This window comes from Spirosoma litoris (genome assembly GCF_054776755.1).
Map to the genome: position 1 here is coordinate 1 of NZ_BAAHBI010000070.1, position 212,348 is coordinate 212,348.

The window sequence follows — 212,348 nt, forward strand, 5'->3', positions numbered from 1 at the left end:
TATCATAACTTTACACGGTTAGTGTCAAGCTATTTCAGGGCGATACATTCTGTTGTATAAGTGCAATTATGTTAGCCTGAGTGATAGTTACTCATGTATACTTTACTCTCTGACCATAATCTGAACTAGCTTCGAGTTGTCTAGCTTCTGGGTCTGTCCTTGTTTGGTTTGTAGCTCTACATCATCAAACTGAACCAAGAACCGATCCCCCACTTTAGCCTCTTTAAATAAGGTAGCGATGCCTCCATCGCTTGGCCAAGTAATAAAGCCTACTCGTCTTATGTCCCGGACTAAGTTCAGGGTAGCCTTATGAATTAACACCTCGTGTTTTAGTTGAGGGTATTCTTGCTGGCTTTTTGGAGTAAGCTGGCCGATTAAGTGGATTGCTTTAGTACCCACGGGAATGCCTTGAGTAAGTTCTAGCGGTTTGCCATCGGCCAGTATTGTCACATCATAATTGGGATTTTGAGCTAGACAAGAACCGGAAACGGTTAAAGTGGCCAGTGTTATCAGCAGAAAAAGGATGAATAAAGGGCGCATGAGATAGGATGTTTAAGTGGAACCTATCTACGAAACGAAGCTAATTAATAATTCTTTTACTCCAGCTCAGCTTTTGAACTACGAATTTAGTTGTCGGTTTAAATGTCGTCAGTCAAGTTTGATTTTTGTTATATAATCAAACGTTATTCTTTTTAAACACAAAAAAGCCCGACCATCACTAGCCGGGCTTTCTTTGCTATTCTATTTTTATCCGTTAACGTTATCTGAGCTGATTTTCGCGCCCAGATATTCACGGTTCATGCGGGCAATGTGATCGAGTGAAATCGATTTTGGACACTCAACCGAGCAAGCGCCGGTGAATGAACAAGCACCGAAACCTTCGGCATCCATTTGCGCCACCATGCGTTCAGCCCGCTCTTTGTGCTCCGACTGACCTTGTGGCAGAATGGCCAATTGGGATACTTTCGCCGATACGAACAGCATAGCCGATGCATTTTTACAAGCCGCTACGCAGGCACCGCAACCAATACAGGCCGCAGCGTCCATTGCTTCATCGGCAATGGTACGAGGAATCAGGATTTCGTTGGCATCACGGGCCGAACCGGTATTCACCGACACGTAACCACCCGACTGGATAATCCGGTCGAAAGCGGACCGGTCAACCATCAGGTCTTTAATAACCGGGAACGAGCGGGCCCGCCAGGGTTCTACCACAATGGTATCGCCATCGTTAAACGAACGCATGTGCAACTGACAGGTAGTAGCCCCTGTTTGCGGGCCGTGCGGACGTCCATTAATGTACATCGAACACGTACCGCAGATACCCTCCCGGCAATCGTGGTCGAACGTAACAGGATCTTCGCCTTTCCGGGTCAGCGAGTCATTCAGTACGTCGAACATCTCCAGAAACGACATATCTTCCGATACGTTATCCAGTTGATATTCGACCAGTTTTCCGGCGGTATTGCTATTTTTCTGTCTCCAGACTTTTAGGTTAATTTTCATCTTTGACGGGTTTACGGTTTACGGTATTTAGTTTACGGTGGGCTGACGCAAAAAGTTGCTTTCGCATTATTTCGCCGTAAACCAAATACCATAAACCCATCACTTATTTATAACTCCGCTGTGTCAGTTTTACATTTTCAAACTCAAGTACTTCTTTGTTGAGTACTTCAGGTTTACCTTCACCCTGATACTCCCAGGCAGCTACGTAGGCGTAATGTTCATCGTCACGCAAAGCCTCGCCGTCGGGCGTCTGGTATTCCTCACGAAAGTGACCACCACACGATTCGTTCCGGTTCAGCGCATCATCGACCATCAGTTCACCCAACTCCATGAAGTCGGCCACGCGAGCAGCTTGTTCAAGCGCCTGGTTCATTTCGTCGGCATCGCCCAGCACTTTCACATTGCTCCAGAACTCTTTTTTCAGCGCCTGAATCTTCTGCTTTGCAATGGCCAACCCTTCGGCTGTGCGCGACATACCGCAGTACTCCCACATGATGTGGCCCAGTTCTTTATGCAGATCATCGACAGGACGGTCGCCTTTAATAGATAACAGACGGGTAATCTGGTCCTGAACTTTCTTCTCCGCTTCTTTGAAAGCGGGCGAATCGACAGGGATTTTATCCGCAGGGCCGATAGTGGCCAGATAATCACCGATGGTGTATGGAATTACAAAATAACCGTCGGCCAGACCTTGCATCAGTGCCGATGCACCGAGTCGGTTAGCACCGTGATCTGAGAAGTTCGCTTCGCCAAGGGCATACAAACCAGGGATCGTGGTCATCAGGTTGTAGTCAACCCACAAACCGCCCATCGTGTAGTGAACCGCCGGATAAATCATCATTGGCGTTTCGTACGGGTTTTCGCCAGTGATTTTTTCGTACATCTCGAACAGGTTACCATATTTGGCTTCAATGGTTTTTTGACCGTCGCGTTTGATCGCATCGGCGAAGTCGAGATAAACAGCCAGACCGGTTTTCGCTACGCCACGGCCTTCGTCGCAAACGTATTTAGCGTTCCGCGAAGCCACATCGCGAGGAACCAGGTTACCGAACGATGGATACCGGCGTTCGAGGAAGTAGTCACGCGCTTCGTCGGGCAGATCGGTTGGTTTCAACTGACCTTTCCGAATTTTTTCAGCGTCTTCTTTGGTTTTCGGCGCCCAAACCCGGCCATCGTTCCGCAACGATTCCGACATCAGCGTCAGTTTCGATTGATAGTGGCCCGATACCGGAATACAGGTTGGGTGGATCTGGGTGAAGCAAGGGTTTCCAAAAAACGCACCTTTTTTGTGGGCTTTCCAGGCAGCGGTTACGTTACAACCCATCGCATTCGTCGAGAGGTAAAACACGTTACCATAACCACCTGTGCAAAGCAACACTGCGTGCCCTGAATGCGATTCGATCTTACCCGTGATCAGGTTCCGAACCACAATACCCCGTGCTTTGCCCCCCTCAACAACCAGGTCGAGCATTTCGGTACGTGGGTATAGTTTTACTTTTCCGGTCGATACCTGGCGGCTCAACGCCGAGTAAGCGCCTAACAGTAGCTGCTGCCCCGTTTGACCACGCGCATAAAACGTACGCGACACCTGCGAACCGCCGAACGACCGGTTGGCCAGTGTACCACCGTATTCACGAGCAAACGGAACACCCTGCGCTACGCATTGGTCAATGATATTTACACTGACTTCGGCCAGCCGATGTACGTTGCCCTCACGAGCGCGGTAGTCACCGCCTTTGATGGTGTCATAGAACAAACGGAACACGCTGTCGCCGTCGTTCTGGTAATTTTTAGCCGCGTTGATACCACCTTGAGCCGCAATCGAGTGCGCCCGACGTGGACTATCCTGAAAACAGAACGCCTTTACGTTATAGCCCAACTCTGCCAGCGACGCAGCCGCCGAAGCACCAGCCAGACCCGTACCTACTACAATAATATCGTATTTACGTTTGTTGGCCGGGTTGACCAGTTTCAACGCAAATTTATGCCGTGCCCATTTTTCGGCTAAAGGACCTGCGGGGATTTTAGATTCCAGTGTCATGCTTTAAAGAGCGAAAGACTGAAAGAGCGAAAGAGCGAAGATTAAGTCGCCATTGAATGAAAAGGTGAATTACCTACAGTGGTCAATTCGCAATTCACTCTTTCGCTCTTTCACTCTTTAAATAATATGGTGAACCTGTAAATACACGTAAATCGGCATGGCCGCAAAGGCTGCCGGAATGATGATAGCGAAGAAAAATTTACCCAGGAACTCGATAGCTGGGGTATATTTCTTGTGCCGGATACCCAATGTCTGAAAGCCGCTTTGAAAACCATGCGCCAGGTGATAACCCAAGGCTACCATACAGATAACATACAGGGCTACATACCACAGTTCGCCAAAGGCAGCCTGCACAACTGTGTACAGGTCTTTGTACTCTTTCCCATCATATTCGGCTACAGGAACTGCCCCGAAGTGCATTTCGAACCAGAATGTACGCATGTGTACGACGATGAAAAACAGCAGGATAGACCCCAGGATACCCATGTTACGAGACGACCAATCGCTGTTTGCTTCTGGCTTGCTATACGCATACTTGATAGGGCGTGATGCCTGATTATGGCGCGTCAGAATAAACGCCATCAGAGCATGTACCAGAATAGAGGTATAAAGCAGGTAAGAAACGGTCTTGATCAGCGGATTGTGCGTCATGAAGTACGTATACTCATTGAAGGCCCGTCCGCCATCACCCTTAAACAGCTGGAGGTTACCAGCCATATGTACAATTAAAAAAGAACATAAAAACAGTCCCGTCAGCGACATAATGACCTTGCGGCCGAGGGAGCTGGACAGAGTTTGTGTTACCCAAGCCATACGGTGAACGACACGAAAATTTAGTGTAAACGATTGAAGAAAAGCCGCTTTAAACGGCGCATCAAAGCTAAAGCACAAACGCCACGGAAACAAGGTTAAGCGGTATTATCCGCCTTTTTATAACTTAATTTACAGCCGGTATAAATTAGTTGATTACAATAGGTTGTCGTTTTTTGTAATCAGTATAATTTTTCCAGAAAATCTTTGTCCTGATCGTATTTATAGCGTTCAATCCAAGACTGTCAGCCAGCCTGCAAAAACTATAACCAATCTGATAACCCCTAAAAATCAGCGGTCTATTTCGGCCAGATTAGTTTGACAACGGGCTGTGGTAGTCCATTGTTTATCCATAGTACGCACTAACGACAGCTCATCCCCAAATTGACATAAATTCCTCGTAGTCAAAAACTTAAACAGTAGCGTACGATTTCCCGTTTGAAGAACGACAATTATCCCGCTATTTTCGCACCCTTTGACCATTTCACCAGTCAACAGAATTTCATTATGAATGCATACGTATTTCCAGGCCAGGGTTCGCAGTTTCGCGGTATGGGCCAGGACCTCTACCAGAACTCCGACGCTGCCCGCCAATTGTTCGATCAGGCAAATCAGGTGCTGGGCTACGACCTGACCAAAATCATGTTTGAAGGTTCCGACGAAGACCTGAAACAAACCATTTATACGCAACCTGCCGTTTTTCTGCATGGTGTTGTCATGGCCCTCACCACCGATTCATTTGTCCCAGAAATGGTGGCGGGTCACTCGCTTGGTGAATTGTCGGCGCTTACAGCAGCGGGTGTATTGTCATTCGAAGATGGTCTTCGGTTGGCGTCAATTCGGGCAACGGCCATGCAACGTGCCTGCGAGTTAGCCCCATCGACTATGGCTGCCGTACTGGGCTTGGCCGACGCGGCTATTGAAGAAGTATGTGCGGGCATCACCGAAGAGATTGTGGTTCCTGCCAACTACAATTGTCCTGGTCAGGTAGTCATTTCGGGAAGCGTAGCTGGCATCCAACTAGCCGAAGAGCGCCTGAAGGCTGCCGGAGCCAAGCGGGTTGTGCCGCTGGCAGTAAGTGGCGCTTTCCACTCCCCGTTTATGGAGCCCGCCCGAAACGAATTTGCTGAAGCCGTGAAAACAATGACCTTCAACGCACCGCGCTGCCCCGTTTATCAGAACGTCAATGCGGAAGCCGTAACGGACCCTCAGCAAATTAAAGAAAACCTGATTGCTCAACTTACATCACCCGTTCGATGGACCCAATCCGTTGAACGTATGGTGGCTGATGGTGCGACCAGCTTTTTTGAGTGCGGACCTGGCAAAGTTCTTCAGGGATTAATCAAAAAGATTAGCCCTGCTACGCCTGTAGCCAGTATTTAACAAACAAATAGGTTTCTGTAAATCAGGAAGTAATCTATTTTGTTGAGCAAAAAACTTATTTTTTTTGAGCTAGTATTTGTTTTTAAACCCATTCATCGGTTATCTTTGCACTCGCAATTGCAAAAGCAGCCCGATAGTATAAGGGTAGTACAACAGATTTTGGTTCTGTTTGTCTAGGTTCGAATCCTGGTCGGGCTACTACAAAAACGCTTAATTGACTATTCATCAGTCGGTTAAGCGTTTTTTGTTTTTAGCTTAAAACACACCTTTCATGTGGTTGTAGCGGTTCATTTTTCGCTAACAAATTACCCGTCATTCCTCCTTTCTTCACCCAAAGCCTTTCAGCGATCACTGGCAAAAGTCCCTTTTTTTTCGTATAATGCGGTTTGTCACCTCCCACTCATCGTCATTATATGGAATTATACTATTCATTTTCAGTCCTCATTGTTCTAACCGCTATATTCTCTTACGTCAACGAACGCTTCTTAAAATTGCCGCCTACTATCGGTATTATGCTGATGGCTATGGTGGTTTCGGTAGCCCTGGTTATTACGGGGAATATCTTCCCAAACCTGTTCGATAGTTTCTCGCGTTTTATAGCCAATCTGGATTTTACCGAAATCCTGATGGGCGCCATGCTCAACTTTCTGCTTTTTGCAGGCGCTATTCATGTACGACTCAAAGACCTTCAGGAGCAGCGTGCACCCATTATTGTTTTCTCGACAATCAGTGTGATTATATCGACGTTACTGGTGGGCGTTTTAACGTATTTCCTATTACCATTTTTCCGGCTGAATGTTCCTTTAATTCAATGCCTGGTTTTTGGTGCCTTAATCTCGCCAACCGATCCGATTGCCGTATTGGGCATTCTGAAAAAAGCGGGTGTGCGCAAATCGCTGGAAACAAAGGTCGCGGGCGAATCCCTGTTTAATGATGGCGTGGCCGTTGTGGTATTTGTCGTTTTATTGCAGCTGGCCCAGGGGTCGGATGTCGATCTATCGTTTGGTAACATCTCCTGGCTGCTCATTAAGGAAGCGCTCGGCGGTTTCGGTATGGGGCTGCTGATTGGGTATGTTGGCTCTAAGGCTATGCAGAAAATCGACAGTGCCAATGTATCGGCGTTAATTACGCTGGCCGTGGTTATGGGCGGGTATTTAGTGGCCCGTGCTATGCATATCTCGGGGCCATTAACGATGGTTGCGGCCGGATTAGTGGTTGGTAACTTCGGGAAAGCCACCCGTATTTCCGTGAATACCCGCGATTATCTGGATAAGTTTTGGGAGTTAATCGATGAGATCATGAACGCTATTCTTTTCCTGATTATTGGGTTTGAATTGCTCTTGATCCCGCACATTATGAATTACTGGCTGGTAGGAATTATCAGCATCGCCGTGGTGCTATTCGCCCGATTCATTTCGATATGGGTTCCAACCTTACTTATTCCCTTCGATACAAAATTTGATCGACGAACGATTACTATTCTGGTATGGGGTGGTTTACGTGGTGGCGTTTCTGTGGCACTGGCATTATCTATCGACGAAGACCTAAATAAGAACCTGTTTTTGTCAATCACTTATTTCATTGTTGTTTTCTCCGTTATGGTGCAAGGGTTGACAGTGAGCAAGCTTACAAGTCCGAAGAAATCTCTTGAAATTTCGGAAGCGCAGTAACAGAATTTTTGAGTCCCGCCTATTTATAGACCACTGAGTACTCTTGGGAAAGGGAATTGGGCAGCCGATTTTGGCCGAACCACAACTTGAATTCGGGATTAGACATAGCCCGAATTGATTTTAACGTATAAAGCGAGCAAAATCCTGTAGGGATAAAACAGCGCAGTGTCTGTAGAAATATCTCCATGTGTAGAGAACGCGTGCCGTCAGGTACACAATAGTTATGTACCTGACGGCAAATTTTGCCCTAAAAACCAAATTCTTCTTTCTACCAACGCTTCGCTGTGAAGGCCCTACGGGCCATAATTCACATTAAAAGCTTTATCGACTTGGCTTTGAGATTCCTCCTATCGTTGGAATAGCAGAAATCAGTTTTTAATACCTGTTACAATACGCTAATTCTTGAACAATACGTAAAAGTAAATTTCGGTTCGACGTTCAAATCCCATAGCTTCGTAGACACCAATAGCCCGCGTATTATCGGATCGGACATGCAGGTAAGGCGTGCCCGCATTGGCCTGAATTCGATATATTTGATTGAGAATAAGTTGTCGGGCATATCCTTTACCCAGATAATCGGGATGCGTACAGACCGCGCTAATTTCGGCAAAGTCAAACGCGTGTAACCGCTGGCCAGTCATCGCCACCAGCGCATCGCCGTCAAAAATTCCTTCGTAATGGCCAAACTCAATTGTTCTCCGCGAAAAAGGCCCCGGATTCGTCAATTTAGTTAAGGCCAACATCTGAGGCACGTGCTGCTCGGTTAAGGACACAATTGGTGCCGTTGGCGGAACAGGGTCAACATGTTTCGTATAAACCATCTGAAAACCATCTATCCGGTTCAGTATTTTCCAGCTTTCGGGAATTGCTAGCGGCTCGTCGGCAATTAAAATAATCGCGCTATCAGACGGGGCAATTTGGTGCAAGTGGTCAAAGTTTTCCGGGGTATTTTCCCGAATACCCACAAAGGGCGACACTTCTGCGACAAAATACTTGGCGGTTTCAGTTCCTACAGACAATTGACGATTGCCGGAACACAGTGCATTCCAGGCTGGATTATCCAGAATATGTTTCATTAGGTAATTAATAATGGGCACGCTCAATCCCTATACGATGAACTCTACCTTATGGAAGGCTAAACGCACGCTTAGGAAATAGGGTTCTATACGGCCCAAAACTGCGTTTTTACCTAACAGGCCCAAAATACAGGAATGATTTGTGATCCTGGAACGGCAAATCTCATCAGTAAACAGGTCGGACATTCCTCTTTTCAGGCAATACAACGGGAAACACAGTATCATGAAAAATCTGGTTCTGCTCTTAATGCTGGTTGGTTTGACCAGCTCGATCGAACACAAAGAACTTACTTGGGTAGCCATCGGCGATTCGATTACCTACCTGAATGAGCATAAAGATGAAACCGGAAATCGAATTACGAAAGGGTATATGACCCGAGTAACGGAGGAATTGCCTTACATAAAGTACATCAATCAGGGCCACAATGGCTGGACTTCGGGCGGCATTGCAAAGGCTGTCGAAACATTAGGCCTGACTAAAGCAGATGTTTATTCGATCTTTTTGGGCACAAATGACTGGTGGTCGGGTCGGCCTTTAGGTCGCCTGGACGATTATCAACGCAATACGGGTAATAACACCGTCTATGGCTCATTCCGCATCATTGTCGATAAACTCCGAAGTTTAAATCCGAAGGCACCAATTATTCTGATCACGCCCATGCAGCGAGTCGATTTCGTTTATCTGGCGAATTTCAAAAATAACGCCTATGGATCGTACAAAGCTAAAAATGGCCAATACCTCGAAGCTTTCGCCAACGCAATCGATTCAATTGGTCGCTTTGACCATTTCCCTGTGGTTGATCTCTATCACCTAAAAGGCTTAGAGGCCCAAAAGCTGGTTAAGTATAAACGACTGAAAGATCCCAAAAGCGGGATTTACACCAACTATCCATATCCGAAATTCATTGATATTCCCTTTAATCCCGAAACGGATGAGTACCCCTATCCAGTTGAATCAATTGATAAAACCTACGATGGGTTGCATCCTTCCGATAAAGGCTATGAACTCATTAGCCGACAGCTGGTTAAGATCATGAAACGGTATTAACCGGAACCGACAGGTCATCATCCTGAAACATGTTCCGATCAAGCTTGCTAAACAAAGACGTAACCATGAATCGATTTACGCTCATTATCACACTGCTGGTCTGTAGCATTTCGGCAACCTTTGCCCAGCAGCCTACATCAACAACGGCACCAGCAGCTCCACCTATGCGATTAACCAGTTCGGCTTTTCCAGATGGTGGAGTTATCCCGATCAAGTTTACTCAGGCGGCTCCCGGTGCAGCTCCAGGCGGAGGGACGTCACCGGAGTTAAGCTGGACCAACGTTCCGGCAGGTACGCAGAGTTTTATCCTTCATATGCACGATGTGGATGTAAGCCGCAACAAAAGCATTGATGACAATCTTCACTGGCTGGTCTGGAATATTCCGGCCAACCTCACAGGGCTGCCCGAAGGGATTCCTGGCGGGGCACAATTACCGGATGGCAGCTATCAGATGAATGTATTCACGCCGTCCTATCGTGGGCCAGGCGCGGCTGCTTCGGGGCCTTTGCATCATTACATATTTGAACTCTACGCGTTGGATACGAAACTCGATGTGAAGCCTAGTGCCGAAGGGTCCGAAACCCGTCAGAATGTTATGAAAGCAATTCAGAATCACGTACTTGGCAAGGCAGCTTACGTAGGATTATTTAAGCGGCCTCAGTAACTAATCATTGAGTCGAACTAATTAATTTCTTTTTATTCTCACCGGGTTAAAACCCGGCGCAGTTCATTTTTCTGTGTTTTTGCGCCGGGTTTTAACCCGGTGAGAATAAAAAAGCTACTTAAACGCGACATTAAAGCTGCCTTCAGTCAACGTACTTTTGATTGTACCGGATGCATCATAGGTCGTAAAGCTAAATGTGCCGATCACATTGGTAGCCGTCTTCTTCGTAATCGTGACGGTTCCTGTGCCACCATTTCGGGTCGAGAAGTCATATTGATTAACGGTCATAATACCAAGATTGACCGTGTTAATCGGGAAGGTGCCTTCGCCAACGGTTTTAGGTAACAAAAGGGCAACCAGATTTCCGGTTTTACTGTCGAGGCCATAAATCCCGTAGTAAGTATCATCAGCTGGCGAGCTGGCCAGCGCATAGTTTAAGTCAGGTGTATACACATATCCATCTACCTTAACCTGAAAACCCGCTGCGACCTGAGTGGTCGACTGTGTAGGGGTAGTTGGGGTTGTGGGAGTAGTCGGGGTCGTGGTGGTCTGCGTTTGAGCAGGCATTACGTCATCTGGTTTTTTGCTGCACGCGCTAAGTGTAGAAATGATGGCAAACAGGGCAATTACATACGTAGTTTTCATGACTGAATAATTGGTTGTTTTGTGAGTGATTTTTAGGAAAAGCCGATGGTTTAGGCGGCCTTGTTTTCCGTTGATGAATCAAACCTACAACAACCCGAAGGCCCTCATTAAGGCAACTATACAGGAAGCGGCTTTGGCTTTAAGAGCGGTGGGCACCAGTACACAAGTGGCGAAGAATAGACATAGGCTCTACTTTTATTATCTGATACTCAACACCCTAATGACTTACGCCTGTTCGAGGAAGTGTTATGTCGCTGTTTTCAGGCATGGCTACCGGCTGAATGAACGGGTGTTTTATTTCCGGGAAAGCGTTTTGAATTGACGCATGGATGCGCACAATGGCCTGATTGATGGCGTCGGTTGTTAATTCAGCGTGGAAATTTACGCTCTGCACTAAGGTGATTTCTTCTGGGCCGAGATAGATTGTCGCAATTTGAACCGTCTTTAGAACCGCCGGATCGGCCTCAGTCAAGGCCACTAACTGGGCTGACAGTTGCGGAGAAACCCCTTCACCCAAAAGTAAACTTTTGCTTTCACGCGCCAGAACAACGGCTACGCTGACCAGCAACAAGCCAATGAGAATCGACGCCAGCCCATCCAGATAGGGGTTGTTAAAGGTATGCCCTAAAAACACGCCTAGAAAGGCAATGATTAGCCCTAAGACATCCGACGCATCTTCAAACAGAATCGTGAACGTAGCCGAGTCTTTACTATCTTTTATAGCCGCCCAGAGCGATTGATCACCACGGGTGGCATTGAAAGCCCGCCAGGCCGTAATCAGGGAATAACCATCTAACGTAAAGGCAACCCCCAATACAATATAGTTCCAGAACGGGTCTTTGATCAATTCTGGGTGTTGCATATGGGTTACACCTTCATAAAAGGAAACGCCCCCACCTACGGCAAAAATGAGGAGTGCCACTACATAAGCCCAGAAATATTGCTCCCGTCCATACCCAAATGGACGCTTTTGATCGGGTGGACGTTGACTTCGGCTAAGCCCCAACAGCAGCAACAACTCATTCAGCGTATCGACCAACGAATGAATCCCTTCCGAAATCATCGCCGAACTTCCTGTAATACTGGCAGCAATAAACTTAGTGGTGGCAATACCTAAATTAGCGGCTAACGCCGTGTAGATTGGTGTTTTAGAAGAGGCCATAGTGTTGAAACTGAACCCGGTTTCAGATGTTCAAACCTCAAACTACTTCTTTTTGGTGGATAATGGCACGTATGGTACGGACTCGCGTTCGCGTGGTGTCAGGCTGAAGAACCTGACACCACGCGAATCACGAGACGAAAGCCACGGGAAAGCAATTACGCTACAAGCCTGAACTTGTGAAATTATACACACCTGATCCAATTTTCAGCACTACATAACCAGGTTCGGTACCGGATGCTGTTAACCCTGCGGCTGATATCGATTTACCATTCTCCAGAACAGATTCCGCATTTTTGGCCGGGACATAAACGGTGGCTATCGTATTGGCTGGAATTTCAACGGTGAGCGACAAATTATCTGCTTCCTTTTTCCAGCTCGACCGAACCGTGCCGTAATACGTTTGCAAACTGGCACTCGCCGATGTTAAGCCTCCACCCGGTTGTGGCTTAATGATCGTGTGTTTATAACCGGGTCCGGTTTCGTCGGTATCAATGCCGGTAATGGTTCGATACATCCAGTCGCCAACGGCTCCGTATGCATAGTGGTTGAACGATGTCATAGATGGGCTCTGGAAAGTGCTGTCGGGTTTCATTGAATCCCAGCGCTCCCAGATCGTCGTGGCTCCCATTTTCACCGGATATAACCACGATGGGTACGTTTCCTGCAACAGCAACTTGTAAGCCACATCGGTCCGGCCAAAACGAGTTAATACATGGCATAGGAAAGGCGTACCCAGAAAGCCAGTGGTTAAGTGGTTGTTATATTTTTTGACATTGCCAACCAATCGATCCACTGCTTGCGGGCGTAAGTTTTCTGGAATCATGTCGAATTGTAAGGCCAGTACATAAGCGGTTTGGGTATCCGAAATCAGACGCCCACTTGGGGTCATATAAGCATTCTGGAAGGCTTTCTTAATCCGTTCCAGAAGGGCCGTATAATGGGCGGCATCCTCGGTTTTACCTACTAACGTAGCCGCTTTTCGCATCAGATCGGTGCTGTAGGCGTAAAAACATTGCGCTACTAAATGATTGTCGGTGAAGGCCGATTTAGCCTCAAAAGCCGGACTACCTTCCGTTGTCACGTAAGAAAGCCAGTCGCCAAACTGGAAGCCTTCACTCCAGAGGTCGTTCTTCGCTACATGTTCCATATAACCTTCGTATGCTTTCATGGTGGGATACTGCTGCTCCACTATACGCCGATCACCGTAAGCCAGGTACATATTCCAGGGAATGATGATGCTCGCATCCGACCAGCCTGCTGCACCTGCTGGTTCATCTTTAACCGGACGTTTATTCAGCACATCTGGAATGATAAACGGAACCGCCCCGTTCGGAAACTGATCGGCGGTAACGTCTTTGAGCCACTTGGCGAAGAAATTATTGACGCCAAAGTTGAAAGCCGCCGTTCGGGAAAACACCTCCGCATCGCCGGTCCAGCCCAGACGTTCGTCCCGCTGCGGACAGTCGGTGGGTACGTCCAGAAAGTTACCCCGTTGGCCCCATTGAATATTGCTTTGTAGCTGATTGACCAGCGCATTTGAGGTAGTGAACTCGCCCGTTTTCGGAATGTCGGAATACAGCGTTATCGCGGTAAAATCAGCGGGATTAATTGGCCCGGTCAACCCATTGATCTGTACGTAGCGAAAGCCGAAAAAGGTAAAATGAGGTTCGAGCGTTTCGGTTCCTCCTTTGAGCAGATAGGTTGCCAGTGCTTTTGCTGTGCGCAGGTTTTCGAAATAGGGATTACCGAATTTATCGAGCATTTCCACATGCGAAAGCACGACTTTATCCCCAGCCTTTCCAGTTACCTTGAATTTTACCCAACCCACCATATTCTGCCCGAAATCCAGCACGGTCTCGCCTTTGGGCGTCTTGATCACGTTTACGGGTTTTCGGGTTTCGTGCTGCTCAACCAGTTCGTTATAATTGGCTACCAGATTCGTGTACCCAAACGGTTTCATTGTTACACCCGACCAATCGGAATCGGAGTATTCTGCGGTTGTCCAGCCTGTTTTTTCAAGTCGGGAATCATAGATTTCACCGTCATAGATTTCGGCAAAACGAACGGGGCCTGTCGATGATTTCCAGCTCTCATCGGTAATAACTGTCTCTGTACTTCCGTCGGTATACGTAATAGCCAGTTGCCCCAATAACGCCAGATTTTTGCCGTACATATTCCGTTGGTTCTCCCAAACCAATCGGCCCCGATACCAGCCGCTGGCCAACGAAACACCAATCGCATTCTTGCCTTGATTCAGCAGATTCGTAATATCGTAAGTCTGATACTGAAGGTGGTTGTTATAGCTTGTCCAGCCGGGTGTCAGATAGGCATCACCAACGCGTTTTCCGTTTATCTGGGCTTCGTAGAGGCCATGCGCCGTGATGGATAAAGTAGCCGAACGCACTTTCTTCGATGCCGAAAATACTTTCCGCATCAGTGGGCTAGGCCGATTAAGAGTGTCTTCCACATAGCCCGGCTCGATCCATTTGGCTTTCCAATTTTCGGCAGACAACATACCCGTTTGCCAAAACGCTACCGGGCTCCAGGTCGATGGCTTGGTCGACGTGTTGTCCCAAATACGGACCTGCCAGAAATACCGCTGACCCGGCTTTAGGGCAGCCCCCGCATAAGGCACATGCACCGATTGATCGGAGGCCACTCGTCCTGACTGCCAGACTGACCCTTTAGCTACCGAAGCAGCGTCGGTACTGATCCGTATTTCGTAAGCGACTTGTTGAACATTCTGTTTCGTAGCAATCAGCTGCCAACTAAACCGAGGGGTGGCCACATCTAAGCCAATGGGGTTGACTCGATTTTCAGTTAGCAGTTGTTGAACGCTCGATTGGGCAAAAACCCAGCTACTAAGCAATTGGAGTACGACAAAAAAGGAAAGGAAAGGTTTCATGCAGACGATAAAGGGGACAAACTATATAATTTTTCAAATGTAAAACGTGTCGATACAGAGACTTCCCTATACCTTCCTACTTTTAGCCAGCGTCTTAGTATTAAATAAGTGCAACTAAGTTTATACCTAGTTAGTAAAGGATTGCGTATAGTTTACGTTATTTTAGACGGCCTGTTCACAAACTATTTTTTATTTTCCAAGTATATATCCTAGAAATCCTGTGCCGAATCTAGCTAAACGAATGAGGTTAAAGATTTTATGAGCACCCTGCTAAAAAATTGACAAGTTGTAAGAATTGGGTGCTCGCAGTACGTAAATGACTTTACCACCATCAGACAAACACAATATGCCATTAAGCCCTCTGCCTAAATCACCAACCGGGATTAATGGCCTGGATGAAATAACAAATGGAGGACTACCAGCCGGACGCCCAACCCTTATTTGTGGTGGTGCTGGTAGTGGCAAAACCTTGTTCTCAATGGAATTTATTGTTCGGGGAGCAATGGATTATAATGAGCCGGGTGTCTTTATGGCCTTTGAGGAGAAAACCGAAGAACTGACCCAAAACGTGGCATCATTGGGTTTTGACCTCGCTCAGCTTCAAAAAGACAAACTCATCAAGCTCGACCACGTTCACATTGAACGAAGCGAAATAGAAGAAACTGGCGAGTATGATCTGGATGGTTTATTTATTCGCTTAGGTTATGCCATTGATAGCATAGGTGCCAAACGGGTTGTGTTGGATACAATCGAAAATCTGTTTGCGGGCCTGTCTAATCAGGGAATTTTGCGAGCAGAATTGCGACGATTGTTCGAGTGGTTGAAAGAAAAGAAAGTAACCACTATCATTACGGGGGAAAAAGGCGAAGGTATGTTAACTCGCCACGGTCTCGAAGAGTATGTCTCCGACTGTGTCATTTTGCTCGATCACCGGATCAATAATCAAATCTCGACCCGCCTTCTTCGTATTGTCAAATATCGGGGCTCCGTACATGGCACCAATGAATATCCATTTTTAATTAACGAGAAGGGTATTTCGGTACTGCCCGTTACGTCCCTGACACTGAATCACCCCGTCTCTTCCGAACGTGTCTCATCTGGCATACCTACGCTGGATAAAATGCTGGATAGCCAGGGCTTTTTCCGGGGCAGCAGTATTCTGGTTTCGGGCACTGCTGGTACCGGTAAAACCAGTATCGCAGCCTCGTTTGCCGATGCATCCTGCCAGCGGAACGAGCGCTGTATTTATTTTGCTTTTGAAGAGTCTTCTCAGCAGATCATCCGAAACATGCGATCTATTGGGCTTGATCTTCAAAAACATATCGACAATGGCTTATTGAAATTCCAGTCATCCAGACCGACGTTGAATGGTCTGGAAATGCACCTGGTAAGCATTCATAACCAAATTAAAGAATTCAAGCCAGCAGCCATTATCTTGGACCCAATTACCAATCTGATCACAGTTGGTTCTGTCAGCGATGTCAAGTCGATGCTGATGCGGTTGATCGATTTTTTACAGGCCGAACAAATAACTGTTCTGTTTACAGCGCTTGCCTTGACTAATGTGCTCAATGATCAGACCGACGAAAGTGTTTCATCACTGGTTGACGCCTGGCTCCTCGTTCGGGATATCGAAGCAAACGGCGAACGGAATCGGGGTATGTATGTTATGAAATCCCGAGGTATGAAGCATTCCAATCAGGTGCGGGAATTTGTGATTACCGACAAAGGATTAACGATGATTGATGTTTATTTAGGCCCCGAAGGTGTACTGACTGGATCTGCTCGGGAAACTCAGCAATTACAGGAAGAGACGGGTATAGTTCTACGCGAACATGCGCTCAATCGAAAAGATCGGGAAATTGAACGCAAACGATTGGTACTCGAATCAAAAATAGCCAGCCTGAAAGAAGAGTTCGAATCGATGCAGGATGAGTTAAATAAGACGTATGTTGAGGACGAATTACGCAAAGAGGTGATGGATAAAAATCGCGAACAAATGACTCGTAACCGACATAATGAGTAATTCATTAAGTGTCTCAACTAACTATAGATGAAAACAAAAGAGGAAACCTGGGAGTTGCGACTCTATATTGCCGGAAATACGCCTAAATCGCAAACCGCTCTGAGCAACCTGAAAAAGTATTGCGAAGAGTATTTGAAAGATAAATACATTATTGAGGTAATCGACTTGTTGGTAAAGCCACAGCTCGCCGAAGGAGACCAGATTTTTGCAGTGCCCACCTTAGTAAAAAAAGTGCCTGAACCTATTCGAAAAATCATTGGCGATCTGTCGAATGAAGAGAAAGTTCTGGTAGGCTTAAACATTCGTCCGGCAAGTAAGTAGATGATTGAACCATCACAACCAGAGGATACTAATCCAGATGCCGAAGCCGGTTTCTACGTATTGCATTTATTTGTAACAGGAGCCTCTTTGCATTCGACACGGGCGATTGTACATCTTAAACACATTTGCGAATCGTATATACCAGGAAACTATTCACTGGAAATAATTGATGTGTATCAGCAAAAAGAACTAGCCGAACAGGAGCAACTTATTGCGTTGCCTTTATTGATTAAACGACGGCCCCTACCCGAACGAAGATTGGTCGGTGATCTATCAGACACCGAAAAAGTACTCACCGGATTAGGAATTTCCAGGCAATGAGCATGAATGGGGTGAAAACATACGAGCAACTGCTAGCTGAAAATGAAAGCCTGCGCTGGCAACTCTACGAAGCAACCGAAACCATACAGGCCATTCGTACCGGTCAGATCGATGCCTTAGTTGTGGAGGGCGAAAGTGGGCATGAACTGTACACACTGACAACTGCCGATCATACCTACCGAATCTTTATCGAGACCATGAATGAGGGGGCCGTTACGCTGAATAAAGACGGCCTTATTTTATATAGCAATTCAACGTTTGCCACAATGGTTGATTTGCCCCTATCAAAAGTAATTGGTTTGTCCTTTCATCAATTTGCAGCCCCCGAGCATCAAGCAGCCTTTGATGAATTATTCAAAGGGGCGTGGACGGGTAATCACAAGCTTGAATTGACCCTTGTTGGTAACAACCAAAAATTGGTTCCCTGTCAGCTTTCAGCAACAGACCTTGAACTGGATGGAGGAGTTTGTCTGAGTATAATCCTGACCGATCTGACCGCTCAGAAACACAGCCAGCAACTACTAAGAATTAACAATGAAAAGCTGGCGAAAGCCAATGTCGCGCTGGAAGTTAGTAATCAGGCCCTGAATCGATCCAACAATAATCTTCAGCAGTTTGCCTATATTGCCAGCCATGATTTACAGGAGCCTTTACGAAAGATCCAATCGTTCGGCGATCTTCTGAAAAGCCAGTATAAAGATCAACTAGGCGATGGAATCAGTCATTTGGAGCGAATGCAGATAGCGGCTAGCCGAATGTCGACACTGATCAAAGATTTACTGAGCTTTTCCCGAATCTCGACTCAACAAAACACAACGACCCCCGTTTCGCTGAACGATGTAATCAGCATTGTTCTTAGTGATCTGGAGCTATTAATTCAGGAAACAAGTGCCGTTGTTTCCGTTGACCTGTTGCCCACAATCCAGGGTGACCGATCGCAACTAGAGCAATTGTTCCAAAATCTATTGAGTAATGCCCTCAAGTTTCGCCGTACTGGCGTTACGCCCCAAATTCGAGTCAGCTCTCAAACGGTAGACTCGGCAAAGTTGCCAGCGTCTATAAAACCAATTCTTCAGGCTGATACCTATTACCAGATAAGTGTGTCGGACAATGGTATTGGTTTTGATCAGAAGTATGTCGATCGAATTTTTCAGGTTTTTCAGCGCTTGCATGGCAGGACGGAATTTCCGGGTACAGGTATTGGTCTGGCCATTTGTGAAAAAGTAACCGCTAATCATGGCGGAGCCATTACGGCTATTAGTGAACCTGGCGAAGGCGCTACATTTGAGATCTATTTTCCCATACAGAGTAACATAACATAACCCTAACGATACGAATCAGCACGTTCTCTCAACCCGTTTTACATTCGAAATAAGGTATTCAAAATTAGGCTAAATTCTAGTTTGGGCGTATAAACTATGCCTTCTTGATTCTCAAATGTGTTCTCAGATTGGTTTTTAAAGGCTTTACCTAACTTCTGACAACTTGTTTATATTTATGTATATACACCGTTAAATAAATTCATAGTCCATCTGTTAACTAAAATCAAATATCAATGTCTATCAGTCATATATATATATTTATTTTGTAAACTTAAGCTAACCCATAATTAACGATTTATCATGCAGGTCTCTTTAACCGACGAAGAGATGATTCGGCAGTATTTACCTACTCAGCCCGATCATTGCTTCGAAGCTCTCTATAACCGGTATGTCAAGAAAGTATACCGCCGGTGCCTGTCAATGACTAACGACTCAGTCCAGGCGGAAGATTTCACCCACGATATTTTCTTAAAGGTATTTAATAAACTGGATGCCTTTCAACAACGATCCAGCTTTTCGACCTGGCTTTATTCCATCGCTTACAATTACTGCGCCGACCAGATCAAACTAGCCAAACGATTACCAACCACCACGCTGGAAGGAAGTCAGGATTGGTACAAAACAGAACCGTTGGAGGCCCAGTTACACGAAGAAACACTCCAGGTTGTCAGGCAGGCCATGGATACCCTGTCGATTGAAGAGCGTAAGTTATTGCGTTTAAAATATGAAGACAACATGAGTATTGAAGAAATTGCTCAGTTGTATGGACTCAAGCTCAGTGCGGTTAAAATGAGACTGAAACGAAGCCGGGAAAAAGTGCACCGGTTATGTGCACAACAGTATCACGGATAGGCCACTATTTTTTTATCTATTTTTATAGTCAAACTTGTCCAATTTAGATTCTAGAGATTCTTTTGGTTCTAATTGATAGTTTATACGTTGATTATCAATAGAACATAGTCAATAGAATCTGACAGAATCAACAGGGATCTAATTTGGTAAAGCACTAGTGACCACTTGATACCGCTACCGCCTAAAGGAATATTAGTAATTAACACAACTAACAAGGCCAGACATATCGCATATGTCTGGCCTTGTTAGTTGGGGCTTATACAGTAATCAGGGCATTCTTACCAGAAAACCCCGCTATGTAATTGATAACGGCTCTAAAAATCAAAAGCCGCTTCCGTAAAAGCGGCTTAGAACTCATCTATAGGCAACAGGACTCGCAAGCCCCGGAAGAAATTCAGAAGGGTACGCTTAGAACAAGTTTTTAATATCGATTCGACGGTGCAAATGCTCTTCATCTTTAAAGGGCAACATCACCATAACCCGGCCTTGTTCATGAACAGCTTCGATATGATCGGCGTCGATGAACGACGGAATATCCAGAACCCGTAGGAACATAGGTACAGCCAATCGTTGACTGGTGCCTCCTTCCTGACGTTCAGACGTACTCACTAGTAACGTATAGAGAACGAGTTTGCTACCCTCGACCAACACATTAAATGAATTAGCCTTTACACCTGGAGCCGATAAGGTAATGATTAAGCGTTCATCTTCTCGCTCAACATTCATGGTGGTCTGACTCGCCCCACCATATAGGGTATTCAGCAAGTCGATCTGACCACCGGTTCCCTTAAACACGTTTTCTATCGTTTTCATAGTGGATGTTGTTTTACTGCTTAATTCAATTCATTTATTTCTTAGACAAACGTCGTGCCCAATGGATTAATCCTATTTTATAAGTCAGGATGTCAGTTAAAAAAGCCTTATTTTCGACAGTATATGCCGTTTTGACACAAGAGAAGGGCATTCTGACAGTTTTGCGAGTTTATGTACGTACTGAGAATAGTGTTGCGATTTATGGTCTCTGTGGGGTTCTCTTTCTACACTTTGCCACAGTCGATTTGGTACTAAAAACCTGACGTTCCTGCCGTATCTTTGCTAGATCATGCATATCAAAGTTGGAACTCGAAGCAGCCGACTAGCCATCTGGCAGGCCGCTTACATACAAACGTTACTTCACCAAGCGGGCTTGACCTCTGAGTTGGTGCTTATTGAAACCAAAGGTGATCTGGTCCTCGACCGCTCACTCGCGAAGATTGGCAGCAAAGGTGTATTTACGCAGGAGTTGGAAGACCAGCTACGCGACGGTACGATCGATATTGCGGTTCACAGTGCAAAAGATCTTCCCTCAAACCTACCGAACGATCTGGCTATTATTGCTTTTACCGAACGCGAACTGGCCAACGATGTGCTCGTTAGCCGGAATAAAGACATATCTCTTACAAGTGGACAGCCTTTCCGAATTGGCACCTCATCGACACGCCGAGTGGCTATGCTGAAGCATTATTGCCCCCATTTGACAACCGTCGATATGCGTGGCAATTTGCAAACCCGGATTCGTAAACTCGACGAAGGCCAATGCGACGCTCTGTTGCTCGCTTATGCCGGTATTCACCGAATGGAATACGACGATCTGATTGTTGAACATTTACCCATTACCGAATTTACGCCCGCTGTTGGTCAGGGAAGCGTCGCAATTGAAGTGGCTACTTCTTTAGATAGCGAAGTAGCAGAAACCCTCACCCGAATCATTAATCACGAGCCAACTGCCGCCTGCTTACGGGCCGAACGGGCCTTTCTGGCCAGACTCGAAGGAGGATGCAGCATTCCATCGTTCGCACTGGCTCAATGGACCAACGAACAGACCATTAGCCTAACGGGTGGTCTAGTTAGTCTGGATGGCAGCCAGCTACTTCGCGAAACCTTTACAGGCACATCTCCAGAAGCATCACAGCTTGGTCATTCGCTGGCCGAGAGCATTCTGGAACGTGGGGGCGACGAATTATTACAGCAAATCCGCCAACAACTATGACGATAAAAATTGCCCAATCCGACGCTGATATTCGGCGCTGCATTCCCGCCATGCTGGCTTTACGGTCGCACCTGACACCCGAAGAGGCTTTTGAGCGAATCCGTTCGCAACAGGCGACCGATGGCTTTGTGCTTGCATTTGTGGAGCCTGAGAATCCAGACGATACGGTGCCTGCCGTAACGGGCTATCGGTACCTGAATTTTCTGTACAGCGGCAAGACGCTTTACATCGACGATCTGTCGACGTTACCCGAAGCACGTGGCAAAGGATATGCGGGCGCTTTAGTCGATTTTGTGATTGATCAGGCGAAACAGTCGGGTTGCCAATGTGTGTCGCTCGATTCTGGACAGAACCCAGCGCGTTACGATGCCCACCGATTATATCTGAACAAACGATTCAATATTGCCAGCCACCATTTCAAGCTGGATTTATAATGATTTTTTAAACACAAAGAACGCGGAGAGAAGCGCAAAGGACGCAGAGAAATCCTTTCTTTGTAGATCGTAATTCGTCCCTCGTAAATCGTAATTCGTTTAGTATGAATCTTTTCCGAATTAGTTGGAGTAATCTAAAAGATAAGCCCCTTAGCAGTTTTCTGAGTGGGCTACTGATGACGTTTGGCATCACGATTATTTCGCTGCTGCTATTGCTGAATAAGCAACTAGACGATCAGTTTCGGAAAAATATCAAAGGCATCGATATGGTGCTGGGTGCCAAAGGAAGCCCACTCCAACTGATTCTATCGAGCATCTATCAGATCGATTCGCCAGTGGGCAATATTCCACTCGACGAGGCCGAACGACTGACGCGCAACCCGATGATCAAAACGGCGATTCCCCTCTCAATGGGCGACAATTACCGCTCGTTTCGGATTGTGGGAACGAACAAAAAATACCTCGATCACTTCGAGGCTACCGTGGCGCAGGGCAAAATGTTCCAGCAGAATCTGGAAGTCGTCATCGGGCCTCGGGTAGCCGCTGTTACAGGGTTAAAAATTGGAGACACGTTCTCGGGATCACACGGTCTAGATCAGGATGGCGAAGTACACGCCGACACCAAGTACAAGGTTGTTGGTATTCTGAACGCAACCAATACCGTTACCGATCAGCTCATCCTGACGCCCCTTTCGAGTATATGGGCCATCCACGATCATGGTCATGAAGAGGGCGGAGAACATCATGAGGAAGGCGAAACGCACGAAGATCATGAGGAAGAAGGCCATGAAGAGGCCCCGCGTGAGATCACGAGTATGCTCATTAAGTTCCGGAATCCGATGGGTATGATGCTGGCGCGTGGCATCAACACCAACTCGAAACTTCAGGCAGCCTTGCCGAATATTGAAATCAACCGATTGTTTTCATTGCTGGGTGTAGGTGTCGAAACCTTGCGGGGATTGGCTATCGTGATTATGCTTATTTCAGGCATCAGCGTATTTGTGTCGCTGTACAATTCGCTGAAAGAACGACGCTATGAAATGGCACTGATGCTATCGATGGGTGCCACACGTGCACAACTATTTGGTATGCTCCTGCTCGAAGGACTAGTACTTGCCCTGATTGGTTTTGGATTGGGAATCCTGGTCAGCCGAGTTGGCTTGTGGCTATTTTCAAACAGTGTTTCCGAAGACTATCATTACAACTTAGCCTCGTTTGGTATTCTGCCCGAAGAATGGATTTTGTTAGGTGTCGCCATTCTAATCGGCTTAGTGGCCGCTGCCCTGCCCGCTATAGGCGTCTACCGCATGAACATCTCCCGAACGCTGGCAGAAGAATAAGGAGATGTATGATGTAGGGTGTAGGGTGTATGATATATGATGTAGCTAACGCGAAAGCAATACATTATATATCATACACCCTACATCTTCCCCTATCCTATTACATTATAAATAACAACCGGTTCGGCTTTGTTTTTCAGCTTCACTTCGCCGATACGTTCGCAGGTGAACGATTCGGCAATTTCCTGCTGAGCGGTTTCTGTAATCACAATTTGACCAGGTTGCGCTGCCGATTGCAACCGCTGAGCCGTGTTAACAGCATCGCCGATTACGGTATAATCCAATCGACGGAGGGTTGTGGAGCCAATATTTCCCGACACCATCTCGCCCGTATTGATCCCGATCGATACTTGTGGATGATAATCGGGATTACTTGCCAGACTATCTTTGAGTGTAGCAATTTGTGTTCGCACGGCCAAAGCGGCTTCGACGGCCCGGTCGAAGTGGTATTCGCCCCGGAAAACAGCCATGACGGCATCGCCCATAAACTTATCGACGTAGCCCCCCTGCCCGATAATTTCCTTAACCATCACATCGAAGTAGCGATTGACTAACCGAACAACCGTATCGGGAGATTCACGCTCTGAAATCGCCGTAAATCCACAGATGTCAATAAACAGGACGGTAGCGACGACGGTTTCGCTGGCCGACAGAGACGTTTCAAATTCGGGCTTGTTCATAAACGTCAGCACCGATTCATCGACATACATCCGAAGAATGTTGTTCTCTTTGATCGCCTGCAACGTTTGACGGAGTTGCTTAATATACTCCATCGTTTTTTCCATGGTCAGTTCCAGATCTTCGAAATTGACCGGTTTGGTCACGAAATCAAAGGCACCCCGGTTCATAGCTGTGCGGATATTATCCATGTCGCCATAAGCCGACACGATTACCGCTTTAAGCATTGGGTTATTTTCCTGCAACTTAATCAACAGCGTCAGGCCATCCATGCCCGGCATGTTGATGTCCGTCAGCACCATATCTGTATCAGGCTGATCTGCGAGCATTTCCAGCGCTTCGACGCCATCATGGGCAAAAATGAATTCGTATTTCTTTTCTCGAATCTGTCTTCGAAACTTTTGCTTAATCAGCAATTCAAGGTCCGTTTCGTCATCAACCACCAATATCTTGGCATTCATGCTAAATCGTTCAGTTTTTGTTTGAGAACCGTAAAGTCGAGTGGTTTTGTCAGAAAATCGTTGGCTCCCAATTTCACGGCCTGCTCCTGCGACTCAGGGTCGCCATAAGCTGTAATCATCATAACAACGGGTGGCGGAGGAGTCTTAAAATCCTCCCGGATGTGGCGTAATAACTCAAAGCCACTCATACCCGGCATGTTGATATCGGATAGAATCAATATCACTTCCGATGAATGACTAGCCAGGTAGGTAAGAGCCTCTTCGCCAGAATTAGCGAAGTCTAACTTCAATTCTGAATTTCGAATTTCGCGACGAAACCGCTGGAGAAACAAATCTTTTACGTCTAGTTCATCGTCGACCACTAAAACTTTCATCATAACACGGGAAGGGTATAAATCAAAGATAGAAATTTTGCCTCAGGCATCAACCTATCCAGCACATTAGGGCTAGCACAACAACAAATTTAACACGGTCTTGCGGTCAAAAGGCACGCTTTTTCGAGATACCGACTTTCTGGACTGACTTCGGGCGGTATGTTCTAGAAAATGTTGTACTAGATTTGTAAACTTACTGCCAAACAACCGCTACTCATGTCTCCATTATCGCAAGAGACCCGCATTAACCCACAAGGTAGTAAGCTCTCGGCTACGCCAGAATCGGAACTTCCGCCCTTCAATAAACAAAAAAAAGACAAGGAGAAGAAAGCGAGCAAAGGTGTAGAAACCTTATTTCGCACTACCATGTCGAACCATATGAAGCTTAGCGAGATGGCCGACCGAAAAGCGAACCTGATGATTTCGATCAACGCCATCCTCATTTCCATCACCATTTCTACTTACGCCCGAAAATTCGACGCACCCGCCAATCTCCTTATCCCGAGCTTACTGTTGCTGGCAGTTTGTCTGGTTACAATTATTGTTTCGCTGCTGGCGACGAACCCCACCATTTCGCTAATAAAGAAACGAGGAAATGTGGAGGACGACCGCCCAATTGATCTCCTGTTTTTTGGTTACTACTCCCAGCTTTCCGGCAGCGAGTATCGCCAGAAACTGCGTACACTACTCGGTAACGACGATGACCTCTACAACAGTCTGATTGACAACATATATGCCCAGGGTCAGGTGTTGTCCCGAAAATACCGATTGCTCAAATTTGCCTACCAGTTTTTCATGATTGGCTTCTCGATTGTCGTCATCTCGGCTGTCGTCGCCTTGATCACTACTTATTATAACTAACCCCTCGGGAACTCTTAACCGCAATACCCAACTTGGCATTCTGCCTAAATGTAGTCTGGGCTAGCATTGGCTTATTAATCAGCGCATAGAAATCATCGAGGTACTTGAGCGTCCGCTTTACGTATCCCTTATCCAGGCGACTATCGTTCTGATACAAGGCATACATTTGCGGTTTTACCTGGTTGAACTTGTCAAAGACCTTCTGAAAAACGTCCATCGAATAAACCGGCCCTCGGTAGACGCGTTCCCTCACCGAAATAATATCAAGCTGCTCGGAAGGCTTGGCATAGGATGTCTCCACAATTCCGGCGTGGTCAAAGTCATAAGGCACGGGTAACGAGCTGGATATACCATTCGCAAACAGCCGGATGTTGTGTAAATAAGGCACCGACCAGTCGGTGTTGCCAATCATATATTCAAACACCGCCACCGTAGCCATACTGAGCGTATCGGCATAACCCATATTTGTTTGCTTCAGCGTATTGGCTGTAACCCCGTTTCGCTTAGCCAGATCGCCCTCATCTTCGAGAAGACAGCCCCAACGGGTTTCGGGAGAACGTTTACCCAACGAATCGACATACGTAACCCGAACCAGTTGGGTACGAAAGCTTAAATCAGTCAGTAAATTATAAAGCTTATAAACCAGATGCTCCCGCACTATCCATTCGTCAAGCTGGCAATGCGTAACCAGTTTCAGCTTATTCTGATTCGCGAACAGCGTATTTTTTACCTTCTTCTTCGGAAAGTTTACCAGCAAAGGTGGGAAGGAACAATTCACCTTACTACGCCGGAAATTACCCCGTACTTTCAGGGTAAGCGGAATACTATCCGTTTTACTACCGTCCTTATAACTTAAAACAGCAGGATGAGCATCTGTCTTTTCACCTCTATCCTTCATCAGCGCGCGCAGATTGGCCGTTAAGATGAATTCCAAGCCATCCTCACGATCAAATAGGAGCGTCGACTTTTCGGAGTTGACAGCCCCCGCCTTCGACTTTAATGAGGCTTTTATGCTATCCTGAGCAGTAGCAACAACACTAGTTGCTAAGAAGGTCGCCAATACGAGCAGGCCAAAAAGACAGTGTTGTTTCATGTTTTTTTATGCAATAGAACGACGATTTTTAAGATTACTATAACAATTCAGGATGATTGGTAAAATAGATGTTCTTAGTAGCGATTAAGCTGATGAATAAAGTATAAGAAGAAGTTATTTTATAAACCCCTACCCTTCCAGATCGCCCATTTACAAATCGAGTTGATCATAAAATCAGCGGTATTTTGCTAGCGCATCCTCTGTCTGTGTCTTCACAGACAGAGGATGCAGGATAAAATGGGCCGTATTTTGTGTGACCCCATCGGGGTCGCACCGGGCAGCGAATACTTTAATCTAATCCTGCTTGACTGCTTTCCAGAAAGCGAGAATCACGAAAATACCTCCAATAAAAACCATCAGGCTTGCTTATTTAACAGCAGCAGGTGGAGTTAGATACTTCGCCAGAAATCGGTAAATCTCCTCGCGTGACTCACGGGCCAGCTTGGTATCCAGCCGATTAAAGCTATGTCCGCCGGGTGCATCCTGATAAATCTTATACTCGAACTTTTTCTCGTGCGCTTTTAAGGCATTAATCAACGATTCCACTTCCAGCACATTTACATCTTCGTCGTTCGTATTGGTATGAATCAACAAGGGCGTTTTTAGCTTCTGAGCATTCCAGACCGGAGATCGGCGACGGTATTCAGCGACATTATCCGATGGGTCTTTCCCAATATGCGTAGCTGCCGAAAATATGGTGCGGTAACTAGCTGGCTTATAACCTAATCGGGCAATAATGTCGGAGACGGGAACACCCGCATAAGCCACTTTGTAATCTTCGGGATGGTCGAAAATATTCATCAATGAAATCATACCACCGTGACTCCAGCCGATGATGCCTACACGGTCGGCGTCAACTTGCGGCATGTTTTCAACAGCCCAGCGTTTTCCGGCTAATACGTCATCGTTTTCATAATCACCGTAGTCGATTTGGTTGTAGAACGTTCCGCCATAACCAACGCTACCCCGGTATTCAGGGGCCAGAATCATGTATCCCTGATCGATTAATTCACGAACCACATGTGCGTACAGCGTACTAAAATCGCCGTGAATACCATCGTGTACAAAGATGAGAAGCGGCAATTTTTTAGCCGATGCAAACTTCCGGGAAACAAACGTATACGCTGGAATTACGACCGGATTGTTAGCGCCTTGCCCTGTCGGATTTTTAATTACATGGGGTGGCTTGCTGGCATACCGAACCTTATCGATAATGGCCACATCGCCCAATTTCTGATACCATAATAAATCATCGACGCTTTTGGCTAAACTCTGATCGGCAAAGCGTTGATTTTCTTCTAACTGCCGAACGCGTTCGCTTACATCCGTTTGGGCTGGTGGGGTTGCTTGAGAAGGGGGAGCTTGTCCAAAACTAGTGAGCTGAATGAGGAAGGTAAATAATGCAACGAGATACAGGTTGTACATAAGTTAGTTGATTAAGTTATTGGCAAAATACTATTGTTTCTGCCTAAGCTCCATCATCTAATCTGTATCTTAAGCAGGAAGGGAAATTACGAATTTTGTGCCTTCTCCCGCCTTACTTTCAACGGTTAATGTGCCGTTATGTCCTTTAGTTACAATATCATACGCCAATGACAACCCTAAGCCGGTACCCTCGCCGGTGGGTTTGGTTGTAAAAAAGGGCTGGAATATTTTTTGCAGCACCGATTCTGGAATACCCGTCCCGTTGTCGCTCACGGTAATCACGGCCTGATTACCCATTTTTTTTGTCGAAACCAGTACGGTAGGTTGATAGGGCTCGGGGCGAGACGAGGCATGACCTGTCTCTACGATCTGGCGTTGGTTTACGGCATAGAACGCATTGGTGAACAGGTTCAAAAATACACGCCCGATGTCCTGAGAAATAACGTTAACCTCACCTAATGACGTGTCAAAATCCGTCTTCAACGTGGCATTGAATGTTTTGTCTTTGGCTCGCAAGCCGTGATAAGCTAATCGCAGGTATTCGTCAGCCAACGCGTTTATATTGGTTGGCTCTTTATGCCCCGTGCTTTTGCGGGAATGTTCCAGCATTCCTTTTACAATAGCCGATGCACGATTACCGTGTTGACTGATTTTGTGAAGATTGTTTGTCAAATCGGTTAACAGCTCATCTTCTAGTTCTTCGTCCCGGTCAGGCCCTTTCTTTCGCTCTTCCCTTACTTCCTGAACCAGTTCTACAGATACTTCCGAAAAGTTATTAACGAAATTGAGTGGATTCTGAATTTCGTGGGCAATCCCGGCAGTAAGCTCCCCTAACGAAGCCATCTTTTCGCTTTGAATCAGTTGATTCTGTGTCGATTTCAATTCGGCCAGTGCCTGGTTTGTCTGGTCTCGCTGGGCCTGAATTTCGGCTTTTTGCTGTTGTAAAATAGAATTCGCTTTCTGCTTCTGGCGATTATTACGATACATCAGAAAAAGCACCCCCAATACTAAGCCTATGCCAATAAGTGCTCCGAACAGCAATTGCCGTTGCCGTTGTGCCATGGCCATTTGCAACGCTTTGTCTTTTTTCAACAGAGCAATTTGCGTTTGCTTTTCGGCCAGGCCGTAGTTGTATTGAAGGAGTGCCAGTTGCTGCTGCGTATTTCTTCCAGACAGCGTATCAACATAAGCAATGTATTTTTGCTGAGCAGCGTACGCTTCGGCATACTTATGTTGGGCAGCATACACTTCCGCCAGGATCTCATTGGCATCTCGGGATGATTCCCTATTTCCAATTTGCCGACTTAATTGCCAGCTGCGAAGACCATACTCCAGCGCCTTATCAGGTTGATTTTTTTTAAGGTAGCCCCGAGCCAATACGGTCTGAGTCCAGACAACCACTTCCGTTTCCGGTATTTTTGTTAATACGGTCAACGCGCGATGGGCTGTACGAAGTGCCTCATCGTAGTTTCCCTGCGCTACATAAGCGGCTGCCAGATTGCTTTCAGCCTGAGCCGCCAAACGAGGCCTATTCAATGCCTGCGCCAATCGGATTGCCTTATCATAATAACGCTCGGCCCGGTCAAAATCTCCCTGAAGCCGATAGAGTTCCCCGAAGCCATTCAACGATCGGCAAATTCCTTCCTGGTCATTTGCCCGTTCGAACAGTTGAATAGCCGACGACAAAACCGTTAACCCTTGCTGATAGTCGGCCAAAGTAATATATAACGTAGCCAGACGGGCTGTCGTGGTGGAGAGCACCTTCAGGTTACCGGATTTTTCGGCAAGTCGCTGAGCCTGTAAGTCGTGCGTGAGCGCCAATACATAATCGCCCCGTTGCGTATAAAACCAACCGATCTGGCTCAGTACACGCGCCAGGCCGATCCGGTCGTTCAGGCGTTTAAACAACGACAACGCTTCGTTTAAATACGGAAGCGTTTTATGGAAATCTCGATACGTATCATGTCCAATCCCTAGCTCATAGAGCGACATAGCTTCGCCCCACTGATACTGGAGTTTTCTGGATAAAGTCAGTGCTTCCTGCGCCAGCGCAACGGTCTGTTTGGGATCATCACTCCGAACTAAATAGGCCAACTCATTCAGCCGATTCACCCGAACGGTATCTGCCTGGAGATGCTGGGCGAGTTGCGTTTGCAATGCCGTCCGCAATGAGTCCTGCGCCTGTAGACTCGTTACGCTCAGCCAGACTAACAGACTAACTAACAGTGGGCGAATTGGCATAAGCGTTCGTGTCAACCCGATTATCAGGCTGGCAATGTTATGGTAAATGTTGTTCCTTCTCCTTCCTTACTCGCTACCTCCAACGTTCCACTATGCCCTTTGGTTACAATATCATAGGCTAATGACAGTCCTAAACCAGTGCCCTCACCCGTCGGTTTAGTCGTAAAAAAGGGCTGGAAAATCTTTTGTTGCACCGCTTCTGGAATACCCGTCCCATTATCACTAACCGTAACGACGGCTTCTTCGTTGGCACAACGGGTACTGATCGTTACTGTGGGTTGATAACCAGCGTCCTCCCCTTTCTTCTGACGCTGCTGCACGGCATAAAAGGCATTGGTAAACAGGTTCAGTAACACCCGGCCAATGTCCTGAGGAATCATGCTGATTTCGCCCAGCGAGGTATCGAATTCCGTCTTCAATGTGGCATTGAACGTCTTGTCTTTGGCCCGCAAACCGTGGTAAGCCAATCGCAGATATTCATCGGCCAGCGCATTCAAATCGGTTGGTTCACGCTGACCCGTGCTGGCTCGGGAATGCTGGAGCATGCCTTTAACGATAGACGAAGCTCGCCCACCATGATGACTAATTTTCTGAAGATTCTGTTTGAGGTCCGTCAGTAGTTCTGCTTCCAGTTCGTGGTCACGATCCGATTTGGCTTGCTCTTCGGTCAATTCATCAATAAGCTCAATACTGACCTCCGAGAAGTTATTAACGAAATTGAGTGGATTCTGGATTTCGTGAGCAATTCCGGCGGTGAGTTCTCCTAGCGACGCCATTTTCTCGCTCTGAATCAGTTGGTTCTGCGTCGCTTTTAATTCGGTAACCGTTTGCTCCAGTTCTTCTTTCTGCCGGGTAATTTCGGCCGTTCGTTCGGCAACCAGGTATTCCAGCTCGTTCTTCTTTGCCTCGATAATTCGCCGTTTCTCAAGCTCCTTTTCATGCTCCAACTGCGCTTTGGCTAACGACTTTTTCTGGTTGTTGGCAATAACTACAAACGTAATAAACCAGATGATGGCGAAGGTAGAGGTCGCATCGACATAGTCGTCGTTGGCTTTATAGAATTTAGGCGCTAAATGCTCTAGTAAATCCTTAAAAATGAGGACGAAGGCATAGGGGCCAATCGCCAATAGCAGCGTTCGGGCAGGGCGGAATTCATAAAGTTGGGCGATGGTATAGACGATCGAAAAAATAATGATCAGCTCGTACCAGATTAGCCAGGGATCTGGAAATATCTCGCCGAGCGCCATCAGAATGAGCCCCGTATACCAGGTCTGCTTTAGGTATCTATCCCAGTCGGGAAGCCGTTTTTCCGTCTCCAGAAACCGCCGGAGATAGCGAATTACGGTAGCAGCCAGACCAATCGCTATAAATGATTCCCCATCATGCCAATTCATACCTGCTCTTTGTTAGTATTGACCGATTGACGAGCAATGAGTTCGTTCTGCCGACGAATGCGCCCCGATAAACTTCTGACAATACTCCGTAATACTTCGCCCCGCTCTTCCATCAGGTCGAAGAAATCGTCCTGATCGATCCGCAGTAGCCGAATATCCGTAACGGCTTCGGCGGTAGCGGATCGGGATTCGGTGTCCAGCAAAGCCAGTTCACCAAAGAAATCTCCTCGTCCAAAGCGAGCTAACTCCGTTTCGCCATCCAGAATCACCACTTCGCCCGAGTAAATTACATACATACCAGAGCCCAGGTCGCCTTTATGAAAAATGGTTTCGCCTGCCGGATGCTGCTCTTCTTTCATAATCGGTGTTATGCTGGCCAGCACATTTTCGGGCGTTTGCGAAAATAGGCTGGTTTGCGCTAATAGCAGTACACGGTCGTAGGCGGCAATCTGGTCGGTCGAATGGGTTGAATGGCTCATAAGTAAAGGAGATAAGGCGGAGAAACGAGAGGCTAGCGCTTGATAAGCTACCGACGCTTCGTTGGTAGGCATACTTCGCAAGACAACACTCACTGTCCAGGACGAAAATAGTTGCTCGCCCATGCGCAGGATAAACGTCCGAATCGATTCAGACTCATGAAACGCCCCTAGTTCAACATCAAGAATACGAACCTTTTCGGACCGGGGCAAATCGTCGACCAGCACTTGCAGAGTTTGGTAGGTGGCTCTTGGAATCAGATTGTCGAGCATTTCGAGCGCATTGGCCCGACGCTCACGAGCAGGATGGCTAATTCCCATACGCGCTCCGGCAATCGTATCGGAATCATAGAGTTGCGTCAGAATATCAAACAATCGCTGAAGCACGACCGATAATTCATAATCAAGCGTTTCGGTCAAATCAGCATCCGTCAAACTCCCGTGCAGCAGTCGCTGGGCCAGCAAAACCTCCTCATGCATCAACGCGCGGAATATGGCATCATCGTCGGGCTCGTTCGGGAAACGCCGTAAGGCTCGCAGCGCTACGCCACGAACCTGCAAATCAGGCTCCTGCGCTAACTCATTCAGAAGATGGCGGCTTTCGGGCGAATAAATAGCCCCACAAATGGCCGCTATCCGCTCCAGCACCAACTGATCTTTTGTGGCCTGCCGAACCCGGCGCAAGGCAGGAATTAGTTCAGGGCCACGCGCTTTCAAGGCCTGAACAACAGCCCGGCCAATGGTTTCATGCGTTAAATTATCCAGCAAGTATTGAGTAAGCTCCTTATTCGACAGATGGCCAGCCGCCGAGATGGCTGCTTTTTTCACATCGGGTGTTGAACTGGTTAGTCGTTCACGAACAATCGGAGCAAAATCATTCAAACGTAAAGCGGCAATTAGGTTCAGCGCCAGTTGTTGATGAGCAGGATCTTTATCAGTAGCCAATTGCCGTAAGCTGGCCTGAGCTGGCGAATCATGTGGATTTAGCTCCAAAACACCTTTAATTGCACCCAGCCGAATATTCAGATCTGTATGATTGATAAGCGGAGCCAGCTCCGAGGGTTCCACGTTTATGCGACGTCCTAACAGGTACGACGCCTGTTGCCGCAAAGCTGGCTCAGAATCGGCCAGTGCAATATGCGTTAACTGCCGAATCGGCGCTGGTTGATTCGAATGGGCTATGGTGGCTAATGTTCGTCGGCGCACATTAGCATCTATGTGCGTCAGTAACGCCGGAATCCGCTGACTCAGTTCGCTGGGTTTATGGGCATCGAGCCAGCCAATGGCCACTAGCACGTCTTCTGGCTTCGGGCTCTGCAATTGCTGAATCAGGCTTGCCTGAGCCACGGTAGGCATAGCCAATTGATCGCTCTCCAGAAACCGACGCCCAATGGCATCATTCAGTTCAAGTAAGTACCGTTTATAGGTATGCTGCAACAGCCAGATAGCCCCGGCCAGCAAGGCAAGCCAAACCAGCGCCCCACCCGATTCGAGCGTGGTGTGAAAAACAAAAATCAGAAAGCCCGCTACTCCTAATCCGACTGGCTCATATAAACCTTTGGCCAGCGTATGGCCTTTCAGCCGTTGTGGCGGCAATAGAGGCTGGAACAAGACAAGGAATACAGGATCGAACAAGGCCCGACGGGCCACCTCAAAAACTAAATAAAGACCACAGAAATAAACGAGCAATACGGTCTCGCTCGTGGCGGTATAGTGCATCACAATCAGACCAGCCAGGCCAATCAAAGCGACCCAGGGTAGAACCAGCAAGGAGCGTTGCACACCAAATTTATCGAGTACCTGCCTCGACAGAAGCAGTTTGACCAACATGGCTACGCCATACGTCAGGGCTAATACATAGCTCACATACCGAATGACATCCGTTTGGTCATGAAATCGGTGCTTTACGTTGATGAAGAAATTGTATTCAATTTCAGTGGCCACGGCGGCTAGTACAGCCAGGCTCAAACACATGTAGAAAATAAGCTCGCTGCCCCCAAATCGCTTCCCAATCAATCGGGAGGGCTCACGACCAACGGCACGATCGGAACGGTGCGGAGCATGTACATCGTGCGATTGGATCGTTAGATGAACAATATAAAGTGCTGCCAGAAACGCTCCAAAGGCCACGATCAGAAGTCGCAGTACATCGGCATGAGCATGCACCAGAGCCGCCAGAATAGCCCCAAGCGCTTTGGCGGGCATATCGCCCGAACTGATTACGCCAAACAAGCGCTTACTCTGCCGCGTATCGAATACAACCGCCGAGACACCCCAGAATTCAAGATTTGTTAATAAATAAATGATTCGGTAGCCCGTCATAATGGCCACGGCAGCGACCACCGAATGCCCCACAATCACTAATATTCCGACCACCACTGTCATGACCACAGCGGCCAGCAGCACCCGCACCGCCAGACTTCGCAAAGCCAGATGATGCTCGTAATACGCATATATTCTGCCTACGCCAATCATACCCAAAGCAGCAACCACATAGGCCACAGGCAGACTCGTTTCGGGGTGATTTTCAAGCAAAATGGCATTGGAGGCTACATAAATCAGAATAGTACCAATGCCTAACAGGAAATTATGAATAAAAAACAACCTCACTGTTCGACCTTCTTCCGGTCGAATCCCCAGGGCGCGCTGCCATCGGTGAGTTGATGAAGTAGTAGGTTGGTAGGTAACGTCGGGACCAACGGTCATAAGCAGATTTCGGACACGATTTATCGTCAAATATACACAGCCATCGATCAGAAGACGACTCCACACGAGCTAATATGACTTTTGGTTTAACCGAAAAGTGCTTTAAAATCCCTTATTGTGTGTCTTCTATTGAATCTATCTGGCTAGCTAAAATGAGATGACTTTTCCTAATCATACCTTACGCTACTGGATTGATTGTTGCTGGCACATAACGACCAATACTTTGTTTTGAAAAATCTATTTTTGGTAATAAAATTAAAATTTTAGTTGTTGTATACCTAAAGGAGCGATTATCAGCCATCAGTAGGATAAAAACAATAAGTTTTGGGCAAACTCTGAAACTGAATACGCTACCTTTGCAAGTCAAAAACAACGACGAGTCACCCGTCATGGATCAGTACTCATATATAGCCAATTCCGATGCGGCTTACGTAGATCAACTCTACCAGGCTTATAAGCAGGACCAGCAATCTGTTGATGAAAGCTGGCAGCAATTTTTTAAAGGATTTGAATTTTCTCTGACCTACGGAGAAGGTTCAAATGGAAAACCAGCCGGTGCAGCTCCAAATGGAGTTTCAGCAAACGGCAATGGACACGCTACGGCTACTAAACCAGTAGATGCCACTCACGCCGAAAAAGAAGTTTCGGTTGCCAGTTTAATTAAGGCATACCGGTCGCGAGGCCACTTACTGGCGAAAACCAACCCACTTAAAGCGCGTAAAGATCGGCAACCTCGTATCGATCTGCCGGATTATGCACTAACCGACGCCGATTTAGATACCGTATTTGACTCAGGTAAGCTGCTCGGCATTGGGCCAGCAACACTGCGCGTCATTATGGAATCGCTGCGCAAGATTTACGCGGGCGAGATTGGGTTCGAGTACATGTACATCCGCGAGCTGGATGTTAAAAACTGGCTGCGAAATAAAATTGAGAAAGAAGCGCTCGTTTTTGAGCCTTCGCTCGACGAGAAAAAACGCATTCTCGAAAAGCTCAATGAAGCCACCGTTTTCGAAAACTTCCTGGCCACAAAATACCTGGGTCAGAAACGGTTTTCGCTCGAAGGGGGCGAAGTAACGATCCCAGCGCTCGACGCAATCATTAGCCTATCTGCCGATATGGGCGTTGAGGAAGTAATGATCGGGATGGCACACCGGGGCCGCCTGAACGTACTGGCCAATATTCTGGGCAAATCGTACGAATCGATCTTCGACGGTTTTGAAGGAAACGTACCTGAAGAAGTTCATGGTGATGGCGACGTTAAATATCACCTGGGTTATTCGAGCCTGACCGAAACCAAATCGGGTAAGCAGATTAGTGTAAAGCTGGCTCCGAACCCATCGCACCTGGAAGCGGTGAACCCCGTTGTTGAGGGATTCGTACGGGCGCAAGCCGATGAAGAATATAAGGGCGACTTCACGAAAATAATGCCGATCCTGATTCATGGCGATGCCGCCGTGGCTGGTCAGGGTATTGTTTACGAAGTAACGCAGATGGCCAAACTGGCAGGTTACCAAACCGGCGGAACGGTCCATTTCGTGATTAACAACCAGATTGGTTTCACCACCGATTTCGAAGATGCTCGCTCGTCGATCTATTGTTCGGATATTGCCAAGATCGTTGATGCGCCTGTTTTCCACGTGAATGGCGACGACCCAGAAGCCGTTATTTTCTGCGCCAAACTGGCCGTTGAATTCCGGGAGAAATTCAAACGGGATGTATTTATCGATATGGTTTGCTACCGACGCTACGGACACAACGAGTCCGACGAGCCGAAGTTCACGCAGCCAACGATGTACAACATCATCGACAAACACCAGAACCCACGCGAAATCTACAAAGACCTGCTCATCAAGCGGGGCGATGTGGATGCCGAACTGGCCCAACGCATGGATACGGAGTTCAAAAAGCAATTGCAGGATCGGCTGGATCGCGTGAAGCAAAAAGCCGAGATTCCCTACAAACAACTTCGTCTGGACCGCGACTGGGCTTCGCTTCGTTTCAGTGAACCCGCTGATTTCGAAAAATCGCCCGAAACCGGTGTTCCTGCCGAAACGTTAGAAACGATCGGACAAGCACTAGTTAAGCTTCCAGAAGGGTTTAAACCCCTGAAGCAGATTGACAAGCTGCTGAAAGATCGGCAGACGATGTTGACGGATACCAAAATGGTTAACTGGGGCACGGCTGAGTTGCTGGCTTACGGTTCTATTTTGCTCGAAGGAAATCCCGTTCGGTTGAGTGGTCAGGACGTACAACGCGGTACGTTCTCACACCGTCATGCGGTATTGCACGACTCTGAAACAAACGAAACTTATTCATCGCTCGACTTTATTAAAGAAGGACAGCCGAAGTTTCAGGCCTACAACTCGCTCTTATCAGAGTATGGCGTATTAGGCTTTGAGTACGGTTATGCGATGGCAACACCGAATGCGCTGGTTATCTGGGAAGCTCAGTTTGGGGATTTCTCAAACGGCGCCCAATTGATTATCGACCAGTTCATTGCCGCTGCGGAATCGAAATGGGGGATTCAGAATGGCGTTGTCATGCTGTTGCCGCATGGCTATGAAGGACAAGGCCCTGAACACTCAAATGCTCGCCCTGAGCGGTATTTGCAGCTCTACGCGGAATACAATATGACCGTAGCCAACGTCACGACACCTGCCAACTTATTCCACATCATGCGTCGGCAACTGGCCTGGCCGTTCCGAAAACCGCTGGCCATCATGTCGCCTAAGTCGTTGTTGCGCCATCCGAAATGTGTGTCTCCGCTCGAAGATCTGACGAAAGGTTCTTTCCAGGAAATAATCGACGACAGCTATGCACAAGCGAAGAAAGTAAAACGTGTGCTGCTTTGCACGGGTAAAATCTATTATGACCTACTCGAAAAACAGCAAACCGATCAGCGCGACGATGTAGCCATTGTTCGGTTGGAGCAGTTAGCTCCACTGTCGAAGACACAATTAGAGGCTGTACTGGAAAAATACAAAAAAGCAGAACGATTCTGGGTACAGGAAGAACCCGAAAACATGGGTTACTGGACTTATCTGCTGCGTGTAGGCTTGAATCTGCCAATTATTTCGCGTAAAGCAGCGGCTTCACCCGCTACTGGTTATCCAAAAATCCATACTCAGGAACAAGCCGATATTGTTCGGAGAGCGTTTGAATAAAAATCAGTCGATAGTTGTTCATCAATAGTCATTAGTATTTTTGCTGCTCACTATTGCCTGACGACTATCGACTAACTACTAACTTATATGGCCGTTGACATGAAAATCCCTCCTGTGGGGGAATCCATTACCGAAGTAACCGTTGGCACCTGGTACAAAAAAGAAGGTGATCAGGTAAAAATGGACGATGTTCTTTGTGGACTCGACTCCGACAAGGCTACGTTTGAATTAACGGCCGAAGCAGATGGTATTCTGCATATTCTGGCTCAGGAGGGAGATGTCCTTCCGATTGGTGCCAGCATTTGTACAATTGATAATGGCGATGGCGCAGCAGTTCCGGCACCAACGGCCGAACCAGCCAAAGCCGAAGCTCCTAAACCTACAGAACAAGCAGCTCCGGCACCAGCTGCCGAGCCTGCGGCAGCGCCGGTTAGTAGCGCTTCGAATGTTATTGAAATGAAAGTTCCGGCTGTCGGTGAGTCGGTTACGGAAGTTACGATTGCTTCGTGGAGCAAAAAAGATGGTGATCAAGTCGCGCTTGACGAAGTGTTGTGCGAACTTGAATCCGATAAAGCCACGTTTGAACTCCCTGCCGAAGCTGCCGGAACGCTCCGGATTATGGCCCAGGCGGGTGAAACACTTCCAATTGGTGCATTAATTGCCAAAATCGAAGTAGGTGCGGGCGCTTCAACCCCAGCCGCTACACCAACTCCAGCAGTCAGCACACCTGTTGCTGAAACGCCTTCATCTAACGGCCAGAACGGCTATGCCGCTCATTACCCATCGCCAGCCGCGGCTAAAATTCTGGACGAAAAAGGGGTTAGTACCCAGCAAGTTCAGGGTAGTGGTGTTGGTGGTCGTATTACCAAGGAAGATGCCCTGAAAGCGTCGCCAGCCCCAGCACAGCCTGCCGCTCCTGCTGCCCAGCCAACAGCACCAAAACCTGTTACGCCAACTCCGGCACCTGCGCCAGCTCCTGTTGCAGCGGGTGGCCGCAATCAGCGTCGCGAGAAAATGACTTCGCTCCGTCGGACCATTGCCCGTCGGTTAGTAGCGGTTAAGAACGAAACGGCCATGCTGACTACCTTCAACGAGGTAGACATGAAGGCTGTAATGGACTTGCGGAATAAGTACAAAGACAAATTCAAGGAGAAAAACGGCGTCGGTCTCGGCTTCATGTCGTTCTTCACGAAAGCCGTTTGCGTAGCGCTGAAAGATTTCCCAGCGGTAAACGCTCAGATCGACGGCGATCAGATGGTGTTCAACGATTTCTGCGATATTTCAATCGCTGTTTCGACGGATCGGGGCTTAGTTGTTCCTGTCATTCGGAATGCTGAGCAGTTAAGTTTTGCCGGTATTGAAAAAGAAATCGTTCGTCTGGCTGGTCTGGCGCGTGATAACAAACTGACCATCGATCAGATGACCGGTGGTACGTTCACGATTACCAACGGTGGTACGTTCGGTTCGATGCTGTCAACGCCAATTATCAACGCTCCTCAGTCGGCGATTTTAGGTATGCACAACATCGTTGAGCGTCCTGTCGTCGTGAATGGCGAGATTGTAATCCGGCCAATCATGTATCTGGCCCTGTCGTACGATCACCGCATCATCGACGGTAAAGAGTCGGTTAGCTTCCTGGTTCGCGTGAAGCAAATTCTGGAAGATCCATCCCGTTTGCTGTTTGACATGTAATATTGGCTAAGTATAAAAAAGAAGTGGTGTCAAGTTTTCGAACCTGACACCACTTCTTTTTTATACTTAGCTATTCTTCCTCAACATAATCCAGGTCTTTCTTAAACGTCTCATCCAGAAACGTAAGGGCGATCAATGCAACAGCCAGCGTTAGAATACCTACCGTTAGCGCGCTATAAATTGTTCCCAGCGAGGGCTTTAAGAGTGTAAAGAGTGCACTTAGGGGAATGGTGGCTCCTCGAACAAAGTTAGGTATGGTCGTTGCTACAGTAGCCCGGAGATTGGTCCCAAACAGCTCTGCCGCAATTGTCACGAACAGTGTCCAGTAACCATTCGCGAAGCCAAGACAAACACAGACGACATAAAAGAGTGTTATATCTTTTATCGGAGCCAGTAAGTAGACAAGCATAAACACGAGCGAGACGAGCATAAATAGCCGAATAACGCGCTTCCGGCTTTGCATCGATTGGCTCAGTAACCCGCTTACAATATCTCCTAACACCTGTCCCGAAAACGTCAGCATAACCGCTTTTCCAGCGATGACCGGCGCACTCAGGCCAAGTGCCTTTCCAAACTCGGGAGAGAATGTGATCAGAATACCCACGACAAACCAGATCGGTAAGCCTACCAGAATACACTGAAGGTATTTGGCTAATCGCTGTTTGTCGGATACAAGCATGAGTATACTTCCTCGTGGCAAGACCCGTTGTTTGGCTTTTGCGAACATACCGGACTCCAGTACATTGAATCGCAGGACCAGGAGCAGCAGGCCCAAACCTCCACCAATAAAATAAGAGATTCGCCAATCGAACAGATCAGCGACAAAGTAAGCCAGAATCGCGCCTAATACGCCCATCGTAGCCACAAGTGTGGTACCATAGCCACGAATCTGCTTTGGCAAAATCTCTGTGACTAAAGTAATACCAGCCCCTAGCTCGCCCGCCAAGCCAACGCCAGCAATGAACCGCAACAGCGCGTATTGATCCAATGAGGTCACAAAACCATTGGCAATATTGGCCAGCGAATACAAGAGAATAGATCCAAAGAGTACCGAAAGTCGTCCTCGTTTATCGCCCAGAATACCCCAGAAAATACCACCAACGAGCATCCCGGCCATCTGGATATTGAGCAAATAAAGTCCTTCGCTGAGTAGCCGATCTCCGTCAAAATTCAGCGCTTTTAAACTCGGAACCCGAACAACGCTAAATAAAAACAGGTCGTACATATCCACCAGGTAGCCAAGGGCAGCTACCAGTACGGGCAATTGCATCAGTTGACTGATAACCGAACGGTCCGCTGCCGTTGATTCAGGCGTCATTAAGGGCTTCATCGATTAGGAATAAGGGAGAATCGTAGACAACTTTTCTGTCATCCCTCCTGATGTCGGGATGACAGAAAAAGAGCGAAATGGCAATAAACTAATTGCTTACACCTTTTCTGGTACGATAAATGGAGCGCGGTATTTGCGGGTAAGCATCTGATTGGCTTCTTTATCGCCCACAAAAACTTCGTGTTTAGGATCGAAGTGGAGCGTACGACCTAATCGGTAAGAAATATTGCCAAGGTGAGCGATTCCTGAAGCTAAGTGAGCTGTCTCGACAGGGCCATTCTGCTTCGATTTATCCCGAGAACGTACGGCTTCAATAAAGTTGGCGTAGTGGTCGCCCCCTTCTTTACGGGCTGGACCGGGCGCACGCTCTTTGCCCAAGAAGGTTTTATAGTCGTTATAACCATTGATGACCATGTAGCCTTTATCGCCATAGAAGATATTGCCAATCTCAATGCCGTCTTCTTTATTGGTCATCCAGGGGCGAACCTCAAACTGAATTACCTTGCCTAGCGATGGGTACTTGTAAACGGACGTAAGGGTTTCTGGTGTTTCCTTGCAGTCTTTCCAGAGAAACTTCCCACCCGACGAGGTAATTTCTTCGGGTAGCCCTACATTCAGCCCCCACATGCAAAGATCGGTTTCGTGGATACCCTGGTTCCCAATGTCACCGTTGCCGTAATCCCAAAACCAGTGCCAGTTGTAGTGCACATAGTTTTTGCTGAATTCTTTCTCCTGCGCTGGGCCTTGCCACATGTTCCAGTTTAGTTCAGCCGGAACGGGCGAATTGCCTTTGTTACCAATATCGGGGCGCCATTTAAACACCAGTCCACGTGCCATATAGACGTTTCCAATCAGGCCGTCGCGGAGGTGTTTGATGGCTTCCTGAATGGCCACCGAACTCCGAAGCTGCACCCCGTGCTGAACAATCCGATTGTAGCGATGTGCCGCTTCGACAAGCTTACGGCCTTCATAAATGTTGTGCGCACCGGGTTTTTCTACATAAACGTCCTTTCCTGCCTGACATGCCCAGATAGCCGCCAGTGCATGCCAGTGGTTCGGTGTCGCAATGCTTACGGCGTCAATGTTTTTATCATCATAAACCTTCCGGAGGTCGTCCACCATCTGGACTTTCCGGTTGTATGTCTTCTCAAATTCAGCCGCCTGTTCCCGCAATACATTACTATCGACATCACAAAGCGTAACCACTTCCACATCTTTCTGTTTCGACAGTCCTTCAATGTGATTCTGACCACGTCCGTTAATACCGATAACGGCCATCCGAATACGGTCGTTGGCCCCGAATGCATGTGCCGGGATATAAGTAGGCAGGCCAATCGCGGCCAGCGAACTAACAGCGCCTGCCTTGAGGACGTAGCGCCGGGAAACTGGTTTGGAGTCCATGAATATGAATTGGTTTAGGAGTTTTTTCGACAGGATTAACAGGATTTTCAGGATTTATTTTGATAATGTTTCATTCAATAAATCCTGAAAATCCTGTCAGAAAATTTTACATTAGGTAAAACTATAGACTGATTATCAAAACCTTACAAACGAGGTATCGTCATACCCCCATCGACCATAATGACCTGACCTGTTGAATACGGAAACCTACCCTGAGCAAGAGCCGCTACAGCCAAACCAACATCGTGGGGTTGGCCCCAGCGTTTCTGAACACATAGACCGTCTTCAATCAACTTATCATATTTCGACGTTACCCCTGCTGTCATATCACTTTTTATAACACCCGGCCGAACTTCATAAACTGGAATATTGAATTCGCCCAGTCGAGCAGCAAATAGTTGGGTTGCCATACTGAGACCTGCTTTCGCTACACAATACTCTCCTCGATTAACGGATGCCACCGTGGCCGAAACCGACGAAACGTTGATGATACAGCCCCAGAAATCTGATTGTTCAGCCTTCTGTTTAATTATCCAGTTGGCCGCAGCCTGCGTCAGAAAGTAAGCCCCTTGCAGATTCGTTGACAGTACGTGGTGAAAACTTTCTTCAGTTGCTTCCAGAATATCCCGACGCTCTTTTGGCGCTACACCCGCATTATTAACTAATACGTGCAAGCGGCCAAAATGGGCCTCTATCTTCTGTAACATTTCTGAGCGATCCTCTTTTGAGGCAATATCGCCCTGGCAGTAAATCACATCGCTCCCGCGTTGCCTTAATGCGTTGACAACATCTTTAACGGCCTCTTCCGGTCGAACGCCGTTGATTGCCATATCGAATCCCGCATCGGCCAGTTGTTCAGCAATGCCGTATCCAATACCCCGGCTCCCCCCTGTAATTAGTGCGACTCGCTTCATTTTCGTGGTGTCGGGTTCTTAAACCCGACACTTTGCTATTTTATAAACGTGTCGGGTTTCAGAACCGCAACGGCGGACCGTCCGACACCACAAGAAATACGCGTTATAGACTTTCTTTTATTGCTTTAAGCTGTTCGGCTTCGGGTCTCTTTTTGTAGAGCGTATCCAGTGGATAACAACCTGAAATCAGGCCATTGCGTGGCGCTGTCGTACAATCTGAAAACGTGCGACAGATTAAGTTTCGGACGAGCGAATGCCCCGCAATCATATCGGCGGGCATGGTTGGATAGGATAGTACCATCCGGCCAAAACCAATACTATCGGCCATACCGGCTCGCAAGACAGCCTGTGCTACGTTGGGCAACCATTCCTGCAAATACGAGTAGCCGGACCCAATAATCACTAATCCGGGGAAAGCCTGTTTTAGCTCGTTCGTTACGTCTATTTGTCGTTTTACACCCAACAATGGATCTTCGGGTGGTAGGTAGCCGTCAGATGGCGGGAACAAAGCGGGGCGCATCAGGTGTGGATTATAATAGGGACTTCCGCCCGTAATGCAAACGATCTGGATACCAAGTGATTCGGCCAGTGCCAGAAATGCTTTTGTTTCGGTTAAGTCAACGCCTAGTCCGTTCGCTTTTCCACCAAAAGCAAACGGATATTGCTCTGCCGATTCAGGAATGCCCGGACCACTGGCGCTTTTCTTGAACGGAAGCATATCGAACGCACTCAAACGAATGCCAATTTCCAGCCCCGGTGCGGCCCGGCGAATGCCAGCCACGATGTTCCGCAAATAGCGTGTCCGGTTCTCAAACGAACCACCATAACGTCCTTCCCGATTTACTGCGCTCAGAAATTCGTGGCCCAGATAACCATGACAATGTTTTACATCGACGAAGTCAAAACCTGCTTTTTGCGCCAAAACAGCAGCTTCGATATACTGTTCGATGATCTGATCGATATCCTCATCCGTAAGTGTAGGATAATCAGCCGACATTCCGAATTTACTGTTCAGAAACGGGTGGCTGTACAATATTTTCGGCTCAAAGGCCTTGTGACTCTTGGGTTTACAAAAGCGCCCTGAATGCGTTAGTTGAAGACCAATCAACAGGTCGTCGGTTTTACCAAATGCCTCCGCATGTTCTTTCAGAATCAATTCCCGCAGTTCAACAAAATCAGAAAACGTTTCGTCGTTCAGTACCAATTGGTTCGGGTTGGCCTTTCCAGAGTGGCACACGGCTACAGCCTCACAACCGAACAATAATTTGGCCCCACTGATGGCAAATTTCCGCCATCGATTCCGGGTAAAATCCGTTGGGCGTCCATCGGTCGTACCATCCCAGCCTTCCATCGGCAAAATGCAAAGGCTATTGCCAATCGTTTTGCCGGATTTGAGTTGAATAGTCTGATTGAACGGACTTTCTGCAGGAGGCAGTAACGTGTCGTCAAACGGCAAGGCGATATCGTTCTTTTCCAGATAGTTCCGCAAGTCGGTCGCTGTTTTCAACTGCGCCATCCGCGGGAATTGGGGTTTATATTTCTCGCTCATCAGGACAAACAGTTAAAGAACGTGTAATAAGGCTCGTTACGGATAATCCGTTGCAGGTATAGTGCTACCTCACGAACGTGGTAATCGCCCCACATGCTCGACTCACCATTGGCAATTTTACTTCCCGCTGGCACATAATCCCAACCATTAGGCTGGTGGTAAATCGAATGTAAAATCAGTCCCTGATGGTCTGGATTAGTGCTCAAATAAGGCTCATCCAATAGGGTATTGAGCACCGTTAAACCGGCTTGATGGTATCGTTGCCCAGCTTCGGCATTGCCTTTATCCGTCAGATATTTCCCCAAACGCAACAATCCTTGCGCCCCAATAGCCGCGGCAGAACTATCGACAGGTTCGAAATCATTGTAAGGATCGGCCGGGCGGTTGAGGTAATCGCCCAAGCGGTGAAGATTTGGTGCTCCCGTATCCCAATACGGAATACCATCGGTAGGCGTGTGGTCGATGTAAAAATCGCAGGTGGCGGTGGCGGCTTTGAGCATATAAGCCTCAATAAATTCACGACCTCCGAACGGTTCTAATTCGGCATTGTCGCGAGTAGCGAGCCATTCCAGTTCTTCGGCAAATCCACACATAGCCCAAGCCAGACCGCGCGTCCAGGTTGTGAATCCCGAGTAGCCCTGCTGTGAATTGGGACAACGGAAATTGCCGTCTTTCACGTTAAAAACGCTTTCGTGCGCAGTTCGTCCCCAGAGATCGTACGAATCCCGGCCTTCGCCATAAAACACCGAATAATCGGCAGTGGCTTTCATATGCTGTAAAGCTCGTTCCAGCAAATTGATTTTTGCATCGCCTTCCCCTTGGAATACATGGCCTAACGCATGACTCAAGACCAAGGCACGGCACGAGCGAATGGTATCGACAAATAATGAATGTGGGCCATTAAATGAGCTAATGAAGCCGCCGTTTTTTACAGTTGTCCAGCGACTGGCCTGCACCGCACCGGAGATTTTGAGAGCTAGTTCGTAGAAATTGGCCTCCCATTCGTTAGTCGGGATTCGGCCCTCCCGCATTAATCGAAGGAGATTTCCGTAGGTGCTGACATTATTAAACCCATGATCATGAACGCCAATGTGGCTAATGTGCGGGGCCATCACGGTCAGCGTTTTCTGACGGCCTATTTCCAAAAAGTTGGCGTCATTCGTTGCGTCGAACTGGAGAATGGCAGAGCCGAACTGAAATCCCTGTGTCCACTCTGTCCAGCCGCGTGTAGAATATTTCCCCGCAACGGTAAACACAGGCGAGCCTTTTGTTACGTCGTATTCTTTTTCAATCAGGTTAATTTTCTGGCCGGATAGGTTCCAGAATCGGTCAAGTTTCGCCGAGAGATCGGCAGGCTTTAACGAATTGTCAATCTGCATGCTAGGTAAGGGTCGGCGAGTTTATCGCTTACTTTTCCTAAAGAAGAAAGGGGGTAATTGACTACTGTAGGCTGGACGGCCACGGCCGGGTGATAACACAATTATATCACCCAGATGTGGCCTTCCAGCCTAATAGAAAACTATTACGATACAGCAAATCCCGTATGTTTACGTACGTATTCTGGATGAAATCCTAATACAATATCTTCTTTAGGAACACCTGCCTTAACAAACGCTTCGGCAATGGGCCAGTCTGTATTGTCTTCCTGAACCCATATTTTCCCGTTAATTATATCAACATGAAGAACAGGCTGCAAAATCCGTCTGTCGCCTTCCCAGCCAATACTGACCAATAAATATCGATCGCGTTCCGTATCGAATACTACTTCGTCTCTAACGGCCTGATTTGACGAGAAGCCAGCATATTGTTCAAGTTCATTCCGAACAAGTTGACGATATTGATTCAGGGTATCCATTGTTCAATAACCTCTAGGCTCAAAAATCGATGCTCTTAGCTTTCGATTTTTCCCCTTTACATTTTTTAGCGTAGTATCAGTTCATAAGAAGTAGTCCCCAAATTGATAACTCAAATTAGTTATCAATTTGGGGACCGTATAGCATTTAGTTAATTTGCAACGCTGATCAACTGTTAGCAGCAGCCGATCAGCCCGTTGTCGTGCGCGGAGCGTCACGGATTTTTTACACTCAAAACATGTGTAACCATGCAGAGAGCAAAAAAGAGCAGACTAGTACAACAGATACTAAACTGCCTTAAGAAGTATCAGCCATTAATCCAGACGGTTCTTGGACTGATACGAACCGGCTTTTCGATGTTGATGTCCTACCATCGACACCTCTAAGCTAGTTTTTTTAGACGCTCCATCCCTAAAGGGTGGGGCGTTTTTTTGTGTCACTAATGACACAAAGTTACCACACGTATTACTATTACCAAACCTTTGGTAATATATTTTCAACAAACGTTTGCTTTTTCCGAAAAGCCTTTTTCGCTTATTGTTGTATACGTCATTTCTCTTTATAGCCTTATAAACTGTGAGCTGTTCTTAGTTTTCATTTTCTCAATAAAAATTACCCTTTAATCAAACTCACTCCGCCCATTTCAGGTGGTTGCGGGATGCCCATCAATTGGAGAATCGTTGGAGCGATGTCAGCCAGTTTACCATCGTTGAGTTCTGGATGGTAGTCTTTATCGACCAGAATACAAGGCACCAGGTTTGTCGTGTGAGCTGTGTTGGGCGTGCCGTCATCATTGGTCATGTATTCAGCGTTACCGTGATCGGCAATGATAATGGTTGCGTAACCATGTTCCAACGCGGTTTCGGTAACGGCCTGAGCGCAGGCATCGGCGGTTTCAGCAGCTTTCACTACCGCTTCGAATACACCTGTATGGCCGACCATGTCGGTGTTAGCGAAGTTAAGGCAAATGAAATCGGCTTCTTCCTTTTCTAATTCTGGAATAATCGCATCCCGAATATCGTAGGCCGACATTTCAGGAATCTGATCGTAGGTCTTCACAGGTATCGTGATCTCGACACCCCGGTCGTCACGAATCACCATTTCTTTCGGCGATGGGCAAAGCAGCCGTTTTTCACCAGCGAACGGCTCCTCACGACCGCCCGAGAAGAAGAACGTTACGTGCGGATATTTCTCTGTTTCGGCAATCCGAATCTGTTTCCGACCAGCGCCAGCAATAACCTCACCTAGTGTATTTTGCAGGTTATCTTTCTCAAAAATGACTTTCACCCCAACGAATTCATCGTCGTATTTGGTCATTGTGATGTAATCCAGATTGAGTTTTTTCATACCCTGCTCTGGAAAATCCTTCTGCGTTAACGCCTGCGTGATTTCACGCCCTCGGTCGGTGCGGAAGTTGAAGCAAAGCACCACATCGCCATCTTCAATAACGGCGACTAGCGAGCCATCAGCATTCGCTACGATAATTGGCTTAATGAACTCATCTGTTACGCCAGCATCGTACGATTCCTGCAAGGTTTTTGTCACATCGGCAGCGGCCACTTTTGTGCCTTCACCATGTACCATCGCATCGTACGCGACTTTAACGCGCTCCCAACGATTGTCGCGGTCCATGGCGTAATACCGTCCAATAACGCTCGCAATTTGGCCCGTCGTAGCCGCCATGTGCGCTTGTAAGTCCGTCAGGTAGCCAACGCCCCCTTTAGGATCCGTATCGCGGCCATCGGTGAACGCATGAACAAACACATCGGTCAGACCATGCGCTTGTGCGATAGACAACAAGCCTTTTACGTGGTCGATGTGCGCATGAACACCTCCATCGGAAACAAGGCCGATGAAGTGAACTTTCTTCCCGTTGGTTTTGGCATAATTCAGCGCGTCAACCAGAATAGGTTCGTTATCAAGTGTATGCTCTTCAACAGCTTTATTCACTTTTACCAGATCCTGATACACAACACGACCCGCGCCCAGGTTCATGTGACCAACTTCGGAGTTTCCCATTTGGCCGGCTGGCAACCCAACCGCTAATCCAGAAGCCTCCAATTTACTGTTTGGATATTTAGGATACAGCGAATTCATGAACGGTGTATGCGCTGATTCAATAGCTGACACTTCAGGCTTGAGTGGAATACCCCAGCCGTCGAGGATGATGAGAATAACTTTTTTGTTCATGTCTTAAAGAATGAAAGAGTGAAAGAATGAAAGAGCGAAAGATTGAAAACCATCTGGCAAATTCACTCTTTCGCTCTTTCATTCTTTCACTCATTAAGATTATGCTGTTGAACTAAGTACGTTAATAGCTGCCTACAGCAGCGAAGGGCAATTTGGTAAACTTCTTCAAACACTTCAGGGCCTTCGTAGTAGGGATCGGGCACGTTGGGCTGATCGCTGACATCTGGATCAAATTCCCGAAGCAAAAATATATTGTCGTTGGTATATAGGCCTGTGCTACGATAGTTCAACTTTTCGATGGCTTCAAGGTTGTTTTCGTCCATGGCCACGAAGTAGTTAAACTGGGCAAGATCATCGCCCGTAAGTCGTCGGGCACGATGCGTTAGCGAAAGCCCATGTTCGAGCGCATTCTCGCGAGTGCGTCTGTCAGGAAGTTGGCCGATGTGAAAAGAAGCCGTTCCAGCCGAATCGGCCTGAATTTGCTTATCAAGGCCAGTTTCAGCCACTAATTGCCTAAATACACCCTCCGCCACCGGCGACCGGCAGATATTGCCATAACAAACGAAGAGGACGTTTAGCATGGGGCAAGGAGCAGGGAGCGCGGAGCAAAGAGAGTTGTGGGTTGTCTACCCAGCTCTCTGCCCCGAGCACCGTGCTATTTTTCTAGTGGTTCATTGTGCTCGTCGACGATAACGAATACATCTTCACCTGGTTTTTTCATCCAATATTTTTCGCGGGCAAATTTCTCGCGTAGTCGATCATTACCCAGCACTTCCCGTTGTTCAGTCTTTACGGTTTTGATCCGTTCTCGATAATACTGGGCCTCTCCGTCTAACTCATGCAACGTCCACCAATTCCTGATTTGGGTTGGCAAATCATTCGCATCAAAAAACGTCATCCATAGCAAAAGTCCTAAGCCGGAAGCGACATAGAAACTGCCAAGTTTGCGGAGGATTTTCTGGAGCATGGGAAAAAGCGCGGGGCTCGGGGCAAGGAGCGGGGATTGTTAATCACTCTGCTCCTTGCCCCGCGCTCCCTGCTAGAATTTAAGTCCTGGGAAATACGCGGTTTCGCCTAGTTCTTCTTCGATACGAAGCAGTTGGTTGTATTTCGCCATCCGGTCAGAACGAGAAGCCGAACCCGTTTTGATCTGGCCCGTGTTCAACGCTACTGCCAAGTCAGCGATGGTTGCATCTTCGGTTTCGCCTGAACGGTGCGACATGATGTTTTTGTACGAACTGCGTTTTGCCAGGTTCACCGTATCGATGGTTTCGGTCAACGAACCGATCTGGTTTACTTTCACCAGAATTGCGTTGGCAATCCCTTTATCGATACCTTCCTGCAGACGGGTTACGTTCGTTACGAACAGATCGTCGCCCACCAATTGGGTTTTGTTATCTTTCAACAGATCAGTTTGCGCTTTCCAGCCCGCCCAATCGTCTTCGGCCATACCATCTTCGATCGACAGAATTGGGTATTTGTTTACCCAATCTTTCCAGAAACCAGCCATTTCCGACGACGTCAGTTTATCGCCAGTCGACTTTTTGAAGTGGTACATTCCCGTTTCAGCATCGTAGAACTCCGAAGAAGCGGCATCCATAGCTACCCAAACATCTTCGCCTGGGCGGTAGCCTGCTTTCTCGATAGCCTGCAGAATGGTTTGGATCGCTTCATCGTTCGATTTGATGTTTGGAGCAAACCCACCTTCATCACCTACGTTGGTAGCAAGACCCATTTTTTTCAATACACCTTTCAGCGTATGGAAAATTTCGGTACCCATCCGTAGCGCTTCCGAGAACGTCGGTGCATTGGCGGGCATAACCATAAATTCCTGGAAATCGATGGAGTTATCAGCGTGTGAACCACCGTTCAGGATGTTCATCATCGGAACAGGCAGGGTATTGGCATTAACGCCACCGATGTAGCGATAAAGTGGCAAACCTGCTTCCTGAGCAGCTGCTTTCGAAGCTGCCAGCGAAACGCCCAAAATAGCATTAGCTCCCAAACGACCTTTGTTGGATGTACCGTCCAGCTCAAGCATAATTTTATCGATCATGCTTTGCTCAAACACCGAAATACCAACCAGCTCTGGGAAAATCAGTTCGTTAACGTTAGAAACGGCTTTCAGAACGCCTTTACCTACGTAAACCTTTTTGTCATCGTCGCGAAGCTCAACCGCTTCGTGGGTGCCTGTCGATGCGCCCGATGGCACAGCAGCACGGCCCAGAAAACCGTTTTCGGTACGGACGTCCACTTCGACGGTCGGATTACCGCGTGAATCCAGAATCTGTCGGGCATGAATGCTTTGAATGGTACTCATTGCAGAGAAATAAGAAGGAGTTAATAACGAACTTGTCTATCGGTCTGGCTCACTCGTTTATTGGGATTTGACACCCAAGCCTTTAGGCCGATTAGCTTATCAGGCGCAAAGTAACGAAATACAGGGCAAAACTTCAGAACAGGAATGCGTTTGCTGTGTTACTTAATGAATAATTCATGGTCTTTACAGGCCAGAACAGAAGTTATCAGAAATTTTTGTCTATTTGTGTGCTTGTAAAGCGCAACTAAATCAACCATACCTATGCGAGGGCTTTTGTATTTTCTATTGTTCTTATTAGTTGTTTTTGGTGTACTCTACGCACTGACGGGCTGGAGCTATAGCGATGGCGAGCGTGCTGGAACTGTGTCTAAATTCAGCCGGCGGGGGTTTGTCTTCAAAACGTACGAAGGCGTTCTGAACGTCGGTGGCTTTTCGGGCGAAACGGGTTCGCTTACTCCGCAATATTTCGACTTTTCGGTGAAAGATGAAGCGGTTGCCAAGCAGATTACAGATGCCGTAAAATCGGGCCAGCGAGTGACGCTTCACTATGAAGAAAAGATTCTGAAATTCCCCTGGAATGGCGAAACAAAATACTACATAACTCAGGTAGAAGTAGTTGGACCAGCGGCCCGTCCGTATGGCGATGGCTCGGCTTATCCGGGCTATCAACCACAACCTGCTCAACCTCAGGCACAGCAGCCAAATCCGGCTCAACAGCCCGCTAAAGCCGACTCAACGCTGTAGGTTAGAGCATCCTCCAAAATCTCGTCAATTATCCTGATAATAAGGCAATTGGCGAGATTTTTTGATTTGAAAAATCCTGGCTAAATCCACAGATAAAAAGCTTCAACTATTTTCAAAAATCGTTTGGCGATTCGGCGATTTTTGGGTAATTTTATCTGTTTAAACAACCATCCTAACATGGCGAAATCAGATACGGCGCAAGCCACAGCATCTGCTAATGACAGTAAATTAAAAGCTCTTCAAACAACGATCGAGAAACTTGACAAAGCGTTTGGCAAAGGCACAGTAATGCGCCTGAGCGAAACGAAAGTTGTTGATGTTCCGGTTATTTCAACTGGCTCGCTGGGGTTAGATTTAGCCCTCGGTATTGGCGGTATGCCACGTGGCCGTGTCGTTGAAATCTACGGACCTGAATCGTCAGGTAAAACCACACTAACGATGCACTGCATCGCCGAAGCACAGAAAGCGGGTGGTCTGGCAGCCTTCATCGACGCCGAACACGCTTTCGACCGTGTTTATGCGGAGAAACTGGGTATCGATACGAAAAACCTTCTTATCTCGCAGCCAGATAACGGCGAACAAGCGCTTGAAATCGCTGAACACCTGATCAGTTCAGGCGCTATCGACATCTGCGTAATTGACTCCGTTGCTGCGCTTGTACCAAAAGCTGAGATCGAAGGCGAAATGGGCGAAAGCAAAATGGGTTTACAGGCTCGTCTGATGTCGCAAGCCCTGCGGAAACTGACCGGTACGATCAACAAAACAGGTTGCTGCTGTATTTTCATCAACCAGTTGCGTGAAAAAATCGGTGTGATGTTCGGTAACCCCGAAACAACTACGGGTGGTAACGCGCTGAAATTCTACGCATCGGTTCGTCTTGACATTCGCCGTATTGGTCAGATTAAAGAAGGTGCCGATAACATTGTGGGTAACCGCACGAAAGTGAAAGTCGTTAAGAACAAACTGGCAGCTCCTTTTAAAGTCGTTGAGTTTGATATTATGTACGGTCAGGGTATTTCGAAAGTTGGTGAAGTACTTGATCTGGCTGTCGAAATGGAGATCGTTAAGAAATCAGGCTCCTGGTTCTCGTATGGCACCAGCCGGTTGGCACAAGGTCGCGATGCGGTGAAAGAACTCCTGCTCGACAATCCAGAACTGATGGGTGAAATTGAAGGTAAAATCCGAGCTAAAATCGCAGAAGACGACGAAGCTTTGGTTGATCCTGTTTTAGCCGGTACGGATGATGACGACGAAGGTGAGCTTGATGATTAACTCATCCACAAATACTACGGAAAGGGCGGGACTAAACTCCTGCCCTTTTTTAGTTTATGGAGCTATTTAAGCTCTTCTTTTATAGCAAGAAGCTTCGAATGCTTTTTATCATTCCAACGCCAGGAGGAATGACAAAAACCAAGGCTAAGTTTAAACAGCTTTTATAACTTATACGTCCCGTCGGTCTGTTTCAATTTGGTCAGGAACTTTCCGTTCTTAATTTGCAACAATGCAGGTATAGCAGCGCTTTTGGCTTCATCGGGGATCATTCTAACGCTAAATGTGCCTCGAATCTCGCCTGATAAAGTGTCGAAAGATTGAATACTTAACTGCGTTTCAGCATTGATGACAGGTTTATAGGTGCCCCAAAGTAGTTTATCACTTTTTGCCGTGAACGTACTACCGATGGTGTCGGTACCGCAATAAAGCGATTGGTAATCTACTTTAAACTTTGTCAGAGAGCATACGCGTTTCGGAATGTTAAATAACGTCAGTGTTGTCAGAAGATCGCCCTCATCATCAAACTCGGTAATCGTCACATCGAATGCATGCTGGCGACAGGGTATTCGGGAGGATGCTGCAATACGTGGATTCTGCAAAGCCACGCCCTGTCGGGTTCCCGTAACCTGCCCCCAATAATTAAGTGAATAAACGCCTGGAATCGAACCAGGGCTTACAGCAGGTGATCCGCAACTCAACAACGCCAGTAGAATTACAATAAGAAGTAGGTTTGTATTTCGCATGTGTTATTGATTGTCAGCGCCTTTTGGCGTGCTTGTGACGGCTGAACACAATTAACGTCACTCGATAGGAGAATTTGCTTCCCTCAGTAAAGCAGCCTACGCTTTTTATGCTAAAACGGCAGCTATTGAAGTAGCTGCCGTTCAGTCAGAATCTATAAATTAACTTACCAGCTATAGAATGCCGGGTAATTAGCGTTTGTCAATCGGAACGAATTCGCGTAGTGTTTCGCCCGTATAAATTTGACGTGGACGACCAATTGGCTCTTTCGTTTCACGCATTTCTTTCCACTGTGCAATCCAGCCAGGCAAACGGCCAATAGCGAACATCACCGTAAACATGTTGGTTGGGATACCCAATGCGCGATAGATAATACCCGAATAGAAATCGACGTTCGGATACAGTTTGCGCGATACGAAATAATCGTCGTGCAAAGCAGCTTCTTCTAAGCCTTTGGCAATCTCCAGCACGGGATCATTAACCCCTAGTTTGCTCAGCACGTCATCAGCAGCCTTTTTGATAATTCTGGCACGAGGATCGAAGTTTTTATAAACACGGTGACCGAAACCGAATAAACGGAAGCCCGTTGTTTTCGCATTTTTAGCCATGTCCACGTATTTAGACACATCACCACCATCGGCTTTAATATCTTCAAGCATTTCAATTACTTCCTGGTTCGCTCCGCCGTGCAGAGGTCCCCACAAAGCACTGATACCTGCCGAAATAGACGAATAGATATTCGCCTGCGATGAGCCCACAAGCCGAACCGTTGAGGTTGAGCAGTTTTGTTCGTGATCGGCATGAAGGATGAGCAGAACGTTCAGCGCTTCAGCAACAACGGGATCAACTTTGTAATCTTCGACCGGCAGCGAGAACATCATGTTCAGGAAGTTCGGGATGTAGTCGAGGGTATTTTTGGGGTAGTTGATCGGGTGGCCCAGCGCACGCTTGTACGACCAGGTAGCAATTGTTGGTAGCTTAGCCAGCAAACGAATGATATGCTGATCTGTTTTATCTTCTTTAGCGCCCTCTTCATCAGGATAGAAGGCACTCATGGCGCTCACTAAAGACGACAAAACACCCATTGGGTGTGCATTAACCGGAAAACCGTCGAAGATTTTCCGCATATCTTCTTTTACTAACGTATGACGACGAATTGCTGTCTCAAACGTTGAAAACTGCTCCTGAGTTGGCAATTCACCATAGATAAGCAGATAGGCTACTTCAAGGAAAGAGGCTTTTGCGGCCAGATCTTCAATAGAGTAACCCCTATATTGTAGAATACCCTGTTCACCATCAAGAAATGTAATGGCACTTTTTGTAGCACCGGTATTTTTATAACCCCGGTCTAACGTAACGTAGCCGGTCTGATCACGAAGATTCGAAATGTCGAAAGCTTTTTCGTGTTCTGTTCCCTCCAATGTTGGGAATGAATAGGACTTGCCATCGACAGTTAATTCAGCGTTGTTTGCCATACAATAACAGGGTAGAGTTAACAGAGGTAATAATTTGCGGGTTAGTGCATATCAGGATGAATAGGTACGAAACAAGCCTTTATGCTGATCCGAAACGCCGAAGCGGGACTGTCCGGGCGAAATTAGCCCAAAAATCTAAACGACAGATGAAATTGTTGTAAAAAAGCCGTATTACGTTTGTATTAAGCTGTAAACGAAAGTTATAGGATACATTTTTCATGTTACCGTTTGTAAAAAATACCCCCTTTTAAAACGGTTCGCACTCGTTGCAGATCAGTAATGGTTTTGCTTGGGTCGCCTTCCACAGCCACCAGATCGGCCAGCAAACCCGGACGAATGCGGCCACGATCAGCCAGATGAAATACCTCGGCATTTATAGATGTAGCCGACCGAAGCACATCGATAGGTTTCATACCATACTCAACCATCATGACTAGCTCGCGGGCATTATCGCCGTGGCTAAATACGCCCACATCGCCCCCGGCACAAACCGTTACACCAGCGTCTAATGCCTGTTTAAACGTTACGCGTTTTTGTTTAATTCGTTCCGGCTCGGGGTCCTGCCCTTTTTTCCAACCGCGATACTGACTAGTAGCATCACCAGCCGCCAGGGTTGGACAAAGCGCCGTACCATGCTGCTTCATCAACGCAAAAATTTCAGGCGTTCCCGCATCGCCATGTTCTATCGTTTCGCAGCCGCCCAGAATTGCCCGACGCATACCCTCAGCAGTGCCCGCATGAGCTACCACGGCCCGACCGCTACTTTTAGCCACTTCAACAATGAGCTTGATTTCTTCGACAGTATAAGTAGGACGGGCTTCGGCCATTAATCCCCAACGATAATCGGCGTAGATTTTTATAGCATCGGCTCCTTTGCCAATCTGCCGTCGAACCGCCTGGATCAGCGCGTCGTGACCATCGGCCTCTTCTGCTCCCTGCGGCACATCAATATCTGGGCTAAACCCTTTAGGGCCATAACTACCAGTAGCAATAAGCGCTCGGGTTACAACAATCATGCGAGGCCCCGGAATAATGCCCTTATTGATGGCCTGTTTTAAACCTACATCATCGTAATCCGCCCCTTCGGTACCTAAATCGCGTACGGTTGTAAAACCTGCCAGCAATGTTTTCTGGGCGTGAACCGTAGCCCGCGCGACCCGTAATGACCGGGCTTCTTTCAGAACCTGATCGTCCCAGGTTGTTTCGTTATACGGATGCAGCAACAGATGAGAGTGTCCTTCAATCAAGCCAGGTGTTAGCGTCGTCCCTTTCAGATCAACAACTTCAGCGCCCGTTGTCGATACTGAAGAGGCAGGGCCAGCCGCTTCAATTTTATCATCTTTTACCCGCACAACCCAGCCTTCGTGCATGGTTTCGCCATCGAAGACGCGGTCGGGGCGGAGGAGGTATGTCGATTGCGCAAAAAGTGATACTGGGAGGCAGATTAAGAAGAGGTATAGTTTGCTCATGAGGAAGTGAGTGAGTAATCTCAAAAATAAGCAAAAAAGAGCCAATTGAGGCTCTTTCCGTGGTGTCAGATGCTTACATCTGACACCACGGCGATATCAGCTACGCTTGTTCGAAATCACATCCCAGATGCCTTTACCAAATACTAGCACGACTAACCCCGGCAGTAAAATAGCGCCTGCCCGGAAACCAGCACCCGTAAGCTTATAGATACCCGTGTTGTATTGAGAAAAACTCTGGAATAGATAGTAAACAGATGCTGCCAGTAACGCAAGAGTAATACCTATCGCTAAAGGCTGACTTAGTCGGCCAACGAGCCAGGTTATTACGGAAGCCACAACGACCACGAGCGCAACCGTTCCGAGCGCTTTTGGGAAGGTTTCAATAGCCGAGTATTCGAAAAAGAACACCCCAGCCTGGCCAATCAGGTTGGGGTGTGCCAAAAGCCAGCCGTCCAGAACGACTAACACAAGAAGCAAAACGTAAAAGAATGGGTTACGCATAAAGCTGTTTTCGCAGGTTTTTTTAAGACCAACGAAGATAAAACCTCTTTATGTTTTTTGCCCTTCTAACTCCATCTTTAAAAATTTGCCCGTATAACTTCCTTTTACTTCCGCTACCTTTTCGGGCGGTCCTTCGGCAATAATGTTACCGCCTTTGTTACCACCTTCTGGGCCGAGGTCAATGAGATGATCAGAAACTTTGATAACGTCCAGGTTATGTTCAATAATCAGGACTGTATTCCCTTTATCGGCGAGTTTGTTTAGTACGGCAAGCAGATGAGCGATGTCCTGAAAATGCAAGCCAGTTGTGGGCTCATCGAGAATATAAAGCGTTTTGCCTGTATCTTTTTTAGACAACTCTTCGGCAAGTTTTACTCGTTGCGCTTCACCACCCGACAGCGTCGTGGCGTGTTGACCGAGCGTAATATAGCCCAGACCAACATCGTTCAGGGTAGTAACTTTCCGCAGAATTTTAGGCTGACTGGCAAAGAAGTCCAGACCTTGCTCAACGGTCATGTCGAGTACATCGGCAATAGATTTACCCTTGAAACGCACCTCCAATGTCTCGCGATTAAAGCGTTTGCCTTTGCAGGTTTCGCACATGATATGTACATCGGGCAGGAACTCCATTTCAATCTTCTTCATACCCGCCCCTTCGCAATCTTCGCAACGTCCACCCTTTACGTTGAACGAGAAACGACCGGGTTTATATCCTCGGATTTTCGCTTCGGGTAGTTCGGCAAACAGCGTCCGAATTTCGGAGAACATGCCCGTGTAGGTAGCCGGGTTCGAGCGTGGAGTCCGGCCAATTGGAGACTGATCGACCTCAATCACTTTGTCCAAATACTCTAGCCCTTCTACCGTTTTGAACGGTAGCGGCTCCCGCTTCGATTTATAAAAATGGCGATTCAGTACCGGAAACAACGTTTCATGAATCAGCGATGATTTTCCGCTTCCCGATACGCCCGTAATCGTCACCATCCGGCCGAGCGGCAGTTTCAGCGTTACGTTTTTCAGGTTATGGCCCGTCGCGTTCTTAATAATCAGGAATTTACCATTTCCTTTCCGGCGTTCGGTGGGTACTTCAATGGCTCGTCGACCGCTCAGGTAATCAGCAGTGGTGCTTGTACCTGCTGCTCCGGCATATTGATTTTTCAGAAATTCTTCAGGCGTTCCCTGGTTCACAACTTGGCCGCCATGCCGACCGGCGCCTGGGCCAATGTCAAGGATAAAGTCCGATTCGAGCATCATGTCTTTATCGTGCTCAACAACCAGAACCGTATTGCCTAAATCGCGTAGATTCTTCAGGGAATCAATCAGTTTCACGTTATCGCGCTGATGCAGACCGATACTTGGCTCGTCCATGATGTAGAGTACACCCACTAACTGCGTTCCGATTTGGGTAGCCAGTCGAATACGCTGGGCTTCGCCACCCGACAAGGTTCGTAACGAGCGGTCAAGCGTCAGGTAATCGAGGCCGATATCAAGCAGGAAGCCAATACGCTTGCGGATTTCCTTTAGAATCTCCTTGGCAATGACATTCTGCCGATCTGTCAGACGACCTTCCAACCCTGTAAACCAGTCCGTTAACTCGGAGATGTCCATCCGGGCCAGTTCAGAAATGTTTTTCTGGTCGATCTTAAAATACAGCGATTCTTTTTTCAGTCGGGCGCCCTCGCACTCAGGGCAGGATTTGATGACCATGAAATCCTTGAGCCACTCCTGAATTTTATCGGTACTATTCTCCTGTTGCCGTTTCAGGAAGTTGACAATTCCTTCGAACTTAAAACTGTAGTAATCTTCGCCAACAAACTTCTTCGAAGGAACGGTTGCTTCTTCTTCCGTACCATACATTAATGCATGGAGAAGATCTTCGGGAAACTTGACAACGGGCGTGGTAAGGTTCAGCTTATACTTTTTCAGAATTGCTTCGATCTCCTTGAAAATCCACAATTCACGATACTCGCCTAAAGGTGCAATAGCTCCTCGACTAATACTCAGCGACTTATCAGGAATAATAGACTCTTCGGTAATTTCCTCTACCACACCTAACCCATTACAAACCGGGCAGGCCCCGTAAGGTGAGTTGAAGGAGAAGGAGTTCGGTGATGGTTCATCGTAGCTAATACCCGACTCAGGGTCCATCAGGTTTTGCGAGAAATAGACCAACTGCCCCGATCCGTCCAGCATTTGCATGGCCCCTTTCCCCTGCTTCAACGCTGTTTGCACGGATTGACTTAAGCGATACCGATCCTCTGCTTTCGGTACAAGTCGATCAATAACGATCTCGATGTCGTGGATTTTATACCGATCCAGCTGCATCTTCGGCGCAATGTCCTGCACAACACCATCCACCCGGACTTTTGTATAGCCCGTTTTGGCGATCTGTACGAACAATTCGCGATAATGCCCCTTACGGCCTTTGATAATTGGCGATAACAGCGTCAATTTCTGACCAGCATACTGCTCCAGAATAGTATCAATGATCTGGTCCTGCGACTGGCGCTCCATCTTCCGACCTGTGAGGTACGAGAAGGCTTCACCCGCACGAGCGTAGAGCAAGCGTAGAAAATCGTAAATTTCGGTAGTTGTCCCAACCGTTGAGCGTGGGTTTTTGGAGGTCGTCTTCTGCTCAATGGAAATCACTGGGCTCAAGCCGTTGATTTTATCGACATCGGGCCGTTCCATATCGCCAATGAACGAGCGAGCGTAGGCCGAAAAACTCTCCATATAGCGTCGCTGTCCTTCTGCATAAATTGTATCGAAGGCCAGCGATGATTTCCCGCTTCCACTGATACCGGTTACGACCACCAGTTTGTTACGCGGGATTGTAACGTCAATATTTTTAAGGTTATGTTCGCGGGCACCGAGGACCTCAATTTGGTCGTATCCCGTCAGGTCAATATCAGTCAATTGCGGCTTTTCTTCTGTCGTCACGTTGGATTGGCTTATTCTAAAGAACAACGTAAAACAGGTGGGGGTAGTTCTATGTAGAGACGCAATCCTTTGCGTCTACTATGCGTCAGCAACAATCTAATTCGCGACCTTAGTCACTCTCCCTAAACATAGTTCTGCCATGACCAATTGTACACATATACGTCTTATGGGTTGACATTATTGATTACTGACAATTGCTGACGCATAGGAGACGCGAAGGGTCGCGTCTCTACGATATAAAAACCCAAGGAGTTTGGGGTATCCTTTGGGGTTATTAAAAGCAGATCCACTAATTCTCCCCAAAAAAGCACCTCTACGCCATATTAATACACTATTCCAAGAACTTGATCATTCGTCAACGGTATAACCTACTGGCTGCCTTGCTCTTATAAAAATTTACTATTTGTCTAATGCCATGTATCCGGCTTTGTCACCTTGCACAAGCGGGCAGAATCCTTAATTTTGTTAATCTGAATTCAACACATAAGTAGCCACTCAGCCCAATCGCCCGACTGGGCTTTTATGCATAGCCTGCACATCTGATATATGGTACAGAATGATGTTATTGAACCGATCTTAGAAGAAGACAAAGGCCGCTTTGTCCTGTTCCCGATCAAGCACTGGGACATTTGGGAATACTACAAAACCCACGAAGCGTCGTTCTGGACTGCCGAAGAGATTGATCTCGGGCAGGACATGAAGGACTGGAATAATCTTAGTGATGGCGAACGGCACTTTATCTCGCACGTGCTGGCGTTTTTTGCCGCATCGGATGGGATTGTCAATGAGAACCTGGCCGTCAATTTCCTGTCGGAGGTACAATATGCCGAAGCCAAGTGCTTCTATGGTTTTCAGGTGATGATGGAGAACATCCACTCCGAAACCTACTCGTTGCTCATTGATACCTACATTAAAGATCCAGTTGAAAAGGATCGGTTATTAAACGCTATCGACACCATTCCCTGTGTGCAGAAAAAAGCGGAATGGGCATTGCGCTGGATCGATAATGGCTCATTTGCCGAACGGCTGATTGCCTTTGCCGTTGTTGAGGGTATTTTCTTCTCGGGCTCGTTCTGCTCGATTTACTGGCTTAAAAAGCGGGGTATGATGCCTGGACTGACTTTCTCGAACGAGCTGATCTCGCGCGATGAAGGCCTCCACCGTGATTTTGCCTGTATGCTGTACACAGATCACATTGTCAATAAATTACCGGAATCGGACATCTACGACATCGTCCGCAATGCGGTTGAAATTGAGCAGGAGTTTGTGGCCGATGCATTGCCCGTATCGCTTATTGGCATGAACGCCGAGCTTATGAAGCAATACATTGCCTTTGTGGCCGATCACCTGCTGGTAACGCTTGGCTTACGGAAAATCTATAACGTAGCAAACCCCTTCGACTTCATGGACATGATTTCGTTACAGGGTAAAACCAACTTCTTCGAGAAACGCGTAGGCGAATATCAACGTGGCGAGGTGATGGCTAAGTTTAAATCCGCCAAGGCAGCCGCTTCGCAACCACAGGATGCAGAAAATCCAACACCAATTGTGGTAAACGAAGAACCCAAAGGCATTACGTTCGATGCCGATTTCTAATAAGCGACAAGCTTACCCTGTTAACAGCCGTACGGCTGTTGGGCTGGATTAAAATTATCTTAATAATCAAGTAAAAGTGGTACGTTTACTCGAAAAGTCCCGGTTTGGAATCGGGACTTTTCTATTTTTAGGCGTTATCACTCTTATTAATCCTACTACTTACTACTTCCCAAATGAATCGATTAGACGTTATACAGGCCCTGATGCGGCAGAAAGGTCTGAAAAATTACCTCGAAATTGGCGTCGAAAACGGCCATATTTTCTTTCGCATCAAGAGTTCGTTTAAGGTCGCCGTTGATCCGAAATTCATTTTCGACGCGAGCCGTCGATTTGGCAAGGCTATTTTGAATCCTTATAACCTGAACAATCAATATTTTGAGAAGACGAGCGACGATTTTTTTGCGCAGGATGCCAAGCAGGTCTTCGCAGGCAAAAAGCTACAATTGGCTTTGGTAGATGGCATGCATGAGTATCACTTTGCTCTCCGCGATGTCGAAAACACGCTCAACTATATGGCCGATAACGGGGTGATTATTATGCATGATTGCAACCCACAAACAGCAGGTGCAGCAGGCCGTTTTGAGAACTGGGAGGTGGGCGAGTGGAACGGGGATGTCTGGAAAACCATTATTCACCTTCGCAGCCAACGCCCTGACCTAACTGTATTCGTACTGGATTGCGATCAAGGCTTAGGCATTGTTACCCGGAAAAAACCTGAATCAACTCTGGATTATACACCAGCTCAAATTGACGCGCTGACTTACGACGATTTAGTAAAGGAGCGGCAAAAGCTGTTAAACCTAAAACCTGCTGACTATTTCTATGAATACTTTAGCTTGCAGAAATAAGGGAGCTTGAATAAAATCTAAATTATCTTCTGTCATTTCGACCGTAGGGAGAAATCTCAACTCACCCATAGATTAAACTCGAGATTTCTCCCTACGGTCGAAATGACAGAAAATGTAAACAGCTTTATTATAACCCATTCATTTTAATTGACGTTGGCTTTATAAATCGCAAATCGTTTGTCAAAATAGGTGAGTTTATAATAAGGTAAGCTAGGTTTCCCTGGTTCTGGATAAAAATATTCGGGTCTGAATTGATAATCCATTAAAATAAAATCGGCCTTATGCTGATGAGCCCATTCAGCCATTTGGGCAGAAGGATCATTTGTTGTTGTGGAATTGTGCACATAATTCTCACTACTCAACAAATGGCTATAACGACCATATTCGTTAAAGAAGAATGTTAAGGGCACCAGGCCGCTTCTTTTCGAAGGAAGGTAAGGTCTTAATTTTTCATAAGCGACAGGCAAATATTCCTGGCTAAAATTCTTATAAATGATTTCTATTATTCCGTACAAGCCAATAATAAAATAGATAGCTAAAACGAATTGAAATCCTACATCTTTAAAGCTGTTACTTTTATACAATTCATAAATCAACACAAACATATAGGGCATAAAAATAGGCATGTAGGTACCAGCACCATCTTTAGTGATAAGCCAGAATGCTATAAGTACAGCCAGAGTATACGTTTTGACTAGTTTCGGTAGGGCCTTAATAAATTTTCGCTGTTTTATAAGAATATAGACGAAAACGATAGTTAAAGCAGCCTGCTCTGGCGATTCAAAAAACATTTCTGGGCATGTCAGCATAACGAGCAGTTTAGATTTCCATCCAAAAGCATCTCGCGTGGCGGCATCGTTACTAAATTGATAATACCATCGCGAAAGTCCGTCGGTAGCCAGAAAAACATCTAGAAAATAAAGCAACCCAGTAGCCCCTCCTGCTATAGCAAATAGCAATGCCTGTTTATAATAGCGTTGATAAAGGAGTACAAAAAAGCCCGCTACAAGAAAAATAACGCCGTTCAGGTGGCAAAGCATAGCCATACCGGCCAAAATAGCAGCAGCAATAATTTTTATATTACTTTCCTTCGCCTGCTGAATACATAAAAATGAGCCAAATCCGAGAGCCGAAACCAGGAGTTCAGGCCGGTTTTCAAAACTCATTTTTACCAATAGGCCATTTGAAAAAACTAAGACTAAACTAAAAATAAGATACCACGAATTGAGTCTATGCTCTTTTTGATAAATATAAAAGCATAATTCACCAATAAGAACACCGAAAGGAATTAGACCGACAAACTGAACAACGGGAAGATGATAGCCAAATAGCTCGAATAGAAACGCACCAAAAGCTAAGAATAGTTTATGGCTGGCGAATAGCTGTTTTTCCCATCCGAGTATTCCGCTGAAAAATTCGGATCGAATAATTCCGTCTTTCTGAAGCCAATAGGATTGTTCGGCAAACCAGGCATCATCGCCCGTAGGATTTCGATAAAAATATGTAAGGCCTGTTAAAACAATAAGAACAACCAAAAATATACTAAGTACACGCTGAGAAATTATCATTGACAATTTTTATTAAATATATTTTGTGGATAGAATTTTACTATAGAAGCTGTTTAAACTTTCTTATTTGAATCATTTGTTGTCATTCCGACGTCAGGAGGAATCTCATCTTTCGCATTAGTCAAGCTTGAGATTCCTCCTGACGTCAGAATGACAACAAATGATTCAAATAAGAAAGTTTAAACAGCTTCAAAATCAATCTCCTATTAGTCCGATAAATCGACTTATCCAATGAAGAACACTTTGTCATTTAACGAACTTTAATAAGACCCCATTTCGGACCTGATGGTTTGTTTATAACGCAAACTTTCGCGCATCGGGCTACCCCGTCCAATAAACCAGGCCAATCGACCATATATCGGATCTTGCCGAAACTTGCGGCCATTTTTAATAAAATAATATGCTCGAAACAAAGCCCGAGCTGGCCAGGAATGATATTTTCGGAAATAATGAAAGAGCGAAATGTAGTACTCCTTATCAACGTCATAGTTATGAGACGTACTCTGCCCCGTAAAGTGAACATATTCTGCCTGAGGTACCAAATAGGCATTGAAGCCCGCTATAAGCAGTCGCTTGGCTATATCTTCTTCTTCAACATACAGAAAGTGGGCCACATCGAAGCCGCCAATTTTATTAAATGCCGATGCTCGTAAAAACAAGGTGCTCCCCATTACGAACGGCACTTGGATCGGTTCGGTATATACCTTTTTGGTGGGTGGGTAAATTTCTGGATGTAGCATTCGAACAAAGCCGTGACCCAGAATTTTGCTACCTAGCGTGGGCAAATAGCCGAAGGTTATCTGCCGTACACCTTCACCATTAAACATCTGTGCTCCGCACAAACCAGCGTCGGATGTAGCCTCCATAAACGCAGCTAGCTGGCTGCATACGTCGGTGCGCAGTATACAATCATTATTCAGAAAATAATAATAGTCGGCCTGAGGATCAGCGAACTGCACCCCGAGCATATTTCCGCCTGAAAAGCCGAGGTTAATTCGACTACGAATGAGCTGCACTCTGGGTTGGTCTGTAATTGACTTTAAGACTTCGTAATCCGCGTTTTTTGAATTATTATCAACAATAATTATTTCATAGTCAACCTCTTTTGTCTTTTCAACAATCGAATGAACGCAGTCGAACGTAAACTGGTGAGAATTATAGTTGATTAAAATAATGGAAACTTTTCTCGGATTCATAGTAACAAAGAACCGGGAATTGTCTGGCGAAAGCAATAGGAACGCTAATCTAATCCTCGTTCAAAACACTAAAGATCAACTCCGATTCGTAGCCTTTGCTTAAGGCATAACGCACAAGCTTCTGCTTTATAGCCAATGGATTGTCGTCACGAATACTCTGCCGTTTTTTATCTAATAATTCCTTGAGCGTATGCTGATAATCATCAGCGGCAATCTCTTTCATGGCCTGATCGAGATTATAGCCCGAAATACCCCGCTGCTGCAAATGCAGTTTGATCTTACGCTTGCCCCAGCCTTTTACCCGAAATTTCCCTCCGGCAAACGATTTGGCAAATCGTTCTTCATTCAGGTAGTTCTGTTGAATTAATTCAGCGATCACTTCTTCGGCATCATCGCCAACAAGGCCCCACTCTTTCAGTCGCTCACGAACTTCCTGTTGCGTACGCTCCTGATAGGCACAAAACATGGCTGCCTTACGAAGCGCATCTTTTAGTAAATCTGTCATACAATAAGAACATTTTTTTGTCCGTTATACGTCATAATCGAACACTGGTTTTTATGATAAACTATGATTTTCATTTATTAATAGAGATAGATTTATATCAATCTGCAAATCATAGTTTATCATAACACCGATGTGGTTCTATATCTGTTATTTATCGCTTTTTTGGTTGATGTTGCATCAGCTTGTTTATTAACGCTTCAACGTCCGAAACGGGCATTTTTTCTACCAAATACTGATGCCCCTTGCCCGCATCGTCCCAGCCATTTGATCCATCAGTATTTAGCGACAGTCGCCCGGATTTCACGGTGTAATAGGGCTCATACCCTTTAACGCCCACCAGAACTGCTGTTTGATCCCAACTCATCCGGCCATTTGCATCTTCTTTTGATTTAGGCAGGCTAATTGTAAAAACATCTTTTACAGGACTATGCTGAATCGCTTTATTCTTTGTTAGTGGCAAACCTGAGTGGATTTTTTGCCCAATTTCGAATCCACTCATCAGAACAGGCGTTGGCCAGCGGGTAAAGAATGTTTTCGACGCTGGCGTATCTTTGAATACATTAAACTCCCGCCCTGTCGGGAATTTGCCAGCCATACTGACCACCTGTTTTATTTTCTGGACAGCCAACTCCCGCCCTGTCAATTTAGAATATTGATCTGGTTTGGAATCAAGCAGGTTGGCCAGGTTTGTCAGAAAACCAACCGTAATAACCGTTACACTATGGTCAGGCTGTTTAGCCAGAATCTGTCGATAAAGAGCAACGGCATCTGGCACCTCGTTATTCGACTTGATACTGTGCGGATAGCGAGCCACAATTGTATCGGACCAGTGCTGCATGTCTTTATCGCTCACCGCTTCGCCTTTAGGTACGCCAATTGGTATGCCTGGGCGATTAAAATAGGTATTTAACACACTCAGCACCTGCGTTACTTTCGGATAGTTGGTACTGGCAATAGTGGCCAGGATTTTAGCCTGTCCTTCATCGGCAAAGGCATGCAGCAACGTAATAGCACCAACATCGTCGTAATCGGGGCCCATATCCGTATCAAAAATAACGGGTACTGCGGCCGTTTTTTTGGCCGATTGTCCGGCAGCCGAACCGATTGTCAGCGCCAGTAACACACTAATTGAAAATAAGGTAATTCGGATCATAGGAATAAACGAGATTTACAGGACGATACGAATTACGAATTGTTTTTGGTAAGAATCGTCATTCGGTTCGCGTAAATCTTGAAAACATGATTTCTCTTCGAAAACTCACAATATCACCCGATACCCAATTACAGAATCTGGGTTGGGACTGGATGCTTGGTCAGGATACGCTACCTTATCTGGCAAATGAAGTCGTAGTGGTGCAAGCTGAAGAAGCTGATGCTTATTACGAAGCAGCCAATGAGCTGTTTGAGATGTTTGTAGCGGCAGGGCAGCATATTATTGACGAAAATCGCTTTGCCGAAGTGGGTATCCCGGCTAATCTGGTAGAACTTATAAAACTATCATGGGATGATGATCGCCATATTCATCTCTATGGCCGCTTTGATCTGGCCGGCGGTATCGATGGACGACCCATCAAACTCATCGAATTTAATGCCGACACAGCTACTTGTTTGCCCGAAACGGCCGTTGTTCAGTACGCCCACCTAAAAGCAAATGGACTTGATGATAGCCAGCAATTCAATGCCGTGTTTGAAACGCTAACGGGTCAATTTGAAGAACTGCTGGCTGTAAACCCTGACCTACAACCCACATTACTTCTGTCGGCCATGCGCGATTTCCCGGAAGACGATACGAATGTGGCCTTATTGGGCGAAGCCGCTCGCGAAGCTGGCTTTGATCTTGAATTTGACTTTGTCGATAACGTTGAATTTTCGGCGGAGGAAGGTATTTTCTGGCAAAATCCTAAAAATGGGCAATTTGAAAAGCTAGATTTCTGGTTCAAACTGGTGCCCTGGGAATCCATTGCCGAAGATGAGCCTGAATTGGTTAACCTATTGACTGAAATTGTCCGAAAACGTTTGGCCGTCGTCTTAAATCCAGCCTACACACTACTCTTCCAATCGAAATACATTCTAAAAATCCTCTGGGAGCTTTATCCAAATCATCCATTACTTCTGGAAACCGACATGAAGCCACTTGTGGGAAAATCGTGTGTAGAAAAAGTTTTGTTTGGTCGGGAAGGTGCCAACGTTCGCATTATCGATGCGGATGGAAGCGAGCGTTTGGCTGCCGATGGAGATTACGGAGATTACCCAAAAATATACCAGCAATACGTCGAATTCCCGCAAGATTCTGAAGGGTATACCTACCAGGCGGGGGTTTTCTATGCTGGCGAAGCCTGTGGCTTAGGCTTCCGGCGTGGTGGCCTAATTTTAGATAACAAAGCAGGATTTGTAGGGCATGTAATTAACTAAATATGAGCAATCTAATTCGCTTAAGTTTCTAATATTATCAGGCAGTAAATCTAATTATATCATTTTATCGTTATTACTGTTGTAGATGACCAATTCATGGGATTTTCATTGTTAACTGCTTTGGCATGAATAATGTATTCTTATACCTCCAGGCTTTGGTCTATATCGTTGCAGGAATAAATCATTTTATTAGTCCAAAAACTTACCTGGCCATTATGCCGCCTTATATTCCAGCGCATAATTTGATGGTTATGCTAAGTGGTGTGGCGGAGGTGTTATTAGGGATTGGCTTACTATTCCCCGCAACGCGCTCGTTATCAGCCTGGGGGATTATGGTATTATTGGTGGCCATATTTCCGGCCAATCTATACATGGCGACCTCAGATCGCTTCCTTGATTTTCCAGCCTGGTTACGATGGGGCAGGTTGCCTTTGCAGGGAGTATTGTTATGGTGGGCTTACAAATACACCTAAATCATGGCAGTTGTTAAACACTATCCGCATTGAGAACACAGTTGCAACAATATACCTAACTACAACAACTTGATCATCTTTACATATCCAAAACCTGTATGTACCATATATATCATATTCAGTATATCAATTTATCATTATAAAATAATTTGTTGTTTCGCTAAAAAAAAAACACTTTTCTAACACTGATCCATTTTTGCATTTTTCCTATAAAATTTTCTTATTAGCAAACATGAGCACTCGTGCCCAAAATCGTGAAAGATGCATGAAATCGGCATTAGTCAACAAAAAAGATCACTTTAGTGATAAATAAATTTCAATTATCGCAGTACGTGCAAAAACCCAATTATTTAACTAATTATATTTTTCAGTAAGCCCATAAACGTTATTACCTACCGACCATTATTAATTGACTGACAGATAATAGTTTACTAAAGTGACTTTCATTATCGATTTTAGTCAAAGGGGGTGACATATATGTGAATTATAATGAATGCTGTTATTATGGAGAAAGATGAAAAGATAAGACGGAACCGCTCGAAAACCACTCAACGCATTGTTGAAGCGCTCGAAGATGTAATAGCAGAGCGTGGTTTAGAAGGTGTGGGTGTAAACCGGGTAGCCGAAAAAGCGAATGTAAGTAAAGTCCTGATTTATAGATACTTCGGCGGAATGGAAGGTCTTCTTGAGTATTATGTAAAAATGGGGAAATTATTTCCAGTTTTTACTCCTGCTGTATTAGACCAAATCCGCCCATTGCATGAATCTGACGTAGCTCGTATTTGGTATCGTCAAGTCATTCAAACCTACCGTTATTTCCGTACGTTTAAGGCAGCCCGTGAGGTTCTGAAGGCTAGCGTTATTGAAAATGATTCAATTGCCGAAACAACAGCTCGGGCACAAGACGAAGAAATGACACGGCTCGTAAGCCAGCTATCGTTCGTAAAAGGTGCCGATACGCAGGCAATTTCGGCAGTTGTACTTGGTGCAATGACTTATTTGACAATTATGGCCCAAAACGACCGCACAATGATCAGTATTGATCTACGAAGCGAAGAAGGCTGGGAGCGGATTGAAAATGCGGTTAAAGCCATTTATATCGCCTTAAATAAAATGGCAATTGGTTCAAAAGATGTTGAATTGGAACTCCAGTCAGCTCATTTGCCGCTTGCTCAATGGTAAGTTAGACTGCGTAGTTTGCAGTAGCCAGGACGTAAAAGCTCTTAGCTACTGCAAACTAGTTTTTAGTTCATCTGAATGGTCTTCAACTCTGGACCAACTCCTTCAGTTTTAAGTACCTTCCACTCGTAAGAGGACCTTCTCGCAGCTATCTTCTAACGACCGTGCCGATGCGGTCGTCCTACGCGAAAAGGCCGTCCACGCCCTCGGGCAATACCTCCTAATAAGCCCCCAGAGTCGGTTCGCAAGAGGCCAAACCGAAGGTAAATCCCATAGAATGTTTTAGAATTATCGGTTGTTTCACCACTGAAATCGTAATAACCCGTTGTGAGGCCAATACCCAGGCGAGGGGCCACCTGCGCAATGATGCTATACGTCAATTCAAGCATCAAGCTTCCTTCTTTATCGAAAACACGGCCTGCTCCTATGGTCATCTCGTTCGCAAAAATTCCATAGTTCGCAACGTCCATCGTAACCCTACCTTCCAGGAAAAGTGACGTATCCGGTCGAAGGGAATTTCGGCCGAAGGCAACACCCAAATCGATTACATTAAACGACTTTCCAATTTCGATGCTTTGCGCAATGCGGTCCTTTGGGCTCCCAGCACCCGTATAGATTGAAAAAGGAGTTGCGCGAACATAAATTGGGGCCGCCTTAAAGTTGAAGATTGAGCGGGTTGAATCTTCTGTTGAGCGGGTCATTTTATAATACTGCTGGTTATACAGCGCTCTTTTAGACGTGTCGGGTTTCGCAGTTTGGCCCCAAACTGTTGAGCCAGGAAGCCAACTAAGTAATAGCAATATAGTTAGTCTCATAAACTAAAAGTTAAGCGCGTTAACTTAGCGTTAGTTACATAAAAAATAAACCGCCCTTAGTGAACGGTTTATTTTAAGATCATTTTAATCAAGACTTAGCGACTGGCTACAGCGCCTTTCCTGGCGTGGATTTTCTCTACCACCCATTTGCCAACTTTTTCACCTTCTAGTTGGCCATTAACTAAAGCAGATCGATAGTGAATACCACCGTACATACGGCTGATCGAGGCTTCATCGGCAGCAGCCCGGAACGATTTGAACGACCGCACACCGTGCCCGTATTTAAACTCTGTAGAATCGGTAAATGCGACGTTATCGCCCATCAAGTCAGTTAGCACCGTAGCTGCTGCCGTCGAGATCACGCTGTGCCCGCTTGGGTATTCCGGAAACGGAGGTGTCTGTAGAAATGGCGTCCACTTGGGGTCAATGAATTTGTTGATAACGGTTTCCGGGCGTATCGTTTTGGTCCGATATTTTTCGTCCCAGCAGGAAATAAATCCATCACTCAACGCAAATGACGTAAGCGCATAGGCTTCCACGGTTTGCATCATGTTTAGCTTTTTCTGCCGAGCCACCGTTTGAGCAATAGCCAGCCAGTGACCACCTGGCGTCATTTTTTTACTGGCAAACATGACGTGCCCTGCTACGTTCATCACAAACGCATTATCGTCCCAGAAATAGGCAATATCCTGTTGCTGTTTATCCAGTTTTTTTCCCGTCTGATAAACCTCATCCAGTTCTTTCTCATAAGGACTTCCCTTAGCCAGACTATACGGAAGCGGGCGAGGAGGCATGAACTGATTACAGGTATCCATTGCCCAGCAGCGTAGCTTATTCCACTGAGGTTCAGCAGCATCCATATAAGCCGGGGGGGTTGGCACCCAGGTCCCCTCCTCGTTTGTAACAGTATGCTTGAATCCTCGCGTCTGCTTATAATTGTCCTTGGCCGCGTAGTCCAGAACGTGTTTAGCAATGGCCTCTCCATAAGCCATTGATCGTTCAAAAATATCATCAGGAACACCGTCTTTTTTATACTGCTCATAGAGCGGCTTTTCGAATTCGTCGTAGAAATTGACCGAGAAGGTCAGGGCACGAGCAACGGTTAAAAAGGCGCGCACACTAGCTAGCGGAAAGCAATAGTCTTTCCCTGCTTCGGGCTGTGGACCAGTCTGGAAGCGCTTCAATTTACCGCCCAGCGATTCGTATTGCTTATCGAAGGGTACAAGGGCCTCGTAACCCGCCAGGTTCGCGTAGGAGTAAATCCGGCTGGCAACGGGTGGCGAAAAAATGTCGTGAACAACAACTTCAGTAAGTTTATTAAGAGCTGAGTTATAATACTCAACATTAGCGGCTTTAGCATTGTACTCGGCAGGGGAAACAGGCTTACGACAACTGGAAACCCCAATCAGCAAAAGCCCTAGCATATAGCTAAAACGTAACAAAGATCTCATGGCTAAATAACAAGTTATATGAACAAAGCCGAGCAAGGCTATGGATTTACGACAAAATTAGTAGAAAATTTAGGGTGAAACTAAGCTCGGTTCTGTTGGTTATTTCAAAAGCAATGGTTTAAATAGTTGTAAACCTGCATTATTTCGAGCCACGATAATTAATTGTCCCTGCGGTGTTCGGACTGGGCGAATATCGCGAATCTCGCCATTCAGCAAAAATCCGGCATCAATGGGCGACAAAGCCGTGAACGTTCCTTTGCCGTTATTCTGCAATACTAATCCATAACTGGCATCGTAGCGTCCCTGATAGGTACTTACTCCGTAGAAATTACCACCACCCAGCACATCAAGGTCGCCATCATGGTCGAAGTCTATTGCCTCAAGAGCGAATAGCTTCGATACCTGAGCCATCATTGGTAACTCGTGCACGACGAATTTTGGACCTCCGTCATGGCCGCTTTGATTCTCCAGATAAACCGACGCAAACTGGTTGACGGTAAATTCGTCAGCGCCTTTCAGTTCATCGTCTTTTAAGACTTCGTTGAGTGGTTTCCCCGCAAATGACACATAATCGGTAAAGCGCTTGTTGATGATGCTTGGCATTTGTTTACCCAGCTCATCTTTAAAGCCTAACGGGTACCATTCATCCCCACGATTGTAAGCAATGATCTGCTCGGAACTCTGGTTATTATCAACATCTTTTACCCACATTCGTAATTGCGAGTCGGGCGTTTTACGGAACTTGGTGTTCGTTCCTAGATTACCCGCAACTAAGTCAATATCACCATCCTTGTCGAAATCAGCTGCAATAATGCGTTGGTAAAAGCCATTTAATGGTGTTTTATCGGTTAAGATCGATTTACTTTCGGTAAACTTCCCTCCGTCATTCGTGAAAATTTTAACGGGCATCCAGTCTCCAGCCAGAATTAAATCGAGGTCTTTGTCGCCATCATAATCAGCCCAAACCGCGTCGGTAATCATACCAGCTTTTCGGAGTCCTTCGGCTAGTTTATCCGTCTGATCGGCGAAATGCCCTTTGCCGTCATTGACCAACAGGTATGAGTTCGGTGATTTCCCGTAGCCAAACCCAACAACCCGGCCTCCTACAAACAAATCGAGATCGCCATCTTTATCAATATCCTGAGGGCGCACACAGCTCTTGTTGTCGTACATGGGCGGTAACGCATTGACCGAGCGACTGAAATTCCCACGCCCATCGTTAAGGTACAGACGGTCGAACTGCTCCGGCATTTTGTCGTAGAATTCATTACCACCCGACACGACGTATAGGTCGAGGTCTTTATCGCCATCGGCATCGAAGAAAGCAGCATCGACATCCTCGTAGGTTGAATCTCTGGCGAAATCTGGCTGCATAGCTGGCTTGAATTTTCCATCAGCCTGTTGCAGCAATAAACTTCCCGCTTTCCACTTAGCACCTCCGGCATATATATCGTCCAGCCCATCGCCATTCACATCGCCTAAGGCCAAATGCGGCCCTTCTGTCGATACCTGAAACGGCATTAACGGCTCACGGACGTAATCGTAATATTCTTTATTCTCTTTATGCTTGTATGGAATTGAATCGGCAGTGGTAACATCGACAAAGAGCGGATGAATAGCAGGGGTCGCGTACCGATAATTCGTGCCGTCGAGTTGGGCGTCCGTTTGTTTTAAGGTGAGCGTCTGATTGGTTTTCACCTTTGTGCGAATCTCCATTCGCTGATTTGGCCAGATTACAATCAATGAATCAATTACGTCTCGCTTCCCCAGACCAAACAGCAATTCTGGTGCTACAGACGACTCGAAACCACGAGTTGGCATCAATTGCTGTACTTGCAAACTATCTCCGTGCAACGAACCGCCATATTTAGCAATTACCTTCGCACCCACTCCAAACGTATTCGGAGCATCCCCTTTCAGTTTAACCGTCAGATGCGTGTTGTCAGGAAAAATTGTGGTTGCCTCATTGCGATAAAGGCCCGCCGGATCGTCGATGTTGTTCGTAATTAAATCCAGATCGCCATCATTGTCCAGATCGGCATACGCTGCCCCATTTGAAAAATTAGGCACCGAGAATCCCCAGGCAGACGATTTATCCTCGAAGCGGAGCGATGGAGTACCCCGATAAATATAATTATGAGACTTGCCTTCCGGCATCAACTTAATAGCCCGTTCATCGAGCGATTTCGACGTTTCCATCGCATACCGAAGGGAGTCATCGGCAGCAAATTTCACATAGTCGAGGTTGTTAGGGCGATGGACAATGCCATTGGAAATAAACAGGTCTTTTATGCCGTCATTATCATAATCGGCCAACAAAGGCGACCAGCTCCAGTCTGTTGCTGCCACGCCTGCCATAGCCCCAACCTCCATAAACTTCTTCCCTGACAGGTTTAGCTGAAGGCAGTTTCGGCTATACTGGTTCATGTAGCCATAGGCCAGTTTGTAGATATAGATGTCCAACGGATCTTCGCCCAGCGATGACTTTTCGACGGTTTCATCTTCGGGATACATATCCAGCGTAACCACGTCGGCAAAGCCATCGTTATTGACATCAGCCACATCGTTACCCATTGAAAAACGGCTGGTATGCTGGAATGCTTTTTTTACACTTTCCGTAAAACCACCTTTCTGGTTATTGATGTAGTAGTAATCATCTTCGTGAAAATCATTTGATATGTATAGATCCTCCCAACCATCGTTGTTCAGATCGGCCACCGATATACCCAGCCCATACCCCATTGCAGCGCCGAAAATGCCCGCCTGTTCGCTAACATTTATAAAGCGTTTAGAACCAGAGACTGGTGACTTGCTCCCTGCCGCCTGCTCCACGCTCATATTTTTAAACAGGTAATCGCCCGACTCATTATGACGAAGATTACGCGCCGTTACCCGATCGTAACTACGTGACGTATGAACAGCATGATTGAGCAGGTAGCAGTCTAAATCGCCGTCATGGTCGTAATCGAAAAAGGCCGCCTGTGTTGAGAAACCCGTAAAATCCAGCCCATAATCGGCGGCTTTTTCGGTAAAGGTCCCATCGCCGTTGTTGATGTATAGCTCATTGGCTCCCTCCAGCCCCCGGAAATTGCCTACAGCACAAACGTAAATATCCAGAAAGCCGTCGCCATTGACATCGGCCATCGTAGAGCCTGTTTGCCAATCCGAAAAACCGGCAACCCCTGCTTTCTCGGTAATATCTTCGAACTTAAAGTTGCCTTTATTGAGATAGAGTTTGTTCTTCCCCTGATTCGATACAAAGTATAAATCTGTCAGACCATCGTTGTTGATATCACCCGCCGATACACCACCCCCATTATAAAAATAGAGGTAGTCGAGGATATTCAATTTTTCGCTTGGTACAAGATGATTAACAAACCCAACACCCGTTTGAGTAGAGTCGAGTGCCTGAAAGAGCTGTTTTTCTGACTTGAATGGGTTACAACCTGCCAGCGCTAACAAGCCAGCCGTTAGGAATAAAGCAATACGTTTCATATAAAAGGAGTGGGGAGCGGGGAGCGAGGAGTGAGAGTACTTCGCCAGTCATTCTCACTCCTCGCTCCCCGCTTCTATTACTTAATTAAAAAAACCTGCGTGCGGTCGTTATTTTTTGCCAGAACAAGTTGACCTTGCTTAAGCCGTGCCATACGACGAACCTGACCGCGCACAAAGAAGCCAGAGGCTGCCGGATTGATCGACTCGTACGCCATACGGCCGTCAGCGGCTTTGCCCCGGTTTCGTAATACGACCCCATAATTACCATCGTAACGGCCAACTTCAGGAAGTACATCGAGGAAATTCCCCGCCAAAACGAGGTCGGTACGACCGTCGTGATCGTAATCGGTGAAGACAACACTACAAATGGGCGATAATTGGGCATCGGTTGGTAAGGGTTGAAACGTTAAATCGCCTTTACCCGAATTCAGTAGAATAGCCGTTTCACCTATAAACGATTGCTTAACGACAGCCTGTTTCAGTTGATCTTCATCCAGAATTTCATTAATCTTCTTACCCGCGTAATCGCCAAACTTTATAAATTTTTTCTTGATTGTAGGCATTTCCTTCTGCAAATCGCTTTTCAGTACCATTGGGTACAGTTCGCCGGTTTCATCGGCACAATTTATAATCTGCTCCAGCGTACCGTTATGATCAAAATCACCCACATAAATTTCAGCCGGAACGGTTTGGGTAGCCCGAATGCGGGAATTGAGCCCTAAATTACCCACTACCAAATCCAAGTCGCCATCACCATCGGCATCGCCTGCGGTTACACAATTCCACCAGCCATTCGTTTTCAACGGTTTACCTTCGGTATCCTTTATCGATAACTCTGGATTCTGAGTTAGTTTACCCCGCTTGTTTTCGAATACCCGGATCGGCTCCCAATCGCCAACGACAATCAATTCGGGATACTTATCGCCGTTCAAATCGGCCCATGTTGCTCCGGTAACCATACCTAGCTGATCAATATCAGCCAGGAAGCGTTTGGTGTAATTTTTGAAATTTCCGGTGCCATCATTCGTAAGCAGATAGCTCGCTGGATTATATCCATATTGACTTGGAATTAGACGAGAACCAATAAACAGGTCAATATCACCGTCCTGATCAAAATCTGCGGCTGCCACGCATGAGCCACTCGCCTTCAGGTTAGGCAATCCTGTTTCAGAGCGACTAAATCCGCCCTTCCCGTCATTTAGGTAAAGCTGATCCAATAGTTCCTCTGAGTCAGCGCTAAACTCATTACTACCTGATACGACGTATAAATCCAGATCATTATCGCCATCGGCATCGAAGAAAACGGCGTCGACAGCTTCTGAAATGGTATCCTGTTTCATGCTAACAGGCGTTTTATCGACAAAACGCCCAGCGGGTTGCTGTAGAAATAAATGTCCCGACTGCCCACTAGCACCGCCAAGAAACACATCGTCCAGCCCATCGCCATTTACGTCGCCAGTAGCCAAGGCAGGTCCCTGAGTAGAGAGTTGCTGTTTTAACAAAGCATCTCGATTATAATCGACAAAGGGGCTTTCTTTATGCAAATAGCTCAACCCCGAAGCGGCTGTATTGTCCTGAAAATAGGACCGTGCAAGGGTTATAGAAGGCTTCCATAGTTGATTCGCATCTGCCCAACGGAGCGTCAATAGCTGATTAGCTTTAGGCTGGCGTAAGGTTTGCTTTTTATCGTCCGGCCAAATGACTATTAACGAATCAATCTGAGGTTTGTCGCCCAGGCCAAAAACTAGATTTAGGTCGACCGACGATTCAAAACCCCGGTTTGGCATCTGTTGCAGCAATTGCATCCGACCAGGCTGATAAACGAATACTTTGGTGCCAATGGCGTTTCGGTTCAGGCCGCTTCCTTCCAGTTTTATTTTCAAATAATTTGCCTTGCGCTCTTCGCTCGATTTATTCTGGTAGATCGAAACGGGAGAATTTACATTGTTGACAACCAAGTCTAAATCACCATCATTGTCTAAATCACCATAGGCGGCACCATTAGAAAAATCAGGTTCCGAAAGACCCCAATCAACCGCTTTGTTGGTAAAATGGAGGTTTCCATCATTATGAAAGGCATAATTGGGAATAGCCTCGGAAGGGGTTTTATCCAAAAACTCTTTAAAATTAAACGCTCTCTGGCGGGCCATCTGAGCCATATTCTCGCGATCGGCCAGGAAGTTTACGAAGTCTTGATCGGTTACGTCTTTGGCAATTCCATTGGCCACAAAAATGTCTTTCTGCCCATCATTATCCATATCAAAAATCAGCGCCCCCCAGCTCCAGTCTGTCGCCTGAACCCCCGAGAAGCGGGCAATGTCGCTAAAGGTTGGCAAGCCATTATTACCCGGCTGATTTCCCTGATTCAGGTGCAACATATTTTGCATGTACTGATAGTGGAAATCACGCCCAACCTTAATTTGCTCCAGATCGTGCCCTTCGTAACTGGAATTACGTTTTAAACGCCGGTCATTGCCGGGCAACATATCCGTTATGAAAATATCGAGTTTGCCATCATTATTAACATCAGCCACATCGGCTCCCATAGACGACAGACTGGTATGCGGCATCGACTCTTTTATCGACTCCCGAAACGTTCCATCGTGGTTATTGATGTAGAGGTAATCCCGTTCATAAAAGTCATTGGAGATATAAATGTCGGGCCAGTTATCTTCATTCACATCACCGATGGTTATACCAAGGCCAAAGCCAATCACGCTACCATAAATCCCGGCTTTTTCGCTGACATCGGTAAAATGCTTACCCTTCTCCTGATCGTTCCGGAAGAATTTATGGCCGCCTAACGAATCACGCTGCGCCCGTAAGTTTGCATAGACCAACTTACCAACAGGCATAAAGCTATTGTTCAGCAGGTACATATCCAGATCGCCGTCCCGGTCATAATCAAAAAAAGCTGCGTGTGTGGAGTAACCCCGATCAGCTAAACCATATTCGGCTGCGCTCTCCGTAAATGTCGGAACCCCATTGGCATCATTCCCATTGTTGATAAAGAGCTCATTAGCGCGATCATCACCCTCGCGATTGCCCGCATTACACACGTAAAGATCAAGTCGCCCATCACCATTTACATCGGCAAACGTAGCGCCTGTACTCCACGCTCGTTTTCCACCTACACCCGCTTTGGCCGAAATATCATCGAATTGTATGCCGCTTTGCCCAGGAGCAGTTCGGTTCAGATAGAGTTTATTCTCGCCCATATTGGCGATCAGAAATACATCGGCCAGGCCGTCATTATTTACATCGCCGATGGCTACGCCACCGCCGTTATAAAAATTCCGGTAATTGAAGATGTTGAAATCCTTATCGTCGGTAACAGTGTTGGTAAAATTGACGTGTGTCTCGTCGGACGACAATTTCTGAAACAGTGGATCGGATGGCGTCTGTTGCTTTGACTGGCAGCCTATAAACAGGCCAATTGCCAGAACGATTAAAAGGATACGCATTGGTACAAGCACATGAAAAACAAATCGTATTGGTAAACAGTAGTGAAGGAAGTATGTAGGACGATTTTCGTTTTTAAGGGACTGCAAATGTAACGAATTATGAAGGTTGATTAGGTATATTCGACCAATTAATTGGCTTTTAATCAGTCACTAAAACAAAAAGAGCAAGCCCAGATGAGCCTGCTCTTTTTGCCTTCTGAAAGGAAGATTAATAACCTGGATTTTGCTTCAGGTTTGGATTCAACGCCAGCTGATCTCTTGGAATTGGGTACAATGTCCAGTGGCTATCTGCATCTTTAGGCTTAAAGCGTTTAGCATCGCCAAAGGTTCCGAAACGGATTTGGTCCTGACGGCGGTGATATTCCCAAGCCATTTCACGACCACGTTCCGCTAACATGTCGCTCAGTGTTAATGTAGTGAAGTCTGGCATACCAGCACGCTTACGAATCAGGTTTACATCCGTTAGAGCGGTTGCCGTATTACCTAAACGTAAGTTAGCTTCGGCACGCATCAGGTAAACGTCAGCTAAACGATACACGACGAAGTCGTTATCCTGGCTAGTAAACGAGTTGTTCGTCTGAATCTGATATTTTACACTACGAGCACCGGCTACACGACCAGGAGCACCGGCAGCTAAAACGAGCGATGGAATCTCTGGGGTGAAAGCCAGCGGGATGGCATCATCCATCAGTGGTGTACCATCAGCTTTGTACTGCTGTCCAACCAGCCACATTTTTTTCCGAACGTCCTTGTCATCGAACGAGTTGTAGAACTCCGTTACGGCCGCGAAACCGTTCCAGGGGGCTGTACCCAGGTTATAGGTCAGCTGGTTCAGGTAGTGCAAGTTCTGCATTTGTACCTGGAAGCCTTGCCGTTTCGACTTATCAAATGGAGTCGCCAGGATAATCTCTGCCGAATTCTGGTTCTGTGTTACGAAGTTGCTGAAGAAATCACCAACAATCTGGAATTTACCAGAGCTGATAATATTATTACAACGCGTAATGGCATCCGCCCAACGAGGAGTACCTGTATACACCTGTGCATTCAGATACATTTTTGCCAGAATCATATCAGCTACATACTTGTTCATACGACCGTAGTATGCACCCCCTACTGTACTGCTTAAGTTCGGATAAGCCGCCAATAGTTCTTTTTCTACGAAAGCAAACATATCAGCACGGGTACTCTGTTTAGGCGTACCTGCCGAAACCTGATCAGCAATGATTGCATTGCCGAATAGATCCATTGCTTCGTAGTGGAAGAACGCCCGCAATGTTTTTAACTCTGCAATGACGCCAGCATCCTTAATTGTACCAAGCTGTTGGTTAATAGAGGTGATGTTGTTATAACACCAGTTCCAGGGACCATTGAATTGGTTGTTGTCCGTAACAGGGTCCCAGGTGTGTGTGTATAAACGCACCCAGTTATCACCATCTTTCCAGTCACCGCCACGGGTTGGAACAATCTGTTCATCCGTAGTCGTATTCAGGTTGGTGAGGTTACCGTAGTAATCGCCCAGTCCATTGTATAATGGGCCGATCAAAGCCGCCTGTTGGGCAGCCGTCGTACCGAATGTACCGCTGGTTGGGATAACGTCGTAAGTCGTCTCGTCAAGATTCGTACAAGACTGACCTGCCAGCATAAGTGCCGAGCATCCCAGAAGCACTTTTATGGTTATTCGTTGCATATAAGTTTTTGATAGGTAATTAATTACACCATTAAAGCCTAGGCCCTATACTAACGGTGTGTTCATTAAAGCAGTTTTCACAAACCGAATTATTTTTTGGATTTAATCCGGTTTGCGAGCTGTAATTAAGGCTAGAACGTCAAGTTCACACCCAACTGGAACGTACGTGTTTTAGGATAAACGCCATAGGCATCTAAGCCAACGTTGTTTGGAGCCTGTGTAGTGCTACTTGGCAAATCACCTTTTACCTGTAACTCAGGGTCAATGCCTTTGTATTTGGTGATAATGAACAGGTTGTTACCACCTAAGTAAATACGAGCATTGGTGATGTATTTGCTAGCTGGCAGTGGCACGTTATACCCAATTTGCCAGTTGTCGAAGCGAACAAATGAACCACTTTCAAGCCAGTTTGTCGATAATACGTTGATACCATAACCCTTCGGCATCGTCGTTACGTCTTTCAACATGTTCGTCTCCAGAATCGACCCTGGAATCATCAGGTTCGACCGCAGGTTGTTCAGGATTGTGTTACCAAACGTACCACGCAGCTGGAAATACAAATCAAATCCTTTGTAGCGGAATGTGTTGATAAACGACGCATTCAGGAATGGCTGTGGGTTGCCTTGTTTCAGGGGTGAGCCAGCAGCTACAGCTACAGCAGCATCTGCTTTAGAAACGTCCGTTACAGGGGTATCGCCCGAACCTGCTTTTAACAGAACCTGACCAGTCGAGTTGTAACCAACAAAAGTTGGAACGTTGTTAAACTCGCCCAGAGGCTGTCCTGGTGTCAGGTACGAAGCATATACATCCGACAAACCACGACCACCAAATGGGTTGAAACGAACCAGACCATTGCTGAACTGATCATTCGAGAGCGAAACAATCGTGTTTTTGTTATACGCTGCAACAGCCCGAGCATTCCAGGAGAAAGCACCTTTCTGAATAACATCGCCACCAAACGAGAATTCAACACCAGAGTTACGCATCGAACCTACGTTTGCCAGAATAACAGGGGTAAAGTAAGTCACCCCATCAGCTGGTACAGAATATGGATACAACATATCCTTCGTCAGCTTATTGTAATATTCCAGCGTACCGCTGAATCGACCGCCGATCAGTTGGAAGTCCAAACCAACGTTTGTTGTTGTCAACACTTCCCATTTCAGGTTTGGGTTAGCATTTTGCGTAATACCATAACCTGGCAGGAAGTCGCCTAATGAACCATCATAGTACGTTCCTTTCTGACCGTACAATTGGATGGAGTTGTACGGAGCAATACCTTCTGAGTTACCGGTTTGTCCGTAACCAGCGCGTAGTTTCAGGAAGTTAAGCGTATTGCTCTTTGGGAAGAATTTCTCGTTGGTAATTGTCCAGCCCGCACCAACCGATGGGAACATACCCCATTTGTTGTTCGCACCGAATTTAGAGCTACCATCCCGACGAAGGGTTGCCGTAACGTTGTACCGATCATTCAGGTTTAACGTTGCCCGGCCAAAGAACGAAATCAGTTTCGACTGGTTCCGGTTAGAGACAGCATAGTTGTTAGCTGGGTTTACTAACGTTCCCGAACCTAAACCTAAGTTATCGTACGTAACATTGCTGGTAACGAAACCTGAGTTAGCGGCAGTAAAGCCATCGTTATCAAACTGTTGGAACGAATAACCACCCAGTACATTAAAGTTGCTATTTTGTGCACCAAATCCTTTTGTGTAGCTAAGCGTCGTTTCTAACAGCTTCGTATTGCTTTCTGTATAGCTACGGCCTGCGCGTCCATTGTTAGCAGAATACGCCTTAACATTTGGATCTGTAGAGAACGCTGCAATTGTGTTATCGCGCTGCAATTGTCCGCTTACGCCAGCAATCAGACCATCCAGAATTTCGTAGCGCAACGAAACACCACCCTGTAAATAACGCTGTACAGCATTGTTGGTAGAAGTTTCCAACATGGCAACAGGGTTGAATAAATCAAAGCTACCGCCTACTTCAGCATAGCTACCATTAGCATTGCGCACAGGCAATGTTGGGATCATGGTTAATGCCCGGTTAAGGATACCATTTGAGCCACCCGAGCCACTAATGTTGGGCGCGCCGTTCGCGCCGTTATCCGGGAAATCTTTATTCGTTTCCGAGTAAGACAGGTTATACTGGATATTCAGGCGGTTGTCGAAGGCTTTTTGGTCGAGGTTGATCCGACCCGTAACCCGGTCAAAACCAGTCCGTTTAACAATACCCTGGTTCTTAATGTAGTTTAACGAACCCCGATAGCTAAACGTTGGCGAACCACCAGCAATAGCCAGATCATGGTTGTTCGTCACAGCCGTCCGAGTGATTTGCTTAATCCAGTCGGTATTATTGTTACCGGTAGGGAAACGCTGTGCATCCAATAAGGCAGAATCGCCTTTAAACGACCTTACTGCAGCACGATAGCCGTCAGCATCCAGCATATTTAGGCGGTTCGATATAACTGATATACCGATATAGTTATTAAAGGTAACCGTTGTTTTGCCCGACTTACCACGCTTGGTGGTTACCAGAATAACGCCGTTAGCAGCACGCGAACCATAAATGGCAGCAGCTGATGCATCTTTCAATACGTCCATCGACTCGATATCCTGTGGAGAGATTGTGCTGATAGGAACACCGATCATACCATCTACCACATAAAGAGGATCGCTACCACCAGCCAGCGACGTGTAACCACGCAGGCGAACCGTTGGTGCCTGGTTTGGGTCACCCGAAGGTGCTGTGATTACCAGACCAGCCACTTTACCCTGGATAGCCTGCAATGGGTTAGGGTTAACCCCGGCGTTGAAATCTTTAGCGGTTACCTGTACAACCGAACCCGTTAAGTCTTTGCGTTTAGCTGTACCATAACCAACTACAACGACTTCTTCCAACGCTTTTGTATCGTCGGCCAGTTTAACATCGACTACCGAGCGGTTTCCTACAGCTACTTCCTGCGAAGTATAGCCGATAAAACTTAATACAAGCGTTGCATTGTCGGGCACGTTGGCCAGCGAATACTTACCTTCAGCATCAGTGTTCGTACCACGTTGGGTACCTTTAATTTGCACACTTACGCCAGGCAGCGATGCGCCTGCTGGGTCAGTTACGGTACCTGTTACAGTACGGCCCTGTGCCCAGGCCACTGAATTGCCCACTAGCAGTATCATTGCCATTATAGTCATCAAGCTTAACGCTGCCTTCTGACTAAATGACTTAGGTTGGGAAAACCCAACCTGACCTACGTAGCCACCGAAGCGGTTCATTTTGTAGGATTTGTCCATCATAGGTTTACAGTAAAAATTGGAGATAGGTGATTTGCTGGTTTACGGTTAACTACTCTATTATATCCTTCACAACAGGCATGTATCTACATGCAAAAAAAGTACATACATATTGTCATAATTGTAGAAACTTGGCAGGAATTTATAGAACCTAACCCTGAACCAGTTGGCGAATTACAGAATGTTGGGCATAAAATACAAATACTGGGAGGTTAAAATTTAGTAAATTACCATCAAAATTGTATCATAATATTTGTTAAATAAGCCAAATTGAATTGAATTATTTCTACAATTATAATTTTTCAATGATTTAATTTATCTAATTATCAATCACTTAAGATTAAAATGAAGAGTTTATATTTATAAATTTTCCAATAAAATATCGTCATTATTTTTTATCGACTCAGCAAAAAAAATCTGCTATTTACATTTAATTTTGCCTAAGTTTTTTTCGGCTGTGATAAATAATCAGCCGCTATGTCTCTATGAGTGCGGAATCCCTCAAAAACTTAGCTAGCCAACTTACGGGCGATCTCTTCGATGATTTTACGCAACGGACCCTATACGCAACAGATGCATCTGCGTATCGGGAAATGCCCACGGCTGTTGCTGTTCCTAAAACGATTGATGATCTTAAGGTTCTAATCGCCTACGCGAATCAGTATAAAACACCATTGATTCCCCGTACCGCCGGAACATCGCTGGCTGGCCAGGTCGTTGGCAGCGGGATCGTGGTTGATGTATCGAAGCACTTTACCAAAATTCTGGAAATCAACCCCGAGGAGCGCTGGGTGCGTGTGCAGCCCGGTGTTATCCGCGATGAGTTGAATCAGTTTCTAAAGCCTTACGGGTTGTATTTTGGGCCAGAAACGTCGACGGCTAACCGGGCTATGATTGGTGGCATGGTGGGAAATAACTCCTGCGGTTCTAATTCCGTGGTTTATCGATCTACCCGCGAACATACGTTGTCGGTTAAGGCATTATTGGCCGATGGCTCTGAGGCCGAGTTTGGCCCTACCACTACCTGGGAGTTAACGAAGCAGATAAGTGAGGCTAGTCGCCAAAATGACCGAACGCGGCCCGGGTCTGCAACACGGATGAGTAAGATTCTGCTCAAGACAAACTCTATTTTATCTGACCCTGTCAATCAGGAAGAAATTCGACGAAATTTTCCTAAGAAAACCATCGAGCGTCGGAATACAGGTTATGCGTTGGACACGCTGCTCGACATGGAACCCTTTACAAGCGGAGGTGAGCCATTCAATATGGCTAAATTCATTGCTGGTTCAGAAGGTACCCTCTGTTTCCTGACTGAAATTAAACTGAATGTAGTTCCTCTTCCCCCCAAAGAAGGCGGCCTGGTATGTGTACATTGTCATTCCATTGATGAGGCCCTTCGAGCGACTCTACTAGCCTTAAAATACAAGCCTTACGCAGTTGAGTTAATCGACGATATTATTCTGGAACGGGCTGATACAAATCCTGAACAGCGTCAAAACAGTTTTTTCGTTCAGAAAACCCCAACGAATCATTTCCCTATTATTCTGGTTGTTGACCTCTCCCGCGATACGCGAGCTGAGATTGAAAAACTGGCAGCCGAAATGGAAGCCGATATGCGAGCGGCAGGGATGGGCTATCATTTTCCACTTCTGTTTGGGGAGGATACCAAGAAAATCTGGAATCTCCGCAAAGCAGGTTTAGGCCTCTTAGGGAACCTTCCGGGCGACGCGAAAGCCGTTGCGGTTATCGAAGATACAACTGTCGACGTTGCCGATCTGCCCGACTATATTCGCGACTTCAACGAGATTCTAGCCAAGCATAATATGCACGCCGTGCACTATGCCCATGCAGGATCAGGTGAGATCCACTTAAGACCTATTATCAATCTTAAGACTGCTGAAGGCCATCAGCAATACCGGATGATTGCCGAAGAAATTGCCACACTAGTCAAAAAATACGATGGTTCGCTCTCGGGCGAACACGGTGATGGACGATTGCGGGGCGAATTTATTCCGCAAATGGTAGGCGCTCATAACTATGAGTTAATGCGTCAGATTAAGCATACCTGGGACCCCGATGGTATTTTTAATCCCGGCAAAATTGTTGAAACGCCCCCGATGGACACTTTCCTTCGGTACGAAGCGGGCCAGCAAACGCCTGACTTTCAAACCTATTTTCGGTATAAAGATCAAAATGTGCTTCAACATGCTGAGCAGTGTAATGGCTCGGGCGATTGTCGGAAAACCCAGGCTTCTGGCGGAACCATGTGTCCAAGTTACATGGCAACCCGAAACGAGAAGGATACAACGCGGGCCAGAGCGAACATTCTACGCGAGATGTTAACGCACTCACCCAAAGAAAATCGATTTGATCATCAGGAAATTAAAGAAGTTTATGATCTCTGCCTGTCGTGCAAGGGTTGTAAAAATGAATGCCCTTCTAACGTAGATGTAGCTAAGCTAAAAGCAGAGTTTCTACAGCACTATTACGATACTAACGGTGTACCTATACGTTCTCGTTTAATTGCCAATTTTGCTCGACTTTCAAGTTTGGCATCGGTTGTTCCCTGGGCCTGGAATGGCATTTTAGGTACTCCCTCCCTCCGACGAATTGCGAACAAAGTCGTTGGTTTTCACCCAGATCGGACTATGCCCTTGATGAGCAGTACAACCTTGAAACGTTGGGTGAATAGTCGGAGGCAGGGAGCGAGGGACAAAGCGCCGGAAGCCAAACGGCTTTATCTCTTTTGCGATGAATTTACAAATTATAACGACGTTGAGGTTGGTCAAAAAGCGGTTCAATTATTTGAGCGCTTAGGTTATGAAGTGGTTATTCCAGAACACGGCGAAAGCGGTCGGGCAGCGCTTTCGAAAGGCATGCTAAAGTATGCTAAAACGCTGGCCGAGAAGAATATCCATTCACTGAAAGATGTTGTAACGACAGAAACACCTTTAGTCGGATTAGAGCCGTCTGCGATTCTAACGTTCCGGGACGAGTATCCTGATCTGGTCGATGAATCGCTTATACCAGCCGCCAAACATCTGGCCGAAAATACGATGACCTTTGAAGAGTTTATAGCCCGTGAATTAGAGGCTGGCCGGATTCGGGCTGATCAGTTTACCGACGAAAAACGGCTGATTAAACTACATGGTCATTGCCAGCAGAAAGCGGTATCATCTTTAGTTCCGGGGAAGAAAGCCCTGTCTCTACCCAAAAATTATACGGTACAGCTCATTCCATCGGGCTGCTGCGGTATGGCGGGTTCGTTCGGTTATGAGGCTGAGCATTATGAAGTGTCGATGAAGGTAGGCGAATTAGTGCTGTTCCCCACCGTTCGTCAGGCTGCCGATGATGTGATTATAGCTGCGCCGGGCACTTCCTGCCGCCATCAGATTAAAGACGGCACGAGTCGTAAAGCCAAGCATCCGGCCGAGATTTTACTGGAAGCGCTTAAGTAGTTCCGTTGATTGGTCCTTAGTCTGTTTTAGCTTTTCGTTGACCCTAGTTTTGTCATTCTGACGAAGGAAGAATCTTAACGCTTTTTTACTTTCAAGTAAGGATAGGTTGAGATTCTTCCTTCGTCAGAATGACAAAAGCACTTGCTTGGGCAACTATTTCCAAAAGTTTAAACAGTTCCTTCTATAAAAACACCATTACTTACTAAAAGGCCATTGCTTCCGGACTCCTGACGAAATCAGGAAGGTGATAATACCTAATCCAATAACTGTTAAGCCTGAGAGCATAAAGGTCAATCCCGTTGAGAAGAAAATAAAGAGCCAAATCCCAATAGCCAGCACTACTGGCAATGGATAGAACGGCATTCGGAAGGGAAACTCAATAGCCTTTCGTCGGCGATGAAGCAGGAGCAAGCCAATGGCCTGTCCAACAAATTGTATAACGATCCGCATCGCCAGAATAGCCGTGATTACATCGCCCAGTCGGAATAAAAGACTGAATACGAATCCCAATCCACCCAAAAAGAGCAACGACATATACGGAAACTGTCGGGTTGGATGCAGCTTGGCAAAAATTCCAAAAAACTGCCCATCAACAGCAGCGGCATAAGGCACACGGGAATAACCCAATAGTACGGCAAAGAGCGATGAAAAGGCAACTAATAACACTAAAACGGTAGCGAGTCGGGCAGCACCAGCGCCGTATAGTGTTTCAACAAACGTACTGACAATGAACTGGCTATCCTGTGCAATCTGCCAGGGCACCACGCTTACTACACTCAAATTCATGAGTAGATATAACCCAGCAATACCCACAATCGAAATAAACATACTGACGGGAATATTTCGGCTGGGTCGTTGAATTTCGCCCCCTAAATGGCAAACATTATAATAGCCCAGATAACAATAAATTGTCTTGACGGATGCCTGCCCTAAACCAGCCGCTAAAATGCCTCCACTAACCGAACCCATCGACTGAAGCGTTTCTGATAAGGGAATTCGGGCATTACTCAAACCACCAATAATAATCCAACCTAGCGTTAGTAGCACAGCCCCCCACATAACTAAGCCAATTTTGCCAATTGAGTCGATTTTCCGATACAATAAGGCAATGATAATCAGCACAACTCCGCCCGAAACCGCTTTTCGTTGCCATTCATCCAGCGGCATCAGGTAAGACGCGTACTGAGCGAACCCGATGGCGCCTGAGGCAACTACCAGGGGCGCCTGAATGAGAGTTTGCCAGACGTACAGAAAAGAGAGTAGTTTACCCCATTTCTGCTCGCCGTAGGAGATTTTAAGAAAGTTATAACTCCCTCCTGCCTTTGGAAAGGCAGCCCCTAGTTCGGCCCAAACGAACGCATCGATCAGGGAGACAACCGCGCCGAGTACCCAAGCCCACAAAAACAATGGGCCACCTAAGGTTTTGATAACCAATGGCAACACAACAAACGGCCCAATACCGACCATATCGATCATGTTCAGGGCGGTGCCTTGTAAAAGCGTCAGGCTACGAGGTAAATCTGCTGATGCCGTATGAGAAGATTGATTCGAAGGCGTAGTGTTACTCAATAGCGTATTGGATAACAGACTAAGTTAAGAAAAAGATTGTTCTTTTGACTAAGGCTAGAAAGCGCTTAAAAGTTCGACTAAGATCGAACTTACAAAGACAAAAAGCCCTGTGAGTGATGCCAGGCACAATACCAGAACATCGCTCACAGGGCTTTTTGCCAATGGGTTTATCTACTTAGTTCATTAACTGATCGAACGTAAGACTGATATAATACATCGAACCAATGCTGGGGTTACCCCAAGACTGTGTGTAAAGCTTGCCGGTTAGGTTTGTGCCACCCACTTTCAGGATAGACTTGATACCCGAAAGTTTTTTGCTAACCTGCGCATCCAGTGTACCATAAGCCGGAATAATCGTTTGCTGGCGACCGGTAGCCTCTGCATTGCCAAAACTTGACTCCCACAAGAACGAATCCTGAGCGCGATAAACAACGTTGAACCCTATACCTGTTCTGGCTATATTCCGATTCCCGAAGGTCAGATTATAGCGATACTTCGGTGTATTAAACTGAGTGACAAAGCCAGCAGGAATCTTATCCTGATCAATCAGGTAGTTCGACGATACGTTAGCTCCGATCATATAATTTCCAGGCAGTAAATAGTCTGCTCCGATAGCCCAACCTGCATTTTTCAACTGTGTTGATGAGTTAACAGGGTACGAATAGACCGTACGAGTTGAGCCACTAATCAATTGCAAGGTTGATGCAGGATCAGCCACCGAAACAGGCGTTTTACCCTGAACCACAATTTCGCTTCCTAGGAAATTCAGGAACCGGTTGTAGTAATAATAGGCATCAATGAACAACTTATTGCCTAATAACCCTTTATAGCCCACTTCGTAGGTTTCTACCCGTTCAGGATCGTATCCGGGATTGATTGATGTTTTCAACAGACCTAGTGCTTGTGGTAAAGCTGCTGTACCACCTTGTTGCAAAGCAGCACCAAAGGCCTGAACCGATTGAAGCGTGTAAACAGGGCTGGTCGAAAAATTATACCGTTGCTTCAGGAAAGGCAATCCACCGATTAAGTGATACGAAGGCGTATTCAAATCAATGTACTGATCCTGCGTAGTTGGAATACGGAAACCCCGCTGGAAGGAAGCCCGGAAGTTATGAACTTTAGCCACCGTCAACACAGCCGAAAAGCGAGGGCTTACCTGTGCTTTAAAGTTCTGGTTTTTGTCATAGCGCAACGATCCCGTCAATTTCAATATATCGGCCAGCGTTTTCGAAGCCTGAACATAAGCGCCATATTCATCGATGGTATATTCCTTCCCGTTTTCATCACGAGCAAACAGGGTGCCCTCCGAGTTGAGCGCGTACCGTCGAACGTTTGCCCCAACAATCACCTCAACAGTTTTCGGATCGATCAGCTTATTGAAATTATACATACCCTCTGCATGATAGAGATTTGTTTTGTCTAAAAACTTCGCCCCTACGCCGGTAGCATCGCCCGGAATGGGTTTCCCCGTCACTGCATCAAATGCCTGTTGGAAGGCAGCTGTCCCCGGAATCAAGCGGCCCTGATCGGCTGCACCTCTAGCCTGATTCAAAAGGGTTGCCTGCTGGCTATTGGAATACGCCTGAGCTGCCGCTAATGCCGCAGCTTGTGTCTGACCAGCACCAAGCGCGGTTAAGTAAGCACCCGCATAACCCGTAAGCGCATTTTGGGCATAATACCCGAAATAAGTTGGGAACCACTTGGCGGCACTGCCACTCCAGGCTTCATTAATCCCCTGACCCAGGGTCGACGTAGCGTAGGCATCGCCCGAGCGCTCCTGGGTGGTGTAAGCCCGCACGAAGAAATTAGAGCCGCGCAATTCAAGTTTGTACTGGCCAAGTTTGAAGCCTTTAATGTAGTAACGGTCGGCACCTGTGTACACCGTTGTACCCGTTCCCCAGTTTGCCTGAACGATAGCTTCTAAGTTGTCATTCAAGCGATAATGCAAAGCCCCGTTCAGTTTGAGGTTGCTTGCATTATATTGTACAAGATCACTTTCCTGATAACCCGTCCGGGAAATATTCAGGTTCGGAATGATGTTGTTAAAAATCTGCTGAGGAGTCAGCCCCGTCAATTGTGGTAAAGTTGCATTTCCTGCCTGCGGAATCTGCGTGGTGGCAATGGCTCCCAAAATGGCCGAGGTACCATTGGCTCCCGTTCCAGGAGTTCCGTTACCATACAAATTTGAGTACAAATTGGCGCTGGCATCGCCATAAATATTGACACCATCATAGCCCTGGTTATTAGCTCGGGTTCCGTTGTCGAGCGTAAATCCATTCGAATAACTTTGATCCCGGTAATCGGTTGCCTGCCAGTCTTTTGCCGTTAAGTAGGAAACCCCTACTTTAAATGCAAACTTATTATTAAACGCTTTAGCATACCGGAAAGCGGCATCGTAATAAGGTGTAGTAGCCGTTGACCGATTGCTGGCGCTCATGACCCCACCTTTGGCATAAGCACTCAACCCCTGATACTGAAAGGGGCTTTTCGAATTCATTAACAACAGTCCATTAATGGCGTTCGGACCATAAAGCGCCGAAGCAGCCCCTGGCAATAACTCAACACTTTCCAGATCCAGTTCGGATACCCCTGCGATGTTACCTACGGAGAAATTCAAGCCTGGCGCCTGGTTATCCATTCCATCGAGCAGTTGAACAACCCGCGTATTTCCGTTTGAACCGAACCCCCGAACGTTAACCGACTTGAACGTTAAGCTTTGCGTGCTCATATCTACCCCCTTGATGTTCTGCAAAGCATCGTAGAACGTAGCGGATGGTGTCGACTGAAACGAGCGGATGTCTAATCGCTCAACCGATACCGGCGATTTCAGCACACTTTCCTCTACCCGAGAAGCCGATACAACAACCTCCTGCCCCAGCATAACCTGTTCTTTCAGGGAAATAGCCAGATCAGTCCGATCGCCGGTAATCGTGAATTCTTGCGTTTGGAAACCAACGCCCGTTACAGCAATTACAAACGGGGTTGGCGTATTTGTCGTTAGGGAAAAATTACCTTTCAGGTCAGTAATGGTTCCAATCACTTTGCCCTTTACAGCAATGTTAATTCCCACAAGTTCGCCATGTTTGGCGTCATCGGTCACTTTTCCGGCAACACGGGTCTGAGCCCATGTAGCTGCGCTTAGTAAGGTAAAAAGGCCGAAAAACAATGAATAAGTAATTAGTTTTCTCATAAGAAGATATTAAAAGTGCAGCTATGTAACCCCCAGTTACTTTCTCGCTAAAAATACGGATAAACCTGAGTTTTGTGCAAATATTTCTTGCCATTGATAAATTATTTCACATTATCCTAACACCAGAAAATAACCTATTTTGAACACCAATAGTAAATTCAATCTTAAGCGTTCTTTTTCTACAGACAACTTTCTCAACTGATATTTTTTCTCTATAAATCATGTCACAAGAATCGAATCAAGACCGTCGGGAGTTTTTAAAAGCTTCTGGTTTGCTCGCAGGTGGAGCCATGTTGGGCAGCCTGCCTTTTAGCGCACAGGCAGCTAATCGCCCAGCACCTCGTTTTCATTTTTCGGTGAACGATACCATCAAAGTAGCCCTTATCGGTTGTGGTGGACGCGGTACGGGAGCTGCCCAGCAGGCACTTAATACAAAGCAGAATATTAAGATTGTAGCCCTGGCCGATGCGTTCCGAGATCGTCTTGATGATGCTTATAAAGCGTTGACCGAACGTGGCCTGAAAGCTGCTGATGGAACGCCGAAAGTAGATGTTCCAGAGGATCATAAATTTGTAGGTTTCGATGCCTACAAACAGGCAATGGCTTTGGCCGATGTAGTCATTCTGGCAACTCCTCCGGGCTTCCGTCCAAGCCATTTCGAAGAAGCAATTCGGCAGAACAAACAGGTATTCATGGAGAAGCCGGTAGCTACCGACGCGCCGGGGGTTCGACGCGTATTAGCAGCTGCGGAAGAAGCCAAGCGCAAAAAACTGAACGTAGTGGTTGGTCTACAACGCCGTTATCAGCCAAGCTACCGCGAAATGATTAAACGCGTTCACGATGGAGCGCTGGGCGATATCATTGGCGGGCAAGTTTATTGGGTTAGCGGTGGCGTTTGGCAAAAGCCTCGCAAACCGGGTCAAACCGAAATGGATTACCAGATGCGCAACTGGTATTACTTCAACTGGCTTTGTGGCGATCATATTAACGAGCAGCACGTTCACAACATCGACGTAGCCAACTGGGTGAAAAACAGCTATCCCGTTTCCTGTCAGGGAACAGGTGGACGTCAGGTTCGGGTTGGTAAAGATTATGGCGAGATTTTCGATCACCACATCGTCGATTTCGTTTATGCCGACGGAACAACTATCAATAGCCAATGCCGCCACTACGAAGGCACCTATAGCAGGGTCGACGAAATGTTCCTGGGTACGAAGGGAAAAGTTGAAGGCATGGAGAAGAAAGCCAGTGCGTTGATGGGTTATAATGGACAGCCTATTTTCAGCTACAACGCTAAAAACGATGGTAACCCTTACCAGATCGAACACGACGAGCTATTCGAGGCTATCGCAAAAAACGAATATAAATTTGCCGATGCCGAGCGAGTAGCCAAGAGCACGATGACGGCGATCATGGGGCGTATGGCTACTTATTCAGGTAAAGTCGTTAAGTGGGACGAAGCGTTGAACTCGCAAATTGATCTTTTCCCAACAACACTTGCCTGGGATGCTATGCCTAAGAGCTTGCCAGACAAAGAAGGATTCTATCCAATTGCCGTACCAGGCAAAACAATAGCCGTATAGAGTTGCTTATTTGAGTTATTCAAACAGCCAAGGCCGACTGCGTTAATCGTAGTTGGCCTTGGCTGTTTTAGGGCCAGCAAACTATTTTTTATGGTAAAGCAACCGAGCGAATTATGTATGCATCTACCAGCTAATCAGTTAGCTTTTTATAGATATGCCTACCGTTCAGCATCAACGAGAACATTATATCGATTGGATCAGGGTTATAGCTTTCATGATTCTGATTTTCTTCCATTGCTCCATGCCATTTGTTCAGTTTGGCTGGGAAATTAAAAACACTGAACACTCCCGCTTCCTTGACCGACTAATTATCTGGCTTCACCAATGGCGCCTGCCTTTGTTATTTTTCATTTCAGGAGTTGGGGTTAGTTTTTCGCTACGGAAGCGGTCGGTCTTTTCGTTTTTCGGAGAACGAGTTATTCGGCTGTTTATCCCTTTATTATTCTCCATGTTTTTCGTGATTCCGCTTCAGGTCTATTTTGAACGCCTACAGGAACACAAAATCAATGAATCATATTGGCAGTTTTACCCTACCGTCTGGAGTTTAATACCTTACCCAGAGGGAACACTAACCTGGAGTCATTTGTGGTTTGTGGTCTATCTTTTTGTGTTTACCATCTTACTCTTACCTGTTTTCGCTTTACTGAAAATCAGCCCCTTACAACAAATAAAGCAAAAGCTCAATCCACTCTTCAGCCATCCGTTGGCCAATCTTTCTCTGGCTATCCCCTTCATCGTTTATTATTTCCTTTGGTATATCCGATGGCCGGTTCAGGGGAGCTTATTCGATGACTGGTACCTGTTCAATTCATCGATTACGTTTTATTTCCTTGGATATTTTCTGGCAGACCTACCCTCGTTCTGGCAAACCTGCGAAACGTATCGACATTATTTTTTGGCAGTAACCTTAAGCTGTCTGGTCGCCTTGTTCTGGAAATATTACTGGTTGGTCGAATTGCCGAAAGAGCAAAATACAGCACTCTACCTCTATGGTTTTTTTGACGGATTACATATCTGGTCAATTATTCTGACGATCGTTGGGTTTGCGCGGAGATATCTGAATTTTTCCAATCCGGCATTGGTGTATTTAACAGCAGCTGTTTATCCGTTTTACATAATTCACCAGACAATTATTGTCGCAACCGGCTATTACATTGTCCAGTGGGAAAGCCCGATCTTCGTGAAATTAATTGTTCTGATTAGCACCTGCTTTATACTGACGTTTAGCATTTACCACTTCCTGATCCGTCCTTTTGTCGTGATGCGCATCCTCTACGGATTAAAGCCTAAGCGAGTGGTCCCAACCAAAAATGTGTCGTATGCAGAACAGGAATAGTCCAGTTTGTCATCTATAAAGCCTATTCTCAAAACGGAGTCGACTGCCATTTGTGGAGCTTCCCTTTTTTATTCTCCAGAATCAGCAATTTGACTCCCGGAAATCGCCGAATCAACCGACGACTTTTACGTAGTCCAGCCACACTGAACACCTTTGTTAATGCATCAGCCTGATAACCCACGGGAGCTAATACAGTAGACCGAACGAAATGCTGCAACCCAAGCCCGGAACGCGGATTCATGATATGCGAGTAACGTTGGCCCTTGTATTCCAGAAAGCGGTAGGCATCACCCGAAGTCGTAATAGCCGCATTCTTAAGGAAAATGGTAGTTGTATCCGTGTCACCGGCACTTGCAGAACCAATGCCCACACGCCAGCCAGCCGAATTGGGCGGTGGGTCACCTACCAGAATATCACCACCAATATCGAGCAGGAAAGAACCAATCCCGAAACGATGCAAAACGGTTAATGCTTCGTCGATGGCAAAGCCTTGCCCAATACCACCAACATCTAGCCGCATGCCGGGCCGACGTAATCGCACTGAGTGCGTCGTACTATCTAATTCCATCAATTGATAGCCGACCGCTCGCCGGGCCCGATGTCGTTCTTTTGCACCCGGAAACTCTTTCCGACGAACAGCCCGACGCCATAGCAGCGACAACGGCCCAAGCGTTGGATCAAACCGCCCATTCGATAATCGGGCTATTGTTTGTGCTTCCGTTAAGACATTGAATAGATCAGTAGATACCGAAACCCATTGCCCAGAGCCACTTGTGGCCGATAGCCGATTAATTTCTGAGCCATCCATATAATCGCTCATAATCTGGTTTAGCGAGTCCATCCGGGCCGATACCGCCGAGTAAGCACGATGCGCTGCCGTACTATCAGATGCATAGAGGATAACATTGAATTGGGTTCCCATAAGGCCCCGATGGAATGAAAAACGGGTCTGTCCGTTGGTTTGCGCGTGAATAAAAAATGGTAGCAAGTTGATTGCTACCATATGAAGTAAGGTAAAACGCAGGAACAACTTCGTCGTCAAAAGGCTTTTATACGATATCTTTGCCAAGCTAATTGTACTATGATAACGATCAAAAACAAGTTCATTTTATTAGCCGCCGGCTTCTGGATATCAGGCATTATACTCATCCTGGCTGGAGCGTGGGCTAAAAGTAGCCGACCAGATATGGCAGGCATTCTTCTATCAGGTGGCATTCTGGCCCAAGCACTTGGCTTTGGCTTTTTAGGCTTCGCCATTATGCAGGCTGTGATGAAGAAGAAGTGAGCAGCTTATTCTACGCCTGTGTTGTTACACTCGGGCAGCTTTATCACGCAGATACATGTCAACCAGTACTAGGGCAGCCATAGCTTCTACAATGGGCACAGCACGCGGCACAACGCAGGGATCATGTCGGCCTTTGCCCGAAACAGTTACCGCCTGGCCATGCACATCTACACTATCCTGATCCTGCATAATGGTTGCTACAGGCTTGAAAGCCGTGCGAAAGTAGATATCCTCGCCGTTGCTTATACCCCCCTGAATACCCCCAGATAAATTAGTTTTGGTTCGGACCCGACCGTCTGTATCTGTATAAAACTCGTCGTTATGTTGCGAGCCATATAGCTCTACTCCAGCAAAACCGCTGCCGTATTCAAAGCCTTTTACGGCATTGATACTCAGCATCGCTTTTCCTAGCTCGGCATGGAGTTTATCGAAAACGGGCTCACCCCAACCAGCCGGAACACCCGTTACAACACAATCCACAATGCCGCCAATGGAATCGCCCTGTTTGCGGGTTTCATCGATATACTGAAACATTTGCTCGGCCATTTCGGGATCTGGGCAACGGACCGCGTTTTCTTCGGTGAGTGCCAGATTAAGCTCCTGATACGGCTTCACTAGTTTGAGTTTACCCACTTGCGAAACGTACGCCTGAATCTGAATACCTTGTTGCGCTAATAGCAATTTAGCAACAGCTCCGGCGGCTACACGGGCGGCTGTTTCGCGGGCCGAGGAACGCCCTCCCCCCCGATAATCGCGCGACCCGTATTTGGTCTGGTACGTATAATCGGCGTGAGAAGGACGGAATTGCTCGGCAATGTGGCCGTAGTCTTTACTCCGCTGATCCGTATTTCGAATAATTAAGGCGATAGGTGTGCCTTGTGTCTTCCCTTCAAATACACCCGATAATACCTCAAATTCGTCGGCTTCTCGTCGTTGGGTTGTAATGCGCGACTGACCAGGTTTCCGGCGCTCCAGTTCGTGCTGAATAAATTCGGTATCGAAGGGTAAGCCAGCCGGACAGCCATCGATAACAACACCAATAGCGGGCCCGTGCGATTCACCAAATGTAGAAATCTTAAATAGTCTTCCGTAAGTACTGCTCATGCGTGTTGGGTACTAGCTACTGAACTCAAGGCGTTTATCACTCAGTATGCTGTTTTTTAAAAAATACGAAAATCATTCCTATCAACATAATCAGGATCAACACATTAGCAATTGACCTAATTAGTACTGAAACACTGACTGGCTGATTGGTACTATCCATCTCGGCAATGCCTGCATACAACGAATTATCTGTGGAAGCTTCGCCGGTTACGCTCGAAACGCTATTGTTTACTAATGCCTGAACACCAATAACAGGTTTTTTATTACCCACTTGTAAACGCAGTTGCGGTCGAAGTGTGTCGTATCGTGCAGTTTGGGGGTCGAAGTAAACCCATTGGAATCGATTTGCCAACGAAATCTCTCCATTTTGGTGGGGCACAATAAAATAAGTGAACGTTTTATGCCCGGTCACTCCATAGCCATTATTCGTACTGCTATGTTTTTCTTCCGGCGGAAATATATCGAACTCCGTTGTTTCACTTAATAAAGCCGGCGCAGGGAGGGTAGTAATGTTGCCTTCTCCTCGTATCGTAAATGTATAGCGAACGCTTTGACCAATACTAACACCCTGTCGCTCCAAACCCTCCTCCAACTGAAACGTGCCGACAGGCACTCGTCCTCGTAGTGGGTGCGGTGGCAATGACTTGACAACTATCGTAATGGGTCGGCTGGTAAATGTTACGGTTTCTTCCTGGGCCGTAGGCGGGCCAATTTTGGGGCGAGGTCGGGCCAACTGAAGCGCTACGGCTGGTAATTGTACATTCTGATTCGAGAGCGGAAAAAAGACGGACTGATAAATACGAAATTCCCGAAATTTCTTTCCTCTGATGGTTATCGAAATGGGTTTTAATTCAGCAATCGGAACATTTTCCTCCCAGGAGTTAGCGGGACGAATTTTTTTGACAATTGCCTGTAACTGTTTGTCCAGCGCGGTAAAACTCAGTACATAAGGGTAATTGTCGGCGATATAAAATGCTAAGGTCAACGATACACCTTCTCCCGCATAAACAGTCGATTTAGAGGCTCGAAGCGAAAGGAAAGCGGATTTATCGGATGCAGCGTCAATAATATCTGCGGTTGTATTGGCCTGATCTAGCACCGTTTTTGATGGTTGTACAAACAGTATGGCTCCATCTGAACGGATTGTCTCTTTATTAACGACTATATCAAACGGCGGCAGTCGAAAACGGCCAGGGGCCGTGGCTAAATAAGTTTGAGTAATTACTTGATTAGTAATGGTTTTTCCAGCAACTTCGCTAGGCGATATACTAGTAGAAATTCCTTTTTTGGTGAAGCCTGGTATATCCGGGAAAGCAATAGCGGCCCGATTTTCGCTATTCGGAATAATAACCGAAATTGTGAAGGGCCGCTCAATAGGAAAAGTAGTTTGGCTTAACTCAATAGTAATATCTGTATCAGGCACTTGCCCGAACACAGATACACTAATCAAGAAAAATAATGCAAAAAATTTGCGGAATATTGCAAGTAACATTGTTATTTTGAAGCAACAAATTTAGCATAAAGTCGTTACCGATATAAGAACGAACCAGTCAACCTCTTTATATATCCATCAGCTTCCTAAACAACAAATTTACTCTCTATGCTCTCTATGCTCGAATATATCAAGACCATCCTTCAGAAGGTGAGTTTTGATAAAGCTCTTTTTGAAAAAGAATTAGCGAAAGCTATAAAATTACTGATTCCTAAAGAAGTTAAACAGCTTAAGCGTTGGTGTTATCTCCAATTTGGCAAAGTATATCGAGTCGTATTGAACCATTGTTTTGCCCGAGTTCGGTTTACCTGACAAGGCAACCAGAATACTTAATCAAAGAGGCCCGCCATTTTTTGAAAAATGGCGGGCCTTTTTGATTAAACCGGTTTAGAGAGTCACTTTCTGCCGCATTTCCGGTATTTCGATATTCCGGAACCCAGCCTCCTCCAAATGCCCCTTCCAAACGAGTTGTTTATCGTATTCGCCATGAACCAGAAATACGCTTCTGACCTTAGCGGGATTCTGACAGCTTAAAAAGTGCAGCATCTCGCGATAATCACCATGCGCTGAGAACGAGTCCATAATGGCAACCTTCGCTATAACCGGATAGCGTTCCCCAAAAATCGTTACTTCTTTATCACCCCGTTTTAAAGCTCCGCCCAAACTATTAGGTGATGCATATCCAACCATTAAAATGGTCGTATTAGGTTTTGTGATATTGTTTTTAATATGGTGCTTGATTCGTCCGGCTTCGGCCATACCCGAAGGCGCAATAATGATACAGGGTTCCTTATCGTCATTGATAGCCTTCGACTCGTTTACATCTGTTACATAGTGGAGATTGGGGAAATCGAATGCGTCGCCGTCTTTTTTGATATAAGCCAGAATGTCGGGATTAAAATCCTCTTCATGATCGCGCATTACCTGCGTTGCTTTTACCGACATGGGGCTATCGATATAAACCGGTAGTCTGGGTAGCCGACCTTCGCTTTCCAGCTGATCGAGGGCATAAATCAGCTCCTGCGTACGGTCAACCGCGAAGGCCGGAATAATAAGTTTGCCTTTATTCTCTACGCAGGTTTGCTGGACAATGTTCAGCAGATGGGCTTTCATATCCGGTTCAGCTTCGTGTAGCCGATCGCCGTAAGTCGATTCGCAAATGATATAGTCAGCTTGGGGAAACGTATCGGGCGAGCGCAGAATTTTATCATCTGGCCGCCCAATGTCACCGCTAAAAAAGAGATGTTTTTTAATGCCGTTATCCTGGATAGTCAGACTAACAGACGCACTACCAAGCAAATGGCCAGCATCGGTTAGCAGGCCCGTCACTTCATCACAGATAACAAACGGGCTACCGTAATGAACCGGCTTCATCTGGTCGAGCGCGTGTTGCACGTCGTTTTCGTCGTACAACGCTTCGAGTTCAGGCTCGCCCCGGCGGGTGCGTCGTTCGTTGACCCGCTCAAGATCACGCTCCTGAATGCGGGCGCTGTCCATCAGCATCACTTCGCAAAGGTCAATGGTCGCTGGCGTTGTATAAATTGGCCCCTTAAATCCTTGCCGAACAAGGCGGGGAATCAGCCCGGTATGATCGATGTGTGCGTGAGAAAGCACCATATAATCGATCTGAGTCGGATCAAAGCCAAACTCTTGATTCAGTTCATCGGTATTAATGCCTTGAAAAAGCCCACAGTCGAGCAAAATTTGTTTGCCATTGGCGGTTGTTAGTAGGTGTTTACTTCCCGTAACGGTACGGGCTGCACCGAAAAATTGAATGGTCATGATTTAGGTATGTTCTCGGTAAATCTGTTCTTTGTGATTGTAAGGTTTACAGTATTCGGTTTTTTGGTTGAAATACCGTGAACCGAATACCTGTTCTTTATCTGAGACGTGCAAATAAACAGCGAGTTTCACGGACTTATCATGTTGATTATTGAAAAAGGTAAACTAATAGGGAAACGATTTTGGCAATCGCGTGTAGTGAGAACCGTTATCGTTGGCTTATTGATTTTTTTTAGCCTGGATTTTTTCTTCCCCGTTTCTACCCATATTCCTTATTCAACAATCATTACGGCCCGCGATGGTTCTATTTTGCATGCCTTTTTAAGCCGCGACGACAAGTGGCGCATGTACGCCGAACTCAACGAGATTACGCCCACGCTCCGCGACGCCATTTTATTCAAAGAAGACAAATACTTCCGATATCATCCCGGTTTTAATCCAGTAGCAATGTTACGAGCAGCCGCCCGAAATCTTCTGACAGGTCGGCGAACATCGGGGGCTTCGACCATCACGATGCAAACGGTCCGACTTCTCGAACCCCGCGACCGTACGTACAGCAATAAACTTATTGAGTTGTTTCGAGCCTTACAGTTAGAAGTCCATTACTCGAAGGATGAAATTCTGCAATTGTACCTGAATCTGATTCCGTACGGGAGCAACATCGAGGGGCTTAAGTCAGCTTCATTGTTGTATTTCGGGAAGCCGCCCGTATTGCTTAGTCTGGCCGAATTAACAACCTTAACCATTATCCCTAACCGTCCGTCGAGTTTACGATTAGGCGCGCGAAACGCCCTTGTTGTACAGGAGCGCAACCGATGGCTCGTCCGCTTCCGTACGGCAAAGCTTTTCAGCGACGAAACTATTGAGGATGCCTTAAACGAGCCGCTCACGGCCTACCGGCGGGAAGCGCCACAACAGGCCCCGCATTTGTCGCGACGGCTTCGTGCCGAGAATCCAACGACGCCTATTGTTCAGTCGACCTTAAATCCAACCGCACAGGCCACTGCCGAGCAGGTAGTGAAACGGTATGCCGATCGGATTCGGGCCTATAATATCCACAATTCGGCGGTGTTGATTGTGGATAACCTGTCGCATGAGGTAGTGGCGTATGTCGGTTCGGCAAATTTTAGTAATACGTTTGACGGTGGTCAGGTTGATGGAGTACGGGCAGTACGATCGCCGGGCAGCGCTTTAAAGCCGTTGTTGTATGGACTTGCCTTTGATGCAGGTATTATCACGCCCAAAACCAAACTCGCCGATGTTCCCGTCAATTTTGGCGGTTACGAGCCTGACAACTACGACCGTCGGTTCAATGGTCCTGTTACAGCAGAGTTTGCGCTGGCTAACTCACTGAATATTCCGGCGGTGGCTCTATTAAAAGAAATGGGTACGCCAGTTTTGGTGTCAACACTTCAAAAAGCTGGGTTTACGGCGATAAAAAAACAGGCTAAAGAGCTGGGCCTTTCCATGATTTTAGGTGGCTGTGGAGTGACATTGGAAGAAATGACGCGATTGTATGCTGGGTTAGCGAATGGAGGTGTGCTGGGAGAATTACAGTTTACCTCGTTACCCTCACCCCCGACCCCTCTCCCAAAACGGGAGAGGGGAGCAGGACTCCCAGTTTCTCTCCCCTCTCCCGTTTTGGGAGAGGGGTCGGGGGTGAGGGTAATTTCTCCCGAAGCCGCCTATCTCGTCACGCACACACTTACGCAAATCACCCGGCCCGACCTGCCTAATAATTTCGACAACAGTTATCACCTTCCGCGTATTGCCTGGAAGACCGGCACTTCCTATGGGCGACGAGATGCCTGGAGCATAGGCTACAATCAGCGGTATACGATTGGCGTATGGGTAGGTAATTTTTCGGGGATTGGTGTGCCTGAACTTAGTGGAGCTAATACGGCTACCCCTTTACTGTTCCAGCTTTTCAACGTCCTCGATTACAATTCTCCGACGGGATGGTTCAAAACGCCCAAAGACGCAAATAAGCTATCGATGCGGCTTATTTGTCCCGAAACAGGCGATGTGCCGGGTGAATTTTGTACAAACCCCGTAACCGATTATTGCATCATGGGGGTGTCGCGGTATCGCCATTGTCAGCATCGGAAAGCTGTTTTCACGAATGCTGCGGGGACAATTTCCTATTGTACACAATGCCGCCCCGATAGTGGTGCTGTTCGCAAGTCTTACCCAAATTTATCGCCAGAGATCATTGCGTTTTATAAGAGTCGGCACATACCGTTCGAGGTTGTGCCTCCGCACAATCCAGCCTGCGAACGGGTGTTTGGAAGCACAGAGCAAGCTGGGCCGCAAATCACAAGTCTTACGAATGGCAACGAGTATTTTATTAACCCAAAACAACCCGCCGAAATGGAGCTAAGTTGTCAGGTGGCCAATGATGTACAGACTGTGTTCTGGTATTTGAATGATAAACTCTACAGCAAGGCCAAACCGACCGAAGCCATCTTTTTCAAACCCAGGCCGGGGACTTTAAAAATTTCATGTGCTGACGACAAAGGGCGGAGTAGTGATATTCGCATTCTTGTTCAGCATGAGTAATCATTTCCTGATTTTGCTTTTCCAGATTTTATCAACACTTTTCTGCCCTAAAACCCAATTCCTTATACATGAAGACTTTATTTATTTTGTGCGCTTCTTTATTGCTCACCACGGCAACCTTTGCCCAACAAGATCCTTCGCAAGACCCGACAGCGCTCGGCAACGCCTTCTTTAAAGCTATGCTCGATGAAGACAGCAAAACCCTGGGCACATTGCTTACCACCGACTTTAGTCTCGTTAGTTTCGATGGTAGTTCCGTTGAAGGGGATATGCTAGTACAGGGCGTTGGGGGTGGCTATGTTGTAGTTGATGCAGCTACGGTTTCAGGAACACGAGTACGCCAGTATAACAACGATGCCGCCGTAATGACCGGTACCTGGAAAGCGAAAGGCAACGTTCAGGGAAATGGATTTGACAATACCGTTTCGTTTGCGCTTACCTGTGTAAAACAAGGCAGCGCCTGGAAAATTGCCAATGTGCAGTTTACCCCAATGCGGTAGTAAGCACTTGATTGCACAAAAAATTTAGATTATTTCAGTACCGGATTTCAATCGACCGTCAGGGTAATTGAAATCCGGTTATTTTTTGCCAATAACTCCACAAATCCTCCGCACAAGATTTCGTCAGCCTAGTATATGCTAATAGCTCCTCGGCTCAACCAAGTGCTTGTATTGGAATTTCTTGGTCTTGCAACGATCAGCTTTCTAAAGGCGTAGTTGTCGTATCTACGTAAGGCCACCATGGATAATTAGCATTAAAAATATGGCTATTCACATTAATCTCGACCTATGGTTCGTACTGTGAATAAACCTGATTTTAATCCTTTACGTAGCTCTATATCTAACACTATGCGCTATGTTGTCATTTATTTATTCGCCTAAAAAGATCGCATTTATAACCGCGCTTTTTTTCATATCGATATCAGCAAAATCACAATTGATTTTTAACGATGCTGACTATCAAATTGACGAAAGTTTACATTTAATTATTTGCAATAGAATTCCGGATAAAATCCCGACTAATACCCAATCTATCTCATTTGGCAGAGTTTTCAAATTTGACACACTTCTAAATACAATTCAGGCTGGGGTAGCTTATGACATTTTTGATAACGACACTAATTATAAATTATATTTCACTCGTTTACCTCTCATCAACCTAACTGTAAAAAATGCAATTGGGGATGATTATTCCGAGGGTATGCTAAGTGTTTCTGATACTATTGGAGATCAGATCAACTCTACCATGGGAATTAAACTAAGAGGTGCTTTATCCAGAACATTTCCTAAAAAATCATATCATATCCAGCTCTGGTCAGATAGTACGGGCACCTCAACGCAGAATAAATCTTTTTTCGATATGCGTAACGATCAGACCTGGTTGTTACTCGCTATGTATAATGAAAAACTCAGACTCAATAATAAAGTATCGCACGATCTTTGGCTGAAATTACACAAGCTCTATTACGCCGATCAGGAACCTGATGCTCATTCAACGATTCGCACAAACTATACTGAAGTATTTTTAAACGGTAATTATCAGGGTGTTTACCTCTTCGCAGAGGATACAGATCGTAAACAGCTACAATTAAAAAAGCAAACTGTTTCAAACGCTGGGGGAGAACTGTATAAAAGCTACGATTGGACTGGAGAGACCTTATTTACAGGCGTATCAGACATACCAACTACCTCGACAGAAGATTGGGGCGGTTGGGAGCTGGATTACCCTGACACAACAAATTGGACAAACCTGCACCAATTTATTGACTTTGCCGTGAACTCATCCGACAGCTTATTTAAACAACAAATTTCAACGAAAATTCGACAGGACAATTTTGCCGATTATTTTATTTTCCTAAATCTAATTCGAGCAACTGACAATACTGGCAAAAATTTATTCCTGGCACGCTATACGCAGAACGCTCCCTACTTTATTGTTCCGTGGGACCTAGATGGTACCTGGGGATATTTATGGGATGGAAGTGTAAATAATATAACTAACGATATTCTATCGAACAATCTATTTAACCGTTTATTAACTATACCAGATTTCAAACTTCAATTATCTACGCGCTGGTTTTCTTTACGGAATACAATTTTATCGCTTGATAGTTTATCTAACTCAATTAATAAGAACTATAATTTCCTGACCAGGAATGGCGTATATGAGCGAGAAAGTTTAAAATGGGCCAATCCCTTGCTTTCTTATAATACAGAAGAAATCGACTATTGTCAAACCTGGACCCAAAATCGAGTAACTTATCTCGACAGTTTTTTTAAAAGCCTGGTGCAAGATCAGCCGATAATTTACAACTTCTCTGCCGAAGCTGTAGAAAAAACAGCGGTATTAAACTGGAGCGTCAACTGTGCAGCGGTTACGTCTTTCGACATTGAGCAGAGTACCGATAGTTTGAAGTGGTCAACGCGCACAGTGACTCCTATTCTTTCTAATGATGCCTTACCCTGTCAATATAGTTTTACTGATACGAGCCCAAGTTCAGGCAATTCGTATTATCGACTAAAAGTTGTTGATAAACAGAGCAATGTTTTCTACAGCACTATCCAGTCACTAAATTTTGATTTGCCCATTACTATATTTCCAAATCCAGTTTCGAGCACGTTGCAAGTTCAGGGAAATGTAGATAAGATAGGTGTATACTCTCTGAGAGGTGCCCTCATTTATGAGTCGGCCAACATATCAGCCAACCAGGTTGATGTTAATAGTCTTTCGTCAGGGATGTATTTGTTACGGGTGACGCAGAAAAACGGGATAGTAAGCACCCATAAAATTCTAGTAAACAGATAAAGTCCATTTTCTCAGGTACATACAGTTGCCGAAAGCTAACCCGTTCATCCATTTGAACGGGTTTTTCGCTAATATTCGGCACTTCTCCAATAACCCCATGAAAACAAGCCTTTTTCTTCTTTTTTCCCTTTTACTTTTTCAGTGTTCCCGCCTGCCATTCAACGAGGTTTCGGTTGTCGGTCGCAATTTCGAGGATGAGGTTCAGCAGACACAGAATCTGATTTTTACGTTCAACAAAAATGTTGGGCCAAGCAATCAGTTCGATGAATGGGATTCAACTCAGTATGTACGTTTTATTCCCGCTGTTCGGGGGAAATTCAAGTGGACTGCGCCAAATGAGTTGGTCTTTTCGCCCGCCCGTGCTTTCGATCCGGCGACTGACTATCGGGCCGAACTCACCGACGATTTACTGAAGCGTTCGGACAAAAAAGATTTAAAAATTTCGGGCGATGATATTGCCTTTCACACGCCTTACCTCCAACTAACCAGCACCGAAAACTGGTGGTCACGCTCGCGCGAAACTGGGCAACCTGTGGCTAAAAGTCGGCTTAATTTTAATTACCCCGTTTCATCGGCAGAAGTCGCTGAGAAACTAGGCGTTTCATCTGAAGACAAACCCCTTACGGCGCAAACACTGCCCAATAATGGGCAGAATTCAGTGGCGCTCACCCTTACCAATGCACCTGCTCAAAAGAACGAACAACCGTTAACCATCAAACTAAACAAAGGGCTTAAAGTGCCGAATACGGCCTATGTCAGCAAAGAAGTTATCGAAGAAACCAGTACGTTGCCGTCTCGCTACAAAATAGAAGTTACGGATGTCCAAACGAGTTTCGAGAATAATAAAGGCGTAGTGCGAGTTATTACAACGCAGGAGTTACAACCGGGCGAGCTTAACAAGCTATATACGATTCAGCCACAAGCCGAAACCACAGCCGAACTAACCGAAAACGGATTCATCATCCGGGGGGACTTTAGCGAAACCGACACCTACGTTCTGACACTCACCGATCAGATTCGGGGGGTGTTAGGCACCAAACTAGAGGAGCCCGTCAGCAAAGATCTGTTCTTCGGAAAAATGCCTGCCAGCATTCAGTTTGCGAATAAAAAAGCCTTGTACTTGTCGTCGAAGGGCGCGCGCAACATCGGACTTAACATCGTTAACGTGCCGAAAGTAGAGGTCAAAATTGCAAAAGTGTACGAAAATAATCTTCTGAATTACTTCCGAAATAATCGCTATGAAGACTATAAAGAAAATGCCAACGGCGAGTGGGGACCATCAGGATCATTTAATTATAGCGACGACGAGCAGGGTGATTTAAGCGATGTTCTCGTCAAGAAAACCGTCGAAACAACCGACCTTCCTAAAGTAAGGGGTGTTTCGGCGCTGAATTTATCCCTGCCCGAATCAAACAATAATTTCCGGGAGCATCCACTCCGGGGTGTCTATCTGGTTTCTGTCGACTCCAAAGACGAAGCTTATCTGCAAGCCAGCCAGTTAGTGTCGGTCTCCGACATTGGACTCGTTGCCCACGAGACAAAAAATGAAGTGCTGGTCTGGGCCAACTCTATCCGTACAGCCGAGCCTATTCAGGGGGTTGAAGTGACGCTGGTAAGCAGCAACAACCAATCGGTTTATACGCTCACAACCGATGGTAGTGGTTTTGCCAAATTTGATAAGGTGACCGAAAAAGCACCGGGTTTCAAAATCGCACTGCTTACGGCCCGCACTGCTGACGATTTCAATTTCCTGTTCCTGCCCGATACGCAAGTCGAAACATCACGCTTCGATGTCGAAGGCAAATACGATAACGAATCGGGTTTTGATGCCTTCGTATACGGTGACCGTGATATTTACCGACCCGGCGAAACTATTCATTTTAACACCGTTATCCGGTCGCAGAACTGGCAAAGCGTTGGCGAAATTCCGGTGCTTATTCGCGTTTTAACGCCCAATGGCCGCGAACTGCGCGCATTCCGTAAAACAACGAACAAACAAGGGGCGGTGGCTACCGACGTGCCACTTAACCCAGCCGCCGTAACGGGTAGTTACACAATTGAGGTCCTCAACGCTAATAACGTTCTGTTAACCTCGCAATTGGTGAGCGTTGAAGAGTTTGTTCCCGATCGGATAAAGGTGGATGTGTTGACCGATAAAACCAGCTACAAATCGGGGCAGACCATCACGCTTTCGGCTACGGCCATGAACTTGTTTGGTCCACCGGCTTCTGATCGCGCCTATGAAATTGAGTTGCAATTGAAGCGGAAAGCTTTTGCCCCAAAAGGGTTTGAAGAGTATGACTTCGATATTCCCAATGGCGCAGCAGCTACGCAGGCAGATGCGACTGGCAAACCAGATGTTTTCCCGAAAGAAATTCGGCAGGGACGCACGAACGCCAACGGGCAGGCCACGGAGAAATTCCCTATTTCAGGTCTTTATCAGGACATTGGCGTATTGGAAGCCAAACTTTTTGTGACCGTATTTGACGAAAATGGCCGACCCGTTAACCGACTCCGACGGCTGGATGTGCTGACTCAGGACACCTTTTTCGGCGTGCGCCTTCCCGACCGTTACGTAGCGACAAACGCACCCATTGCTGTGGAACTTGTCGCTCTTGATCCGGCCGGAACATTAGAAGCGTCGGCCTCTGCCTCTGTAGAAGTTATACGCTATGATTACCAGACGGTTATTGAGAAAGACGGCGATCGCATAAAGTATTCGACCAAACGACGAGAAAAGTCTGTGTATACGAATTCGCTGATTTTTAAAGGTGGAAAATCAAGTTTTCGGTATGTGCCAACCGTTTCAGGCGAATACGAAATACGAGTTCGCCGACCTGGTGGCTCCAACTACGCAGCTACAGGGTTCTATGCTTATGGGTATGGAAGCACGTCTGCGTCATCATTTGAAGTAAGTACAGAAGGGCAGGTACTCATGACCCTCGACAAGCCAGCTTATAAAACGGGAGACAAAGCCAAAGTCCTGTTCAAGGCACCTTTTGATGGGAAACTACTGGTAACGGTTGAACGCAACCGGGTTCTTGAACAACATTGGCTGACTACAACCAATAAATCGGCCGAGTGGAGTTTCTCAGTCGGTAGTGAGCATTTACCGAATGTCTACGTAACGGCCACGCTCATTCGCGCCATCGACAATACGAACCTACCATTAACAGTTGCTCACGGCTTCGCTCCTGTTTCTGTGACTGATGATGACACGAAACTCCCTGTAACCATTACGGCAGTAACCCAATCTCGTTCGAAAACGAAGCAGACGATTCGGATTAAAACGGCCGGAAATGCGCAGGTAACCGTAGCTGTTGTGGATGAAGGGATTTTGCAGTTGAAAAACTTTAAAACCCCTGACCCATATGGCTTCTTCTACCAGAAACGCGCCCTCGAAGTGGGTAGTCATGACCTGTATGCCTTACTCTATCCCGAACTATCGTTGAAATCGACATCAAGTGTTGGGGGCGATGGCTATGATTTAGAAAAACGTGTCAACCCGCTTAGCAATGGTCGGGTTCGGTTAGTAGCTTTATGGAGTGGCATTTTAGAGACTGGCTTTAATGGTGAAGCCGAGTTTTCGGTCGATATTCCGCAATTCTCGGGCGATCTGCGAATCATGGCTGTTGCCTATAAAGACAATGCCTTTGGGGCATCGAACAGCAATATGAAAGTCGCTGACCCAATCGTCATCAGCACGGGCGTTCCTCGTTTCCTGACACCCGGCGATCAGGTTGAGCTTCCCGTTAATCTGAGCAACACCACGAAACAAGTTGCCACAATCACCGCAAAACTAAATCTAACAGGCCCATTGGTAGCCGATAGCCTAAGCGCTCAGAAACTGACCATCCAACCTGGCCGCGAAAGCCGCGCGATATTCCGGGTTTCGGCCAAACAGGCAATTGGTGCCGGAACAATTACCGTAACAGCCAGTGGTCTTGGTGAGACATTTACCGAGAAAACAGATATTACAGTCCGGCCAGCAGCTTCCTTGCAAAAAACGACTGTATCAGGGGTAGTAGCGGGCGGAAAATCGCAGACGTTGCAATTGGCCGGTAATTTCTTACCCGGCACCGCGAAGGCCAGTATAACCTTGAGTCGATCGCCGGTGACGCAGTATGGTCGTGAATTATCGTATTTATTGGGTTATCCACACGGCTGCATCGAGCAAACCATCTCGAAAGCGTTCCCGCAATTGTACTTCGCCGATTTAGCTAAACAGTTAGCGAGCAACACCTATTTCGTACGGGCGGGCGATAGCGATATGAACCCTTCAACCAACGTTCGGCAAGCCGTACAAACGGTCGAAAGTCAGCAGGCACCTAATGGTGGCTTCACGATGTGGCCGGGCATGGCAGCCGTAGCGGGGAAATCGAACGTTGACGAATGGGCCAGCGCCTATGCCGTTCATTTCCTGGCCGAAGCCCAGGAAGCGGGGTATGAAGTTCGGCCATCGGTGCTGAGTTCGGCCATCGATTTCCTGACGACTTATACCAACAGCCCAGCTACCGAAAATGCCGTTACCTTTGATGAAACTGGTGGACGCACGATTCATAAAGTAGCCAGTCGTACAAGTATATACGGACTTTATGCGCTTGCCGTAGCTGGTAAACCCAATCGGTCGGCGATGAACTACTACAAGCAAAACGCCAACCTGCTTACACCCGATAGCCGCTATCTGCTGGCATCGACTTTCTTCCGGGTTGGGGATACCCGTAGTTTTTCGGCCCTGTTACCTAAGAAGTTTACGGATAACACAACCGGGCATCAAACAGGTGGCAGTTACGCATCGCCCGTACGCAACCTCGCGCTTGTTCTCGACGCGCTTGTCGACACCGATTCCGACAATTTACAGATTCCGACATTGGCCCGACAGCTTTCAGGCGCATTGAAACAAACAACCTATCTCAATACCCAAGAAGCCGCTTTCGCCTTTCTGGCTCTGGGTAAACTGGCTCGGCAAACAGCTAGCAGTACCGCTACGGCCACGTTGACATTGGGCGGAAAATCGTTGGGCACCATGAACGATGCGTTGCTGAATATCAAACGGGTTCCAACCAATGCGCCACTTACGCTATCAGCCAGTGGGTCCGGCAACGTTTATTATTTCGGGCAGAGTGAAGGTATTCCAAGTAGTGGAAAAATTGCCGAAGAAGACAACGGACTACGGGTTCGTCGGGAATACCTTGATCGGGAAGGCCGATCGCTCAGTACCATTCGGCAGAACGATTTGGTCGTCGTAAAAATCACGCTCGCCAGTACGAATGGGTTAGACGTTGAAAATGTTGTTGTAACGGACTTACTACCAGCGGGCCTCGAAGTCGAAAATCCACGACTGACCGAACCTCGCGACATGCCCTGGATTCAGAAGCCCGATGCCCCCGATTATTTCGACCTGCGCGACGACCGGATTAACTTTTACACCACGGCAACTAACACCACCCGAACATTTTATTATTTAACCCGAGCTGTATCCAAAGGTCGCTTTGTAGTTGGTCCAGTATCGGCCGATGCCATGTACAGTAGCGACTATCGCAGTTATAACGGTGCAGGGGTTGTGGTGGTGAAATAATTTTAACTGAATTCACCGGGTTAAAACCCGGCGCAAAAACATTGTAGAATAGCCTTGCGCCGGGTTTTAACCCAGCGAATTCAGTTAAACATGTTACCTTGTATAGTTGTTATCAAGCAGACTTCCTGAGCCAACTATACTAAATCACCTGCTCATGCCTTACGATGCCGACGTACTTATTATTGGTGGTGGTTTGGCAGGGTTAACGGCAGGCATTCATCTTGCCCAGGCCAATGTGCGCGTGATACTTATTGAAAAACATGCCTATCCGCAGCACAAAGTTTGCGGTGAGTATGTCTCTAACGAAGTACTGCCCTACCTGCAACAGCTCGGCGTTTCGGTCAATGAATTCAACCCTTCTCAGCTAAGTCGCTTTCTATTCAGTACCGCTTCTGGAAAAACCATCGAAAGTAAGTTGCCGTTAGGCGGTTTTGGGCTGAGCCGCTATACGTTCGATAATCTGCTTTATAAAAAAGCGCTGGAATCGGGCGTTACGGGTATACAGGCTCAGGTCGTTGATGTCCAGTTCACTGATGATTCTTTTGTAGTTGCTACTGCCGATGGCAAAAGCTATACAGCGCAACTGGTTATCGGTGCTTACGGCAAGCGCTCGTCGCTCGATAAACGTTTGCACCGAACATTCATCGAGAAAGAATCTCCGTGGATGGGCGTAAAGGCGCATTATCGAGCCGAGTTTCCGTCAGATTTGGTGTCACTTCATAATTTTCAGGGCGGGTATTGTGGACTGTGTCAGGTGGAAAATACGACTGTCAATGCTTGCTATCTGGTTAATTACAGCAGTTTTAAAAGGTATAAAAGCATCGATAGTTTTCAGCATGAGGTTATGAATCAAAACCCTTTTTTGAAGGATTTTTTTTCGAAGGCCACCCCTTTGTTCAATAAGCCATTAACGATTAGTCAGATTTCATTTTCTAAAAAGCAGCCGGTAGAAAATCACCTATTTATGTGTGGCGATACCGCTGGTGTTATTCACCCGTTGTGCGGAAACGGCATGGCGATGGCGATTCACAGTGCCAAAATCTGTTCCGAATTAGTGATCGCTTATTTGCATAGTTCCGAAATGAGCAGAGCTACATTAGAAAAGAACTATATCCATGCCTGGAATAAGGAGTTTACGACCAGATTAACCGCAGGACGATTACTACAATCTGTCTTACAAAATGCAACGGCAGCATCGGTTCTTTTAAATGGGCTTCAATTAACACCAGCTATTTTACCGCTCATTATTAAACAAACACATGGAAGTTTATTAGCCATTAATTAATCAGAATTCACAAAAATAGTCACTTACCAAATTTAGGAAATCCAATGCCAGTAGATACTTCACAACGCACAACCAAAGAAGAAATAATGGATGACTTTGCGTTGACTGGGCATGAATTAAGTGACGCACTTGATAAAATTGCGCTGATCAATCAGTGGCTGGGAGGCAACAAAATTACGCTCGACGGTCTAAAAAAATTAGTCAAAGACTGGCCCAAAGAGAAACCGCTTTCCATCATAGATATCGGTTGTGGCAACGGCGATATGTGCCGCGCCATTGCCGACTTCGCTCATAAAGAAGGACTTATCGTCACTATTTTGGGGATCGATGCCAATGCATACACAATTAGTCATGCGCAAACGCTCTCCCAATCGTATCCAGACATCGCCTATGCGGTTCTGAATATAGTTGATAGCGACTTTGCCGATCTAAACTACGACATTGCCGTATGTACCTTAACGTTACATCACTTCACCGATCAGGAAATTGTCTCATTAATGACGTTGCTGACAAACAAAGCAAAACTCGGCATAGTTATCAATGACTTACAGCGAAGCGCTTTAGCTTACCGACTTTTTCAACTCATTTGTTTTGTGTTTCAATTAAATGATATGTCCAGAGAAGATGGACTTACCTCCATTCTTCGTGGCTTTAAAAAGCAGGATTTAGAAAAATTCTCGAAGCAACTGTATCTAAAAGAATACCGTATTACCTGGAAGTGGGCTTTTCGCTATCAATGGATTATTAAAAACCTATGCCTGTAAAAATTACGTCTGTAGCAAAAGCATTACCTCAACATTGGCGAGATACAAAAGACATTTTACCATTTCTGGACGCCTGGCTGGTTGACCAGGATACGCGTTTTCAGCGAAAAGTAAAGAAGATATTTGAAAATGCGGCTGTTGATCGGCGCTATTCGATAATGGGGCCTGATGAAGTTTTTTCAACAACTTCCTTCGCTGAGAAAAACGCTATTTATAGTCGGGAGTCAATAAAATTAGCTGAAGTCGCGCTGAAAAATGCGCTCGAAAAAACGACCTGGAACGTCACCGATATTGATTATCTGATTACCGTTAGTTGCACCGGTATTATGATTCCTTCGCTGGATGCGTATTTGATCAATAATCTTCAGATGCGGCAGGATGTGGTTCGGCTTCCCGTTACCGAAATGGGTTGCGCGGCTGGAGTTTCGGGCATCATTTACGCGAAGAATTTCCTAAAAGCGAATCCGGGAAAACGGGCAGCACTCATTGCGGTCGAATCCCCAACGGCCACCTTCCAACTAGATGATTTCTCGATGGCCAATATTGTCAGTGCAGCTATTTTTGGGGATGGGGCTGCCTGTGTATTGCTTTCCTCCGACGATGCCGATGCAGGCCCAGAAGTTGTAGCCGAAGAGATGTATCATTTCTACGAAGCCACGCATTTGATGGGCTTCGATTTGACAAATACCGGGCTGCAAATGGTGCTGGACAAATCCGTTACGGACACCATTGCTGCCCATTTCCCAGACATCATTTATCCATTCCTGGAGAAAAATCACCTGACAATTGAGGCTATTTCCCACCTGATTTTCCATCCGGGTGGTCGGAAAATTGTGGAAGTGGTGCAGGAAATTTTCGGACGGATGGGTAAGAATATCGATGAAACGAAGGAGGTATTACGTCTGTATGGCAACATGTCGAGCGCTACGGTTCTCTATGTGCTGGAGCGATTTATGGATAAACAGCCAGCAAAAGATTCATACGGGCTCATGTTAAGTTTTGGTCCTGGCTTTTCCGCGCAACGTGTTTTACTGAAATGGTAAGAGAGTTTGGCGATCAAAACTATTGGGCGGTTATTCTGGGTGGTAGCTCCGGATTAGGACTGGCAACGGCTCAAAAACTCGCCCAACACGGTATGAATATCTGCATCGTCCACCGAACTCGAAAAGCTGAAATGGCAGCTGTAGAAACTGAATTTACTCAGATCAAAAGCCAGGGCGTTTTGCTCAAACACTACAATATCGACGCAACCAATGCCGAAAAACGAAGGGCTGTTATTGCTGATTTACAGGGGCATCTGGGCAAACAGGCAAAAGTGCGAGCTTTAGTTCACAGCATTGCCAAGGGAAATTTAAAACCGATGATTACTGATGATCAACGACAACTCCAGCACGACGATTTTCAACTAACGATCGAGGCAATGGCCATCAGTTTATACGACTGGACGAAGGACTTATTGGCAGCTTCGTTATTTGCGGCCGATGCTCGTATTCTCAGTTTTACCAGCGAAGGAAGCACCAAAGCCTGGAAAAATTATGCGGCTGTTTCGGCAGCGAAAGCAGCACTGGAAGCTATTTCAAGAAGTATTGCGCTGGAAATGGCGCCTTTGGGTATTCGGGCTAATTGCATTATGGCGGGCGTTACCGATACGGCGTCGTTACGCATGATTCCCGATTCTGACACGCTGCTTACGATGAGCAAGAAACGAAACCCGTTTTCTCGGTTGACTCAGGCAACCGATGTGGCCAATGTAACGTATTTGCTATGTAAGGATGAAGCCGCCTGGATTAACGGCGCGGTGATTCCGGTAAACGGCGGTGAACACCTTCAATAACGATATCCCTTGCAGAACTTCGGCCATATACTTTCGAAACTACCGTATAGCAAACCGTTTTTGTTTGTCGATCACCTTCATTCAATTGACGAGAACGGGGTTGAAGGTAGCTATACCTTTCCGGGTGATGCCTATTTTTACAAAGGCCATTTTGCCGATAAACCGATTACACCGGGTGTTATTTTGACAGAAGTCATGGCACAGATAGGCGTCGTTTGTCTGGGTATTTTTTTGTTGACCGAAACTCAGCAAAATGATATCGATATTGCTTTAACATCCACCCAGATTGATTTTTACAAACCCGTTCTCCCTACCGAAACTGTTACAGTTAGGTCCACGAAAGACTATTTTCGATTTCATAAGTTGAAGTGTAAAGTAGAAATGGTAAACAGCGCTGGCGAATTGGTTTGCCGGGGCGCTATTTCAGGTATGATGAAACCGAAAACGTATGCGTAATCGAGTCGTTATTACGGGATTGGGGGTCGTTGCTCCTAATGCCGTGGGTGTCCCTTTGTTTCTGGAAGCCATTCAACAAGGGCGAAGCGGCATCACGTTTCATCAGGAATTAGCCGACTTGAAATTCTCCTGTCAGGTTGGTGGAATTCCGCCCGTAACCGACGAACACAAACATCGGTATTTTTCGGACTTACAGCTTCATCAACTCAACAGTAGTGGGGTCGTTTACGGGGTCATTGCGGGTATGGAAGCCTGGCAAAACGCGGGCCTCAGCACAGCCACCGATGAACCGGATTGGGAAAGTGGCATAGTCTTCGGAACTGGCATTTTGGGCATCGACAAAATTAGGGAGTCCATCTATAAGGTTGATCAGGGTCAAGTCCGACGATTGGGCAGCACGGCTGTGGTACAAACCATGACCAGCGGGGTTAGTGCGTACCTGAGCGGCATGCTGGGACTTGGTAACCAGATTACAGCCAACTCGTCGGCTTGTGCCACCGGCACCGAAGCCCTTTGGCTGGCCTACGACCGAATCGCCAACGGTCATGCCCAGCGGATGTTGGCGGGTAGCTGCAATGATTATGGCCCTTACATTTGGGGCGGGTTTGATGCCATGCGCGTGCTTCCCTATCAGTATAACAACACCCCCGAAAAAGCATCGAGACCCCTAAGCGCCACCGCCAGCGGCTTTGTTCCCGCCAGTGGTGCAGGGGCTTTGGTACTCGAATCGCTCGCTAGTGCGCAGGAACGAAATGCGACCATTTACGCCGAAGTACTTGGCGGCCATGTCAATTCAGGTGGTCAGCGGGGGGGTGGTTCTATGACTGCGCCCAACGCGGCTGCGGTGAAACGGTGTATTCAGAAAGCCCTGGAGCAGGCCAATGTTCGACCTGAAGAAATTGACGTGATCGACGGCCATTTAACAGCTACCATAAAAGATTCTGCCGAAGTAAGCGCCTGGTGTGAAGCCCTGAATCGACGAGGAGATGATTTTCCCATGATTAACTCCCTGAAGTCGATGGTTGGTCATTGCCTGAGTGCCGCCGGAAGCATTGAGTGCGTAGGGGCTGTTCTGGAATTGCATCACGGGTTTATTTACCCATCGCTCAATTCAGAAGACCCGCATCCGGATAGTTCGGCATTGATAAATCCTGAAAAAATTCCACAACAGCTCATTCATAAAGACATTCAGGTAGTTGCAAAGGCGAACTTTGGTTTCGGGGATGTAAATGCGTGTGTCATCTTAAAAAAATTCCAACCCTAAACAGGCTATGCAAACGAAAGACGAATTAATCGAAACACTCAAGAAAATTGTAAAGCCCTATGTTCAGGATGAACAGGCATTTGAGCATGTTACAGAAGACACCGACTTCATTAAGGATCTAAAAATCAATTCGGCCAACCTGGTCGATATTGCGCTGGATGTTGAAGAAGCCTACGATATCGAGATTGACAACGAGTCGATGGAGCAAATGCTTACCGTTGGTTCAGCAATCGAAATCATTACGAAAAAGCTAGCCGAAAAATGATCGGCAATGACCTTGTTGATCGGGCTCAGGCAAAACGAGAAAGCAACTGGCAGCGCAGGGGCTTTCTTGAGAAACTATTTACAACGCACGAGCAAGAGCTTATTCTGGCAGCCCCCGACCCCGAGCGCATGGTCTGGACGCTTTGGAGCATGAAAGAAAGCGCCTATAAAGTAAGCATTCGCGAAACAGGAAAGCGCGTTTTTGCTCCCCCAAAACTAACCTGCCACATTACGTCATTCAGTGAGGAAGCGGTCGAGGGGATTGTTTTTCATCAAAAAGCTTACCAGACAAAATCATCCATTACGCCCCAATATATCGCTACCGTTGCCACCTTAGCGAATACTGAACTCGGTTTCCATCAGGAAATTATTCAGTTCAGCAACTCCACCTATCAGCATCAACACGCTCGAATTCAGAAAGACATACAGCAATACTGTGCCGACTATTTAGCGCTTCCTCCTGCCAACAGCTACCTAAAAAAAGATCAGAATGGCATTCCTGTCTTGCTAGCGATCAAACCATCAGGAGAGCCGCTTTCTATTCCTATTAGTATAAGTCATCACGGTCATTATGGCTCGTTTGTAATAGGCTGTACCCATGGGCTTTAGCCTGTGTTTGACGTATACTGGGTTATTCACGGACTGAACCCGTGGGTACAATTAAATGCCAACATTTACCTTGCTTCATTGGTTATACGAGTCACAATCAATAATCAACGTTATTAATATTAAGGCTACAACGTTATGAAAAGGAAAATATGGGTCGTAGGCGCCATGCTGACAGCCATGGTCGGTTTATCGTCCTGCGCTTCGACGGAGCGCTGGCTTTACGGCAATTCAGAGAACAGTCGGGAAGACCTTGTCCAGCGCGAGCGCAGAGGCAACTCCCGTAATAGTCGGGATTCACAAGGCCGGACATACGACGAGGATCAAATGAGCAGTTCTAATTCGCGGAATAGCAACTCATATCGAAATCCTTACCGATCTTCCGATGAGCAGGATAGTCGGATGAGCTATCGCGATAACGACAGCGACCGGCCTAGCCGTATGTCGGGTAGTTCCTACAACAACCGCTACAACAATTACGACGATCGGGATAGCCGTCGCGACGACCGCGATCGGTATGATAACCGGAATTCGTACAATGACCGCTCATACGATAGCCGGGATTCGTATAACGACCGAGACCGCTCGTATGATAATCGGAATGATCGTTACAAAGACAACAATCGGTACGATGACCGGGATAATCGGCGCGACGATAACCGGGATTCCTACAGCAGCCGGTCAGATAATGACAACTACCGGTATCGGAACGATAACTACTCGTACAACGACCGTCGATACGACGATCGGAACTCATCGAATAACCGTTCCGATAATCGGGATTCATACAATAATAATGATCGAATGATGTCGGATCGGGATCGCGACAATCGTCGGGACGATCGGAACGACAATCGGAATGATCGCTATAACGACAATAACGCCGATCGGCAGGATAACCGCGACAGCCGGACCAATTATAATGATCGTCGGGATGATAATCGGAATAACAACGACAGCCGTTACGATGACCGCGATAATCGTCGCTCAGACGACCGTCGGAACAATAACGACGATCGGGATAACCGAAGCACTGATAACAACAACGACATGCGTCGGGATGATCGGAGCGATAGCCGGAATAACGATCAATCTGGCAACGGAGCGTCAGATCGCGACCGTCGCGACTTGACGGATCGTATTGCCGCACAAATGGATAAGCTGGACGATCAGATCGACGACGCTAAAGCTGACGTAAAAAACGAAAGCCGTAAGGAACGCAAAAAAAGAGAAGACCGTATCAACGATTTGCAGGACAAACGTCGCCAGTTGGCCGACTCGTACTATAAAGTGCAACGGTCCAGCGCCGATGATTTTGACAAAGTGAAAAAAGAGGCCAATAAGCTTGTTGACGACATTAGCGATTCGCTAGATAAAGCCGCTGATAAGGTTGACAAAAAGTAAATAGCCATTTTTGGCATACCGAAGGGACTGGTTCTGTGAATCAGTCCCTTATTTGTTGTGCTTAGGGGTAACCATAAACGCCAATCGTCAAACTATCTTTGCGGTATGGCACTGATTAAATCTGTTCGGGGAATCCACCCCGTATTTGGCGAGAACTGCTGGTATGCAGACAACGCCACTATTGTTGGCGAAGTAACTATGGGTCGCGATTGTACCGTCTGGTTCAACACGGTTATTCGAGGGGACGTCAACTCGATCACCATCGGCGACCGCAGTAATATTCAGGATGGAGCCGTCATTCACTGTACCTATAAGCGAACGAAAACGATCATCGGCAATTACGTTTCCATTGCTCATAATGCCATTGTTCATGGCTGTACGATTGAGGATAATGTGCTGATTGGCATGGGAGCCATCGTTATGGATGGAGCCGTTATTGGCACCGGCAGCATCGTGGCTGCTGGCGCCATCGTCACCCAAAATACCGTTGTCCCGCCCGGTTCTATTTACGCCGGAAACCCAGCTAAGTTTCTGAAAGCGGTTTCACCAGAGCAAGCCGAAGTCTTTGCCCGAACGGCCAATAATTACGTCATGTATGCCGAGTGGTTTAAGGAGTAAGATAGATAAATGAATAATGGCTAATGAACGATGTATAATTTTTGTCTACCTACCATTATACATCGTCCATTAGCCATTCTCTTTTTAATGCAGTAAGTCTCGTGTTATTTCGCTTAGTATATTGCCTCCATCAAACTTCATGGATGATTTTCTGATTTACCTCCGCCTAGGCTTTGATCATATTACCGACCCTGGCGGGTACGACCACATTCTGTTTGTTATAGCCCTCTGTGCCGTTTACACGATCCAACAGTGGAAACAGGTGCTAATCCTGGTAACTGCGTTCACGATTGGACATTCGATTACCCTGGCCCTGGCAACCCTCCAACTCATTCATTACAAAACGGCTTTGATTGAGTTACTCATTCCTATAACCATCCTGATTACGGCCATTACAAACTTCTTTTTTCAGGAATCTAAATCCAAGTCGCGGTCATTCAGCACAGCTCAACAATCGAGTCGTCCCTGGCGTTATGCGCTGGCTTTGAGCTTTGGCCTTATTCATGGCATGGGTTTCTCGAATTACCTCCGAAGCCTCTTAGGAAATGAAGCCGACATTGTGACGCCATTGCTGGCCTTTAATATTGGTCTGGAAATTGGCCAGTTAGTTATTGTTAGCCTCATTCTTGGGCTGGCGTATATCATCATTGAGATTATCCGTACTAGCCAACTACGCTGGACGCTCGTTGTATCCGGCATTGTAGCCGGTATGGCGCTGTCACTCATCATCAATAATGGCTATTTAAGCGAACTGCTCAAATAGCCATCTTCGAGCAACACGCCTTTCTCGCTGAGTATAGCTCAAATTATATAACCTCTTTTTTCGTATTTTTACCTCCTAGTCAACAACTATAAACCATTTTATGCAAAAGATAATTTTGCTGCTGTCGGGTTTAACCATTCCGCTATGGTCTGCTCAGGCACAAGCTCCGGCATCGACACAACGCGCCAATACCCGTTTTGAGCAACTCGGTCCCGTTTTGCCCACTCCCAATACATTTCGCACAGCATCGGGTGCCCCCGGAAAAGACTATTTTCAGAACCGGGCAGACTATGATATTAAGGCTACGCTCGATGATACCAAGCAAAAAATAACAGGCTCCGAAACGATTACCTATCACAATAATTCGACAGATGTATTGCCTTACGTCTGGCTTCAATTGGACCAGAACACGTTCCGAGCCGATGTCGATGGTAGAACTTCGCAAACGAGCAGCATCAATGCCGAACAAGGAGCCAGTATCCAGCAACTTACCGCAAACACAACCCTGGCGGCTAAAGATTACGGCCATAAAATCACAGCCGTACGCGATCAGGCCGGAAAACCACTTAAATACACCATCAACCAGACCATGATGCGGATTGATTTGCCGCAGCCTGTCGGCCCTGGCAAATCCGTAGTCTTTTCGGTTGATTGGAATTTCAACATCGTCGATGTTAGGGGTGTAGGTGCTCGGGGCGGTTATGAGTATTTTCCGAAAGATGGCAACTACATCTACGAAATAGCGCAGTGGTTTCCTCGTCTGTGTGCTTATAGCGACGTAACGGGCTGGCAGAACAAGCAGTTTTACGGGCAAGGCGAATTCACATTGATTTTCGGCAACTACAAACTGGCCTTAACCGTACCGAACGACCACATTGTTGGTGCCACCGGCGAATTACAAAACCCAACGCAGGTATTGACCCCAACGCAGATAAAACGCTGGAACGAAGCGAAAGGCAAAGGCGATAAACCCGGCGAAAATCCAGTCGTTATTGTCACACAGGCTGAAGCCGAAGCCGCCGAAAAAGGCAAACCAACCGGCACCAAAACCTGGATTTTCAAAGCCGATAACGTTCGTGATTTCTCCTTCGCCAGTAGCCGCAAGTTTATCTGGGATGCGCTACAGCCCAATGTAGAAGGCAAACGCGTTTGGGCGATGTCGCTTTACCCTAAAGAAGGCAATCCGCTCTGGGGCCAATATTCTACCCGACTTGTTGCGCACACGTTGAAATCCTATTCACGCCGAACAATTGCTTATCCTTACCCAGTCGCGTATTCGGTTCATGGGCCCGTTGGTGGGATGGAGTATCCAATGATTAGCTTTAACGGTGCCCGTCCCGAAGCTGATGGAACTTACTCCGTAGGAACAAAAAATGGACTGATTGGCGTAATCATTCACGAAGTTGGCCACAACTTCTTCCCCATGATTGTCAATTCCGATGAGCGTCAATGGTCGTGGATGGATGAAGGCCTTAACAGTTTCCTCGAAGGCTTAGCCTGCTTAGAATGGGATGCTAATTATCCTGCGCGTGGTATTGAGCCCCAATCGATTGTGCCTTATATGCGGATGGATTCTACGCTACAGGTGCCAATCATGAGCAGTTCCGATAATATTCCTAGAAATACCTTTGGACCCAACGCCTACAGCAAACCGGCTACGGCACTCAATATCCTGCGCGAAACAGTTATGGGTCGCGAACTCTTCGATTACGCGTTCAAAGAATACGCGCGACGTTGGGCTTTCAAAACCCCTGAGCCCGCCGATTTTTTCCGCACGATGGAAGATGCCTCAGGTGTCGATCTGGACTGGTTCTGGAAGGGTTGGTTCTACAGCGTTCAGCCCGTCGACCAATCGCTGGTAAAAGTTGATTGGTTCCAGGCTAGCTCACAAAACCCCGAAATCACCAAAGCCGAAGCGCGTGCAGCTGCCCAAAAGCGCATGAATACGATCAGCAAACAACGCGATGCCTTAAGCAAAGATGAAACTGTGGTGGCACAGGATAGCACCATGCGGGATTTCTACAACCAGTACGATCCGTATGCCGTTACAGAAGCCGACAAAAAGAAATATCAGGATTATCTGGCTTCGTTAACAGCCGAGGAGCGTTTATTGGCCGAAGCAGGTACGAACTTTTATACGTTGTCGCTCAAGAACAAAGGTGGCATTCCAATGCCAGTCATTCTACGAATGGAATTTGAAGATGGTACTGATTCGGTGGCTCGCTTTCCGGCCGAAATCTGGCGCTTCAATGATGTATCGATCCGAAAAGTAATTGCGACCAATAAGAAAGTAAAGCAATGGACGCTCGACCCCTATTATGAGATCGCTGATATCAACACAGAAGATAACTCGTTTCCGCCCGTTTCTCAGCCTACGCGCTTCCAGTTATTTAAACAACAGCAGCGTTTTGGACCACAAGGACCCAATCCGATGCAGCAACAACGAGGGGCTACCTCTCCACCCGCCAGACAAGGTACTGGTCGAAACTAACAATCTCTATTAACCTACAAACAGCCAATGAAAAAAGTCCTGTTAATGACTGGCCTTAGCTTATGGTCAGCCGTTTTATTAGCTCAGGCCCCTCAGGCTCCAACTCAAAATGCCAACACGCGTTTTGAGCAGCTCGGGCCTATGCTACCTACGCCTAATACGTTTCGGACGGCCTCCGGTGCCCCTGGAAAAGATTACTTCCAGAACCGGGCAGACTACGACATCAAAGTCGAGCTTGACGATGCTAACCAGAAAATTATTGGTTCGGAAACCGTTACCTACCACAATAACTCAACCGATGAGTTACCATTTATCTGGCTCCAGCTTGATCAGAATTTATTTGCCAAAGGGTCTATCGGCAGCGTAACCCGGACAGGTGGTGTTAACGAAAGCGGGATGAGTTTCGCTCAGTTGCAAAACCTCACCTCGGTTCGCGAGCGCAGCAGCCAGCAGGCTTCCGATAAGTTTGGTTACCATATCACATCGGTAAAGGATACCAAAACAGGTACCGCCCTCAAATACACCATCAACCAAACCATGATGCGGATTGACCTGCCAACAGGTTTAAAACCCGGTGGAAGCTATTCGTTCAATGTCGACTGGAACTATTTCGTCACGGAGTATTACGGTCGGAGCGGTCTGGAGTTTTTCCCTAAAGATGGTAACTACAACTATTTTATTGCTCACTGGTTTCCACGTCTATGCGCCTATAACGACGTAAATGGCTGGCAAAACAAGCAGTTCCTGGGGCAGGGCGAGTTTACCCTGATTTTCGGGAATTATAAAGTTGCTATTACCGCCCCTGCCGATCACATTGTGGGTGCCACAGGTGAGTGTCAGAACTACAAGCAAGTATTATCGGCGACGCAACAAAAGCGTCTGGCTCAGGCCGCAACATCCAAAACGCCAGTCGTCATCGTAACCCAGGACGAAGCCGAAGCAGCGCTAAAAACCAAACCAACGGATAAAGTCGGCAAGAAAACGTGGGTGTATTCTGCCTCTAATGTACGCGACTTCGCCTTTACTAGCAGCCGTCGTTTTATCTGGGATGCCATGCAAACTGACGTGTACGGCGACGGGCACAAAATCTGGTCAATGTCGTTTTATGCCAAAGAAGGTAACCCGCTATGGGGACAGTATTCAACGCGTGTCGTAGAACACACGCTGAAATCGTACGGTAACCGGACCATCAAATACCCATATCCAGTGGCTATTTCTTGTCATGCTACAGCCGGTGGCGGCATGGAGTACCCCATGATTTCGTTTAACGGCGGTCGCCCAGAAGCCGATGGTACCTATACAGATCAGGTTAAAGCGGGTATGATTGGGGTAATCATACACGAAGTGGGTCACAATTTCTTCCCAATGATCGTCAACTCCGATGAGCGTCAGTGGACCTGGATGGACGAAGGCCTGAACACCTTCTGCCAATACCTTGCCGAGAAAGAATGGGATTATAATTTCCCAAGTCGCCGGGGCGAGCCTCAGTACATTGTGGATTACATGAAGTCGGATAAGTCGGTTCTGTCCCCCATCATGACTTCGTCCGACAACGTAATCAGCCTTGGACCTAATGCGTATGCGAAACCCGCCACCGCTCTTAACATTCTTCGTGAAACGGTTATGGGTCGCGAACTCTTCGACTACGCCTTTAAAGAATACGCGCGTCGTTGGGCCTTTAAATCGCCTGAGCCAGCTGATTTCTTCCGCACCCTAGAAGATGCTTCTGGTGTTGATCTAGATTGGTTCTGGAAAGGCTGGTTCTATGGCGTCGAGCCGGTTGACCAGGATTTAGTTGAAGTTGACTGGTTCCAGATTGATTCGGGTAATCCTGAAATCACTAAAGCAGCCGCTCGGGCCGAAGCTCAACGTCGGGCTGGTACCATCAGCAAACAACGTGATGCAGCTACTAAAGGCGAAACTGTTGTGGCAAAGGATTCGACCATGAAGGACTTTTATAACAGTTATGATCCTTACGCCGTCACGGAGGCCGACAAAAAGAAATATCAGGATTATTTGGCTACGTTGAGCCCCGACGAACGGAAAGCCATTGAGGCAGCTGACAAACAAAACTTCTATACGTTGTCGCTGAAGAACAAAGGGGGCGTACCCATGCCCGTCATCATTCGGATGCAATTCGAAGATGGGACCGACTCAGTAGCGCGCTATCCAGCCGAAATCTGGCGTTTCAACGACGTATCGATTAAGAAAGTGATTACTACAAACAAAAAAGTAACACAGTGGACACTTGATCCTTACCAGGAAATCGCGGATATCGACGCTGAAAATAATTCATTCCCGCGTGTTGCCGCTCCAACACGTTTCCAGTTGTTTAAGCAGCAGCAACGGTTTGGTCCACAGGGTCCTAACCCGATGCAACAGCAACGAGGAGCTACTCCCCCACCGGCTAGGCAGGGTACAGGCAGGAATTAAATAAGCCATGAATAATGGATAATGTACAACGAATAATGACGGTGGTTCAGCATTATTCATTGTACATTATCCATTATTCATTACCTTTGCACACCCATTCGGGATGTAGCGCAGTCCGGTAGCGTGCTTGCATGGGGTGCAAGAGGTCGTGGGTTCGAATCCCGCCTTCCCGACAGACTAAAAAAGGAGATGTATCTGATGCGTCTCCTTTTTCTTTTACCTGCTAATCATCTAATCTCTGGAATTCTTTTTGGCCGCTTCCCTGCCTGAAGTGTTAGCTGCATCAGCCTACTAACCCAAAATTTTTCTTAATTTTTGTTAAGAGAATTATGGAATTGCCTTCCCCCTTGCATCCATAATAAAACAAGGCATGGCAATGCTTGCTGAGGCCTTTTCATAATCTTAACAATTATTTTATGATCAACGCTCCCCCTTCCTAGACGCCCACAATCCAGTCAATTAGATCGCTCTACACAGGCGATTTCGGAGAAATAAGGATTTAGCAGGTTGGCTTCTTAAAAAAATAAAGTTGCTAGAAAGGATATGTGCAAGTCTTTATTGATGTATTACAATACGATTGAAAGATTTGACATATAGGATTGTGTGGTTTTTGCCGGAAAACACATATTTTTGTGGAGGTTCGACGGTATTTCTACTAAATTTTTAGCTGGACGAACCGAAAGAGTCTAAATTTTTCACTTTTTTTACCGGGTAAACCAACTTTTAATTTTAACCCTACAGTCCAGTTCCAATGAAAACACAAACTCCCTCTCCAGCACCTGCCAAAGCACCGGCGCCAAAAAAGAAGTCATCAGGTGGTTTAAACCCCGCGTTTGTCTTACCGGTATTGTTAATCATCGGTATCCTGACGTACATGTTTGTCTTCGGTGATGGTAGCCACTTTCAGGAAGGTGACAACACGAAAGAACCACTTCCAGGCGATTACTTCGGTACCGTTTACAAAGGTGGATTTATCGTACCAATTCTGTTCACCTGCTTTTTGACAGTGCTGGTCTTCTCAATCGAACGGTTCATCACAATTGGCCGGGCTAATGGTTCAGGTTCAATTGACGATTTCGTTCGGAAAATCAAAAGCCAACTTGACCGTAACGAAGTAGCTGCAGCCATCCAAGAGTGCGATCGTCAGAAAGGTTCGATCGGTAATGTTGTTAAAACTGCTCTGGTAAAATACCAACAATTGGCTACCGACACAGAACTGAACAAAGAACAAAAACTGGTTGCCCTGCAAAAAGAAGTAGAAGAAGCAACGACGCTTGAACTGCCAATGCTGGAAAAGAACCTGACCATCATTGCTACGCTAGCTTCGGTTTCGACGCTGATCGCCCTGCTTGGAACGGTACTTGGTATGATCCGGGCTTTCGCAGCTATGGGTGCGACTGGCCAACCTGACACCGGTGCTCTGTCAACAGGTATCTCTGAGGCCCTTGTAAACACGGCTTTAGGTATCGGTACAGCTGCTATTGCAACGATCATGTATAGCTACTTCACCAGCCGTATCGACGTGTTGACCTACAACATCGATGAAATCGGTCTGAGCATTCAGCAAAACTTTGCGGCTCACTACTAAGCCGAGATAGCACAGTTGATGTCCATTAACCAACCTGCCCGAGTTTATATCGGGCAGGAAGAAACAAAATAACTCATGCCAGCAGTTAAAATTAAACGCGCTAGTTCATCAGTGGATATGACGGCGATGTGCGACGTGGCATTTCTATTGCTGACGTTCTTCATCCTAACAGCCAATTTCCGGTCGCAGGATGCCGCAGCTATCGAAACCCCTTCGTCCATCTCTGGAATTAAAGTTCCTGATAGCGACATCATGACCATCGGTCTTGGTCGGGACGGCAAAGTTTATTTCGGTATTGACAATGCGCAAAACCGCATTGCTATGCTGGATAACATTGCAGCCGCTAAAGGGCTTACCTTCTCGAATAACGAAAAGAAGGAATTCTCCCTGATGTCGAACTTTGGATTACCAATCAATCAGTTGAAATCGTACCTGAACATGCCAAAAGAGCAACAGGCGAAAGTAAAACAACCCGGTATTCCAACTGATACGACGGGTGCAGGTCCAACGAATGAATTGAAAGAATGGGTTTACAACGCCCGTAAGGCTAATAACAATCTTCGAATTGCGCTGAAAGGTGATAACCTCGCCAAGTTCCCCGAATTCAAGAACGTTTTAGCTACGCTGCAAGCGCAGAATATCAACAAATTTAACCTGATCACGGGAACGGAAGCTCCCCCAGCTGGTTGGAAGCCTGATTGAGCGCTAACGCGATTGCAACTAAATTTAATTTTCACCACGCGAATCTGTTAAGAAAACATGGCAGAAATTAACACCGGTGGTGGTGGTGGTAAGCATGATGGTGGTAAGGTTCGTTCCAAGAAAGCGTCGACCCGTGTGGATATGACGCCAATGGTTGACCTGGGATTTCTCCTGATTACCTTCTTCATTCTGGCCACTACCTTGAGCAAGCCATCCTCGATGACGCTCAACGTACCGGATAAAACAAAAACTGAGGAAACGGAACCTATCAAGGCATCCAATGTAATGACTATCTTTCTAGGGAAAGATAATAAGGCTCATTACATTTTCGGAAAAGCTGCTAATGAGGATCCTGAAGTGAAAACGGTTGGCTATGGCTACGAGTTTCGTCAGGCTCTCATGGAAAATGCCAAAAAAGTAGGTGGCGAAAAGTTTGTAGTCGTTATCAAACCAACGAAAGAATCGACCTATAAAAACATGGTTGACGTTCTGGATGAGATGGCCATTACTAAACTAAAGCGGTACGCCCTTGTGGACGTGCTGACTCCAGATGAGAAAAAGCTTCTCAAAGAAAAAGTAAAATTAGACGCATAACACCATGGCAGAAACTAATTCACAGGCGGCAACACTCGATGATATCGTGTTTGCCCACCGGAATAAAGCGTATGGTGCATATGATCTGCGGAAATCGTATCCTAAAGCGGTAACACGTGCCCTCATTATTGGTGGTGTGTTGTTCACCTTAGGCGTACTTTCTCCAACAATCATCAGTGCCTTAACTCCGGAGAAACAAGAGCAGGCGATGGTAGAAGTGGACTTGATGAAACTTCCACCACCACCTATCGATCCGAACGAGCCACCACCACCGCCACCACCACCGGTAGAATTACCGAAGGTGAACACGGTGAAATTCCTTCCACCGGAAGTAAAACCGGATGAGGAAGTACCTGAAGAAACGCCACCACCGGCTGTTGAAGAACTGAAGGAAGCCGTAGCTGCTGAAAAAACCCAGGAAGGTGATCCTAACGCTGAAGAAGTTATTGCTGCTCCTGAAGCTACAGCTGCTCCAACCAAGGTAGAAGTTGCCGTTGAAGCTGCTCCGAAAGAAGAAGAAATCTTTACGGTGGTAGAACAACAGCCTGAATTTAGTGGTGGTATGGCTGCTCTTGGTCAATACCTCAGCAAAAACCTACGGTACCCAGCTGCTGCACAACGGGCCAACGTTTCAGGTCGTGTATTTGTGAGCTTCGTAGTAAATACGGACGGTAGTATTCAGGACGTTCAGGTATTGAAAGGTCTTGGATTCGGTACAGATGAAGAAGCACAACGTGTAGTAAAAGGCATGCCTAAATGGCGCCCTGGTAAGCAATCAGGCCGTCCAGTTCGGGTGAAGTACAACCTGCCTATTAACTTTACGCTGGAATAATTTCGTCTATGCGCAGACAAAATAGTGGCCCAGCGCAGTTAACGCTGTACATTTCAGTATTGGCTTCGCTGGCATACATGGGAGGAGGCATCGGACTGATTGCCTCCTCTCAGTCTTTTGGGATGTTACCTGAACCCGGTCCATTTCGTTACGGGTTAGGTGCTCTCCTGCTAATTTATGGCGCTTTCCGGGGCTATCGTGCTTATCAACGCTTTCAGGGAAATGACTAACCGAATTTTGCTATTCATAGGAGTTGCTGTTGGATTAATGAGCTGCGGAAATGGTAAACCGCCCTTGGATAATCCCTCTAACGGTAGTATCGTTGTTGCTGCTGACGAATCATTTCAACCTTTGGTCACGCAATTGACCGAAGCTTATGCCGGAATTAACCCCAATACCCATTTCAAGGTAGTTTTTAAGCCTGAGCAGGAAGCCATCAACATGATGCTCCAGGATAGTGCTCGCATTGTTTTTACGACTCGGGAGCTAAAACCAAATGAACGGGCCGTACTTGACCAACGAAAAATAAAAGGAGCAGCCGAAAAAATTGCGACTGATGGGGTTGCACTTATCATCAACAAGGCCAATACAGATAGCCTGATCACCATGTCTGAATTACAACGTATTTTCAGTGGGCAGGTAAAACAATGGGGACAGCTAAGTGGTGGTAATCAAAATAGCCCGATCACACTAGTGTTTGATAATAACAATTCTAGTAATTTAGAGTTTGTATTAAAAACTTTTAACATCAAGGACGTTACAGGGTTACGCATTTTCACAACGCATTCTAATCGGGAGGTTATCGACTTTGTTCGTAAAAACCCATCTGCTCTTGGTTTTATTGGTGTTAATTGGATTAGTGATAGTGATGAACCGCTCTCTGTTGAGCTTGCTCGTGATCTTCGGGTCATGGGCGTATCAGCCAAACCAAATCCGACGAAACGGGATGATTATTTTCAGCCCTTTCAGGAAGATTTAGGTATGCAACGTTATCCATTACGGAGACCCGTGTATATCTTGAGCCGGGAAACGCACCCAGGCCTAGGCGGTGGGTTGATAAATTATATAGCTCGGGATGCTGGCTCTTTAATCATTCGTAAATTGGGGCTTTGGCCCAGAATACCATACGATCGGGTCATAAATCTGACAAAATGAGGAAGTTTTTTTGGTTTAACCGCAATTTTTTAGTTTTGTCAAATGTTTAATCAGCAATAACCTTTTTTCCATTTCCAACTTGAAGTACATGATGAACAACCAGAAGCAGTCGCTATTGACCTTCCTGTTCGTTGGGGCGACCATAACGACTCCTTTAGTGGCACAGGATCTCAAAACAGCCTTGCAGGATATTGAGGCTGAGCGATATACTAAGGCAGAACAAGAGTTAACAAAATTAGCAACTAGTTCGCCTACGGCTGAAAATCAGTTTTACCTCGGTTATTATTACCTCAGAAGCGGCCAGCCAGATAAGGCAAAGGCGGTTTTTGAAAAAGGAGCTGCTGCAGACGCCAAAAACCAACTGAATAATGTTGGCTTGGCTGGCGTAGCGTTAGCTAAAAAAGACCGTAGTGCCGCCAAGACGCTGATTGACAATGCCGTTGCACAAACCAAGAGCAAAGATCAGGCTGTTCTGATTCGTGCCGGGGAGATGTATACTTTATCTGACCAAACAAACGATCCAGCTGAAGCATTACGATTGTTGACATTGGCCCAGGAAAAAGACAAAAAAGGCGAGCAGAAAGATGAGATTGAAATGCTCATGGGTGATGCTTACTTTTTGAAAAATGATGGTGGTAACGCTATTACGAAGTACGAAAATGCACTGGCTGCTAAACCAACTCTAGCAGAGGCTAATTATAAAATTGGCCGTTTGTACTTACGTGGTAAAAACTACGCAAAAGCTCAGGAGTATTTTAAACTAGCAATTCAGAATGATGCAGAGTTTGCTCCTACCTACCGTGCCTACGCTGATGCATTAGCGAATTCGCGGGCTTATAAAGCGGCTGCAACAAACTATGAGTTATACATTCAGAAAAGCGGTACCACCGACCCTGAATTGTTGCTTGACGTAGCTCGGTATAAATTCCTGGCTCAAGATTACCAGGGGGCGATTTCTTACTTGGATCAGCTGAAAGGTAAAATCAACAACCCAATTATTGATCGGATGTATGGCTGGGCCTATTCGGCTTTGGGCAAAAATACCGAATCAGTAGAAGCGTTAAATCGTTTTATCTCGACAGCTCCTCAAAAGGTAATGTCTGACGACTATAAGTATCTAGGTCGTGCTTATGCTCAATTAGGAACACCAGAAGGTGATTCGCTTAGCATTGCTAATTTAGAAAAGGCGGCTCCAATGGATACAACCGAAAACCTGTACCGGGAAATTGGAGAGCGTTACTACAAGACGAAACGCTATGATAAAGCTGCAACTTATTACGCTAAAACCATAGCAACCGACAAGAAGCCACAAAACAATGACTTCTTATGGTTAGGTCTTTCCAGCTATCAATATGCACCACGCGTTGGTCGGGATAGCGTAATAGCAGCAACAGATACGGCACAGATTCGCCAGGTAAAACAACAATACTACCTACGGGCTGATTCAGCATTTGCCCAAATGTCACAGCGCATAGAAGCAGATGGTAAGAAATATCCATTAGCTTACTATTACCGTGCAGGCTCTAACTACTACGCTTATCCTAATGACAAGGAAAAAGGGGCTGCTTTAGCTACACCGCTCTACGAAAAATTCATTGAGCAGGCTACAGCCCCAGACCCAACAGATAAAACAGACTATAAGAGATATTTAATTACCTCTTACAAAGCTCTGGCTGGCTTCAGTATTTTGCGCAAAGACGAACCTAAAGCAAAAGAATATTTTGATAAAGTTCTGGCGCTCGACCCAAATGATGCCGATGTGAAAAAGGCACTTGAAGGACCAAAACCGGCTCCAGCACCGGCCACTCCAGCTGCGCCTAAAGCTCCTGTGAAAAAGAAAGTTGCCGGTCAATAATTGATGTTCTGGCTTGAAAACAAAAAAAGCGTAGGTTTAAAACCTGCGCTTTTTTTGTTTTCAAGCATAAAGAGCATGGCTATCAATGAATATAGTTATTATTATTCAGAGTGTATTGTAACTTTGCGGGCGCAATTTTTTTGACTACACGACACTACCCCAAAACGCCGATGCTTAACCTTGTACTGTTTGGCCCGCCAGGAGCTGGAAAAGGTACCCAAAGTGAAAAACTAATTCAGAAGTATAATTTAGTTCATTTATCGACCGGCGATTTGTTGCGATCGCAGATTGCAGCTGGCACAGAACTGGGTTTACGAGCCAAACAATTAATGGATCAGGGCCTGTTGGTACCCGATGAGGTAGTAATTGGCATGATTGAAAATAAACTACGCGAGAATCAGTCAGCTCCAGGCTTTATTTTCGATGGCTTTCCGCGTACTGTACTCCAGGCCGAAGCGCTTGATGAATTGTTGAGTCAGTATCAAACGCCCATAACAACTATGATTGCGCTGGTCGTTGATGATGAAGAGTTGATTCGTCGCTTATTGAAGCGGGGCGAAACATCTGGTCGACCTGACGACCAAGACGAAACCACTGCCCGCCGGCGGGTAAGTGTATATAATAAAGAAACTATGCCCGTCGCAGATTACTATAGCCAACAAGGGAAATACGCGGCCATAGATGGAATCGGCAATATTGAGGATATTTTCCAATCAATATGCAAAAAAATAGAAGAGAGTCGACCGTGAGGTAACAGCATATTATGGCTTCATCAAATTTTATTGATTACGTAAAAATAAACTGTCGTTCAGGTGCTGGCGGAGCTGGATCAGTCCATTTTCGCCGGGAAAAACACGTACCCAAAGGTGGACCCGATGGTGGCGATGGTGGACGAGGAGGCCATATTATTCTCCGGGGAAATGCTCAGTTATGGACCTTATTACACCTAAAATACCGTAAACATGTTAAAGCAGGAAACGGTGTAGCGGGCGAAGGTGGTAGAAGAACTGGGGCAGAAGGCGAAGATGTAATTCTGGAGGTACCTCTTGGTACCATTGCCCGAGATCCAGAATCAAGTGAAAAGTTGGCCGAAATTACAGAAGATGGGCAACAGATTATTCTGTTTGCAGGAGGTAGAGGTGGCTTGGGTAACGATCATTTTAAATCATCCACTCAACAGGCACCTTATCATGCGCAGACAGGTGAGCCAGGGCGAGAAGAATGGGTTATCCTAGAATTAAAATTATTAGCTGATGTTGGCTTAGTTGGTTTTCCTAACGCAGGTAAATCGACCCTTCTATCTGTCTTATCAGCGGCTAAACCAGAAATTGCCGATTACCCGTTTACAACCCTTGTCCCCAATTTGGGGGTCGTAGCCTATAGAGATTATAAGTCATTTGTAATGGCTGATATTCCGGGTATCATTGAAGGTGCTTCTCAAGGGAAAGGACTGGGACTACGGTTTCTGCGTCATATTGAGCGGAATTCGATACTTCTGTTCTTAATTCCGTCTAATACTGAAGATGTTCGTCAGGAGTACAATACACTATTGAATGAACTGCGCGAGTTTAATCCTGAATTGATGGATAAAACTCGGATTCTGGCCATCACCAAAACCGATTTGGTTGATGATGAAGCACTGGAAAGAATCAAAAACAATGTTCCTAAAAAAGTCCCTGTAGCTTATATATCCTCGGTTAGTCAACGAGGCTTAAATGAATTAAAAGATCTTATTTGGCACAATCTGACGACTGTTGAACCAGTCTGATACTCCATGATCGGCCTATCTGTACCCATCGGTTTGGCTGGTTTTCAATTATTATGAACTCTTTTCTTAAGATTTGTGGTACGGCGTTTCTGCTGTTTATATCTTTTGGAATAAACGCACAAATTCAGGTTTCATTTCCCACAACCCGAGCCGTTCTTCAGCGAAATAATTCAAATCAGGCAACTATCCGAATTACAGGCTACTATACGTCGGTGGTCACACGCATTGAAGCCCGCTTACAGGCAAGAGATGGACAGGGTACATCAACAGATTGGCAGGCAATCCAGACCGCGCCATCAGGGGGCGTATTTACTGGTGATTTAACAGGAACCGGTGGCTGGTACAATCTTGATGTTCGAGGGATGAATGGAGACCAACAGGTAGGAAATATAACTACCGTTGAACGGGTTGGCATTGGAGAAGTGTTTATTGTATCGGGTCAGTCCAATGCGCAAGGTGTTCACCAAGAAGCGCCTGATCCGCAAAATGATCGAGTAAACTGCGTAAATTATCTGTATCCGAGAGACGGCTTTCCTAATGACCCACCAACACCAGTTTTTACGCAATTAGTTAATACATCTGGATTTACGATTGCTCCTCTAGGAGTTGGTAGTTGGTGTTGGGGTTTATTAGGTGATTTGTTAGTAAAGCGTCTGGGTGTCCCTGTCCTATTTTTTAATAGTGCCTTTACGGGTACAGCCGTTAGAAACTGGCGCGAAAGTGCACCGGATGGCGGAACAGCTTATGGCCTTTATAATGGGGATGCCTATCCCCCACGACAACCTTATATTAACCTTAAAATTGCACTTCAATTTTACGCAAATATGTTAGGTGTGCGGGCTGTACTATGGCATCAGGGAGAGACCGATAACATTTTCAGCACTTCCACCAGTTCCTACGTGAATGATTTGAAATTTGTTATTAATCAGGCTCGCCAGGATTACAACAGAAATATGGCCTGGGTGGTAGCCCGTGTTAGTTACGGCGATATGATTGGTGTAAATCCATCAATTATTGCAGCACAGAATCAGGTTATTAGTTCAACATCAAATGTATATGCAGGCCCTAATACGGATGTCATTCAGGTACCGCGCAAACGTGATCCGCTTAACGATTCACAAGGACTACATTTCGATTATAATGGGCTTGTCGATGTTGCTAATGCCTGGAATGCAAGCTTAACTGACTCGTTTTTTCAGAGTGCGACGCCTGTTAGCCCGGCGTTAGCGCCTACGGTATCAGTGGCCTGTGCGGGTAATAATACCTTAAAATTGACTGTTAATGGTAACTATCCAACAGTGCAGTGGGAGTCAGGAGAATCCGGCAATACAATTACAAAAGGAGCAGGTACATACAGAGCTAAAATTAAAGACAATCTGGGGAATACATTCTTCTCGGGGCAAATACATGTATCGGATGCTCCAGTAGCTTCAGTTGTCGACAATCGTTTACCGTCGGTATGTATTGGCAGTAGTTTAGCGTTAACCAGTAGTTATGATAATGTAACCTGGTTAAATCAGTCAACCAATGCAACTGTTGCTACAACACGAACTCTCTCTACCACTTCAGCGGGCAATTATTACGTCCGTTACCGAGATGTTAGTGGTTGCGACTTTACCTCTAATGTCCTTAACGTAACCGTAAACCCTCTTCCTGCTACGCCTACAATTACAAATGACAAATCCACTACCTTTTGCTTTGGCGATAATACAGCATTACGGGCTAGTAGTGATAATGTTCAGTATAATTGGAGTGATGGTCAAAAAAATAAAGTCGTCAATATTGGCTCATCAGGTTCTTATTTTCTGACGGTAACTGACCAGAATGGCTGTACGTCGGCAACGTCAAATACGATTATAGTAACCGCAAATCCTGTTCCTGCAAAACCTGTTGTTTCAACCAATGGACCAACGACCTTTTGCGCCGATCGTACAATCACCTTAACGGCTCCACAAGAAACGGCTTATCAATGGACGAATGGCCAGACAACTCAAAGCATTACATTAAATCAATCAGGTACTTTCTCTGTCCGTACCCGGAACCAATATGGCTGTACATCCGAACAATCTGATGTCCTGACGATCAAAGTCAATCCTTTACCAGCCATACCGTCTATCTCTGCAATCGGAGCGACTACCTTTTGCGATGGAAATCAGGTGTCTTTAGTCGCCGACAGCCAATATGATGTAGTCTGGTCAAGTGGACAGGCTAATAAAGCTATTACCACTGGCACATCAGGTAATTATGCAGCACAGGCCGTTGATGCTAATGGTTGCTTATCGCCCTATTCCTCCACGATTACGGTAAAGGTCAATCCATTACCAGCCACTCCTACCATTTTAGCGAGTCCATCGCCTATCATTTGCGAAGGTGACCAGGTTACATTACAGGTGGATGGATCCTACACCGTAATTTGGAGTACTGGTGAGGCTACGTCAAAAATTGTAACGGATAAAGCCGGGGTTTATTCGGCCAAAGTGCAGGATAGCAACGGCTGTATATCGGCACAGGCTGGCTCAATAACGGTTGAGTTAAGGCCACTCCCAGTCCCTCCAACAGTTAATATTGTTGGTACTTATACGCTGGAGGCTGTTAGCTCATCCAATGGAACACTATTTCGCTGGCTACGTGACAATAACTTACTGACTACTCAAACAGCAACAATTAAAGCGAATCAATCGGGTAATTACACAGCCCGTTCTTCCGCTGTTTATTCCCAAACGCTAGTCTGTTATTCACTTCCATCATCTCCAATTTCGTTTTCTATTGATGCGAACAATAAAGGATTAAGTGTTTATCCAAACCCAAATCCCGATAAAGTTCTAACCATTGAGACCTTAGAGAATCTAACAAACGCTACGGTTACAGTTTATACGCTTACAGGTCAACAGGTTCTATCAACCAATGTTCCCTCCTTTGTAGATCGGCAACGGCTTACCTTAACAGGCATGCCGTCAGGCTCTTATATTTTACGCGTTCAGGCTTCTGACTTTGATGTTTCCAAGCGAATTATCCTTGGATTGTAATATTAATGCTGTCATGACCGTTCAATCATAGAAAGTAGCCTTAAATTTGCATTTTACCGGGAAGGCCTTCTGGTAAATAAAGTGTGCGCAACTTTAGAGCGGTCTGATTTTTGCATCATCTATTGATTGACCTATAGTGCACACGAATCAACCTTTTAGGCATAGAACGGGCTATTGATAGATATCAAATGAACAAAATTTATTTTTCAGTATATCTGGTACTGTTAGTACTGACTATACTAAGCCTGGAGGTAACAGCCCAGACTAACAGTCAAGTGCTAAAAATTACCTATCCAGAGAGTAGGGCTGTATTTCAACGTGAAAACGATAACACGAGTACCATCTATTTGTCGGGTAGCCTTTATCAACCCGTCGATAGTATTCAAGCTCGTGTACAGGCTGAAGAAACTGGCCAAGGCTTAAATACTGATTGGGCTACGATTCAACGAAATCCACAGGGCGGCTTTTTTCAAGGCTCCATACGGGCCAAAGGAGGTTGGTATCGCTTAGAAGTCCAAGCCTTCGTGAAGGGAGTAATTGTTAGCTCTGACGTTGTTCGTAAAGTTGGCATTGGTGAAGTGTTCATTATAACGGGCCAATCAAATGCGCAGGGCTTTCAAGACTATGGGGCTTTGGGTGCCGGCGACGATCGGGTTAATTGCATAACCTATAATAATATTACCACAAATTCGCTGGCAGATCCGCCAACTCCATCTTTCCAACAACTTAGTGCCACGTCAATTATTGGCCCAAGAGGTCAAAGTGCCTGGTGTTGGGGGGCCTTGGGTGATCTGATTGTAAAGCAATATGGTGTTCCTGTTCTATTTATTAATACTGCTTGGGCCGGAACAGTGATTAAAAACTGGCATGATAGCGCTGATGGTATACAGGCTAAAAACATTTTTGCCCTCGGCACTCCGGATGAAAATTATCCAACAGGCATGCCCTATGCCAATTTAGTTATTGCACTACGCTATTATTGCTCTCTTCAGGGCTTGCGTGCTGTTTTGTGGCAACAAGGTGAAACCGATAATGTTCCGCTACATTCTACCCGAAAAGACTATTCAGATAATATGCAATATATTATCAACAAAACACGGGCTGATACAGAGCGTTATCCGGCCTGGGTTCTGGCAAGATCATCTTATAATGACGGCCAGGTAAGCCAGGATATTATTCAGGCACAGAACGATGTTATTAATACGTACAATAACAACGTTTTTGCGGGTCCTTTTACGGACAATATTCAAATTCCTCGCTTTGACGCTGTTCACTTTGGCAACCGTCCGACCAATAATCCCGGTGATAAAGGGCTTAATGATTTGGCACAAGCCTGGTTTTCCAGCCTTAACTCCGTCTTTTTTGCCAGCTCCAGGCCATTACCTCCCCTACCACAACCAGCTATTGCCGTTACCTGTGGCACTACAAACGGTAATCTAACACTTAGTTTGCCTAATTCATATAAATCTTACACCTGGAATTCTGGCCAATCGACACAAACGATTACTGTTAATCAACCAGGCGTTTACCGGGCGGTGTTAAAAGATAAGGTAGGCAATACTTATTTATCGCCCGCTATTGATGTACAAACTCCAATTGTACCAGCTACGCCAACCATCTCGCTTGCCAGTAAACCGGGGGTGGTTGCTGATAATCAACAGCAGGTATGCGCTGATTCAACGTTGTCGCTCATCGCGAATACCTCAGCGAACAGTACAGGTCTGTGGAGCTTTAGCACAACTACTACAATAAGTAAAACAATTGCCCTAAATAAAAGTGGCAATTACACGCTTCAGGCAATTAACGTATATGGTTGTAAATCATCTCAACCAGCTACTATTACACTGACGGTACGACCTAAAGTCCCAACACCTACTATTGAGCAAGTTGGTGCTTATAGTTTGCAAGCGGTATTACCTACTCCTTCTGGAGGACAGGTTGATCTATTTGATTGGCAACGCGCTGGCGGAGAGATACTTCCACAAACCAGTGCTGTTGTAAAAGTTGTTGTATCGGCTAATTATTCGGCTCGTACGAAAACAACCTTCGCGCTTTCCAGTAACAATACGATAACCTGTTACTCCGATTATAGCGCGCCCAAAGCATTTACGTTCGACCAGTCAAACGGAGGTTTAAGCATTTATCCGAATCCATCAACCACGGGGACAATCACCGTTGAAACCATCGAGAATTTGAAGAATGCTGATATCGATGTATTCTCATTGAGTGGACAAAAACTTTTCTCAACCCAGGTTCCTATTCTGGACGAACGTAAAGCGATTGATCTAACTGGATTAGCGCAGGGAGTTTACCTAGTCAGAGTACGCTCGGCAGGCTTTGATATATCCAGACGTATCATTATCAATCGATAAGCACTTTTACTTGCTTTATAGTTAAAGCCTCTCCTAATCGGGAGGCTTTAACTATTTTCTAATAGTTGAGTCTCCGCGTCAGGCATTGGTAAAACAAGCCATTGTTGTATATTTGACACATATTTGGTGTAGCGTAACATAGACTTTCTATCGTGTGTCTATCTGTTTTATCGCTACATTTGCGCAGGTCTTCTCAACTCTTTAGTATGAACACAACCTATGTTCCGGCCGATTACCTGCCGGTGCTTATCCAGCTTGGTTTAGCTCTTGGTTTCATCGTAACAACAATGGTTGCTACTCATGCCCTTGGCCCAAAGCGCCACAGTCAAAAAAAGGATGATCCATTCGAGTGCGGTATTCCTGTTCAGGGCGATGCTCGTACCCCAATTTCCATCAAATATTTCCTCATTGCTATTCTGTTCGTTCTCTTTGATGTGGAAGTAATCTTTTTATATCCCTGGGCCGTTAATTTTAAAGGCTTAGGCATGGCAGGCTTTATTGAGATGGTGCTGTTTATGGGCCTACTTCTGGCGGGCTTTTATTACATTATCCGCAAGGGCGTTCTCAAATGGGAATAAGGCCTGATAAATGAATTTTAGAACATATTTATTCGTTGTTATACTAACTAACTACAACCGCTACGGCGGACCGTGTTTTTTATGGCAGCAGATATTAAGTTGGCCGAAGCCCCGGCAAGTTATGATGGTCCAGGTTTCTCGGCTACCTCATTCGATAAAATAATTGGTTTGGCTCGTGCTAACTCGCTCTGGCCACTTCCGTTTGCAACCTCATGTTGTGGTATTGAATTCATGTCAACCATGGCTTCTCACTACGATTTAGGTCGTTTTGGAGCGGAACGCCCTAGCTTTTCTCCTCGTCAGGCCGATATGCTGCTTGTAGCGGGTACGATTGCCAAAAAGATGGGTCCTATCGTAAAGCAGGTTTACCTACAAATGGCTGAGCCTCGCTGGGTTATTGCTATTGGCGCCTGTGCGTCGAGTGGTGGTATCTTCGATACGTACAGTGTGTTGCAGGGTATTGATCGCATTATTCCAGTCGACGTTTACGTGCCCGGTTGCCCACCACGCCCAGAACAGATTCTGGACGGCGTATTGCAAGTGCAGGAACTAGCCCGAAATGAATCGTTGCGCCGACGCAATACCGAAGAGTATCAACACTTACTGAATTCATATAGTATTCAATAAGTAACGGGTTCGTGAAAGACAACTGAACGATTGGTTAGTCTATCTCATTGAATTGCTTTTTCACTCATTCACCAATTGACAATGCTGACCAACGAAGAAGTTGCGCAGACAATTATCAACCAGTTTGGCGAAGCCGTTACGGATTTCGATGATCCGTATGACTTACTAACCTGCTCTACCAGTCGCGATCAGATCGTCCCCCTGATAACTTACCTGAAAGGTCATCAGACTTTCCAGTTTGGGTTTCTGACCGACATTACCGCAATTCACTATCCCGATTCAGTTGGCAAAGAGTTTTGTGTTGTCTACCACATTCATAGCCTAATCAATAATTTCCGGTTACGAATTAAGGTTTATTTGACAGCAGAAGATGTTCACATTCCAACAATGACCCCGCTTTTCGCCGGTGCGAACTGGATGGAACGTGAAACATTTGACCTGTTTGGTATTATCTTCGATGGTCATCCAGATCTGCGCCGGATCTTGAACATGGAAGAAATGGATTACTACCCAATGCGCAAAGAGTACCCACTCGAAGACGGCACACGGGAAGATAAAATTGATGCATTGTTTGGACGATAAACAATGAGTGAATGAGTGAATGAGTGAATGAGCGAAATCCATACGCCAGTTACTCTTTCACCCTTTCGCTCTTTCGCTCTTTTACTATGGTTTCTGAAGAACTCGATATAGCGAATAAAAATCTGCCTGCCGAGCAAGGTCCGGTTCAGTATGTTAATGAACTGACAACGCTTAACCTCGGTCCTACGCACCCTGCCACACATGGTATTTTCCAGAACGTCCTGCAAATGGATGGGGAGAAAATTGTATCGGGTGAGCAGACGATTGGGTATATCCACCGGGCATTTGAGAAAATTGCCGAACGTCGGCCATTCTACCAGATTACAACGCTTACCGACCGAATGAACTATTGTTCATCACCCATCAACAACATGGGTTGGCACATGACGGTCGAGAAGTTGTTGGGCATCGATATTCCTAAACGGGCGCAGTACATTCGTGTTATCCTGATGGAATTAGCCCGTCTGGCCGACCACCTTATTTGTAACGGGATTCTGGGTGTTGATACAGGGGCTTTTACGGGCTTTCTGTACATTTATCAGGAACGAGAAAATATATATGAAATCTACGAAGAAGTTTGTGGAGCCCGCTTAACCACCAATATGGGTCGTATTGGCGGGATGGAGCGTGACCTCTCTCCTACGGCCATTCGTAAGATCAAAGAGTTGCTGGTTCGTTTTCCTAAAGTGCTGACGGAGTTTGAAAACCTGTTCAATCGTAACCGGATCTTTATGGACCGGGTTATTGGTGTTGGCGGAATTTCGGCGGAACGGGCATTGAGTTATGGATTCACGGGACCAAACCTACGGGCTGCCGGTGTCGATTACGACGTCCGCGTGATGAATCCGTATTCGTCGTACCAGGATTTCGAATTCGACATTCCGGTTGGTCAAAGTGGCGACACTTACGACCGTTTCATGGTTCGGAACGAGGAGATGTGGCAGAGCTTACGCATTATTCAGCAGGCAATGGATAACCTTCCCGAAGGTCCTTACTATGCCGATGCGCCACAATATTACCTGCCTCCGAAACAGGAAGTTTATAAAAATATGGAAGCACTCATCTATCACTTCAAGATTGTGATGGGTGAAATTGACGCGCCGGTTGGCGAGGTTTATCACGCTGTCGAAGGCGGAAATGGTGAGCTAGGTTTTTATCTTATCAGCGATGGTGGTCGTGCTCCTTACCGACTACACTTCCGCCGTCCATGTTTTATTTATTATCAGGCATACCCAGAAATGTGCAAAGGGCTGACTTTGTCAGATGCCATTGTGATTATGAGTAGCATGAACGTAATTGCTGGCGAGCTGGATGCGTAATTACTAAGACAAAAAAATCATATGAAGACGATAGACTGGCAAGAAATGGTGGCTACGTCTCATTTAGACACTGTAATCGCAGTGCGTAAATTGCTTGAGCAGAAAGAGTATGAAGAAGCTCAGGAAGCATTGGACGAACTGCAAAATGCAATGGCTAACGCCGAACGAAGAGCTTTGAGCAGCCAGCTTACCCGGCTAATGATGCATATACTAAAGTGGCGTTATCAAGCCGATAAGCGGTCTACCAGTTGGGCACGGACAATATTAAGTGCTCGCCGGGAAATCCGTGATTTACGGAAGTATATGCCTTCGTTTACACGTGAATACATAGAAAATATTTGGGATGAAGCATTTGAGGATGCTATTGCTGACGCTAAAGCTGAGATGAATTTATCCCGAAAAGACAAGTTTGAACCAGCGTCATTAACTTGGGATGAAGTTTTTGACGATGAATACCTGCTGTAGATAATGACGACAGAGACAAATAATCCCTCCGTACAATTCACGCCTGAGCGGGTGGAAAAGGCAAAGGAAATCATTGCCCGCTACCCCGAAGGAAAACAAAAATCGGCCTTATTGCCCTTGCTTCATTTGTTGCAGGAGCAGGAAGGCTGGACGAGTCCTGAAGGTATGGATTACGTAGCCCGGATGCTCGACATCCAGCCTATTGAGGTATATGAAGTAGCGTCATTCTACACCATGTACCACTTAAATCCGGTTGGCAAGCACGTTATCGAATATTGTCGGACAGGTCCTTGCTGCCTAATGGGTGGAGAAGAAGTATACGCTCACCTAAAACAACGGCTTGGTATCGACACCGGCCAGACAACTGTAGATGGTCAGTTTACTCTTAAAGAAGTGGAATGTCTGGCAGCTTGTGGGATGGGCCCTGTCTTTCAGATTCGGGAAAAATATTATATGCACCTCACCAACGAGCGCGTGGACGAAATCATTGACGAACTGTCGAAATAACTACACATGGGAACAATCACCGAAATCGAATCGGCGGTGGCCAAGCTGTCAGAAAACGAATTAGCCGAATTCCGAAACTGGTTCGCAAACTATGATGCTGCTATTTGGGATAAACAGTTCGAGCAGGATGTGAAGTTAGGTAAGCTGGATGCATTGGCAAATAAAGCTGTTGCCGATTTTAAAGCGGGGAGAGTTCGGGAATTGTGAGACACTTTACAACCGATGATTTCTGGGATAGCTACAATGACTTACCTGTATCAATCCAGAAATTAGCTGACAAAAATTATGAATTGCTGAAACAGAATCCGAAACATCCATCGCTCTATTTTAAGCAGGTTAACCAGTATTGGTCGGTTCGGCAGGCAATACCGGGCAGTGGGTATTGAGACCGAAGAAGGAATTATCTGGTTCTGGATTGGTACACACACTGAATACGATAAATTGATTGGGTAAAAAAGTATGGCTATCAAGATTTTAACTGAACATATCAACGTTCCTGGTATCGAAACTTTCGACGTATACCGGAAGCAAGGTGGTTATACAGCTGTCGAAAAAGCGTTGAAGACGTTGACGCCTGAGTCTATTGTCGAAGAAGTAAAAAAAGCGGGTGTTCGGGGCCGAGGTGGTGCTGGTTTCCCAATGGGGATGAAATGGAGCTTTCTAGCGAAACCAGAAGGTATTCCCCGTTACCTCGTTTGTAATGCCGACGAATCGGAGCCGGGTACGTTCAAAGATCACTATTTAATGAAGAATATCCCTCACTTGCTTATTGAGGGAATGATTATTTCATCGTTTGCACTGGGCGCTAACAAGTCGTTCATCTACGTGCGCGGTGAATTGATGTACGTAATTCATATCCTCGAAAAAGCCATTGCTGAAGCAAAAGCAAAAGGCTTTTTGGGTAAAAATATTCTTGGCAGTGGCTACGATCTCGAACTGGTGGTACAACCCGGAGGAGGAGCGTACATCTGTGGTGAAGAAACGGCGTTGCTCGAGTCACTGGAAGGTAAGCGTGGTAACCCACGGAATAAGCCGCCATTTCCAGCCGTAAAAGGCTTATATCAGTCTCCAACTGTTGTTAATAACGTTGAATCCATTGCCACAACCCCGTGGATTATCAACCATGGTGGAGAAGCATACGCAGGTATTGGTATAGGTCGCAGCACAGGAACAAAACTGATTTCGGCTTCAGGTCATATCAACAAACCTGGTGTTTATGAAATAGAACTAGGCGTTCCGGTCGAAGATTTCATTTATGCTGATGAATGGTGCGGTGGTATTCGTCCGGGCCATAAATTCAAAGCCTTGGTAGCGGGTGGATCGTCGGTTCCCATTTTACCGGCCAACTTAGCCTTGACACTGGCGAATGGCGAAAAGCGTTTGATGTCCTACGAGTCACTCTCAGATGGTGGTTTCGCTACAGGTACGATGCTCGGCTCCGGTGGTTTTATCCTCTTTGACGAAACATCCTGTATTGTTCGAAATACCTGGAATTTCTCTCGTTTCTATCATCACGAATCCTGTGGCCAATGTAGCCCCTGTCGGGAAGGAACAGGTTGGATGGAGAAAGTTCTGCACCGGATCGAATACGGTCACGGTCATCAGCAGGATATCGACCTTCTTGTTGACGTATCCAAAAAGATTGAAGGAAATACAATTTGCCCGCTTGGCGATGCGGCTGCCTGGCCCGTTGCCAGCGCCATTCGACATTTTCGGGATGAATTCCAGTGGCATATCGATCACCCATCCGAAGCCACGCAACCAGGAGCGGTTTATCGGGGCGAAATGGCATTGGTGTAATGTAACGCGGCTGGAAAGCCGCGCAACTACTTAATTGAATCGCGGCTTTCCAGCCGCGTTACTGATATGGAAGACGTAAAGCCGCAATTACTAAAAGTCACAATTGACGGAATAGAAGTTGAAGTTGAGCCCGGTACGACCATTTTGCAGGCCGCCCGTAAAATTGGTCCGGCAGTAGCTCCTCCGGCCATGTGCTACTATCAACCCTTAAAAGGCAGTGGCGGCAAATGCCGGGCCTGTCTGGTACGAGTGGCCGCAGGTTCAGCAAAAGACCCCCGCCCGATGCCTAAACTGGTAGCTTCCTGTCTGACAGCTGTGCAGGATGGTATGGTGGTTGAGAATGAAACCAGTCCGCAGGTAATTGATGCCCGGAATGGTGTTGTTGAGTTCCTGTTACTGAATCACCCACTCGATTGCCCTGTTTGTGATCAGGCCGGTGAATGTGATCTGCAAAATTTTGCCTTCGATCACGGCAAATCGACAACTCGCTACGAGGAAGACCGCCGGACATTCGAGAAGAAGGACATTGGCCCATACATCCAGTTGCACATGACGCGCTGCATACTCTGCTACCGTTGTGTGTACACTGCCGACCAAATCACGAACAAGCGTGTTCATGGTGTATTAGGCCGGGGCGATGCGTCTGAAATTGGGACTTACATCGAAAAAGCAATCGACAACGATTTCTCAGGTAACGTTATCGACGTATGTCCAGTGGGTGCTTTAACGGACAAAACTTATCGGTTTAAAAACCGGGTTTGGTTTTCGAAACCTGTTGATGCGCACCGTGATTGTCCAACCTGCTCGGGTAAAGTTACGCTCTGGTACCGAGGTGACGATGTGATCCGAGTAACCGCTCGCAAAAATGAGTGGGGCGAAGTATTGGATTTTATCTGCAACACCTGCCGATTCGACAAAAAGAAGACCAGCGATTGGACGATCGAAGGCCCAACGAAGATCTCACGGAGTTCTGTGATTTCGGCGAATAAATACCGCGCTGATACGATCAAACCAAGCTTTGGCCAGCGCTTAGCTGCTGCTGAATACAAGACCATTCATGATGAACGGGATACGTCGCAACTGGACATTAAGCAATTAGCGCCAGAACGTTTTGCGAAAGTATTACCCTCAGCAATGGAGCCAGAACCTTGATAAGTTAATCAGGTATATAGTTTTAGGTTTCGGTTTACGGTTGGCTGACGCGAGAGCAATTATGCGTCAGCCAACCGTAAACCTCAAACCGAAAACCGAAAACTTAAAAAAAATGGACTTAACCGTATTACTCGTTAAAGGATTAATTATCCTTATCATTTTCGCGATAACGCTGGGTATTGCCGCCTACTCTACCTATGGAGAACGGAAGGTGGCTGCTTTTTTGCAGGATCGCATTGGTCCGAACCGAGCTGGTCCCTGGGGCTTATTGCAGCCTCTGGCCGATGGCGGCAAAATGTTCTTTAAGGAAGATTTTATCCCCGCTCAAGCCAGTAAATGGCTCTTTATTCTAGGACCATGCTTAGCTATGTTGACCGCTCTGATGTCGAGCGCCGTCATTCCTTTTGGGGATACCATTAAATTTGGCAACTACGCTATCCCAATTCAGGCTATCGAAATCAACATCGGCGTATTGTACATCTTCGGCGTTGTTTCGTTGGGTGTATATGGCATTATGGTCGGTGGCTGGGCCTCTAACAACAAGTTTTCCTTGTTGGGAGCGATTCGGGCTGCATCGCAGAACATCAGCTACGAAATCGCGTTGGGATTATCGTTGATTGCCATTCTGATGATGAGCGGTTCGCTGTCATTGACAACGATTATCAATGAGCAAGCTACTTTCTTTGAGTGGAATATTTTCACGCAGCCCCTGGGCTTTGTTATTTTCCTGACCTGTGCGTTTGCCGAGTGTAACCGTACTCCTTTCGATTTGCCAGAGTGCGAAACGGAGCTTGTTGGTGGTTACCACACCGAATACAGTTCCATGAAATTGGGCTTCTATTTATTCGCTGAGTATATCAACATGTTTGTTTCATCGGCATTTATTTCAGCTCTGTATTTTGGCGGTTTCCACTACCCATTTATGAACGAAATTGGTCAGGCACTCGAAAAATCGTTGGGTGCTATAACCGGTCATAATGTGGCAACAGCCATTGGCGTGGCCGTTTACTTTGGCAAGATTTTGTTCTTCATTTTCTTCTTTATGTGGGTTCGCTGGACAGTTCCACGTTTCCGCTATGATCAGCTGATGAACTTGGGCTGGAAAACGTTTATCCCATTAGCTATTCTTAATGTGGTAATAACCGGTGCTGGTTTGCTTTATAATTTTAAATACGCAACCTGGTTGATTGCCATCGTAATGATCGTACTGGCAGTTTCATCCATGTCTCGCGCACCCAAACGGGAAATTATACCACAAAGGGGTTAATCGGTTTATAGCTTGTAGTTCAACGTTTATTATAACTACAAACGCCTTACTATTATGCAATTAACAAACCGCTCTAAGCAGGTTAGCAATAAGGAAATGACGCTGGCAGAGAAAATGTATCTGCCTGCCGTTATTGGTGGTTTGGCCATCACAATCCGCCACTTTTTCCGCAAGAAGCCGACTATTCAATACCCAGAAGTAAAAAAATACCTGGGGCCAATTTACCGGGGCCATCACATTCTGAAACGGGATGAACAGGGCCGCGAGCGTTGTACAGCTTGTGGCCTGTGTGCAGTAGCTTGCCCAGCCGAAGCGATTTCGATGGTGGCGGCCGAACGCAAAAAAGGCGAAGAAGGCTTATATCGGGAAGAGAAATACGCAGCGGTATATGAAATCAACATGCTTCGCTGCATTTTCTGTGGTCTATGTGAAGAAGCTTGCCCAAAACAGGCCGTTTACTTGCGCCATGATCGTATGGTTCCGGTTTTCCAGGAGCGCGATGAGGTGATTTATGGTAAAGATCGTCTGGTCGAAAAAATGGACGATCGGTATATCCGCGCTAATAATTCTGAAGTAAAAGCTACGCCAACCGAACCCAGTCTAACGCGAGCTGCCACCTAGTAAAACTGTCACGCACTGTCAGGAACAGTCAACATTAGTCAGGTATTGCCAATAATGGGTACCTGACTAATGTTGCCAATTACTGACCACAATTGACAATTTCTGACCATTGATTATGACTGAGATACTTACCTTTTTTAAAACGCTTACGCCCACTGGCTATCTGTTTCTGCTACTAACAGCCCTGACTCTGTTTAGCGCTATTGGTGTTGTTACGGCGCGTAATCCGATTTATAGCGTTCTGGCTTTAATTGCGACCTTCTTTTGCCTATCTGGTCATTACATTCTTCTGAATGCTCAGTTTTTAGCGGCAGTCAATATTATCGTCTACGCAGGAGCGATTATGGTCTTATTCCTGTTCACGATCATGTTCCTCAATCTTCGGAAAGAAGACGAAGAATCGAAATCAAATCTGAGCAAGATAATATCTGTGGTAGCTGGCGGTGTCCTGATGGTTTTGCTTATTACCATTTTCCGGGCTAAAAGCGCACAGGTTGCTACGGTTAATGGGGTTACATTTAATGGTAAAACGGGATTGGTTGAGAACTTAGGAAAATTGTTGTACAGCGACTATATTTTACCATTTGAGCTGGCCTCTATCCTGTTTATTATTGCTATGGTTGGTGCAGTGATGCTCGGTAAACGCGAAGCAGGCGATCGTCATTTCTGACCGGGATTTGTCTGATTATTTTGACTGACTTTGATTAATAGCCGCTCCGTAAGCGGCTATTTTTATTTGTAGAGTATGAATAGGCTTTAAACACTTTAAACAACAAGTAACCATATCTACTTTCCAACTTTTTGTTAGCTGTATGATACGCCTATTACTGATTTTCGACCTACTAATTACAGGAGCAGCATTTGCTCAACAGCCAATGCTAGCTGACTCCATTTTAATAGAAGGGCATTATCGAACTTTTCATTTTCATAAACCTACGAAACCCAATGCGTCATTAATTTTTATTCTCCACGGCTCAGGAGGAAGAGGATTGGATGCGGTAAAAGGGGCCGAAAAGCTGGAAGAGAAATCAGAGAGTGAAAATCTACTTCTGGTTTATCCAGATGGTTATAAACGATTCTGGAATGAATGCCGCAAAACAGCAAACTCAGCAGCCAATAAAGAAGACATCAATGAAAATGCCTTCTTTGGCCAAATGATTAGCTACTTCGATCAGAAGTATGGCATCAATAAAAAGCAGGTTTTTGCTATTGGTACGTCAGGAGGTGGGCATATGGCCTACAAACTTGCTTTGACCATGCCCGAAAAATTTAGGGCGATAACAGCGCTCATCGCCAATCTTCCGGATACCAACAATCTGGATTGTCCCGAAAAACGAATGCCCATTCCGGTAATGATTGTCAATGGAACCGACGATACGGTTAATCCTTACAATGGTGGCGAGGTAATAACGATGAATATTAGTTTAGGCCTTGTTCGATCAACGGAACGGACGTTTCACTACTGGTCGGAGTTGGCTGGTTATAAAAAACCACCTGTAAAATCAGTCCTTCCAGACGTCGATCCGAATGATCATAAAACAATTGAGCGGTATACCTATAAAGAAAAAGGTAAACCAGAAATCACCTTATTAAAAGTAATTGGTGGTAAGCACGATTATCCAAATGACATCAACGTCTATCTGGAGGCATGGAGTTTTTTCAAACGGCAGCTAACTCTTTAGTGAAGCATTGCAGTTTCCGAAGAAAAATAGTATGCTTGCATAATAATTTACACTATTCCAGTAATTAAACCGTTCGAAAATCGGTTATCCTAGAAATTTCCTGCTTAACCAGTAAATAACATTGCATTTATGGACGCATACATTGTAGCCGGTTACCGTACTGCCGTGGGAAAAGCCCCACGTGGAGGTCTCCGCTTTACCCGCCCCGACGATATGGCGGCTGAAGTAATCAAGCATTTATTAAGCCAGGTACCTAATCTCGATCCAGCACGGGTTGAGGATCTTATTGTCGGGAATGCCGTACCCGAAGCTGAGCAGGGTATGCAAATTGCTCGGTATATTGCTCTCCTTTCGCTGCCTAAAAGCGTGCCTGGCATGACCATAAACCGCTATTGTGGCTCGGGATTAGAGGCAATCGCTATTGCATCAGCTAAAATACACGCAGGGCTGGCCGATTGCATTATTGCCGGAGGTACCGAATCAATGTCGCTGGTGCCTGTAATGGGTTGGAAAACAGCCCTAAACTACGAAATCGCCAAAGCACATCCAGATTATTATATTGGTATGGGGCTTACGGCTGAGCAGGTTGCCCAGCAATTCAAAATTAGCCGGGATGCCCAGGACGAGTTTGCGCTCGAATCGCATTTGAAAGCACTAGCTGCTCAGAAAGACGGCAAATTCACCGATGAGATTGTACCGATCAAGGTGAGCGAAACCTATTTTGATGCCGAAAGTAATAAGAAGAAAACACGTGAATGGACGGTCTCTCAAGATGAAGGTCCACGTAAAGACACGAGTGCCGAAGGGCTGGCTAAATTGAAGCCGGTATTTGCCGCTGGTGGTTCAGTTACAGCGGGCAACTCATCACAGACATCAGACGGAGCCGCTTTCGTCGTTGTAATGTCGGAGCGGCTGGTCAATGAACTGAATTTGCAACCCGTTGCTCGCATGGTCTCTTATGCCACGGCGGGAGTTGAGCCTAAAATCATGGGTATCGGACCGGTAGCCGCTATTCCGATTGCTCTTCAGAAAGCGGGTCTCAAACAAGATGACATTGATTTAATTGAATTAAACGAAGCCTTTGCCGCACAGTCATTGGCTGTCATTCAGGAATTAGGCCTCGATCGCAGCAAGATTAATCCGAACGGAGGTGCTATTGCCTTAGGTCATGCGCTTGGCTCAACAGGTGCTCGCTTATCGGTACAGCTACTGAACGAGATGCGTCGTCGCGATCAGAAATACGGCATGGTATCGGCATGTGTGGGCGGTGGCCAGGGTGTAGCCGGAATTTTTGAGCGGCTGAATTAATTATTTGAGAATCAAACTTTCTAGCAATAGAAACTGCCAGGTTATCTTCATGAGTTGAAGATAATCTGGCAGTCTAGTTTTCAGTCAGCTAATTCTGCTTGCGAGAGGATTACAAATTCATACCCCCTGATACTTCAATACGCTGCGCATTGATCCATTTCGCATCGTCGGTACATAAGAAAGCCACAACCCCACCAATATCATCGGGTTGCCCAACCCGACCAAGAGCAGTTACACTGGCAATGTGTTGGTTCACATGGGGATTATCCCGTACCACACCCCCACCAAAATCAGTTTCAATAGCCCCTGGCGCTACGATATTAACCGCAATCCCGCGCGAACCAAGCTCATTCGCCATGTATTTGGTTAACGTCTCGATGCCACCTTTCATGGACGCATAAGCAGCATAGCCAGGTGATGTGAAACGAGCCAGACCTGTCGAGAGGTTAATAATTCGACCACCATCGTTAATAAGGGGTAGTGCTTTTTGCGTCAAAAAGAACACGCCTTTGAAGTGGATATTCATCAGCAAATCAAACTGTTCTTCGGTTGTTTCAGCGAATGAAGCTCCGATGCCAATGCCTGCATTGTTGATTAAAAAATCAAAATGATCGGTTGAGAACGTATCGTTTAAAACAGCGCTGAGTTGGCTAAAAAATGCATCGAAACTTTTTGTGTCACCCGTATTAAGCTGTAACGCTGCTGCCTTTTGGCCTGCTTTCTCAATGTCAGCGACTACAGCAAGAGCTTCATCTTGTTTACTATTATAGGTCAGAATTACGTCGATACCTTTTTGAGCAAGGCTAAGAGCCATATTTTTACCCAATCCACGGCTACCGCCCGTGACTAAAGCGATTTTACTGTTGGTTGTCATTGTTCAATGTGTTAATTGATAAACTACGCTTGTTAGCATCCACAGAGACGATGAGAACACCAGGAATTGTCGAATTGCGTTGTTGCTCACTTCCATCTTCTGCTGAAATTTTGATGGAACAAAGGTAGATCAGCGGTCAGGGCGACCGTTTGCAAACATCAATCCAATAGTTGCAAAATTCAAATAAGGCACTTACCCACGAAAGGCTACCGGCGAAAGGGAGGTCTGTTTACGGAAAAAATTGGAGAAATGGGCTACTTCTTCAAAGCCCAGACTGTAAGCAATTTCAGAAATGTTCCAGTTGGTCTGTCTTAACAGAATTTTAGCCTCCTGAACAATCCGGCTGCTGATAATGTCGGTAGTGGTTTTACCTGTGTTTTCCTTTAATACCTTGTTGAGGTGATTAACATGAATGGCCAACCGTTCGGCATAATCTTTAGCCGTACGCAGGCTGAGTTTTTGATGGGGTGATTCAACCGGAAATTGCCTTTCCAGCAGCTCAATAAATAACGAGGATACACGGGCCGAAGCTGTATGAGTTGGGTATAAAGCCGTGGCAGGCTGTAGCTTCTGTCCGTAATGAATCAGTTCCAGTACATAATTCCGAATCAGGTCGTACTTGTAGGCGTAATTCGAGCCTAACTCCTTGTATATCTTCTTGAATATAAAATTAATCTCTTCGGTTTCTTCGTCCGAAAGCTGAAAGATAGGATAGCCACCGGATTGGAAAATGGGCAGCTCATCGACCACAACACCACTTTTCGCCTGCACTAAAAACTCATCGGTAAAGACGCAGAAATAACCCGCCTGTTCCGTATCCTGTGGCACATAATGATAAGGCACTTTGGGGGTTGCGAACAAAAGCGCATTTTTCTCAATATCAATCACCTTATCAGCGTACTCAGCTCTGTTCCGCCCCCGAATCAAACTTATTTTGTAATAGGCTCTTCGGTTGTAGGGCATAAATGGCTTACCCTTGTTCGCAGCCATCAAATCGGCAATACTGAATATGTTGAAGTGCCCAATTTCTTTATGTATACCATCCGGCAACAGAGAGCTTAAACTTCCACCTTCGGCAGGAGTAATTTCTTTATAAAACTCATCAAGTGAAATGACGCTCATGGCCTTATTTGTAAAATTCAAATGTAGGCATTTTTTAGAAGCCTACACCTCCTCTACAGAACTCGTATTACTCGCAGCTTTCAGAACAGAATCTAATACCCCAGGAAACTTCGCTTCCAGTTCATGCGACCGGAGCGAGGTCAAACTCTGCGTGCCTTCCGTTCGGATTTGAATAATACCAGCCTCACGCAATACCCGTAAGTGGTGCGACATGGTCGATTTGGCAACCGGCGTCGGAATGGCTCCACACGGTTGTTCACACGTTAGTTTAGCCAGACACTGAACAAAATTTAATCGAACCGGATCACTCAGCGCATGGAGTACGCAGGTTAAGCTAATCTGGTCAACGGTGGGGTGCTGATACTGTTTCATAAGCCATTTCCTCCTATTCTCTATCTACTGTAGGAAACAACGTAGCTACAGTAATTGCCACTACAACGATTGGGCAGCTCAAAAAAATTCATTGTTTTTTTAAACGAATGAAACCATCCGGCATACGCTCTTGTTCGACATCCATAAAACAATAAAGTTCGATAGTTATAGAACATTAAAACAATACAACCTCGTTCATTATGAAAACGCTAAATAATCGAACAAAATCGCTCATCGTCGGTATCGTAGCCTTCACGGTAGCCCTATTTTTCATCACACCAAAACTTTTCTCTAATAAACCAGAGTCATCTACTCATAAATCAGCTTCTGCCTCACCTGCCGAAACGAAAGTAGCTACCGACGTTTTTGTCGTAAAACGGGAAACCATTACCGACGAACTTCAGACTACGGGTACTATCGCGGCCAATCAGGAAGTGGATTTGGTCAGTGAAGTAGCCCGAAAACTCGTCCGGGCTTATGTTCGTGAAGGCAGCTATGTGGGGCAGGGAACGTTACTTTTTAAATTAGACGACGCCGACCTGCTGGCGAAAAAACAAAAAATAGCCCTTCAGGAAAAACTGGCGAAGCTCGACGAAAAACGATTCCGGGAATTACTCGCTACGGAAGCTGTCAATCAGCAGGAATACGATAAGATTTTAACCAATCTGAATGTACTACAGGCCGAGTTGGCGATGGTGGATGTCGATCTGGCTAAAACCGAAATTCGAGCGCCTTTTTCGGGTCGGCTGGGTCTAAAACGGGTTGATGTCGGTGCCTATGTAACGCCCGCTACAGTGCTCAGTTCGTTCGACGATTTAAGCCGGGTAGAAATCAACTTCACGATTCCTGAGAAATACGCGTCGGATGTTCGGGCTGGGCAACCCATTCGCTTTACGACTGAAAATAGTAGCCAGCAATTTGTAGGCAATGTTACCGCAACCGAACCGAAGCTGGAAGCAAACACGCGGAGTTTGGTAGTAAAAGCTGTTAGTGATAACAAGAATGGCAAACTTGTACCAGGTTCATCGGCTAAAATTGCCTTTGCGTTACACGTCGCTCAGGATGGTATTCTGATTCCGACCGAAGCCCTCATTCCTACTGCCAAAGGTTACTCCTTGTTCCGGCTGAACCAGGGCAAAGCAGAACGCCGGGACGTAAAAACAGGAAGCCGCACCAAAGGTACTGTTCAAATTTTGAGTGGCTTGTCCATCGGCGACACCGTTTTAACCACCAATTTACTTCGGCTCGATACGGGTGTACCCGTGGCCATTTCGTCTGTCAATTAAGCAGTTAGTGCATTCCGTATTGACATAAATTTTACCCAACATGAGCTTATCGGGAATTAGTATTCAGCGGCCAGTATTGGCCGGAGTACTTTCTGTATTGATTATACTTTTTGGTTTCGTGGGGCTTACCTATCTGGGAATTCGGGAATATCCCGTTACCGATTCACCCATCGTTACCGTTACAACAACCTATCCGGGTGCCAGCCCCGACGTTATTGCCTATCAGATCACGAAGCCACTGGAAGAAGCGATTGGCGAGGCTAATGGCATCCGAACAATCTCCTCGGTATCACGCGAAGCGGCCAGTGTTATTACGATTGAGTTTAATCTGGATGCTGATCTGGAAGCCGCAGCCAATGATGTACGGGACAAAGTAACGAAAGCCCGTCGGCTGCTTCCCGGCGATGTTGACCCACCTATTGTGGAGAAAGCAAACAGTGGCGACATCGTGATTTTTATGGCCGTAGAAAGCAAAACGCGTAGTATTCTGGAGGTTAGTAATATTGCTTCTACGGTCATTAAAGAGCGTATGCAGACTATTCCGGGTGTAAAACGAGTGGGGATTGCCGGGGAGAAAAAGTATGCCATGCGGCTCCGAATTGATCCGGCAAAACTGGCGGCCTATCAACTAACCCCATCCGATATTGAACAGGCGTTACGAAAAGAAAATGTGGATTTACCCTCCGGCCGGATCGAAGGCGACCGAAACGAACTGACTGTTCGCACCCTGGGCCGACTGACCAAAGAGGACGATTTCAATAACATGATCGTCAAGCAGGAAGGCAGTAGCATTATTCGATTTAAGGATATTGGTTATGCGGAATTAGGTGCCGAGAACGAACGTACCGCCATCCTGAACAGCCTGAAAGGAAACTCCCCGACAATAGGTGTCTTTGTTGAACCGCAGCGGGGAGCCAATGCCGTAGCCATCGCCGACGAATTTTACCGTCGCTTGAAAGAATTGCGAAAAGAAATTCCCGCTGATTATCAATTAACTATCGGCAAGGACTTCACCGAACCCATACGCGACTCAATCTCCGAAGTAGAAGAAACACTCTTCATCGCCTTTGGGCTGGTTATCCTGATTTTGTTCCTGTTCCTCCGCGACTGGCGTTCGACGATTATTCCGGTTGTGGCTATTCCCGTTTCTATTGTGTCGGCCTTTTTCATCATGTACGTGGCTGGCTATTCTATCAACATTCTAACCCTGTTAGCCTTGGTATTGGCGATTGGGCTGGTTGTCGATGATGCCATTGTTGTGCTGGAAAACATCTATGCGAAAGTGGAAGAAGGTATGTCGCCTTTGCAGGCTGCGTTCAAAGGTTCGTCGGAAATCTATTTTGCCGTTATCTCAACGACCATTACGCTAGCCGCCGTTTTCCTGCCGATTTTATTTTTACCAGGGATTACGGGTAAGCTTTTCCAGGAGTTTGCAGTAGTCGTAGCCGGGTCGGTAATTGTGTCGGCATTTGTGGCCTTGACACTGTCGCCCATGATGAGCGCATATTTGCTTAAGCGACACAACAAACCTAATTGGCTCTATCGCACCACTGAGCCATATTTTGTAGCCTTAAACCAGGGTTACGAAAAGTCGCTGAGCTGGTTTCTGCGCTTTCGCTGGGTAGCCTTCCCAACGTTAATCGGTACGTTCGGGTTGATCTATTTCATTGGGAAGCAACTGCCTTCTGAATTGGCTCCGCTGGAAGATCGCTCGCAGATCAGTCTAGCCGTTGTTGCACCCGAAGGGTCGTCGTATGAGTATACAGAGAAATATATGAACGAGATTGCCAAATTCTCGGTCGACTCGACGCAGGGCTTATTTCAGACCTATTCCATTCTGGCGCTCACCTTTGGGCCACCCGCTCCGGTCAACATTGCCATCCAAAATACCTTTCTCAAAAAAGCAGACGAGCGGACAACCACACAGGCCGATGTGTTCGCTACCTATTCCCGAAATGCCCAGAATTTCAGGGGCGTGATGGTGTTTCCGGTTCAGCCGCCAACCATTGGCAGTCGGTTTGGGCAGGCCCAACCTGTTCAGTTTGTATTGCAGGGCACCAATCTGGCCGCTATCACGGATGTATTACCGAAGTTTTTGGAAGAAGCTCGAAAAAGCCCAATTCTTGTCTTTACCGACTCCGATCTAAAGGTCAACAAACCTGAACTTATCCTTCAGATTAATCGGGATAAAGCAGCCGAATTGGGAATATCCGTCGCCGAAATCGCCCGAGGATTACAGTTAGCCTTGAGTGGTCAGCGGTATGGCTACTTTATTTTCAACGACCGCCAATATGAGGTCATCGGTCAGCTCCAACGGCAGGATCGCGACACACCCTACGACCTCAAGTCCATGTACGTGCGCACCCGAACGGGCGATGTTGTTTCACTCGACAATCTGGTTTCGTTCAAGGAAAGCATCAGTCCTGCCGCCATCTATCGCTATGATCAGGCTATTTCAGCAACTGTTTCGGCGGGTCTGGTACCGGGGAAAACCATTGGCGATGGCGTTGCCGAAATGAATCGGATTGCCCAGAAAGTTTTACCACCCACGATCAAAACGTCACTGGCGGGCGAATCGCGCGACTTTGCCGAAAGCTCATCGAGCTTACTGTATGCGTTCGTCTTTGCGTTAATCCTGATCTATTTGATTCTGGCGGCCCAGTTTGAAAGCCTGATCGATCCGTTTATTATCCTGCTCACAGTTCCTATGGCCATGACGGGGGCGCTTCTCAGCCTGTGGCTTTTCGGTCAAACGCTCAACATTTTTAGTCAGATCGGCATCATTACGCTGATCGGTCTGATTACCAAAAACGGTATTCTGATTGTCGAATTTGCCAACCAAAGCAAGGAAGCCGGGATGAGTACACTGGAAGCCGCCAAACTAGCCGCATCCTCACGTTTTCGGCCTATTCTGATGACGAGCCTGGCAATGATTTTTGGCACAATCCCAATTGCTCTCACCGAAAACAGCCGGAATTCGCTCGGTACTGTAATCGTTGGTGGACTCCTGTTCGCGGGATTGCTAACCCTTTACATTATCCCGGCGGTGTATTCTTATTTTTCCAGAACGCCAAAGCACAAGCCAGAAGAAGAGGAGTTGGCCATTGAACACGCCGAAGTTGGCTAGGTTCCTTTTTTGTGTGACCCCGACGGGGTCACACAAAAACTTACCCATGCTGCGCCAACATTATTTTTTCTAACATCAAATCATGAGACACACGAATTATATCGTCGTCCTATTTTTGGCTACCCTACATCTGACCGTGAGTCAGATAGCATTGGCCCAGGTACGACAATTAACAATGGATGATGCCGTCAAGATCGCACTTGATAAAAATCGGGACTTACAGGTCGCTACGCTGGAGACATCAAAATCGGCTCAGAAAGTAGTCGAAGCGCGGGGCTATGCTTTACCAACTGTTGCGGCTTCGGCGCAGTACTTATATTACTTCAATAAACAGGTTTCATTCCTGCCCGGCAGCTTTGTCGGCCTGGGTGATGATCAGGTAGCAACCTTCCGGGTTGGCGGATCGAATGCACTACTGGGTGGCATTGCGGTATCGCATCCACTTTTTCAGGCTAGTGTTCGATCGGGGATTCGAGCTGCGCAACTAGATGAATCAGCAACTACAGAAGCGTTGACTACAGTTCGGGCTAATGTCGTTACGGAGGTCAAAAAGGCTTATTTGGACGTATTGATTACGCAGGAACAACTTCGCTTACAGCAACAGAGCATTGCTCGAAACGAACAGGCGCTAAAAGACTCCCGTTCATTATTAGCGCAGGGAAAAGCCTCGCGCGTCGATACGCTACGAGCCTTCGTTACCGTCGAGAATTTGCGACCAACGCTCATTCAATTGACGAATCGGATCGGTATCACAAAAACGATTCTGAAGCAGACGATGGGACTGGATGAGCAGGAAGTTATTGAACTTCAGGATTCGCTACGTTATAACGAAATCTCATTTGTATCGCCCGGAACGGACGTTTTTCTCGATGCCGTGCAAGCACGTCCTGAGGTGCGTCGGCTGGAATTATTGGAAAAACTGAATCAGGAACGAATTGTGCAACAGGTCGCCGAAAAACAGCCGAAATTATCGGCAATTGGTTTGGCACAAACGCAATCGCAAGCCAATAACTTTCAGTTTGGCGATTATAAATGGCCCGTGAGTTCGTACATAGGGCTACAAGTCAACGTCCCGATTTTCACCGGTTTCCGAACCAATTCGCGTATTCAGCAGGCACAACTGACCCGCCAGCAAAGCAACACACAACTGGCGAACCTTAAAGAGATTGTACGGGCTGAGGTAAAAATTGGCTTGGCCAATGTTGAGGAAGCACGTCTTCGAATTCAGACGCAGCAGCAAACCATTTCGGTTGCAGAACTAGGCTACCGCATCACGCGCGACCGCTGGAAACAGGGCATCGCTTCCCGGCTAGATATGTCGGATGCCGAGCTTTCTCTGACGCAAGCCAAATCGAATTACTTACAGGCGGTTTATGATTACCTCACGGCAACGGTTAATCTGGACAAAGTATTAGGGAAAATCAGGTAACCTCCCTGAAAAAGCTAAAAGAGGTCAGGTACCAGATGGCCTGCCAATTACCTTACTTGCAACCCCTAAACTTACCGATTAGTGCGTTAAATCAATCATTAGAAAAATCTTATTAGTATGCTTGCATACTAATTTTGAAATGATTTTCTTTGTCGTATAATTAGTATGCAAGCATAATAAACTGACTGCAACATGATTGCGACAGAGCCTAAAGCCTCCATCAAAGGTGGTGAGTTTTTGATCAAAGAAACCGAAGCCGCCCAGGTCTTTATTCCTGAAGAATTTACTGAAGAGCAACTGATGATTGCGGCCACCTGCCGTGAGTTTCTGGAGCGGGAGATCTGGCCACGTCTGAACGAGATTGACAACGCCAAGTCGCCAGAGCTGATTTCGTCGCTGATGGACAAAGCCGGTGAGTTGGGCATTCTTGGTACCTCGGTGCCTGAGCAGTACGGTGGTTTTGGTACCAATTTCAATACCTCGATGCTGGTTGCCGAAGTAACCGGCGCTGGTCACTCGTTCTCGGTGGCGCTGTCGGCGCATACGGGTATCGGCACATTGCCCATTGTTTATTACGGCAACGACGATCAGAAATCGAAATACTTACCCCAGCTGGCCAGTGGCGAATGGAAAGCTGCCTACTGCTTAACGGAACCAGATTCTGGCTCGGATGCTAACTCCGGCAAAACAAAAGCTGTTCTTTCGGAAGATGGTAAACACTACATTCTGAACGGTCAGAAAATGTGGATTACCAACGGTGGCTTTGCCGATGTATATATCGTATTCGCTAAGATTGACGAGAATGGACAGACAGATAAAAATCTGACGGCATTCATTGTTGAGCGGACGTACGAAGGCATCACTATGAACGAGCCGGAGCACAAGATGGGCATCAAAGGCTCCGATACACGTCAGATTTTCTTCAACGATGTAAAAGTGCCGGTCGAGAACATGCTGTCGGAACGCGGCAACGGGTTTAAGATTGCCGTAAACATCCTGAACATCGGTCGGATCAAGTTAGGCATTGCCGCCATTGGTGGGTCGAAAGAAGTGCTTAACAACGCCATTCGCTATGCGAATGAGCGGAAACAGTTCAAAACGGCCATCTCTCAGTTTGGCGCTATCAAACACAAACTGGCCGAAATGGCCCTGAAAATATATGCCTCCGAAACAGCTTCGTATCGGGCTGGCCAGAACATCGACGATCTGATCGAAGACTTTAAAGGGCAGGGTATGGAAGACGGCCAGGCGAAATTAAAAGCCCTGGAGCAGTTTGCCATCGAATGCGCCATCATGAAAGTTCACGGATCGGAAGTACTGGATTACGTGGTTGATGAAGGCGTTCAGGTATACGGTGGCATGGGTTACTCAGCCGACGCGCCCATGGATCGTTCCTACCGCGATGCTCGGATCAATCGGATTTTCGAAGGCACCAACGAAATCAACCGCATGCTCATCGTCGACATGATGCTGAAGCGGGCCATGAAGGGCGAACTCGACCTGATGAGTCCGGCCATGGCCGTTGCCAAAGAAATCATGTCAATTCCCGATTTCGGTTCGGATGAGGAAGAAGGCTTGTTCATTGCCGAGAAGAAAGTCTTGAAGAACCTGAAAAAAGCGGCTCTGATGGTAGCTGGTGCTGCGGTTCAGAAGTTCATGATGACGCTCTCGAACGAACAGGAAATTCTGATGAACGTGGCCGATATGGCGATAGAAGTATATGCCGCAGAGTCAGTCTTATTACGCGTTGAAAAACTGATCAGCATCAAAGGCGAAGAAGCCGTTGCACTGCAAAAACAAATGGCTTTAGTGTATCTGCACGAAGCCGTTGAGAAGGTCAACAACGCAGGTCGGGCGGCTATCACATCCTTTGCCGAAGGCGACGAACTACGCGGCATGTTAATGGGCTTGAAGCGGTTCACCAAAATAGAACCAATGAACCTCAAAGATGCTCGTCGTCAGATTGCCGACGCCATGATTGCCGAGAACAAGTACATTTTCTAATCACAATCGACAGCTAAACTATAACGGGCTGACTCTGAAATAGAGTTGGCCCGTTTGCTTTATTGATATAATCAATCTATTCTCAATCTAACCCAGTCGACTGCTTCTTTCACTATCTTTGATCAAACTCATTACTGGAATAAGTACTGTACTGGCTATTATAATGCTTAACAAAGAGTCTCTAAACAACTTAGCGGGCGATATATGGAAAGGCGCAATTAAACTTCGGGGAAAGTTTAAACCGAAGGATTACGCGTCAGTAATTTTGCCAATGATTGTCATTCGGCGAATTGAATGCGTACTCGACGCAGGGCGCGAACGAATTGCTCGCGACATTGTTGAAAAAAAACTTAAGGCTGCTAAACCTGAACTTACCCCCGACGAACTTACTCAGAATCTTGATAAACGTTTTGAAGGATATGGCCCACGGGGTGAAGTCGATTTGACAGACTTAACGCTAACCTTCGATCAACTACGAGCAACGGTCAAATTAATCGAAAAAAAGCAGTTTAGTTTTTATAATGAAACGCACTGGACTATACGAGCCATTTTAAATAATAACCGCACACAGGCGGAAACGGCGTTCCGGGAGTATGTAGGCGGTTTTGCACCAGTGGTACAGCAAATAATCGACAAATTTGAGTTTAGAGCAGTAATCGGCAAAATGGTGCAGGCCAATCGGTTAGATAGCATCATGGAGTTGGTAAAAAACCTGAACCTCAGCCCTAGTTTGCTGTCGAATATCGAAATGGGCTACGTTTATGAAGAACTGCTTCAACGATTTTCACAGGACGACGCGAAGGATACAGGCGAGCATTTCACACCTCGTGAAGTGATACGCCTAATGGTTGAACTACTCGAAATCGACCTCAACGGTATACTCAACAACCACCGCTCTATATCAATATATGATCCTGCTTGTGGAACCGGTGGAATGCTTTCTGTAGCCAAAGAACACCTTATAGACCAGGTAAAAACGGAAGCTGAGGTGAAGCGCATACAAGACCATGTTTTGCTCTACGGTCAGGAACTACTCCCCCAAAACTATGCGGTCTGTTTAGCCGATATGTTATTAAAAGGTGAGTCTCTGACCATTGACACGACCAACATTCGGCAGCCTGTTAAGCAAATTACCAATGGCAACTCACTGATTGCCGAAGATGGCAAATCGCCTGAATTTGGCGACTTTCACCAGTACCATCGATTCGACTATATGCTATCGAATCCGCCTTTCGGCGTAAACTGGGGCGAGTATGGCCAATACGTTGAGAAACTGCAAAAGGACCGTTACAAACCTGGTTTACCTCGCGACAACGATGGTGCTCTGCTATTTCTGCTATCGATGATCGAGAAGATGAACGATAGAGTTTCGGGAGGGTCTAAAATTGCGATTCTGTTTAGCGGTTCTCCTCTATCAAATGGGGATGCTCTATCGGGGGAATCAGAAATCCGGCGTTATATTCTGGAAAATGATTTGCTGGATACCGTGGTAATGTTGCCTGACCAGTTGTTTTACAGTACAGGCATCTATACCTACATCTGGCTCTTAAACAACGCCAAACCGGCTGGCAAAGACAAAAAGGTTACGATTATCAACGCCCGAAAGCAGTTCGAAAAAGAACCTAAATCGTTTGGTAACAAGCGGCACCGCATTAGCGATGCACACCGGGCGGCTATTATGGCCGACTTTCGGGCCAACAAAGAAAGCGATACCGTCAAAACGTTTCGCACTACAGATTTTGCCTTTCATAAAGTTAGCGTTACTTACTGGTTGCAGGACGAGGATGGAACCCCGTTATACCGTACCGAAGCGTTTGAAAGTCTGCCCACCAACGCTGTTATTAAGCGCGTTTGGGAAACGTTCGGCGATCTTGCTTTCAGCGTTACGCTTGACAACACAACCCTAACCTTCACCTACGACAATACCAAAGCCTTCGATGCCCAATTGGCTGACGTAGCATTGAAGGCTAAGTTACCAGCCATACAGACTCTTTCGGTAAAGGAATTGAAAACCTGGCTGAAACGGGTGCCACTGACAGGCACCTATACGCACCGGCACTACGTACCCGATACCGAATACATTCCGTTCGATGCCGATGCGCCCGACCGGGCCGTTTACATACAGGCGTTTCTGGAACGTGAAATCGAATACCCCATTGTTCGTTGGGAAGAAGCCAGGCACCTGGGTTACGAAATTTTACCTAATAAATACTTCTACTGCTATCAGGAACCGACGCCCTCCGACCAGCTATTGGACGAATTCTGGAAACTAGAGGCAGAGGCAGAAGAAATTTTGACGCAAATCCGTACCGAAGAAACCGTATAAGCTATGGAACAGGAATTGGTTGAATCGGGAATTGAGTGGCAAGGTGTGGTACCTATAAACTGGCGTAAGAGCAAATTGCGTAGACTTTGTACTCAAATTGGTTCGGGAGGAACTCCATCTTCGGGAAATGAAGCCTATTACGATGGTGACATTTTTTGGGTTCAAAGTGGTGATTTGAACGACAGCTATATTAGCGATACGTCAAAGAAACTTTCGGAAGAAGGATACAAAAATTCTTCAGCTAAATACTTTCCTAAGGGCTCTTTATTGATTGCTCTGTATGGGGCCACAATTGGCAAACTTGGCATCTTAGAAATGGATGCTACCACCAACCAAGCTTGTTGTGCCCTAGTAATGTCGGATCGAATTGAAACAAAATTTATGTTTTATTCGGCCTTAGATATGCGACAGTATTTAATCAGCCAAGCTTACGGTGGTGGTCAAGCAAATATCAGCCAAGATATAGTTAAGCATCAGTATTTGTATTTTCCTCCGAAATCCGAACAGGCTGCTATTGCCGCTCATTTAGATCGAGTCTGTGAACGGATCGACAAGGCTATTGCGCTTAAGCAGAAGCAAGTGAAGAAGCTGGAAAAGGTATGGCGTACACGTCTCCATGAAGCCGTAACAAAAGGGCTTTATTCGGATGTACTGAAGCAACCAGGCAATGATTCTTACCTGGGCGATGTACCCATTCATTGGAAAGTAGATCGCATTAAAGATGTAGCAACGTTTAACCCCTCTAAACCTATTATTGAGCCAGATGAAGATATTGCTTTGGTGCCCATGGATTGTGTATCCGAAAATGGGCGCGTATCGATAGCTGGGCAAGTTGCTTACCGAGATGTTGATAAAGGGCTAAATTATTTCCAGGCTGGCGATGTGCTGTTTGCCAAGATTACACCTTGCATGGAAAACGGGAAGGGCGCATTCGTTACAGAATTACCCACACGTTATGCATTCGGCAGTACAGAGTTTTTCGTTATACGACCAAAGCCGTGTATTCTAGGCAAATATTTGTACTATGCTACTCGGACTAAACTATTTAGAGAGTATGCCGAGTTAAATATGAAAGGTGCGGCTGGTCAACAACGAGTAACCGCTAAATTTTTGACGACCTGTAAAATCGCTTTTCCGAGAGATATTAAGGAACAGCAACAAATCGTTGATTACCTGGACGATTTCCGCAAAAAAACAACTCAGATAAAAGCCAGAATGATACGGCAAACATCCGTATTGCAAGATTACCGCCGGAGCATTATTCACGAATACGTGACAGGGAAAAAGCGCGTGGCGGAATATAGTATAACCAACTAACGGACATTCATCATGCAAACGACTATTGAGGTAAGCGATCAACTGCTCCGGGAAAGTATGGAGTTAAGCCATATTGATTCTCCACAGGAACTCATTCATCAGGCCTTGTATGAATTTCTGCGAAAGCTAAAGAAGAGAGAGTTAGCCAATCTGCGTGGTGTTGTCAACTGGGAAGGCGACCTAAGCCAAATGCGTACCACGCCGGATGAATGATTTATTGTTCGATAGCTCCATATGGATTGACTATTTCCGCCGGGTAATTAATCCCAAGACGGATCTTTTACACACAGCGCTGGTGTCCGACTGGCCGGTCTGGATATGCCCACCCATCTGGCAGGAAGTACTACAGGGCATAAAATCGCCCAGTGAATTACGCACGGTTCAGGACAAATTCAAGTACCTGGAGCGTTTACAGGCAGATGCCTACGAACAGGCCGACCGGGCGGCCACGCTATACCGAGTGTTGCGCCAGCAGGGCGTAACCATCCGTAAGCCAAACGATTGCCTGATTGCCGTTTATGCCCTGCGATTTAATTTGCAGATTGTACATAATGATGTAGACTTCGACCGTATCGCTACCCATTTACCCATAAACGAAGGAATCTTGCGCCTGTATTCATGAATACAACGTTATGCCGAGCAATAAAGAAAAAAAGTTTGAAACCCACATTGCCGATTACCTCCAGAAACGGCATGGGATGCGCCCGTTATCGGTCGATGAACTGACCGACCGGGACTATCATATTATTACCAAAGAACTTTTTGATTTCCTGCTCGCCACTCAGTCCAACACACTACGTAGTCTCGAATTGGATTACGGCACCGACACAGAGGCCGAAGTCTTGCGTCACCTCCGCAATGCGCTGCAACATAGTCCGCTTTGGTTACTTATTCGCAACGGTTTGACGGTACGAAACCGGAAGTTTCAACTCTTTTATCCCAAGCCCCGCAGCCAGACCTCGCCTGTTCTGGTAGATTTATACAACAAGAACCGCTTTACACTCAAAACCCAATATCATTTTGATCGTAACAGCGATAAATCGGTCGACCTGGTTATATGGTTGAATGGGCTTCCTATTGTCACCCTCGAAGTAAAGCATCCCGATGAGGGCCAGACATATGCCGATGCTGTGCAGCAATACATTGACCGTGGGTATAGCAATCAACTTTTCGAGTTACCATTTCTTCACATTGCCGCTGATACCCAAAACGTTAAAGCAGCTACGAATCCACATAGTGCCGGTAATTTTCAATGGCTCAATGATGGATTGGACAACCGTGCAAAAAACGAGGGCGAATATCCAATTGAACACCTCTACGCTGATGTTCTTTCGCCCGATAGCTTGCTGGCGTTTCTGGAAACCTACCTGATTTATGTGCCCTCGAAGCCCCGCATGGATTCGGGAGGTATTACTGAATACAGTCCTGAATTTACCATTTTCCCACGCTATCATCAGTTACGGTCCACACGGCTAATTGCTGGATTAGTTCAACAGCAATATGCCGAACACAATCGACTAGGTCAGAAGTATCTGGTATATCATTCGGCAGGAGCGGGAAAAACGCTTACCATTAGCTGGATGGCCGACCGACTTCATGCGCTCTACCACCCTAGAACAGACAATAAGGTTTTTGATTTGATCTTTATTCTGACCGACCGTAAATCGCTGGACAAAAATATAAAAGACGACCTGGAATTATTTAGTCACCTACGCGCAGATCCAAACAATCCAGTTGTTGGCTTTGCGCATAACTCATTTAATCTGTGGCAATTAATTCAGCGTCGTCGGCCCATTATTGTCACAACGATTCAGAAATTCACGGAGGTACAGCAGAAACTTAAAAATGATGCTGATCTTAAACAATTAAACGTCGCTTTCTTAATTGACGAAGCCCACCGTTCGCAAGACGGGCCTCAAAGCGCAGCCACGCGTACGCCCTTCACACGCGCCGATCAACCTGATACGGATACAGAAGAGAAAACAGAGGAAGAAGAAATCGGCAAGGCCCTTAAGAAAGTTGATATTGGTAATCAAGTACTCGTTGCATTTACCGCTACACCCACGGCTAAAACTGTTGCCACATTTGGCGACCCAGTAGATATTTATTACGAAGACGAAGCCATCCGTGAAGGATATATTCTGGACGTTGCGGCAAATATTATCAGCTACAAAACACTTTATAATCTGAATAGCCGGGTAGCCTTACCCGACATTGAGTACCCACAAGGCGTAATTGCCAAAGCCCTTCAGGATGTTGCTTACCGAGATGAAGACCTGATCCGGTACAAATGCGAAATCATCGTCAAACTATTCAAGGAGAAGGTAGCGGGTCAACTGGATGGCAAAGCGAAAGCGATGGTTGTAGCTTCATCACGTCCGGCGGGTTTAACCTACTACCGGACGTTACAAACCATGCTCGCCCAAAAGCGGCTCCCTTATAAGGTGTTATTTGCGTTTACTAACTTTTCAATAACTGATGAACAAGGTAATTCGCAAGACTACAACGAAGCAGGTGTAAACGGTATTGAATTAATCGATGGTGTAAAAGTTATTGAAGATTACTTTGATCAGGACGAGTATCGCATTCTGGTGGTAGCTAATAAGTTTCAGACAGGCTTTAACCAGCCGAAACTATGCGGTATGTTCCTGGATAAGGTTGTACGCGATGCCAATGCTGTCCAAACGATCTCCCGCCTAAATCGAAATTATCCTGGCAAGCAACAAGGCGAACTGTTAGTTGTTGATTTCACTAACAATGCAGCCGAGATTATTAAAGCCTTTAAGAAGTTCCGGCAAAATGTGCCGTATAAAACGGCAGAGCCTGACCCACTCGCCCTTGACGCGCTCCGAAAGCAAATAGATGATGAAGCCGTATTTAGCACTACCCAGATCGAGGCTTATATAAAGCAATTAGAGCTAGCCGAGCAGGACTCTGAAAAGGACGCTAAACTACAAAGTTTAACAGTAGCCTATAGAAAGCAATTTGAACAACGGTACTCCGAGCGCAACGACCGTCGGTCATACGTAGGATTATTAAACCGGTTTGTAAAGCTCTACTATTTTCTATCAAATTTTTATGATGCATCAGCCCACCGTTCTTTTGCTCTTTTTGCCGATGCATTAGGCCAACAGTTGCTGCGAGACCCAACGAACCAGATTCCACTTTCTGAGTTACTAAAAAATGTATATTTGGAACGAGGAGCCGTTAAATACGTTGGTAAAGAGACGATTGGCGAATTGAAGGATAGTATAGTCTCGCCAAAAGATTCGTATAAAACACCAGTTGGCAGACCCGAAACGCTCAAGATGACGGTAACTGAATTCATGGATAAGCTACGGGAAGATTTTCCAATCACCGACGAAGAAGCCGTTGTTATCCGACAGATTCAGAATACTATCATGGCCGATGATCAATTGCGCGAATCAGTCCGTGCCAATGCCAATAAACAAGATTTTATACAGTCGCAGGTTGAGCGTATTGAAAAAGAAATCTGGGATCAATATATTGAGCGACAACAGTATGACAAGCTCCAGGACGAGCATTATACAGGAGAAGGGGGTATTGTCTCTTTAATTGCTCGTCGAATTATCGATTACCTGTCTAAAAACAATGTAGTCTATTCAAAAACCCGCAAGCCAGGATCATTGCGAGGAAAATGGAACATACCTGACAATTTTAACGAACCTCTTGATGATCTTTACGACTACATGTTTTAAATATGAAAGTGCTAATTGATACCCAAATTTTGATCTGGTTCCAAAATGATAGCCCTAAACTCAATTATGATATTCAAGATTTGATCCGAGATGAAGCAAATGAAATATGGGTCAGCCCTGCTAGCTTTTTCGAAATAGCCATTAAACATAAAACCGGAAAGCTCCCTGAAGTGGCCTCTTCTGTGCAGGAATTTATGGCTCAGGCCCGGATAGATAACTTCTTTGTTTTCGGATTGGATGACAGACACATTGCGGCTTATAACGAAATCCCTTTTCGTAAAGCTCCTTTAGATAAGGATGAACATAAAGATCCATTCGACCGTATGATTCTGGCTACAGCCTTAGCAGAAAATATCCCCATAGTTTCTGCTGATAGTAAGTTTGTCTTATATACTGATTTAGTTTCGCTTATTCCAGCCTGAATTGGATATTGATCAGCATTAATTAAATACTCGTCGTCAAATCGCCGATGCCATGATTGCCGAGAACAAGTACATTTTCTAATCACAATCGACAGCTAAATACCGCGAGCCAGCCTTATGGGTTGGCTCGCTTTTTTGTAGTCCAACATTCGTTTAACCCTACTGACATACCGCTGTCACTACGTCACGCGACCTTTGTTGCGGTCATTCACCAATCCCAACAAATCATGACAACGCAACTGACAGTTCCAGAGAACGCTTTATCCGCAAAAGAAATCCAGCCTTTCACTGCGCTCACGTTTACAACTCGCACTACCCTGCAAACACTGTCGCAATATGCGCCCAGTGTCGCCATGGAACTTTATCAAGAAGCAAGTCAGCTTAATCTGAACATCACGGGTCCGATTCACTGGATTTATACAGACGTTACTGGTGATCCTACCCGTGAATTTCAACTGGAAATTGTCTTACCGATTCAGCAGACAGGCGATCAATCTGATCGATTTTCGTATCAGGTCTATCCTGCGTTTCGCTGCTTATCCTACACGCATACAGGCCCATGGAGCGACTTTGGTGAACTATATGATGCCCTTTTTGGCCAGTTTCATCGGGATGGCAATCAGACAAATGGGGACGTTCGTGAGGTATACAGTGTTGTTGATCTGGAGCATATGGAAAAGTGCGTAACTGAAATACAGATTGGTTTAGCGTAAGCTCACTTTTTAAATAGTACATGACCTTGTACCGAAGTTGGTAGAAAACCCGGCTTCGGTACTTTTTTATAGACTCCAGCGCGTATCCTGTTTTACGCGGCTTAACCGAGTTTTAGAACGGCCTATTCATGAAAAATCAGCAATCCAATTCCCGGCGAACCTTCCTGCGTAATCTGGGCGCGAGTGCATCGGCTCTATCCCTACCTATGTTCGGCTATGCCGATAACCAGCTTGTTCAGAACGAGTCCAGCGGCCTTTATTCATTCCTAACAAACCCTGATACAAAAGGGCTGGGACAACCTGGTCGTAAACTAGGTATTGCCTTAGTCGGCCTGGGTTATTACAGCACCAATTTGCTGGCTCCGGCTCTGCAACAAACGCAAAACTGCCGTCTGGCAGGTATTGTAACGGGTACGCCCTCAAAAGCCGAGGAGTGGATGAAGAAATATAATATCCCGAAAGAAAACGTCTACGACTACAAAACCTTCGACCGAATTGCGGATAACAAAGACATCGATGTTGTCTATGTTGTGCTGCCCAACTCGATGCACGAAGAATATGTGGTTCGGGCGGCAAAGGCGGGTAAGCACGTCATTTGCGAAAAACCGATGGCCATTACCCCAAAAGCTTGCCAGAATATGATTGATGCCTGCAAAAAGGCAAATAAGCAACTGGCCATTGGTTATCGTCTTCATTATGAGCCATTCACCAAAGAGGTTATGCGTTTAGGCCAGGAGAAGGTATTCGGAGCCGTTAAATTCGTAGAGAGCAGCGATGGCTTCCGAAGTGGTGATCCGAACCAGTGGCGTTTGAAAAAAAGCATGGCCGGTGGTGGGCCACTCATGGACGTCGGCATCTACGCGATACAGGGAGCCCGCTACGTAACGGGCGAAGAACCCATTTCGGTAACGGCCCAGTTTGCCCCCAAAACTGACCCTGTAAAATTCAAGGATGTTGAGGAGACAATGTTCTGGCAGTTTGAATTTCCAAGCGGTGCCGTTTCCAATTCGACCACCAGTTATGCCTCGGGTGTTGAACGACTTTACGCTTCCTGCGAGAAGGGTTGGTTTGAACTAGCACCCGCTTTCGGTTACGGTCCCCTGAAAGGTCGTACCAGTAAAGGTCCAATTGAGATGCCCGTCGTGAACCATCAGGCAGCCCACATGGACGGCGTCTGCAAAGATCTACTCGATGGCAAACAACTGCCCAGCCACATTACGGGTGAAGAAGGGTTACGGGATGTTACGCTGCTACAGGCCATTTATCAGGCCGCTGAAACAGGAAAGAAGGTGAAATTGAAGGCATAAAACCTCTTTTGTCACTGTATTTTTTTGTCATTCCGACGTCAGGAGGAATCTCAACTTCCTCATTAGTCAAGTCTAAGATTTCTCCTGACGTCGAAATGACAAAAAAGCGAATCAGTGTTTTTCATGGTGCTCACCCGCTTTCTCTTCTTCGGCGGGTACCTGAATCTGAGCTTCTAAGCCCTTGGCCCAATCGGCAACTAACTTCGCTTCTTCGGGTTTGAGTTTAGCATCATGGTGAATCCAGAGATAAGATGCTAAGGGCATCCAGCCATCGGTGACGGCCTCCCCTACTTCCTCCAATTTATGGTGGGCTTTTTTAGGCGAATACGCAGCAAATTCCGAAAAATTGAGTTCGTCCTTCCCTTCTTCTATATGATGGTGGAGCCACCAGGCCACCGGCTGAATATTATCGTACCAGGGGTAAACGGTATTGTTCGAATGACAATCGAAGCAGGCTCTTTTGAGTACAGCGTGCACGTCAGCAGGAACGGCGTATTTCGTTGTGATGTCATTGGCTGACACAACTGTAGACTGATTTTTCTCGGGCCGAATAAACTGAATAATAACCAGTACGGCGAGCAGACCCAGCAGAATTTTACGAAGCATGTTAGTAGAAAGAATAGGTTAAGAATGGCTAAATATATATTATTCGACCATTCCCTATTCTTAAATCATTTTAATGTCTGCATCAGTACCTGAGCCTTGCGGATATTGGTGTTCTGCCGGTCTGTTTCAATCAGTCCATCGCGGAGTCGAATAATCCGGTGCGAATATTCGGCGATATCCTCTTCGTGGGTCACCATAATCACAGTGTTGCCTTTGCTGTGAATCTGGTCAAAGAGGTCCATGATTTCGTAGGACGTTTTCGTATCGAGGTTACCCGTTGGCTCATCGGCCAGTAGGATACTGGGATCGTTGACCAGCGCACGCGCCACCGCAACCCGTTGCCGCTGCCCCCCCGAAAGTTCGTTAGGCCGGTGGCCAGCCCGATTCTCCAGACCAACATTTTTGAGGGCCTGCATGGCTTTTTCAGTACGGTCGGCTTTGCTGTAGCCAGCATAGATGAGGGGCAGAGCTACGTTTTCGAGCGAAGTTTGGCGCGGTAGCAGGTTAAATGTCTGGAAAACAAAACCGATTTCTTTGTTACGAACCTCAGCCAGTTCGTTTTCTCCCATACGGCTAACATCCTGACTATTCAGAATATACTGTCCTGACGTTGGCGAATCCAGACAGCCCACAATGTTCATCAGGGTAGATTTACCCGAGCCTGATGGCCCCATGAACGCAACATACTCCCCTTTTTTAATCTCGATCGTAATCGATTTGAGCGCGTCAACCACTTCGGTACCCATTACGTAGCGTTTGGCGATGTTGCGAGTTTCTATAATGTTCATAGTGCATTAGGCTGAATAGACAAAGCTACTTCATTGCAGAAATTTCTCCTTATTCTTTTCGATTGACGCTAATTTTTGCTGATAAGTCGGCAGAAATGCCTGATAATCGGCAGGTGAGGTAGCTGATTGTAGTTTTATCAGGCCCTTCTCGGCGTAATCGGGCAAGCTTAAGTCCAGACACAGAGATACATATAACTTCAGCAATTCGGCGTTATCTTCATTGACCGACAAGGCCGTCAATACTAGATCATAAGCCGCTTTTGTCCGTTTCTGTTGTTGGTCAAGTTGTGCTGCAACTGTAACAATTTTAGCGTTTAGTGGTGCTAGTTTTAAGGCGTTTTGATAAGCCTGTTGTGCCTGGCCAAGTCGGTGAGTGCGTTCATAAGTTTGTCCCAGCCAATAGTCTCGCTCGGCCCAGTGTTGCGGTAAAATAGGCTTCCTGGCCATCGTCTCTGCCGAACCAACACTCCGTCGGAAAGCCGACAGCCGAAGAGCCGCAACATCCCGCAACGAAGCAGCAAAGGCACTCACTTGTTTTGAGTCTGGTAAGCCTGATAAAATCAGCTGTGCATTTCGCCACTGTAAGTTATCGAGATAGTCATTGGTCAAAGCAACCCCGGCAACCGTCTTCAAACTTGGGTCCTGAATCGTTTCCCAATAAGCACCCCGATTTAAATCATCAATACGATACGTGGCATAGAACGCTTTCTCCAAATCAGACTCTGGCTTACGCTCCTGGTAAAGCACTTGCTTCAAGGCCGCAACAGCCTGATCATTTTGGGCAGCCGTTTCCCAAAAGCGCTGTGCTATTGCCAGCTCATTCGCCTTAGTAAACGCTATTGCCCGATAGTAAATCGATGTTGTATCGGTATTATAACCAAATGTTTCAGCAGCTTTCCGGTACAAATCCTGCTCCAGGAACCACAACCCGGCAATGGAGCGATAAGCCGATCCGCTTTTCTCATCTCCTTCAGCCAATTGGCCAATGAGGGCAAAAGCCGTCGCGTGATTATGCTGTTTGTATTCCGTTGCGGCCCGTGCCAATAGCAAATCGTCCGTAAAGTCCTGATTAGCGGGATTATCAGATAGTTTCTGAAACGCTTTGGCAGCTACACTGTCGGACTGTTGGTTCGCTAATGCATAGTTATACAAACTAGCAAATCGACTCACGCTTAATCCTTGTTTTAGCGTTTCGTTAGATAACCAGGTCGGTCTATGTGGTTGTGTGGTATCCTGTGCGGCCACAATTCGTAAAGCCAGCGCATTCGCCTGATATGATTCGTAGGTTGATTCTGTTACGCTACGAGCTAGCGTAGAATCAGCAGCCAGTACAGTGGGATTTCGGGCGTAAAATGCCAGCAAATTCGACTCCGGCACTTCATTACGTCCAGACGTTGTAGTTGCCGACTTGAAGTAATAATACGCTGAGTCGGCAACGCTGGTCCGCGCATAGAGATAGCCGAGGTTATTCTGCAATTCGCCACTATTCGGAAATGCCCGAATACCCCGTTGAAGCGCTTTCACGGCCTCGAAAAATAAGCCGGTGTTTAAGTAAGTCTGACTCAAACCGGCATAATCCTGAGGGTTCGGTTTTTTCAGGAGCGCCTGCTGAAAATAAAAAGCTGCCGCTGTCTGGTTATTCTGTGCCAATGCCAGCGACGCCATTCCATAGTTGGATTTGTGATTCTGGAACTCCTGTTCCAACGCTAGTTGATAAAATGCATTGGCCGATGTAGGCTGGTTACTGGCGACGTAATAATCTCCCAATCCGTTATAATAACCCGCAACACTCTGGCGAACAGTAATTAACCCACCTGATCCCAGCAAGGCAATTACCCCAACGACTCCTACAATGCGGAACAAACTCAATTCCAGCCGTTTAGGCTTGTATAGTACGCGATATACAGGCAGATTTTGTTGATAGATCGGCAGAAAGTTAATAACGACGTAGGCAACAAAACACAGGCCCATCGCCAGTTGTGTATAGGTAATCACATCCTCGAATACCTCTATCAATGGGTCGTTAGCCGTAACGAATGTATAGCCAATCGTAAGCGTCGTCAGCAAAGCCAGCCCCATGTACAAATAGGCACCCGAATCACGAAAGGAGAACGTATCCTGTTGCTCCACTAACCGACGAAAGCCCCAAACACCCATCTTGACCGAAATCAGATAGAGAATAAAGGGGCTAATAGCCAATACATCCCAGTCGATATATTTTGTATTTTTCAGCCAGGTGAGTGCCAGATTAACCAGATACAACAGGCTAATAAACAGAAAGTTGTTGATCCCCAAAGTTCGACGAGATGGCGTCTTACCTTCCTCAGAACGTCCGGCAGATGTAAGCCAGACGAGCCCGGCAACAACTTCGGTAGCAATGAAAAAAATGAACCCACTTCCTAAGGCCAGCAAAACAGGCATTCCGTAACTGACTACCACTAAAGCCGGAAACTTAACTGGCGATAAGGCGCTCAAAGCAAGCGAAACCCCAAGAGTCAGCACCCCAAAAACGCCCAATCGAATGGCTATTGGATAATCAGATCGGAAGGCATGGAAATAATAACTTGTTGTTCCAAACAGAAACGTCAGTAACAGAAACAGATAATTGCTACCGAGCCCCGGTACTTCAAGCATTTCCCAGCGAAAAAAAGCTAAGCCAAGTATAAGGATAGCCATTCCAATCAGATACCGAATTCTATCGAATCGGGTAATGGCGCTAATCAGCAAAACAAAGGCTATGCAAATGCCAATCAGAAAAGCCGTTGCCAATACTGGTCTGACTTGCATAGCCGATGCCACAAACTGTTCAGAAACGGCATAGGCTTTCCCATTTACCGCATAGCCAAGGATTCCGTCGGAGAAGGAATGGAAAATAATTGGTAGTTCGTTTAGCTCACTTAATACATCCCAACTGACAACATTGCCTAGGCCACGTAACCAGGCAATGACGAAGGCAACAAGGCTGATACAGAAGACAATAAAGCTAAAGAGGTAGGTAAGTCGATAGGTTCGACTCCAGGCTTTCCAGAAAAATAAGGATGACATGAAAGAAAAACGCAGTTAACCGCTGGTTAGTGCCTGCGTAACTACTGATGCCCGCCACTAATTCCAGATGCGAAAGGTACAAAGTCGCTGTTTAGAAGGCAAGGACTAGCCAGAAGCTTAGCATCCAGCGGCACACGCCACCGCAATACACCATTGGTGGCATTCAGACAATACAAGCTGGAGTCCTGGCTCCCGAAATAAACAAAGCCATTATACACGACGGCGCTTGCGCTAACAATACCCCCAGTGTTATACCGCCAGCGTAAAGTACCAGTCGTGGCATCGAAAGCATACATTGTCTTGTCTTCACTACCTATATAAACAATGCCATTTTCAACGGCTGCACTGGCAGTTATTCGCCCAGAGGTGCCATATTTCCACCGTAAGGTACCAGTTGTAGCATCAAGGGCATAGAGCGTTTTATCTTCGCTGCCAATGTACACAATGCCATTAGAAACCACCGGGCTAGACGTTACCAGGCCGCCTGTAGCGTATTGCCATTTAATTGCTCCGGTAGCCGCATCCAGTACGTAAAGATTGTAATCGTTGGTACCGATATACACCAGGCTACCTACTACGGCAGGGCTAGACGTAATTTGACCACCAGCACCAAATTTCCAGCGTTGCGTTCCGGTAGTGGCATCAAGGGCATAGAGCGTCTGATCTTTACTTCCGAAGTATACTTGTCCATTCACAACTGTAGGGCTTGAAGTAACCCCACCCGCTGTGCCGAATTTCCAGCGTATGGCCCCCGTCAGCACATTGAGCGCATATAGATTTTGGTCTTCACTACCCACAAACACGGTGGTACCCGAAACCACCGGGCTGGATAAGATACTGTTTCCTGTACTGACTTTCCAGCGTTGCGTTCCTGTTTCCGCATCAAAGGCATAGAGATTCCCATTGTCGCTTCCCGTAAACGCCATTCCAACTGCCGCAAACGCACTCGATGTAATGGACGACCCCGTGGAAACCCGCCATTTAACCGCCCCCGTACCTCCATCGACAGCAAAAAAATTACCAATGCCATTGCCGATATACACATACGAACCACCATTTGTAATAGAACTGGCTACACTGATCGTGACGGTATACGTCTGGACCGTATTATCCTGCGCCGTGACAGTATACGAAACCGGTTTTGTAAAATCCCGAGCAACTGTAGAGCCAGGCGTTATCACAGCATTGGGCGATATTGTAATGCCGGGCGATAATTTAGTTAAATCAGCGCCAGCTGGCACTGTAGCCCGAACCGTATGAATAACCGAATCGATAACGCCAGTAACGGCTGGAGAAAGATAGGGAAGTGAGAACGCAGTAATATTTTTTGCTGTGCTAACAGGCTGGGTATCGACCGAACTTTGACAAGCCACAACAACTAATACAAGTCCAGTTAGCTGTAGAAAGGGGCTCAATAAATTTCGCAACATGAGTAGTGTAGATTAATTTGAGTAAACGGGTGAGCGTGCCGAATTAATTAGCAATTCGGCGTATGAATAGTAAAGGCGCTTATTTTTTAGTCGATCTCTCAGAAAAAGAAATCCTGTTTTGGTAGATGTATGCCAATCAATATGGTTATCTCTGACTCTAAAACATATATAATGCCAAAGTGACATTTAGACATACAAAAAATATATATCAGTTTATTTGCCCAATTTATATCATAAAAAAACCTCGTTCTATACAATCATTTTGATCGAGAACGAGGATAACAAATGGTCACTCTGCTAACAATAAATTTATTTCTTTCAGATTTTCAGACAAAAATCAAGGCCATAAAGAGGTGCTTTTAACTTAACCATATACTTATGCCCGCCCTGTCATCTTTGTCAGTTTCAATAATTTATCGGCAATCTTATTAGTCAATTGATCAGCTTGTAAGCGCCACTGCCAGCTTCGTCCACCCAGGCCAGGCGTATTCATCCGATGCATTTCATCCAGATTCAGAATATCCTGAACGGGCATTATCGCCAGTCGCGCAACCGACTGCATAGTCAATCGGCAAATCTGCTCTACGACATTCCTATCCGTGACTTTGTAACCCAGGTAATCATTCATGCGTTGCCGATGAATTTCATCCGACTCGTGGAACCAGCCTAGTGTTGTATTATTGTCGTGAGTACCTGAGTACACAACAAAGTTTTCGGTATGGTTGTGAATGGCGTGCGTTGAGGTAGGCATGTCGTACCCAAACCCAAATTGAACGACTCGCATGCCTGGAATTCCATAGTGTCGCAAATACGGTTGTATTTCGGCGGCTTTAGCCCCCAAATCTTCGGCAATAATAGGCAGTTGGACAAACTGCCGGTGCATGGCGTGCATAAAAGCTTCGATAGGCGCTTTTACCCACTCACCTACTTTAGCTGTTGGTTCATTAGCCGGAATTTCCCAATACACGGCAAATCCCAGAAAATGGTCTAATCGGGTTAGGCTGTATAAAGACATCTGATGCCGTAACCGATGCATCCACCACGCAAATCCTGTACGTTCATGCTCGGCCCAGTCGTAAATGGGGTTACCCCATCGCTGCCCATACTCGCTAAAATAATCGGGCGGAGCTCCAGCGACGAATAAGGGCTGAAAGTTCGCGTCGAGCTTAAACAAAGTCGGGTTAGCCCAAACATCGGCACTATTGAATTGAATGTAGATGGGAATATCGCCGATCAAATGAATTTTTTTTCCATAACAATAGGCGGTCAATTCATTCCACTGTCGCATGAAAAAGTACTGCATCACCTTAACGACCTCAATACGATCATGCAACAAGTCGATCTGGCGAGCCAATGCTGTCGGATCACGCCTGACGAGTTCCTCCGGCCAACGCACCCAGGTAGGCTCACCTGTCGATTCCTGCAAGGCCGTAAATAGCGCGTAATCATTTAGCCAATCGGCTTGCCAAGCGCAGAAACGTTCATAATCACTGCGTTGGGCCGGAACCGCATCCCGTAAAAATACTTCGGCCGCCTGTTGCAGCAGAGGGCGTTTTTTTATCCAGGCCGCATGCATTGTATTCGGGGCCAACACAAGAGGACCTGCTAATATGGTTGGGGTCGTATTGCCCGATACGCTAATCGGCTCGGTTACGGTTACGTCGTGAACAGGCTGCTCATTAAACACATCCAGCGCTTCCTGACTGAGCAGATTTTCTTCTACCAATTTCTCCAAACTAATCATCAGAATATTTCCAGCAAAAGCCGATGGACTACTGTAGGGAGAAAATCCCGAACCTGGATCAACGGGCGTAAGCGGAAGAATTTGCCAATAGGTTTGTCCTGATGCTTCCAGAAAATCAGCAAAGCGATAAGCTTCGGGGCCTAAATCGCCAACACCGTGCGCAGAAGGCAATGAGGTAATATGAAGCAGCAAGCCACTTGAACGTTGTTGAAGCATGAAAAAAGAGTCGTTGAGTCAGTATCGTTAGTCAATAAGTCGATAGTCAATAGTCGTCAGTTGACAGCGTTAGCGATCAGTTCTCTACTAACTATGAACCATTGGCTGATGACTGTTGACTAAGGACTATTAGCTAGCGACTTGTTTTTGTACAAATCCGCTCCGGGTTATTTTTGTTTGACTTTTCACGTAAAAAGCTAACTGCCAAACCTATTTGATTGCGAATCAATAGGAAAATGACTTCATTGATTCTTGACCTTACGCGGTTTTTCTCCTACTTTTGCAGTCCCAAACAACGGGCAACATTTCAATAAAGAAATACCACATACCAATGAGTAACGCAACGGCAGTCAATACGGGTAAGATTACGCAAATAATCGGGCCGGTCGTGGACGTGAGTTTCGAGGGCGAAGGCACCCGGATTCCCGCCATTCTGGACGCCCTCAGAGTAACAAAACCCAATGGCCAACAGGTCATTCTGGAAGTTCAGCAACACCTTGGCGAAGACCGTGTACGGGCAATTGCGATGGACTCTACCGACGGGCTGTATCGCGGCTTAGATGTTATTGACCTTCGTGCTCAAATCACAATGCCTACCGGCGACGGAATTCGGGGTCGGTTATTTAACGTGGTTGGTGATGCCATTGATGGTATCCCACAACCAAAAACAACCGGTACTGGCCTTCCTATTCACCGGGCTGCGCCTAAATTCGAAGACCTCGCCACCTCAACCGAAGTTCTTTTCACAGGTATCAAAGTAATTGACCTGCTGGAACCTTACGCGAAAGGTGGTAAAATTGGTCTCTTCGGTGGTGCTGGTGTAGGTAAAACCGTATTGATTCAGGAATTGATCAACAACATCGCGAAGGCTTACGCAGGTCTGTCGGTATTTGCTGGCGTGGGCGAACGTACCCGCGAAGGAAATGACCTGCTCCGCGAGATGATTGAAGCTGGGATCATTAAATACGGTGATGCATTCAAACATTCGATGGAAGAAGGCGGCTGGGATCTGACCAAAGTTGATTTGGAAGAGATGACCAAAAGCCAGGCGACTTTCGTATTCGGACAGATGAACGAGCCTCCTGGAGCACGTGCTCGGGTAGCTCTGTCGGGTCTGACTATTGCAGAACACTTCCGTGATGGTGACGGCGAAGGTGCCGGTCGTGATATTCTGTTCTTCGTTGATAACATTTTCCGCTTTACCCAGGCAGGTTCGGAGGTATCGGCTCTTTTAGGCCGGATGCCATCGGCGGTAGGTTACCAGCCTACGTTGGCTACCGAAATGGGTGTCATGCAGGAACGTATCACCTCAACCAAACGGGGTTCAATCACATCGGTACAGGCCGTTTATGTACCTGCCGATGACTTAACTGACCCTGCTCCGGCTACCACCTTTGCTCACTTAGATGCTACAACGGTATTAAGCCGGAAAATTTCTGAGCTGGGTATCTATCCTGCCGTTGACCCGCTTGATTCGACTTCGCGGATTCTGTCTGCCGAAATCCTGGGCGACGAGCACTATAATACCGCTCAACGCGTAAAAGAGATTCTGCAACGCTACAAAGAATTGCAGGATATCATCGCGATTCTTGGTCTGGAAGAACTTTCGGAAGAAGACAAACTGGTTGTAAGCCGCGCTCGTCGTGTACAACGCTTCCTGTCGCAGCCTTTCTTCGTAGCTGAACAGTTCACCGGTCTGAAAGGCGTTCTGGTGCCGATTGAAGATACCATCAAAGGCTTCAACCTGATCATCGACGGTAAATACGATCACCTACCAGAAGCTGCATTCAACCTCGTTGGTACCATTGAAGATGCAGTTGCCAAAGGAGAGAAAATGTTGAAAGAGGCTGGTCAATAAGCCATATTTCAGGTTTCCAGCTTACAATTTAATACTTTATTAATCGTATGCTGGAAACCAAAACTCCTTCCTCAAGTCTGATAGTTTGACAATAAACACACTTAGTTTTATGAAAACGATTCGATTGAGAGTAGGAGTAGCCTTTATGTCATTCTGCTTAGTGACAACAGCGGCTATGTCGGCCCAAGCTATAGCCATCCCCACAAAATCCATTGTTGGTGGTGCAATCAAGGCTTCGACAGTGCAGGATGTTTCAGCAACGACTCATCTTGATAATGCAGTAGCTGCCCTTGATAAAGGTGACAAAGCAACGACAACGCAGGAGTTGAAAACAGGTATTGCCGGTTTAGAAGCCGAAGCACAGGCTAAGCCAACTTCATTCAAGGATAAAGTACTGGCGCAGGCAAGTAAGCTGAAGGCTTTACTTCCGTTAATTCCAACAGGAGCGCTTGGTAGTGGCGCTTTAGGCAAAGCTGTTAGCCTGGCTAAATTAGCCTCAGGTGGCAACCAACTCGAAGGCATTCTGGCTGCTGGCTCGTTACTGGGTAAAGGAAGTCAACTAACGAGTGGCTTAAGCGGTATTGGTGGAGCTTTGTCGTCATTAGGCGGAAGCACTCAATCGACAGGCCAATCGCTGATTTCAACTGCTCTAGCCAGTGTTGGTAAACTCGATCAGGGCGGATTAGTGGCTAAAGCTGCTGAACCCGCTGCGAAGACTCAAATTGGTAGCGTGCTTAATTTTGTAAAAGGAGCGCTTTGATTTACGATGTACGATTTACGATGTACGATAGATCGTGCGTCAGCCAAAATCGCCCATCGTAATTCGTAAATCGTAATTCGATATATGACATTAGATATTATCACTCCCGACCGTAAGGTGTTTTCTGGCGAAGCTAGTGCGGTTACGTTTCCAGGTAGCGAAGGGCAGTTTCAGGTTTTGAACAACCATGCTCCTCTGGTAAGCACATTGGATAAGGGCAAGCTTATTGTTCAGACGGCGTCTGGTGAACAAACGTTCGTTGTTGACGGCGGTGTTGTTGAAGTACTCCAGAACAAAGTACTCGTTCTGGCCGAAGCTGTAGTTGCTTAAACCAAAATAGATTCTATTGGATTTTGATCGTTTCTTTGGATTCTATTGAATTGTTTATCAACACAATAGAATCCAAAGAAACGATCAAAATCTAAATTGGACAATTAATAGTTTAGCCATTGATTTAAAAGCGATTCACTTAGCAGGTGAACCGCTTTTTTATTGGCCGTTTGCGTTTTCCTGCTTTCTTTGTTATTTCTCTTACTTCATCATGGTAACCAAACCTTTCATCGTCGGCATTACCGGCGGCAGTGCTTCGGGTAAAACATCCTTTCTGAAAGGTATCCTGAATGCCTTCACCGACGAGCAAATATGCCTGATTTCGCAGGACAATTATTACCTCAGCCGCGATGTCATTCCAGTAGATGATCAGGGTATCCATAATTTCGATTTACCTGAAACGATTGATCACCATCTGTATGCCAAGCATATCGGGCAGTTACACAATGGTGAAACTGTCACGCAAAAAGAATATACGTTCAATAATCCTAACGTTGTACCCAGGATGTTGACGTTTAAACCTGCACCCATCATTATTGTTGAAGGAATTTTCGTTTTCCACTTCCGTGAGCTGGCCGACCAGATGGATCTGAAAATTTTCATCGATGCCAAAAACAGCATCAAACTCGAACGGCGGGTGAAGCGCGATGCCGAAGAGCGGGGCTATGATTTAGATGATGTAATGTATCGTTGGAAATACCACGTGAAGCCAACCTATCGGCAGTTTATTAAGCCCTATCGTGCCGAAGCGGATATTGTGATTCCGAACAATCACCATTACCAGCGAGGGTTGAATGTAGTCATTGAGTTTTTGAAGACGAAAGTATAGAGTAGCGTGGACTTCCAGTCCGCGTAGCCGAAGGCTAACTATGTAAATGAAAAATGTTAGCCTTCGGCTACGCGGACTGGAAGTCCACGCTACAATTAAACTTTAAACCTCAATCACAACTCCGTCGCTTTCAGGATAGCCCGTGCACGTTAACACCCAGCCTTCGGCAAGGTCGCGATCCGTCAGTACATCGTTGATGGTCATGTGTACCTTTCCCGATGAACAGCGGGCGGCACAGGTAGAACAACGCCCCCCTCGACAGCTATAGGGCAAATGAATCCCCTCGTCTAAAGCTGCCTGTAAAATGGACTTATAAGCTGGCACCTGAATTTCTATCTCGCGCTCTCGCAACTTTAACAATACCATTCGATCCTGGGCCGAAATAGGTGGTGGTGTTAGAAAAACGGGCTCCACAACAAAATTCTCGCGTCGAATCTGTTCTGGCCGAAAACCGCTGAATACCAGAGTAAACTGGATCATTCGCATGTAATCACCTGGGCCGCATACATAGAAACGGAGTTCTTTTGGATCTGAGTTTTTAACCAATTCAGGCAAGAGCCGCTCCAACATTACATTGTTCAGCCTTCCTCGTAAGGCGTTCCAATCTTCAGTCGGATTACTCAGTAAGTAAATTAATCGGAACCGACCTGGATACTGAAGTTGTAAGTCGTTTAGTTCTTCCCTAAAAATGGTATTTCGTTCGTTTGGACTGCTGTAGAGCAGGGTTACAGACCGATTTGATTCTTCGCCTAAAACCTGCTTAATAAGGGCAAATAAAGGCGTAATTCCACTGCCTGCCCCCAATAGCACTAAGTCTCCAGATTGGTTTTCATCAAGTGTAAACCGCCCAGCCGGGTATAAGCTTGTTACCATATCGCCAACCCGTAGCGTATCATGCAGGTATCGCGAAATCTCTCCATTCTGAACACGCTTGATCGTCAACCGCAAGAATGGTTCGTCAGGAGTCGAACTGAGCGAATATGATCGACGAACCTCATGACCATGATGATTTATGATCAGTGTCAGAAACTGTCCGGCACGATACGCAACGAATTGACCATTTAATGGTTCCAGAAAGTAACTGTTGGCCTCGGCCGTTTCACGAACAATACGCACAACGCGTAATTGAAGAAAATCGTCGGTCATAAATAGAGCAGCTTTCTTTCAAAACTAATCAAATACAAGCTGTTGTTTGAAAGCCCAAACGATTTCCTGAAATTCGCCCTGCCGGTCCGCCGGTGCGGTGGATTCGCTACGCCGATCTGCCGATGCGATGGATTCGCTACGCTTTCTCGCGAAAGAATATCGTGACATTTTCTTAGTATTCGTTGTTTAGTAGTAAACCACCTGTCGATACCCGCAATGGAAGCACTCCTGGAAGAAGTTCAACGCATTGGTTATGTGAATAAACCAGTTGCCGAAAACATAGATTTAGTTGCCGAGATTAACCGGCTGAAAAAAGAAAAGAATGCCGTTATTCTAGCTCATTATTACGTAGATGGCGCCATTCAGGACATAGCTGATTACATTGGCGATAGCCTTGGTTTGTCGCAACAGGCAGCCGCCACGCCTGCCGACATGATTGTATTCTGTGGTGTACATTTCATGGGCGAAACGGCGAAAGTGTTATCGCCCGAGAAAAAGGTCGTCATTCCTGATCTAAACGCGGGTTGCTCACTCGCCGATTCAGCCCCTGCCGATAAGTTTGCTGAGTTTAAAGCGCAGTACCCAGATCACCTTGTGTTGTCGTACATCAACTGCTCGGCCGAAATCAAGGCATTGTCCGATATTATCGTTACGTCGTCAAATGCGCTGAAAATTGTTGAAAGTTTACCGAATGATCAGAAAATCATTTTTGCGCCAGACGCTAACCTTGGTCGTTTCGTTTCGAAGAAAACTGGTCGCGATATGGTGCTTTGGGATGGAGCCTGCATTGTGCACATCGATATTTCACTTGAAAAATTGCACAAACTTCGTATAGATTACCCCGAAGCGAAGTTCATCGCCCACCCCGAATGTCAGGAGCATATTCTGAGCGAAGCCGATTATGTTGGCTCAACCACAGCCTTATTGAAATATGTAGTCGACAGCCCTGAGCAGACGTTTATCGTTGGCACTGAAGCAGGCATTCTGCACAAGATGCGGGAGGCAGTTCCGCATAAGAAAATCATTCCCGCTCCTGCCAGCCAGAACAATACCTGCGCCTGTTCGGAGTGTCCGTACATGAAAATGAATACAATGGAAAAGGTCTATAACGCCATGCTCTACGAACAACCGGAGATTATTGTACCGGAAGATATTCGTTTGAAGGCGTATGAGTCGGTGGCGCGGATGTTGGAGTTGAGTAAGTAAAAAATCAAAAACTATGAACTGGCGAGATTATATTACATCAGATCCAAATACTATGTTTGGAAAGCCTGTTATTAAAGGTACACGCGTTCCCGTTGATTTGGTTTTAGAGAAGCTAGGTAATGGCGAAACAATATCCCAACTATTAGAAGCTTACCCACGCGTTACAGAAGCCGCACTATATGCTTGTTTATTGTTTGCTTCTGAAACGGTAAAAAATGAGGTCGTCTATGCCCAGGCTGGATGATTATTCTTTTGTTGCTGATGAGAATTTTGATTTTGCAGTTGTTAAGCAACTACGTGATAAAGGATTCGTCGTTCTAGCTATTGCTGAATCATTTTCTAGTATACCAGATCAACAAGTCTTACAAATTGCAGTAGATCGTAAGGCGATTTTGCTCACTGAAGACAAAGATTTTGGTGAACTTGTCCATCGGCTTCAAATGAGTCATTGCGGTATACTATTAGTAAGGCTACTAAAAATGAATAGTACAGAAAAATCTCAACGGGTTATAGATGTAATCTTAACGCAAGGAGATCAGCTAATAAATAGCTTTTCTGTACTTAGTAACGAACAACTGCGCATTAGACCCGGCAAATAAACTATCAATGCCCCATCAATTTGATTTTCTGGTTATCGGCTCCGGCATCGCGGGCCTGAGTTACGCCACTAAACTGGCAATGCACTTTGAGAAATTACAGCAGTCCGTCAAGATAGGTGTAATTACAAAAGTCCAAGCCGAAGAAACCAATACCAAATATGCACAGGGTGGTATTGCGGCAGTTTGGTCGGAGGATGATTCGTTTGAGAAACACATTGAAGACACGATGATTGCGGGCGACTTTCTGAGCGACCGGCATATTGTTGAGATCGTCGTTCGCGAAGCACCGGTCCGTATTCAGGAGCTGATTGATTACGGTACGCGCTTCGACAAAGAACATGGCGGCAACGATTATGATCTGGCCAAAGAAGGTGGCCATTCCGATTTCCGGATTCTACACTTCAAAGACATTACTGGAGCCGAAATTGAACGGGCACTCTTAGAAAAAGCAAATTCGCTGAAATCCATTGAGATTTTCACGCATTTCTACGCCGTTGAACTTATCACACGCCACCAGCTTGGCGAAACGGTTCATCGCTACGATACTGATAACAAGTGCTTTGGCGCATATGTATTGAATACTCAAACGGGCCAAGTCGAACAGTTTCTGGCCAAAACAACCCTCCTGGCAACGGGCGGCATTGGCAATATCTACCAGAATACGACGAATCCGAACATTGCGACTGGCGATGGCATTGCGATGGCCTACCGCGCCAAGGGCATTGGCAAGGACATGGAGTTTATCCAGTTTCACCCAACGGCCCTGTACGAACCGGGCAAAAAGCCCAACTTCCTGATTTCAGAAGCCGTTCGGGGGTTTGGCGGTGTGCTACGTACTCGCAAGGGGGATACGTTTATGGAAAACTATGACCCTCGTCTGTCGCTGGCTCCTCGTGATATTGTAGCCCGAGCCATCGACTCCGAAATGAAAAAGGCTGGGGACCCCTATGTTTATCTGGACGTAACTCACTGCGACTACGAACGATTTGTTGAGCATTTCCCAAACATAACTGCTTACTGTCGTGATCATTTAGGACTGGATTTGCGCAAAGACTACATTCCGGTTGTACCAGCACAGCATTATTTATGCGGGGGAATTCGGGTCAACGAATGGGGCCAAACAAACATTCAGTTCTTATATGCCGTTGGTGAATGTTCGTGTACAGGATTGCATGGAGCCAATCGGCTGGCGTCTAATTCACTTCTCGAAGCCGTTGTATTCGGTCATCGGGCTTATCAGAAAACTGTTGAGCTGCTTGATCAGGCCGTTTTACCTGATAACATTCCAGCCTGGAACGACGCAGGCACAACGCATCCCGAAGAATTGGTGCTAGTGACCGAGATGAAAAAAGAACTGGAATCGATCATGTCCAACTATGTGGGCATCGTGCGCACCAACCGACGTTTGAAACGAGCGATGGATCGACTCGAACTAATCTATTTGGAACACGAAGAACTCTATCGCCAATCGAAAGTATCGGTTCCTATTTGCGAACTCCGGAACATGATCGAAGTGGCTTATCTGGTTATTAAAATGGCAATGGCCCGGCGCGAAAACAGTGGCTTACATTTTAATCTGGATAATGTGAAGTGATTGAACTGAGAATACAGTATTATGGCTTTTCAAACGAATCGGATAGTAGCAAAACATGGAAGGTAGCGCGGGAATAAGTAGCTTTACCCGAACGAATCCAGTTTATTGTATCTGCCCGAACGGAAATTTACTGCAATTTTTCGGGCAGCATTCCGAGGAATAAGCCTTACTGTCATGAATCAGCAAGACATTATCGACTTCATCAATCAAAGTGATAGCCCAAAGATCAAATATGCGTTTACCGATATTGATGGCGTTCTGCGTGGCAAAATCATTCACCGACAGAAGTTTCTGGACGGTCTGACCGATGGATTCGGCTTTTGTGATGTCGTTTGGGGCTGGGATTCATCCGATACGCCTTACGATAATGGTAAAACAACGGGCTGGCAATCAGGTTATCCCGACGCACCTGTTCGGCTTGATGTTTCTACCTTTCGGCAACTTCCCTGGGAAGATAATATTCCCTTTTTCCTCGCCGATTTTAGTCCTGGTTCAACTAGTCAGCCATCTAACTATGCTTTAGCTGCTTGCCCGCGCAGCCTGCTCAAACGCATTGCCAGCCAGTGCCAGCAAATGGGTTTCCACGCTGAATTCGCCCAGGAATTTGAGTGGTTCAATTTTCGTGAAACACCCCAAAGCCTCCAGCAAAAAGACTTCCGTCAGTTAGAACCACTTACGCCGGGCATGTTTGGGTATTCTATCCTGCGTCCTTCGCTCGAAAGTGCCTTTTACCATGATCTGTTCGATCTGTTGGCCCAATTCGATATACCGCTCGAAGGCTTACATACCGAAACTGGTCCAGGTGTTTATGAAGCAGCCATTATGCATGATGAAGTCGTTAGAGCCGCCGACAAGGCTACTTTATTCAAAACGGCGGTGAAGGAAATTGCGTACCGGCATAGTATAGTGGCTACGTTTATGGCGAAATGGAACGCTGATTTGCCCGGTTGTAGCGGCCATATTCACCAGAGTCTCTGGAACCCCGAACAGACAAAAAATCTGTTTTATGATGCCACTCAACCGGATAATATGAGTGAGCTAATGCGCCAGTTCATGGCTGGCCAATTGTATTGCCTGCCCCATATTACCCCTATGTTTGCACCGACTATCAACAGCTACAAACGGCTGGTTGAAGGTGCGTGGGCCCCTACTACATTAACCTGGTCGGTAGATAATCGGACAACTGCGCTTCGGGTGTTAAATCATAAGGAAGCCTATACGCGTGTTGAACATCGGGTGTCTGGTTCCGACACAAATCCGTATCTGGCAATAGCCGCGTCATTAGCTTCTGGCTTATATGGCATCCAGCACAAATTAACATTAGACATTCCAGCTTCGGTTGGCAATGGTTATGCCGATAAGCGGAATGGTATATTACCTACGAATTTGGACGAAGCCACGCGGGCAATGGCCAATTCGCCAGTGGCCGCTGAACTGTTTGGCGCCGAATTTGTTGACCATTTCACGCGCACTCGCGACTGGGAATGGAGACAATATCTCCGTCAGGTCAGCGACTGGGAACTGAAACGATATTTTGAAATTATTTAAAGAGTTTTCTGTTTACGGTTCACTGTTTACGGTTGGCTGACGCATGATCGCTTCGCGCAACCGTAAACAGTGAACCGTAAACAGAAAACCGTAGAATATGCGTCTTGTCGATTATCCTACTATTATAAAAAAGGCCTGGGCAGAGTTTGATGGTTCTGTTCCAATCCTGACTATTGAAGATATTAGTGCAAAGGTTTCGACCAACCACGTCTTTAAAGTTACGTTTGAGGATGGCGAGCACATCATCGCCAAGTTGTCTTATTTCGGTAAGTATGAGCATTTTCTGGAAGATCACCGTATCATTCATGCGTTGGCCAACAATCTGCTCTATCCATTTGAGAATGTACTTGCTAAATCGCTGGTGCGTGACGGCCAAGTCTACACGTATCGGCATAAAGACAGTTTTGTTGATGCTTGGGTTGTGTTCTATAACCCCATTCGAATTCAACTAAAACTGCCTCGTCGGTTAGAAGAACATCACATTCAAATGCTTGGCCGACAGGTCGCCAAGTTTCACAAAGCTTGTTCTCGCGTAAGCACGGTACTCCCAAAATCATCCAAAACGCTACGTTCAGATGTTTGGGATCTGCTGGATTTATTAGATACCGAAGTGGGCCAGTTTGAACATCGACTGCATATCGATGAGCTAAAACGTCAATGCGAATTATTCCTGGCAAACCGGCAAAAGCTAGTGGCAGGCACGGTAGAAACGATGCCAGTCTTCGTTGACTGGAATATTGGTAACTTTTCGGTCACGCAAAACCTTGAACTTTACTCCCGTTGGGATTACGATTGGTTCCGCATCAGCTACCGAGTAATGGATTTCTATTTTTTCAGCCGGGTAGTTTCCAACGCTGGCGACCGGACGGTATTTAGTTACGTTATCGGGCCATTGATGGAAGAACGCTTCCTGCTGTTTTTAAAAGAGTACCATAAAATATTCCCACTTACCGAAAACGAAATTCGATTCCTGCCCGAAGCCTATCGCTTTTTCATACTCAACTACGTGATTAAATACGGTCGTTATTTTTTCCATAGAACCTACGCAATTAAACTGCAACGCGAGGCCTACGAAATCTATTTCCCGTCTATTGAGCAGTTTGATGCCGATAAAATCCTACGAGCATTAGGGATATAGCTTTCCCGATAGATGACTTTTCTCACGACAAGCCGTCAAAGCATCGCTCCAGGCATTGAGCATATAGCTTGATGATAAACAATCTACGTGACTTGTCATTGTTGGTCAAAGAAATTCAGGAAGGCAGTAATCAGGCTTTCCGGGACTTCTATGACCAAACAAAAAGTCAGGTATTTACGCTGGCATTGGGCTATGTTCGCCATCGCGAAGATGCCGAAGAAATTACGCAGGATGTTTTTGTCGAAGTATTTCGCTCGGCAAGTACTTTTAAAGGAGACGCTAGTCCAACAACCTGGCTCTATCGAATCGCGGTTAATAAATCGCTCGATTTCCTGAAACATCAAAAGCGACAGAAGCGGTTTGCCTTCCTTACCAGCCTGTTCGATGCTTCCACCGGCGACGTTCTACACCATCCTACCGATTTTTATCACCCAGGTATTGCCCTCGAAAACCAGGAGCATGCAGCTATCTTATTCCGCGCCATCGACAAGCTTTCCAACAAACAAAAGACAGCCTACATTCTGACAAAGATCGAAGGCTTGAACAATATCGAAACGGCGGCAATAATGGTAATAAGCGTAGGGGCCGTTGAATCACTTTTGCAGCGAGCAACCGAAAATCTTAAAAAACAATTGGCCGGTTTATATAAAACTCTACAGAACCCGTAGGAATCCTCAACTCCTGTCGTCTCAATCAATATGGAACTTAAGAAAAATAAATGGATCAACGATATACTCTCTAGTTCAGATGGCATCCAGCGGGTTGACCCAAGTCCGTTTCTATTCGCGAAAATCCAGACCCAACTTGATACGGAAGCTTCCGCAGTTTATTTACCTGCTCGAACAGTCTGGCTTGTCGTTGCATCATTTGCCCTCCTTTTACTACTTAACTGGCGTATTATAAGTCAGCAGTCGGCCCCCTTTAGTCCAAACTCTACTGAGTTAAACGCAGTTGTATCAGACATGCAGCTTTACCCGTCTACCAATCAACCATACGATCTATGGAGCGGACAAAGCTACTGACCCTTGCCGTACTTGGCCTACTCTTGCTCAACCTGCTGACCATTGGTTTTTTGATTTTAACACCAAGCCAATTCCCTCATAATGAGCGACTTCAAGATCCGCAGCCCGATGATAAAGGACCAGCCCGACTAATAATTGCCCGGCTTCACTTCGATGAACAACAGCAAAAACAATACCTAGACCTGGTTAGGCAGCATAAACAGCAAATGATGCGGTTAAATAAGGAATCGGTTCGACTGTTTCAATCCTATTACGGTTTACTTACTCAAGCTCACCCTGATTCAACGAAGAGTACGTTAGTTCGGAAAATTTCGGATGTACAGCGGCAAATTGCTGAACTTAACTTTTCCCATTTTCAGCAAATCAAATCGCTCTGTCGTTCTGATCAGCAGGCCGATTTCGTGAAATTAGTAGCCGATCTGGCTCATCTTTTCGGCCAACGTCAGCGCCCACCTCATCATCATGGTGATGGTCCACCAGATGGTCATCCAGACGGGCCGCCGGAAAACTTTCCACCCCACCCGTAGAAATTAGTTGAAAAATCGGCTTGGGTCGTATTTTTACCAATAATCTATAGGTAAACAACGAACTTAGTACTCAGCTAGCCCCCTTATGCAACTTACCGATTTTAAGACCGTAGCCGAAAACTATAAAGTAATTTTCTTCGACGCATTTGGGGTTCTAAAAAATTCAGAAGGGCTTTTACCAGGTATTGAACACACCTTCGACTGGCTCCGGGAGAGCGGCAAGGATTTTTATGTGTTAACCAACGATGCGTCACGCGGTCCACACGAACTAGCCGAATCGTATTACCGAAAGGGCTTCTATGCCATTACGCCTGAACGTATTATATCGTCTGGAATGCTGGCTCGGGAATACCTGGATTTAAAGGTTCATAATGGAACTGTAGCCTATCTGGGCACAGAAAAGTCGGCCCATTATCTCGAAACCACTGGTCTAAAAACGCTCCCGATCAGCAAAGTTGATCTCAAAGATGTAGCTGATATTAATGCCTTGGTACTGCTGGACGATGAAGGTTTTGACTGGAATACCGATCTAACCAAGACCGTGAATTTGCTTAGGAAACGTAATATTCCGGTTATTGTCGCAAATACGGATAATACCTATCCCGTTTCAAAAACCCGCGTTGCCATTGCGATTGGCGCCATAGCCAAAATGATCGAGAACATTGTTGGTAAACAGTTTATCCGATTCGGTAAACCTGATGCCCAATTGTTCATGTTTGCCTATGAGCGACTCGAGAATGCGGCTCATATTAGTAAACGAGACATTTTGATGGTGGGCGACACCTTACGAACTGATATTCTGGGCGGTAACAAATTCGGCTTAGATACGGCCCTTGTACTAACCGGAAATACCCAACAACAAGATGCTGAAGTGCTAATTCGAAGCACAGGTATTATTCCAACTTACGTCTGTAAGTCGGTTGTGATTCGTAATTAGACTAACTTTTTACAGAATACGTCAGTGGATAGACAACTATCTTTTTATTTGATTTCTATCTACAACCATCTGATTTTCAAAATACTAGATCTATATACGCAGCTTTCACGAACGATTTATAGGCCAAAAAATTGTTTGATAATACAAAGGTAAATACGTTTCTTTGCGCAGTTTTTTAACTAGAACAGACTATCAAAATGTCGGACATTGCACAAAAAGTTAAGAATATCATTGTTGAGAAACTGGGTGTTGAAGAGTCAGAAGTAACGCCAGAAGCAAGCTTCACCAACGATCTGGGTGCCGATTCGCTCGATACAGTTGAGCTGATCATGGAATTTGAAAAAGAATTCAACTTGCCTATCCCCGACGACGAGGCTGAAAAAATCTCTACCGTTGGTTTGGCCATCGAATATCTGGAAAAACACATCGGCAAGTAAGCCCATTGACGGAAACCTGATTCGGAAATAAGGCGACTAGCCCGAGCTCGAATGGTTCATTCCGATCAGTAAATCCATTAAGTACCTAGAAGTCAACACCAGCTAGTTTAGGGTTGGCGTTGTTTCTCTTTTTCCATTACGCAGTACAACTGTATGACATTCAAACGAGTAGTAGTGACCGGCCTCGGTGCGTTGACACCCATTGGCAATGATGTACCCACTTATTGGAACAACTTAGCCGCCGGTGTAAGCGGGGCCGGTCCCATTACGAAGTTTGACGCCAGCAAATTTCGGACGCAGTTTGCCTGCGAAGTGAAAGGACTTGACGTCACTCAGTTTATTCCTCGGCAGGAAGCCCGTAAAATGGATGCGTTTACTCATTACGCACTCATTGCTACCGAAGAAGCCGTTCGTGATGCGAACATGAATCTCGACACCCTGGACAAAAATAAAGTTGGCGTCATTTGGGGATCGGGTATTGGTGGACTCAAATCGTTTGAGGACGAAATGATCGACTATGCTAAAGGTGATGGTACTCCTCGTATCAACCCCTTCTTCATCGTTCGCATGATTGCAGATAGTGCATCGGGGCAGATTTCGATGCGCTACGGTTTCCGGGGAACGAACTACGTAACGGTTTCGGCCTGTGCCTCTACGAACAACGCGATCATTGATGCGCTCAACTACATTCGCTTAGGGCGTCTGAATATGTGTGTTGTGGGTGGTTCTGAAGCGGCTGTTACTAGAGCAGGGATTGGTGGTTTCAACGCCAACCGGGCTCTGTCAGAACGTAACGACTCGCCCGAAACAGCCTCCCGGCCTTACGATAAAGATCGGGATGGTTTTGTATTGGGAGAAGGGGCCGGCGCTATTATCCTCGAAGAGTATGAACATGCTCTGGCACGGGGAGCCAAAATCTATGCAGAATTAATTGGTGGTGGAATGTCTTCTGATGCTTATCACATCACAGCCCCACACCCAGATGGATTAGGCGCATTTTTAGCCATGCAAGACGCGCTTAACGACGCCGGTATTGCGCCCACCGACATTGACTACATTAATACTCACGGCACCTCAACACCAATTGGTGACCCACAGGAACTGAAAGCGATCCATCAATTATTTGGAGAGCATTCATTCAAGCTAAATATCAGCTCGACCAAGTCGATGACTGGTCATTTGTTGGGTGCAGCGGGTGCCGTAGAAGCGATTGCCTGTCTAAAAGCGATGGAACACCAAGTCGTTCCTCCGACAATCAATCACTTTACTGACGATGAAGAAATCGACCCACGCTTTAATTTAACATTCAATACGGCTCAGGAGCGATCCATAACAACCGTAATGAGTAATGCGTTTGGGTTCGGAGGTCATAATGCCATCATTATTTTCCGTAAACTTAGCTGAGTCGTGCAACTCGCTCTGCCTCGTAGTTTATTTAACCCTTTAGAGTGGTTTCGGTCTGGCAACAGCGATCCGCGCAAGAATCTGCGTCGCTCAATTGGCCATATTATTGGCGCTCGCCCATCAAACCTAGGGTTGTATCAATTGGCGCTGCGTCACACGTCGGCGTCAAAGGCGACGGCTATTGAAGGATTTCGGGAATCAAACGAACGGCTGGAGTATTTAGGCGACGCTGTACTGGGTATGGTTATTGCCGAGTTTCTCTTCAAAAAATACCCCTACAAAGACGAAGGTTTCTTAACCGAAATTCGCTCCCGGATTGTTAACCGGGAAACACTGAACGGGATTTCCCGAAAAATTGGTCTCGATCAACTGATTGAATACGACGGAAGTCGAACTCGCAGCCTGCCCGCTCGCACATCGATGTATGGCGACGCGCTTGAAGCATTAGTCGGAGCGGTTTACTTAGATAAAGGATTCCAGTTCTCCCGTCAATTTATTCTAAAAGACCTTCTCTCTCACTACGATATCGAATCGGTAGTGCAGAACAACGGTAACTACAAAAGCCGCCTGATCGAATGGGCGCAACGAGAAGGCAAAGAGATTCGTTTTGAAATCGTTTCCGAAAAAGGCAACAGCCACTTCCGCGAGTTTATCGCCCAGGTTCTTGTTGACGATGAAGCGTTTGCTACCGGCAGCGGCTACAGCAAGAAAAAAGCGGAACAAGCGGCCGCCGAAAAGGCATTTGAACAATTAGCAATCAAGTAGACTTTCACACTTCATAGCTTATAAGCTATCTGGTTTCTGCCTTCCTCTTAGGTAAAACCGTGAATTATTCACAAATAAATTGTTCATTTTGGCATTATTTCGAACCTGGGTGGTATAAAATCATGTCAAATCGTCATGATCGTACTTATTTATCCTATTGGTATAAAATTTGAAATTTACCATAAGTTGGTAGACGATTCCTGTGCGTTAAAGAGTCATTAAAGGTCCAAAACGCTCTCTAACAAAGCCTTGTTAAATTTTGTTAAGCACCCACAAGACCTGGATTTTTCGGAAGCGACTTTCCGTTATACCTACAAACAGTGAAAGCTGTCTCTAACACAAAAAGAAAGCAATTAGATTTTCCCATTTAAACATGAAAAGCAACTGGAAATTATTAGCGTTGATAGCACTTCTATCGAGTGGAATAACGCTGGCCGCTTACAGCCTGTTGGGATTCAACAACCGGGATGTAATTTTTAACGAATCGTCGCCAGCCCCAACTATTTTGGGTCGTTTGGCCTCAATGCCAGGTGGACCATCATCTGTGCCAGGTGATTTCTCGACCGCAGCTGAAGCCGTAACCCCAACGGTTGTACATATTCGGACGACAATGACTCGTACTGTTCGTCAGCAACAAATGCCCGACATTTTCCGGGAGTTCTTTGGCGATGAGTTTGGTGGACAACGGCAACAACCCCGTCGTCAGCAGGGACAAGCTTCTGGTTCAGGCGTAATCATCAGCAAAGACGGCTACATCGTTACGAACAACCACGTAGTGCAGGATGCCGACGAAGTTGAAGTAATTATGACGGACAAGCGTAGCTTCAAAGCGAAAGTAATTGGCACTGATCCATTAACAGATCTGGCCGTTATTAAAGTAGAAGCCAACAATCTGCCTTCTATCACACTTGGTGATTCTGATGCGCTGAAATTAGGTGAATGGGTACTAGCCGTTGGTTATCCGCTTGATCTGGAGTCGACTGTTACAGCTGGTATTGTAAGTGCTAAAGGTCGTCGGATTGGTATTCTGGATCAGGACTACGCTCAGCGTCAAGGTCAGCAAGGTGCTCGTACAGAAAAGCAAGGAGATACACCTGTTGAGGCTTTCATCCAAACAGATGCAGCCATTAACCCCGGTAATTCGGGAGGAGCTTTAGTTAACCTACGTGGTGAATTAGTGGGGATTAACTCTGCAATTGCATCGGCTACAGGTTATTACAGCGGTTACGGATTTGCAGTACCTGTATCGCTCGTGAAGAAAGTATCTGCTGACCTGCTTAAGTATGGCAATGTGCAACGTGGTTATATTGGTATCCTGCCTATTGAACTAAACAGCACTGTAGCGAAAGAAAAAGGCGTTAAAGTTGGCCGAGGTATCTACGTTGAAAATGTAGTTGAAAAAGGCGCTGCTGAAGCTGCTGGCCTGAAAAAAGGCGACGTTATCGTGAAGATGGAAGGCCAGGCACTGGATTCAGATGCGCAGATGCGTGAAATCATCGGTCGTCGTCGCCCTGGAGATGCTGTTACGGTCACCATTAACCGCGATGGTACCGAACGCGATGTTAAAGTCGAGCTTCGTAACCGGAATGGTGGTCGTGATATCATCAAGAAAACGGACGTTACGGCATCAGCCACCTCGTTAAGCACGCTTGGTGCTCAGTTCGAAGACCTTTCTGCTCAGGATGCCAAACAACTTGGCGTAAGCGGTGGTGTTCGGGTCAAAAAGATCGTTGACGGCAAACTAGCTGAAACTGATGTTGAAGAAGGTTTTATCATCGTGAAAGCTAACGGCAAAAACGTTAAAAGCACAAAAGACCTTCAGGCAATTATGGCGTCGGTGAAAGAAGGCGAAGGCTTAATGCTGATCGGCATGTACCCTAACAGCTCTCGGATGTACTACTACGCTGTGCCAGTCTAATAACACAATAAGTCTTTAATGTGGCGTCGGGTTTAAGAACCCGACGCTTTTTTTATGAACAAAAAACGGTCGGGTTTAAGAACCCGACCGCACAAGAATCATTATGATATTCTCTCTTCTATTCGTAATAATTCAGAATCTGATGCCCGCTATTAGCTAAAAGTTGATCACGACGGAATAGGTCGATATCCGCTGTCATCATGTCTTTTACAAGAGCTGGCAGATCATATTTAGGTTTCCAGTTCAACTTAGTCATCGCTTTCGTTGGATCACCCAAGAGCAAATCAACCTCAGTTGGACGGAAATAACGTGGGTCAATACAAACAACTTCTTTGCCTACTTCAACAGGAAACTCAGGGTTGGTCGAACTTACTACCGTTCCAACTTCAGAAACACCTTCGCCAGAGAACGCCAATTCAACACCAATTTCGGCAAACGACATCCGTACGAAATCCCGAACGGTGGTTGTTACCCCAGTAGCAATTACGAAATCTTCAGGCTTCTCCTGTTGCAGGATCAGGTACATGGCTTCAACATAGTCTTTCGCATGTCCCCAGTCACGTAGGGAGTCCATATTGCCTAGGTAAACTTTGTCCTGCAAGCCCAACCCAATACGCGATACGGCGCGGGTAATTTTACGGGTCACAAAGGTTTCGCCCCGTAGTGGAGATTCGTGGTTAAACAGAATTCCGTTGCAAGCATACATATTGTAAGCCTCGCGGTAGTTAACTGTAATCCAGTACCCATACAATTTGGCTACTGCATAAGGCGAACGAGGATAAAAGGGAGTCGTTTCAGACTGAGCATGTCCTTGAACACCACCGTATAATTCAGACGTCGATGCCTGATAGATACGTGTTTTTTCCGTAAGACCTAATAAGCGAACGGCCTCCAGAATACGCAAGGTACCAATACCATCAACCTGAGCCGTGTATTCGGGTTCATCAAAACTTACCCGCACGTGCGACATAGCCCCTAAGTTATAAATCTCGTCGGGCTGAATTTCCTGAATAATACGGATAATATTGGCAGAATCTGACAGATCACCATAATGAAGCTTGAAATGCACATTTTTTTCATGTGGATCTTCATATAAATGGTCAATACGTTGGGTATTAAATAAAGAGCTTCGACGTTTAATACCATGTACTTCATATCCTTTCTCTAATAGTAATTCGGTCAAATAGGCCCCGTCTTGTCCAGTAATACCAGTAATTAGCGCTTTTTTCATATTATTCTAAATAGGTCACGTTTAACGTATAAATTTGTCAAAAACTAGTCAAAGGTAGTATATGTTTGGTGAATATCGTCTATTACTTTATTAACAGGCTACGGCGGATATCTACTTTATCAGGCTGTAATTGCGCAGAAGCAATTAATCGGCGAATGGAATTATAGTATCGTTCGGCATCTAAACGACGCATAAAGTCACCTACCTTGAGTTTGTAGGTCGGTTGATTGTATGTCAGATAAGGGCTTAATTCCGGGAAATTCTGCGAAATCAATAGTTTAGCTCCATCTACTTCCTGACGCTGATTCCCAACATACACCTGAATACGATAACCGGGCGCATAACGTATAGTTCGATTTTGCGTAGCAATTGTATCAAGAACCAAATCGAGCCGTCGATTAATATGCAGCGCTTCAATGGGGGCGTTCGGTTTGCGTGTATCCGTTTTTCGGGGTGTGGTCGTCGGAGCTGATGGAGCTGTGGGGCGACTTGTAACGGGCGCAGTGGTTGACGTTGACCCATATACAGGACGTACCGAAGCTAAATCTTCGTTATAGCTATTATAGTCGGTAGTCATTCGGCTCGAGCTGACAGGACGACTTCCTGCACAACCACTTAGAATAAATATCGCCAGTATAAATACTCCCCCTATTTTGTAATGCATACTCATCGACAAATAAAACGCTAAAATAGCCATTTTGGCATTTGAATACGTGAATCCACTGATCTCAGTACAAACCCGTGCCAGATTTTAGTTAATTTTGGCTATTCACCAGAAATACTACATGCTGAATATACAAAGCCACGTATCGCTCAAGCCCTATAATACATTCCGGATTGATGCCAATGCGCGGTATTGGGTCGAGATTAGTAACGAAGAGGATCTTCGGACTTTGCTTCAACTCTCGGAATTTATCGATACCCCAAAACTGATTCTTGGTGGCGGAAGTAACGTGTTGCTCCGTCAGAATTTCGATGGGTTGGTGGTTAAAATTAATATTCAGGGAATTGACATTATCCGGGAAGATGACAACCACATTTACTTGACGGCTGGTGCGGGAGTCAACTGGCACGAGCTAGTTCTTTTTTGTGTAAAAAGGGGCTATGCTGGTATGGAAAATCTATCATTGATTCCCGGTACGGTTGGTGCGTCTCCTATGCAGAATATTGGCGCTTATGGTGTCGAGTTAGAGCAAGTATTCGAGTCGCTCACGGCTATTCATGTATTAACTGGCGAAAAACGAACATTTACTCACGCCGATTGTGCTTTCGGTTATCGGGAGAGCGTTTTTAAGCGAGAGTTGAAAGGTCAATACATTATCACAAGTGTTACGTTTCAGCTAGATAAGCAGCCTACTTTTCATACTCGTTACGGAGCCATTCAGGAAACACTGACCGCTATGGGAGTATTAGAAGATAAGCTGACGATTAAGGCAATTAGCGATGCTGTTATTCAGATCCGCCGTAGTAAACTTCCTGATCCTGCTCAAATTGGTAATGCGGGAAGTTTTTTCAAGAATCCTGAAATTCCTAAAGCCCAGTTCGATATCCTAAAAGCCGATTACCCAACGCTTCCCGGTTATCCTGCCGGAGATGAGCAGGTAAAGGTTCCAGCAGGCTGGTTGATTGAGCAGGCGGGCTGGAAAGGATATCGCTCCGGCGATGCAGGCGTTCATGCCAAACAGGCATTGGTATTGGTCAACTATGGTACCGCTACAGGCGACGAAATCATATCCCTGGCCAAACAAGTCCAGCAGTCAGTACAGGAGAAATTCGGCGTTACGATCTCCCCGGAAGTCAATATCATTTAAAATTGTAGGGGAGGAAGTTTCGTCATTGGCAAAACTTCCTCCCCTACAATTTTAAATCTTTATCTTACTCAAAACAAAGTGAAGCCGCACCGAGCAGACCCGCGTCGTTTCCTAAGGTTGCTTTTTTAATACTCAAGCCATTTTTGTAATAATCGTTGAGCCAGTAGTCAAGCGTTTTATTAACGGCAGGTATAATATAATCGAACGAGGCAGATAGCCCACCGCCAATCAACACCTGCTTAATATCCAATATTTTAATCAGTGCGGCTAAGCCTTCGCCAAGTATTTCACCTACTTCGGTCCAGATTTGTAACGCTAGCTCGTCGTTTTCAGCAGCAGCAGCAACTAAGCCGGTGGTTGAGATACTACCATCATTCGGCAAATGAGTGTCGCCTTTAAATTCGCTTCGGCGCAGGTTAGCCAAATCCAGCAGTTCTTTCTTTCCAATATTTCGCTCTAGTACCCGACCATTACGAGAAGGGATATGGCCTGGTTCCATGGCGTTGCCATCGCCACCAGTGAAAATTTTCTTGTTGATGATAGCCGCACCACCCACACCAGTGCCCAAGGTAATAAAAATGTAATTTTCCGTGATTTTCTCTTCGGCAAAATAATATTCGCCCAACGCGGCTGCATTGGCATCATTAGCCAGGAAAAATTGGGTATCAGGAAATCGCTTGCTTAGGATTTCCACCATTGGAACGCCATTGATTTCTGGAATGGCGGTAATTTCAAGAGGAACTGTTCGTTCACGGTTTAACATACCAGGTAAACCAATTCCAACCATCTTTACATCTTTATTATTCAGCAGTTGGAGCGAAACCGCATCACCAAAGCGATCAACAAAATGGCCCGATTCACGCCAGCTAATGGTGTCGTGGCTATAGAAATTGGAAATTTTACCGGTATTCGCATCGACAATACCCATTTTGACGTTCGTGCCGCCGACGTCAATACCCAAATACTCAACGGAAGCCATTCGTAGCAATAATCAGTTTATCAGTGAACAATTTTCAGAGCTCAGGAATGATGAAGCAGGGCGCAAGATACGAAACCTTAGCCGTTAATGGCTAACGCTAAATATCACCCAATTGAGGACGGATAAGAATTTCTTCCACAACCGCACTTTTTGAGAGTGAATAAGCCGCCCAGGCGCTGTTAGCAACGTCCTCTGGTTTCATAAAACGCTCTTCAGGCAGATCAGTACCCTCCCAACTCGCCGTCAGCGTGGCGCCTGGTAAAATAGCCGTTACTTTCACCCCATGTGGTTTTAGCTCTTCCCGCAGCACGCGACTCATACCCAACAAGGCAAATTTTGAAATACAATAGGAGCCTCCATTCGTGTAAGGGGTAATACTAGCTGTGGAGCACATCATAAAAATATGGCCCTGCCGCCGAGAAATCATTCCGCCAACTAACCCACGAGTGAGATGGTAGGCGCTGGCAACGTTCGTATTCATCAATAACTCAAATGTACCCTCGGCCTCGTTGTGAATTTGACCCGGTTGAAACACACCTGTGTTATTGACCAGCACTTCTACGGGTCGATTGAGCGACTGAATGTAATCAAGTAAGACATTTACGCCAGCTCTTGTTGACAAATCTGCCGCAACAGGCAACAGATTTTCTCCTTGTACACCGTCAACCGAACGAGCGCAGATAACAGCATCAAATCCTTCGGCAACAAACCGATCAGCAATAGCGCGACCAATACCTTTGGTGCCACCCGTTACAACGATTAATGGGTTCATTAAAAAATCTTTTATGTTTCTTGCCTCTTTACTCCTTTCAAACAGGAAGGTTTAGCTCAGGACGCAAGTTACATAGAAACCATTCTATCTTTACCGGGGTTCTTCCGGGTATATAATACCGACCTGCCCCTACCTAAAGTCGGTTTGTTTCGCTACTCGATTTATGTCACGATTAGGCAGTTACTTTATCTTTTTGGGGACGCTCTTCCGCAATCGGGAGAAGCTCCGGGTTTATCTGAGTCTTATTCTGAACGAGTGCACCTCTATTGGTGTCGGTTCCATCTTTATTGTCGCGTTGGTGAACACCTTTATTGGCGCTGTTACTTGTGTGCAAACAGCTTATAACCTCACTAATCCTTTCGTCCCTAAAAATATTATCGCCCTTATCGTGCGGGATAGCTCAATTCTGGAATTAGCCCCCACGTTATCGTGTATTGTACTGGCCGGTAAAGTAGGCTCTAATATTGCCAGCGAAATAGGGACTATGCGCATTACAGAACAAGTTGATGCGCTCGAAGTAATGGGGATCAATTCCAGCTCGTATCTGGTGTTGCCAAAGGTTATTGCGTCTGTGCTGATGTTCCCGTTACTGGTTATCATGGCTGGTTTTCTGGCCATTTTGGGTGGCTATATTGCTGGAACACTAGCAGGTGTGATTTCGTCTGAGGACTACGTTTCTGGATTACGTTTTGAGTATAAACCGTTTGGGGTTACGTTCGCGCTGATCAAAACAGTCGTATTCGCCTTTCTTGTCTCAACAATTTCAGCTTATCAGGGCTATAAAGTAAGCGGAGGTGCCCTCGAAGTCGGTGCTGCCTCTACAGCCGCCGTTACCAACAGTTGTATCGCCATCGTGGCCGCCGACTTTATCCTGACTCAGATGCTGTTAACTTAAAGAGTGAAAGAGCGAAAGAGTGCGAGAGCGAAAATGGACGCGTCCGCCACTCTTCCGCTCTTTCACTCTTTCGCTCTTTATTATGATTGACATTAAAAATATATCGAAGACATTCGGGGATCGACAGATTTTGGCGGGCATCAATGGAACGTTCAAACCTGGTGATACAAGCCTGATTATTGGTGGAAGCGGCACGGGTAAAAGCGTGCTACTGAAGTGTATGATTGGCTTGATTAAACCCGATTCGGGACAGGTATTGTACGACGGACGAGATTTTCTGACCAGTAATCTGGACGAACAGAAGGCCATTCGACGAGAGATGGGTGTTTTATTCCAGGGGTCGGCTTTGTTTGACTCAAAGACCGTTCTGGAAAACGTTCGGTTTCCGCTCGATATGCTGACCGATCAACCCGAGCGGGAAAAAGTAGATCGGGCCAAAGAGTGTTTACGACGGGTTGGTCTGGAAGCTGCCGCCGATCGGATGCCGTCGGAAATCAGTGGTGGTATGAAAAAGCGGGTCGGTATTGCGCGGGCTATTGTGCTAAACCCTAAATACCTCTTTTGCGACGAGCCAAACTCTGGTCTTGACCCACTAACATCCATAAAAATCGATCAGCTTATCTCCGAAATCACGGATGAATATCAGATTACAACCGTGGTTATTACGCACGATATGAACTCAATGATGGAGATTGGCGAGAAAATCATGTTTCTCTATCAGGGCAAAAAACTGTGGGAAGGAAATAGCGATACACTTATCCATTCGGATGTAAAAGAGCTGAACGAGTTCATCAACGCGAATAAGCTCATTCGGGAAATGGAGAAGTGAAGAGATGCCTGTTTCTATAACGCTGGCTTAGTGAGATAGATGACCGGATCAAAAACAAGCAGGTCACCTGTAGAATCGACCAGAACATTCTGATCGTGCAAATCTTCGATAAAAAGGGTTTGTTCAACATTGGCGTAGTTGTCTTCATATCGACGTAAAAACCCTAATTGATTCATCAGGCGCTCAACTTCATCTCGGGTTGCTCCTCGAACAGCTCGTAAGGCTTTCTGTGAAACAACAGGCCGTAATTGCGGAAATTCATCACCCGAATCAACGACCAGCATAAAGCCTTCCAGTATATATAGCGTTCCGGGAAATAGCCAATTATGCAGGGCTAAGCGCTCAAAATACTCCAGATAACTTGTGGAAAAGCTAAGTTGTTACGCTTATAGACAAGATTTCCCGCATAAATAACTTGGTTTTCACCACCTTCTATACAGCCAGACTCGTACCAACGACTGGTAAAATCATCTGCGTCCCAGACACAATTGGCTGTTAGTGACCATGCATACAAAGCCTCAGCCTCAAGAAGCTTTATTTCTTCGCTCAATTGCCAGGTTTCACCGTTTCCCGCTTGGATTGCCGGGCTAAACGACGGGTTTGCTCGATGAATTCTTCTTGTGACATTGAGGACTGCTCGGAGATTTTCTTGATCAATCGATTGTTCAACGCTTTGTGGAAGTCGTTCAACTCGATCTCTTTGGCTTTCTTCATCGGCGTAAGAATTAGGCATTTTTGTAAATATAAAACGTTTAAACGTGAATTGTTCAAAACCGCCAACGCGCCTGAAACTTCACCTCGGTTTTATGCGGAGCATCAATCTGGTCGAGGTCAGAGCCAACGGTGGTCTGATTGGTCAAATCGGTTCTGGCCCAACGAACCCAGACGTCCAGATGGCGATTCAAGCCGTACTGTACCAATAAATAATGGCGAACACCCCGATTGAAGTAGGCCGGAAAGGAGAATGCATAGAGGACATCCCGCTCATAGACATACTGCCGACTATCGTAATCATCGGTACCAAACAGGGCAACCCGGCCGCTTAAGCTAAGGCGTCGATAATCCAGCGTGGCATCCTGAACCAAAACGAATCCACGAGAAACGGGTTGCCCTGAATACGCAAACCCACCCCATTGTACTCGCGATCGCAACGATAAACCACGCATGAGTGTATACTCGGCATTGAGGGCGTAGTTCCGGCGCGTAGTACCAACAACATCTTTAACCTTGCCAAGAGTCAGATTTTTCTGTTTATGTTCTTCGTGATAGACAGCATAAAACGCCGTTTTTCGATTAAATGTGTACCGTGCCTGGAGTAGGTAATCGAATCCATCCGACGGTTTATCAACCAGATATTTCAGCCAGGGAAAGTTAAAGTAGTCAAAAAAGCCGCCTACATTTAGCTTCCGATAAACGGTATATTTTAAGCCCAGGTACGCGCCCGACTCATTAATTGTTCGGCTCCCTTCACTAAAGCCATTGCTATAGAAACTGTGAAAGTTGCGGTCGTAATGTCGCAACACAATAGCCATATCGATCTTTTTAGTCAAGCTGGCTAGTGCGCCACTCACTGCCCCAATTCCGCCTGAATTCGTAGCTGAACCGCTGCTGCGGGCTACTTCAGAAAATAGATTCCAGTTTCGCCAGATGTAGCTCCCGTGCACACCCACAACGAGATTTTGCTTTCCCGTAAATTCGTACTGATTGTATGGAAGATCTCGCTTCTGAAAAAATTTATCAAACGTCGTTCGCAGGAAGGTTAACCCAAGTTGAAACTGGCGACGATTATGGTAAAGCAGATGCGCGCCAATATTCGTTTCGAGTAGGCTTCCCTGATCGTCAATCTCAGCTTGTGTTCGGTGTAAGCCCGACGTTTGCAACGAGGTAGCGGTAGTCTCGCCTAGGCTATCGGTGGTTAGGTTAGCGTCGCGATGGTTTCGGGCAGCTAACAGGGTTATATCTACCGTTCGATGCAACGCATAAGTGGCCGTTGCTCCCCGGAAATAGCCATATTCTGTAAGCGAAGTATAAGGTCGGGCGCCCAGTGTTGGCCGACGAACAGTTTGAACCGTTTCGGCACTTTTGCCCAGAACAAATCCCGCCGATAAAACGAGCCCCTGCCCGACTTGTACTTGATAATCGCCCAGGAGTATATTCCGCCATCGCCCCCGGTTTTGTACCTGAGCATGAAACGAAATGTAATCGGCCCCAAAGTGTCGGGTTGAAGGTTGCCAGTTTATCCGTTCGCCGGGATCTTTTTCCGCCGTTAGGCCGATGCTGAACATTCGAGGGCGACTGTAGCGATAGCGGGCATAATACTGGCCAGAATTACCCAAATACCGAGTTGGCAGATTACCCTTTTTGTCAGGTTCAGCCCCTGAAAAGCCCTTTTGCTGTTCCAGAACCTGTTCGTAGCGGACAATTAGATAGTTATCCGTTGGATTCGGCAAAGCGCCGAACAAACCCGGTGTCCCGGCTACTGTAATGAAAGGCAGCAACCGGCGAATCGTTGGCAGATCGAAACCCGGTACAGCCTGTAGCTCATAAATGGATAACAGATCACCGAATTCGGCTCTATAAGCAGCCAGACTGCTTAATTGACGTTCAGAAAGTAGATACGTAGTCTCTAACTCGTCTCGGCTCGCCACGTTGAGATCGAGCGGATTTGCATATAGCTGCGTTAAGGCATCGTAGACAGACTGATAGTCAATACCTTCTGTTTGTACGGGGAACAGATCCTGAAGATATCGACTAATATCACCCGACCGATCCGCATTCCGACCAACAGATGTAGTTGATTGCGCAAAAACAGGAATAGCGGTCGCAAGTCCGACCGCTATCAGTAGATAAAGAGTTCGTAAAATTCCTTTTTGTTCAAGTACAGTACAGTTTGTCTTCGCCATAACTTGATCGCTAGAAAGTCTGCTAACAAGTGAGACGAAAACAACCCAATAAAGATACTATTCAAAATAAAAAATATACATATGTATGCAATTTGCTCATTAAGAGAAACGTCTTTTTAAGATTTCAACCAATTCACTGACCTCATCACTGCTCATATCCCACAGATACTGAGATGCATAGCGATAAGAAATCAGATCTAACGCCTGTCCATAGTTATTCAATGTATCAATTTCCTCGACAGCCTGATTGTAGGCGCTTGAGTTTCCGTTGAAAAGCTGATTGATAAACCGGAATTTCTGATTCAACGAAATACTCCGGGCAACACTCTCAATGGGTGCCCGATGGAAAGTTTCGGCAACAGTCGATGGTTCAGCAGGTACCGTGTCTCGCAATGTATCGTTCAGCGAAGGGGGCGTATCAACAGCAATAATTGGTTGTTTAACCTCAGTCGGGGTTGTAATTGCCCCTGTTTGCAACGGTGATGGTTGACTGATAGGCGCAACGGGTTCTGGTCCGCCCGACGTGCCATCGACAAATTTAGCCCCAGACGAACTGAAGTCATCTACTACTTCTGGAGCAGGTGTTAAGTCTGGTCGGGGTGGAATAGCTGGGCTAGTTGTTTCAGCTAACGATTCTATGGCTACTAGTGGCGCTGGCGGAACAGTAGATTCTATAGCTGTATCGAAAAATGAGCGGAGCGGGGCAGCAGGAATACTATCTGGTACATGACTGCGCAACAACACCGATACATCCATTGGCAATTTCTCCGAAAACTGAGCAACAAATTTGTCATATTGCTCAATTTCATGGCCTTTCTGGGTCAAGGCCTCATCCAGGTAAATCAGCGCCTGATTCACATAAATGAAGGATTTCCCATTCATCCGTTGGGTGATGTGCGCCGGAATGAACTGGTTGATCTTCGTATAACGCACTATTTGCTTAAGCGCAGCCGATGTTACCGTAAAATCGGGCTGTCCCCTTAGGAGATCATCAAAGTAAGAACGAGGGTCAAAAATCAGGATAATCGCGCGCCGGGTAGCATCCGCCAGAAGTGGTTCCAAATGCTCCCGTCGAACCGAAATATATTGCGACACCACATTCATAAAGTTCTGAAGAGCCTCCTGGACTTCCTCATTCGTAAAGTCAAAATAAGGACTCCGAAACTTTGCCGCATCGGCCTGCCACTTATCCGACAAACTACTGATAATAAACAGGTTAATTTGACTAATAGGGGTAAGCGAAAGAATTTGCTTACCATTCATAGTCGCATGCTGTTGATAGAAATCAGAGGCAATCCGACGAGCGTAGGATTTACTATATTCAGTAAGAGCGTTGGCGTTAAACTTGTTCGACATTAGGAAAAGCCTTTGTTTTGTAAATATATAACTTTCGGCTACAAACCGATTGGTGTCAATAAAGAAATCAAATGCAGCGGGATGCGCCCCATGATTTAAGCCCACAACGGGTAAACCATGTGGATAAATAAAACAATATTCATTCCTCTTGTTCACGGCAGGTTGCAATTGATTAACTAATCTTCTCAGTTTATTGCGTTTAACTAATGTTTATTGAACCCTCCCGACGACGCGAACCACCCCACCTACGCACAGGTTGGATTGAAGTGATTTGCGGCTCTATGTTTTCTGGTAAAACCGAAGAATTAATTCGTCGGCTTACACGGGCTCGTATTGCAAAACTGAATGTTCAAATCTTTAAACCTGCAATAGACACACGCTACCACGACGAAAATATCGTTTCTCATTCTGAAATGGCCATTCATTCAACTCCTGTGCAAACAGCGGGCCAGATTCTCGCGCTAGCCGGTGATTGTGATGTAGTAGGCGTAGATGAAGCCCAATTTTTTGATAAAGACATCACAACTATTTGTAATGAACTGGCCAATCAGGGAAAACGCGTCATAGTAGCTGGCCTGGATATGGACTTTTCGGGGCAGCCTTTTGGCTGTATGCCACAGCTCTTGAGCATTGCCGAATACGTCACGAAGGTCCATGCTATTTGTGTAGTCTGTGGCGATATTGCTCAGTACTCCTATCGACTCGTTCCGTCGAAAGAACGCGTACTACTCGGCGAAACCGACAGTTACGAAGCCCGCTGCCGACGTTGTTTTAACCTTGGCGACGAGGCTGGCCGAAAGGAGTGGGCCTACGAAAATATCACGAATGATGACTAGACGTATCTATATACAGATAAAAAAAGCAGGACTCAAGAAATCATTTTCTAAGTCCTGCTTTTTGTTGGTATTATTTTATTTATCATTCACTCAATATTTATCTTTTGGCCAAATTGGCGTATGGCAAACACATGTTAGTTACCAATCTGGCCAGTCAGTGGCAGTAGTTGGGACGAAACTATATGCAGCCACGCAGAATGGCTTTTTCTACTACGACAAAGCCACCAACGAAACGACCACGCTCAGTAAAACCTCAGGCTTAAGCGATGTCGGTATCAGTCGGCTCCTCTACTTAGCTGATCAGAAAAAACTGCTCATTGCCTACCGAAACGGCAATCTGGATCTTTTAACCTTGAACGATACTGGCGAACCAGGTGCCGTAATCAACATCAACACAATTGTCTCGGCCTCAACCTTACCAACAGCACGCGGTATCAACCACCTGAATCGTATTGATAATAATGCTTACCTCAGTACCGATTTTGGGTTGGTCGTTTTGGACTTAAGTAAGAACGAAATACGGGACACCTATTTTAGTCAACAAGCCGACGGTACCCCTCTGCCCATTTACCAAACAGCGGTCACTAACGATAGTCTATATGCGTTAACAGGTCCATCAAGTGCGACAAACACAGGCTTTAAACTCCGCGCGGTTCGCTTTGCCGCCAGTGTCAATATTGTTGACCCAGCCAACTGGCGAACAGTAATTGAACCCGGTACACAAGTCTCATCCATCGTAACCAATCAGGGACGGTTATCTGCCACGGTTAGTGGAACGGGCATTTATGAGCGCCAGAATGGGAAATGGACGCTAACGCAATCGCTGACGAATGCTATTATTCGGCAATTTCCAGCAACAACTGGTTTACTGTTAGCTACGGATAAAGCTATTACCTCGCCTGGTTCCGGCTCATTTTCAGGCTCACTCTTAACTGACCCACGGGAAGTTGTAGCCGATGGTAATACGGTATGGATTGCTGATACTAAAAATGGATTGCTGTTTGGAAATGCGGGCCAATTTCAGCGAATTGCTCCCGAAGGCCCAACCCGTGATTCGTTTGCTACTTTATACACGTATCCGCAGGCACTGGTAGCCTTACCTAATAGCCCCCTTGATGCCACATTATTAACTACCAGTCAGCCGCCTTATGAGCTTTTTTCAGTACCAGGTGGTCGGTGGGTTAATTCCTTACCAGCAGGATTAAGTTACGGCTTTAATTCGGCGGCCTATTTGCCCACTGAGCAGAAACTCTACCTGGGTAGTTTTGGCGGAGGCTTGTGGACTCAAACCGGAGGAGAAACACCGACACCTGTCACATTACCGGCGACTATAAGTCCCTATATCAGTAGCCTGGCTACTGATACCGATGGAAACTTGTGGCTAACAACGGGTAAAACACCTGCCTCGCAACAAGCAACTTTGCACGTTCGACGAACGGATGGCACATTCCAATCTTTTCCTATTGTTAGTCAAACAAACATTGTACAAACCGTTCCCGACGATAACGGCTTTCTCTGGCTTCGCCCCGATCTGGGCGGTGGGTTACTGGTTGTTGATCCCCAAAACAATCGTACCCGATTTCTGACGACGCAAACAGGGCAAGGAGGTTTGCTTTCCAATAGCATTCGAGCGTTAGTCAAAGACCGCAATGGATCAATCTGGGTAGGTACCGATCTTGGCCCAACTGTCTTTGACAGTCCATATGCAGCCTTCGACGCAACGATTGATGCTCAGCCTCCTCTACTCAATCGGCGACGATTGCTGGCCAATGAACTCATCACAGCTATTGCTGTAGACGGGGGCAACCGAAAATGGATAGGCACACAAAAGGGAATCTACCATGTTGCGGCCGATGGCTCACAGTTATTGGATACGTTCACGGCAGATAACAGTCCACTACCGAATAATCTTGTTCAGGCAATTGCCATTGAACCCACTACTGGCAAAGTATTTATCGAAACGGGTGCCTCAGGCAGTTCCAATGGATTGGTATCCTATCAGGGACCAGCTACAGAACCTGCCGAAGCGCTAGCTGAGTTGACTATTTTTCCAAATCCAGTTCGTCCTGATTTTAACGGCACAGTGGGTATTAATGGGCTTACCGAAAACGCAACGGTAAAAATCCTTGATGCCGGAGGTCAGTTAGTCTACGAAACCAAGTCACAAGGCGGTACCGCTATCTGGAATCTCCGCGATTATCGGGGCAGATCGGCACAAACAGGTATTTATTTAATTGTGGTCGTTACAGCCGATGGTTCAGAAGGACTTCGAGGGAAACTGGCGGTTGTACGCTAGTACTCTTCCAATTTAATTCTTACAGCAATCTGACTTGTTGACGGGATTGACTTTTC

At 46.3% G+C, this 212,348-nt stretch carries 170 protein-coding genes and 2 tRNA genes; 107 read left to right on the forward strand and 65 right to left on the reverse strand.

The genetic code is table 11. The features are described 5' to 3' along the window. Positions 1-102 precede the first annotated feature (102 nt). The 4 genes from ACYVGR_RS32915 to ACYVGR_RS32930 all read right to left on the reverse strand — a co-directional run bounded on the left by ACYVGR_RS32915 (position 103) and on the right by ACYVGR_RS32930 (position 4,360). Entirely contained in the window at positions 103-540 is a 438-nt protein-coding gene (locus tag ACYVGR_RS32915) for a hypothetical protein (protein ID WP_460964463.1), read from the reverse strand. A 207-nt stretch (positions 541-747) separates the two neighbouring features. Further along, positions 748-1,506: a succinate dehydrogenase/fumarate reductase iron-sulfur subunit gene (locus ACYVGR_RS32920; RefSeq protein ID WP_460964465.1), complete on the reverse strand. Its 759-nt coding sequence runs from the start codon at positions 1,504-1,506 to the stop codon at positions 748-750. A 103-nt stretch (positions 1,507-1,609) separates the two neighbouring features. Next, positions 1,610-3,547: a fumarate reductase/succinate dehydrogenase flavoprotein subunit gene (locus ACYVGR_RS32925; protein ID WP_460964467.1), complete on the reverse strand. Its 1,938-nt coding sequence runs from the start codon at positions 3,545-3,547 to the stop codon at positions 1,610-1,612. Between the two features lie 117 nt (positions 3,548-3,664). After that, the gene (locus ACYVGR_RS32930) at positions 3,665-4,360 is read right to left on the reverse strand and encodes a succinate dehydrogenase cytochrome b subunit (protein WP_182459180.1); all 696 of its coding nucleotides are present in this window, start codon (positions 4,358-4,360) and stop codon (positions 3,665-3,667) included. Between the two features lie 504 nt (positions 4,361-4,864). Here ACYVGR_RS32930 and fabD point away from each other — a divergent pair. The 3 genes from fabD (at position 4,865) to ACYVGR_RS32945 (ending at position 7,410) form a co-directional block, all read left to right on the forward strand. Further along, positions 4,865-5,740, forward strand: coding sequence for an ACP S-malonyltransferase (gene fabD, locus ACYVGR_RS32935; protein ID WP_460964469.1), 876 nt, complete (start codon positions 4,865-4,867; stop codon positions 5,738-5,740). 127 nt (positions 5,741-5,867) lie between these two features. Continuing rightward, positions 5,868-5,938, forward strand: a tRNA-Gln gene (locus ACYVGR_RS32940). A 215-nt stretch (positions 5,939-6,153) separates the two neighbouring features. Beyond that, positions 6,154-7,410: a cation:proton antiporter gene (locus tag ACYVGR_RS32945; RefSeq protein WP_460964471.1), complete on the forward strand. Its 1,257-nt coding sequence runs from the start codon at positions 6,154-6,156 to the stop codon at positions 7,408-7,410. Between the two features lie 395 nt (positions 7,411-7,805). Here the strand turns inward: ACYVGR_RS32945 and ACYVGR_RS32950 are convergent, their stop codons facing one another. Continuing rightward, the gene (locus ACYVGR_RS32950) at positions 7,806-8,486 is read right to left on the reverse strand and encodes a GNAT family N-acetyltransferase (RefSeq protein WP_460964473.1); all 681 of its coding nucleotides are present in this window, start codon (positions 8,484-8,486) and stop codon (positions 7,806-7,808) included. Between the two features lie 223 nt (positions 8,487-8,709). Here ACYVGR_RS32950 and ACYVGR_RS32955 point away from each other — a divergent pair, with 223 nt between their 5' ends. Together ACYVGR_RS32955 and ACYVGR_RS32960 are read left to right on the forward strand one after the other, a co-directional pair. After that, complete coding sequence (locus ACYVGR_RS32955; protein WP_460964475.1) at positions 8,710-9,534, forward strand: SGNH/GDSL hydrolase family protein; 825 nt, start codon at positions 8,710-8,712, stop codon at positions 9,532-9,534. 65 nt (positions 9,535-9,599) lie between these two features. After that, positions 9,600-10,199, forward strand: coding sequence for a YbhB/YbcL family Raf kinase inhibitor-like protein (locus tag ACYVGR_RS32960; protein ID WP_460964477.1), 600 nt, complete (start codon positions 9,600-9,602; stop codon positions 10,197-10,199). 114 nt (positions 10,200-10,313) lie between these two features. Here ACYVGR_RS32960 and ACYVGR_RS32965 read toward each other — a convergent pair whose 3' ends face one another. The 3 genes from ACYVGR_RS32965 to ACYVGR_RS32975 all read right to left on the reverse strand — a co-directional run bounded on the left by ACYVGR_RS32965 (position 10,314) and on the right by ACYVGR_RS32975 (position 14,911). Further along, positions 10,314-10,844 (reverse strand): hypothetical protein, encoded by a 531-nt coding sequence (locus ACYVGR_RS32965; protein ID WP_460964479.1) that lies wholly within the window; start codon positions 10,842-10,844, stop codon positions 10,314-10,316. Positions 10,845-11,061: 217 nt separating this feature from the next. Beyond that, positions 11,062-12,006 carry a cation diffusion facilitator family transporter gene (locus ACYVGR_RS32970; RefSeq protein WP_460964481.1) on the reverse strand — a complete coding sequence of 315 codons (945 nt, stop codon included), beginning with the start codon at positions 12,004-12,006 and terminating at the stop codon, positions 11,062-11,064. Positions 12,007-12,166: 160 nt separating this feature from the next. After that, positions 12,167-14,911 carry a family 78 glycoside hydrolase catalytic domain gene (locus tag ACYVGR_RS32975; RefSeq protein ID WP_460964483.1) on the reverse strand — a complete coding sequence of 915 codons (2,745 nt, stop codon included), beginning with the start codon at positions 14,909-14,911 and terminating at the stop codon, positions 12,167-12,169. A 346-nt stretch (positions 14,912-15,257) separates the two neighbouring features. Between ACYVGR_RS32975 and kaiC the strand changes: the two genes are divergently transcribed. The 5 genes from kaiC (at position 15,258) to ACYVGR_RS33000 (ending at position 19,753) form a co-directional block, all read left to right on the forward strand. After that, positions 15,258-16,937, forward strand: coding sequence for a circadian clock protein KaiC (gene kaiC / locus ACYVGR_RS32980; protein WP_460964485.1), 1,680 nt, complete (start codon positions 15,258-15,260; stop codon positions 16,935-16,937). A gap of 27 nt (positions 16,938-16,964) precedes the next feature. Continuing rightward, a complete protein-coding gene (locus tag ACYVGR_RS32985; protein ID WP_460964487.1) occupies positions 16,965-17,258 on the forward strand; it encodes a circadian clock KaiB family protein in 294 nt (97 codons plus the stop codon). Next, positions 17,259-17,579: a circadian clock KaiB family protein gene (locus ACYVGR_RS32990; RefSeq protein WP_460964489.1), complete on the forward strand. Its 321-nt coding sequence runs from the start codon at positions 17,259-17,261 to the stop codon at positions 17,577-17,579. A 2-nt stretch (positions 17,580-17,581) separates the two neighbouring features. Beyond that, positions 17,582-18,901, forward strand: a complete 1,320-nt coding sequence (locus ACYVGR_RS32995) for a sensor histidine kinase (RefSeq protein ID WP_460964491.1) — start codon at positions 17,582-17,584, stop codon at positions 18,899-18,901. Positions 18,902-19,201: 300 nt separating this feature from the next. After that, on the forward strand, positions 19,202-19,753 hold the full coding sequence (locus tag ACYVGR_RS33000; RefSeq protein ID WP_460964493.1) for an RNA polymerase sigma factor: 552 nt from the start codon (positions 19,202-19,204) through the stop codon (positions 19,751-19,753). A 408-nt stretch (positions 19,754-20,161) separates the two neighbouring features. Here ACYVGR_RS33000 and ACYVGR_RS33005 read toward each other — a convergent pair whose 3' ends face one another. After that, positions 20,162-20,566 carry an Hsp20/alpha crystallin family protein gene (locus tag ACYVGR_RS33005; RefSeq protein ID WP_460964494.1) on the reverse strand — a complete coding sequence of 135 codons (405 nt, stop codon included), beginning with the start codon at positions 20,564-20,566 and terminating at the stop codon, positions 20,162-20,164. A gap of 289 nt (positions 20,567-20,855) precedes the next feature. Between ACYVGR_RS33005 and hemC the strand changes: the two genes are divergently transcribed. From hemC to ACYVGR_RS33020, 3 genes are all read left to right on the forward strand, one after another. Beyond that, positions 20,856-21,782: a hydroxymethylbilane synthase gene (gene hemC / locus ACYVGR_RS33010; RefSeq protein ID WP_460964496.1), complete on the forward strand. Its 927-nt coding sequence runs from the start codon at positions 20,856-20,858 to the stop codon at positions 21,780-21,782. Next, on the forward strand, positions 21,779-22,216 hold the full coding sequence (locus ACYVGR_RS33015; protein WP_460964498.1) for a GNAT family N-acetyltransferase: 438 nt from the start codon (positions 21,779-21,781) through the stop codon (positions 22,214-22,216). Before hemC ends, ACYVGR_RS33015 begins: the two co-directional genes overlap by 4 nt. Before the next feature lie 104 nt (positions 22,217-22,320). Beyond that, the gene (locus tag ACYVGR_RS33020; protein WP_460964500.1) at positions 22,321-23,556 is read left to right on the forward strand and encodes an ABC transporter permease; all 1,236 of its coding nucleotides are present in this window, start codon (positions 22,321-22,323) and stop codon (positions 23,554-23,556) included. A 92-nt stretch (positions 23,557-23,648) separates the two neighbouring features. On the opposite strand, the gene ACYVGR_RS33025 is transcribed toward ACYVGR_RS33020, so the two are convergent. Beyond that, complete coding sequence (locus ACYVGR_RS33025) at positions 23,649-24,695, reverse strand: adenylate/guanylate cyclase domain-containing protein (protein ID WP_460964502.1); 1,047 nt, start codon at positions 24,693-24,695, stop codon at positions 23,649-23,651. After that, the gene (locus ACYVGR_RS33030; RefSeq protein ID WP_460964503.1) at positions 24,692-25,072 is read right to left on the reverse strand and encodes a response regulator; all 381 of its coding nucleotides are present in this window, start codon (positions 25,070-25,072) and stop codon (positions 24,692-24,694) included. The genes ACYVGR_RS33025 and ACYVGR_RS33030 overlap by 4 nt, the downstream gene beginning before the upstream one ends. A 213-nt stretch (positions 25,073-25,285) precedes the next feature. On the opposite strand from ACYVGR_RS33030, the gene ACYVGR_RS33035 reads away from it, so the two are divergent. After that, the gene (locus tag ACYVGR_RS33035; RefSeq protein WP_460964505.1) at positions 25,286-25,930 is read left to right on the forward strand and encodes a Pycsar system effector family protein; all 645 of its coding nucleotides are present in this window, start codon (positions 25,286-25,288) and stop codon (positions 25,928-25,930) included. Here the strand turns inward: ACYVGR_RS33035 and ACYVGR_RS33040 are convergent. From ACYVGR_RS33040 to ACYVGR_RS33060, 5 genes are all read right to left on the reverse strand, one after another. After that, positions 25,914-27,023, reverse strand: coding sequence for a hypothetical protein (locus tag ACYVGR_RS33040; RefSeq protein ID WP_460964507.1), 1,110 nt, complete (start codon positions 27,021-27,023; stop codon positions 25,914-25,916). The genes ACYVGR_RS33035 and ACYVGR_RS33040 overlap by 17 nt on opposite strands. A 366-nt stretch (positions 27,024-27,389) precedes the next feature. Further along, the gene (locus ACYVGR_RS33045) at positions 27,390-28,448 is read right to left on the reverse strand and encodes an alpha/beta hydrolase family protein (RefSeq protein ID WP_460964509.1); all 1,059 of its coding nucleotides are present in this window, start codon (positions 28,446-28,448) and stop codon (positions 27,390-27,392) included. A gap of 69 nt (positions 28,449-28,517) precedes the next feature. Further along, a complete protein-coding gene (locus tag ACYVGR_RS33050; RefSeq protein WP_460964511.1) occupies positions 28,518-30,689 on the reverse strand; it encodes a tetratricopeptide repeat protein in 2,172 nt (723 codons plus the stop codon). Positions 30,690-30,712: 23 nt separating this feature from the next. Beyond that, on the reverse strand, positions 30,713-32,083 hold the full coding sequence (locus ACYVGR_RS33055) for an ATP-binding protein (protein WP_460964513.1): 1,371 nt from the start codon (positions 32,081-32,083) through the stop codon (positions 30,713-30,715). Next, positions 32,080-35,331 (reverse strand): cyclic nucleotide-binding domain-containing protein, encoded by a 3,252-nt coding sequence (locus tag ACYVGR_RS33060; RefSeq protein ID WP_460964515.1) that lies wholly within the window; start codon positions 35,329-35,331, stop codon positions 32,080-32,082. Before ACYVGR_RS33060 ends, ACYVGR_RS33055 begins: the two co-directional genes overlap by 4 nt. A gap of 323 nt (positions 35,332-35,654) precedes the next feature. On the opposite strand from ACYVGR_RS33060, the gene ACYVGR_RS33065 reads away from it, so the two are divergent. Both ACYVGR_RS33065 and odhB read left to right on the forward strand, forming a co-directional pair. Further along, positions 35,655-38,432 carry a 2-oxoglutarate dehydrogenase E1 component gene (locus tag ACYVGR_RS33065; protein WP_460964517.1) on the forward strand — a complete coding sequence of 926 codons (2,778 nt, stop codon included), beginning with the start codon at positions 35,655-35,657 and terminating at the stop codon, positions 38,430-38,432. Positions 38,433-38,519: 87 nt separating this feature from the next. Then, a complete protein-coding gene (odhB, locus tag ACYVGR_RS33070; RefSeq protein ID WP_460964519.1) occupies positions 38,520-40,124 on the forward strand; it encodes a 2-oxoglutarate dehydrogenase complex dihydrolipoyllysine-residue succinyltransferase in 1,605 nt (534 codons plus the stop codon). Positions 40,125-40,194: 70 nt separating this feature from the next. Here odhB and ACYVGR_RS33075 read toward each other — a convergent pair whose 3' ends face one another. The 10 genes from ACYVGR_RS33075 to eno all read right to left on the reverse strand — a co-directional run bounded on the left by ACYVGR_RS33075 (position 40,195) and on the right by eno (position 51,681). Further along, positions 40,195-41,454, reverse strand: coding sequence for an MFS transporter (locus tag ACYVGR_RS33075; protein WP_460964520.1), 1,260 nt, complete (start codon positions 41,452-41,454; stop codon positions 40,195-40,197). 96 nt (positions 41,455-41,550) lie between these two features. Next, complete coding sequence (locus ACYVGR_RS33080; protein ID WP_460964522.1) at positions 41,551-42,855, reverse strand: Gfo/Idh/MocA family protein; 1,305 nt, start codon at positions 42,853-42,855, stop codon at positions 41,551-41,553. 143 nt (positions 42,856-42,998) lie between these two features. After that, a complete protein-coding gene (locus tag ACYVGR_RS33085) occupies positions 42,999-43,769 on the reverse strand; it encodes a 3-ketoacyl-ACP reductase (RefSeq protein WP_460964524.1) in 771 nt (256 codons plus the stop codon). Between the two features lie 103 nt (positions 43,770-43,872). Then, positions 43,873-45,318 carry an oxidoreductase gene (locus tag ACYVGR_RS33090; RefSeq protein ID WP_460964526.1) on the reverse strand — a complete coding sequence of 482 codons (1,446 nt, stop codon included), beginning with the start codon at positions 45,316-45,318 and terminating at the stop codon, positions 43,873-43,875. Further along, a complete protein-coding gene (locus ACYVGR_RS33095; RefSeq protein ID WP_460964528.1) occupies positions 45,318-46,697 on the reverse strand; it encodes a glycosyl hydrolase in 1,380 nt (459 codons plus the stop codon). The genes ACYVGR_RS33090 and ACYVGR_RS33095 overlap by 1 nt, the downstream gene beginning before the upstream one ends. 143 nt (positions 46,698-46,840) lie before the next feature. Continuing rightward, positions 46,841-47,173: an element excision factor XisI family protein gene (locus ACYVGR_RS33100; RefSeq protein WP_460964530.1), complete on the reverse strand. Its 333-nt coding sequence runs from the start codon at positions 47,171-47,173 to the stop codon at positions 46,841-46,843. Positions 47,174-47,783: 610 nt separating this feature from the next. Then, entirely contained in the window at positions 47,784-49,361 is a 1,578-nt protein-coding gene (gpmI, locus tag ACYVGR_RS33105; RefSeq protein ID WP_460964532.1) for a 2,3-bisphosphoglycerate-independent phosphoglycerate mutase, read from the reverse strand. 86 nt (positions 49,362-49,447) lie between these two features. Beyond that, a complete protein-coding gene (locus tag ACYVGR_RS33110; protein WP_460964533.1) occupies positions 49,448-49,942 on the reverse strand; it encodes a low molecular weight protein-tyrosine-phosphatase in 495 nt (164 codons plus the stop codon). Between the two features lie 74 nt (positions 49,943-50,016). Then, a complete protein-coding gene (locus ACYVGR_RS33115; protein ID WP_182459213.1) occupies positions 50,017-50,328 on the reverse strand; it encodes an FtsB family cell division protein in 312 nt (103 codons plus the stop codon). A gap of 72 nt (positions 50,329-50,400) precedes the next feature. Further along, positions 50,401-51,681, reverse strand: coding sequence for a phosphopyruvate hydratase (gene eno / locus ACYVGR_RS33120; protein ID WP_460964536.1), 1,281 nt, complete (start codon positions 51,679-51,681; stop codon positions 50,401-50,403). Between the two features lie 261 nt (positions 51,682-51,942). Between eno and ACYVGR_RS33125 the strand changes: the two genes are divergently transcribed. After that, complete coding sequence (locus tag ACYVGR_RS33125) at positions 51,943-52,425, forward strand: hypothetical protein (protein WP_460964537.1); 483 nt, start codon at positions 51,943-51,945, stop codon at positions 52,423-52,425. A 177-nt stretch (positions 52,426-52,602) separates the two neighbouring features. Continuing rightward, positions 52,603-53,697 (forward strand): recombinase RecA, encoded by a 1,095-nt coding sequence (gene recA / locus ACYVGR_RS33130; RefSeq protein WP_460964539.1) that lies wholly within the window; start codon positions 52,603-52,605, stop codon positions 53,695-53,697. A gap of 161 nt (positions 53,698-53,858) precedes the next feature. On the opposite strand, the gene ACYVGR_RS33135 is transcribed toward recA, so the two are convergent. The 5 genes from ACYVGR_RS33135 to uvrA form a co-directional block, all read right to left on the reverse strand. Beyond that, positions 53,859-54,440, reverse strand: a complete 582-nt coding sequence (locus tag ACYVGR_RS33135) for a hypothetical protein (protein ID WP_460964540.1) — start codon at positions 54,438-54,440, stop codon at positions 53,859-53,861. A 189-nt stretch (positions 54,441-54,629) separates the two neighbouring features. Further along, a complete protein-coding gene (locus ACYVGR_RS33140) occupies positions 54,630-55,913 on the reverse strand; it encodes a citrate synthase (protein ID WP_460964542.1) in 1,284 nt (427 codons plus the stop codon). Positions 55,914-56,134: 221 nt separating this feature from the next. Then, complete coding sequence (locus ACYVGR_RS33145; RefSeq protein ID WP_460964544.1) at positions 56,135-57,382, reverse strand: metal-dependent hydrolase family protein; 1,248 nt, start codon at positions 57,380-57,382, stop codon at positions 56,135-56,137. Between the two features lie 96 nt (positions 57,383-57,478). Continuing rightward, positions 57,479-57,883, reverse strand: a complete 405-nt coding sequence (locus ACYVGR_RS33150) for a hypothetical protein (protein ID WP_460964546.1) — start codon at positions 57,881-57,883, stop codon at positions 57,479-57,481. A 48-nt stretch (positions 57,884-57,931) separates the two neighbouring features. Next, positions 57,932-60,820 (reverse strand): excinuclease ABC subunit UvrA, encoded by a 2,889-nt coding sequence (gene uvrA / locus ACYVGR_RS33155; protein WP_460964548.1) that lies wholly within the window; start codon positions 60,818-60,820, stop codon positions 57,932-57,934. 546 nt (positions 60,821-61,366) lie between these two features. Between uvrA and ACYVGR_RS33160 the strand changes: the two genes are divergently transcribed. Then, entirely contained in the window at positions 61,367-62,416 is a 1,050-nt protein-coding gene (locus tag ACYVGR_RS33160) for a ribonucleotide-diphosphate reductase subunit beta (protein WP_460964550.1), read from the forward strand. Between the two features lie 173 nt (positions 62,417-62,589). Beyond that, complete coding sequence (locus ACYVGR_RS33165) at positions 62,590-63,264, forward strand: class I SAM-dependent methyltransferase (protein WP_460964552.1); 675 nt, start codon at positions 62,590-62,592, stop codon at positions 63,262-63,264. 143 nt (positions 63,265-63,407) lie between these two features. Here the strand turns inward: ACYVGR_RS33165 and ACYVGR_RS33170 are convergent, their stop codons facing one another. The 4 genes from ACYVGR_RS33170 to ACYVGR_RS33185 form a co-directional block, all read right to left on the reverse strand. Then, positions 63,408-64,832 (reverse strand): hypothetical protein, encoded by a 1,425-nt coding sequence (locus tag ACYVGR_RS33170; protein ID WP_460964554.1) that lies wholly within the window; start codon positions 64,830-64,832, stop codon positions 63,408-63,410. A 260-nt stretch (positions 64,833-65,092) separates the two neighbouring features. Continuing rightward, positions 65,093-66,028 carry a glycosyltransferase family 2 protein gene (locus tag ACYVGR_RS33175; protein ID WP_460964556.1) on the reverse strand — a complete coding sequence of 312 codons (936 nt, stop codon included), beginning with the start codon at positions 66,026-66,028 and terminating at the stop codon, positions 65,093-65,095. 49 nt (positions 66,029-66,077) lie between these two features. After that, positions 66,078-66,533, reverse strand: coding sequence for a regulatory protein RecX (locus tag ACYVGR_RS33180; RefSeq protein WP_460964558.1), 456 nt, complete (start codon positions 66,531-66,533; stop codon positions 66,078-66,080). Between the two features lie 151 nt (positions 66,534-66,684). After that, positions 66,685-67,686 (reverse strand): nucleoside hydrolase, encoded by a 1,002-nt coding sequence (locus ACYVGR_RS33185; RefSeq protein ID WP_460964560.1) that lies wholly within the window; start codon positions 67,684-67,686, stop codon positions 66,685-66,687. 86 nt (positions 67,687-67,772) lie between these two features. Between ACYVGR_RS33185 and ACYVGR_RS33190 the strand changes: the two genes are divergently transcribed. From ACYVGR_RS33190 to ACYVGR_RS33200, 3 genes are all read left to right on the forward strand, one after another. Next, positions 67,773-68,945 (forward strand): glutathionylspermidine synthase family protein, encoded by a 1,173-nt coding sequence (locus ACYVGR_RS33190; protein ID WP_460964562.1) that lies wholly within the window; start codon positions 67,773-67,775, stop codon positions 68,943-68,945. A 125-nt stretch (positions 68,946-69,070) separates the two neighbouring features. Continuing rightward, a complete protein-coding gene (locus tag ACYVGR_RS33195; protein WP_182459228.1) occupies positions 69,071-69,418 on the forward strand; it encodes a DoxX family protein in 348 nt (115 codons plus the stop codon). A gap of 489 nt (positions 69,419-69,907) precedes the next feature. Continuing rightward, positions 69,908-70,600 (forward strand): TetR/AcrR family transcriptional regulator, encoded by a 693-nt coding sequence (locus tag ACYVGR_RS33200; protein WP_460964564.1) that lies wholly within the window; start codon positions 69,908-69,910, stop codon positions 70,598-70,600. Between the two features lie 152 nt (positions 70,601-70,752). Here ACYVGR_RS33200 and ACYVGR_RS33205 read toward each other — a convergent pair whose 3' ends face one another. The 6 genes from ACYVGR_RS33205 to ACYVGR_RS33230 all read right to left on the reverse strand — a co-directional run bounded on the left by ACYVGR_RS33205 (position 70,753) and on the right by ACYVGR_RS33230 (position 84,799). Next, positions 70,753-71,412, reverse strand: a complete 660-nt coding sequence (locus ACYVGR_RS33205) for a hypothetical protein (RefSeq protein WP_460964566.1) — start codon at positions 71,410-71,412, stop codon at positions 70,753-70,755. 95 nt (positions 71,413-71,507) lie between these two features. Then, positions 71,508-72,863, reverse strand: coding sequence for a vanadium-dependent haloperoxidase (locus ACYVGR_RS33210; protein WP_460964568.1), 1,356 nt, complete (start codon positions 72,861-72,863; stop codon positions 71,508-71,510). A 99-nt stretch (positions 72,864-72,962) separates the two neighbouring features. Then, on the reverse strand, positions 72,963-76,358 hold the full coding sequence (locus ACYVGR_RS33215; RefSeq protein ID WP_460964570.1) for a VCBS repeat-containing protein: 3,396 nt from the start codon (positions 76,356-76,358) through the stop codon (positions 72,963-72,965). Positions 76,359-76,435: 77 nt separating this feature from the next. After that, complete coding sequence (locus tag ACYVGR_RS33220; protein ID WP_460964572.1) at positions 76,436-79,822, reverse strand: VCBS repeat-containing protein; 3,387 nt, start codon at positions 79,820-79,822, stop codon at positions 76,436-76,438. A 208-nt stretch (positions 79,823-80,030) separates the two neighbouring features. Further along, complete coding sequence (locus ACYVGR_RS33225; protein ID WP_460964573.1) at positions 80,031-81,509, reverse strand: RagB/SusD family nutrient uptake outer membrane protein; 1,479 nt, start codon at positions 81,507-81,509, stop codon at positions 80,031-80,033. 131 nt (positions 81,510-81,640) lie between these two features. Next, complete coding sequence (locus ACYVGR_RS33230) at positions 81,641-84,799, reverse strand: SusC/RagA family TonB-linked outer membrane protein (RefSeq protein WP_460964575.1); 3,159 nt, start codon at positions 84,797-84,799, stop codon at positions 81,641-81,643. Between the two features lie 482 nt (positions 84,800-85,281). Between ACYVGR_RS33230 and ACYVGR_RS33235 the strand changes: the two genes are divergently transcribed. After that, positions 85,282-88,254, forward strand: a complete 2,973-nt coding sequence (locus ACYVGR_RS33235) for an FAD-binding and (Fe-S)-binding domain-containing protein (protein ID WP_460964577.1) — start codon at positions 85,282-85,284, stop codon at positions 88,252-88,254. 195 nt (positions 88,255-88,449) lie between these two features. On the opposite strand, the gene ACYVGR_RS33240 is transcribed toward ACYVGR_RS33235, so the two are convergent. Then, positions 88,450-89,823 (reverse strand): APC family permease, encoded by a 1,374-nt coding sequence (locus ACYVGR_RS33240; RefSeq protein WP_460964579.1) that lies wholly within the window; start codon positions 89,821-89,823, stop codon positions 88,450-88,452. 175 nt (positions 89,824-89,998) lie between these two features. Beyond that, positions 89,999-93,013 (reverse strand): TonB-dependent receptor, encoded by a 3,015-nt coding sequence (locus ACYVGR_RS33245; RefSeq protein ID WP_460964581.1) that lies wholly within the window; start codon positions 93,011-93,013, stop codon positions 89,999-90,001. 221 nt (positions 93,014-93,234) lie between these two features. On the opposite strand from ACYVGR_RS33245, the gene ACYVGR_RS33250 reads away from it, so the two are divergent. Then, positions 93,235-94,596 (forward strand): Gfo/Idh/MocA family protein, encoded by a 1,362-nt coding sequence (locus ACYVGR_RS33250; RefSeq protein ID WP_460964582.1) that lies wholly within the window; start codon positions 93,235-93,237, stop codon positions 94,594-94,596. 154 nt (positions 94,597-94,750) lie between these two features. After that, on the forward strand, positions 94,751-95,932 hold the full coding sequence (locus tag ACYVGR_RS33255) for an acyltransferase family protein (protein ID WP_460964584.1): 1,182 nt from the start codon (positions 94,751-94,753) through the stop codon (positions 95,930-95,932). Positions 95,933-95,960: 28 nt separating this feature from the next. On the opposite strand, the gene ACYVGR_RS33260 is transcribed toward ACYVGR_RS33255, so the two are convergent. After that, complete coding sequence (locus tag ACYVGR_RS33260) at positions 95,961-96,935, reverse strand: FAD:protein FMN transferase (RefSeq protein WP_460964585.1); 975 nt, start codon at positions 96,933-96,935, stop codon at positions 95,961-95,963. Between the two features lie 78 nt (positions 96,936-97,013). On the opposite strand from ACYVGR_RS33260, the gene ACYVGR_RS33265 reads away from it, so the two are divergent. After that, positions 97,014-97,217 carry a hypothetical protein gene (locus ACYVGR_RS33265; protein WP_460964587.1) on the forward strand — a complete coding sequence of 68 codons (204 nt, stop codon included), beginning with the start codon at positions 97,014-97,016 and terminating at the stop codon, positions 97,215-97,217. Positions 97,218-97,241: 24 nt separating this feature from the next. Here the strand turns inward: ACYVGR_RS33265 and aroC are convergent, their stop codons facing one another. Beyond that, entirely contained in the window at positions 97,242-98,321 is a 1,080-nt protein-coding gene (gene aroC / locus ACYVGR_RS33270; protein ID WP_460964588.1) for a chorismate synthase, read from the reverse strand. Between the two features lie 37 nt (positions 98,322-98,358). Continuing rightward, positions 98,359-99,771, reverse strand: a complete 1,413-nt coding sequence (locus tag ACYVGR_RS33275; protein ID WP_460964590.1) for a BatD family protein — start codon at positions 99,769-99,771, stop codon at positions 98,359-98,361. A 150-nt stretch (positions 99,772-99,921) separates the two neighbouring features. On the opposite strand from ACYVGR_RS33275, the gene ACYVGR_RS33280 reads away from it, so the two are divergent. Then, complete coding sequence (locus ACYVGR_RS33280; RefSeq protein WP_157583927.1) at positions 99,922-100,125, forward strand: hypothetical protein; 204 nt, start codon at positions 99,922-99,924, stop codon at positions 100,123-100,125. Between the two features lie 75 nt (positions 100,126-100,200). Here the strand turns inward: ACYVGR_RS33280 and ACYVGR_RS33285 are convergent, their stop codons facing one another. Continuing rightward, positions 100,201-101,595, reverse strand: a complete 1,395-nt coding sequence (locus ACYVGR_RS33285; protein ID WP_460964592.1) for an MBL fold metallo-hydrolase RNA specificity domain-containing protein — start codon at positions 101,593-101,595, stop codon at positions 100,201-100,203. A 141-nt stretch (positions 101,596-101,736) separates the two neighbouring features. Here ACYVGR_RS33285 and pbpC point away from each other — a divergent pair, with 141 nt between their 5' ends. From pbpC to ACYVGR_RS33505, 44 genes are all read left to right on the forward strand, one after another. Further along, positions 101,737-104,154 (forward strand): penicillin-binding protein 1C, encoded by a 2,418-nt coding sequence (gene pbpC, locus ACYVGR_RS33290; RefSeq protein WP_460964594.1) that lies wholly within the window; start codon positions 101,737-101,739, stop codon positions 104,152-104,154. A 68-nt stretch (positions 104,155-104,222) separates the two neighbouring features. Continuing rightward, a complete protein-coding gene (locus ACYVGR_RS33295) occupies positions 104,223-104,654 on the forward strand; it encodes a nuclear transport factor 2 family protein (protein ID WP_460964596.1) in 432 nt (143 codons plus the stop codon). Positions 104,655-105,009: 355 nt separating this feature from the next. Next, positions 105,010-106,959, forward strand: coding sequence for a CotH kinase family protein (locus ACYVGR_RS33300; RefSeq protein ID WP_460964598.1), 1,950 nt, complete (start codon positions 105,010-105,012; stop codon positions 106,957-106,959). A 97-nt stretch (positions 106,960-107,056) separates the two neighbouring features. After that, positions 107,057-112,537: an alpha-2-macroglobulin family protein gene (locus tag ACYVGR_RS33305; protein WP_460964600.1), complete on the forward strand. Its 5,481-nt coding sequence runs from the start codon at positions 107,057-107,059 to the stop codon at positions 112,535-112,537. 154 nt (positions 112,538-112,691) lie between these two features. Further along, entirely contained in the window at positions 112,692-113,822 is a 1,131-nt protein-coding gene (locus tag ACYVGR_RS33310) for an NAD(P)/FAD-dependent oxidoreductase (protein ID WP_460964602.1), read from the forward strand. 44 nt (positions 113,823-113,866) lie between these two features. Beyond that, positions 113,867-114,586, forward strand: coding sequence for a methyltransferase domain-containing protein (locus ACYVGR_RS33315; protein ID WP_460964604.1), 720 nt, complete (start codon positions 113,867-113,869; stop codon positions 114,584-114,586). Beyond that, positions 114,577-115,629, forward strand: a complete 1,053-nt coding sequence (locus ACYVGR_RS33320) for a type III polyketide synthase (protein ID WP_460964606.1) — start codon at positions 114,577-114,579, stop codon at positions 115,627-115,629. The genes ACYVGR_RS33315 and ACYVGR_RS33320 overlap by 10 nt, the downstream gene beginning before the upstream one ends. Then, positions 115,623-116,420 carry an SDR family oxidoreductase gene (locus ACYVGR_RS33325; RefSeq protein WP_460964608.1) on the forward strand — a complete coding sequence of 266 codons (798 nt, stop codon included), beginning with the start codon at positions 115,623-115,625 and terminating at the stop codon, positions 116,418-116,420. The genes ACYVGR_RS33320 and ACYVGR_RS33325 overlap by 7 nt, the downstream gene beginning before the upstream one ends. A gap of 9 nt (positions 116,421-116,429) precedes the next feature. Further along, positions 116,430-116,876, forward strand: coding sequence for a 3-hydroxyacyl-ACP dehydratase FabZ family protein (locus tag ACYVGR_RS33330; RefSeq protein WP_460964610.1), 447 nt, complete (start codon positions 116,430-116,432; stop codon positions 116,874-116,876). Then, a complete protein-coding gene (locus ACYVGR_RS33335) occupies positions 116,869-118,140 on the forward strand; it encodes a beta-ketoacyl-[acyl-carrier-protein] synthase family protein (RefSeq protein ID WP_460964612.1) in 1,272 nt (423 codons plus the stop codon). Before ACYVGR_RS33330 ends, ACYVGR_RS33335 begins: the two co-directional genes overlap by 8 nt. Positions 118,141-118,147: 7 nt before the next feature. Beyond that, positions 118,148-118,405 carry an acyl carrier protein gene (locus ACYVGR_RS33340; RefSeq protein WP_460964614.1) on the forward strand — a complete coding sequence of 86 codons (258 nt, stop codon included), beginning with the start codon at positions 118,148-118,150 and terminating at the stop codon, positions 118,403-118,405. Further along, positions 118,402-119,013 (forward strand): 4'-phosphopantetheinyl transferase family protein, encoded by a 612-nt coding sequence (locus tag ACYVGR_RS33345; protein WP_460964615.1) that lies wholly within the window; start codon positions 118,402-118,404, stop codon positions 119,011-119,013. The genes ACYVGR_RS33340 and ACYVGR_RS33345 overlap by 4 nt, the downstream gene beginning before the upstream one ends. 135 nt (positions 119,014-119,148) lie before the next feature. Continuing rightward, a complete protein-coding gene (locus ACYVGR_RS33350; protein ID WP_460964617.1) occupies positions 119,149-120,414 on the forward strand; it encodes a sll1863 family stress response protein in 1,266 nt (421 codons plus the stop codon). Between the two features lie 105 nt (positions 120,415-120,519). Beyond that, positions 120,520-121,032 (forward strand): gamma carbonic anhydrase family protein, encoded by a 513-nt coding sequence (locus ACYVGR_RS33355; protein ID WP_460964619.1) that lies wholly within the window; start codon positions 120,520-120,522, stop codon positions 121,030-121,032. 139 nt (positions 121,033-121,171) lie between these two features. After that, positions 121,172-121,795: a HupE/UreJ family protein gene (locus tag ACYVGR_RS33360; protein ID WP_460964620.1), complete on the forward strand. Its 624-nt coding sequence runs from the start codon at positions 121,172-121,174 to the stop codon at positions 121,793-121,795. Between the two features lie 100 nt (positions 121,796-121,895). Beyond that, entirely contained in the window at positions 121,896-124,286 is a 2,391-nt protein-coding gene (locus ACYVGR_RS33365) for a M1 family metallopeptidase (RefSeq protein ID WP_460964622.1), read from the forward strand. Positions 124,287-124,313: 27 nt separating this feature from the next. Further along, positions 124,314-126,719 (forward strand): M1 family metallopeptidase, encoded by a 2,406-nt coding sequence (locus ACYVGR_RS33370; protein WP_460964624.1) that lies wholly within the window; start codon positions 124,314-124,316, stop codon positions 126,717-126,719. 99 nt (positions 126,720-126,818) lie between these two features. Further along, positions 126,819-126,892 (forward strand) — tRNA-Pro (locus tag ACYVGR_RS33375). Positions 126,893-127,470: 578 nt separating this feature from the next. After that, entirely contained in the window at positions 127,471-128,307 is an 837-nt protein-coding gene (locus ACYVGR_RS33380) for a MotA/TolQ/ExbB proton channel family protein (protein ID WP_460964625.1), read from the forward strand. Between the two features lie 75 nt (positions 128,308-128,382). Then, the gene (locus tag ACYVGR_RS33385) at positions 128,383-129,009 is read left to right on the forward strand and encodes an ExbD/TolR family protein (RefSeq protein ID WP_182459260.1); all 627 of its coding nucleotides are present in this window, start codon (positions 128,383-128,385) and stop codon (positions 129,007-129,009) included. Between the two features lie 57 nt (positions 129,010-129,066). Further along, entirely contained in the window at positions 129,067-129,603 is a 537-nt protein-coding gene (locus ACYVGR_RS33390) for an ExbD/TolR family protein (RefSeq protein ID WP_111346199.1), read from the forward strand. Positions 129,604-129,607: 4 nt separating this feature from the next. Further along, positions 129,608-130,435, forward strand: coding sequence for an energy transducer TonB (locus ACYVGR_RS33395; RefSeq protein WP_460964627.1), 828 nt, complete (start codon positions 129,608-129,610; stop codon positions 130,433-130,435). 8 nt (positions 130,436-130,443) lie between these two features. Further along, positions 130,444-130,665, forward strand: a complete 222-nt coding sequence (locus tag ACYVGR_RS33400) for a hypothetical protein (protein WP_182459262.1) — start codon at positions 130,444-130,446, stop codon at positions 130,663-130,665. Further along, the gene (locus ACYVGR_RS33405; protein WP_460964628.1) at positions 130,658-131,590 is read left to right on the forward strand and encodes a PstS family phosphate ABC transporter substrate-binding protein; all 933 of its coding nucleotides are present in this window, start codon (positions 130,658-130,660) and stop codon (positions 131,588-131,590) included. Before ACYVGR_RS33400 ends, ACYVGR_RS33405 begins: the two co-directional genes overlap by 8 nt. 88 nt (positions 131,591-131,678) lie before the next feature. After that, entirely contained in the window at positions 131,679-133,445 is a 1,767-nt protein-coding gene (locus ACYVGR_RS33410) for a tetratricopeptide repeat protein (RefSeq protein ID WP_460964630.1), read from the forward strand. Between the two features lie 170 nt (positions 133,446-133,615). Further along, the gene (locus ACYVGR_RS33415) at positions 133,616-134,194 is read left to right on the forward strand and encodes an adenylate kinase (protein ID WP_460964632.1); all 579 of its coding nucleotides are present in this window, start codon (positions 133,616-133,618) and stop codon (positions 134,192-134,194) included. 14 nt (positions 134,195-134,208) lie between these two features. After that, on the forward strand, positions 134,209-135,213 hold the full coding sequence (gene obgE / locus ACYVGR_RS33420; protein WP_460964633.1) for a GTPase ObgE: 1,005 nt from the start codon (positions 134,209-134,211) through the stop codon (positions 135,211-135,213). A gap of 53 nt (positions 135,214-135,266) precedes the next feature. Then, on the forward strand, positions 135,267-138,239 hold the full coding sequence (locus ACYVGR_RS33425; protein ID WP_460964635.1) for a T9SS type A sorting domain-containing protein: 2,973 nt from the start codon (positions 135,267-135,269) through the stop codon (positions 138,237-138,239). Between the two features lie 188 nt (positions 138,240-138,427). Beyond that, positions 138,428-140,611: a T9SS type A sorting domain-containing protein gene (locus ACYVGR_RS33430; protein WP_460964636.1), complete on the forward strand. Its 2,184-nt coding sequence runs from the start codon at positions 138,428-138,430 to the stop codon at positions 140,609-140,611. A 206-nt stretch (positions 140,612-140,817) separates the two neighbouring features. Next, positions 140,818-141,189 (forward strand): NADH-quinone oxidoreductase subunit A, encoded by a 372-nt coding sequence (locus ACYVGR_RS33435; protein ID WP_182459268.1) that lies wholly within the window; start codon positions 140,818-140,820, stop codon positions 141,187-141,189. An 81-nt stretch (positions 141,190-141,270) separates the two neighbouring features. Continuing rightward, the gene (locus tag ACYVGR_RS33440; protein ID WP_460964638.1) at positions 141,271-141,816 is read left to right on the forward strand and encodes an NADH-quinone oxidoreductase subunit B; all 546 of its coding nucleotides are present in this window, start codon (positions 141,271-141,273) and stop codon (positions 141,814-141,816) included. Positions 141,817-141,897: 81 nt separating this feature from the next. After that, positions 141,898-142,398 (forward strand): NADH-quinone oxidoreductase subunit C, encoded by a 501-nt coding sequence (locus ACYVGR_RS33445; RefSeq protein WP_460964640.1) that lies wholly within the window; start codon positions 141,898-141,900, stop codon positions 142,396-142,398. A gap of 86 nt (positions 142,399-142,484) precedes the next feature. Continuing rightward, entirely contained in the window at positions 142,485-143,717 is a 1,233-nt protein-coding gene (gene nuoD / locus ACYVGR_RS33450; protein WP_157583963.1) for an NADH dehydrogenase (quinone) subunit D, read from the forward strand. 21 nt (positions 143,718-143,738) lie between these two features. After that, complete coding sequence (locus ACYVGR_RS33455) at positions 143,739-144,182, forward strand: DUF29 domain-containing protein (RefSeq protein WP_460964642.1); 444 nt, start codon at positions 143,739-143,741, stop codon at positions 144,180-144,182. 3 nt (positions 144,183-144,185) lie between these two features. Further along, the gene (locus ACYVGR_RS33460) at positions 144,186-144,689 is read left to right on the forward strand and encodes an NADH-quinone oxidoreductase subunit NuoE family protein (RefSeq protein ID WP_460964643.1); all 504 of its coding nucleotides are present in this window, start codon (positions 144,186-144,188) and stop codon (positions 144,687-144,689) included. A gap of 6 nt (positions 144,690-144,695) precedes the next feature. Further along, positions 144,696-144,896: a hypothetical protein gene (locus ACYVGR_RS33465; RefSeq protein ID WP_460964645.1), complete on the forward strand. Its 201-nt coding sequence runs from the start codon at positions 144,696-144,698 to the stop codon at positions 144,894-144,896. Continuing rightward, positions 144,893-145,075, forward strand: a complete 183-nt coding sequence (locus tag ACYVGR_RS33470) for a hypothetical protein (RefSeq protein ID WP_460964646.1) — start codon at positions 144,893-144,895, stop codon at positions 145,073-145,075. The genes ACYVGR_RS33465 and ACYVGR_RS33470 overlap by 4 nt, the downstream gene beginning before the upstream one ends. 73 nt (positions 145,076-145,148) lie before the next feature. Beyond that, positions 145,149-146,489 carry an NADH-quinone oxidoreductase subunit NuoF gene (nuoF, locus tag ACYVGR_RS33475; RefSeq protein ID WP_460964648.1) on the forward strand — a complete coding sequence of 447 codons (1,341 nt, stop codon included), beginning with the start codon at positions 145,149-145,151 and terminating at the stop codon, positions 146,487-146,489. A gap of 66 nt (positions 146,490-146,555) precedes the next feature. After that, the gene (locus ACYVGR_RS33480; protein WP_460964650.1) at positions 146,556-147,641 is read left to right on the forward strand and encodes an NADH-quinone oxidoreductase subunit G; all 1,086 of its coding nucleotides are present in this window, start codon (positions 146,556-146,558) and stop codon (positions 147,639-147,641) included. 112 nt (positions 147,642-147,753) lie between these two features. After that, positions 147,754-148,908 (forward strand): NADH-quinone oxidoreductase subunit NuoH, encoded by a 1,155-nt coding sequence (gene nuoH, locus ACYVGR_RS33485; protein ID WP_460964651.1) that lies wholly within the window; start codon positions 147,754-147,756, stop codon positions 148,906-148,908. A 54-nt stretch (positions 148,909-148,962) separates the two neighbouring features. Further along, on the forward strand, positions 148,963-149,529 hold the full coding sequence (locus ACYVGR_RS33490; RefSeq protein WP_460964653.1) for a NuoI/complex I 23 kDa subunit family protein: 567 nt from the start codon (positions 148,963-148,965) through the stop codon (positions 149,527-149,529). A gap of 115 nt (positions 149,530-149,644) precedes the next feature. Beyond that, positions 149,645-150,199, forward strand: coding sequence for an NADH-quinone oxidoreductase subunit J family protein (locus ACYVGR_RS33495; protein ID WP_460964655.1), 555 nt, complete (start codon positions 149,645-149,647; stop codon positions 150,197-150,199). A 142-nt stretch (positions 150,200-150,341) separates the two neighbouring features. Continuing rightward, positions 150,342-151,211 carry a CE1 family esterase gene (locus ACYVGR_RS33500; RefSeq protein ID WP_460964656.1) on the forward strand — a complete coding sequence of 290 codons (870 nt, stop codon included), beginning with the start codon at positions 150,342-150,344 and terminating at the stop codon, positions 151,209-151,211. 129 nt (positions 151,212-151,340) lie between these two features. Further along, complete coding sequence (locus ACYVGR_RS33505) at positions 151,341-152,519, forward strand: acetyl-CoA C-acyltransferase (protein ID WP_460964658.1); 1,179 nt, start codon at positions 151,341-151,343, stop codon at positions 152,517-152,519. 109 nt (positions 152,520-152,628) lie between these two features. On the opposite strand, the gene ACYVGR_RS33510 is transcribed toward ACYVGR_RS33505, so the two are convergent. From ACYVGR_RS33510 to ACYVGR_RS33520, 3 genes are all read right to left on the reverse strand, one after another. Next, positions 152,629-153,393 carry an SDR family NAD(P)-dependent oxidoreductase gene (locus tag ACYVGR_RS33510; RefSeq protein ID WP_460964660.1) on the reverse strand — a complete coding sequence of 255 codons (765 nt, stop codon included), beginning with the start codon at positions 153,391-153,393 and terminating at the stop codon, positions 152,629-152,631. 192 nt (positions 153,394-153,585) lie between these two features. Next, positions 153,586-154,515, reverse strand: a complete 930-nt coding sequence (locus ACYVGR_RS33515) for a helix-turn-helix domain-containing protein (protein WP_460964662.1) — start codon at positions 154,513-154,515, stop codon at positions 153,586-153,588. A gap of 42 nt (positions 154,516-154,557) precedes the next feature. Next, positions 154,558-154,887: an ArsR/SmtB family transcription factor gene (locus tag ACYVGR_RS33520; protein ID WP_460964663.1), complete on the reverse strand. Its 330-nt coding sequence runs from the start codon at positions 154,885-154,887 to the stop codon at positions 154,558-154,560. Positions 154,888-155,087: 200 nt separating this feature from the next. Here ACYVGR_RS33520 and ACYVGR_RS33525 point away from each other — a divergent pair, with 200 nt between their 5' ends. The 12 genes from ACYVGR_RS33525 to ACYVGR_RS33580 all read left to right on the forward strand — a co-directional run bounded on the left by ACYVGR_RS33525 (position 155,088) and on the right by ACYVGR_RS33580 (position 172,537). Then, positions 155,088-156,173: an efflux RND transporter periplasmic adaptor subunit gene (locus ACYVGR_RS33525; protein WP_460964665.1), complete on the forward strand. Its 1,086-nt coding sequence runs from the start codon at positions 155,088-155,090 to the stop codon at positions 156,171-156,173. Between the two features lie 40 nt (positions 156,174-156,213). Beyond that, positions 156,214-159,300 carry an efflux RND transporter permease subunit gene (locus ACYVGR_RS33530; RefSeq protein WP_460964667.1) on the forward strand — a complete coding sequence of 1,029 codons (3,087 nt, stop codon included), beginning with the start codon at positions 156,214-156,216 and terminating at the stop codon, positions 159,298-159,300. Positions 159,301-159,382: 82 nt separating this feature from the next. Further along, positions 159,383-160,729 carry a TolC family protein gene (locus ACYVGR_RS33535; RefSeq protein ID WP_460964669.1) on the forward strand — a complete coding sequence of 449 codons (1,347 nt, stop codon included), beginning with the start codon at positions 159,383-159,385 and terminating at the stop codon, positions 160,727-160,729. A 192-nt stretch (positions 160,730-160,921) separates the two neighbouring features. Beyond that, a complete protein-coding gene (locus ACYVGR_RS33540; protein WP_460964671.1) occupies positions 160,922-162,733 on the forward strand; it encodes an acyl-CoA dehydrogenase family protein in 1,812 nt (603 codons plus the stop codon). 163 nt (positions 162,734-162,896) lie between these two features. Next, entirely contained in the window at positions 162,897-165,059 is a 2,163-nt protein-coding gene (locus ACYVGR_RS33545) for a class I SAM-dependent DNA methyltransferase (RefSeq protein WP_460964672.1), read from the forward strand. A gap of 3 nt (positions 165,060-165,062) precedes the next feature. Beyond that, positions 165,063-166,376 carry a restriction endonuclease subunit S gene (locus ACYVGR_RS33550; protein WP_460964674.1) on the forward strand — a complete coding sequence of 438 codons (1,314 nt, stop codon included), beginning with the start codon at positions 165,063-165,065 and terminating at the stop codon, positions 166,374-166,376. A 12-nt stretch (positions 166,377-166,388) separates the two neighbouring features. After that, positions 166,389-166,589 carry a type II toxin-antitoxin system VapB family antitoxin gene (locus ACYVGR_RS33555; protein ID WP_460964675.1) on the forward strand — a complete coding sequence of 67 codons (201 nt, stop codon included), beginning with the start codon at positions 166,389-166,391 and terminating at the stop codon, positions 166,587-166,589. Beyond that, a complete protein-coding gene (gene vapC, locus ACYVGR_RS33560) occupies positions 166,582-166,998 on the forward strand; it encodes a type II toxin-antitoxin system VapC family toxin (protein WP_460964677.1) in 417 nt (138 codons plus the stop codon). The genes ACYVGR_RS33555 and vapC overlap by 8 nt, the downstream gene beginning before the upstream one ends. A gap of 10 nt (positions 166,999-167,008) precedes the next feature. Continuing rightward, positions 167,009-170,095 carry a DEAD/DEAH box helicase family protein gene (locus ACYVGR_RS33565; protein ID WP_460964679.1) on the forward strand — a complete coding sequence of 1,029 codons (3,087 nt, stop codon included), beginning with the start codon at positions 167,009-167,011 and terminating at the stop codon, positions 170,093-170,095. 2 nt (positions 170,096-170,097) lie between these two features. Beyond that, positions 170,098-170,517, forward strand: a complete 420-nt coding sequence (locus tag ACYVGR_RS33570; protein ID WP_460964681.1) for a type II toxin-antitoxin system VapC family toxin — start codon at positions 170,098-170,100, stop codon at positions 170,515-170,517. Positions 170,518-170,744: 227 nt separating this feature from the next. Next, complete coding sequence (locus ACYVGR_RS33575; RefSeq protein WP_460964683.1) at positions 170,745-171,230, forward strand: GyrI-like domain-containing protein; 486 nt, start codon at positions 170,745-170,747, stop codon at positions 171,228-171,230. 128 nt (positions 171,231-171,358) lie between these two features. Continuing rightward, positions 171,359-172,537, forward strand: a complete 1,179-nt coding sequence (locus ACYVGR_RS33580) for a Gfo/Idh/MocA family protein (protein WP_460964684.1) — start codon at positions 171,359-171,361, stop codon at positions 172,535-172,537. A 111-nt stretch (positions 172,538-172,648) separates the two neighbouring features. Here ACYVGR_RS33580 and ACYVGR_RS33585 read toward each other — a convergent pair whose 3' ends face one another. The 5 genes from ACYVGR_RS33585 to malQ all read right to left on the reverse strand — a co-directional run bounded on the left by ACYVGR_RS33585 (position 172,649) and on the right by malQ (position 180,366). After that, positions 172,649-173,143 carry a heme-binding domain-containing protein gene (locus ACYVGR_RS33585; protein ID WP_460964686.1) on the reverse strand — a complete coding sequence of 165 codons (495 nt, stop codon included), beginning with the start codon at positions 173,141-173,143 and terminating at the stop codon, positions 172,649-172,651. Between the two features lie 65 nt (positions 173,144-173,208). Beyond that, a complete protein-coding gene (locus tag ACYVGR_RS33590; RefSeq protein WP_460964688.1) occupies positions 173,209-173,931 on the reverse strand; it encodes an ABC transporter ATP-binding protein in 723 nt (240 codons plus the stop codon). A 30-nt stretch (positions 173,932-173,961) separates the two neighbouring features. Further along, positions 173,962-176,976 carry a tetratricopeptide repeat protein gene (locus tag ACYVGR_RS33595; protein WP_460964690.1) on the reverse strand — a complete coding sequence of 1,005 codons (3,015 nt, stop codon included), beginning with the start codon at positions 176,974-176,976 and terminating at the stop codon, positions 173,962-173,964. A gap of 41 nt (positions 176,977-177,017) precedes the next feature. Next, positions 177,018-178,406 carry an outer membrane protein assembly factor BamB family protein gene (locus ACYVGR_RS33600; RefSeq protein WP_460964692.1) on the reverse strand — a complete coding sequence of 463 codons (1,389 nt, stop codon included), beginning with the start codon at positions 178,404-178,406 and terminating at the stop codon, positions 177,018-177,020. Between the two features lie 376 nt (positions 178,407-178,782). After that, complete coding sequence (gene malQ / locus ACYVGR_RS33605; RefSeq protein WP_460964693.1) at positions 178,783-180,366, reverse strand: 4-alpha-glucanotransferase; 1,584 nt, start codon at positions 180,364-180,366, stop codon at positions 178,783-178,785. A 331-nt stretch (positions 180,367-180,697) separates the two neighbouring features. Between malQ and atpD the strand changes: the two genes are divergently transcribed. The 4 genes from atpD (at position 180,698) to udk (ending at position 184,143) form a co-directional block, all read left to right on the forward strand. Next, complete coding sequence (gene atpD / locus ACYVGR_RS33610) at positions 180,698-182,224, forward strand: F0F1 ATP synthase subunit beta (protein ID WP_460964695.1); 1,527 nt, start codon at positions 180,698-180,700, stop codon at positions 182,222-182,224. A 109-nt stretch (positions 182,225-182,333) separates the two neighbouring features. Further along, on the forward strand, positions 182,334-182,984 hold the full coding sequence (locus ACYVGR_RS33615) for a hypothetical protein (protein ID WP_460964697.1): 651 nt from the start codon (positions 182,334-182,336) through the stop codon (positions 182,982-182,984). 84 nt (positions 182,985-183,068) lie between these two features. Continuing rightward, positions 183,069-183,314, forward strand: coding sequence for an ATP synthase F1 subunit epsilon (gene atpC, locus ACYVGR_RS33620; RefSeq protein ID WP_460964698.1), 246 nt, complete (start codon positions 183,069-183,071; stop codon positions 183,312-183,314). Positions 183,315-183,525: 211 nt separating this feature from the next. Continuing rightward, entirely contained in the window at positions 183,526-184,143 is a 618-nt protein-coding gene (gene udk / locus ACYVGR_RS33625) for a uridine kinase (RefSeq protein ID WP_460964699.1), read from the forward strand. 102 nt (positions 184,144-184,245) lie between these two features. On the opposite strand, the gene ACYVGR_RS33630 is transcribed toward udk, so the two are convergent. Next, on the reverse strand, positions 184,246-185,289 hold the full coding sequence (locus ACYVGR_RS33630; RefSeq protein ID WP_460964700.1) for a 2Fe-2S iron-sulfur cluster-binding protein: 1,044 nt from the start codon (positions 185,287-185,289) through the stop codon (positions 184,246-184,248). A gap of 24 nt (positions 185,290-185,313) precedes the next feature. Continuing rightward, complete coding sequence (locus ACYVGR_RS33635; RefSeq protein ID WP_460964702.1) at positions 185,314-185,457, reverse strand: hypothetical protein; 144 nt, start codon at positions 185,455-185,457, stop codon at positions 185,314-185,316. A gap of 48 nt (positions 185,458-185,505) precedes the next feature. Here ACYVGR_RS33635 and nadA point away from each other — a divergent pair, with 48 nt between their 5' ends. From nadA to ACYVGR_RS33705, 14 genes are all read left to right on the forward strand, one after another. Further along, on the forward strand, positions 185,506-186,495 hold the full coding sequence (nadA, locus tag ACYVGR_RS33640; protein ID WP_460964704.1) for a quinolinate synthase NadA: 990 nt from the start codon (positions 185,506-185,508) through the stop codon (positions 186,493-186,495). A gap of 13 nt (positions 186,496-186,508) precedes the next feature. Then, entirely contained in the window at positions 186,509-186,739 is a 231-nt protein-coding gene (locus ACYVGR_RS33645; RefSeq protein WP_460964706.1) for a DUF433 domain-containing protein, read from the forward strand. Beyond that, on the forward strand, positions 186,723-187,094 hold the full coding sequence (locus ACYVGR_RS33650; protein WP_460964708.1) for a DUF5615 family PIN-like protein: 372 nt from the start codon (positions 186,723-186,725) through the stop codon (positions 187,092-187,094). Before ACYVGR_RS33645 ends, ACYVGR_RS33650 begins: the two co-directional genes overlap by 17 nt. A gap of 7 nt (positions 187,095-187,101) precedes the next feature. Further along, positions 187,102-188,688, forward strand: a complete 1,587-nt coding sequence (gene nadB, locus ACYVGR_RS33655) for an L-aspartate oxidase (protein WP_460964710.1) — start codon at positions 187,102-187,104, stop codon at positions 188,686-188,688. A 174-nt stretch (positions 188,689-188,862) separates the two neighbouring features. Further along, positions 188,863-190,236, forward strand: a complete 1,374-nt coding sequence (locus ACYVGR_RS33660) for a glutamine synthetase family protein (protein WP_460964711.1) — start codon at positions 188,863-188,865, stop codon at positions 190,234-190,236. Positions 190,237-190,333: 97 nt separating this feature from the next. Continuing rightward, entirely contained in the window at positions 190,334-191,374 is a 1,041-nt protein-coding gene (locus ACYVGR_RS33665) for an aminoglycoside phosphotransferase/kinase family protein (protein WP_460964713.1), read from the forward strand. Positions 191,375-191,445: 71 nt separating this feature from the next. Further along, a complete protein-coding gene (locus ACYVGR_RS33670) occupies positions 191,446-192,042 on the forward strand; it encodes an RNA polymerase sigma factor (RefSeq protein ID WP_460964715.1) in 597 nt (198 codons plus the stop codon). A 30-nt stretch (positions 192,043-192,072) separates the two neighbouring features. Then, on the forward strand, positions 192,073-192,396 hold the full coding sequence (locus tag ACYVGR_RS33675; RefSeq protein ID WP_460964717.1) for a hypothetical protein: 324 nt from the start codon (positions 192,073-192,075) through the stop codon (positions 192,394-192,396). Next, positions 192,375-192,923, forward strand: coding sequence for a Spy/CpxP family protein refolding chaperone (locus ACYVGR_RS33680; protein WP_460964719.1), 549 nt, complete (start codon positions 192,375-192,377; stop codon positions 192,921-192,923). The genes ACYVGR_RS33675 and ACYVGR_RS33680 overlap by 22 nt, the downstream gene beginning before the upstream one ends. Before the next feature lie 85 nt (positions 192,924-193,008). Beyond that, entirely contained in the window at positions 193,009-193,860 is an 852-nt protein-coding gene (locus ACYVGR_RS33685; RefSeq protein WP_460964721.1) for a TIGR01459 family HAD-type hydrolase, read from the forward strand. A gap of 197 nt (positions 193,861-194,057) precedes the next feature. Further along, positions 194,058-194,297: an acyl carrier protein gene (locus tag ACYVGR_RS33690; protein WP_018617787.1), complete on the forward strand. Its 240-nt coding sequence runs from the start codon at positions 194,058-194,060 to the stop codon at positions 194,295-194,297. A gap of 153 nt (positions 194,298-194,450) precedes the next feature. Continuing rightward, entirely contained in the window at positions 194,451-195,701 is a 1,251-nt protein-coding gene (gene fabF / locus ACYVGR_RS33695) for a beta-ketoacyl-ACP synthase II (RefSeq protein ID WP_460964723.1), read from the forward strand. 3 nt (positions 195,702-195,704) lie between these two features. Next, positions 195,705-196,466 carry a ribonuclease III gene (rnc, locus tag ACYVGR_RS33700; RefSeq protein WP_182459313.1) on the forward strand — a complete coding sequence of 254 codons (762 nt, stop codon included), beginning with the start codon at positions 195,705-195,707 and terminating at the stop codon, positions 196,464-196,466. A gap of 373 nt (positions 196,467-196,839) precedes the next feature. Further along, on the forward strand, positions 196,840-198,384 hold the full coding sequence (locus ACYVGR_RS33705; RefSeq protein ID WP_460964725.1) for a Do family serine endopeptidase: 1,545 nt from the start codon (positions 196,840-196,842) through the stop codon (positions 198,382-198,384). A gap of 118 nt (positions 198,385-198,502) precedes the next feature. Here ACYVGR_RS33705 and gmd read toward each other — a convergent pair whose 3' ends face one another. Together gmd and ACYVGR_RS33715 are read right to left on the reverse strand one after the other, a co-directional pair. After that, the gene (gmd, locus tag ACYVGR_RS33710; RefSeq protein ID WP_460964727.1) at positions 198,503-199,615 is read right to left on the reverse strand and encodes a GDP-mannose 4,6-dehydratase; all 1,113 of its coding nucleotides are present in this window, start codon (positions 199,613-199,615) and stop codon (positions 198,503-198,505) included. Positions 199,616-199,697: 82 nt separating this feature from the next. After that, positions 199,698-200,192, reverse strand: coding sequence for an SPOR domain-containing protein (locus ACYVGR_RS33715; RefSeq protein ID WP_460964729.1), 495 nt, complete (start codon positions 200,190-200,192; stop codon positions 199,698-199,700). Between the two features lie 208 nt (positions 200,193-200,400). Here ACYVGR_RS33715 and murB point away from each other — a divergent pair, with 208 nt between their 5' ends. Then, a complete protein-coding gene (murB, locus tag ACYVGR_RS33720; RefSeq protein ID WP_460964731.1) occupies positions 200,401-201,426 on the forward strand; it encodes a UDP-N-acetylmuramate dehydrogenase in 1,026 nt (341 codons plus the stop codon). A gap of 64 nt (positions 201,427-201,490) precedes the next feature. Here the strand turns inward: murB and ACYVGR_RS33725 are convergent, their stop codons facing one another. Further along, positions 201,491-202,405, reverse strand: coding sequence for an ROK family protein (locus tag ACYVGR_RS33725; protein ID WP_460964733.1), 915 nt, complete (start codon positions 202,403-202,405; stop codon positions 201,491-201,493). Between the two features lie 97 nt (positions 202,406-202,502). Next, positions 202,503-203,177 carry an SDR family oxidoreductase gene (locus ACYVGR_RS33730; RefSeq protein WP_460964735.1) on the reverse strand — a complete coding sequence of 225 codons (675 nt, stop codon included), beginning with the start codon at positions 203,175-203,177 and terminating at the stop codon, positions 202,503-202,505. A 163-nt stretch (positions 203,178-203,340) separates the two neighbouring features. Here ACYVGR_RS33730 and ACYVGR_RS33735 point away from each other — a divergent pair, with 163 nt between their 5' ends. Both ACYVGR_RS33735 and ACYVGR_RS33740 read left to right on the forward strand, forming a co-directional pair. Beyond that, positions 203,341-204,072 carry an MlaE family ABC transporter permease gene (locus tag ACYVGR_RS33735; protein ID WP_460964737.1) on the forward strand — a complete coding sequence of 244 codons (732 nt, stop codon included), beginning with the start codon at positions 203,341-203,343 and terminating at the stop codon, positions 204,070-204,072. Positions 204,073-204,154: 82 nt separating this feature from the next. Further along, on the forward strand, positions 204,155-204,901 hold the full coding sequence (locus ACYVGR_RS33740) for an ABC transporter ATP-binding protein (protein WP_182459320.1): 747 nt from the start codon (positions 204,155-204,157) through the stop codon (positions 204,899-204,901). A gap of 14 nt (positions 204,902-204,915) precedes the next feature. Here ACYVGR_RS33740 and ACYVGR_RS33745 read toward each other — a convergent pair whose 3' ends face one another. The 4 genes from ACYVGR_RS33745 to ACYVGR_RS33760 all read right to left on the reverse strand — a co-directional run bounded on the left by ACYVGR_RS33745 (position 204,916) and on the right by ACYVGR_RS33760 (position 209,160). Continuing rightward, on the reverse strand, positions 204,916-205,257 hold the full coding sequence (locus tag ACYVGR_RS33745; RefSeq protein ID WP_460964747.1) for a putative polyvalent protein kinase domain-containing protein: 342 nt from the start codon (positions 205,255-205,257) through the stop codon (positions 204,916-204,918). Continuing rightward, positions 205,236-205,634 (reverse strand): hypothetical protein, encoded by a 399-nt coding sequence (locus ACYVGR_RS33750; RefSeq protein ID WP_460964739.1) that lies wholly within the window; start codon positions 205,632-205,634, stop codon positions 205,236-205,238. Before ACYVGR_RS33750 ends, ACYVGR_RS33745 begins: the two co-directional genes overlap by 22 nt. A 34-nt stretch (positions 205,635-205,668) precedes the next feature. Then, the gene (locus ACYVGR_RS33755; RefSeq protein ID WP_460964741.1) at positions 205,669-207,804 is read right to left on the reverse strand and encodes a ComEA family DNA-binding protein; all 2,136 of its coding nucleotides are present in this window, start codon (positions 207,802-207,804) and stop codon (positions 205,669-205,671) included. 99 nt (positions 207,805-207,903) lie between these two features. After that, on the reverse strand, positions 207,904-209,160 hold the full coding sequence (locus ACYVGR_RS33760) for a hypothetical protein (RefSeq protein ID WP_460964743.1): 1,257 nt from the start codon (positions 209,158-209,160) through the stop codon (positions 207,904-207,906). Positions 209,161-209,366: 206 nt separating this feature from the next. On the opposite strand from ACYVGR_RS33760, the gene ACYVGR_RS33765 reads away from it, so the two are divergent. Further along, positions 209,367-209,996: a thymidine kinase gene (locus ACYVGR_RS33765; protein ID WP_460964745.1), complete on the forward strand. Its 630-nt coding sequence runs from the start codon at positions 209,367-209,369 to the stop codon at positions 209,994-209,996. Beyond that, complete coding sequence (porZ, locus tag ACYVGR_RS33770; protein WP_460964749.1) at positions 209,989-212,292, forward strand: type IX secretion system anionic LPS delivery protein PorZ; 2,304 nt, start codon at positions 209,989-209,991, stop codon at positions 212,290-212,292. The genes ACYVGR_RS33765 and porZ overlap by 8 nt, the downstream gene beginning before the upstream one ends. Positions 212,293-212,348 lie beyond the last annotated feature (56 nt).

Coding starts and splice junctions, on each gene's coding strand:
- hemC (WP_460964496.1), top strand. CDS start 20,856: ATGCATATCAAAGTTGGAACTCGAAGCAGCCGACTAGCCATCTGGCAG.
- ACYVGR_RS33260 (WP_460964585.1), bottom strand. CDS start 96,935: ATGGTAGCAATCAACTTGCTACCATTTTTTATTCACGCGCAAACCAAC.
- ACYVGR_RS33530 (WP_460964667.1), top strand. CDS start 156,214: ATGAGCTTATCGGGAATTAGTATTCAGCGGCCAGTATTGGCCGGAGTA.
- ACYVGR_RS33405 (WP_460964628.1), top strand. CDS start 130,658: ATGACTAACCGAATTTTGCTATTCATAGGAGTTGCTGTTGGATTAATG.
- pbpC (WP_460964594.1), top strand. CDS start 101,737: ATGTTGATTATTGAAAAAGGTAAACTAATAGGGAAACGATTTTGGCAA.
- ACYVGR_RS33570 (WP_460964681.1), top strand. CDS start 170,098: ATGAAAGTGCTAATTGATACCCAAATTTTGATCTGGTTCCAAAATGAT.
- ACYVGR_RS33585 (WP_460964686.1), bottom strand. CDS start 173,143: ATGCTTCGTAAAATTCTGCTGGGTCTGCTCGCCGTACTGGTTATTATT.
- ACYVGR_RS33310 (WP_460964602.1), top strand. CDS start 112,692: ATGCCTTACGATGCCGACGTACTTATTATTGGTGGTGGTTTGGCAGGG.
- fabF (WP_460964723.1), top strand. CDS start 194,451: ATGACATTCAAACGAGTAGTAGTGACCGGCCTCGGTGCGTTGACACCC.
- ACYVGR_RS33175 (WP_460964556.1), bottom strand. CDS start 66,028: ATGAATCCGAGAAAAGTTTCCATTATTTTAATCAACTATAATTCTCAC.
- ACYVGR_RS33280 (WP_157583927.1), top strand. CDS start 99,922: ATGCTCTCTATGCTCGAATATATCAAGACCATCCTTCAGAAGGTGAGT.
- malQ (WP_460964693.1), bottom strand. CDS start 180,366: ATGCTTCAACAACGTTCAAGTGGCTTGCTGCTTCATATTACCTCATTG.
- ACYVGR_RS33315 (WP_460964604.1), top strand. CDS start 113,867: ATGCCAGTAGATACTTCACAACGCACAACCAAAGAAGAAATAATGGAT.
- ACYVGR_RS33185 (WP_460964560.1), bottom strand. CDS start 67,686: ATGATCCGAATTACCTTATTTTCAATTAGTGTGTTACTGGCGCTGACA.
- nadA (WP_460964704.1), top strand. CDS start 185,506: ATGGAAGCACTCCTGGAAGAAGTTCAACGCATTGGTTATGTGAATAAA.
- ACYVGR_RS33480 (WP_460964650.1), top strand. CDS start 146,556: ATGGAAGACGTAAAGCCGCAATTACTAAAAGTCACAATTGACGGAATA.
- ACYVGR_RS33580 (WP_460964684.1), top strand. CDS start 171,359: ATGAAAAATCAGCAATCCAATTCCCGGCGAACCTTCCTGCGTAATCTG.
- ACYVGR_RS32970 (WP_460964481.1), bottom strand. CDS start 12,006: ATGGCCTCTTCTAAAACACCAATCTACACGGCGTTAGCCGCTAATTTA.
- ACYVGR_RS33490 (WP_460964653.1), top strand. CDS start 148,963: ATGCAATTAACAAACCGCTCTAAGCAGGTTAGCAATAAGGAAATGACG.
- ACYVGR_RS33600 (WP_460964692.1), bottom strand. CDS start 178,406: ATGTTGCGAAATTTATTGAGCCCCTTTCTACAGCTAACTGGACTTGTA.
- ACYVGR_RS33320 (WP_460964606.1), top strand. CDS start 114,577: ATGCCTGTAAAAATTACGTCTGTAGCAAAAGCATTACCTCAACATTGG.
- ACYVGR_RS33045 (WP_460964509.1), bottom strand. CDS start 28,448: ATGTACAACCTGTATCTCGTTGCATTATTTACCTTCCTCATTCAGCTC.
- gmd (WP_460964727.1), bottom strand. CDS start 199,615: ATGAAAAAAGCGCTAATTACTGGTATTACTGGACAAGACGGGGCCTAT.
- ACYVGR_RS33545 (WP_460964672.1), top strand. CDS start 162,897: ATGCTTAACAAAGAGTCTCTAAACAACTTAGCGGGCGATATATGGAAA.
- ACYVGR_RS33265 (WP_460964587.1), top strand. CDS start 97,014: ATGATAACGATCAAAAACAAGTTCATTTTATTAGCCGCCGGCTTCTGG.
- ACYVGR_RS33540 (WP_460964671.1), top strand. CDS start 160,922: ATGATTGCGACAGAGCCTAAAGCCTCCATCAAAGGTGGTGAGTTTTTG.
- ACYVGR_RS32925 (WP_460964467.1), bottom strand. CDS start 3,547: ATGACACTGGAATCTAAAATCCCCGCAGGTCCTTTAGCCGAAAAATGG.
- ACYVGR_RS33390 (WP_111346199.1), top strand. CDS start 129,067: ATGGCAGAAATTAACACCGGTGGTGGTGGTGGTAAGCATGATGGTGGT.
- ACYVGR_RS33520 (WP_460964663.1), bottom strand. CDS start 154,887: ATGAAACAGTATCAGCACCCCACCGTTGACCAGATTAGCTTAACCTGC.
- ACYVGR_RS33590 (WP_460964688.1), bottom strand. CDS start 173,931: ATGAACATTATAGAAACTCGCAACATCGCCAAACGCTACGTAATGGGT.
- aroC (WP_460964588.1), bottom strand. CDS start 98,321: ATGAGCAGTACTTACGGAAGACTATTTAAGATTTCTACATTTGGTGAA.
- ACYVGR_RS33035 (WP_460964505.1), top strand. CDS start 25,286: ATGTCTCCATTATCGCAAGAGACCCGCATTAACCCACAAGGTAGTAAG.
- ACYVGR_RS33195 (WP_182459228.1), top strand. CDS start 69,071: ATGAATAATGTATTCTTATACCTCCAGGCTTTGGTCTATATCGTTGCA.
- ACYVGR_RS33415 (WP_460964632.1), top strand. CDS start 133,616: ATGCTTAACCTTGTACTGTTTGGCCCGCCAGGAGCTGGAAAAGGTACC.
- ACYVGR_RS33555 (WP_460964675.1), top strand. CDS start 166,389: ATGCAAACGACTATTGAGGTAAGCGATCAACTGCTCCGGGAAAGTATG.
- ACYVGR_RS33370 (WP_460964624.1), top strand. CDS start 124,314: ATGAAAAAAGTCCTGTTAATGACTGGCCTTAGCTTATGGTCAGCCGTT.
- ACYVGR_RS33440 (WP_460964638.1), top strand. CDS start 141,271: ATGGCAGCAGATATTAAGTTGGCCGAAGCCCCGGCAAGTTATGATGGT.
- atpD (WP_460964695.1), top strand. CDS start 180,698: ATGAGTAACGCAACGGCAGTCAATACGGGTAAGATTACGCAAATAATC.
- ACYVGR_RS33725 (WP_460964733.1), bottom strand. CDS start 202,405: ATGGCTTCCGTTGAGTATTTGGGTATTGACGTCGGCGGCACGAACGTC.
- ACYVGR_RS33730 (WP_460964735.1), bottom strand. CDS start 203,177: ATGAACCCATTAATCGTTGTAACGGGTGGCACCAAAGGTATTGGTCGC.
- ACYVGR_RS33135 (WP_460964540.1), bottom strand. CDS start 54,440: ATGCGAAATACAAACCTACTTCTTATTGTAATTCTACTGGCGTTGTTG.
- ACYVGR_RS32915 (WP_460964463.1), bottom strand. CDS start 540: ATGCGCCCTTTATTCATCCTTTTTCTGCTGATAACACTGGCCACTTTA.
- ACYVGR_RS32950 (WP_460964473.1), bottom strand. CDS start 8,486: ATGAAACATATTCTGGATAATCCAGCCTGGAATGCACTGTGTTCCGGC.
- ACYVGR_RS33495 (WP_460964655.1), top strand. CDS start 149,645: ATGACTGAGATACTTACCTTTTTTAAAACGCTTACGCCCACTGGCTAT.
- ACYVGR_RS33055 (WP_460964513.1), bottom strand. CDS start 32,083: ATGAATTGGCATGATGGGGAATCATTTATAGCGATTGGTCTGGCTGCT.
- ACYVGR_RS33595 (WP_460964690.1), bottom strand. CDS start 176,976: ATGTCATCCTTATTTTTCTGGAAAGCCTGGAGTCGAACCTATCGACTT.
- ACYVGR_RS33090 (WP_460964526.1), bottom strand. CDS start 45,318: ATGAGCGAGAAATATAAACCCCAATTCCCGCGGATGGCGCAGTTGAAA.
- ACYVGR_RS33650 (WP_460964708.1), top strand. CDS start 186,723: ATGCCCAGGCTGGATGATTATTCTTTTGTTGCTGATGAGAATTTTGAT.
- ACYVGR_RS33210 (WP_460964568.1), bottom strand. CDS start 72,863: ATGAGATCTTTGTTACGTTTTAGCTATATGCTAGGGCTTTTGCTGATT.
- ACYVGR_RS33245 (WP_460964581.1), bottom strand. CDS start 93,013: ATGAGAAAACTAATTACTTATTCATTGTTTTTCGGCCTTTTTACCTTA.
- ACYVGR_RS33505 (WP_460964658.1), top strand. CDS start 151,341: ATGGACGCATACATTGTAGCCGGTTACCGTACTGCCGTGGGAAAAGCC.
- ACYVGR_RS33660 (WP_460964711.1), top strand. CDS start 188,863: ATGAATCAGCAAGACATTATCGACTTCATCAATCAAAGTGATAGCCCA.
- ACYVGR_RS33125 (WP_460964537.1), top strand. CDS start 51,943: ATGCGAGGGCTTTTGTATTTTCTATTGTTCTTATTAGTTGTTTTTGGT.
- odhB (WP_460964519.1), top strand. CDS start 38,520: ATGGCCGTTGACATGAAAATCCCTCCTGTGGGGGAATCCATTACCGAA.
- ACYVGR_RS33615 (WP_460964697.1), top strand. CDS start 182,334: ATGAAAACGATTCGATTGAGAGTAGGAGTAGCCTTTATGTCATTCTGC.
- ACYVGR_RS33230 (WP_460964575.1), bottom strand. CDS start 84,799: ATGATGGACAAATCCTACAAAATGAACCGCTTCGGTGGCTACGTAGGT.
- ACYVGR_RS32945 (WP_460964471.1), top strand. CDS start 6,154: ATGGAATTATACTATTCATTTTCAGTCCTCATTGTTCTAACCGCTATA.
- ACYVGR_RS33205 (WP_460964566.1), bottom strand. CDS start 71,412: ATGAGACTAACTATATTGCTATTACTTAGTTGGCTTCCTGGCTCAACA.
- ACYVGR_RS33425 (WP_460964635.1), top strand. CDS start 135,267: ATGAACTCTTTTCTTAAGATTTGTGGTACGGCGTTTCTGCTGTTTATA.
- ACYVGR_RS33250 (WP_460964582.1), top strand. CDS start 93,235: ATGTCACAAGAATCGAATCAAGACCGTCGGGAGTTTTTAAAAGCTTCT.
- ACYVGR_RS33295 (WP_460964596.1), top strand. CDS start 104,223: ATGAAGACTTTATTTATTTTGTGCGCTTCTTTATTGCTCACCACGGCA.
- ACYVGR_RS33350 (WP_460964617.1), top strand. CDS start 119,149: ATGAAAAGGAAAATATGGGTCGTAGGCGCCATGCTGACAGCCATGGTC.
- ACYVGR_RS33225 (WP_460964573.1), bottom strand. CDS start 81,509: ATGCAACGAATAACCATAAAAGTGCTTCTGGGATGCTCGGCACTTATG.
- ACYVGR_RS33665 (WP_460964713.1), top strand. CDS start 190,334: ATGCGTCTTGTCGATTATCCTACTATTATAAAAAAGGCCTGGGCAGAG.
- ACYVGR_RS33305 (WP_460964600.1), top strand. CDS start 107,057: ATGAAAACAAGCCTTTTTCTTCTTTTTTCCCTTTTACTTTTTCAGTGT.
- ACYVGR_RS32965 (WP_460964479.1), bottom strand. CDS start 10,844: ATGAAAACTACGTATGTAATTGCCCTGTTTGCCATCATTTCTACACTT.
- ACYVGR_RS33430 (WP_460964636.1), top strand. CDS start 138,428: ATGAACAAAATTTATTTTTCAGTATATCTGGTACTGTTAGTACTGACT.
- ACYVGR_RS33065 (WP_460964517.1), top strand. CDS start 35,655: ATGGATCAGTACTCATATATAGCCAATTCCGATGCGGCTTACGTAGAT.
- ACYVGR_RS33235 (WP_460964577.1), top strand. CDS start 85,282: ATGAGTGCGGAATCCCTCAAAAACTTAGCTAGCCAACTTACGGGCGAT.
- ACYVGR_RS33380 (WP_460964625.1), top strand. CDS start 127,471: ATGAAAACACAAACTCCCTCTCCAGCACCTGCCAAAGCACCGGCGCCA.
- ACYVGR_RS33675 (WP_460964717.1), top strand. CDS start 192,073: ATGGAACTTAAGAAAAATAAATGGATCAACGATATACTCTCTAGTTCA.
- ACYVGR_RS33220 (WP_460964572.1), bottom strand. CDS start 79,822: ATGCGTATCCTTTTAATCGTTCTGGCAATTGGCCTGTTTATAGGCTGC.
- ACYVGR_RS33040 (WP_460964507.1), bottom strand. CDS start 27,023: ATGAAACAACACTGTCTTTTTGGCCTGCTCGTATTGGCGACCTTCTTA.
- ACYVGR_RS33455 (WP_460964642.1), top strand. CDS start 143,739: ATGAAGACGATAGACTGGCAAGAAATGGTGGCTACGTCTCATTTAGAC.
- ACYVGR_RS32955 (WP_460964475.1), top strand. CDS start 8,710: ATGAAAAATCTGGTTCTGCTCTTAATGCTGGTTGGTTTGACCAGCTCG.
- ACYVGR_RS33080 (WP_460964522.1), bottom strand. CDS start 42,855: ATGGACTCCAAACCAGTTTCCCGGCGCTACGTCCTCAAGGCAGGCGCT.
- ACYVGR_RS33515 (WP_460964662.1), bottom strand. CDS start 154,515: ATGAGCGTCATTTCACTTGATGAGTTTTATAAAGAAATTACTCCTGCC.
- ACYVGR_RS33435 (WP_182459268.1), top strand. CDS start 140,818: ATGAACACAACCTATGTTCCGGCCGATTACCTGCCGGTGCTTATCCAG.
- ACYVGR_RS33410 (WP_460964630.1), top strand. CDS start 131,679: ATGATGAACAACCAGAAGCAGTCGCTATTGACCTTCCTGTTCGTTGGG.
- ACYVGR_RS33085 (WP_460964524.1), bottom strand. CDS start 43,769: ATGAAGCGAGTCGCACTAATTACAGGGGGGAGCCGGGGTATTGGATAC.
- ACYVGR_RS33030 (WP_460964503.1), bottom strand. CDS start 25,072: ATGATGAAAGTTTTAGTGGTCGACGATGAACTAGACGTAAAAGATTTG.
- ACYVGR_RS32930 (WP_182459180.1), bottom strand. CDS start 4,360: ATGGCTTGGGTAACACAAACTCTGTCCAGCTCCCTCGGCCGCAAGGTC.
- ACYVGR_RS33215 (WP_460964570.1), bottom strand. CDS start 76,358: ATGAAACGTATTGCTTTATTCCTAACGGCTGGCTTGTTAGCGCTGGCA.
- ACYVGR_RS33255 (WP_460964584.1), top strand. CDS start 94,751: ATGCCTACCGTTCAGCATCAACGAGAACATTATATCGATTGGATCAGG.
- ACYVGR_RS33750 (WP_460964739.1), bottom strand. CDS start 205,634: ATGCCTAATTCTTACGCCGATGAAGAAAGCCAAAGAGATCGAGTTGAA.
- ACYVGR_RS32995 (WP_460964491.1), top strand. CDS start 17,582: ATGAATGGGGTGAAAACATACGAGCAACTGCTAGCTGAAAATGAAAGC.
- ACYVGR_RS33025 (WP_460964502.1), bottom strand. CDS start 24,695: ATGAATGCCAAGATATTGGTGGTTGATGACGAAACGGACCTTGAATTG.
- ACYVGR_RS32920 (WP_460964465.1), bottom strand. CDS start 1,506: ATGAAAATTAACCTAAAAGTCTGGAGACAGAAAAATAGCAATACCGCC.
- ACYVGR_RS32975 (WP_460964483.1), bottom strand. CDS start 14,911: ATGAAACCTTTCCTTTCCTTTTTTGTCGTACTCCAATTGCTTAGTAGC.
- ACYVGR_RS33645 (WP_460964706.1), top strand. CDS start 186,509: ATGAACTGGCGAGATTATATTACATCAGATCCAAATACTATGTTTGGA.
- ACYVGR_RS33510 (WP_460964660.1), bottom strand. CDS start 153,393: ATGACAACCAACAGTAAAATCGCTTTAGTCACGGGCGGTAGCCGTGGA.
- ACYVGR_RS33200 (WP_460964564.1), top strand. CDS start 69,908: ATGAATGCTGTTATTATGGAGAAAGATGAAAAGATAAGACGGAACCGC.
- ACYVGR_RS33445 (WP_460964640.1), top strand. CDS start 141,898: ATGCTGACCAACGAAGAAGTTGCGCAGACAATTATCAACCAGTTTGGC.
- nuoF (WP_460964648.1), top strand. CDS start 145,149: ATGGCTATCAAGATTTTAACTGAACATATCAACGTTCCTGGTATCGAA.
- nadB (WP_460964710.1), top strand. CDS start 187,102: ATGCCCCATCAATTTGATTTTCTGGTTATCGGCTCCGGCATCGCGGGC.
- ACYVGR_RS33685 (WP_460964721.1), top strand. CDS start 193,009: ATGCAACTTACCGATTTTAAGACCGTAGCCGAAAACTATAAAGTAATT.
- ACYVGR_RS33565 (WP_460964679.1), top strand. CDS start 167,009: ATGCCGAGCAATAAAGAAAAAAAGTTTGAAACCCACATTGCCGATTAC.
- ACYVGR_RS33285 (WP_460964592.1), bottom strand. CDS start 101,595: ATGACCATTCAATTTTTCGGTGCAGCCCGTACCGTTACGGGAAGTAAA.
- porZ (WP_460964749.1), top strand. CDS start 209,989: ATGACTAGACGTATCTATATACAGATAAAAAAAGCAGGACTCAAGAAA.
- ACYVGR_RS33680 (WP_460964719.1), top strand. CDS start 192,375: ATGGAGCGGACAAAGCTACTGACCCTTGCCGTACTTGGCCTACTCTTG.
- kaiC (WP_460964485.1), top strand. CDS start 15,258: ATGCCATTAAGCCCTCTGCCTAAATCACCAACCGGGATTAATGGCCTG.
- ACYVGR_RS33360 (WP_460964620.1), top strand. CDS start 121,172: ATGGATGATTTTCTGATTTACCTCCGCCTAGGCTTTGATCATATTACC.
- ACYVGR_RS33115 (WP_182459213.1), bottom strand. CDS start 50,328: ATGCTCCAGAAAATCCTCCGCAAACTTGGCAGTTTCTATGTCGCTTCC.
- ACYVGR_RS33160 (WP_460964550.1), top strand. CDS start 61,367: ATGGTACAGAATGATGTTATTGAACCGATCTTAGAAGAAGACAAAGGC.
- ACYVGR_RS33020 (WP_460964500.1), top strand. CDS start 22,321: ATGAATCTTTTCCGAATTAGTTGGAGTAATCTAAAAGATAAGCCCCTT.
- ACYVGR_RS33715 (WP_460964729.1), bottom strand. CDS start 200,192: ATGACTACCGACTATAATAGCTATAACGAAGATTTAGCTTCGGTACGT.
- ACYVGR_RS33535 (WP_460964669.1), top strand. CDS start 159,383: ATGAGACACACGAATTATATCGTCGTCCTATTTTTGGCTACCCTACAT.
- ACYVGR_RS33000 (WP_460964493.1), top strand. CDS start 19,202: ATGCAGGTCTCTTTAACCGACGAAGAGATGATTCGGCAGTATTTACCT.
- recA (WP_460964539.1), top strand. CDS start 52,603: ATGGCGAAATCAGATACGGCGCAAGCCACAGCATCTGCTAATGACAGT.
- murB (WP_460964731.1), top strand. CDS start 200,401: ATGCTGAATATACAAAGCCACGTATCGCTCAAGCCCTATAATACATTC.
- ACYVGR_RS33460 (WP_460964643.1), top strand. CDS start 144,186: ATGACGACAGAGACAAATAATCCCTCCGTACAATTCACGCCTGAGCGG.
- ACYVGR_RS33760 (WP_460964743.1), bottom strand. CDS start 209,160: ATGTCGAACAAGTTTAACGCCAACGCTCTTACTGAATATAGTAAATCC.
- ACYVGR_RS33575 (WP_460964683.1), top strand. CDS start 170,745: ATGACAACGCAACTGACAGTTCCAGAGAACGCTTTATCCGCAAAAGAA.
- ACYVGR_RS32985 (WP_460964487.1), top strand. CDS start 16,965: ATGAAAACAAAAGAGGAAACCTGGGAGTTGCGACTCTATATTGCCGGA.
- ACYVGR_RS33145 (WP_460964544.1), bottom strand. CDS start 57,382: ATGAGCAAACTATACCTCTTCTTAATCTGCCTCCCAGTATCACTTTTT.
- ACYVGR_RS33355 (WP_460964619.1), top strand. CDS start 120,520: ATGGCACTGATTAAATCTGTTCGGGGAATCCACCCCGTATTTGGCGAG.
- ACYVGR_RS33165 (WP_460964552.1), top strand. CDS start 62,590: ATGAATCGATTAGACGTTATACAGGCCCTGATGCGGCAGAAAGGTCTG.
- ACYVGR_RS33150 (WP_460964546.1), bottom strand. CDS start 57,883: ATGCGTAACCCATTCTTTTACGTTTTGCTTCTTGTGTTAGTCGTTCTG.
- ACYVGR_RS33170 (WP_460964554.1), bottom strand. CDS start 64,832: ATGATAATTTCTCAGCGTGTACTTAGTATATTTTTGGTTGTTCTTATT.
- ACYVGR_RS33190 (WP_460964562.1), top strand. CDS start 67,773: ATGATTTCTCTTCGAAAACTCACAATATCACCCGATACCCAATTACAG.
- ACYVGR_RS33765 (WP_460964745.1), top strand. CDS start 209,367: ATGTTTATTGAACCCTCCCGACGACGCGAACCACCCCACCTACGCACA.
- ACYVGR_RS33550 (WP_460964674.1), top strand. CDS start 165,063: ATGGAACAGGAATTGGTTGAATCGGGAATTGAGTGGCAAGGTGTGGTA.
- ACYVGR_RS33755 (WP_460964741.1), bottom strand. CDS start 207,804: ATGGCGAAGACAAACTGTACTGTACTTGAACAAAAAGGAATTTTACGA.
- ACYVGR_RS33100 (WP_460964530.1), bottom strand. CDS start 47,173: ATGGATACCCTGAATCAATATCGTCAACTTGTTCGGAATGAACTTGAA.
- ACYVGR_RS33300 (WP_460964598.1), top strand. CDS start 105,010: ATGTTGTCATTTATTTATTCGCCTAAAAAGATCGCATTTATAACCGCG.
- ACYVGR_RS33095 (WP_460964528.1), bottom strand. CDS start 46,697: ATGCAGATTGACAATTCGTTAAAGCCTGCCGATCTCTCGGCGAAACTT.
- ACYVGR_RS33385 (WP_182459260.1), top strand. CDS start 128,383: ATGCCAGCAGTTAAAATTAAACGCGCTAGTTCATCAGTGGATATGACG.
- ACYVGR_RS33705 (WP_460964725.1), top strand. CDS start 196,840: ATGAAAAGCAACTGGAAATTATTAGCGTTGATAGCACTTCTATCGAGT.
- ACYVGR_RS33325 (WP_460964608.1), top strand. CDS start 115,623: ATGGTAAGAGAGTTTGGCGATCAAAACTATTGGGCGGTTATTCTGGGT.
- gpmI (WP_460964532.1), bottom strand. CDS start 49,361: ATGAACAAAAAAGTTATTCTCATCATCCTCGACGGCTGGGGTATTCCA.
- ACYVGR_RS33400 (WP_182459262.1), top strand. CDS start 130,444: ATGCGCAGACAAAATAGTGGCCCAGCGCAGTTAACGCTGTACATTTCA.
- ACYVGR_RS32960 (WP_460964477.1), top strand. CDS start 9,600: ATGAATCGATTTACGCTCATTATCACACTGCTGGTCTGTAGCATTTCG.
- ACYVGR_RS33500 (WP_460964656.1), top strand. CDS start 150,342: ATGATACGCCTATTACTGATTTTCGACCTACTAATTACAGGAGCAGCA.
- ACYVGR_RS32990 (WP_460964489.1), top strand. CDS start 17,259: ATGATTGAACCATCACAACCAGAGGATACTAATCCAGATGCCGAAGCC.
- ACYVGR_RS33140 (WP_460964542.1), bottom strand. CDS start 55,913: ATGGCAAACAACGCTGAATTAACTGTCGATGGCAAGTCCTATTCATTC.
- ACYVGR_RS33525 (WP_460964665.1), top strand. CDS start 155,088: ATGAAAACGCTAAATAATCGAACAAAATCGCTCATCGTCGGTATCGTA.
- udk (WP_460964699.1), top strand. CDS start 183,526: ATGGTAACCAAACCTTTCATCGTCGGCATTACCGGCGGCAGTGCTTCG.
- ACYVGR_RS33075 (WP_460964520.1), bottom strand. CDS start 41,454: ATGAAGCCCTTAATGACGCCTGAATCAACGGCAGCGGACCGTTCGGTT.
- ACYVGR_RS33740 (WP_182459320.1), top strand. CDS start 204,155: ATGATTGACATTAAAAATATATCGAAGACATTCGGGGATCGACAGATT.
- vapC (WP_460964677.1), top strand. CDS start 166,582: ATGAATGATTTATTGTTCGATAGCTCCATATGGATTGACTATTTCCGC.
- ACYVGR_RS33340 (WP_460964614.1), top strand. CDS start 118,148: ATGCAAACGAAAGACGAATTAATCGAAACACTCAAGAAAATTGTAAAG.
- ACYVGR_RS33690 (WP_018617787.1), top strand. CDS start 194,058: ATGTCGGACATTGCACAAAAAGTTAAGAATATCATTGTTGAGAAACTG.
- ACYVGR_RS33635 (WP_460964702.1), bottom strand. CDS start 185,457: ATGTCACGATATTCTTTCGCGAGAAAGCGTAGCGAATCCATCGCATCG.
- ACYVGR_RS33670 (WP_460964715.1), top strand. CDS start 191,446: ATGATAAACAATCTACGTGACTTGTCATTGTTGGTCAAAGAAATTCAG.
- ACYVGR_RS33465 (WP_460964645.1), top strand. CDS start 144,696: ATGGGAACAATCACCGAAATCGAATCGGCGGTGGCCAAGCTGTCAGAA.
- nuoH (WP_460964651.1), top strand. CDS start 147,754: ATGGACTTAACCGTATTACTCGTTAAAGGATTAATTATCCTTATCATT.
- ACYVGR_RS33735 (WP_460964737.1), top strand. CDS start 203,341: ATGTCACGATTAGGCAGTTACTTTATCTTTTTGGGGACGCTCTTCCGC.
- obgE (WP_460964633.1), top strand. CDS start 134,209: ATGGCTTCATCAAATTTTATTGATTACGTAAAAATAAACTGTCGTTCA.
- ACYVGR_RS33365 (WP_460964622.1), top strand. CDS start 121,896: ATGCAAAAGATAATTTTGCTGCTGTCGGGTTTAACCATTCCGCTATGG.
- ACYVGR_RS33395 (WP_460964627.1), top strand. CDS start 129,608: ATGGCAGAAACTAATTCACAGGCGGCAACACTCGATGATATCGTGTTT.
- nuoD (WP_157583963.1), top strand. CDS start 142,485: ATGGTTTCTGAAGAACTCGATATAGCGAATAAAAATCTGCCTGCCGAG.
- ACYVGR_RS33180 (WP_460964558.1), bottom strand. CDS start 66,533: ATGACAGATTTACTAAAAGATGCGCTTCGTAAGGCAGCCATGTTTTGT.
- ACYVGR_RS33005 (WP_460964494.1), bottom strand. CDS start 20,566: ATGAAAACGATAGAAAACGTGTTTAAGGGAACCGGTGGTCAGATCGAC.
- ACYVGR_RS33335 (WP_460964612.1), top strand. CDS start 116,869: ATGCGTAATCGAGTCGTTATTACGGGATTGGGGGTCGTTGCTCCTAAT.
- ACYVGR_RS33110 (WP_460964533.1), bottom strand. CDS start 49,942: ATGCTAAACGTCCTCTTCGTTTGTTATGGCAATATCTGCCGGTCGCCG.
- ACYVGR_RS33630 (WP_460964700.1), bottom strand. CDS start 185,289: ATGACCGACGATTTTCTTCAATTACGCGTTGTGCGTATTGTTCGTGAA.
- eno (WP_460964536.1), bottom strand. CDS start 51,681: ATGAGTACCATTCAAAGCATTCATGCCCGACAGATTCTGGATTCACGC.
- atpC (WP_460964698.1), top strand. CDS start 183,069: ATGACATTAGATATTATCACTCCCGACCGTAAGGTGTTTTCTGGCGAA.
- fabD (WP_460964469.1), top strand. CDS start 4,865: ATGAATGCATACGTATTTCCAGGCCAGGGTTCGCAGTTTCGCGGTATG.
- ACYVGR_RS33050 (WP_460964511.1), bottom strand. CDS start 30,689: ATGCCAATTCGCCCACTGTTAGTTAGTCTGTTAGTCTGGCTGAGCGTA.
- ACYVGR_RS33015 (WP_460964498.1), top strand. CDS start 21,779: ATGACGATAAAAATTGCCCAATCCGACGCTGATATTCGGCGCTGCATT.
- ACYVGR_RS33345 (WP_460964615.1), top strand. CDS start 118,402: ATGATCGGCAATGACCTTGTTGATCGGGCTCAGGCAAAACGAGAAAGC.